A 219,837-nucleotide genomic window follows, 5' to 3' on the forward strand; every position below is an offset into this window, starting at 1 on the left:
CCTCAGAACACGACGTGCAGGGTAGCTTTTGCGCTGTGGTCCTGGAGTGTGGAGCCGATGAGGCCGGAGTATCCGAGGGCGAGGCCGACGTTGTCGCCGAGGTCGAAGTCGGCTTCGAGGCGGGCGGCCAGCGCCACGTCGTCGAGCTGGACGCCGCTCACTGCGAACGCCTGCTGCGGTGCGGCGGCGAGCGCGAGGGTTGCTTGCGGGTCGCGGTCGCCGAGCTGCGCGCGGGCGGCGAGCGTGCCGGTCAGGCGCACCCCCTTGCCCGCGGGCACGATCGCATCGAGCCCGCCGGTGAGCGAGCCGGTGCTGTAGCTCTGTGCGCGCATGTCGAGCGCGGCGGCTCCGCCGGTCTCGCGCAGCGCGTCGAGCTTGAAGCTCCCGATCGCCCCGCTCACGAACGGCCGGATCGTGCTCTTGCCCGCCGGGATCGTCCACGCGATCTCGGCGAAGGCCTGGCGCGCATCGCCCGTCGTGCGGCCCGCCAGCGTCTCGGTAAACCCGGGCAGGTCGATGTTGCGCGAGCCTTCCAGATCGACCGCGGCGAGGTAGCCGCCCACCGCCGCGCTGAACGCGCCCGTGGTGAGCGAGGCATAGGCCCCGCCGCCCGACTGGCGCACCTCGGCCGAGGAGCCGAGCCGGTCGATCGTCACGTCGCTGGTGACGTGGAACCCGAAGGCCCCGATCCGCCAGCTGCCGCTCTCGCTCGCGCGGCCATAGTCGAGCCCGGTCGCAAAGCCGCCGCGGTCGCTGTCGAACGCAGAGGCATTGCCGTCGCTGTCACCATTGCCCCAGCCGCCGAACAGCTGGCCCCATGCGCCAAGCCCGCTCGCCGCCTCGGGCGCATCGCGCCCTGCCGCCGCCACGCTCGCCGCACGGCCGAGCACCGCCTCGCGCAGCAACCGCTCCTGCTCGATCCCCACGCCCGCCGCGGTCGCATAGACCTCGCCCGAGAGCTGGTCGAAGGCACCCGGCAGCTGGGCGGCCGGCAGGATGTAGATGTTGAACAGCGGCTGCGGGTTGTAGCCCGCCGCCACCGCGCCATCGATGCGGCTCACCACCGAACGCTGGTTGGCGGTCAGCGCCGTGGTCCCGCCGACGATGTTGGCGAGGGTGTTGGGCGCGAACCGCAGGCGCACCTGCGTGCCGGTATAGACCAGTTCGGGCCGGTAGATGATCCCGAACCCGGTCAGCCCGGTGGCATTGGCGAAGGTCCCGGTCCGCCCGCCATCGGCCTGCAGCACCACGATCTCGGAGTTGAACACGTGGGCATTGGCACCGCTGAGGTTGGTGAACGCCGCCGTGCCGTTGATGCTCGCCGTGCCGGTCGCCAGGATCAGGTCCGAAGGCGCGCCTGCGGCGATCTCGTAGACCACCGTGCTGCCCGCCTGGAGCGTGACGTTGCCCGCCACCCCGAGCGTGCCCGGGCTGGTGCCCGGCGCGATCGTGGAGCCGCTCTGCGCGATCAGCCCGCCGATCACCCCGGTGCCCGACAGCCTTGCGCCGCTCTGCACCGTCACCACCGAGCGCGCGAGGCCGCCGTTGACCCGCAGCTCGCCCACCCGCACCGTGCTCGCGCCGGTGAAGCCGTTGCTGTTGCCGGTGAGGGTGAGGAGCCCTGCGCCGGTCTTCTCGAACAGGCCCGTGCCCGCCAGCGATCCGGCGAAGGTGCCGGCCGCGCCTTGCGCGAACTCGAGCGTGCCATTGGCGTTGAGCTGGATCAGACCCTGGAGCGAGGTGGTGGTGCCCACCAGGCGCCCGCGGTTGACCAGCGTGCCGCCGCTGTAGCTGTTGGCGCCGGTCAGCGTGGTCGTGCCGGTGCCGTCCTGCACCACCACGCCGGTCCCGCTGATCACGCTCGCCAGCGTATAGGCATTGCTGCGGCTCACCACCAGCGCGCCGTTGTTGACCACCGGGCCGACGATCGAACCCGTGGTCCCGTTCTCGCCCAGCTGGAGCGCGCCTTCCGCGATCGTGGTCCCGCCGGTGTAGGTGTTGGCTCCGGTCAGGGTGAAGCGGGTCGCCCCGGTCTTCACCAGGCTGCCCGCGCCGCTGATCACGCCCGCGAAGGTCGTGTTGAGCAGCGCGCTGCCCACGGTCAGCTCGCCCGTGCCCAGCGCCACGCTGCCCGCGCCGCTCAGCGCGCCGAGGCTCGTGTCGAACCCGGCCAGGTCGAGGCTGCCGGCGGCGGTCTGGCTGAAGGTGGTGATCCCGCTCGTGGTCCCGGTCAGGGTGATCGTCCCGCTGTTGGTCACGAAGCCGTTCACCGCGCCGCGCAGCTGCGCCGTGCCGCTGTTGTCGAGCCCGGTGCCGATGGTCCCGCTCGAGACCAGCGTCCCGGCATTGTTCACGCCGCCCGCGATCGTGCCGATATTGGTCGCGCTCGCGCCCGCCGCATTGGCCAGCGCGCCCGCGATGGTGCCGGCGTTGAACAGGCTCGCGCGGTTGCTCACGCCCCCGGCGATCCGCCCGCCGCTGGCCAGCTGCAGGCCGCCTTCCTCGATGAAGGTCGTGCCGGTGTAGGTGTTCACCCCGGTCAGGGTCAGCGTGCCGCCGCCGGTCTTGACCAGCCCGCCCGTGCCCTCGATCACGCCCTCGAAGCGCGTGGTCAGGTCGTTCGCGCCCACCGTGAGGGACGCCGTGCCGAGCCGGATCGTGCCCTCGCCCGCAAGGCTGCCCATCGCGGCGTTGAAGCCCGCCAGATCGAAGCTGCCGGTCGCGGTCTGGATGAACTGGCCGGCATAGACCGTCTCGCCGATGCTGGTGATGGTCCCGGTGTTGAAGGTGGTCCCCTCGATCCGCCCGGCGATCTGCGCCGTGCCATTGTTGCCGAGGTTGCGCAGCAGGCGACCGTCGACCACCAGGTTGGCGTTGTTCACCACCGAGCCGGTGAGGGTCCCGCCCGCCAGCACCAGCGTGCCGCCGTTGACCTCGGTCAGCCCGCCATAGGTCTGGGTGCCGGTCAGGATCTGGGTGCTCGCCCCGACCTTGACCACCCCGCCCCCGGCCGAGATCACCCCGCCGAAGGTGGTCGTGCCCGAGCCCGTGCCGATGGTCAGCAACCCGCCCGCACCCAGGTTCACCGAACCGGCGCCCGCAAGGCTCGCAATGCTGGTCGCAAACCCGCCGAGGTTGAAAACACCCCCCGCCGTCTGAACCACCGCACCAATCCCCGTGGTCACACCGGTCAGCTCAAGCGTCCCGCTGTTGTTCACAAACCCGTTCAGCGCCCCGCGAACCTCCGCCGATCCGCTGTTCTGCAAACCAACGCCAATCGTGCCCGTCGAGGAGAAGGCGCCGCGATTGATGACACCCCCCGCGATCGTGCCGCTGTTGGTTGCCGTGCCAGCCGCGCTGTTGAACAGCCGCCCCTCGATCGTGCCCGCATTGCGCAACGTCGCGGAATTGTCCGCTCCGCCGCTGCCGATCCGGCCACTTGCCGTCACCACCAGCGTGCCCGCATTCACCGAGGTCGACCCGCCAAAGGTGTTGCCGCCGCTCAGCGTCAGAGTGCCGGTGCCGGTCTTTTCGATGCTGCCGAACGCACCCGAGATCACGCCCGTGACGAGAATGTCACCGGCTCCGAGGAAGCCGAGCGGGCTGTTCCCGAGGGCAATGTTACCGAGAGTCAGCTGACCGGCATCGCTGCCGATCCGGCTCGCCACACTCAGGCTGATCGGGCCGAGGAAGCTGTTGTTGCCCGAAAGGTTGCGCAGCGCGCCCGCGCCGCCCACGCCGATCCAGGAGAGGTTCAGCGCCTCGTCGGAGATCGTGATCCCGCCTTGCAGCGCCAGTGTCGCGTCCACCGCGACGGTCGTGCCCCCCGCCGCGCTGCCAAGCGCGGTGTTGCTCGCCGCAATCAGCGTCCCGGCGAGCACCACGGTGCTGCCGCTGTAGGTGTTGAGCCCCGTCAGCGTCAGCGTGCCGGCCCCGGTCTTGGTGAGCGAGCCGCTGCCCGAGATCGCCGCGTTGATCGTCGCGCCGACGCCGGTCGCGGTGTCGATCCCGGTCGGGCCGGTGAGCGCGAGACCCGCAGCCGCATCGGCCCCGTTGATCACATAGCCGTCGGTGCGGAAACTGAGACCGCTGGGCGACAGCGTCTCGCCCGCCGCGATCGTTACCGTCCCCGCCGTGCCGGCGAAGACCGCGAGCGCGCCGTTGCCCGCCCACGGCCCGCTGACAGTGGCATTGGCATTGCTGAAGTTCCCGCCGCCAAGGCTCCAAGTGCCGCTGCCGCCCTCGACCGCGCCGGTCGCGGCGAGGGTCGAGCCGTTCCACCACACCATGTCGGCGATGGCGGCGGTGTTGAGCAGCAATGCGCCGCTCCCCACCGCGAGGTTGCCGAGGAACCCGCCGCCGATCGGATCGAGGATCATGTTGCCGAGTGCGCCGCTCAGCGAGCCGAAGGTGAACAGCGTGAACTGCCCCGACCCGAAGCCCGCGCCGCGCACGATCCGGATCGTGCCGCCATTGAGCGCGAGATTGCCCCCCACGGCGACAAGGTCGTTGTTCGCGCCGCCCACGACGCCCGCCTCGCCCAGTTCGAAGGTCGAGGTCGATCCGGCGTTCAGATCGAGATCGCCTGCGATGGTGAGCGTCCCCGGGCTGTTGCCCGCAGCAAGCGTGCCGCCATCACCGATGGTGACATTGCCGCCGAGCGTGCCGCTCCCGCCCAGCGTGCCCGTGCCGCTGACACTGATGTCCCCGCCGAGTGTGCCGTTCACCAGCAAGGTGCCGCCGGTGATCTCCGTGGTGCCGGTAAAGCCGTCGCTCGCCCCCGTGAGGTTGGTCGTGCCCGCCAGATGCAGCAGCGAGCCGAGACCCGAAATTGTCGAGGCCAGCTCGAAATCGGTCGAGGTGTGGTTGAACAGGATCGTGCCCGTGCCGGCGCCGAAGGTGATGGTCGGCGCTTCGAGCACGCCTGCGCCCACCGCAGGATCACCCTCTGCCGCGCCGAAGATCAGCGTACCGGTACCGGACGCGAATCGCCCGATCGTCAATGTCGGGGCGGCCGCGACCCCGCCTTCGGCCAGCGTCAGCGTGCCTTCGCCCCGGTCACCGACGGTCAGGAACCTTGTCGCTTCGAGGCGACTGCCGACGCCCCTCACCTCCACCGATCCGGATGAACCGCTGTTGGCACCAGCCGAGCCGAAGCCGGTTGCGACTACGCCGCCATCCGCGATCGTCAACTTGCCCTTGCCCGAGATGCCCACGCCGAGCCCGGACATCTCCCAGCGACTGCCCTCACCCGTGACTGTGCCGACGCTGCCGGGGCCCGATCCCGAATCGACCGAACCCTGAAGGCTGGTCGTGACCACGCCTCCGTCCGCGATCATCAACGAAGCCGAGCCAAGCCCGCCCGCAAACAGAAAATTGGAATTCCATCGGCTACCTTGGCCCGTGATCGTGACACTGCCGGTCGTGAGTGCGTCCCGGGCGATGACGGCGGTAATAGTGTTGACCCGTCCCCCAGACTCGACACGGAGCGACGTACCCTCGAGCAAACCTCCGATATCAAGGCTCTCGCCCAGATCCAGGAGCCCGGTAATCAGCACACTGCCTCCGGATACCAGGTGCGGCTCCGAGAAGGTCCGGCCCCCTCTCAACGTACCTGCTACCGTTCCGCCGCTGAGAACGATTCTTCTGGTCACACCCACGTTCACAGTCGCCCCGGCTTCAATCGTGCCGCCGGTCTGGGTGTAACCGCCGGAGACCTCGAGCGCGCTGCCGGCGCTGCCGGCGATGCTGCCGCTCGACAGGGTGACGTTCGTCGCAGTGTTGGTGAAGCCGCGCAGGTCGAGCGTGCCGCCCGCGATTTCCAGCGCCGACCGGCCGGACAGCGCGCTCGCCGATCCCAGTGCCAGCGTGCCGCCCTCGACCCGGAACGTGCCTCTGGTGGTGTTGGCACCCGTCAGCGTCAGCGTCCCGGTGCCGACCTTGGTGAGCGAAACGGACGTCTGAAAGGTGGTTTCGAAAAGCAGCGAGCCCGCGAACGTCGTCGACTGGTTGTTGCCGCCGACCTTAAGCGTGGTGTTATTGCCGGTGACAGTTCCCGTACCGGCCAGCGAGCCGATGGTTTCGTCCGAGCCGACGTTGAAGTTGCCGCCCGTCATCACCACGGCGCCGAAGTCGGAAATGGCTGCCCCTCCCAAAATGCCGAGCCCGCCGCCGTTGATGGTGGTGGTTCCGGTATAGGTGTTCACGCCCGTGAGGCCGAGCACACCGCCTTCGCCGACCGTCACCCCCCCCGATCCGGACAGGGGGCCTTCGATGAGGGTTGCCCCGCCGCCCCTCACCGTCAGCAGGTGCCCGGCGTTGTTCACGCCGCCGGTGATCTGGAGAAACGCGTCGGCCCGGATCGTTGCGGCAGAGCCCAGCGTGATGTCGCCCGAAAGGATGGTCCAGCCGCTGAGGGTCCACAGCGCGCCGCGATCGCCGACCCCGGTGCCGTTGAGCGTGATGGCGTTGCCATAGGTGACAGGCGGCGATCCGACCCCGACGTCGAACGCCAGCATCCCCCCGTCTTCGACCACGACACGGCCCGCAGACGCACCAAGCGCCGAAGCGCTCGCTACCCGCAGCGCGCCTTCCTCGATGGTCGTCCCGCCGCTGTAGGTGTTGGCCCCGGTGAGTGACAGCGTGCCCGGTCCCTTCTGGATCAGCCGTCCAGTGCCGCTGATGGCAGCGCCGACGGTGATGCCGTCCAAACGGCTGAACGCCAGCGTGCCGTTGTTGACGATGTTCCCCGCACCGAGGCTGCCGGTCGTCCCGCCGTCGCCGACCTGGAGTGTGCCCGCGCCGATCGTGGTGGCGCCGGTGTATGTGTTGTCGCCGGTCAGCGTCACCGTGCCAGCCGTCGTCTTGTCGAGCTCGACCGAACCGGCCAGCACGGCCGAAACGCTGCCCGCGCGCAGATCGAAGTCGGACTGCGACGTCAGGACGCCGGGGCCGGTGATCGACCCGCCGGTCAGCGTGACGCCGGCAACCTCGCGGTCGGACAAAAGTTGCAGCGTGCCGCCATCGACCAGCAGGCCCGCGGCGGAAGAGCCGGTGCCGCCGAGGCGCAGCGTGCCGGCGGACACCTGATAGGTGCCGGTGAATTCATGCGCCCCGTCGAGCTGGAGATCGAGGTCGGATGCCGCGAGGCGGAAGGTGCCCGCCCCCAGCAGCTTGGCGCTGCTGGTCGCCGTGAAGGATGTGCCCACACCGGCCAGCCGCAGGGTCTGGCCGTTCAGATCGAGCACCCCCGTATCGCCGCCCACCAGAGCGCCGATCGTCTCGCTATTGAGCAGCTTCACGGTGGCCCCATCAATGGCGAGGATGTTCTGGTCCCCGATCGCGAAGCCGCCTTGCAGCTGGAGCGTGCCCTGGTTGACCTCGATCCGGCGCGCGCCGGTCGTGGTATTGGCCCCCGCGAGAGTTAGCGTGGCCGCCCCCGACTTGACGAAATAGGTGCTGTTGAAGCCGCCGTTGCCCGTGAACGCGCCCGAGAAGGTGCCGTCGGCCGATTGATTGACCGTCAACGCCGTCCCGTTGCCGAAGCTGATCGTGCCGCCCCTGCCCGAAAAGGAGCCGATCGTGTCAGAGCGAACCACGTTCACCAGACCGCCATTGACCGTGAAGGCCGCGGTGTCGGAGAAATTGGAGTTGAAGCTTATCTCGGTGGTGCCGCCGTTGATCGTCGTCGTGCCGGTGACGACCCCGTAGTTGAAGAACCGGGCATTGCCGGAGCTCAGGGGGGCAAAAAACACGTTGCCGTTGATGGTCGTGGTGTTGGAGAGAACTGCGTCACGGCCTCGCACTTCGACGTCGCCGTTCAATGAGCCGTTGAGTGCAATGATAAGCTGCGCGCTGTCCAGCAGCGTGACCCGGGTCGCGGTCAATTGCGCTCTGGCAACCAGATTTGCGCGCTCCTGGATCGTGAGAAAGCTAAGGTTGGCCGAGGCGACGTTGAGTGTGACCCGGTCGGTCTGGTCGAGGGTGACAGAGCGATTGTCGATGGGAACGCCGTCCGGGCTCCAGTTGGCGGCGTCCGACCAGTTCTCGGTGTTGGCACCCCCGTCCCAGCTCTGCGCCGCCGCGGGCGCCGCCATCGCGAACAGGGCGGGCACGAGCGCGGTGGTGGCGAGCAGCTTGGCGCTGCGGGCTGCGGCGGGCTTGGTCATGGCATCTTCCCCAATCAGTCACACGGTGACCGGCCTTCCGCGACGGGAAGGCCGCTTGATGGGGCAGCTATCTATACCATCCTGACGGCAACCGTCAGGCAATCCGTCTCACATCATTTGGCATATAGTCTCACGCCAGCCGCCGCCGCGCGGGGTCAGAAACGGTAGGCGAGGCCGAACTGGAACTGCCGCGGCGGGCCGGCATTGCGCTGCACGAAGGGCACGCCCCCGCCGAACTGGATCTGGTTCGAGGTCGTCGCCGCATTGGCAAAGCCGCTTTCGTTGTTGGCGTTGAAGAGGTTGAACACATCCGCACTCGCCTCGAGCTTGCCGCCCGCGACCGGCAGGGCATAGCGCACCCCGATATCGACGCTCGCCGACCACGGCAGGCGGGCGGAATTGCGGCGCTCACCCGGGTAGCGGTCGGAATTGCCGAGGTAGTTCTCGCCGAAGCTCGCGCCGTCGCCGTTCAGATCCTGCGTGCCGAAAATCCGCGCATCGGGGACGAGGTTGACCGGCTGGCCCGACTGGAACAGGCCCGCTGCGGTCAGCGTCAGGCCGTCCACCGGATAGAGATAGCCCACCGCCGAGATCACGTGGCGGCGATCATTGGCAGACGGCCCCCACTCGCTCGCGAAGTCGTTGCTGTTGGCGGCGCGGAAGTTGATGTCGTCGGTGTCGTTCCTGAGGCGTGACAGCGTGTAGCTGAGGCGGAAGGCGTAATCGTCCTCGCCCCGCAGCTTGGTCGCTTGCAGGATCAGGGCGAGATACTCGCTCTCCCCCGCCGTTTCCGAAACGGTGATCTGCCGCGCCCCGCCCGCCACCAAGGGGATCGGCCGCGAGGCATCAGCGGCGGCCTGCGAGCGCACCAGTCCGAGGCTCTGGGCCAGCGCGAACCGCGCCGCATTGTCCGGCAGCGCGCGCAGGGCGGCGATGTTGGCGGGGGTGAGGTTCGCCAAATTGGGCGAGAACGGCGCAGGCGCGTTGAGATCGCGCAGCCGCACGAGGTTGTGCGAGCGGCTGTAGAGCGCATCGACCGACAGGGTCAGCGTGTCCGCCGCCTGATACTGGTAGCCGCCGCTCACCTGCACGCTCCACGGATTGTCATAGCCCGTGGGGCTGAGAATGCGCCCCTCGCCCAGCGTCGCGGTGCTCCGCAGCGCCTGCACCTGCGCCGGCGTCGGGCAGGCCGAGACCGTGGCACAGGGCGGCGCGACCGTGAGGTTCCCGTCGAAGGTGATGTCGCCGAGGTCCACGCCCGCAGGGATGCTCCCCCTCGCCTGCAATTGCGCGAGCTGGCTCAGGAACCCCGCCGAGGTGGTGTTGCGCTGGAGCGCGTCGGAGATCACGGCATAGCTCAGCTTGCCGGTGAAGATCCCCGCCCCGAACCGCACCGAAGACCGCGCATCGGGCTGCCAGTTGAGCGCGAAGCGCGGCGCGATGTTGTCGGTATCGCCCTTCCCCGCTCCCCGCTCGGTCAGGGTGTCGTAGTCCCAGCGCAGGCCGAGGGTGGCGGTAAGATTGGGCGAAAGCTCCCACGCATCTTCCAGATAAAGCGCGATCAGCGTCTGCGATGTGCCGAAGCTCTGCGGGCGCAATTCAACCGCGTAGTTCGCCACCGCCGGATTGAGCGCCAGCACGTCCTGCGCGGTGAGCGCGAGGCCCCGGCCTGCAAGGCTCGCCAGCTGCGCATTCGTCAGATCGACGGTGTAATTGCCGTTCGGGTTCCCCCCGCCCAGCAGCGCGAAGTCCGAGGCGATCACGTCCACGCCTGCGCTCAACCGGTGCGCGCCGATGTCGCGGCTGAGGCGGTGGGTGGTCTGCCAGGTCTCCTCCAGACTGTCGAAGACATAGCCCGGATTGCCGACTACGCCCGCGACCAGTCCCGAAGGCGCGCGCACCACCACCTGCGGCCCGGGCGCGCCGGTCGCCTCGCCATAGTCCCAGCGGAAGCGGCTGTATTGCAGCGCGCCGTCATAGCTCCAGACCGATCCGGCATAGCTCGCGCTGGCGGCGACCAGTGTCGAGAACCTGTCCTGCCGCGATGCGGCCGAGGGGAAGGTCGCATTTCCCCCGCCCAGCGCCCCGCCCGGCCGGTCGATGGTGACGCGGCCGATATTGCCGCGCAGGCTCACCGTCCAGTCGTCGGTCAGGCGATGGTCGAGCCGGAGCGAGCCGAGGTGGAAGCGGTTGTTCCCCGTCACCGTATCGACCACGCCGAGCAGCGGCGCATCGACGATCTGGGTGTTGCGATCGGCTGTGAATTCGTAGTTCGCGTAAAGGAACGTCCGGTCGCGCTTCAGCGCGCCGCCGGCGGCAAAGCCCGCCTGATAGCGTTCGAAACTCTCGCCGACGGGGTTGCCCGACAGGTCGCGGCGCGGGAAGGGGGAGGGGGAATCCAGCGGCCTGCCGGGCCTGATCAGGCTATAGACCTCGCCGGTGAAGTCGTTGCTGCCGGACGGGGTCGTATAATTAACTATACCATTGGCGGTGCGCCCGTAAGCCGCCGAGTAGGAATTCGCCAGCACCGTCACCTCGCGGGTGAAGCCCAGCGGCACGGGGAATTTGATCCCGCCCAGAAAGTTCTCGTTATTGTCGAGCCCGTCGATCAGGTAGTTCGTATCGAGGCCGTTCGAGCCGTTGATCGCAATCGAAGGCGCTTCGGGGAAGAACCCGGTCGAGGGCACCACGTTGGGCAGGCGGATCAGCGCGCCCAGCACGTCGCGGCCCTCGATCGGCAGGGCGACCAGCTGTTCGCGGCCCAGCGACGCGGAAATCTCGGCATTGCTGGTGTTGAGCCCGGTGATCGCGCGCGCAGCGGTGACGACGATGCCCGCCTCGCCCGCGGGCTGGAGCTGGAGGATCACGCTGCGGGTGAAGTTCGATCGCAGCGCGATGGCCTGCGCGGCGAGCGGCTCGAAGCCCGGCGCGGCGGGCACGGCGACGCGGTATTCGCCCGCGGTGCTCACCCCGTCGAGCCGGACGGTGCCGCGTGCGTCGGTCGTCAGCGTGCGGGACAGACCGATGGCGGCGTTCTCGACCACGACTTCGGCCCCGCTCACCGGCGCGCCTTGCGGATCGACCACGGTGATCGCGATCCCCGCCTGCTGCGCCTGCGCCGCCGGGGCGACGATCATCGAGGCAGCCGCAAGCGCGGCGCCCCCCACGCTGGAGCGAAGCAGCCCGTTCATCCGTGTGTTCCCCCTTGTTATTGCGTCTCGCGCCAGTCCGCGTGCCCGTCGGTTTTCGCTCGCGGCGGGCCTAAGGTTACAGGCGGGAAGCGCAACCGCTTTCGTGAAATCGCGGCGGGGCGCTGCGGGCCTAGTCGCCCTCGAAATCGCCCGGGGTGCCTTCGTGCGGAGCCTCGTGCGTCGCCCAGTCGGCGCCGCCCGGCGGGGGAGCGGGGGCGCCTGCGGGTCCGGCGGGCTCGCTCGGTTCGCCCTGCCGCAGCCGGTGGAGGTGGACCTTGGCGATCATGTTCGCGCTGATCGGCGCGGTCATGAACAGGAATACCGAGACCAGCAGCTCGTGCGTCGTCCATGTCCCGCGCACCAGATGGAACCACGCGATCGAGGCGACGAGGATCGCGCCCAGCCCGAGGGTCGAGGCCTTGGTCGGGCCGTGGAGCCGCTCCATCAGCGAAGGCAGGCGCACCAGCCCCCAGCTGCCGACGAGCGCGAAGCTGCCGCCGAGCACGATCAGCGCGGCGACCAGCATCTCGGCAAAGGACGTGCCGCCGCTCATTCGATGATGTCCCCGCGCAGCAGGAACTTGGCATAGGCGACCGTTCCGACGAAGCCGACCATCGCCAGCAGCAGCGCGGCCTCGAACGAGGTGCCGCTGCCGCTCTCGATCCCGGCGAGGACGATCAAGCCGATGACGTTGATCACCATCGTGTCCAATGCCAGAATGCGGTCAGCCACCCCCGGCCCCCGGAACAGGCGCCACAGGTTGAGCGCCAGCGCGAGGCCGAACGCCGCGAAGCCGAAGGCGAGCGCGCCCGCGATCATGCGAAGATCTCCTTCAGTCGCGCCTCGTAGCGCGCCTTGACCTTGGCGATCTCGGATGCGGGATCGGGGGCGTGGAGCGCGTGGACGAGGAGGTATTTCCCGCAGGCCGAGACATCGGCGGAGACCGTGCCGGGGGTGAGGCTGATGGTGCCCGCGAAGACGGTGATCGCCTCGGGGCTCGTCAGCTCGAGCGGGATGGTGAGCCATGCGGGCCTGAGGTCGCGGTTGCGGCGGAACAGGATGATCGCGGCGACCTGGAAGTTCGCCACCACGATGTCCCACAGCACCACGCCAAGATAGGCGAGCGCGGGGAGGAAGCGCAGCTTGGGCCGCCCCGGCCACCACGGCGCGGTGAAGATCGGCACGATGATGCCGACCACCAGCCCGAGGAACAGCGCGCCGAAGCTGACCTCGCCGACCATGACGATCCACATCGCCACCAGCAGAGCGGTAAGGCCGGGATGGGGGAAGAGGCGGCTCATTCAGCGCCCTCCCCCAGCACCGCGGCGGCGCTCTCGACAGGGGTGAGCACTTGCGCGGCGGCGGCGTCGGTATAGGCGCTGACCACGCCCGCCCCCGCCGACAGGGCGGCGAGCGCGGCGATGGCGAGCGCGGGGGCGATCATGTCGGCGCGCGAGGCGGGGGCAGGCGGTGTCTCGCAGCCCTCGGCGCTTTTCCAGAACACCGCGCTCCCGGTGCGGGCGAAGCCGACCACGGCGATGAAGGTCGTGCCGAGGATCACGCTCCACCCCCAGCCCCAGTCGGGCAAGCCGGCGAGCGATGCGAGGATCAGCAGCTTGCCGATGAAGCCCGAGAGCGGCGGCAGGCCGGTCGCGGCGATGGCGGCGGCCATGAACAGCAGTGCGACGATCCCGCGCCCCGCGAAGGCCGGGCCGGGGCTCGCGGTGTCGCCGAAGCTCCCCCGCCGCCGCGCCGCGACATCGGCGACAAGGAACAGCGCCGCCCCCGCGAGCGTCGAATGGACGAGGTAGTAGAGCCCCGCGCCAAGGCTTTCCGGGCTCCACCCCGCGACCGCGATCAGCAGCGTGCCGGTCGAGCCGATCACCGCCCAGGCCGCCTGCTCGCTCAGCGAACGCGCCACGAAGACCCCTGCAAAGCCGATGACGGTGCTGACCAGCGCGGCGGGCAGCAGCCACGGCGCGGGCACCCAGGCGGCCGCGCCCGCGCCCTCGCCGAAGACCTGCGGCACCACGCGGACCAGCGAATAGACGCCGACCTTGGTCATGATCGCGAACAGCGCCGCGACCGCGGGGGTGGAGACCGCATAGGTCCGCGGCAGCCACAGGTGGAGCGGCACCACCGCGGCCTTGAGCGCGAACACGCTCGTCAGCAGCAGGCCTGCGATCCGCAGCATCACCTGATCCGCCGCCGGCACCGCCGCGATCCGCAGGCCCATATCCGCCATGTTGAGCGTGCCGGTCAGCGCATAAAGCATCCCCAGCGCGATCAGGAACAGCGAGGAGCCGACGAGATTCACCACCACATACTGCACCCCCGCCTTCAGCCGCGCGGGGCCCTGCCCGTGGAGCATCAGCCCGTAGGAGGCGATCAGCAGCACCTCGAAGAACACGAAGAGGTTGAACAGGTCGCCCGTCAGGAAGGCGCCGTTCAGACCCATCAGCTGGAACTGGAACAGCGGGTGGAAATGCCAGCCCTTGCGGTCCGCGCGCGTCACCACGCCGTGCAGCAGCGCGATCAGCGCCAGCACCGAGGTCAGCACCAGCATCAGCGCGGCGAGCCGGTCGGCCACCAGCACGATCCCGATGGGCGCGGGCCAGTCACCGAGGCGGTAGGCGAGGATCGTCCCCCCGCTCACCCGCGCCATCAGCACCAGTGCGACAGCCAGCTGCGCGAGGATCGCGGCAAAGGCGATCCCCACCGCGAGCGCTCGCCGCCGCCGCATCGCGAGCAGCGCCACCGGCGCGGCGAGCGCGGGGATGGCGACGGGCAGGATCGGGAGATGGTCGGCGAGGGTCACGGCTGGCCGCTCTCCCCGTCGTCCCCGAGCCCGTCCTGCGCGTCGCACGGCACCGTGTCGCCATCGACATGGTCGCTCCCGGTCTCGAGGAAACTGCGCAGCGCGAGGATCACCACGAAGGCGGTCATGCCGAAGGTGATGACGATCGCGGTCAGCACCAGCGCCTGCGGGAGCGGGTCGGTGTATTGGCTGACCGACTTGTCCCAGATCGGCGGGCGGGCGAGCACCAGACGGCCGCTCGCGAACAGGAACAGGTTCACCGCATAGGAGATCAGCGTCAGCCCCAGCACCACCTGGAAGGTGCGCGCGCGCAGGGCGAGGAAGATCCCGCCCGCGACCAGCACGCCGATGGCCGAGGCGACGAGGAATTCGTAGCTCACCCCCTGCCCTCCCCGCCGCTGTCCCCTGCCGCACGGGCAGCGCGCTGGGCGATGTGGCTCAGCTCCTGCAACGCCAGCATCACCGCGCCCAGCACGGTGAGGAACACGCCCGCATCGAACAGCATCGCGCTTGCGAGCTCGAACTTGCCGATCAGCGGCAGCTTGAAATAGTCGAACCAGCTGGTGAGGAAGGGCGCGCCGAGCGCGATTGCGCCCAGCCCCGTCGCCATCGCCAGCAGCACGCCCCAGCCGATCAGGCGGTGCTCGCCGAAGGGCTTGCGCGCGTCGGACCAGTCGAACCCGGCGGCGAGATACTGGACGAGGAAGGCGACCGCCACCACCAGCGCGGCGATGAAGCCGCCGCCCGGCTGGTTGTGGCCGCGCAGGAACAGGTAGATCGCCACCGACAGGGCGAGCGGCAGGATGATCCGGCTCGCGGCGACCAGCATCATCGGGTGCCGCTCGGGCGAATGGGGCATATCCGCGCGCCATGCCCTGAGGCGCGCGCCCGCCGCGCCCTTCGCTGCCGTATCGAGCAGCGCATAGATGCCGAGGCCCGCGATCCCCAGCACGATGATCTCGCCCAGCGTATCATAGGCGCGGAAATCGACGAGGATGACGTTGACCACATTGGTCCCGCCCCCGCCGCTCTTGGCGTTGGCGAGGTGGAAGGCGGCGATGCTCGGCCCGGGATCGCGCGTCAGCATCGCCCATGCGATCCCGCCGACGAGCAGCCCGCCCGCCACCGCGATGGCCGCATCGCGGGCCTTGCGCGAGGGCGGGGAGAGCAGCGGCGGGCTTTTGGGCAAGAGGTTCAATGCGAGCAGCAGCAGCAGCACCGTCACCGCCTCGACCGAAATCTGCGTCAGCGCGAGATCGGGCGCGGAAAGCACCGCGAAGGCAAGGCTGACGACAAGGCCGATCACGCTGACGATGATCAGCGCGCGCAGGCGGTTGTGCGATTGCACCACCACGGCAAGCGTCGCGGCGACCAGCAGTACCCAGGCGATGATCGCGGGGAAGCTGGCGGGCAGGCCCGGGCGCGTGCCGGTGAGCGCGCCGCCGCCGGTCAGCGCGCCCTCGATCACCAGCAGGATCGTGACGCCGAAGCTCGCCAGCAGCATGGTCTGGAGCGCGGGCGTGTGGGTGGCGACGATCGCCTTGCGCACCCAGCGGTCGGCAAGGCCCATCACCAGCTCGAAGATGCGCTTGGCATCGGGCAGTGCGGCCGTCTCCCACGCGGCGAGCAGGCGCTTGTGCTGCCACAGCAACACCGCGCCGCCCGCGACGGCGAGGCTTGAGAGGATCAGCGCGAGGTTGATCCCGTGCCAGAGGGCAAGCTCGACCTCGGGCAGGGCGCTCCCAGTGACCGCGCCCGTCGCGGCACCCACCAGCGGCGCGGCGAGAATCATCGGGACGAGGCCGAGCAGCACCGCAAGCATGGTGAGGAACGCGGGCGCGGCCCACATCGCGGGCGAGGGATCATGCGCGCGGGCGAAGGGCCCGGCCTCGCGCGGCTTTCCCGCAAACAGGTGCACGGCGAGGCGCAGCGAATAGCCGACAGAGAATGTCGCCCCGATGGTCGCCAGCAGCGGCAGCAGCCACGTGACCCCGAACAGCGCGAGCCTGGGCGTCTCGTAGAGCATCGCCTCCTTCGAGATGAACCCGCCCAGAGGAGGCAGGCCCGCCATCGAAGCGGCGGCGAGCGTGGCGACCAGCGCCGTCACCGGCATCGCCTTGGCCAGCCCGCCCAGGCGGCGAATGTCGCGCGTGCCGGTCTCGTGCTCGACGATCCCCGCCGACATGAACAGCGCTGCCTTGAAGGCGGCGTGGTTCAATATGTGGAGCACGGCGGCCATCGCCGCGGCTTCGAGGCTGAAGCCCAGCAGCATCACCAGCATGCCGAGTTGCGAGATCGTCGAATAGGCGAGGATGCTCTTCAGATCGTGCCGGAACAGCGCCACAGCAGCGCCGACAATCATGGTGACGAGGCCGACCGTGGTGACGGTGACGGTATAGAGCTCCGTTCCCGCCAGCACCGGCCACAGCCGCGCCAGCAGGAACACGCCCGCCTTCACCATCGTCGCCGAGTGGAGATAGGCGCTCACCGGCGTCGGCGCGGCCATCGCGTGGGGGAGCCAGAAGTGGAACGGGAACTGCGCGGACTTGGTGAAGCAGCCGAGCAGGATCAGCGTAAGGATCGCGGGGTAGAGCGGCGAGGCCTGCACCACCGCGCCGCGGGTAAGGATCGTGGCGAGATCGAAGCTGCCCGCCACCAGCCCCAGTAGCACCAGCCCCCCGATCAGCGCGAGCCCTCCGCCCCCCGTCACCGCCAGCGCCATGCGCGCGCCCTGCCGCGCTTCGGCCTTGTGCTGCCAGAAGCCGATCAGCAGGAAGGAGGCGAGGCTCGTCAGCTCCCAGAACACCATCAGCAGCAGGACATTGCCGGCGATGACGATGCCCAGCATCGCGCCCTGGAACAGCATGAGGCTGGCGAAGAAGCGCCCGGTGTCCTCGGTCTTGTCGAGGTAAGCGTGGGCGAAGATCACCACCAGGAGACCGATGCCGAGGATCAGCAGGCCGAACATCCATCCGAGCGGATCGACCATCAGCGTGAGATCGAGGCCGAGGGTCGGCACCCATGCCCACGAAGCGCTCGGCGGGGTGCCGCTCAGCGCGGTGGCGGCGAGGCTCGCCAGCAGGGCCAGTCCCCCCGCACTCGCCGCGCCCGCGATGCCCGAATGGACGATCCGCGGCGCGCGGTAGGCGAGCGCGATGGCGAGCGCTGCGGCAAAGGGGAGCAGGGCCAGCGTCAGAAGCGTCATGGCGAGTGCCATAGGCGGCCCCGGTGGTCCTTCCTGTAAGAGCGTGGCGGCGGCGGGGGAGCGAAAGCTGCCCGCTCAAGGGCATAGACGAGGGCGCCGCGATAGCACAACCCAAAGCGGGCCTTGGCTTTCCGGTCGGGCGGCGGGGACGGGGAACGGGTGACGCTGCCAGACCGGGCCTAGTGAGCGCCAGACTAGGGTCAGACCCCCTCCAGACCCCTGTCAGACGCCTCTTGCCCAGTCCCAGACCCTGACTCGCGCGGGGGTTTCACGTGAAACATCGCTCCGCGCGGGCTGGCGGTGGGGGTGAGGGTCAGTCGCCCTCGAATTCCATCAGCGCGCTAACCGTGATGCCGGCCTGCCGCAAGCGCTTGGCCCCGCCAAGGTCCGGCAGATCGATCACGAACAGCGCATCGGTGACCTCGGCCCCCGCCTTGCGCAGCAGCTCGGCCGAGGCAAGCGCGGTGCCGCCGGTGGCGATGAGGTCGTCGACGATCACGACCTTCTCCCCCGGCGCGACTGCCTCGGGGTCCATCTCCAGCCGGTCGGTGCCGTATTCGAGCGCATAGTCGATGCCGATCGTCACGATCGGCAGCTTGCCGGGCTTGCGGACAGGGACGAAGCCGATCCCGAGTTGGACCGCGACCGCCGCGCCGAAGATGAAACCGCGCGCTTCCATACCCGCGATCTTCTGCGCGCCCGCCTGCGCGGCCAGCAGCGCGAGGTGCCCGACGCTCGCGGCGAGGCCCTGCGGGTGGCCGATCAGGGTAGTGATGTCGCGGAACTGGATGCCGGGATGCGGGAAGTCCGGCACGGTGCGCACCAGCGGCTTCAGGTCCTCGGGAGAGAGATGCGGTGCGTTCATCGCGGTAGGCCCCTTTCGGCCCCCTCAAAGCAGAGCGCCCCGCCATCCGCAAGGGATGACGGGGCGCCTTGTGCTTTGCAGCCGTGGGAGAAGCTTACTTCTTCTTCGGCTTCACGCCGGCCCAGATCTGCTTGTAGCTCAGGAAGGCCAGCGCCGTCGCGAAGAGCAGGAAGCCGATCACGAACCAGCCGGTCTGCTTGCGCTGGATCAGCGAAGGCTCGGCGGTCCAGGTCAGGAACGCGGCGACATCCTTGGCCATCGCGGCAGTGGTGTTGGCCGACCCGTCGGCGTAGGTCACCTGACCGTCGCTCAGCGGCGCGGGCATGGCGATGTTCACGTTCGGGAAGTGCTTGTTGAAGTAGAGGCCGTCGGGCGTCTCGAAGCCGACCTTGGCTGCCTTCGCCGGATCGGGCTCGCCGTAGCCGGTGAGCAGATCGTACACGTAGTTCGAACCGTCGTGACGCGCCTTGGTGATCAGCGAAAGATCCGGCGGATGGCCCTGGCCCGAGTAGTAGACCGGCGGGAAGGCGTCGGTCGGCTTGCCCGGATTGGTGGTCTGGTCGCCGGTCGCCGGGTCGATGCCCGGGATCGTCCAGCTCGCCGCTTCGGCCTGAACTTCCGCCTCGGTGTAGCCGAGCTGCTGGAGGTTGCGGAAGGCGACGTACTTCAGGCTGTGGCAGGCCGAGCAGACCTCCTTGTAGACCTGGTAGCCGCGCTGCAGCTGGGCATAGTCCCACTTGCCGAGCGGACCGTCGAACGAGAAGCCGCCCTCGGGGCCGTGGCCATGCTCGTAGAACGCGGCCGAGGGCTGCTGTTCGGGCGCCGGGTCAAAGGCGTAGGAATAGGCACCGGGCAGGAGCGACCACAGCACCAGCACCAGCGTGATGGCGAGGCCTGCGATGATGCCTCCGAGACGAATAGTCATGTCCGAACTCTTTCTCGTTATCGGTTCAGATTGCTTGGGACTGCGCCCGGCCGATCACTCGGCCGGTTGCAGCGCGCCATCGGTGGCGGTGCCGGCGTCGCCGCCATCCACCGAGCCGGTCCGCGGAGCTTCCGGGGCCGTGTCCTTGCCGAGCACCGCTTCGGTGATCGAGAAGGGCAGCGGCTTGGGCACTTCGATCTGGCTGATGATCGGCAGGATCACCAGGAAGTGCAGGAAGTAGTAGGCGGTCGCGATCTGGCTGATCACCACGTAGGGCTGCTCCGCCGGAGCGCCGCCGCAGTAGAACAGCACGGCCATCGCCGGGATCAGGCCGAACCAGAAGAACTTCCGGAACAGCGGGCGATAGTGGCCCGAACGCACCGGGCTCTTGTCCAGCCAGGGCAAGATGAACCAGATCAGGATCGAGCCGAACATCGCGATCACGCCCAGCAGCTTCGCCTGCACCAGAATGATGCCGGTGAAGGGGATGGTGAGGTCGCCGGTGAAGGCGCGCAGGATCGCGTAGAACGGCCAGAAGTACCATTCGGGAACGATGTGCGCCGGGGTCGAGAGCGGGTTCGCCTCGATGTAGTTGTCCGGGTGGCCCAGAGCGTTCGGCAGGAAGAAGATCATGGTGGTGAACAGGATCAGCACCACGCCCAGACCGAAGCCGTCCTTGGCGGTGTAGTAGGGGTGGAACGGCACGGTGTCCGATTCCTGCTTCACTTCCACGCCGGTCGGGTTCGACGAGCCGGGGATGTGCAGCGCCCAGATGTGCAGGATCACGACCCCCGCGATCACGAAGGGCAGCAGGAAGTGCAGCGAGAAGAAGCGGTTCAGCGCGGCGTTGTCGGGCGCGAAGCCGCCCAGCAGCCACACCTGCAGCGGCTCGCCGACCAGCGGGATCGCCGAGAACAGGCCGGTGATCACCTGCGCGCCCCAGTAGCTCATCTGGCCCCACGGCAGCACGTAGCCCATGAAGGCGGTCGCCATCATCAGGAGGAAGATGACCACGCCGAGCAGCCAGATCATCTCGCGCGGCGCCTTGTACGACGAGTAGAAGAACCCGCGGAAGATGTGCATGTAGATGACGATGAAGAAGAAGCTCGCCCCGTTGGCGTGGGCGTAGCGCAGCATCCAGCCGTAGTTCACGTCGCGCATGATGTGCTCGACGGTGGCGAAGGCGACGAGGCCGTTGGCCGCGTAGTGCATCGCAAGGACGACGCCGGTGACGATCTGCACCACCAGGAAGAAGCCGGCGAGCACGCCGAAGTTCCACATGTAGTTGAGGTTGCGCGGCACCGGATAGCCGGCCCCGACCGCGTTGTAGACGAGGCGCGGCAGCGGCAGCTTCTCGTCAAGCCACTTGGTGAAGGCGGATTGCGGTTCGTATTGCTTGGCCCAGGCGAAACTCATGGCGTTCTCTCGGCTTGATCGAAGGGGAAGGTCAGGCGGTTATCGTTGCGGCTCAGATACGCAAGCTTAGCCGACGCGGATGACGGCGTCGGACTTGAACTCGTAATCCGGAACGTGGAGGTTCTTGGGTGCCGGACCTTTGCGGATGCGGGCGGCGGTGTCGTAGTGCGAACCGTGGCAGGGGCAGAAGTAGCCGCCGAAATCGCCGCGGTTCTCGCCTTCGGCCGCGCCCAGCGGCACGCAGCCGAGGTGGGTGCAGACGCCCATCGTCACCAGCAGGTCTTCGTGACCTTCCTTGGTGCGCTCGGCGAGGGTCTGGGGATCGCGCAGGGTGCTGGGATCGACTTCGTTGGCCTGCTTGATCTCGTCAGGGGTCAGGCGGCGGATGAACAGCGGCTGCTTGCGGAAGCTGGCCTTGATCGCCTGACCGGCAGCAATCGCGCTGACATCGACTTCGGTCGAGCTCGCGGCAAGCACGTCGGCCGAGGGGCTCATCTGCGAGATCAGCGGGAACAGCACCGAAGCCGCACCCACGCCGGCGGTGCCGAGCGCGGCGATGTGGATCCAGTCGCGGCGGCGGACGCCGTCTTCGGCGAAGGTTTCGGTGGTAGCGGCCGTTTCAGTAGCCATTTCGTCTTACCCTGCTCGTTTTGCCGCGCCGGAAAGCCCTGCGCGGCGTGGTGTTCCAGTTAGGGGCCCGAAAACCCCTTGGCCGATCCGTCGATTGGTCCCTGCTTCCGGTCATCGCACGCCTGATGGCGAGCCCGACTTGAAACTTGGGCGGCGCAATTAACGGCAATCCTGCGAGATTCCAACCTCGTTTTCGTCAAGTCGCGTTCGGGCCCATGCAAGGCAGGGTGCCGGGGTGCCTCAGGGCAGCGCGATCATGCTGATCTGCCGACCATAATTCGCCTCGCCGCCTTGCGTGGAGCGTCTGTGCGAGTGGTAACGCGCGACATGGGAGAATGTATCCCGCGCCGTATCCGCAATTTTGCTGAGCCCCGCCGCCGCGAGCCGCGCCATGATGAAGCCGGGTAGGTCGAAGTGCCAGCGCGGCACACCCTCGCGTTCCGGCGCGGGGGCGAAGAAGCGCGCGGCATCAGCAGGGAAGCGGTCGCGGAAGGCCGGGTCGACCTCGTAGCTGGCCTGCGCGATGGTCGGCCCGAGCACTGCGGCAATATTGGCGCGGGTGGCACCCAGCGCCTCCATCGCGGCGATGGTGTTCTCGAGCACGCCGTCCACCGCCCCGCGCCATCCGGCATGGGCGGCTCCAATGACGCCCGCTGCGCGGTCGGCGAACAGGATCGGACCGCAATCGGCGGTGACAATGCCGAGCACGATGCCGGGCGTCGCGGTGACGACCGCATCGGCGACGGGGCGGCCCTCGGCGGCATCGTCCCAGGCCTCGGTCACGGTGACCACATCGGGCGAGTGCACCTGATGCGGCGCGGCGAGCCGGCCGCCCGGGCACAGCGATTGCGCCGCAGCGGCACGCAGCGCGCGTACATCCGCGCCGTCACCCGGCCCGCCGAAGCCGAACTGGTGCGCGCCTTCCTTGCTGCCGAAGAAGGCGTGCGGCACGCCCTCCAGCAGCGCTGCGGTGTCAGTCTGGAACTCCACCCGCTCAGCCTTCCAGCGAGCGGCTGACCTGCTCGAAGGTATCGCGCGAGAGATTGCCTGCCGCGAGAATCCGCTCCAGCTCCGCCTTCATCAGCGCCGCCCGGCCCGGCTCGATCCGCCGCCACCGCCCGAGCGCCGGCACGAACTTCGCTGCGGTCTGCGGGTTGATCGGATCGAGCGCCAGAATGACGTCGGCGACCATCCGGTAGCCCTCGCCATCGGCCTTGTGGAACGCCTTGGGGTTGCCCGCAAAGGCCATATGGAGCGAGCGCACGCGGTTGGGGTTTCTCAGCGTGAAATCGGGATGCTCCGCCAGCGCGCGCACCTGCGCGATCACATCGGGGTGGAGCGACAGGGCCTGAAGCGTGAACCACTTGTCGATCACCAGCGCATTGTCGCGGTAGCGCTCGTAGAAGGCGGCGAGCTTGTCCGCGCGCGCCGGGGTCTCGAGCCCGCACAGCACCATCAGCGCGCCCTGCCGGTCGGTCATGTTGTCGGCGGCGTCATACTGCGCGGCGGCAAGCTCGGCCGCCTTCGCGGGATCAGCCGCGGCGATCAGGCCCAGAGCGATGGTCTTGACCTTGCGCGCCCCGCGCCCGGCCGCATCATCGAGCGCCACGCCCGAGGCCCGCGCGTGGAGCGCCTGCAATTCGCCTGCGAGCGCCGTGCCGATGGTGGCTTTCAGCCCCTCGCGCGCGGTATGGATCGCGCCGGGATCGGCCTTGCGCTCTCCGGTTGCCATCGCCTCGAACAGGTAGGTCTCAGAGGGGAGCACCAGCAGTTCGCCGCGCATCGCATCCTCGAGCGCATTGTCGGCGAGGCTCGAGCGGAAGGCGCCGATGATCGCCGCCTCGCCAGCGGCCTGCGCCTCGGGCGAGAGGGCGCCGCTGGCGGTGCCGACGAGATGCCCGACCGCCAGCTCCTGCAAGGCTTCCGAGCGGGCGAAGGGATCATCGTCATGCGCCGCAAGGAACACGAGATCCTCGCGCGCCAGATCGCGTTCGATCACGATGGGGGCGGTGAAGCCGCGGTTGATCGAGACCACCGGATCGGGCCCGGCGAGCGGGAGAGTGAAGGTCTGCTCTTCCTCCTCCAGCACCACCAGCTGCTCGGCCCCGAGCGCGCCGCTGCGCGAATGCACGGCGATTTTCAGCGGGATCGGCATCGGCAGCTTGTCGGGCTGGCCGGGCGTGACGGGGACGGTCTGCTTGAGGGTCAGCTTGAGGGTGTCACCTTGGGTCGCCTGCGACACGGTGACGCGCGGAGTGCCCGCCTGCGAATACCAGCGGCGGAAGCGCGTGAGGTCGATCCCCGCCCCGTCCTCGATCGCCTTGACGAAATCCTCGCAGGTCGCAGCTTCCCCGTCGTGCCGGTCGAAATAGAGGTCGGTGCCCGCCCGGAACCGCGCCTCGCCCACCATCGAACGCATCATGCGGATGACTTCCGCGCCCTTGTTGTAGACGGTGGCGGTGTAGAAGTTGCTGATCTCGCGGTAGGAATCCGGGCGGATCGGATGCGCCAAGGGCCCCGCATCCTCGGGGAACTGCGCCGCGCGCAGGATGCGCACATCCTCGATCCGCTTTACGGCCTCGCCCCGCATGTCCTGCGAGAACAGCTGGTCGCGCAGCACGGTGAAGCCCTCTTTCAGCGAGAGCTGGAACCAGTCGCGGCAGGTCACGCGGTTGCCCGACCAGTTGTGGAAGTATTCGTGCGCGATCACGCCCTCGACCGCGTCGAAATCCGCATCGGTCGCGGTGTCGGGGTCGGCCAGCACATACTTGGTGTTGAAGACGTTGAGGCCCTTGTTCTCCATCGCCCCCATGTTGAAGTCGCTGACGGCGACGATGTTGTAGAGATCGAGGTCATATTCGCGGCCGAACACGTCCTCGTCCCACTTCATCGAGCGGTGCAGGCTTTCGAGCGCGTGGTCGGTGCGCGCGAGGTCTTCCGCACGCACCCAGACATTGCACTCGACCACGCGGCCCGAGCGGGTGGTGAAAGGCTTGGAATTCGCCACCAGATCGCCCGCGACCAGCGCGAAGAGGTAGGACGGCTTGGGCCAGGGATCGTGCCACTCGGCCCAGTGGGTGCCATCGGCGTTCTCGCCCGCGGCCACCCGGTTGCCGTTGCACAGCAGGATCGGGAAGGCGGCACGCTCGCCCTCCATCCTCACGGCATAGGTCGAGAGCACATCGGGCCGGTCGGGGAAGAAGGTGATGCGGCGGAAGCCTTCCGATTCGCACTGGGTGCAGAGCATGCCGTTCGAGGCGTAGAGCCCCATCAGCTGGGTGTTCGCCGAGGGGTCAATGGTGGTGACCACCTCGACCGTGTGCTTCGCGCCCGGCAGGGTGACGATCAGGTCGGGGCCGTCCATCCGCCAATCGGCGGGCGCGCCATCGACTGTCACGCTCTCAGGCGTGATGCTGTCGCCGTTGAGGCGCAGCTCGGGCGAGGCGTCGGCGGCGGGGTTGCGTTCGACCGTCAGAGTCGCGGTCACCCTGGTTGCCTCCAGCCCCAGCCGGAAATCGAGCTGCGTCGTCGGCACGGCCCACGCGAAAGGCGTGTAATCCTCGCGCCGGATCACGGGGGGCTCGTGCGGGGTGGGAGCGCCGTCGGCGATCTGGGGGTTGCCGTCGGGGGTGGTGGGGGTGGTTGCGATGTCCATGCGGCTGTCTCTACCCGTTCGTGTCGAGCGAAGTCGAGACACCTTAGACCAATGGCCTCTCGACTTCGCCCGAGGCGAACGGCAGGAAGGGGCTATGGCGAACCTCCTGATCTTCGGCCTTGGCTACACCGCCGGGCGCATTGCCGCCGCCATGCAGGCGAAGGGGTGGCAAGTCCGCGCAACGGGGAGCGCGGGCGACATCGCCTTTGCCGACCGCGAGGCAGTGTTGGCGGCGATCGGCGGGGCGAGCCACATCCTCTCCTCTGTCCCGCCCGACCGGAGCACCGGGGGCGATCCGGTGCTGGAGGCCTATGGCGAGGCGCTCTCCGGCAAGGCGCTATTCTACCTCTCCTCGACCGGGGTCTATGGCGACCGTGAGGGCGCATGGGTGGACGAGGCGACACCGACCATCGCGCAGAGCGGGGAGGGTCGCAGGAATGCGCGGGCCGAGGCCGACCTCGCCTGGCTCGGCATGGGCGCGCGGGCCTTCCGTCTGCCGGGGATCTACGGCCCGGGGCGCTCGGCGCTCGACCGGGCGCGCGAGGGCAAGGCGCGGCGGATGGACATTCCCGGGCAGGTCTTCAGCCGCGTCCATGTCGACGACATTGCAAGCGGCGTGGTCGCGGCGCTGGTGCAGGGCGCACCCGCGGGTGCCTACAACCTCGGCGACGATTGCCCGTGCAGCGGCAACGAAGTGACCGAACACGCCTGCCGTCTGCTCGGCCTGCCCCTGCCGCCGCTGGAGTCGCTGGAGGAGGCGAACCTCTCGGAGATGGCGCGCGGGTTCTACATGGAGAACCGCCGCGTCGCGAACGGCAAGGCCAAGCGCGTGCTGGGGTGGACGCCGCGCTATCCGACCTATGTCGAGGGTTTGGCTGCCCTCCTTTGATTCGTCATTGCGAGCGCAGCGAAGCAATCCATGGAATGCCCTCGCCGCAATCCGCGATGTCCGGCCTTGGATTGCCGCGTCGCCTTCGGCTCCTCGCAATGACGATGGTAGGGCCTACCTCCGCAGCGCCCCGCTCTGCTGCACCTGCACCGCCTTCACACGGCGTGCGCGCAGGGCGAGGCCCATCCCCGTCAGCGCCAGCGCCATCCCGCTCGCAGACAGCATGTCCCACCTGAACCCTTCGAACAGGGTCGAAAGCAGCATCGCCACGCACACCGTGACGATCGCATTGTAGGCCGTCCGCCCCGCCCCGATCTCGCGCACCAGGTTGTAGTGCAGCGGGAAGGTCACAACCGATCCGATGATCGCGAGATAGGCCGTCCCCGCCCAGAACTGCCATGCGGTCGGCGCCTGCGGCGCGCCTTCGGTGACCAAGGCATAGACGAAGTCGAAGGCGGTGCCATAGAGCATCGCCCAGGCGAGCAGGCTCACCATCGGCACCCCGCGTCCGGTCGGGTTGGCCTGCACCACGTTGGCGATCGAGGCCGCGAGCATACCGCAGATCGCCAGCACGATGCCGAGACCCACATCGCCCCCGAGCGGGGCCGCGTTCCATTCGTGCACCAGCAGCAGCGCGACGCCGACGATGGCGACGAGGCTCCCGCCGATGAAGCCGCCCTGCACCCGCTCGCCGATGAACACCCGCGCAAAGATCGCGTTGGGCACCATCAGCAGCGCGAACATCACCGCGACGATGCCGGACGTGATGTGCTGTTCGGAGTGGTAGACGAACAGGAAGTTGCCCGAAAACTGCGCGATCCCCACGCCCAGCGCCAGCAATTGCTCAGGCCGGTTGAGCTTCAGGCGATTGCCCATCGCCACCGCCAGCACGAACAGCGCGGGGGTCGCAAACATGAAGCGGAAGAACACGCCCCACGCGGCGGGCACATCGGCAATCTGGCCGGTGATGACGAACCAGGTCGAGCCCCAGATCGTCCCCGTCAGCATGAAGGGGATCAGCACCTTGGGGCTGAGCATCGACGGCGCGGCAGCCTCGCTCATAGCGCGGCGATGGCCCGGCCGAGTGCCTGCGCGTCCTCGGGGCGGGTGTTCCATGCGGTGACGAAGCGGGCGGAATCCGCGCCCCAGTCATAGAAGGCGAAGTCCTGCGCCCGCAGCGCCTCGCGCTCGGCAGAAGTCAGGCGCACGAAGAGCTCGTTGGCCTCGACCGGATGAAGCAGTCGGTCGGCGCAGCCCGAGGCGACTTCCTGCGCCGCGGCATTCGCGTGGGCGGCGTTGGCAAGCCAGAGATCATCCTCGAGCATCGCGAGGATCTGCGCCGCGAGATAGCGGCCCTTGCATTGCAGGTGGCCTGCGCGCTTGCGGCGGTAGCGCACCTGCATCGCGGCCTCGGGATCGAACAGCACCACGGCTTCCGCCCCCATCCCGCCGTTCTTGATGAAGCCGAAGGCGAGGCTGTCGACCGGGCCGCTCGCTGCGCGCGCCGCCTCTTCCGCTGAGCCGCCGAGGAAGGCCGCCGCATTGGCAAAGCGCGCCCCGTCCATGTGAAGGCCGAGGCGGCGCTCCTTCGCAAAGGCCCCGAGCGCGGCGAGTTCGGCCGGCGTGTAGGCGCGGCCATATTCGCTCGCCTGCGTGATCGCGATGGCGTGCGGCTGCACCTGATGCACGTCATTGCGGATCGGATCGACCAGCGCGGCGATATCGGCGGGGGTCAGCTTCGCGCCCTCGCCTTCTGCCAGCATCAGCTTGGCGCCGTGGAGGAAGAAGCCGGGCGCCCCGCCCTCGTCCACCTCGATGTGCGCCTCGCGGTGGCACACCACGCCGCCGTGGGGCGCGCACATGGTGGCGAGCGCGAGACAGTTCGCCGCCGTCCCCGTCGCCACCCACAGCGCGGCGCACTCGCGCCCGAACAGCGCGGTGAAACGGGCGTCGAGTTCGGCGGAGAGCCTGTCCCCGTCGTACGGATTGTCCGGCTGGTCGGCAGCGCGCATCGCGTCCCACAGCTTGGGGTGGACGGCAGCGGCGTTGTCGGACAGGAAGGGTTTGGCGAGCGTCATCGAACCTCGCCATTAACCGCACTTGCGGGCGTGACAAGCGGGAGGAGCCACCGATGCACGAAGAAAGCGCAAAGCCGACAATCACCCACCATGTGCAGGGCGCAGGCGGACGCTATGTCGCGGTGCTCGAAGGCGAGGTCGAGCAGGGCTATCTCGAATGGGAGCCGGGCGGCTCGCGGGAGGGCAAGGAAGTCCGCATCGCCGCGCACACCATCGTGCCCCGCGCGATCGGCGGGCGCGGCGTGGCGGGCGCGCTGGTCGAGCGGCTGATCGAGGATGCCGCGCGGCAGGGCTTCCTGATCCGCCCCGATTGTTCCTACGTGGCGAGGAAGTTTTCCGAGAACCCCGGCTGGGCCGAATTCAGGGCCTGAACCGGAGCCGCGTCGAGCCGCGAGAAATCGGTCGCGGTGATCGTCTCCAGCACCTGCGCCCGCAAGGCCCGCGCCTCGGCAATCGGCACGCCGTGCATCGCGAAGGCCCCGCCGGCAAGGCCGAGGTGCACCGTCGCATAGCCGCGCCTGCGGGCAATCGGCCCCTGCGCGATCTCGACCGAATGGAGCTTCAACCGCGTCGCCACGCCGAGCGTCGGTGACAGGAAACCGTGACTGGAATAGACCTGCGCATCGTCGATGGCATGGCGGCGGAACTCCCAGGCATAGAGGTTCGCCCCTACCGCCAGCACCGCAAGGCCGAGCGGGATCAGGAACAGGCCGAAGGGCGCGAAGATCGCGACTGGGATCGCGGCCACCACGAAGACCGCCGCATCGAGCACCGCCTTGTCGGTGCGGTGCGCTTTCGCCGCGCGGTGCCACGCGGTCGTATCGTCCGGCAGGCGGAACCCCGCCGCCCGCGCGATCGGCGTGATCTCCTCCATCTTGGCGAAGGGCGCGACGACATGGCTCTGCTCCTTGTCGTCCTGCGCCAGGCTGACGAAGCTGAGGCCGTGCCACCCGAAGCGGTAGCGCACGAGGCCGGTGCCGATCACCAGCCCCTGCACGCGGTGGACGGGCATCACCACATCGGTGCGGGTGAACAGCCCCCGCTGCCGCCGGAACCCGCGGGCTGAGCGGGTGAGCGTGAAGCCCCAGTCGCGCAGCACCGTGCGCACCACCCCCGTGACCGAGCCGATCGCCAGCAGGCCGATGATCCCCGCCACCGCGCCCAATGCCTGCGCATAGGGGCCGAGGGTGGCGACGGTGCTGCCCTGCTCCTTGAGCCAGCCGTACCAGAGCTTGACGTTCCACACGTCGACCGAGGTGACGTTGTCGACATATTGCAGCGCGCCGCCCAGCACCGCGAAGACCGCGAGGCTGAATTCGAACAGCCCGAACGTGACGAGCCGCTGCGGGGAGAGGGCGTAGAGCACCTCGGCCTCTTCCGAGGGCGCGTTTGCCGGGGCGGCGGGATCGGCGCTCGCCGCCGCTTCCTCGTCGCGCCGCTCGCGCACCAGCTGGCGCAGCGCCTCGCCCTCGGCATTGGTGAGATACTGGAGCGCGATGTCGTCCGCCCCGCCCGCGCCGGTCTCGAACTTGACCGCGACCAGACCGAACAGGCGCGGCAGAGGCTTGGCTTCGAGGCTGACGTCCTGAATGCGCTCGTAAGGCACCGAGCGCGCGGCGCGGCTGAGGATGCCGCTCTCGACCCGGATGTCGGCCTCGCCGATGGTGTAGGTGAGCCGCCGCCAGCCGATATAGCTGGTGACCGTGCCGATCAGCGCGGCGGCCGCGCCGACGGCGAGCGCGACCCACAGCCGCCCGCTGTCGCCGATGCCGGAAAAGGCGATGGCGAAGGCCGGCAGGATCGCGCTGCGCAGGCTGCCGATCGCGCCGAGGACGACGCTGAGCGGCGCGGTGTTGCGCGGCTCGCTCACATGCTCTCCCGCCGGATATGGGCGCGGATCTCCTCGCGCATCTCGCGCGCCAGCTCCTCGCCGAGGCCGGGGAGCGAGACGCTGGCATTGTGGCTGCCCGCGGTGTGCAGCGTCAGCGTGGCGATGCCGAAGAAGCGGTCGAGCGGGCCTTGGTTGACGTCGATATGCTGCACCCGGCCGAAGGGCACCACGGTGTCGGATCGGAACATCAGCCCGCGCACCACCCGCAGCCGGTCGGCGCTGATCTGGTAGCCGCGCGCGTTGTAGCGCGTCTGCGGAACACGGATGATCAGCGCGAGCGCAATCAGCAGCACCGGACCGGCGATGATGCCGGAGGGGAACAGGCCCTCGCCCTTGAACACGGTTTCCAGCACCAGCGCCCCGACAAGGAACGGGATCGACGTCAGCGTCGCCCGCACGCGCAGGGCGTGGGAATAGTTGGGGTGGAGCTTCGTCAGCTCCTCGCTGTCGTCGAGCGGGGCGGGAACGGGGGTCTGGTCCATAGTGCCTTATCTGCGCAATACAGCGCCCCCGCGCAAGCCGCTATCCGCACCCCACCTAGCGCATTTATGAGGGCGACGCGCCGCCCGCCGCCCCCTAGAACCACAGGCAAAATCCTGACGGGAGGACAATCACATGCTCACGCTCCATTCCAGCCTCGGCCCCAACCCGCGCCTCGTGCGGATGTTCATGGTCGAAAAGGGGCTCGCGGAAGGCCGCGATTTCGCGCGGGTGCATTACGACATCATCACCGGCCAGAACCGGCAGGATGCGAGCTACATGGCGCGCAATCCGCAGGGCACCACGCCGACGCTCGAGCTGGAGGACGGCACCTGCCTCACCGAAAGCTGGCCGATCTGCGAATATGTCGAGGAGCTCCACCCCGCGCCCAACCTGTTCGGCGAGAGCCCCGTGGAGCGCGCCACGGTGCGCAAGTGGGCACGGCTGTTCGATCAGGAGGTCGTCGTGCCGATGACGATGGGCTTCCGCGCGGGCGCGGGTCGTCCGATGTTCGAGCCGCGCATGAGCGTCGTCTCGACCGGCGCAGGCGCAGAGCTTTCGGCGATGGCGGACGAGAAGTGGCGGCTGTTCGACAGCTATCTGGGCGCGAGCGACCACATCGCCTTGGGCCGCTTCACCTTCGCCGACCTGCTGATCTTCGCCTTCGCCAATTTCGGCTTCACCGTGGGCTGGAAGCTGCCTGAAGGGACGGACAACCTCGCCCGCTTCGTCGCCACGCACAACCAGCGGCCGTGTGCGGCGATCTGGAAGGATAGCGAGTAATGCCCGATCTTTCGGGTAAGGTTGCCATTGTCACCGGCTGCGCGAGCGGGATCGGGGCGGCGACCGTCCGCCGCTTGCGGGCCGACGGGGCGGAAGTGCTCGGCACCGATGTGAACGCAGCCGCCGGCAAGGCCCTGTGCGACGAGACCGGCGCGGTCTTCGCCGAGCACGACGTCGCCGATATCGCGCTGTGGCCGCAGATCGTCGCGCTAGCCGTGGAGCGCTGGGGGCGGCTCGATATCCTCGTGAACAACGCGGGCACCGTCTCGGCACTCAGCATCGAGGACGTGACCGACGAGGCGTGGGACCGCATCTTCGGGATCAACGTCAAGGGCACGATGGCCGGGTGCCGCGCGGCGATTGCGGCGATGAAGGCCAATCCGGGCGGCTCGAAAGGCGCGATCGTCAACATCGCCTCGACCACCGCGATGGCCGCGCTGCCGACCGATGTCGCCTATTCGGCAAGCAAGGGCGCGGTCAGAGTGCTGACCCGCTCGGTCGCGGTGCATTGCGCGCAGAAGGGATACGACATCCGCTGCAACACGGTGATCCCGGGCGCGACCGATACCGGCATCCTCGCCCATGCCGAGGGGGTGACGCCGGGTCTGAAGGCGGCGGTGGCGAAGACATCGCCCCTCAATCGCCTCGCCGATCCGGCCGAGACTGCCGCGGCAATCGCCTTCCTCGCCAGCGACGAATGCCCCTACATGACCGGCGCGGAACTGCTGGTCGATGGCGGGATGATGGCGATCCACCCGGGGTTCTGAGGCAAACTCCGTTCGTGTCGAGCGAAGTCGAGACACATCACGGACCTGCCTCTCGACTACGCTCGAGGCGAACGGGCGGGAGGCGTTACCCCTCCCGCATCTTCGCCAGATAGCCGCTCGGCGCCATTTGGCGGGCGGTCCAGACGAAGATCGCCAGAGACGCGATCCCCGCGGCCAGGCATACGGCGAACATCGCGATGGCGAGCGCGCTGTCGCCGTAGGTCGCCGTCAGCGCATCGCTCGCCGCGCCGATCACCACGAGGCTCAGCGCCTGTCCGATGAGGTTGTTGAAGAACAGCGCGATCGCGACCGCGAAGCCGCGGTTGGCAGGCTCGACCGCGGCCTGGATGCCCGACATGATCCCGGCCTGGCTGGCGACATAGATCGCATAGGCGAGCCCGAACCAGCCGAGGAAGGCGCCGAAGCTGTCCGAGGTGAGGCTCATCGCCAGCGGGGCGACGCAGCCGAGGCTCACCACGCCGGGCAGCCACGCCCGCCAGCGCTCGTCCCTCAAGGTCAGCCAGTGGGTGACATAGCCGCCGAGGATCGGCCCCGGGATGCCGCCGAGAAAGAAGGTGAGGCCGAGATAGAGGCCGACATCGCCGGTCGAGATGCCGAACTCGCGCAGCATCACCGGCGCCATCCAGAAGGCGAGCGCGTAGCCGATCATGATCTGCACCGCCCAGCCGAGCGCCAGCCCCATGAACACGCGGTTGGTGACGAGATTGCGGATCGTCTCGCCGAGCGGGCGCTGGCCCATGTCGGTGCCGGCGGGGGCATAGCGCCCGCGCACGGGTTCACGCATGGTGAAGTAGATGATCGCGCCCAGCACCAGCCCCGGCAGTCCCATCAGCGCGAAGGCCCAGCGCCAGTCGAACATCTCGGCGAGCTGTCCGCCGATCAGCAGGCCGCCCGCCGTCCCCATACTCGCCCCGATGGTGAGGAACCCCATCGCCTTGGCGAGTTCGCTGCGGGTGAAATAATCGGCGACGAGGCTCTGGCTGGAAGGCCCCGAGCACCCCTCCCCCACGCCCACGCCCGTGCGCGCGAGGAACAGCGTCCAGAAGCCCGTCGCCATGCCGCAGGCCGCGGTCATCAGGCTCCAGAAGCTGATCGCGGCGGCGACGATGGTCCGCCTCGTCGAACGGTCGGCCAGCCGCGCGGCGGGGAAGCCCGCGAGCACGTAGATGATCGAGAACGCCGCCCCGCCCAGCAGCCCCAGCTGCGTGTCCGACAGGCTGAAGGCGGCCTTGATGTCCTGCAGCAGGATCGAGAAGACCAGCCGGTCGGCGACGCTGAACGCGCTCGTCAGCGTAAGAAGTGCGAGCACATACCAACGGTAAACGCCGGGCCGCCCGCCAGTGGCGGACGCCTCAGTGATGGGGCCTCGCCCACAGGCCGTTGTCGACCGGGATGGTCAACCCGTTGAGGAACCGCGCCTCGTCCGAGGCGAGGAACAGCACGCAGCCCGCCACGTCCTTGGGGTGGCCGAGCGCATCGGCAGGGAGCGGGCCTTCGGGAATCTCCATCGGTGTCTGCCCGCCGCGGCCCGAGATACCCATCACCATCGGCGTCTCGATCCCGCCCGGTGCGAGCGCGTTGACGCGGATGCCGTAGCCCTTGTCCTGAAAGTCGATCGCAAGGCTGCGGGTCATCCCCGCGATCCCGGCCTTGCACGCGGCATAGGCGGGGATGTTGCCATATCCCATCAGCGCCGCGGTCGAGGCCATGTTGACGATCGACGAGCCGCCGCCGCCGACCTGCTGGTGGCGGTGCTTCATCAGCGGCACGGCATATTTGCAGCCGAGGAAGGTGCCGACCACATGGATATCGAGATGCAGCCGGAAGTGGTCGAGCGTGCAATCCTCGATGCTCTCGAAGATCACGTTGCCGGCATTGTTGACGAGGATGTCGAGCCCGCCGTGGCGTTCCTCGACGGCGCGCATCACCTCGATCCATTGCTCCTCGCTGGTGACGTCGAGCGCCATCGCATCCCCGCCGATGCTATCGGCAACCTTGTGGGCAAGCTCGGCATCGCGGTCGGTGACGATCACCTTGGCGCCCTCGCGCGCCAGCACCTCGCAATCGGCCTTGCCCAGACCCATCGCCCCGCCCGTCACGAGCGCAACCTTGCCCGCTACCCGTCCCGCCATCGTGCTCTCTCCCAAAAGCGTCTTTTCTATGCGGCCAGCCTATCGGGCGGGGGCGAGGGGGCCACTGTCGAAAGCGCGAGGGCGCGGCGATCGCGCTGCCGTGTATCCTCCCGGCGGCGAGGGAGAGAGACGATGATGGATACCGCCGAGGTCGAACGCCTGAAGGCGATGATGGAGTGGGAAGGCCGCCGCACCGCGCCGCCCGAAGGGTTCCCGCGCCTGCCGGACATGCCCGCCGGACGCTATACCAGCGCGGAATATTTCGCGCTCGAACAGGAGCACATCTTCCGCAAGTCGTGGCTGTTCGCCGGGCACCTCGACGAGATTCCCGAGCCCGGCTGCTACATGCGCTGGCACAATGCCGGCGATCCGATCGTGATCGTCCACGGCATGGACGGAGTGGTGCGCGCCTTCCACAACACCTGCCGCCACCGCGGCGCGCCGGTGGTGACCGAGGACCGCGGCAAGTCCAGCCGGTTGATGTGCGGCTATCACAACTGGACCTACAAGACCGACGGGAGCCTTGTGGGCGTGCCCGAGCGGCGCGACTTCCCCAAGGATTTCGACCTCTCCTGCCGCGGGCTGCTGCCGGTGCGCTGCGAGATGTTCGGCAAGGTGATCTTCGTCAATTTCGACCTCGAGGCCATGTCGCTGCTCGACTGGCTGGGGCCGGTCGCGCGCGAGTGGGAGGAGTTCGCCTTCGACCGCATCCGGCTCGCCGCGCGCTACAGCTTCGATCTCAAGTGCAACTGGAAGGTCGCGATGGAGGCCAACATGGAGGTCTACCATGTGCCCTTCATCCACCCGAACACGGTCGCGCCGCTGGTGGACAGCACGCGCAACTACAACACCATGTATCCCAATGGCCACGCGCGGATGCTCGCCCCGCCGCCGCGCCAGACCGACCGCGAGCACGTGCGCGCGATCGACTCGCCGCCGGGATGGCAGCAGATCGAGAGCGTGGGCGAGCTGGGGCGCACCTGCACCCAGAGCTACACCCTGTTTCCCAACTGGGTCAGCCCGCTCAGCAACTACTTCGTCCCGCCGCTGGTGTTCTGGCCGACTTCGCTCAACACCACGCGGCTTGAGCTGGTGACGATGGCATTGGACTGGGGCGATGCACCCGCGCCCGACCTGTGGACCGTACCCGATGCCTCGCAACCCAACGGGCGGCAGATGAGCCCGATCATCCTCGAGGACACCCAGTTCGGCGAGGCGATCCAGCACTCGGTCGAAGGCTCGGCCTTCCGTTCGGTGCCGCTGTCCTATCAGGAGGCGCGGATCTATTCCTTCCACCAGAGCCTCGACCGGATGATCGGGCCGGACAACGTGCCCGCGCATCTGCGCGTCGAGCCGGTGATCGGGCCGGAGTGGGTGTGGCCCAACGATCCGCGCATGGCCCAGATGGAGCGCGAGGCGCGCATCCGCGAAACCACCTAATGACGCTACGGCATGGCCCTTTATCCGGGGGCTGTGGCCCATTTGTCGCAGTTTGGACGGATCACTATCGCTTTTGCTGATGGCGCGCGCGCCACCGCTCCATACACCTGCAACACATACCGAAAGGCGTGAGGAGACACGTCTGGGGGTTGGGGAAAACAGGGTGCGCGGGAGAACCGCGACCCCATGGGGAGAGAGGACCATGAACACACTTCGTGCCCGAATTGCATCCGGAGGCCTGCGCCGCGCCCTGCTGTGCGGGGCTGCGCTCGGCAGCCTTGCCGCCATGCCGACTGCCGCCTTCGCGCAGGACGCGGAAGAAGGGGCCGAGGCGGATGACGGCAACGTCATCGTCGTCCAGGCCCGCCGCCAGAACGAAACGCTCCAGGAAGTCCCCGTCACCGTCACCGCGATCGGCGGCGAGACGCTCCAGCGCTACTCGATCGACCAGGTCGCGGACTTCACCAGCCGTGTGCCGACCCTGAACGTGCAGGTCGGCGGCTCGGGTTCGGGCGGCCAGCTCAGCTTGCGCGGGGTCGGCTCGTCGAACATCTCGGCGGCGTTCGATTCGGCGGTCGCCTTCGAGTATGACGGCGTCGTCGTCTCGACCATGCGCATGGTGCAGGCCGGCTTCTTCGACGTCGAGCAGGTCGACGTGCTGCGCGGCCCGCAATCGCTGTTCTTCGGCAAGTCGGCCACCGCCGGCGTGCTCTCGCTGCGTTCGGCCAACCCCACCTCGAGCTGGGAAGTGGGCATGCGCGCCAACTACGAGTTCGAGGAGAAGGGCTACCTCCTCTCGGGCTACATCTCGGGTCCGGTCACCGACACGCTCGGCATCCGCCTTGCCGCGCAATTCAACGACATCGACGAATTCCAGCTGCTCCAGCCGGGCACCCCGGCGGTCAACCAGAAGCGCGGCCTGACCGACTTCATCGGTCGCCTGACGCTCGACTGGAACCCGTCGGACCGCTTCAAGGCCAACTTCAAGCTGCAATACACCAAGAACGAGAACGACGGCGCGATCGGCACGGCAGAGATCAACTGCGGCGCCAATGGCCGGGCGGATTCGATCTACCTGCTCCAGGGCGGGTTGCAGATCCCGGCGGGCTATGACTGCAACGTGGGCGACCAGCGCTACTTCCTGCCGGATGCAGCGCCCCAGCTCGCCCCGGGCGTGCCGGGCAATTCGCCCGCAGCGGGGCGCAACGGCGTGCCCTTCGGCAACACCGAAATCTGGTTCGGCCGCCTCCAGTTCGATCTCGACCTGAGCGACACGCTGACCCTGACCTCGGTCTCGGGCATCCTCAACATGGATGCGATCGACTTCGACTGCTATTCCTACGGCGGTCGCTTCCCCGGCCCCAACGGCACCTTCATCCCCGGCGGTGCGGGCTGTTCGGACCCGATCAACAAGCTCGAGCAGTACAGCCAGGAACTGCGCCTCGCTTCGGACTTCGACGGACCGATCAACTTCATGCTCGGCGCGTTCTACGAAGACCGCACCTTCACCTTCGACACCGCGCAGCAGGGGGTGAACATCTCCTTCGCGGGGGCCGACCCGACGCTGCCGCTGGTCGGCGGCGGCGTGGCCCGCGGCACGGGCTTCACCTATGACTGGGACAAGACCCACCTCACCAAGACCGAGGCGCTCTCGTTCTTCGGCTCGGTGCAGTTCGACATCACCGAACAGCTCGAACTGTCGGGCGGTCTGCGCTGGACCGACGAAAAGAAGGTCCAGACCATCTCGGTGCCCTATGTCCACAACCTGCTGGCCTATGTGCCGGCCGGCGGCGGGCTGTTCCGTCCGAGCCCGGCGTTCCTGCAGAGCGGCTACTTCTCGGGCCCGATCAACTTCGCCGACGACAACTTCTCGCCCGAAGTCACCCTGCGCTATCAGGCGAACGACGATCTCAACTTCTTCGCCTCGTTCAAGACGGGCTTCAAGTCGGGCGGGATCGACAACTCGGCGCTGCCCTCGAACAGCCTCAGCACCGCGGCGCGGACCGGCGACTTCAGCTCGCTGATCTTCAAGTCGGAAGAGGCGATCGGCGGCGAAATCGGGATGAAGTCGCAGTGGTCGAACCGCGACATCACCTTCAACGCGACCGCCTACCAGTACGTGTTCAAGGATCTGCAGGTGCAGAACTTCAACGCCTCGACGGTGCAGTTCATCACCAGCAACGCCGGCGAGCTGACCACCGAGGGCGTCGACATCGAGACCAGCTGGCGCACGCCGGTCGACGGGCTGCGGCTTGCCGCGAACCTGTCCTACCTCGATGCCAAGTACACCGCGCCCTTCCTCCAGCCGGGCGGTGCGGGCGGCACGGTCGACCTCAATGGTCGCCGCGGCAGCCAGGCGCCTACCTGGGCGGGCAACATCGCGGCCGACTGGACCATCCCGCTGAGCGACAGCCTCGAGCTGTTCCTGTCGGGCAACGCGGCCTACAATGATGGCTACATCACCGACGAAGCCTCGCTGAACGACTATGTCCAGCCGAGCTTCTGGCTGCTCGACGCCAACGTCTCGATCGGCCATCCGGACGGCAACTGGAAGCTGTCGCTGATCGCGCAGAACCTCACCGACGAGATCTTCACGATCACCACCGGCGGGCGTCCGTTCCTGCCGCCGGGCGGCGACGACTTCGTGATGACCCAGAACCGGGGCCGCCAGGTCTTCGCGGAAATCAGCTTCAAGTTCTGATCCGCGCAGCAACAGGGGAACACAGGGGGCGGGCCAGCGATGGCTCGCCCCCTTTTCTTTCGGCACTCACCCCGCCGCGCTCTGACAAAAGTATGCATTGCCGCGACGTCACCTTGGGCGGATGGTGGACGCGAGAGATCACGGCGTCGGGAGAGGAATGCCATGTCACGCGAAACGCTGGTCGCCATGACCCGCAATCTGGTCGCCCACGGCGCGGCCGACACGATGGAATATGCCGACGAGGTCGTGCGCATTCCGGCAAGCGCCTATACCGACGAAGCGGTCTTCGAGACCGAGAAGAAGCAGATCTTCCGCCGCCTCCCGCTGATGGTCGCGCCCTCGTGCGAGCTGCCCAACCCGGGCGACTTCAAGGCGATGGACATCTGCGGCGTGCCGCTGCTCCTCAGCCGCCAGAAGGACGGCAGCATGGGCGCCTTCCTCAACATGTGCACCCACCGCGGCAATCCTCTGGCCGCGGGCTGCGGCAATGCCAGCCGCTTCACCTGCGGCTATCACGGCTGGACCTTCAAGGCCGATGGCGACCTGATCGGCGTCGCCAGCCCGCAGGACTTCGGCAAGATCGACAAGAGCCAGCACTGCCTCACCAAGTTCCCGGTCTACGAGAACGCCGGGCTGATCTGGGTGACGCTCGACCCGCACTCCAAGCTCAGCATCGCCGATTACCTGTGCGGCTATGACGAGCTTCTGAAGGCCTTCGAATTCGAGGGCTGGACGCTGTTCTCGCAGCGCACGCTGGCGGGTCCCAACTGGAAGACGGCCTACGACGGCTATCTCGATTTCTACCACCTGCCGGTGCTGCACAAGGACACCTTCGGGGCCGATTTCTACAACCGCGCCAACTACTTCGCCTTCGGCCCGCACCAGCGCCTCTCGACCCCGTCGAAATTCGCGATCAAGGTGCAGGGGGACGACGACCAGGCGCTCGATCTGGAAGCGATGAGCGACGACCAGCTGCCGCAGGAGGTGCTGGTGCAGGGCGTGTGGACGATCTTCCCGCACATCTCGATCGCCAGCTTCTACGGCGGCGGCCAGCGCGGGGCGATGATCAGCCAGCTCTTCCCCGGCGACAAGGTCGGCGAGAGCTACACCACCCAGTTCTACGTCATGGAAAACCAGCCCGAGACCCCCGAACAGGTCCAGGCCGCGCACGACCAGTTCAACTTCCTCGAAATCGTGGTCCGCGACGAGGACTATGCCACCGGCAAGCGCCAGCAGCAGGCGCTCGCGTCAGGCCTGATGAAGGACGTGCTGTTCGGCAAGAACGAGAAGGGCGGACAGGTCTTCCACCAGTGGGTGGAGCGGCTGGTGAACGCCAGCGACGACGATCTGGTGGCGATCTTCGTAGCTGAGCAGCGGCAGGCGGCGGAGTAAGGGCGCCCGCCATACCGGCGGGTTAGCCAATATCGCTCCGCGCCTCGCGGGCCGTCTCGATTATCCGTTCCTGCAAGGCCCGGTCCTCGACAGATCGCGCCAGAACGATCGCGCCGACCATTATCATCATGTCGCGCAGGGCTGCCGATCGGGCCTCGGGCCCGGTGCCCTTGGCAACCGCGATGTCGGCAACCATCCCTTCGATGGCACCCGCGAAGCTGCGCCTCACCTCCGGACCGGCACGCTGGGCATCGAGCGATAGTCCGGCAATCGGGCAACCCGCCTCGAGATTGCCGATGTGCCCCATCGAGAGATACTCCGCCGCATAGTCGGCGAGTGCCACCTCGGCCTCGGCAGCGGTGGGCCGTGCGAACATCGGGCGCTTTTCCTCGAACATCGCCGTGATCGCTTCGGCCAGCAGCGCATCCTTCGAGGCGAAGTGCTTGTAGAAGCCGCCATGAGTCATGCCTGCCGCCTCCATGACGTCGGCGACCGAGACAGCCTGCGGCCCGTGCGCCCGGAACAGGCGTGCGGCCGTCGCCACGATGCGAGCCCGGCTCTCGGCGGCAGCTTCCTTCGATTTGCGCATCGCGTCCTTCTTTCGCAGGCGGTCTTGACGATATGGATGATGAATGTCATCCATACAAGAAGATGATGATCATCATCCAAATTGACAGGAAGGAGTTAGCCATGCCGATGCCCAAGATCCTCGTCACCGCCGCCGCAGGAAAGACCGGAAGCGCGCTTGTCGCCGAGTGCCTCCAGCGCGGCTGGCAGGTTCGCGCCGTGGTGCGGCAGGCCGATGCGCGCGCGCGGGATCTGGCGACACGGGGCGCCGACGTGATGGTTGCCGATCTTCACGATCGGGCGGCGATGCGGCACGCGGTGAGGGGCGTTGGCCGTGCCTATTGGTGCGCGCCCTTCGATCCGCGCGCGCTCGAAGCGGCGCAGATCTTTGCCGATGCCGCCGAGGACGCCGGGATCGAGGCGATCGTGGGCTTGAGCCAGTGGCTCGCGAGCCCCTTCCATCCCGCGCTCGCCACCCGCAATGCCTTTGCGACCGACCGTCTGTTCGAGAGCCTCGCTCCGCAGATCGCTTACACAGCGCTCAATCCCGGCTTCTTCGCCGACAACTACCTCCGGCTGATCGGCTTCGCTGCGCAGTTGGGTGTGCTACCCTCCCTGACCGGCGACAGCCGCAATGCTCCGCCATCCAACGAGGACATTGCCCGGGTCGCCGCCGCGGTGCTTGCCGATCCGGAACCCCATGCGGGCCGAACCTACCGCCCGACCGGCCCCGAAGTGCTCTCCACCGCCGACATGGCGGCAATCCTGACCACCATACTGCGGCGCAAGGTGCGCAAGGTCGAGCTGCCCTTTTGGCTATTCGCCAAGGCGGCCCGGATGCAGGGCGTGAGCCCGTTCGAGTTGAGCGGCTTTCGCCACTACATCGAGGATCACCGTCAGGGTGCCTTCGCGCGGGGCGCACCCAATGACGTCGTCGAGCGCCTGACGGGTCGTCCGCCGGAACGCTTCGCGACCGTCGCCGCGCGCTACGCCGCCCGCCCGGAAGCGCAGCGCAGCGCCGCCAGCGTGCTGCGGGCGTGGGCGGAGTTCATGATCACGCCGTTGATGCCGGGATATGATTTGACCCGCTTCGGCCGGATCGACGGCGCGCCGCAACCCGCCGGTTTGCGCCATGCGATGGCGGATACCGGCTGGATCGCGACCCACGGTGAAGCCGCAATACCCGCAATTGGCCGCTAAGCCGCGAAAGGAGCCTTTCGATGACCCTCACGTCCCGCGCGAAGTCCGCTTACCGCGCCCTCGAACGCTTCGCCGAGGCGCTCGAACCCGACCCGATGGAAGATCTTCGCCGCCGGGTTGCGCGGCTGGAGCAGCAGGCATTCGGCGATCAGGCCGCCCCGCTTGCTCCGACCGAGCGCGATCAGCCATCAGACCGGGACGGGTAGACCCGAGCGACCTATCCGAACGCCGGCCTGTAATTGCTCTCGCCCCATTCCTGGCGCTTGGTCCAGGCGCTCATCGGCTCGAGCTTGCCTTCCAGTTCCGGGAAGCGCTCATAGACGTGGTCCATGTCGACCGCGAAGGGCCGGGTGGGGGCGTTGTTGTTGTATTCGTAGAAGTCCTCGATCCCCTTGGCGAAGCTTTCCCGCATCTCCGCGGGCATCCCGTCGCCGGCGGCTTCGACGAGGTAGCGGCCGAACTCGGCGGGGGTGCAGGGATCGTACCGGATCTCCTTGCCCAGCGCCTCGGAGAGACACTGGGTCACCTGCTTGCCGACCAGCCGCTCGGGCCCGCCGATGTTGAGCCAGGCGCCTTCCATGTCGGGCCGCTCGAGGCTGGCGAGCATGAAGCGGGCGACATCGTCGAGGCTGATCCAGTTGGCCTCGAGCGCCGGGTTGTGGGGGTAGACGTAGCGCCCCTCGTTGACGATGAAGGGCCGCGCCCAGTTGGTCAGCAGGTTGTCCATGAACAGGACCGAGCCGAACACGGTGCCGGGCGCGCCGGAGCGCCACAGGGCGTTGATGCCGCGGGTGTTCTCGCCATAGGTGAAGGGATCGCCGGGCTTGTCCGGAATCCAGCTCGAGGTGTTCCAGACGACGCGCTTGACGTTCAGATGCGCGGCGACCTTGCCGACCTCGCCGATCAGGTAGGCGCGGTCGGCGCGGGCCTGAAGCGGGTGGGTGTAGAAGATGTAGTCGCTGCCTTCCAAAGCGCTCTCGAAGGTCGAGGTGTCGTAGAGGTCCATCGGCCGCACCTCGACCCGCTCCACGCCCTCGACCGGCGCGCCCTCGAGCGCATCGGGGCGGCGCGAGATCGCGCGGACATCATACCCCGCCGCCAGCGCCTGGCGCACCTGCGCAAGGCCCTGCCGCCCGCTCGCGCCGATCACCGTGATGAGTGCCATAGTTCCTCTCTCCCTTGTGTCTTATGCAAGCAAGACTAGGAACCGCCCCGCCCCTCCGCACCGCGCCAAAGTGATAGCCGGGGGTCTTCGGGCCCTAGCGAAAAGGCGGGGTTGCCGTAGCGGCGCGAGGGTTTGACAAGCCCCTCATGGACAACCGCTATTGGCGCATCGCGCGCCGCCCCGAGGGGACCGATTTCGCCGCCGCGCTGGAACTGGCGGAGGAGAATTTCACGCCCCTCGCCGATGGCCAAATCCGCATCCGCAACACCCTCCTGTCGATGGATGCGGGCACGCGGATGTGGCTCACCGACCGCGAGGACGGCTACCAGCCGCCGCTCCCGGTGGGCGGCCCGATGACCGGCCTCGTGCTGGGCGAGTTGGTCGAAAGCCGCGCCGAGGGGTTCGGCGAGGGCGATCTGGTCCGCGCCTTCGGGCAGTGGGCCGAGGTCAGCACGGTCGACGCGGTGATGTCGGGCGCGCTGCTGCTCGATCCCACCGTCGCCGACCGGCGCGCGTGGTTCGGCCCGCTCGGCATGAACGGGTGGACCGCCTTGTGGGGCGTCGAGCGCACCGGCGCGGCGAGGCCCGGCGAGCGGGTGCTGGTCTCGGCCGCAGCGGGCGCGACGGGGATCCTTGCGGTGCAGATCGCGAAGCTGCTCGGCTGCGAGGCGTGGGGCATCGCGGGAGGCGCGGCGAAGTGCGCCTATCTGACGGGCGAATTGGGGATCGCGGGCGCCGTCGATTACAAGGCCGGCGACGTGGGCGCGCAATTGGATGCAGCGGGCGGGTTCGACGTCTATTTCGACAATGTCGGGGGTGCGCTGCTGGATCAGGTCCTCACCCGCATGAACCACTATGGCCGCATCGCGGTGTGCGGATTGCTCGCGGACTACACCGCCGGCACCCGCACAGCGCCGCGCGAATTCGATCAGGTGCTCATGCGGCGGCTGCGGATCGAGGGCTTCTTCTCGCCCGACTTCATGCACGAGGGCCCCGCCCTCACCCGCCGCTTGCGCGAATGGACGGAAGGCGGCGAACTGGTGATGCCCTATGACGTGACCAGGGGCCTCGAGAACACGCTCGACGCCTATGCCAAGCTGTTCACCGGAGCGAACATCGGCAAGGTGATCGTGGAGCTGGAACCATGAGCGGCACGCTCGAAGACCGCGAGGCGATCCGCGACATCCTCGCCGCCTATGCCCACGCCATCGACCGGCGGCGCTGGGGGATGATGGAGCGCCTGTTCCATCCGGACGCCACCTTCCGCTTCGGCACGATCGAGGGCGACTGGCGCGGCTTCGTCGAACAGGCCCGCGCGGTGATCGACCCGTGCCTTGCGACCCAGCACCAGCTCGGCCAGACGGTGTTCGGCTTCGAGGGCGGCGACGTCTGCCACACCGAAACCTACATGACCGCGATGCACACCATCCCCCCCGGCTACCCGCTGGCGGCGGTGTTCCCGGACAAGGGGGTGATCTACTCGGCGATCGTCGCGGGGCGTTATGTCGACCGGTTCGAGAAGCGGGGCGGGGAATGGCGCCTCGCCCAGCGCACGGGCCTCTATGACTGGCGCGAGTTCCGGGTGGTGGAGGGCGTCGATCTGTCCGATACGCCCGAGGGCGCGGCGGGCTACCACGACGAGCGCGATCCTTCGACGGCGGCCATCACGGCGTGGCTGGGGTAGGATCACATCCCCACACTCGTCATGCTGAACTTGTTTCAGCATCCATCGAGCCACATGGACGGCAGGGCGAGAGGAAGGATGGACCCTGAAACAAGTTCAGGGTGACGGTGATTTGCTAGGGACGCCTGAAGGCAAACACCCCGCTCATCGTCGCCACCTGTTCCTCGCCGCGCCAGATCCCGCCCGAGGTGTAGGCCGTCCGTCCGCCCAGCCGGTCGATCCGCACGCGCGCCTCGAGCCAGTCGCCGAGCCGCGCTCCGGCGAGGTAGTTGACCGTCAGCGTCACGGTCGAAGGCGCGAGCCTCGGCCGCTCGGCGTCGTACACCGCATGCGAAAGCGCCACATCGGCGAAGGTCGAGATCACCCCGCCATGCGCCGCATCCTGGTAGTTGATGTGGTGCGGGCAGATCAGCAGGCCGACCACCCGCACCCCCTCCACCGCAGGCCCGAGATAATAGGGCCCGCCGTGATCGAGAAAGCCCGGGGTGAAGCCGGCGGGTTCGAAGCCTTGAGGTATCGCCATCCCCGCACCCTACCCCGCCCCGGCCTCCCGCGCCCGCTATGAATTGTGCCAATGACACGCGCGGCCGCGCGGGGTATCCCCTCGGGCCATGGGAGAGACAGCAACACTGGCCGCAGAGTCTTTCTGCGACATCGTCCGCGAACACGCCCGCATGCAGGGCGATGTGATCGCCTTCAGCTACGCGGGCGAGGACATCAGCTTCGCCGAGATCGACGAAGGCGCCGACCGCGTGGCCAATGGCCTTGTCGCGCTCGGGATCAAGCCGGGGGACCGCGTCGCCTTCCTCGGCAAGAACCACCCGCTCTATTTCGAGGCCTTCCTCGGCGCGAACCGCGTGGGCGCGGTGATGACGCCGGTGAACTGGCGGTTGGCCGCACCCGAAGTCGCCTATGTGCTCGACAATTCCTGTGCGCGCGTGGTGTTCGTGGGTGAGGGCTTTGCCGAGGTGCTCTCACAAATCCGTGCCAGTTGCCCGCATGTCGAACAGGTGATCGGCATCGACGCGCCGGATTTTGCCGGCACCGATTACCGCATCTGGCGCGACGGCTTCCCAGCCACGCCCCCCGCCCACCGCGTGAAGGCCGAGGACGATGCGCTCCAGCTCTACACCTCGGGCACCACCGGCAAGCCCAAGGGCGCGGTGATCACCCACGGCTCGCTGCTCTCCAGCCGTGATGCGACCGCGAGCGGCGAGGCGATGCGCAGCTGGCAGGAGCCGATCCCGGGCGATGTCACGCTGCTCGCCATGCCCTGCTTCCACATCAGCGGCACGGGCACCGGCATCGGCACGATGGTGGCGGGGACGAACTCCATCGTCCTGCCGGAGTATGATCCGACCAAGGCGCTCGACCTGATCGAGAATTTCAACATCTCGAAAATCTTCCTCGTGCCAGCCGCGCTCCAGATCCTGCTCAATCACCCGCGCGTGGCCGAGGTCGATTTCTCGCGGCTGAAATATGTCACCTATGGCGCCTCGCCGATCCCGCTCGAACTGATGCGCGAGGCGATCCGGGTGATGGGCTGCGGCTTCGTGCAGATGTACGGCATGACCGAGACCAGCGGCACCATCGTCGCGCTCGATCCCGAAGACCATGTGCCCGAAGGCTCGGTGCGGATGCGCTCGGTCGGCAAGCCGCTGGCAGGGGTCGAGATCAAGGTGATCGACGAGGCGGGCAACCCCGTCCCCGCCGGCACCGTGGGCGAGATCGCCACACGCTCGAACAAGAACATGCGCGGGTACTGGAACAACCCCGATGCCACCGCCTCGACCATCGACGCGGAAGGCTGGCTGCGCACCGGAGACGCGGGCTATCTCGACGAGGACGGCTATCTCTACATCCACGACCGGGTGAAGGACATGATCATCTCCGGCGGCGAGAACGTCTACCCCGCCGAGGTCGAGAACGCGCTCTATTCGCACCCCAAGGTCGCCGATGTCGCGGTGATCGGCGTGCCCGACCCCAAGTGGGGCGAGGCGGTGAAGGCCTGCGTCGTGGTGAAACCGGGCGAGAGCTTGAGCGAGGCGGAACTGATCGCTCACGCGAGGACGCTGATCGCGGGCTACAAGTGTCCCAAGTCGGTCGATTTCATTCCCGCCCTGCCACGCAACCCCTCGGGCAAGATCCTGCGCCGCGAACTGCGCGCGCCCTACTGGGTGGGCAAGGACCGGGCGGTGAACTGAGGTGCTGCCGGGCGCGCTGCCGGTCCGCCAGCTAGCCTACAAGGTGAACGACCTTGAGGCGGCGATAAAGCGGCATCACCGGCAGTTCGGATCGGGGCCGTTCTTCGTCGCGCGGCACATCAAGCTCGCCTCCTCGCAGCACCGCGGGGTGGAGCAGCCCTTCGACCATTCGAGCGCCTATGGCCAATGGGGCGGGGTGATGGTCGAGCTGGTGGTGCAGCACAATCCCGAACCCTCCGCGCTGCATGAGATGTTCGCATGGAATTCGGGCCGCGAGGGGCTGCATCACGCCGCGCTGTTCGTCGACGACCTGGCTGTCGCGATCGGACGGTTCACCGCCGACGGGATGCCGCTCGAACAGCTCTCGGTGACCGAGGGCGGCACGGCTTTCGCCTTCGTCGATGCGCGGCCGAGCTTCGGGCACATGTTCGAACTCTACGAGCCGACGCCGCTGCTGACGGGGTTCTACGATATGGTCGCCAAGGCCGCGCAAGGCTGGGACGGGCGCGATCTGGTGCGGGAGTTGGGTTAGCCTTTACCCCTCCCAGGGCTTGACTCGGGGCCCCGCTCTCTTCGGGCGACAAAGGAAGCTGGGCCCCGGGTCAAGCCCGGGGAGGGGAGAAAAAAATCAAACTCCCGCCAACCGAGGCAAATCCACCAGCGCAGCGCGGCACTCGGCATCGGCGAGCGCGGCGAGCACCGAGAACGCCACAAAACCCGCCTCGCCAAGATGCGCCACAACCGCCGCGGCCTCGGCATCGCTGATCGCCGTGTGCTCGAACGGCATCCGGCGGGCATAGGCGAGCACCGTGCGGGTGCCTGCGTCGAGGCCGCTCTCGTCGGGCGCGGCGCCCATGCCGTGAACTGCCGCCACCGCCTGCCGCACCAGCGCTACCAGCGCGGGGTCGAGCGCGGCTTCGGTCTTCGCGGAGAAATCGGCGTAGTGGCTGGCGAGCACCGGATCGGCGGCCAGCGCGGCGCAGACGGCGCTCATTCCGCCGCCTCCAGCACCGCAGGGGTCGGCAGCACGGTGCGGTCCATCTGTTCCGGCTCCAGCCCCATGGTGATCAGCGCCTTGGCTAGCGCGAGGAACAGCGTCACCCCGAGGCCGAGCTCGGCGATCTGCGCCGGCGTCAGGTGGCGCTGCAAGGCCGCGCGCGCATCGCCGTTCAGCAATTCGGGATCGTGGATCAGCGCGTCGGTGAACTTCAGCGCGGCCTTCTCGGCATCGGTGAGCTTTGCGCTGGTCTCGTAGCCGTCGGTGATGTCATCCACCACCTCCTCGCCGAGGCCCTGCCCCAGCGCCTTGTCGAAGCGGACGTTGCGGCAGAAGCCACACTCCGTGACGCGCGCGTTCCTCATCCGCGCGACCTCCTTGATCCGCGCCGAGAGCACATCGGAGCCCCAGAACCGGCCATAGAGCGCGAAGAAGCTCTCGGCGATGGCTGGCTGGTGGGCGAGCACCGAGCCGAAATGCGGCGGCTCTCCGGCAATCGCGGATGATACGCGGGGGATGGTCGACATGGTGCCTCTCCTTTGGCCGCGAGGATACCGCAGGGTGCCGCTACGCAACCCTCGCCATTTTCGCAGGGGCGGGCGCGCGGGCGCGCGTGGCAGATTGCGCGAAACATCGAGGGAGAGACCCATGCCCGGCCAAGCACAGCGCGTGATCGAGGACTTCTGGCGCATCCAGGACAGCGGCGACTACACCAAGCTGGTAGATCTCTTCGCTGAAGACGCCTTCCTCGAAGACCCGATCTGGGGGCAATACCGCGGGCGCGAGGCGATCATGGGCTTCATGACGACGATGGTGAAGGAGATGGGCGACCGCAAGGTCCACTTCACCGTGGACGAAATCTGCGGTGACGATCACGCTGCCTGGGCGCGCTGGACGATGCACATGGAAGGCCACGCCCCGCGCGGCGGCTGCGGCATCTACAAGGTCGAGGGCGGCAAGCTCACCTATTACCGCGATTATATGGACCCGGCGGCAGAGTAATTCCTCGTCATTGCGAGGAGCGTAGCGACGAAGTAACCCATGACCTGAGCGTGCGGCAAGCGGTCGGTCCATGGGTTGCCGCGGCCTTCGGCCTCGCAATGACGAAGGTATGCATCACATCGCTCGGTAATCCGGGTGCCCGCTCTCCCTCAGATCGAGCATCGGCAACGGAAACGCCGCGTTGGGCGAGGCGTCGGGCTGGTCGGGCATCGGCATGGTCCAGTCCATGATGTAGCGGCGGCTGGCGATACGCCACTCGTCGCCGCGCTTCTCGTAGGTGTCGAGATAGCGCCCGCCATACATGTTGCCCTTGTAGGGCTCGCTCTCGTCCTCCCGCCGGAAGCCGAGCGCGACGCCGTAGCACTCGCCCTCCGCCGTGGTCGCGCTGGTGAGCTTCACCGACAGCGGCGCGAGCATGTGCCAGCGGCGGCCCGTGGAGCGTTCCACGGCCATCACCACCGGCACGAACTCCGCCGCGGTGCCAGTGAAGAAGCCATAGTCGATCGCCGCGTCGGGCCAGTAGCACCCCGCCTGCCCCTCGTCGTCAAGCCAGTCCAATGTGCGCGAATAGCGCGCGATGAGATCATGGATCGCCTGCCGGTCGAGCAGCTCCTGCACCTTGGCTTCGAGGTTCATGCGCGCGCCCCCCACCATGCGGGGATGGAGAGCGGGAAGCGCTCCTGCGCGGTCTTCATCGCCTCGCTCGCATCCTCAGGGAGCGCCGGATCGCTCGTATGCGGCAGCCCTCCCCCCGCGCCTTCGACCGGATCGATGTATTCGAGCGTGATCCCCGCCAGCACGTCTGCGAAATCGTGGCCTTCGTGATGGTCGCTCATCTGGTGGTGGTAGAAGGCCCACTTGTCCCTGAAGCTCAGCAGGCAGTAGTACGAAAGCGGCTCCTGCCCCTTCCAGTATTCGTAGCGGATCACGCCTTCCTCTGTGCCGAAGGTGTGGTGGACCATGTCGCGCATGATCGCCTCCCACTTATCCTCCTTGCCGGGCTGGATCTTGATGTGCGCGAGCAGGCTGGCCATCAGGGTGTCTCCGTGGGTGTCAGGTTCAAGAGCAGCCGGTAGATGCCGAGCATGATTCCGCCCTGATGGCGGAAGTCGTTGCCCGGCGCGTAGGTCAGGTCGGCGAAGGCATCGCAGAGCTTCTCCCACGCGATCATCTGTTCCAATCGCGAGATATTGGAGCCGGGGCACGAGCGCGGGCCCTGGCTGAAGGCGAGGTGGCGGGTCGCGGCCTTCCGATCCAGCTTGAGGTCGAGCGGGTCCTCGAATTCGTCGGCGTCGATATTGGCGGCCGCCCACCTCAGGTGGAGCATCGAGCCGGCGGGGACCTCGACGCCCTGAAACACCTCGTCGCGCGCGCAGATGCGGGTCGAGAGCCCCTGCGTGGGGGAGCGCAGCCGCATCCCTTCCTCGATGAAGGTGCGGATCGCGCTGCGATCCCCGCGCAATGTGGCGAACATCCCCGGCCGCTCGCACAGCAATTGTGCCTGCTCCGCCAGCGCATATTGCGTCGTCTCCAGCCCGCCGATCACCATCGCGTAGACCACGCCGTTGATCTCGTCGTCGGTGAGCTTGCGGCCCAAGGCTTGATATTCGACCTGCGTGAGGAAGCTCACCATGTCGTCCTGCGGGCGGGCGCGTTTCTGCCGCGTCTGCTCCGCCACATATTCCTTCATCCCCGCCAGCAGCCGGAATTTTTCCGCAGACTGCTCAGGCGTGAGGATGTTCTTGTGGGTCGTCCCGATCACGTAGGACATGACCTGCGCATTGCCCCATTGCTCGAGGCGCGGGATGTCCTCCTGCGGGAAGCCCAGCACGCTCGCCATCACCCGCTGCGGCAGGGGCCGGGCGAAATCTGCGACGAAATCAACCGGCTCGCCCGCGCGGGCCTTCGCCAGCAGCCCTGCGACCAGGTCATCGACATGCCCCGCGATCATCCCGGCATGGCGCGTGCAGCCGGGACCGACCCACGGATCGGTCAGCTCCTTGCGATGCGCGCGCCACAGCTCGGGATCAGGGCGCAGCGAGACGATGCTCGCCACCATCGCGTCGATATCGGGGATGTGGCTCGGCATCTCGCCCGAAGCCAAGATATGCGCAACAAGCAGCGAGAGCGTGGGCGGGAAGCGGTCCCAGTCCATCACCACGCGGCGCACATCCTCGTACTTGGTGAGGACGAAGGCATCGGTGCCCGGGGTCAGCCCCTCGCCGGGAAGGCGCTGGACGGGGGCCTCCTCGTGCAGGATCGCATAGGCCGCGTACCAATGCTCCTGCGCGCCCGGAGCGAACAGGTCGACATCGGCCAAGGTGCGGGGTGCTTCCGCCTGCAAATCCGCCTCTCCCGTTGCGGGGCGCCTCGCTTAGCGAATCCGCCAATTGCTGATGCGGGGGTTGTCCCCCAGCCTCGACCCTACGGAAACGGGCGAAAATGCCAGTGCCGAAAGGGGAGAGAGACCTGTGAGCCGTATCGAGAAGCTTCCCCCTGACCAGTGGGACGCGCGCCTAGTCGCCGCGATCCAGCCGGACAATCTCACCGATCTGGAGCAGGGCCTCACCCGCTACTTCGCCCATTGTCCGGAGCAAGCACTGGGGCTGATGGGCTTCGGCGGGGCGCTGAAGCGCAATCGCTCCCTGCCCGAACGGCTGGTGGAGCTGGTGCGGCTAAGGGTTGCCTTCTTCAACCAGTGCCGCAGCTGCATGGCGATCCGCTATTCGGACGCGGTGGCGGACGGGGTGACCGAAGGGCTGGTGTGCTCATTGGAGCGCCCGCAGGAGGCAGAGAACCTCACGGCGGCGGAGAAAGCCGCGATCCGTTACGGCGAGCTGATGGCGACCGATCACCTTGCGATCAATGACGCGGTCTATGCCGACCTGCGGCAGCACTTCACCGAAGCGCAGATCGTGGAGCTCGGCATGACGGTCGCCTTCTTCGTCGGCTTCGGGCGGCTGGCGGCGACCTATCACATGGTCGAGGAACTGCCCGAGGCGTTCAAGACCGCCGAGACCATCGCCCCGTGGGGTGCCGACAAGATCGAGGTGCGCTGATGAACAGCCAGCCCCAGATCAACCTCTTCGACCCCGCGCTCCAGCAGTGCCCCTACGATGCCTACAAGACCCTGCGCGACGAGGCCCCGGTCTACAACATCCCCGGCACGCAGATCTACGTCGTCAGCCGCTATGACCATGTGCGCGAGGTGCTGATGGATCCGCAGCGTTTCCCCTCGACCGCGCTGAGCGAGCTGATGCGCGCCTCGCCCGTCGATATGGAGCGCGGGCGCAAGGTCGCCGAGCGGTTCCGCGAGAAGGGTTGGCTCCCCGCCCCCACCCTCGCCGGGCGCGACGATCCGAACCACAAACAGATGCGCGCGATGTTCAACGAGGCGTTCAAGCCTAGCCGCATCAAGGAAATCGACCCGCGCGTCAAAACCCTCGCTTATGAACTGATCGATGAATTTATCGCTGACGGTAAGTGCGACTGGGTGCGCCAGTTCTGCGTGCCCCTCCCCCTCTTCATCATCGGCGAGCAAATGGGCGCAAAGCGCGAGGACATGTGGCGGATCAAGGGCTGGACCGACGCCTTCTTCCACCGCATCTCGCTGATGCTGCCCGAGGACAAGCATCTGGAGATGGTCGACCGCGAGATCGAGGCGCAGCACTACTTCCAGCCGATCTTCGAACGCCTGCGCGAGGAGCCGGATGGCTCGCTGATCTCCGTGCTGGTCAACACCGTGATCGAAGGCTGGGGCCGTCCGCTCAATGACGAGGAGCTCCACGCCGAGATGATGGCCGACACCTTCGTCGGCGGCTCGGAAACCACCACCAACGCGCTCGCGGCGGGGATGAAGCTGCTGATCGAGAACAAGGACGTCTGGGCGAAGCTCAAGTCCGATCCCGAGCGCTACATGCGCAACTTCGTCGAGGAGGTGCTGCGGCTCGAAAGCCCGGTGCAATCGCTGATGCGCTTCACCCACAAGGATGTGGAACTGGACGGGGTGACGATCCCCGCAGGTTCGGTCGTCAATGTCCGATACGGCGCGGCGAACCGGGATGAACGCTTCTTCGAATGCCCCGAGAAGCTTGACCTCGACCGGCCCAAGGCAGGCGCACACATGGCCTTCGGCTCGGGCACGCACCATTGCTTGGGCGCACCGCTCGCCCGGCGCGAGCTGACCTGGGGCTTTCAGGCGGTGGTCGACCGGTTCGAGGACATGGACTTTGCCGAAGGCGAGAACGACTTCAGCTACCACCCGCACTTCCTGCTGCGCTCGCTGAAGCAGCTCAACATCACCTTCCAGCCGAGGAAGCGCTGATGGCGACGCTCCTCAAACCCGCCCCCCAGCGGATCGACGTCACCCCGCAGCCCATGCCCGCGCTGTCGGACCGACCGATCGATGGCAGCCGCTACTGGTCACGCGACTTCATGGACCGCGAGTGGGACGGCATCTGGACCAAGGCATGGCTGATCGGTGGCCTCGCCTCCCAAGTCGCCAAGCCGGGGGACTTCTTCACCTACGACATCGGCCGCGAGAGCATCCTCGTCACCCGCGGCGAGGATGGCGTCGTGCGCGCCTTCTACAACGTCTGCCCGCACCGCGGGAAACGCCTCGTCATGGAGGAAGAGGGTCACTCCAAGCGCCTCGCCTGTTCCTACCACGGCTGGCGCTTCACCCCGGAGGGCGAATTGAATTTCGTCCCCTGCCCCGAGGATTTCGCGGGCGGCTCGCCATGCGGGAAAGTCAGGCTTGAGGAGGTGCGGTGCGAGGTGTTCGCGGGCTTCGTCTGGGTTAATCTCGACCCGCAAGCGACGCCGCTCGCCGATCACCTCGGCCCCGTCGGCCCGCAGCTTGCGCTCTACAACATGGAGGCGATGCACCGCACCCATTGGGTCACGCTCGAGGGCGACTGGAACTGGAAGTGCGTGCAGGACAATTTCAACGAGTCCTACCACCTGCCCTTCGTCCACCCGCAGACGCGCTTCGTGATGGAGCAGAGCTACAAGGACTGCCAGTTCGACCTCTACGCCCCCCACGGCCATGCGCGGATGTTCATGCCGGGCTCGCGGCCGTCACGCTCGCTTCGGGGCCACACCGACACCGTGCTCGACATGATGCGCACCGAACTCACCTACTGGGGCCTCGACCCCGAGGACTTCCGCGATGATCCACTGCGGACCCGCGAGGCGCTCCAGCAGGCCAAGCGCGCGAAAGGCGCCGAGAAGGGCTACGACTTCAGCCACTTCCACGATGCCCAGCTGACCGACCACTTCCACTACACAATCTTCCCCAACATCAGCTTCAGCCTCAAGCCCGACGGCTGCATCTGGCTGCGCGCCGACCCGCACCCGACCGACCCCGAGCGGTGCTTCTTCGACATGTGGTACTTCACCTGGTTCCCCGAAGGGCAGGAGCGCTACTACGCCTATTCGATGGGGCAGGAGGTCGACCGCACGGTCCCGGTGCCGCACCAACGCGGGGTCGTGGGCGAGCTCTCCTGCGGCCCCGGCATCGATCAGGACGTGAGCATCTGGAGCGAGCAGCAGAAGGGCCTGCGCTCGCGCGGTTACAAGGGCGGGCATCTGGCGGGGCAGGAGGCGCGGGTGCGGTTCTTCCACGATATGATCGATCGGTGGTTGGGGATTTAGTTCTTCGTCTTGCGAGGAGCCGCAGGCGACGCGGCAATCCATGGTCCGAGGCTGGACGAAAGGACAACCGGCGTGGATGCCGCTGCGCTCGGTTCATGGATTGCTTCGCTACGCTCGCAATGACGAGCTATGCATTCGCCAAAGCCGCCGTGCGCCCCGCGATATAGCCGAAGGTCAGCGCCGGCCCCAGCGTCCCGCCCGCGCCCGCATAAATCCCGCCGGTCGGGCAGGCGATGGCATTGCCCGCGCCCAGCAAGCCCGGAATCGGTGCCCCGTCATGGCCGAGGATGCGCGCCTGTCCGTCTGTCCTCGGTCCGCCATTCGTGCCGAGCAGGCCCGAGCTGATCTCCACCGCATAGAAGGGCGCCTCGCGGATCGCTCCCAAGGTTACGGCCGCGCCTTCGCGAGAACGGTCGCCGTAGAAGTGGTCATAGGCGCTCGTCCCGCGCCCGAAATCGGGATCATGGCCTTCGTCGGCATGGGCGTTGAAGCGCGCGACCGTCTCGGTCAGCGCGGCCGGGTCGAGACCGATTGCCTCCGCCAGCCCCTCCAATGTCTCCGCCCGCATCACCCACTCCGGCATCGGCTGGCCCGGCTGGCGCGTGCCCAGCGGATAGCGCGCGGCATATTGCGCGTCGAAGATCAGCCACGCGGGGAGGTTCTCGTAATCGTAGGTGGCCGGATCGAAGCGGTGAAACACCCCGCCCAGAGCCGAGTAATTCGCCGCTTCGTTGCAGAAGCGCTTGGCGCTCCGGTTGACCATGATCGCGTGCGGCACGGTGCGCTCGATCAGGATGATCTGCGCGCGTGGCTCCCCGCTCGCCCAGGGGGCGTCGGGGGTGACGAGGGTCGGCGCCCACCATGCGCTCGTCATGTTGCCGAGCTTCGCGCCCGCCGCCATCGCCAGCTTGAGGCCGCCGCCGGTTCCCGTGGGCGGGCTGGCTGGCGCGGTGACGGGGCCGCGCAGGAAGGTCTGGCGCAGCTCGCTGTCCCACTCGAACCCGCCGGTGGTGATGATCACCCCGCGCCTTGCCGAGAGGGCGAAAGGCGCGCCGTCCTTCTCGCCCTCGATCCCGGTGATCCGCTCGCCATCCTTCACCAGCCGCCGCGTTTCCACCCCGAGCACCGGCTCGATCCCGCGCGTGAGGCAGGCCTTGAGCAATCGCGCCACCATCGCCTGTCCGAAGCCGCATTGCCGCGCGGCCATGCGCTCGCCCAGCACCTCGAGCGGCGGCAGCGCGGTCGCTCCGCCCAAGGGCGTTTCGCGCAGCATCAACGGCTTGGGCTCCTCGATCGCGTAGATCCGCGCGGCCCACTCGCCGAGGTCGCCCAAGGCAAACAGGTCATGGTCGAGCGCGCGGCTACCCTCGGGCTTCGCACCGGGACGGTCGAGGTAATAGTCGGGATAGCCCGGCAGCACCGACACGCTGAGCGCCCCCGCCCCTTCCAGAAAGGCCAGCGCCTCCGGCCCCCGGTCCACGAAGGCCTCGAGCGTCTCGTCAACCAGATCGCCGTGATCGAGACTGCGGAAATAGGCGAGCGCATCCTCGCGGCTGTCCTCCATCCCGGCCGCGCGCATCCGCGGGTTGTCGGCGACCCAGATCACCCCGCCCGAAATCGCCGAGGTGCCGCCGATGCGGTCCCAGCGCTCGACCAGCGCGACTTTCGCGCCCGCCTCGTGTGCCGCAAGCGCCGCCGCCATCCCGGCCGCGCCCGTTCCCAGAATGATGACGTCCACCTCTCCCATGCCGGCGGTTAGACGCCTTCCGGGCACGGGGCGGCAACCCGTCATTTTGGCAAGGTGCCTCGCCCTGCGGTTCCCCCTATTCGTCATTGCGAGGAGCCGCAGGCGACGCGGCAATCCATGACCCGCCCTCCGCGATTGCGCGCTTCGGTCCATGGATTGCTTCGCTACGCTCGCAACGACGAGAGAGGACGGAACACATGAAACTCGCAGGAAAAATCGCCGCGATCACCGGGGGCACGGCGGGCATGGGGCGCGGGATCGCCGAGGCGTTTCTGGCCGAGGGCGCCAGCGTCGCGCTGTTCGCGCGCAATGCCGAGAAGGGCGCGAAGGTGCTCGAGGAACTCGGGGTCGGTGATCGCGCGATCTTCGTGGCGGGCGACGTGATGGCGCAGGGCGATCTCGAAGGCTTCGTCGACCACGTGATCGCGCATTTCGGCACGCTCGACATTCTCGTGAACAATGCGGGTGGCGCGGGCGACTTGCAGCCGCTCGTCAACCTGTCCGACCACGCCTTCGACGAGGCGATGAAGTGGAACGTCTATTCGACCTTCTGGGCGACCCGCCGCGCGCTGCCGACGATGCTCGGCAAGGGCCATGGCCGGGTGATCAACATCTCCTCGATGGAGGGCAAGCACGGCAAGGCGGTGCTGACGGCCTACTCCGCCGCCAAGCACGCGGTGAACGGCATGACCAAGAGCCTCGCGCGCGAAGTCGGCGCGGCGGGCGTGACGGTCAACGCGATCTGCCCCGGCATCGTCATCACCGACATCATCAAGAACAACGGCCCCGCCACCGCGAAGGCGATGGGGATGGAGCTCGACGAGATGATCGCGATGTTCGCGGCGGATTCGGCGATCAAGCGGCCGAACACGGTCGAGGAAGTGGCCGCGGTGGCGGTGCTGCTCGCGAGCGAGGCGGGCGCGGGGATCACCGGCCAGCAAATCAGCGTGGACGGGGGCACGGCGCAGTATTGAGGCGCTCGCAGGGGGGGGTAGCGTTCCAGCACCCCGCTCGCACCCCGCCAGCGCGTGCCAGACCCCGCCCAGCGCGCGCCAGACCCCCTCCAGACCCCCTCCAGCGCGGTCTTGCGGGGGCCTCGCGCGGCTGTTTCACGTGAAACAGCCGCGTCCCGTTGGTGTCAGCCCTGCAACTTCGCCATCGCCGCTCCGACCGCCGCCGCCACATCATGGGCCTGCGGATTGCCGCGCATGATGAGGCCCCCGTTGGGCTGGATATTCGCGCCCGTCACATAGGCCTGATCGGTCGAGAGCCACAGGCAGGCATGGGCCACATCGTCAACCGTATTGAGCCTACCCATCGGATAACGCGGAAGAAATGCGTCGGTCAGGCCCGGCACCTGGAAGCTCTCGTGGGTCATCGGGCTGTCGGTGAAGGCGGGCGAGACCGTGTTGGCCTTGATCCCCAAGTGCCCGTAATCATTGGCGACGCATTCGATCAGCGCCTCGCTGCCGCGCTTGGTGCCGATATAGGCGGCGTGGTTGGTGATGATCGCCTTGGTGGTCGCCGAGGACAGGCTGATGAGCGAGCCGCCAGTCGGCTGCTGTGCACTCATAACCCTCACGAAAGCCTGAAGAAAATGATGCACACCCTTGAACTGGAGATCGACGATCTGGTCGAGCTGTTCGTCGGTGATCTCCTCGAGGCTGGCGAGCAGGCCCCAGCCGGTGGTGTTGATGGCGATATCGACCCGCCCGAAAGTCGCCGCCGCCTTGTCGGCCATCGCATTGACCTCGGGCTTCTTCGCGATGTCGCACAGCGCATATTCGCCTGCGATTTCAGCGGCTAGCGCGGCGAGCGGCCCCTCCTTGCGGCCCGCGACCATGACCCTCGCACCCTCCTTCGCGAACAGCCGGGCGATGGTCTGGCCCATGTTCCCCTCCGACGCGGCGCCCAGAATGACGGCGGTCTTGCCCTCCAATTGTCCCATGACGTGTCTCCTCTCTCGGGCATCGGAGTAACACGCGCGCGGGCCCCCTCACCCTTCCCAAAAGTGGGCATTGTCGGCGCGGTCCCTCGGGGCCGATAGCCGCTTCCAACAAGGGAGAGAGCAATGTTCACAGGACCCCTCGAGGATCGCGTGGCGATCCATGAACTCAATGGCACCTATGCCGATGGCGTGGTGCGGATCGACGCCGACACCTGGGCAAGCGTGTGGGCAGACGACGCAGACTGGGACCTGATGGGCCACCAGACCCACGGCAAGGAGGCGATCGTCGCCTTCTGGAACGGGGCCATGTCGGGGCTGGAGGCGGTGAGCTTCCACTGCGTCCCCTGCATGATCGAAGTCACCGGAAACACAGCGAAATCCCGCGTCCAGACGCAGGAAATCCTGAAGCCGAAAGACGGGAAAGCGCGCCGTGTCGGCGGGCTCTATGAAGACACCCTGGCGAAGATCGACGGGCAGTGGCGCTTTACCAGCCGCACCTTCCGCATTATCGCCGAATTCGGTGTGGAGGGCTGAAAACATGGCTAAAATCCTGATTTCCGCGCAGATCGATCTCGACCCCGCCCAGCGCGAGGAAGCCCTGCGCACCGCCCGCCCGCACATCGAAGCCGCGCTCGCCGAGGCAGGCTGCATCCACTACGACTGGAGCGCCTGTTCGATGAACCCCGCGCGGGTCAACGTGTTCGAGGAGTGGGAAAGCGAGGAGGCCCTCGCCGCGCATTTCCGCGACCCTGCCTACACGGGGATGCGCGATCACATCGGCAAGTTCGGGATCACGGGCGCGGTCAGCAAGAAGTACCGCGTCGATGCGGAAGGCCCGGTCTACAATGCCGAGGGCAACGCCACGGAAGCCTTTGACTAGGCTCCTGGGCGCCATCCTCGCCGGCGGACAGGCGCGCCGCTTCGGCAGCGACAAGGCGCAAGCGCTCTATGAAGGCGCGCGGCTGATCGACCGGGTGGCGAGCGCGCTCTCCGCCCAGTGCCAGAGCGTGGTGGTGTGCGGGCGCGAGGAGCCGGGATTCACCTGCATCCCCGATTGGCCGGAGACGGGTCTTGGCCCCCTCGGCGGCCTCGCGGCGGCATTGCGCCATGCGGGGGAGCAGGGGTTCGGCCAGGTGCTGTCGGCAGGGGTGGATGTACCTGATTTGCCTCGGGATATTGCAAGCCTGCTGGCAGGCGACGGCTCGGCCATCATCGGAAACCAGCCGGTGGTGGGACTCTGGCCGGTGGAAGCCGGGCCAGTGCTCGAGGCGTTTCTCGCCGGCGGCGGCAGGTCGCTCTACCGCTTCGCCGGCCACGTCGGCGCGCGGCGGGTGGAGCTGTCCGCCCCGCTGATGAACGTCAATTTTCCCGAGGATCTCGGCCCACCCCGCTGCGACTAGGCGGCAAAGCCGCCAAGTCTCGCTCCCCTCCCGCTTGCGGGAGGGGCTGGGGGTGGGCCCTTGCCCTTACAGCTTCAGCATCTGCTTCCCGCGGTTCTGCCCCGTGAACAGCCGCTGCAAGGTCGCAGGCGCATTCTCGAAGCCGTGCTGGATGTCCTCCTGATACTTCAGCGAGCCATCCTTGACGAAGCCCTCGAGCCGCTTGCGGATGCCGGGGAATTCGCTCGCCCAGTCGAGCACGATGAAGCCCGCCATCGTCCCGCGCCGGAAGACGAGGTTGAAGTAGTTCTCCGGCCCCGCAGGCAGCGTGCCCGTCTCGTAGCGGCTGATCCCGCCGCAGATCACCACCCGCGCGCCGGTGGCGATACAGGCGAGCATGTCGTTGAGAATCTTGCCGCCCACGTTGTCGTAGATGACGTCCACGCCGCGCGGGCAGAGTTCGCGGATCTGCTCCTTCACGCGGCCCGCCTTGTAATCGATCGCGGCGTCATAGCCCGCTTCCTTGACGAGCCAATCGCACTTGTCCTGTCCGCCCGCGATGCCGACCACGCGGCACCCGGCGATCTTCGCAAGCTGGCCGACGATGCTCCCCGTCGCGCCCGCCGCGCCGCTGACCAGCACGGTGTCGCCCGCCACAGGCTTGCCGACCTTGAACAGCCCGCAATAGGCCGTCAGCCCCGTCGTCCCCAGCACCGAGAGCACGGCGGTGGACGAAATCTCGGTCTCGACCTTGGTCAGTTCCTTGCCATCGGTGACGAGATATTCGGTCCAGCCGGTGGTGCCGAACACCAGATCGCCGACCGCGAAACGCCCGCCGTTGGAGGCGACCACCTCGGCGATCCCGCTGCCGCGCATCACGTCACCGATGTTCATGGGGGCGACGTAGTCGGCGATGTTCTCCATCCAGCCCTTCTGCGCCGGATCAAAGCCGAGATAATGCGTCTTGAGCAGAATCTCGCCGGGGCCGGGATCGGGCAGCTCGGTGGTGACGAGCTTGAAATCATTGTCGATCTCGATCCCGCGGCCGCGCGGGTGTCCGTTGAGGAGCCATTGGCGGGTGGTGGTGGGCATCGGGCAATCTCCTTGGTTTATTGCCCTATTGCGGGCGCACCGCGCGCCTCTCCACGGACAAAAGTGTCAGTCGAGCGCGCCCACCCCTGTGGTAGTCTCCCCGATACTCTGGGGAGAGACATCATGGGTGTTCAGACTCACAAGACCTTCTGCCGTTTCTGCCATGCGAACTGCGCGATGGAAGTCGATGTCGTGGACGGGAAAGTCGTCGAAGTGCGCGGCGATCCCGACGATCCGGCCTATGGCGGCTACACCTGCATGAAGGGCCGCGAACTGCCGGATTCGCACAACTCCGAGAACAGGTTGCACCACTCGCTCGTGCGCAACGAGGCGGGCGAATTCGTCTCGACCCCGATGCCCGAGGCCCTCGCCCATGTGGCATCCGAACTGCGGCGGATCATCGACCAGCATGGGCCCCATTCGGTGGCGGTGTTCATGGGATCGGGCGGCTTCCAGAACTCGGCCGCGATGGCCGCCTCGATGAGCTTTGCGCAGGCCGTCGGCAGCCGCAATTTCTACACCTCGGTGACGCTCGACCAGCCCGCGAAGGTCTTCACCACCGCGCGCTACGGCAAGTGGATGGCGGGGCCGAACACCTTCTCGGAGAGCGACGTTGCCATGTTCATCGGTAACAATCCGATCGTGTCGCACTATGCGCCGGTCGGCGGGGTGCCGCCCTTCAGCCCCTCGCGCCGCATCCGCGACAAGAAGGCCGAAGGCTTGAAGCTGATCGTCGCCGATCCGCGCGAGAGCGATGTGGCCCGGCTTGCCGATATCTACCTGCCGGTGAAGCCGGGCGAAGACCCCGCGATGCTCGCAGGAATGCTCAATGTCATCATCGCCGAGGGGCTGTACGACCGCAATTTCGTCGCCGCGCATGTCGACGGGTTCGATGAACTCGCCGAGGCAGTGAAGGCCTTCCCGCCCGAGGTCGCAGCCGCGCGCGCCGGGCTCGACAAGGACCAACTGGTCGCCGCCGCGCGGATGTTCGCCAGCGGCACCAAGGGCTGCGCGGTGACTGGCACCGGGCCCGAAATGGCCGGGAACGGGACGCTGACCGAGTATCTCGTGGTGTGCCTCAACACGATCTGCGCCCGTTTCAAGCAGGAGGGCGAGAAGGCCGCGATCCCCGGCGTGTTCAGCCCCTACCAGACCGCACGGCGCGCGCAGGTGGGGCCGCCGGTGCCGATGTTTGGCGCGGAAGGGATGCCGAAGTCACGCTTCCGCGGCCTCGGCCATCTGGGCGCGGAGATGCCCTGCAACGTGCTGGCCGACGAAATCCTCACCCCCGGTGAAGGCCAGGTGCGTGCGCTGATTTCGGTCGGAGGCAATCCAGTCGTCGGTTTCCCTGATCAGGCCAAGATGGTTCGCGCGCTCGATGATCTCGAACTGTTTGTGCAGATCGACCCCTGGATGAGCGCCAGTGCCAAACGTGCCGATGTGGTGCTCGCTCCATCGCAATGTCTGGAGCGCGAGGACATCACCAGCCTCTCCGAATGGTGGCACGAGGAACCCTATGCCCGCTACACCGAAGCGGTGGTTGAGGCGCCGGGTGACTGCATCGACGAATACGAGATGTTCTGGACGCTGGCGCACCATCTCGGCATCCAGATGAACCTCATGGGCGGCCCGCTGCCGATGGATCGCAAGCCGACCAAGCAGGAGTTCCTCGACCTTGCGGTGACCGGTTGTCTTGTGCCGCCGAGTCAGGTGCGCAAGGACTGCGCGGCCAATGGCGGGGCGGCGGTGATCTATCCCGAAAAGCACCCGGTGGTGGAGCCGGTCGACGAAAGCGAGTTCCACCGCTTCGACCTTTCCGCGGGGGCGATGCCCTCGCAGATCCTCAAATATGCCGACGCCAGCGCCGCGCGCGAGGGCTTCGATTTCCGCCTGATCTCGCGCCGCTCGAAGACGCGGTTCAACTCGATCGGCCACCCGCTCAAGAAGCTGCGGGAAAAGACCACAACCAACCCCGCCTTCATCCATCCGGACGACATTGCCGCGCTGGGACTGGAGGAAGGCGGGCTGGTCGCGATCACAAGCCCCCACGCCACGATCCACGGGGTCGTCAAGGCAAGCGACAAGGTGCGGCGCGGGATTGTGTCGATGGCGCATGCCTATGGCGATGCCGATGCCGGGAAGGACGACGTGCGGGAGCGCGGCGCCTCCACCAACCGGCTTGTGAGCGAGGTTGTCGACTACGATCCGATCACCGGACAGAGCCTACAAAGCGCCATTCCGGTTAAATTAGAGCCCGCGTAAAATTAACCATATCGGGAAAAATATATGCCCCAGAATCGCCGTTTTCTGCTACAGCGCCGCCCTCAGGGCACCCCCGTGCCTGACGATTTCGAACTGGTAACCGAGCCGACCCCCGCGCTGGAACCGGGGCAATTCCTGATCCGCAACCACTACGCCTCGCTCGATCCGGCGATGCGCGGGTGGATGGATGCCGAGGGCAATTACATGCCACCGATCCCCTTGGGCGATCCGGTTCGGGCAAGCACCATCGGCGTGGTCGAGGAAAGCCGTGCAGAAGGCTTCGCGCCGGGCCAATGGGTGATGGGTCTGAACGCGCTCGAGGACTATTCCATCGGCGTCGCCGGCGGGTTCACCCAGCCGATCGACACCTCGCTGGTGCCGAGCGTCACCAACTACCTCTCGATCTTCGGCGCGGTGGGGATGACGGCCTATTTCGGTTTCCTCGAAGTGTGCGAACCCAAGCCGGGCGAAACCGTGCTGGTAACCGGCGCGGCGGGCGCGGTGGGCAGTCTTGTCGGCCAGCTCGCCAAGATCCACGGCTGCCGCGCGGTCGGGATCGCGGGCGGCCCGGCCAAGTGCGCGCGCCTCACCGAGAAATACGGCTTCGTTGCCGCCATCGACTATCGCGGCAAGGATGAAGCCGCGCTCACCGCCGCCATCGCCGAGGCCTGCCCCGACGGGGTCGACGTGATCTTCGAGAATGTCGGCGGGATCATCCTCGATGCGGGGCTGATGAACCTCAACCTCCACTCGCGCGTCGGGCTGTGCGGCCTCATCAGCGAATACAACACCGAGCCACGCGGCATCCGCAACCTGTGGCAGCTGATCGTCAAGCGCGCGCACATCCGCGGGCTTCTTGTGGCCGACTACGTCCCCCGCTTCGCCGAGGGCGCGGCGCAGATGGGCGTGTGGGCGGCGCAAGGCAAACTCACCATCGACGAGCATATCGACGAGGGGCTCGAGCACGCCTTCGACAGCTTCATGCGGCTGTTCGCGGGGACGAACGACGGCAAGATGATCCTCAAGATCGCCTGATGCGCTCCCTGCTGGTCCTGTCCGGGGGACACCCCTACGAGGCGGGGCCCTTCGCAGAATTGCTCGCCAGCCTGGGTAACTGGGAGATAACCCACCTGATCCATCCCGAGGGCGGCGAGGCTGATGCGGCAGAGGCCATCCTCGCGGCGGACGCGCTGCTGTTCTACGACATGGCGGGCTACGCCTTCGGCGAGGGCAAGGTGACGACGCGCCCACCATCGCCCGCCTTCCGGGAGGCGGTCGCGAACCGCTTCGCCAGCGGCAGGGGCGCGGTCGCCATGCACCATGCGCTGGCCGGGTGGGCGCTTTGGCAGGAGTGGCACGACTGGCTCGGAGGGCAGTTCCGCTACCAGCCAGGGCCGCACGGGCTCGATTCCGGCTACCGCCACGACATCACTTACGAGGCACGGGTGGTCGCCGAGCATACGGTGACGCGCGGCCTGCCCGCCAGCTTCCCCGTCACCGACGAGCTCTACCTCTGCCCCGTCGACGAGACCGCCCTCACCCCGCTGATCCGCGCCGAGGGCTTCGCTTTCACACGCGACAATTTCTACTCCGCCGCCCAGGCCGTCGCGGGCGCGATGTTCAGCAATGCCGGCTGGGAGCATCCGCCGGGCAGCAACTGCGTCGCCTGGGAGAGCCGCAAGTGCCCCGCCCCGCTCGTCTATCTGCAATTCGGCGATGGTCCCGCGACCTATGCCAACCCGCACATCCGCCAGATGCTGCGACAGGCGCTCGATTACACCTCAGGAGCAACACCATGACACCCCAAGAAACCGTCGAGGCCTTCATCGGCCACTGGAACGCCTGCGATATCGACGCGCTGATGGCGCTGTGCGCGGACGACATCGTCTACCACAACATCCCGATGGAGCCCGTCCGCGGCACCACGGAAATGCGCGCGATGGTCGAAGGGTTCTTCGCCAATCTCGCAGGCTGCGAGTGGCAGACCCACGCCATCGCCGCGAACGGCAACACCGTCCTGACCGAACGCACCGACGGCTTCATCTTCAAGGACGGCCGCCGTGCCGCAATTCGCGTCATGGGCACCTTCGACATCGGCCCAGACGGGCGCATCACCGGCTGGCGCGACTATTTCGACATGCTTGAATTCCAGCGGGAATTTGCCGGCGGCTGATGCTTTGCCTGCAACCCTAACAGAAACGCGCATCGCATCCGGGGCGCGAGGGCCGCTAGGCTCCACGCAAGAATTGGGAAGGGTCTGGAGCCGCCTCACATGAACAAGCCCGAAGGCAATGTCTTTGCGCCTGAAACGCTGATCGATCCGTTCGATTACTATCGCGCCATCCACGAGGCGGGGATCGCGATCGAGCATCTGGAAGGGATGAACACCTGGGTCGTCTATTCCTACGACCTGTGCAGCGAGGCGGCGGCCAAGCCGGAAATCTTCTCGAACGATTTCACCGCCCTGATGGGCCGCGAGGCGGACGAGGACATCCAGGCGATCCTCGCCGAAGGCTGGCCCGACCTGCCCACGCTCCTGACCGCCGATCACCCGGTCCACACCCGCAACCGCAAGCTGGTGAACCTCGCCTTTTCGGCCCCGCGCGTGAACGCGATCGAGGCGGACATGCGGCAGAAGTCGATCGAGCTGATCGAGGCCTTTGCCGACCGGGGCCATTGCGAGTTCGTCGAGGAGTTCGGCGTGCCGCTGCCGGTGGCCATGATTGCCGGGCAGATCGGGCTGGAGGATGATCCCAAGCGCGTGAAGCGCTGGTCGGACGCGGCGGTCGACCGCTTCAGCCAGATGGTCGATCACGAGCGCAAGCTCGAATGCGCGCGCAGCCTTGTGGAGTTCCAGCACTACATCAAGGGCCTGATCGACGATCGCAAGGCCAATGGCGGCAATGATCTCCTGACCGATCTGGTCGAAGCGCGGGTCGAGGGCGAGACGCCGCTCGAGGATCCGGAAATCATGTCGCTGATGCAGCAGTTCATGGTCGCCGGGAACGAGACCACCACCTCGACGCTTGCAGGCGGCCTGCTCCAGCTGATCCGCAACCCCGACCAGATGGCCAAGGCCAAGGCGGCGGCGGGCGGGCGCGATCCCAAGCTGCTCGGCAACCTCGTCGAAGAGGCACTGCGCTACGAAACGCCCACCGCGGGGATGTGGCGCATCGTCAAGGCGGATACCGAGCTTGGCGGGATGCAAATTCCGAACGGCGCGGTGGTGCAGCTGCGCTATGCTGCGGCCAACCGCGACCCCAAGAAGTTCCCTGATCCCGACAAGTTCGACATCGAGCGTACCAACGCCCGGACCCACCTCAGCTTCGGCAAGGGGCCGCATATGTGCGTCGGCAACATGCTCAGCCGCAAGGAAATGCTGGTCGCCTTCGACGAGCTGCTCGAACGGCTCGATAACTTCGCAGTCGCGGACGAGAACGAAATCCGCATCCTCCCCAACATCCTGCTGCGCGGTGTCACGCACCTGCCGATCACGTTTACGCGGAAGGGCTGACATGAATTTCGACCTTTCCGAAGAACAGCAGATGTTCGTGACCTCGGTGGAGCGCTTCGCTGCGCCCATCGACGTCGAGGCGCGCCGCAGGCTGCGACTCTCGCCCACTGGCTATGACCGCGCGCGCTGGCGGCAGCTCGCCGAGATGGGCCTGATCGCGCTTGCTGCGGGCGAGGATGCGGGCGGCATGGGCGGATCAGCGGTCGATCTGGCGCTGGTGTGCGAGGCGATCGGCAAGTCGAATGCGCCCGATCCGCTGCTCGAACATGGCATCCTGCCTGCCCTGCTGCTCGAACGCGGCGGCGCGGGTGATGTGCTGGAGGGCGTGCTGTCGGGCGAGACCATCGCTACCCTCGCATGGACCGAGCGGGGCCAGCGCTACAGCCTCAAGTCCAGGGGCATGAAGGCCGACGCCGCCGGCGACGCCTTCACGCTCACGGGCGAGAAGACGATGGTCATGGGGGCATTGCTCGCCGACCTCTTCATCGTCACCGCCGAACTCGGCGGAGAAACCGCCTGCTTCCTCGTACCGAAGGATGCCCCGGGGCTGGAGGTGCGCGCTTATCGCCTCGCCGATGGCAGCATTGCGGGCGAGATCAAGCTGACCCGCACCCCCGCTTCAGCGAAGCTTTCGCTCGATCTGGCGGCGCTCGAAGCCATTGCCGCTGACGTGCGTCTTTACGCCGCGGCGGAAATGGTCGGCCTCGGCCAGCGCCTGCTCGACGACACGCTGACCTATGTGAAGGAGCGTGAGCAGTTCGGCGTCGCGATCGGTTCTTTCCAGGCTTTGCAGCACCGGCTGGTCGATTGCTATGCCAAGGAAGAGCAAGCGCGTTCAATGCTTTACCGCGCAGCATTGACCGACCGGTCTGACGCAGCAAAGTGGCAGCGCGCGGCCGCCGGGGCCAAGGCCTATATCGGCGAGAATGTCGATGCCATCGCCCGCGAGGCGGTGCAGATGCACGGCGGCATGGGGATCACCGACGAGCTCGCCATCGGCCACGCGATGAAGCGCGTGCTGCTGCTCGCCCGCCTGTTCGGCGACATCGACACCGTGCTGGCCGAGTATGCGCTCGCGGCATGACGCGGGCCTGAGGGGGACTGAACAATGGGCGAAAAGATCGACCCGAACCTGTGGAGCGACGGGGCGCAGCCGCACCTGATGGGCGGACGCCTGCCTTCGGGCCAGATCGTCTTTCCGATGCCGGTCGGCGATGCGGCCGAGGGCGTCGAGCCTTACAAGCTCTCGCGGCGGGGCAAGCTGTGGTCGTGGACCTCGCAGGGCTTCCTGCCGAAGGAGCCCTATGAAGGCCCCGGAAGCGGCCCCGGGGAAGGCCCGCCGGACTTCCAGCCCTTCCTGCTGGGCTATGTCGAACTGCCCGGCGAGGTGATCGTTGAAAGCCGCATCGTCGACGCGCGGCTCGAGGATCTGCACCTCGGCATGGAGCTCGAATTCTGCATCGTGCCGTTCAACGCGCGCTACGACACCTTCGCCTTCCGTCCCGCCGCCCAAGCTGAAAGTCAGGCCGCATGAGCGAGAACGTCTACATCATCGGCGCAGGGATCCATCCCTTTGGCCGCACCGACAGCCGCTCGGGCCGCGAACAGGGCGTCTATGCGGTGCGCGAGGCACTGAAGGATGCAGGGCTCGAATGGCCCGACATCGAATGCGCCTATGGCGGCAGCGCGGCAGCGGGCAATGCCGACATCATGGTCAACGAGCTGGGGCTGACCTCGCTCCCCTTCACCAACGTCGCCAACGGCTGCGCGACCGGCGGAAGCGCGCTCGCCGCTTCGCAGCAGGCGATTGCGAGCGGAATGTATGACCTTGCGCTGGCGGTCGGCTTCGACAAGCACCCGCGCGGCGCGTTCAACGCCAAGCCTTCGGACTATGGCCTGCCCGAATGGTACGGCCAAACCGGTATGATGCTGACCACGCAGTTCTTCGCGCTCAAGATCCAGCGCTACATGCAGCTGCACGGCATTAGCCGCACGACGCTCGGGCGGGTGGCGGAGAAGGCCTTCCGCAACGGCACGATCACGCCCCATGCCTGGCGGCGCAGCCCGGTCGATCTCGAGACGATCATGAACGCGCCGATGATCAATGACCCGCTGACCAAATACATGTTCTGCTCGCCCGCCGAGGGCGCGGTGGCGTTGATCCTCGCGTCCGAGAAGAAGATGAAGGAACTGGGCGCGGACGGGGTGAAGATCCGCGCGGTTGCGGTAAAGACCCGCCCGCCCAATTCCTTCGAGGTGTTCCAGGCCGGCATCAGCATCGAGGAGGGCGGCAAGCCCACCGTCCTCGCCTCGCAGGCGGCGTTCGAGAAGGCCGGTATTGGCCCCGAGGACATCAGCGTCGCGCAGCTTCAGGACACCGAGAGCGGCGCGGAAATCATGCACATGGCCGAAAACGGGTTCTGCAAGGACGGCGAGCAGGAGGAATGGCTCGCCAATGGCTGGACCGAGATCGGGGGCGGGAAGCTGCCCGTCAACACCGATGGCGGCTGCCTCGCCTGCGGGGAGCCGATCGGTGCCTCGGGCCTGAGGCAGGTCTACGAGAACGTCACCCAGCTGCGCGGCCGGGCGGGTGAGCGGCAGGTGCCGGGCAAGGTCCGCTTCGGCTACAGCCACGTCTACGGCGCGCCTGGCCTTTCGGGCGTCGCGATCCTGGAGCGCGAATGAGCAAGCCAGAAAACAGGGGGCGCATGCAGGGCAAGGTCGCGCTGGTTTCGGGCGGCGCGGAGGGGATCGGGGCTGCGGTTGCGCGGCTGATCGTGGCCGAGGGCGGCAGCGTGATGCTCGGCGATGTGCAGCTGGAGAAAGCGCAGGAACTCGCCGCCGAGCTGGGTGAGCGTGCGGCCGCGACCGATCTCGACGTGCGCCACCTCGCGCAGTGGGAGGCCGCCGTCGCCGCGACGCTCTCGCGCTTCGGCAAGCTCACCGTGCTGTGCAACATCGCCGGCATCTCCGAGCCCGGCAACGTCCCCGAAGGCGCGCTCGACGTGTGGGAGCGCACCATCGACATCAACCTCCACGGCCCCTTCTACGGGATGCGCGCCGCAATCCCGGCGATGGAGGCGAGCGGGGAGCCCTGCGCCATCGTCAACATCGGCTCGATGATCGCGCTGCGTCCGGCGGCCTTTGTCGCCGCCTACTCCGCCTCCAAGACGGGTCTGAGGGGCCTCACCCAATCCGTGGCACTCGACCTTGCCGAACGCGGCCTGCCGATCCGCGTCAACATGGTCCACCCCGGCGCGATCCGCACGCCGATGTACAACCGCTACAAGTTCTCCGGCGCCGATACGCCGGAGAACATCGAGACCAATTTCGCAGCCACCCACCCGATGAACCGCATCGGCGAGCCCGAGGAGGTCGCCCGCGCGGTGGTATTCCTCGCCAGCGACGAGGCGAGTTTCACCACCGGCTGCGATTTGACCGTCGACGGCGGCGGCAGCATCAGGAGCTAAGCATGGGCGCACAACCCGCCACCCGCATCGACGCGCACTTCATCGCTGCGGGCAAGTATCACGATATCGATTACCCGCGGCTCGAGATCCTCAAGCTGCTGGCCGAGCATCCGCATATCCGCACCACCGTGGCGGCGGACTATTCGGGGCTCGAGCGGCTCGACCAGTGCCGCTTCCTCATCACCTACACCTGCGACCTTATGCCGACGCCGGAGCAGGCGCAGCAGCTGAAGGCATGGCTCGACAAGGGCGGCAAGTGGATGGCGCTCCACGGCACCAACTCGATCCTCGTCTTCACCGCCGAAGGCCTGATTGATGCACCCGACGAGCGGCCCGACGTGATGGAGATGCTCGGCACGCAGTTCGTCGCCCACCCGCCGATCGGCAAGTTCCCGGTCGAGGTGGTCAACAAGGATCACGAGCTGACCCGCGGAATTGAGGATTTCGAGGTGGTGGACGAGCTCTACCTCTCCAAGACCACCGCGCCGATCGAAACCCTGATGCAGACCACCTTCGAAGGCGAGGCGACCGGCTTCACCCACAGCCAGTGGGAGAAGACCACGGTTCCTATCGTTTATACGAGGGATATCGGCGCGGGGCAGATCGTATACAATGCGCTGGGCCATTGCCGAGGGCATTATGACCTGCCCGGCATGGCCGATTTCTACCCGCACAAGGAAATGTGCGCCTGGAACTACGACGTTTACTACGACCTGCTGCGCCGCACGATTGCTTGGGCGATGCGGGACGGGGATTGAAGCTGGCAGCGACGCGGGCGCGTAACTGCCGGATCGCAAGTGGGATTGACTAGAATGGATATGGACTTCTCCCCCGAGGATCTGGCCTTTCGCGAGGAAGTGCGTGCCTTCCTCGCCGACAACCTGCCCGAGCGGCTGCGCGATGGCGCCCGCCGCACACCGGGGGTGTTCGTGGAGCCCGATATCGGGATGGAATGGCACCGCATCCTCTACAAGCAAGGCTGGGTCGCCCCGCACTGGCCCAAGGAGGACGGCGGCACCGGCTGGACGCCGACGCAGAAGTTCATCTTCGAGAAGGAATGCGCGCTCGCCGGCGCGCCCGCTCTGGCGATCCTCGGCCTGCGCCTTGTCGGTCCGGTGATCTGCGAATTCGGCACGCCCGAGCAGAAGACGCGCTTCCTGCCGCGCATCCTTTCGGGCGAGGATTACTGGTGTCAGGGCTATTCCGAACCCGGCTCCGGCTCGGACCTCGCCAGCCTCAAGACCGCGGCGCGGCTCGATGGCGACGAGTATGTCATCAACGGCTCCAAGATCTGGACCACCCACGCCCATCACGCCGACTGGATCTTCGCGCTGGTGCGCACCGATGCGAGCGTGAAGAAGCAGGCCGGGATCAGCTTCCTGCTGGTGCCGATGGACCAGCCGGGCGTCTCGGTCACCCCGATCCATTCGATGTCGGGCGATCACGAGGTCAATGCGGTGTTCTTCACCGATGCCCGCACGCCGGTTGAGAACCGCATCGGCGAGGAAGGCCAGGGCTGGAGCATCGCCAAGTTCCTGCTCGAAAACGAGCGCGGCGGATCGTGCTACGCCCCGCGTCTGCTCCAGTCGATCGACCGGCTCGAGAACCTCGCCCAGACACAGCCCTCGGGCGTGAACGGTGCGCTGGCGCATGACCCGCGTTTCCGCGACCGCCTCGCCCGCGTGCGGCTCGAGGCCGAGGCGCTGGAGGTGACCGAGCTGCGCATCCTCGCCGAGCTCGCCAAGGGCAAGGCGCCCGGGCCGCAGACCTCGCTGGTCAAGCTGCTCGGCTCGAACATCGGCCAGAAGGTCGATGTGCTGCGGCTGGAGCTGCTCGGCCCCGACGCGCTGCAACTGCCGCTCGAACGCCCGCTCTACGGCAACGAGGCGCCCGAGCCGGTCGGCAGCGAATATGCCCAGACCGCGATGGGCAAGTTCCTCAACAACCGCGCCTCGACGATCTTCGGCGGCTCGGACGAGGTGCAGAAGAACATTATTGCGAAGACCGTGCTGGGGCTTTGAGAACCCATTACTTCGTCATTGCGAGCCGCCTCAGGCGGCGCGGCAATCCATGAACTGACGTTGCGGGTGGGCGAGACGGCAGTCCATGGATTGCTTCGCTTCGCTCGCAATGACGAAACAAGAGGACGCTGAGAAATGGACGCTTCGAAACTGATGTTCCGCGATGGCCTGATGGCGGGCGAGCGCATCCTCGTCACCGGCGGGGGCACAGGCCTCGGGCGCGAGATGGCGGAGGCCTTCCTAAAGCTCGGCGCCACGGTCTACATCTGCGGCCGTCGCCAGAACAAGCTGGACGAGACGGCGGCGGAACTCACCTCCCTGCACGGCGGCAAGATCGTCGGCATGGCCTGCGACATCCGCGATGCTGATGCGATCCACACGATGGTAGATAGCATCTGGGCCGATGGCGGGGCGCTCACCGGCGTGGTCAACAACGCCGCAGGCAACTTCATCAGCCGCACCGAGGATCTTTCGGTCAACGGCTTCAACGCCATCGCCGATATCGTGATGCGCGGGACCTTCTACGTCACGCTCGACATCGGCAAGCGGCTGATCGCGGAGAAGAAGAAGGCCAGCTTCCTCTCGATCCTCACCACATGGGTGTGGTCGGGCAGCGCCTTCGTGGTGCCTTCCGCGATGAGCAAGACGGCGATCAACGCGATGACGCAGAGCCTTGCGACCGAGTGGGGCCGGTATGGCCTGAGGTTCAACGCGATCGCCCCGGGGCTCTTCCCGACCAAGGGGATGAGCGCGCGGCTCCACCCCGGCGGCGCGGGCGGCAATTCGGGCAACAGCCTCAACCCGATGGGCCGCGCGGGCGAGATGCACGAACTCGCCAACCTCGCGGTGTTCCTGATGGGGCCGGGCGCGGAATATGTGAACGGCCAGACCATCGCGATCGACGGCGCGGGCTTCCAGGCCAATGGCGGCACCTTCTACCCGATGCTGAGCGCGCTCGGGGATGCCGAGTGGGAGCAGATGCGCGCCATGATCAAGGGCACGAACGAGAAGGACAAGGCTGACAGAACCGTCGGTTAGCCCCCCGCTTGTCATTCCCGCGAAGGCGGGAATCCAGCTCACTTCGGGGCTGACGGCTAGATAGCTGAATCCCCGCCTGCGCGGGGATGACGAGGGTTTTTACGTGACCGCCGCGCGCTGGTTGAACTCTTCGCGCCGCCACTCCCCGCTCGCCAACACCTCGGCGAGGTGGCGGGCGGCGGCGGCCATATCCGCAAAACTCAGGTAGGCGGGCGCGAAGCCCAGCCGCAGCACGTCGGGCGTGCGGAAGTCGCCGATCACGCCGCGCGCAATCAGGGCCTGGCAGATCGCGTAAGCCTCGGGGTGGCGGAAGGAGAGCTGGCTCCCGCGCTCGCCGGCGCGCGGCGGGCTGACCAGCTCGATCTGCACCTCATGCGCCATCAGGCTTTCGAGGAAGAACTCCGACAGCGCCTGCGACTTGGCATAGAGCCGCGCCGCGCCGATCTCGGCGATCAAATCGACCCCGATTTCGAGCGCCGCGAGGCCGAGCACCGGCGGTGTGCCGCACTGCATCCGCTCAATCCCCGGAGCGCCGGCATAATCGTCCGAGAAGGCGAAGGGTGCGGCGTGGCCGAACCAGCCGGTCAACGGTTGCTTGAGGCTCGCCTGATGTCGCTCGGCGACGAAGGCGAAGGCGGGTGCCCCCGGACCGCCGCACAGATATTTGTAGCCGCAGCCGACTGCGAAATCCGCGCCTACCGCGTTGAGGTCGACGGGCAGCGCCCCGGTCGAATGTGACAGGTCCCACAGCACCAGCGCGCCCGCCTCATGCGCCGCGCGGGTCAGGGCGGCCATGTCGAACAGCGCTCCGGTCTTGTAGTGGACATGGGTCAGCGTGAGCAGCGCGACATCGCCATCGAGCGCCTCGGCCAGCCGCTCGCGCTCCGCCAGCCGCCGCTCGGCGAGGCCCTGCGCTTCGAGGCCTGCGATCATGTAAAGATCGGTCGGGAAGTTGCCGGGCTCGGACAGCACCACCTTGCGGCCCGGGCGCATCTGGAGTGCGGCGGCGATCAGCTTGAACAGGTTCACGCTCGTCGAATCGCAGGCGATCACCTCGTGCGGCTGTGCGCCCACCAGCGGCGCGATCTTGCCCCCGATGCGGGTCGCCATGTCGAACCAGCTTGCCGTGTTCCACGAGCGGATCAGCCCCTCGCCCCACTCCCTTTCGACCACCTCTTGCACCCGTCCAGGGGTGGCCTTGGGTAGCGCTCCGAGCGAGTTTCCGTCGAGATAGATCACCCCTTCGGGCAGGATGAACCGTTCGCGATAGCTTGCCAGCGGATCGGCGGCGTCGAAATCGGCGGCGCGGGTTTCGGGGATCATATCGCGGTCCTGACGGTAAGCAGCTCGGGGAAGAAAGCCTGTTTCAGCACCCCCTCGAGATAGGGCACCCCCGGCGTGCCCCCGGTGCCGCGCTTGAAGCCGATGATTCGCTCGACGGTCTTCAGATGCCCGAAACGCCAGCGCTGGAAGTGGTATTCGAGATCGACCAGCTTCTCGGCGAGTTCGTAGAGATCCCAGTGCGCCTGCGGGTCGCGGTAGATCGCAGCCCATGCCGCCTCGACGCTGGGGTCGGCGACGTAAGCTGCGGCAGGATCGCGCGCCAGCACGGCAGCGTCGATGGCAATGCCCCGACGCGCCAGCAGGCGGATCGCGGCATCATAGAGGCTCGCGCGGCCAGCTTCCGCCTCCAGCCGCTCCGCCCAGTCGGCATTGCTCTTGTGCAGGCGCACATGCTTCCCGTCGCGCCCGCCGAGCATGAACTCCATCATCCGGTACTGCGCCGACTGGAACCCTGACGATGCGCCCAGATGCGGGCGGATCGCCGAGTAATCGTGCGGGGTCATGGTGCTGAGCACATCCCAGCTCTGGATCAGCTGCTGCTGCGCCCGCGCGACCCGGGCGAGCATCTTGAACGCGGGCCTGAGGTCGTCCGCCTCGATGCACGCGCGCGCGGCGGTCAGTTCATGCAGGCACAGCTTGAGCCACAGCTCGCTTGCTTGGTGGACGATGATGAACAAGAGCTCGTCATGTGCATCGGACGCAGGGTGCTGCGCTTCGAGAATGCGGCCAAGATCGAGATAGCTGGCGTAGGTGACATCGGCGCTCATGGCTGACGTCCCTAGCGCGCTGCGCCGCAGGAGGAAACTAGCCCTCGATCACCCGCGTCTCGGGATGGTGCTTGTCGATGTGCTTGAGCAGGATCCTGAGGTTCTTGGAGTTCGAGCGGAACACGAGGTCCGCCGCATCGCCGATGACCGGAATCGCGCCGATCGCGGTGTCGAACAGTACATTGGCACTCATCCGCGCGAGCTTCCACTTCGGCAGGCCGAGGTTCTTCGCCTCCCAGACGATATAGGCTCCCATCGCGGTGGTCACGACATCGCCGAGCACCGGCACGAGGCCGATGATCGCGTCGAGACCGACGGGCATGTTGACGCCCGGGATGGTGAAGCTGCGTTCGAGCAGCCGCTCCAGCAGGACGATGCGGGCGCGCACCGAGGCGGGGTCGGTGCCTGCGGGGAGCGCGAAGCGGATCGGTTCGGGGCGATCGGGCATGGGCTTGTCCATGCCTCCTATGTGGTGGGCTGCGAAAGCGGGAACAAGGGGTGGAAGCCCCAGCCGTTGGGCTGGTAGTTGCGGATCGAGCCGCGCACCAGCGACCAGCGCACGGGAACGCCGAGGGGGATGTAGACCTCGCGTTCGACCAACGCCTTATGGGCTTCGGCGAGCAGCTCCTCGCGGCGGGCCATATCGCGCTCCGACAGGGTCTGGCGCACGATCGCATCGGCCTTGGGCGCGCACAGGCCCGTGGCGAGCCCGCAGTTGAACTGGTTGAGATACCAGCGCGGTGAGGTGAAGCGCGCGAGCGTGTCGCGCAGCTCGAGATCGGCCGCCTCGCCGGGGCGCGCGCGGCGGGTGGTGACGCCGATGGTGCTCCACGCCTCGGCCAGCTGGCGCAACAGGAGGTCGCTGCCCGCCCCGCGCGGAAGAGCGACGCGCACCACCGGCTCGCGCCCCGGCCCGGCCCAGGCTGCGATGCGGGCCGCCGCAACCCGCCGTCGTTCCTCGATAGACGCGCCGTTCCAGCGATCCGGACCGTAGAAAGGCGCGCTGAAGGCATAGGGCGGCACGACCCACGTGCTCTCGCGCCAGCCGGACAGGCCGAAGCTCTGGATCAGGGCCTGCCGGTCGATCGCCATCGACAGCGCCTCGCGCCGTGCCGGATCGGCGAGCACGCCGGTTTCGCGCTTCACGATAAGGCCGAGCAGGCCGATCGTCGGATCGACCTGGATCGTCCCGCGCGACAGCGGCCCGGCCTCGGCCTTAGGGAAATCGACGATGGTGCCGCCCATCACCAGATCGACGTCGCCGCGCGAGAAGGCGGCGACTGCCGCCTCGGCCGAAAGCGCCCTGACTTCGACCGGGCGAGCGACGTCCTCCCAGTCCTCGCGCGCGGGCAGGCCGCGGGATTCGGGCGGCAGCGCCGCGAGACGGGCGCTCTTGTCCTTGTCGTCACGCGACAGCGCCATCGGCCCCGCCCCGCTGCCGTTCTTGGCAAAGCCGAGTTCGGGCTGGGCGAGCACGCGCAGGAAATCGGGCATCGGCGCGGTCAGCCGGACCTCGATCACGCGCCCGGTCATCGCCCGGATATCGCGGACCTTGGCCAGATCGAGCCCGAGCGAGGTGCCTTGCGTGCGGCCGATCGCCTGGCGCAGCTGCGCGCGGACGTCCTCGGCGGAAATCTCCTCGCCGCCCGGCCACTGGCTGTCCCGCAGGCGGAAGATGTAGCTCAGCCCGTCGTCCGTCACGATCCAGCGTTCGGCGATGGCGGGGACGACCTGGCCGGCCTGATCGAGCGCGACCAGCCCTTCCTGCGTCGCGGCGCGGATGTGCTGGGCTGCGGGCGAGAGACGGATGCCCTGCTGGAACAGGCTGTCCGGCGCGCCAATGATCGCCACTTCGAGCGGCCCTCCTCCGTTCGAGGGCCCGCAGGCGGACAGCGTCAGCGCAGCAATCAGGGGCAGCCAGAATCGCATCGGCCTCTGCCTAGCAGGTTGATCGGCAGCGGTCAGCTTGCGGGACAGCACGAGGCATGCGCAGTGCCCCGAAAATGCAAGGGTCAGATCTTGCGCAGCGTGTTCGGCTGGGGCGGAGGCGGCGCGCGGTGGGCCCAGGAGGGCTTCACGATCGCCGCAGCCGGATCCTCGACGCCCTGAAGCGGACGCCGCGCCTTCTGCGAATCGATTTCCTCGTCGAAGGCGACGCCGAAGCGGTTGTCCTGCACCCAGGCCACCGTCCCGCTGACCGCACCGACGTTGCGCAGCTCGACCGTGACGCGGTGCCCGCGCTGCACGCGCAGCTGGCCCTCACCCATCATCCCGCCATCCGACAGGTTGCGCACACGCACGCGGTGCGCCTCGGCGTTCTGTTCGACGCGAATGTCAGCCAGCAGAAACAGGCTGTCGCGTGCGACACTTCGTGTCTCAACCCCCGTCATCTTCCGGATCGCCTCCTTCGTCGAACATAGCGCGCCGCAAACCGGCCGATGCAACCTATGCCTTGCCGAGCGTGCGCGCCACCGGTGGTGACGCATTCGCGGTTAACGCGAGGTAAAGTGCGCCCTCCGCAACCCCTGCTTGTTGCAGGGCGTCCCACCGCGGCACAGATCGCCGCGGGGGCGTTACCGGTCAGTCGTCGCGCGAGACCTTTTCACGGCGTTCGTGTGCTTCCTGCGCCTCGACCGTCATGGTCGCCACAGGACGCGCGATCAGGCGCCGCAGGCCGATGGGATCGCCGGTGACCTCGCAATAGCCGTATTCGCCGGAGTCGATCCGGCACAGCGCGGCGTCAATCTTTGAGACGAGTTTGCGCTGGCGGTCACGGGTGCGCAGTTCGATGCCCCAGTCGGTCTCGCTCGAAGCGCGGTCGGTGAGGTCGGCCTCGCGGATCGGCCCGTCCTGCAGCGATTGCAGCGTCTGCCCCGCCGCGGAGTGGATCGAACGCTTCCATTCGATCAGCAGCATCCGGAAATAGGCCTGCTGGCGGTCGTTCATGTATTCTTCGTCCTCGCTCGGCACGTAATCCGGCGCGAGCAGGCGCTTGGCCTTTTCGAGGACATCGATATCGTCAGACGCGGTGGTGGGCATCAAGCTCTCTCATCCCCTGTGCCGCTGGGGAGACCATCGCGTCCTGACGCCTTGAATTTTTTCATTGGCTCACTTGGTCCCAGCAAGCGGAAAGCACTGCGCCGCCTATAGGGAAGGCCCCAAATCCGCACAAGCGGCTTTGGCAAGCCAGCGGGGCAAAAGACGGAGCGTGAATCGCGTTAACCAATTTTTGACCATAATGGCCGAGCTCTCCGGTTACAGGAGGGTCGCTCGGGGGCGATCCGGTGAATACGGGGACCGGATATGACAATCATTGCAATCGGAGCGAATGTTTCACGCGAAACATCGGGCGAGGACGTGCTTGGAGCCTGGCTGGCGGAGGCTGGACGGGGTCAAGCGGGGGCCTGCTTTGACCTGGGCGTGGCTTTCTCGACGGGTAGCAACGGCGCGGACTGCGATCTGATCGAAGCCCACAAGTGGTTCAACCTCGCTGCCGCGCGCGGTCACGAGGAAGCGGCCCATTGCCGCGCCGACATCTCGGAAGAGATGACCGCCCGCGAAATCGCCGAAGCCCAGCGCCGCGCGCGCCAGTGGCTCGCCGAAGGCCGCCTGCGCGCCGCCTAGGCCTTTCTGAACGGCGTGCGGCTGCCGAGGTAAAGCTGGTCGCTCGCCACCCCGGCGCGTTCGCGTTCGAGGAAATCGGCCACCGCCGCGCGGAAGCCCGGATCGGCGATCCAGTGCGCCGACCATGTCTGCACCGGCTCGTACCCGCGGGCGAGCTTGTGCCCGCCCTGCGCGCCCGCCTCGACCCGCGCGAGGCCGCGGGCAATCGCGATGTCGATCGCCTGATAGTAGCACAGCTCGAAATGCAGGAAGCGCACCTCGCGGGTGCAGCCCCAGTAGCGCCCGTAGAGTGCCTCCTTCCCCACGAAGTTCAGCGCCCCCGCAATCGCCTCGTCCCCGTCATAGGCGAGGATCAGCACGATCCGCTCCCCCATCCGCTCGCCCAGCAGGCTGAAGGCCTCGCGCGTCAGATAGGGGCTACCCCACTTCCTTGCGCCGGTGTCCTGATAGAACACCCAGAAAGCGTCCCAGTGCTCCTCGCGGATCTCGGCGCCGGTCAGGTGGCGGATGGTGAGGCCCTGGGTGGCGGCCGCGCGCTCCTTCCGCAGGTCCTTGCGCTTCCTTGACGAGAGCGCGCCGAGGAAATCGTCGAAGGTTGCATAGCCGCGGTTGAACCAGTGGAACTGGATGTCCGAGCGCGGCAACCAGCCCGCGTCCTCGAACATCGGCAGCTGCGCGGGTTCGATGAAGGTCGCATGGGCGCTCGACAGCTTGTTCTGGAGGCACACCGCCTCGGCGCCCTTGAGCAGATGCGGCGCGAGGGCGGGGTCGGACAGCAGCAGGCGCGGCCCCGTCGCCGGGGTGAAGGGCGCGGCGATCTGGAGTTTGGGGTAGTAGCGCCCCCCTGCCCGGTGCCATGCGTCCGCCCACGAATGGTCGAACACATATTCGCCCTGCGAGTGCCCCTTGGCGTAGGATGGCAGCGCGGCGAGCAGTCCGCCGGCGGCGTCAGTGATGGCGATGGGAGCAGGTTCCCAGCCGGTCCCGCGGCCGACCGAACCCGAATCCTCCATCGCGGTCAGGAATTCGTGCGAGACGAAAGGATTGTCGTTGCCGCCGAGCGCGTTCCACGCGTCGCGGTCGAACGCGCCGACCGAGTCTGCGATGCGGACGGTCAGCTCGGGCCCGGGTGCCTCGGCGCTCACGCCAGCCCTTCCCCTTCGGCGATCAGCGCATCGGCAAGGGCGAGCCCCTTCGCGCGGGTCTCGGGCGAGCGGACGGTCCAGGTGAGCAGCACTCCGCCCCGCGCGCGCCACGCGGCGGCTTCGGGCCGGTCGAGGTCGCGCACGTCGATCGCGAGGAAATCGGGCTGCGCGGCGGCGAGCACCTCGGGCTTGCGCCATTCGCCCTCGAACCCGTTTTCATAGGAGTCGGTGCCGACCAGCCCGCGGGTAACGTCGGGCGCATTGCCCATGAACCACATCGGGACACGGGGATCGAAGCTCATAACCGCAACGTCACCCCGATAGGGCGCCAATTGCTCAGCCACGACGCGGCACGAACGCTCGACATCATAGCCGGGCAGCGACTTCACCTCGATCAGAAGCGGCACCTGTCCGCCCACCTTGTCGAGGAAGGTCGCAAGAAGCGGGGGGCGCTGATCGGTGCCCATCAGGTGAAGCGCCGCGACCGCCTCGGCGGTGTGCCGGGCGACCATGCCCTCGGCGCCCGTCAATCGCGGCAGGTCCCAGTCGTGGAACACCAGCGGCACGCCGTCTCCGGCCAGCTGGATATCGCACTCGATCCCCATGCCGCGCGCAATCGCACCCTCTGCTGCGGCGAGCGAATTCTCGGGCACCTCCGGACCATGCAGACCGCGGTGGGCAAATTCCCACTGCGTCAGCCAGTCCGGAGCGCGCCTTGCGGTCATGCCTTGAGCGCGACCACCGCGTCGACTTCCACCGCCGCGCCGCGCGGCAGGGCGGGCACGCCCACGGCGGCGCGCGCGTGCTTGCCCGCCTCGCCGAACACCTGCTCCATCAGGTCCGATGCGCCGTTGGCGACTTCGGGCTGGTCGGTGAAGTCGGCGGTGCAGTTGATGAAGGCGCCGAGCTTCACGATCCGCTCGACCTTTTCGAGCAGGCCCGCGGCTTCCAGCTGCGCGACGATCATGAGACCGCAGGCACGCGCGGCGGCCTGTCCGGCCTCGACCGAGACGTCGTCACCCAGCCGGCCCTTCACCACCTGCCCGTCCACGAAGGGCAGCTGGCCCGAGACGTGGGCGAAACCGCCATGCACCACCACCGGCACATAGCTCGCGACCGGCGCGGCGGCCTTGGGCAGGGTGATGCCGAGTTCGGCGAGTTTGGCAGCAACAGTCATGTCTCAGTTCTCCAGTCGTTCAAGCAGCCACGGCAGGGCTTCGTCCCAGCGGTCGATGCGGGCTTCGGCGTGGCCGGCCTTGTGGGCGCAATCAATGGCGTGGGCGATCATGGGTTCGCCGCACAGGTGGAGCCGGGTCACGTGCGGGGTGACCTCGGCAACGCTCGCGTGGTGTTGGGCGAGATCGTCGATGAACAGCGCCTTGGTGGGCGCATATTCCTCGATGATCGCCTTCAGCGCCGGACCCTTGGGGCCCTGGTTGGTAAACACCCGCGCGTTGATCCCGACCTTGGCGAGCTGCTCGGCGCGCGCGTCGCGGTGGTGGTCCACAAGGTTCGTCAGGATCACCACATCGGCCTTCTCGGCCAGCGTGTTGATCCCCTCGACCGCGCCGGCAATCGGCATCTGCGAATCCATCTCGTTGTCGAAGAAGAGGCGCAGCATCTTCCAGATATCGGGCGGGGCCAGCAGCTCTCCGGTCGCCTGCCAGCGCAGCGCCTCGGCGAAATTGTGGCCTTCGAGGTGGAAGCTGACGCCTTGGCTCGCCTCCAGCCAGTCCTTGAAGGGAGCGACCATGTGCAGCAGCACTTCGTCGCAATCGGAGATGATCAGGGGGCGGGTCATGCTTGGAGAGCGTCCTTGGCGGCGACCAGTTCCTCGGGCGTGACGGCAAGCGCCTCGGCCGCGCGGATCAGATCGGGTTCGTGATTGGCGAGAAATTCGAGCGCCGAGGCAAGGATCATGGGATCGCCCAGCCCGGTGCGCAGAGAATCGGGATCGAGCCCGGTCAGTTCAAGGTAGCGCGCGGCGCGATCCTCGCATTCCAGCACCCAGCCGAGCGCGGCGAGCGCGAGAACCTGCGGGTTGGCGGGCTCGGATGCGGGACGATGCGGGATTGTCCTGTCCTTCGGCAAGGGGTAATCGGGGAGCACGGGTGGCAAATCGGGGCGTTCAGTGACAAAGCGGATCATGGTTGTCGAGGACAATGACCTCAACCGGAAATTGTTCTGCGACGTGCTTCGCGCCAACGGGTTCGAGGTGGAGCCGGTGGCCGAGGGCGACAAGGTGCTCGACACGGCGCGCGCGGTGACGCCCGATCTCATCATCATGGACATCCAGCTGGGCGGCGTTTCGGGCGTCGACCTGATCGAGGCCGCCAAACGCGACAGGCGGCTGTCGGGCATTCCCGTGCTGGCGGTGACGGCCTTCGCCGCCAAGGGCGACGAGGAGCGCATCCGCGCGGCGGGGGCGGAGGGCTATCTCTCCAAGCCCGTGTCGATCGGCCCCTTCATGAACGCGGTGAACGCGCTGGTCTGATCTACGCGGGGCGGAAATTCATCCGCCATTCATCGCCGGACTGCTAGTTTTATCTAACAAAAATAGCAGATTAGGGGATGCGGGTTTGGTTGCGCGTGCTTCCGTCATGTTTGCTCTGGGTTCCGCTCTGGCGGCCCTGCCGGCGCTGGTGGCGGCGCAGGAGCGCGAGATTCCTCCGCCCTCCTCCGACATCACCGAGATCGAGGTGCTCGGCCAGCGCGAGCTTGCGCGGCAGGTGTTCAAGCAGAACCTCGAACAGCTCACCGCCCCGCTCTCGGTGACCGACACCATCCCGCGCTTTTACCAGCCGCTGTGCGTCGAGGTCGCGGGGATCGCGCCCGACCAGGCGCGCGTCGTGGCCGAGCGGATCACGCGCACTTCGCTCGAAGCCGGCCTCCCGCCGCCGCAGGAGGGATGCCGGACTAATGCGCTGGTGATCGTGGTCGATGATCCCGAGCGGATGTACGACACGCTGGTGAGCACGCGGCTCGATCTCGTCGGCATCCTGCCCTTCCGCGATGTCCACGCGCGCCGCCTGCGGGACGATGTGCGCGGCGGCAAGCCGGTGGTGTGGTGGAACGTGCTTGGCGCGGCCAACAGCCAGGGGTCGAGCTTCAACGACCTCGGCCTCGCTGTGGCACCCGATATTGCCGCAACGCGCACCACGGCTGCGCTCTACCGGCCGAAGACGCTGTCGGTGGTGATGTATGACGCCGGCCGGCTTGGCGGGGCGACGCTCGACCAGATCGCCGATCACGCCGCGCTCCACATCCTCGGCACCCCGCGCCGCCAGATCGCCTTCGATGCAGTCGACGTGCCCTCGATCCTGAGCCTGTTCGCGGATGAACCGGGCACCGCCCCGCCCGCGCTCACCGACTTCGACCGCGCCTATCTCAAGGGTCTCTACAACCTCGGTCCGGGCGCTTTCCAGTCACGCGTGCCGCGTTCGGTGGTCGCCGCCTATGCCGCGCAGTGCGAGGCGCAAGGGAGCGATTGCCGCATCCGTCTGCGCAACTGACGCGCCGGGCGCGGGGTGCTATGGCCCTGCGCAAAGCGGCGAAAGCTTGACAAGCTGCATCATCCGCCGCTTTGCAGCCGTAGCTCCGGGCGTGTGCCCGCCGACCAGACGAAAGCTTCCGCCCCATGACCCCCGCAGACGTTGACGCCTCCATCCGTACTCTCGTCGAGCCCTTCAACAAGAAGGGCATCGCCATCGAGGACGCGACCACCTTTGCCGGCGATCTCGAATTCGACAGCCTCACGGTGATGGATTTCGTCGCCGCGATCGAGGACGAGTTCGACATCATCATCAGCATGAACCAGCAGGCCGAGATCGAAAACTGGGGCCAGCTCGTCGCGGCAGTCCACAAGCTGCAGGATAGCTGATAAGGGCCTTCCCCATGACTGACACCATCGCCCCCGTTCAGCCCGTCGACCTGCTGGCGAAGTTCGACCCGATCATTCAAACCCGCGAGCAGCTGCTTGCCGCCGGGGTGGAAGACCCGTTCAACCTCGTGATGGAGAAGGTGCTCTCGCCCACCCGCGCGATCTGCAACGGGCGCGACACGATCCTGCTCGGCACCTACAACTACATGGGCATGACATTCGACCCCGACGTGATCGCGGCGGGCAAGGAAGCGATGGAAACCTTCGGCGCGGGGACCACCGGGAGCCGCGTGCTCAACGGCACCTTCCGCGACCACCGCGATGTCGAGGCGGCGCTGCGCGAGTTCTACGGGATGGACCACGCGATGGTCTTCTCGACCGGCTACCAGGCCAACCTCGGCGTGATCTCGACGCTGGCGGGCAAGGGCGACTACATCATCCTCGATATCGATAGCCACGCCTCGATCTGGGATGGCTGCAAGATGGGCGACGCCGAGGTCGTGCCGTTCAAGCACAACGACGTCGAAGCGCTCGAGAAGCGCCTCAAGCGCGTCCCCGAGGGTGCCGGCAAGCTGGTGGTGCTCGAAGGCGTCTATTCGATGATGGGCGATGTCGCTCCGCTCAAGGAAATGGTGCGCATCTCCAAGGCCCACGGCGCGATGGTGCTGGTCGACGAGGCCCATTCGATGGGCTTCATCGGCGAACACGGCCGCGGCGTCGCCGAAGAGCAGGGCGTGCTCGACGATGTCGACTTCATCATCGGCACCTTCTCCAAGAGCGTCGGCACGGTCGGCGGCTTCTGCGTCTCGAACCATCCGAAGTTCGAAGTGATGCGTCTGGTGTGCCGCCCCTATGTCTTCACCGCCGCGCTGCCGCCCGCGGTGATGGCGAGCTCGGCCACATCGATCCGCAAGCTGATGCACGGCAGCAACAAGCGCGCGCATCTGTGGGAGAACAGCCGCACGCTGCACAAGGGCCTGCGTGACCTCGGCTTCAAGCTCGGCACCGAAACCCCGCAGAGCGCGATCATCGCCGTCATCATGCCCGATCTGGAGCGCGGCGCGATGATGTGGGAGGCGCTGCTGAAGGAGGGCCTCTACGTCAACCTCGCCCGTCCCCCGGCAACGCCGGCCGGCATGACCCTGCTGCGCTGCTCGCTGTGCGCGGAGCATTCCTCCGAGCAGGTGCAGACGATCCTCGGCATGTTCGAGCGCGCGGGCAAGGCGATCGGGATTATCTGACGAAAGCGCGCAAAGGCGGTTGCCTTTCGCTTAGGCGCGGATAATTTGCCCCTGTATTTCAAGGGGTCGCACGCCATGTCATTCGTCTCTCCCGCTCGCCGGACGTTCCTTGTCGCGTCAGCTGGCGCGGTGGCTCTTGTTGTGAGCGGATGCGGCGGAGGTGGCGGAGGCGGGGGCGGCGGCTCAGTGGCCAACCGCGCGCCGCAGATCACCTCGGCCGGCACGGCCAGCATCACCGAGAACGCCACCATCGCCCTCAACCTCGCCGCCAGCGATGCTGATGGCGATGCGGTCAGCTTTGCTGTCACTGGCGGCGCTGACGCGGGCGCCTTCACCGTCAGCGGCGCCAGCCTCACCTTCCGCAACGCAGCCGATTTCGAGCGGCCTGCCGATGCCGGCCGCGACAATATCTACAACCTTACCATCGAAGCGCGCGACGGCCGCGGCGGGATATCGAGCGCCGATCTGGTGGTCACTGTCACCAACAGCAAGGAAGGGATCGCCGTCACACGCGTGGCGAGCGGGTTCTCCAACCCGGTCGGCCTCGGCCAGCTGCTCGTCATCGGTGCGCCTGCGGGCAAGATCGCCCTGGCCCAGACCACGGGCGAGATTTTCGAGGTCGACGGCACCACCGGCGCGCGCACGCTGCTGGCCGATATCTTCGCCAGCCGTCCGCGCGGGCGGGTACTGGCAATCACCTATTATTCGCGGCCGAGCAATTTCTACGGCGGATTGCATGCCGTGGTGCAGGAGGCTGACGGGCGCGTGTTCGTGCAATGCTATACCCGCTCCGCGCTGGACGAAACTGAAGTGATTCCCAGCGGATCGGCGCTGGTTTCGGCGGCGATCTTCTCCGGCCCGGTGCGCGGGTTGCCGGGCGGCGATCTGCATATGACCCTGTCGGACGAAGGCGGCACCTTCACCCAGAACCCCGCCTCGCCGCTCGGCAAGCTGATCTTCCTTCAGGAGAAAGACCCCTTCGCCGGGGCCTCTACCACGCGCGCAGGTTATAACGTGCAGGTGATCGGCACCGGCATCCGCCGCTCGGGCGGGGCAGGGGCGGTGAATGGCGAGATCCTGCTGAGCGATCAGGGCGCGTCGATCGAGCACGAGCTCACCTTCTTCCTGCCCGACGCGCGCCCGCTCGACTTCGGTTGGCCGGGGCGCGAAGGCACGCAGGGCATCGGCACCAACCCGCCTGCCGCGATCAACGGGCCCAAGATCGCCTACGGCTTCGGCACCGGCCCCGATCAGGGCACGGGGGTGATCTTCGGCGGGCTATATCGCGGGCCGATTGCCGATCTCGACAACCGCTTCGTGTTCGGCGACCGCAGCGGCGCATTCTGGTCGGTGCGGTTCAGCGATCTCACCACAAATTTCCTGCTCGGCCCGCCGCAGATGGACCGCCGGAGAGCCGATTTTGCGCCGAATGCCGGCGCGATCGAAGCCCCGGTGGCCTTCACGACTGACGATCTGGGGCGGATGTTCATTCTCGACGCCGACGGCGAGCTGTTCCGGATCGACGCCGCCTGACCCGCGCTCATTGGATGGAGATGATTCCGTCCACCGCGCGCCATTCCTGCGGGCCGATCAGGTGCTTGTGCGCCACCCGCACCGAATGCAGCACCGCATCGATTTCCCGCCGCCAGAATGACAGGAACCGGTCGAGCTCCGGGAACTGGGGCGCGACGTCGTATTGCTGCATCACGAATTGCTGCAACAGGCTGCGGTGATCGGGCATGTAATAATGGATTTCGACCGTGGACAGGCCATAGCCTGCCATCTGGGCCAGGAACGCGCGGTCCGTCATCACTCCTCCTCACACTTCCAAGAAGAAAAGCTTGGAGGAAGAATCGCACGAACAAGCCAGCCGTCAATGGCCTGGTTGTAACATTCTTGCGGATTGCGCCGCGGCGCCCGGCTGCGTCAGCCCGGCATCGTGGCTGTATCGCACACCGAAGCGGCCCGGCTGTCCTCGCCGTCGAGCAGGGTCAGCGCCGCAAAACCGCCGATCACCGCGATAATGAAAGCAGCGGTCACAAGGCCGAGATACTTGTCGATGAAGGCCTTGATCGGCGCACCGAACAGGCGGAACAGGATTCCGACGATCATGAAGCTGATCGAGCGGCTGACGAGGCTGGCGACAAGGAAAGTGCCGAGCGGCATCGCGATGAAGCCCGCGGTGATCGTCAGCAGCTTGAACGGAATCGGCGTCGCGCCCTTGGCTACGAAGATCCAGAAGCCCATCTCGCGCAGGTAGCACGCCGCCTTGGGGAAGCTCTCGGTCAGCCCGAGCAGCGCGAGCAGCTGGGTGCCGACGCTCTCATAGAGGAAGTGGCCGATCCCGTAGCCGAGCAGACCGCCTGCGACCGAGGCCAGCGTCGCGATCACGGCGAAGCGCACCGCCTTCTTCGGTTCGGCAAGGCACATCAGCCCGAGCAGCGGATGCGGCGGGACGGGGAAGAAGCTTGCCTCGATGAAGCAGAACAGCGCGAGCCATGCGGGCGCGTGGCGGTGCGCGGCCTTGGTCATCGTCCAGTTGTAGAGCAGGCGCAACCAACGCACGCAGAGATCCTCTTTGCCGCAACGAGGCGCGCCTTAGGCGACCGGGGCGGGACAGGCAAGCCAATGTCAGTTTACCATAACGGTTATTTTTATTGACAGCATAACGCTATTTGGTTATCAGAGGACATCATCCAGAAATAGCGATTCGCCACCGGGCGGCCCTCCATCGCGGAGCGCCGCTTCTTTCCGTTTGCCGAGGGAGTGGTGCTCATGGCCAATTCCGCGCCTGCCCGTCCCTCTCGCAAAGGCGCCGCCCCCGGCCGGCACTGGCGCAAGCGCTTCCTTGAGACGCTGGCGACGACATCCAACGTCAATCGTGCGGCACAGGAGGCGAATATCCCCCTCGCCCGTGCCTATAGCACCCGCCGCGAGGAGCCGGATTTTGCACGGGCATGGCAGGCCGCGATCGAGGACGGTTACCTCAATCTCGAGATGGAGGTGATCCGCCGCCTGCGCGAGGGCGACCTCACCACCGCAGGCGGCGACAAGTTCGATTTCGCCAATGCCATCCGCCTGCTCGCCAGCCAGCGCGACAGCTCGGCGCGGGGAGCCAGCCAGATCCGCGACGTAACGCCGGCTGAGGTGCGCGCCTCGATCGATCGCAAGATCGAGGACATCCGCCGCCGCATCGCGCGCGAGAAGGCCGCGGCCGAAAGGAAGGCCGAATGAGCGATCCCTACGAACGGCTGATCGCCGACGAGACTACCGACGGGGACAAGACCCGCCGCAGGCTCATCGAGGCCATGAACCGGGAGGAAAGGAACAGCTTCGCTTACGTCTGGGAGTATATGGCCCGGCCGGAGCAGCTCCCGCCGCCGGGCGACTGGCGCGTGTGGATGATCATGGCCGGACGCGGCTTCGGCAAGACTCGGGCGGGGGCCGAATGGGTGCGGATGATCGCCGACGCCAATCCCGACGCGCGCATCGCGCTGGTCTCTGCCTCGCTCGCCGAGGCACGGGCGGTGATGGTCGAGGGCGAGAGCGGATTGCTGGCGATCTGCCGCCCCGGCCACAAGCCGGTGTTCGAACCCTCGCTGCACCGCATCCGCTTCCAGAACGGCGCGCAGGCGCAGCTGTTCTCCGCCGCCGAACCCGAAGCACTGCGGGGCCCCCAACATAGCCACGCCTGCCGGGCAGGCACAGAAGGAGTTCTTCGTCAATCAGGCCCTCAGTCTGCTTGATGCGTTGAACGCGCGCGCCGTGACCGGCTCGCAAGCCGCACCGCCAACCACCGCGCCCGAGGGGGCGTGCTACCGCATCACGAGCCCCGCGACAGGCGCCTGGACCGGCCATCAGGACCAGATCGCGGTCCGGATCGGCGGGGACTGGCACTTCGTCCCGCCATCCGAAGGCCTGTTGCTGTTCGACCGGGCAGCCGGGCGCATGATGGTCTACCGGTCGCAATGGCGCCCTGCTACCGCACCGGCTCTGCCGGCCGGCGGGACGGTGATCGATACCGAGGCCCGCGCGGCGCTGACCGCGCTGGTCGATACGCTCCGCACGCTCGGGATCATCGGCACTCCGGGCACGTGACAACGCGCGAATGGCGGAATTGCGCCTCTTTCGTGGTTGAATTTTTATCCACAGGGCCCGCAGCGCGACATTCTTGCAACACCATCAGGGCATTGATGGCTTGCCTCGCGCGGGGGGAAAAGATAGAGACACCCCGTGCCTCAAGTCTAATGCAAAGGGGAAATTTGGAAATGCGCAAACTCGTCATTGGAATGGCGATGGCTTCGACCGCGCTGACCACGCCCGCCATGGCCCGCGAAGGCCAGTGGTATATCCAGGGTGATGGCGGCGTAATGCTGGTTGAAGACCAGAGTCTCGATGTCAACGGCGTGGCGGACAATGCCGTCGCCAACTACGACACGGGCTACGATTTCGGCGGGATTGTCGGCTATGACTTCGGCGCCTTCCGTCTCGAAGCCGAAGCCAGCTACCGTGCGGCCGACCTGAGCGACGTTCAGGCCGGGAACCAGGGCCTCGCCCTGAACCCCGACACGGCCTCGCCCGGCGGCTTCAACAGGTTCACCGGCACCCGCGAAGCGCTGGGTGAAGTGAACGCGCTCAGCTTCATGCTGAACGGCCTGTTCGACTTCGGCAAGGACGATGGCCTCCAGGCCTTCGCCGGCGGCGGCGTCGGTGTTGCGCGCGTCGACATGGACGGCCGCGTGAACGCCAACGGCCCGGGCGTGTGGAACGATTCGGACACCGGCTTCGCTTGGCAGCTGCTCGCGGGCGTTCGCGCTCCGATCAGCAAGTCGTGGGACGTCGGCCTGAAGTATCGCTACTTCAACGTGCCGGAAGTCAGCCTGATCGACCCGCTGGGCCGCGCGCTGGAAACCAAGCTCAGCAGCCACTCGCTGCTCGGCTCGATCACCTACAACTTCGGTGGTGAAGCGCCGCCGCCGCCGCCGCCGGCTGTGACCCCGGTCGCTCCGCCGCCGCCCCCGCCGCCTCCGCCGCCCCCGCCGCCCCCGCCGCCGCCCAAGGCGCCGTGCAACACGGGTCCGTACATCGTGTTCTTCGACTTCGATAAGTCGGACATCACTTCGGAAGCCGCCGGCATCCTCAACAGCGCCGTCACCGCCTACGCCAACTGCGGCGCGGCGAGCGTGATGCTGGCCGGTCACACCGACCGTGCGGGTAGCACCAAGTACAACGAAGGCCTCGCCACCCGCCGCAACGCGGCCGTGACGAGCTACCTGACCGGCCGTGGCATCCCCGCCGCGCGCATCACCGGTCAGGCCTTCGGCGAAACCAAGCCGCGGGTTCCGACCGCCGACGGTGTGCGCGAAGCGCAGAACCGCCGCGTGGAAGTGACCTACGGTCCGGGCTCGGGCATGTAAGCCCAGCCACCAAGGCTACAGGAAGAGGGGCCGGAGCGATCCGGCCCCTTTTTTGTTGCCCGCTGCATGCGGGGCCAGCGTAATAGCGAGGCGCGAGGCATGGTAACGCGGGCACCCCCAACTCACGCGGTGACCTCAGGCATCCCCGACCACTGCCCTCCACCCCGCAAAGATGACGACACAAAAGAGCGCGCCGCAGTGCGGGTCATCCCCGCGCTGCGGCGCGCTCTTTTTGCGTCTGGAGCCCTGAGGCGGCTAGGCTGCCGAAGCAGCCGCAGCACGCTCTGCGATGGTCGCCTCTGCCTGCGGAAGCGCGCGGTAGGCGTAGATCAACAGCGCCAGCGAGATCGGCGCAACGCCGATCAGCGACAGCACCCCAACCCTCATGCTTCCGCTGAGCTCGGAAATCTGCCCCACCATGTAGGGCCCGAGCCCCAGCCCGACCAATGTGGTCGCAAGGAAGAATGACGCCGTCGCCGTCCCGCGCATCCGCGGCAGGACAAGGTCCTGCGTCGTCGCCGCTGCCGCGCCCAGCGCCGTCGCCGCGAACATCCCGGCGAAGAAATTCATGGCGTAGAACAGCACCGGGCTCGCCGTCGTGAAGCCGATCCAGATCGGCACCACCGGCGCGAGGATGCCGAACATCACCACCAGAATCCGGCCCGAGGGATTGCGGCCGCGCAGCCAGTCGGACATGCGCCCGCCCAGAATCACCCCGAGGAAGCCCGACAGCGCCCCGCTTCCGCCCAGCACGAAGGCAAGCTCGGCCTTGGGCAGCTTGAGCACGGTCTCGGCATAAGGGGCCGACCAGAACGCCAGTGCATAGGCGCCGAGCGACACCAGCCCGTAGCCCAAGGCCGTGCAGATGAAGGCGGGCGTCCCCCAGATCAGCTTGAAGGTCGCCGGATCGTGGCGCCGCAGGGTCGCGGCCCAGGAGAAGACTGCATAGTAGCCGAAAGCGATCGCCGACCACTGAGGCACATTCCCGGTCAGCTTGATCATCACGAGCGCGAGCCCCGTCATCGCCGCCGCCATCACCAGATTGACCAGCGCCGCCATCGGCCCGCGCGCCAGCGCGTGGAGCAACGTGAAGGGTGGCATCAGCATCGACAGGTCGATGAAGAAATCGGCCAGCGGGTGCCGTGTGCCGCTCGCCCCGTCAGGTTGGCGCGCCGGCTCGCGCAGCGACGCGACCCACAGAGCCAGCAGCACGCCGGGCACGCCCACGGCCATGAAGGCCGCCTGCCACCCCACCAGCCCGCCGATCCCGCCGCCCGGATAGGCCGCGTCCCAGACCTGCGAGATCTTCGCTCCGATCAGCAGCGACACGCCGCCCCCGAGATAGAGCCCGGACGAATAGATCGCGAGCGCGGTCGCGCGCTGGCGCGAGGGGAAATAGTCCGAGATCAGCGAATAGGCGGTCGGGCTCGCCGTCGCCTCGCCCACACCCACGCCCATGCGCGCGAGCGACAGCGAGAGATAGTTGCGCGCAAGGCCCGAAAGCGCCGTCATCGTCGACCACAGCAGGAGGCCGATCGTGAGCAGCCGCACCCGGTGCCAGCGGTCCGCAAGGCGGCCCAGCGGCACCCCGAACAGCGCATAGAACACCGCAAAGGCCGCGCCCCCCAGAAAGCCCAGCTGGCCATCGGTCAGCGAAAGGTCCCGCTTGATATCGACCGCGAGGATCGAGAGGATCTGCCGGTCGATGAAGTTGAGGATGTAGACCACAACCAGCACGCCCAGCACATACCAGCTGTAGGCCGACGCCGGCTTCTCACCCGCCGCGTCTTGCGCGGTACTATCCTCTTTCAATGTCGATCCCCTCAGATCCCGGCTGTTGTCGATCAACCCTTGTGCCGATCACGCCTTGTATGGGGTGCTATCGGTAATCCCCGCCTCGGCAAAACCCTTTTTCCGCAAACGGCACGAATCGCACAGCCCGCAGGCGAGCCCCTCGGGCGTCGGGTCGTAGCAGGACCAGCTCCACGCCGGATCGAGCCCCAGCCGCGCGCATTCGCGGGCGATGTCGGCCTTGGTCATGTGCTGGAGCGGAGCGTGGATGGTGAAGGGCGCACCCTCCACCCCGGCCTTGGTGCCGAGCCGCGCGGTCTCGGCGAAGCTGGCGATGAATTCGGGGCGGCAATCGGGATATCCTGAATAGTCGAGCGCATTCACCCCGATGAACACATCACGCGCGCCCGCTGCTTCAGCGCAGGCGGTTGTGAGCGCGAGAAACACCAGATTGCGCGCGGGCACATAGGTCACCGGGATATCGTCGCCCACCCCGCCCTTGGGCACTTCGATCGCATCGGTCAGGGCCGAGCCGCCGAAGGCGCGCAGGTCGAGCGCGATCTGGGTGTGCCGCACCAGCACCAGCCGCTCGGCAATCCGCGCCGCCGATTGCAGCTCGAGTTTGTGGCGCTGGCCGTAATCGACCGTCAGCGCATGGACCGCAAACCCCGCTTCCTGCGCGAGCGCGGCGGTGACCATCGAATCGAGCCCGCCGGAAAGCAGCACCACCGCGAGCGGCTTGGAATCTTGGGTATCGGTCATGCCGCGGCCCTATCACGGGCACGCGCAAACGCAATCAGCAGGGGCCCGTCCGGCGCCCTTCGGCGGTCAACTGGAACGGCATGCCGCCCTGGATGCCCTGGCTTTCGATCTGCACCAGCGCCGGGGTCTCGCGGCGGATGCTGGTGCGGCCATAGCCGTTGCCCGGACAGGTGTACTGCACCGTCACGCGCGCCGCGCCATCCTCCACCACGAACTGGCTGCACCCGCTCTCGCGGTGGACGAGCTGGATCAGTTCCGTTCCCGATTTCACGCAGATCTTGCGATCGGGCGCGCCGCCGCGCTGCTTGATGGTCCACTGCCCCTTCGAGAGCGTGCCCAGCATGGCCAGCCCATTGCCTTGCGCCAGCACCGGCACGGCCGCGAGGCCGAGCACCGCGGTGACTGCCGCAATTCCCCCGAGCGCGCGCCGGCGCATTGAGCTGTCGGTCCGAAAGGTCATGCCTGTCCTCTTGCCAGCTTTAAGCAGCCGCGCCTTGCAGAAATGCGTCGCATCGGCAGCAAAGTCGCGGAATTTTCGTTGAAGCGTCAAATGGCGAGCGCGAAGCTCTTGGAACAGAACGCGCAGTCGACGGCGATGATCCCGTCGGGGCCGCGCATCTCTTCCTGTTCTTCGGCGGGGAAGCGGGCGATGATCGTCTCGTAATGCGCCGCGGTGCAGCGGCACCCGCGCGAGAGCGATGCGCCCGGCTGGACGCGCACTTCCTCTTCCTCGTGGAACAGCCGCCACGCGATCGCTTCGAGCGAGAGCGCGGGGTCGAGCAGCTCGTCATGGCTGATCGTCCCGCCGAGCACCGCGACATGCTCCCAGTCGGGATGGTCGAGCCGGACGTGGAGCCGCTCGCGCCCTTCCTCGCCATCGGGCAGGTGCTGCACCAGCAGCCCGGCGGCCGAGCGCCCGCCCGCGCCCGCACGGCTGGCGACGCGGATCAGCGTCGGGATCTGTTCCGACTGGCTGAAATAGCTCTCGCACGCCTCGGCGAGGCTGTCCCCCTCGAGCGGGACGATCCCCTGATAGCGCTGGCGGCCCTCGGTCTCGAAGGTGATCGCGAGATAGCCATCGCCGAACAGCGCCGCGAGGCCCGGGTTCGCGCCCAGCTTTGCCAGCCGCTCGGCATCGAAATCGGCATAGCCGCGCACCGCGCCCGCGCGATAGTCGCACACCAGCAGGCTGACGATGCCGCCCTGGGTCTGCGCCTGGAGGGTCATCTGCGCGTGCTCGCCCTTGAGCAGCCCGCCCATCAGCGCGCCCAGCACCAGTGCCTCGCTCAGCAGATGCGTGATCGGGGCGGGATAATTGTGCGCCGAGAGCACTTCCTCGAGCACGCCTTCAAGCCGCACGATGCGCCCGCGCGCATTGCGGCCGGGCAGGGTGAAGCCCAGCAGGGTGTCGGAAAAGGTCTCGGCGGTGGCGGTCGTTTCGGTCATGCGCCGCCATATGGGGATGCATGCACCGCTGCGAAAGCCCCCGTCAGTTGCCGAGCATCCCGAAGGCCCACAGCAGCACCGATTTCTGCGCGTGGATGCGGTTCTCCGCCTCGTCGAACACCACGGATTGCGGGCCTTCGAACACGTCTTCGCTGACTTCCTCGCCGACGTGGGCGGGGAGGCAGTGGAGGAAGACGGCATCGGGCTTCGCCAGCGCCATCAGATCGGCATTGACCTGATAGGGCGCCATCGCGGCGAGCTTCGCCTCGGCGTGAGCCTGCCCCATCGAAATCCAGGTGTCGGTGACGATCACGTCGGCCCCGCGCGCGGCCGCTGCCGCGTCCTGCGTCAGCGTGACCTGCGCCCCGCCTGCCCGCGCCAGTTCGACGAAAGCCGGATCGGGCTCGTAGCCCTCAGGCACCGCGACCCGCACGTTGAACTTCATCAGCCCGGCCGCCTCGAGGATCGAGTGCAGGACGTTGTTGCCATCCCCGAACCACGCTACTTCCAGCCCCGGAAGCGCCTTGCCATGCTCGATCACCGTCAGCAGATCGGCGACGATCTGGCAGGGGTGCGACATGTCGGTGAGGCCGTTGATCACCGGCACCGAGGCGTGGGCCGCCATTTCCTCGATCTTGGCATGATCGTCGGTGCGCAGCATGATGCCGTCGACCATCCGGCTCAGCACCCGCGCGGTATCGGCGATGGTCTCCCCCCGCCCCAGCTGGCTAGAAGCCGAATCGAGCAGCAGCACCGTGCCGCCGAGCTGGCGCATCGCGATGTCGAAGCTGACGCGGGTGCGGGTCGAGTTCTTCTCGAACACCAGCGCCAGTACGCGGCCCGCCAGCGGCGCGTCGGCATCGGGCGCGCCCTTGGGCAGGCCGACGCGCGCCGCCTTGCGGTCGATCGCGTCGTTGATCATCGCCGCGATCGCATCGCCCCCGGCATCGCCGAGGTTCAGGAAGTGGCGAAACGCCCCCGTGCCGCCACTCATGCCGCCTCAGGCACCTTGAAGCTCGCCGCGCCCGCCGACAGCTTGTCGAAGAACTCGTCGATCTCCGCGTCGCCGATCACCAGCGGCGGGATGATGCGGATGGTGTTGTCGCCCGCCGCCACGGTCAGCAGCTGGTGGTTATCGCGCAGGTGCACGTAGAACGGGCGGCTCTCCATCTTCATCTTGATGCCGAGCATCAGGCCCTTGCCGCGGACGAGTTCGAACAGCTCGGGATAGTTACCGATGAACTGTTCGAGCCGTGCGCGCAGACGCTCGCCCTTCTCGGCGACCGAGGCGAGGAATTCGTCATTCGCCACGGCTTCCATCACCGCCGTCCCCGCCGCCATGGCGAGCGGATTGCCGCCATAGGTCGAACCATGCGTGCCGAAGGTCATGCCGCGCGCGGCCTTCTCGGTCGCGATGCAGGCGCCGAGGGGGAAGCCGCCGCCGATGCCCTTTGCGGTGGCGAGGATGTCGGGCTCGATCCCGTAATGCTCGTAGGCATAGAGCTTGCCCGTGCGCGCCACGCCGCACTGCACTTCGTCGAGCACCAGCATCAGGTCATGCTCGTCGGCGAGCTTGCGCAGGCCCTGCATGAATTCGACCGACGCCGGACGGATGCCGCCCTCGCCCTGGATCGGCTCGACGAGGAAGCCCGCCGTGTTCGGGCCGATCAGCGCCTTGGCCGCTTCCAGATCGTCGAAGGGCGCATACTTGAACCCGGCGAGCAGCGGCGAGAAGCCGTGGTGCATCTTTTCCTGGTTCGACGCCGAGATGGTCGCCATCGTGCGGCCGTGGAAGGCGTTGTGGAAGGTGATCAGCTCGAAGCGGTTCTTGTCGCCCCCTTCCCCGTTCTGGTGATAGGCGCGCGCGGTCTTGATCGCCGCCTCGACCGCCTCGGCGCCCGAATTGGTGAAGAACACCGTGTCGCCGAAGGTCTTGTCGACCAGCCACTGGGCGAGCTTCTCGCCCTGCGGGCTGCCATAGAGGTTCGACACGTGCATCAGCGTCGCCGCCTGATGCTGGATCGCGCCGATCAGCCCTTCATGCGAATGGCCGAGCAGGTTGACCGCAATGCCGCTGGCGAAATCGAGGTAGCGGGTGCCGTCCTCGCCGATCAGATGGCAGTGCTCGCCGCGCACCGGCCGGACACCGCAACGCGGATAGACGGGCATGAGCGGGGTGATGGACATAAGCAGCTTCCTGAATTTGAGAATCGTGGGGGTCTGAAACGCAAATGGCGGCCCTGAACCAGAGCCGCCATCTGCATTCCGTTTAATCTTCCGCTTCCCCTTGGTCAAACCGCGGGGAGCGGTCCGGGCCGGGTCAGCCTTCGATCGGTGCCAGATTGACGGCGGAGTACTTTCCGCGTCGATCGACTTCGAGATCGAACTCGTAGCGCTCGCCCTCGTTGATGCCGCTGAGGCCCGAACGCTCGACCGCGCTGATGTGCACGAAGGCGTCCGGCTGACCATCGTCACGCACGAGGAAGCCGAAGCCCTTCATCGCGTTGAAGAACTTGACCGTGCCCTTGGCGCGCTCACCGGTGAGCTCGCGCTGCGGCGCGGCGGGCTTGGCCGCCACGGCGATCACGTCACCCACGACCTGGAGATCCTGCGCCGACACCTTGCCGCCGCGATCCACGAGGTTGTACTGGAGCTCCTGGCCCTCGGCGAGGCCTTCGAGGCCCGCACGCTCGACCGCGCTGATGTGGACGAAGACGTCTTCCCCGCCCCCTTCCTGCTGGATGAAGCCGAAACCCTTCTGGCTGTTGAAGAACTTCACGGTGCCCTTGCCGGTGCCGACAATCTGGGCGGGCATGCGGCTGAAACCGCCGCCACCGCCACCGCCGCCCGGGCCACCGGGGCCACGCGGGCCACCACCGCCGCCGCGCGGGCCGCCGAAGCCGCCACCACCGCCGCCGCCGTAGCGATCGCCGCCGCCGCCGCCACCGAAGCGGTCACCACCGCCTCCGAAGCGGTCGCCGCCGCGGTCTCCGTAGTCGCGCGGGGGCGGAAAGCCGTCCATCCCGCCGCCAAACGGATCAAAACCATCTTCGCCGAAACCGTCGCGCTTGTCGCGGCCGCGCCGGCGTCCCCTATCGTAACCCATAGATCAGTACGTACCTTGCCTCACTGCCCGTCCTCCAGGGTGCCGATGTCGTGGACAGTGAGCCGCACCGGACACAGACGCGCCGATCTTGTGGTCCGGAGCGCACGTGCGTGAGGTATAACCCACAAAAGCCTGCTTTGCGAATGATTTTACCGTTTGGCCAAGGGGCCTGCCGGAAGGCGCGCGCGAATGCTTGTGCGCTGCGCCCGCTTTGGGCATGACGGCGGCACCCCAGGCCCGATACGAGCAGGACGTGACATGAGCGATTTCCGCCGCCTCAACGAAAATGTGCTGGTGAGCCCGCAGCTTGCGCTCGAGGATATCGCCGCCGCCGCTGCGCTGGGCGTCACCACCATCGTCAACAACCGCCCCGACGGAGAGGAACCCTCCGCGCCGCAGGGGGACGATATCGAGGCGGCCGCCGCCGCAGCGGGCCTCAACTATGTCGCCATTCCGGTCGGCCATTCGGGCTTCAGCGAGCCGCAGGTCGACGCGATGATCGCCGCGCTGGAACAGGCCGAGGGGCCGATTCTCGCCTATTGCCGCTCGGGCACGCGCTCGACCCTGCTGTGGGCGCTGGCGAGCGCGAAGCAGGGCGCGGACCCCGACACCATCGCTCGCACGGCGGCGCAGGCGGGCTATGACGTCAGCCCGATTCGCAGCCTGATCGACATGCTCGCGGCGCGCTAAGGCGCTCCCGTCCGTGGCCCTTCTGACCCAGACCGCCGGTTCGCTGGTCGCGATCCTCGCGCTGGCCGGATTGGCGTGGTGGCTGAAGCTCGGCGGGTCGCCGCGGCTCGACAGTGCCGAGGCGGTCGCGCGCGCGGCGGGCGAGGTGGAGGACGGGTTCGCGCCGGTTGCCACGTCCTACGATGCCGAGGGGGCCAGTGCGCTCGCCCGCGACGGGGCTGGGCGCATCATGGTGATCAAGCGCCACGGCAACCGTTTCGCCGGACGGGTGCTCGGCCCGCGCGCACGGGCGGAACGAGAAGGCGCAAGCATCGTGATCGACGCTGGCGAGCCACGCTTCGGCAAGGTGTTCCTCACCCTCCCCGAGCCCGAGGCTTGGGCCGACGCGATCAATCGGGTAAGCGGGGCGCAGGATGCCTGACTTCAACCCCACCCAATATGCCGTCCCGCTGTTTGTGGTGGCGGTGCTCGCCGAAATGATCTGGGCGAAGCTGCGCGCTCCGCAAGCCTACGAGCCCAAGGACACGCTGGTCAGCCTCGCCTTCGGCCTAGGATCGACCGTGGCGGGCGCGCTGCTCGGCGGCTTTGCCCTGACGGTGTTCATCAAGACCTACGAATACCGCATCTTCGACTTCGGCCCCGAGTGGTGGGCCGTGTGGTGGGCATGGCCCGTGTGCTTCGTGCTCGACGATCTCAAGTATTACTGGGTCCACCGCGCCGGGCACCGCATCCGCTGGATGTGGGCGAGCCACGTCAACCACCACTCCTCGCAGCACTACAACCTCTCCACCGCCTTGCGGCAGACGTGGACGGGGATGTTCACCTTCGGCTTCCTCTTCGCGGTGCCGCTGGTACTGCTGGGCTTCCACCCGGCAATGATAGCGATCTGCGGCGGGTTCAACCTCATCTACCAGTTCTGGATCCACACCGAGGCGATCAAGCGGATGCCCCGCTGGTTCGAGGCGGTGATGAACACGCCCTCGCACCACCGCGTCCACCACGCAACCAACCCGCGCTATCTCGATACGAACTATGCGGGCGTCTTCATCGTCTGGGACAAGATGTTCGGCACCTTCACGGCCGAGGTCGATGACGAGAAAATCCGCTACGGGATCGTCAAGCAGCTCGGCAGCTTCAACCTGCTCTGGGCGGTGTTCCACGAATGGATCGGAATGCTGACCGACATCGCCCGCGCGCCGTGGAAGCACAAGCTCTCCTACCTCCTGCGCGAGCCTGGCTGGAGCCATGACGGCAGCCGCGAGACCTCGGACATGATCCGCGCGAAGTGGCAGGCGCGCACCGGCGCGGGTGTTGCGCCGCAAGCAACTTCAGTGGCGGATCGAAACCGGATTGCGCAGCCCAACGAAGCTTTCTAGTCTCCCCCGCCAAAGGGAGAGATCATGGAAAGTTTCGACTACATCGTCATCGGCGGTGGCAGCGCGGGCAGCGCTGTGGCCGGGCGCCTAGCAGTGGACGGCACGCGCCGGGTGTGCCTGCTGGAAGCGGGCGGGCGCAACGACAACGTCTTCATCAAGACGCCGGGTTTCATGCCCTTCATCCCCGAAAAGTCGAACTACAAATACGAGACCGTGCCGCAGAAGGGCCTCAATGGCCGCACCGGATACCAGCCCCGCGGGCGCGGGCTCGGCGGGTCCTCCGCGATCAACGCGATGGTCTATATCCGCGGCAACCGCTGGGATTACGACAACTGGGCAGCCGAGGGCGCGACCGGCTGGGCCTATGACGACGTCCTGCCCTACTTCAAGCGCGCCGAGGCGAACGAGCGCGGGGGCGACGACTTCCACGGTCACGGCGGCCCGCTGTTCGTCGAGGACCAGAAGCACGCCAATCCGGCGAGCCACGCCTTCGTCGAGGCCGCCGCCGCGCTCCAGCTGCGCACCAACCGTGATTTCAACGGCGAGCGACAGGACGGCTTCGGCCTCTACCAGGTGACCCAGCACAAGGGCGAGCGTTGGTCGGCGGCGCGCGCCTATGTCGAGCCGATCCGCGAGAGCGGGAACTTCGCCGTGCGCACCGACACGCTGGTCGAGAAGCTGGTGATCGAGGGCGGGCGGGTGACCGGCGTCCAGATCAGGCGCGGCGGCAAGCGTGAGACGCTGCTCGCCCGGCGCGGCGTGGTGCTGAGCGCGGGCGCGTTCAACAGCCCGCAGATCCTGATGCTCTCCGGCATCGGCCCGGCCGCGCATCTGAAGGAGCACGGGATCGACGTGGTGCTCGACCGGCCTGCGGTGGGCGGCAATCTCCAGGACCATATCGACTATGTCTCCGGCTGGGAGACCGAGAGCGACGTGCCGATCGGCGGGACGCTCAAGGGCACGCTGCGCATGGCGGCGGCGATCGTCGAGCACCGCCGCAAGCGCACCGGGGTGATGACCACCTGCTACGCCGAGGCGGGCGGGTTCTGGACCGTGATGCCCGATAGCCCCGCCCCCGATGTGCAGTGGCACTTCGTCCCCGCGGTGCTCGAGGATCACGGGCGCGAGAAGGTGAAGGCGCACGGCTTCTCGCTCCACGCTTGCGTGCTGCGGCCCGAGAGCCGCGGGACGGTGCGGCTGGGGAGCGGGGATGCAGCGGCCGCGCCGGTGATCGACCCCAACTTCCTCGATGACGAGCGCGATATGGCGGTGATGCGCGCGGGCGTGCGCCTGTCGCACCGCATCGCCGAGGCGCCGCCGATGCAGGCCTTTGGGCCGAAGGATCGCCACCCGGTCGATCTGCATGACGACGCCGCGCTCGACGCGCTGATCCGCGCGCGGGCCGACACGGTCTATCACCCCGTCGGCACCTGCCGCATGGGGAGCGATGCAGACGCGGTGGTCGATCCGACGCTGCGCCTGAACGGGCTTGAGGGCCTGTGGGTCGCCGATGCGAGCGTGATGCCCAAGATCGTCAGCGGCAATACCAACGCGCCGAGCATCATGATCGGCGAGCGGTGTGCGGACTTCGTGATGGCGGGGGAGCGCGCGTAGTTTGTTGCGCCCTCAAGCGCCGGGCGCGGGCCGTCCGGCCCGCTTGGCTTTCGCGCCATAAGGCGCGGCGGCCATTCGGCCTTGCGGTCGCTGCGCGCCCGAACCAGCACTCGCCCTCACAAACTGCGCTGATTTCGGCCCGCCAACGGACGTGCCGCGAGCGCACGCGCGCGAGCCGCAGGTGCTCCGTAGCGAAGCGAAGGAAAGAGCACCGAGGACGCTCGCCCGGAGGGGCGAGCGAAACACAAAAAAGGGCCGGAGAGCTTTCGCTACTCCGGCCTTTATCGGTTTGTTCGTTCGCAGGAGGAACGTGGTGAGGCGGGGGGAGGGGAGAGGGAGAGAGAGGCCTCCCCCCGCCAAGCTTGGTGGGTGCGCGCTTAGTTGTAGGCGCGCTCCCCGTGTTCGGAGATGTCGAGGCCGTTGGTTTCGGCTTCGGCGTCGGGGCGCAGCCCGATGGTGTACTTGAGAGCGAGGAACAGGATCGCCGAGACGACGCCGGTCCAGGCCACAGTCACGCCGACCGCGTAGATCTGGGTCAGCACCTGACCGGCGAGGTCGAATTCGCCCGCCTTGGCCACCGGAGCGGTGTAGTCGATCCAGCCCTGGCCACCCAGCGCCGGGTCGGCGACGATGCCGGTCCCGATCGCGCCGATGATCCCGCCGACAGCGTGGATGCCGAAGACATCGAGGCTGTCGTCGTAGTTGAGCTTGTTCTTCACCGTGGTGACGAAGAAGTAGCAGATGATCGAGGCGACGGCGCCGAGGATGATCGCGGTGCCGGGGTGGGCAAAGCCCGCCGCCGGGGTGATCGCCACGAGACCGGCCACCACACCCGAGACACCGCCGAGGAGCGAGGGCTTCTTGTGAGTGATCTGCTCGATGATCGCCCAGGCCGCGCCCGCTGCCGCCGTGGCGACGAAGGTGTTGACGAAGGCGAGGGCCGCGAAGGCGTTGGATTCGAGCGCCGAGCCGGCGTTGAACCCGAACCAGCCGATCCACAGCAGCGAGGCACCGATCATGGTCATGACCAGGCTGTGCGGGGGCATGGGCTCCTTCTTGTAGCCGATGCGCGGGCCGATCACGAGGCAGCCGACGAGACCGGCGATGCCCGCATTGATGTGCACCACGGTGCCGCCGGCGAAGTCCAGCGCGCCCCAGCCCCACAGCAGACCGGAGTCGGTCGGAGCGGACGGAAGGAAGTCCGGACCGGCCCAGTACCACACCATGTGCGCGATCGGGAAATAGGCGAGCGTCATCCACGCGACCACGAAGATGATCAGCGGGGTGAACTTCACGCGCTCGGCAAAGGCGCCGACGATCAGCGCCGGCGTGATGCAGGCGAAGGTCATCTGGAACATGACGAAGACCAGCTCGGGCAGGTAGACACCGTTCGAGAAGGTCGCCGCGAGCGATGCGGGGGTCACGCCGGCAAGGAAGGCCTTGTCGAGCCCGCCGATGAAGCGCGGGTCCGCGAGGCTGTTGGTCGAGGTGAAGGCCAGCGAGTAGCCCCAGCCGAACCATACCAGCGCCGCAACGCAGACGATGGTGAGCACCTGCATCAGCACGGAGAGCATGTTCTTGGCGCGCACGAGGCCGCCGTAGAACAGCGCGAGAGCCGGAACGCTCATCATCAGAACGAGCGCGGTCGAGACCATCATCCAGGCGGCATCGCCCTTGTTGACCATTTCGGGGGTGGGAACGAACGGCGCAGGCGCCGCCGCGGGCGCAGCGAAGGCCGGCGCGGCGAGCAGCGCCGCCCCGGTCGCCACAACCGCAAGATTGGAGAGAATGCGCTTCATCGATTGGGTCCCCTTACAGCGCGGTTTCGCCGGACTCGCCGGTGCGGATGCGGGTGGCGGAGGCGAGATCCAGAACGAAGATCTTGCCGTCGCCGATCGCGCCCGTGTTGGCGGTCTGCTGGATGGTTTCGACCACCTGCGCGGCGATATCGTCGCTGGCGGCGATCTCGAGCTTCACCTTGGGAAGCATGTTGGTCGAGTATTCGGCGCCGCGGTAGATTTCGGTCTGACCCTTCTGGCGACCGAAGCCCTTGACTTCGGTCACGGTCATCCCGGCGATGCCGATGCCGCTCAAGGCCTCGCGCACGGTGTCGAGCTTGAACGGTTTGATGATGGCGATGATGAACTTCATCTGTGGCCCCTATTGCACCGGATTTCTTCCGGCCGACGGAGTCACAGCAACAAGCGTGCCATATTTGTGTAACGCGGCTGACGCAGCGGAATCAGGCGGATTCTTCGCGCCTGCGGGATAATACCTGCCTAATTTACGGGCACGTGATTAACGATTGGGCAATTTTTGCGGCAGGTCGTGCCTCATTCGCCCGCGATGTAGCGATCCGTGGCGCGCGTCGGCAAGCCGTCGATGCTGCGGGTGCGCTTTGCCATCTTGGCTTCCCACTGGTCGGGGTCGGACTGGCGATGGGCTTTCTTGAGCGTCTCGCGCTCGCCTTCCAGCGTCATGAAGGGCACGCCCCAGCCGCAGGAGGACTGCACGCTCTCGACCGCGATGTCGAAGATCTGCCGGGTGCCGGGCATCAGGGTGAATTGCGCCGCGAGCGCGTCCCACTCCGGGTCCTGCGGTAGCACCGGCCGCCCGCGTCCGTAGAGACGCAGAATCAGGGCGGGCTGCTGGAAGTTGCAGAACATCACCGTGATCCGGCCATCTGCGGCAAGATGCGCGTGGGTCTCGTTGCCCGATCCGCCGAGATCGAGATAGGCGACCCTTGTTGGCGAAAGCACGCGGAAGGCGTCATAACCCTTGGGGCTGAGGTTGATCCGCCCCTCGGCTGCCGCCGTCGCCACGAAGAACACCGGCTGGGCGGCGATCATGGCGATATGCTTTTCCGTGAGCGCCTCGGTGAAATCGGCCATCGGACGCTCCTTTCAAGCGTTCAGAGAAAATCCCGCAAGGTTGTGATGAAGCGGTCGAACTGGTCGTGGTGGAGCCAGTGGCCCGCCTTCTCGAACTCGATCACGCTCGCGGTCTTGAAGTGGGCGATGCGCCCGTCCTTCTCCGGGTTCGAGGCCCAGCTATCCGCCCCGTAGAGCAGCAGCGTCGGACACCGGATCGCGCCCCACAGCTGTTCGATGAACTCGTCGCCGATGTCCTCCACCGGCCAGACGTTGAGGTGCGGGTCGAACTTCCAGCTATAGGTGCCGTCCTCGTTGCGGTTGACCCCGTGGACGGTGAGGTGGCGCGCCTGTTCCTCGGTGAGGTAGGCGTTCTCCTCGATCATGCGGGCGAAGGCGGCCTCGATGCTCTCGTATTTGCGCGGCGTTCGTCCCGCCGCCTTGCGCTTTTTCTCGATCCATTCGGCGAGGCGTTCGGGATAGGGCTGGCTGCGCTGCTTGGCGCGCCACTCCGGCGAGGGGCCGAGGCCTTCGATCGCTACCAGCTTGGTCACCATGTCGGGGAAAGCGCCCGCATAGCGCAGCGCGACGTTTCCGCCCATTGAATGCGCCACCATCCTGACCGGGCCGACGCCCAATTGGTGGATCAGCTGGGCAAGGTCATAGACCATGTCTCCCGCCGAATAGACCCCGTCCGAGACCCAGTCGCTATCGCCATGCCCGCGGTGGTCCATGGCGATGACGTGGTAATCTTCGCGCAGCGCCTCGGCGGTCCAGTCCCACGAGCGCGCATGGTCGCGCCCCCCGTGGACCAGCACCAGCGGCGGCTTCCCCCGGCCACCCCAGTCGAGGTAGTTCAGCCGGAGGCGCTGCGAGATGAAGGTCTGCGAGGTCGGGACGGTATCGAGCATGGGTCCTGCCATGCCGCGAAGCTCGACCGCCTGCAAGACTAGCGTTCCTTGGTCGCCGAGAAGGTCAGCTGCGGGTTCTTCTCGACCTGGTAGGAGACGTCCCACGGGCTCTTGGCCATGAACACGAGGTCGCCGTCGCGGTCCTTGGCGAGGTTGGCGCGGTTGAAGCTTGCGAATTCGTCGAGCGCCTTGTCGTCCCCCTTGATCCAGCGCGCGGTGGCGAAGGGCGAGGGTTCGAGCACGGCTTCGACCTTGTATTCGGCCTCGAGCCGGCTGATCAGCACCTCAAGTTGGAGCTGGCCGACCACGCCGACGATGTGCTGCGAGCCGATCTCGGGGTGGAAGACCTGGATCACGCCCTCTTCGCTGAGGTCGTCGAGCGCCTTCCGGAGCTGCTTGGTCTTGGTCGGATCGCGAAGCTGCACCCGGCGCAGGATTTCGGGCGCGAAGTTGGGAAGGCCCGTGAAGCGCACCTGATTGCGCTCGGACAGGGTGTCGCCCACGCGCAGGGTGCCGTGGTTGGGGATGCCGATGATGTCGCCCGCCTCGGCGGTGTCGGCCAGCTCGCGGTCCTGCGCGAAGAACAGGATCGGTGAGTGGACGGCGATGGGCTTGCCGAGGCCACTGGGGGTCAGCTTCATGCCCCTTTTGAAGGTGCCCGAGACCTGCCGCATGAAGGCGATGCGGTCGCGGTGGTTGGGGTCCATGTTGGCCTGCACCTTGAAGATGAAGCCGGTCACCTCGTCGCGGTCCGGGCTGATCTGCTCCTCGCCCGCGGGCTGGGGCCGCGGCGGCGGAGCGTAGCGGGCGATGGCGTCGATCAGCTCGGTGACGCCGAAGTTCTTCAGTGCCGATCCGAAATAGACCGGGGTGAGGTCGCCATGGCGATAGGCTTCGAGGTCGAATTCGGGATAGCCGCCGCGCGCCAGCTCGATCTCGTCGGCGAAGCGCTCGGGGATCGCCGCGGTGTCGCGGGTGCCGAGGAACTCGCGGCTCGGGCCTTCGGGGCGGCTGACGGTTTCGGTGGCGAAGTCGAGCAAGCCCTCGAACTCGCCGCCCATGCCGATGGGCCACATCTGGGGCGAGACGTCGAGCGCCAGCATGTCGGCGACCTCGTCGAGCGTCTCGAAGGGATCGCGGCCCTCGCGGTCGACCTTGTTGACGAAGGTGATGATGGGGACGGAGCGCAGGCGGCAGACCTCGAACAGCTTGCGGGTCTGCGGCTCTATGCCCTTGGCCGCGTCGATCACCATCACCGCCGAATCCACCGCTGTCAGGGTGCGGTAGGTGTCCTCCGAAAAGTCCTCGTGGCCCGGGGTGTCGAGCAGGTTGAAGGTGATGCCGTCCTTCTCGAAGGTCATCACCGATGATGTGACCGAGATCCCGCGCTGCTGCTCGATCTTCATCCAGTCCGAGCGCGCGCGCCGCGCCGCCCCGCGCGCCTTGACCTCGCCCGCAAGGTGGATCGCGCCGCCTTGCAGCAGCAGCTTTTCGGTGAGCGTGGTCTTGCCCGCGTCAGGGTGCGAGATGATCGCGAAGGTGCGGCGATTGGAGGTCATGTCATTCTTCCGGATGGTCTTGGTCGCGGCGGCTGGCGATCATCGCCCAGCGGATGCCGCCGGCAATGGCCGTGGCGAGGGCGAGCAGGGCGGTGAAGGCACCAAGAAAGAAGACGCCGATACAGCCATCGCTCGTGCAGGAATTTGCGAAGGCTACGGTCCACAGAATGCTGAGCAGGACCAGCCCGACCCCAATCGCGACGAGCGGCTTCAGCCATGACTGTGGCACGAGTAGCATTGCCAGCGCCGGAACGAGCCCGGCGGCAAGGAAAAGCACTTCCATCCCGCCTGCCGCCTCAGCCTTCGCGCGCGACGCGGAAGCCGGCGAAGTCCTGGTTGACCGGCATCAGCTCGAGCCGGTTGATGTTGAGGTGCGGCGGCAGGTGCGCGATCCAGTGGATCGTATCGGCGATGTCCTCGGCGGTCATCGGGTTGACGCCGCGATAGAGATCGTCCGAGGCCTGCTGGCTGCCGGTGCGCACGAGGGTGAATTCGGTCTCGACCATCCCCGGCTCTATGCTGGTGACGCGCACGCCGGTGCCGTGGAGGTCGGCGCGCAGGGCGAGCGTGAAGTGGTTCACGAAGGCCTTGGAGCCCGCATAGACGTTGCCGCCCGGATAGATGTAATTCCCCGCGACCGAACCGATGGCGATAATCGCGCCCTTGCGCTCGATCAGCTTGGGCAGCAGCTTGCGGGTCATCACCACCATCGCGGTGACGTTGGTGTCGATCATCGTGTGCCAATCGTCGAGATTGGCGTTCTGGGCCGTCGACAGGCCTTGTGCGAGACCGGCGTTGTTCACCAGCAGGTCGATCTCGCGGAAGCCCTCGGGCAGGTTCGCCAGCGCGGCATCGAGCGCATCGGTGTCGCGCACGTCGAAGCAGGCGGTGTGGACATTCTCCGCGCCCAGCTCCGCGACCAGCGCATCGAGGCGCTCCTGCCGCCGCCCGGTGGCGACGCAGCGCCAGCCGTCGGCGACGAGGCGGCGCACAGTGGCGAGACCGATCCCGGCGGTGGCGCCGGTGACGAAAGCGGTCTTGCTCATCCGCGCAGCTCCCCGCCAAGCTTGGCAGCGGCGGCGACGACCTTCTCGGCGATCGCCTTGAGGTCGGCGTCCTTGAAGCTCGCCTCGCCCGGCTGGAGCGTGACTTCGACCGCGATCGACTTGTGGCCCTCGGGCACGCCCTGTCCGGCGAAGACGTCGAACACGCGGACGGCGGTGATGCTCGCCTTGTCTGCACCCTGCACCGCGCGCACCAGATCGCCCGCCGCCAGCGTCGCGGGGACAAGGAAGGCGAAGTCGCGGGTCACGGCTTGCAAGCTTGGCGGGGTGAAGCCCGGACGGGCAAAAGCCGCACCCTTCTTGGCCGGGATCGCGTCGAGGAACAGCTCCACGGCGGCAATCGGCCCGTCGGCATCGAAGGCCTTGAGCGTCGCCGGGTGCACCATCCCGAAGCGCGCCAGCACCACCTTGGGGCCGAGCCGCAGGGTCGCCGACTGGCCGGGGTGGAACTGCGCACCCGCCTCACCCATCACCATCAGGTTCGCAACCGGAGCCCCTGCCGCTTCGAGCAGCTGGAGCGCCAGCGCCTTGGCGTCGTAGGCGTCGAAGCTCTTGGCCTTGCCGCTCTGCCAGCCCTTGGGGGTCTTCTCGCCCGCAAGCACAATGCCGAGCGTCGGCTTCTCGTCGCTGAGGCCGTTCGCGCCCCGGAAGTAGCGCCGCCCGATCTCGAACAGGCGTGACGACGCCGCGCCGCGATCGGCGTTGCGCTTGGCGGCCATCAAGAGGCCGGGCAGCAGCGAGGGGCGCATCGCCTTCATGTCCTCGCTGATCGGATTGGCGAGCACCCAGAGGGGCTGGTCCGAGCCGAAGTGCTCGGCGGCCCAGGTGGGGAGGAAGCTCCACGTCACAGCCTCGTTGAGACCGCTCGCGGCGGCGGCACGGCGCAGACCGCGCTCCAGCTTCTGCTGCGGCGTGGCGGTGGGGCGGGCAACGCCTTCCACGCGGGGCAGCGCGACGCTCGCGACCTTGTCGAGGCCGTGGATGCGGACGACTTCCTCGACGAGGTCCGCCGGGCCTTCGATGTCATGGCGGCGCAGCGGGCAAGTGACCTGCCAACCGGCGCCGACCGCGAAACCGAGGCTTTCGAGGATGCGCTTCTGCTCGGCCTCGGCCACGTCCACCCCGCCGAGACGGAGCGTCTGGCCGGGGTCGAAGGCGACAACCTTCGCCTCGCTCGGCGGCGAACCGGCGCGCACCACCTCGCTAGGCTGGCCGCCTGCGAGTTCGACGATCAGCCCGGTGAGCAGATCGAGGCCCTGATCCAGAAACTCGGGATCGACCCCGCGCTCGAACCGCGTGCGGGCGTCGCTCGACAGCCCCAGCTTGCGCCCGGTAGCGCCGATGCGGGCGGGATCGAAATAGGCGATCTCGAGCAGCACGTCGGTGGTCGCCTCGCTGACGCCCGAATGCTCCCCGCCCATGATGCCCGCGATGTCGTGGACGCCGTTGTCGTCGGCGATCACCATCATCTCGGTATCGAGCGTGTAGGTCTTCTCGTTGAGCGCCAGCACTTCCTCGCCGTCCTTGGCGCGGCGGGCCACCACCGCGCCCGAAAGCTTGGCGAGGTCATAGGCGTGCGCCGGACGCCCGAAGCCGAGCATCAGGTAGTTGGTGAGGTCCACCAGCAGCGAGATCGGGCGCTGCCCTGCGCTCTTGAGCCGCGCCTGCAACCACTCGGGCGAGGGGCCGTTCTTTACGCCCTTCACCACGCGTCCATAGAAGGCGGGGCAGCCCTCGGGGTCGTCAGTGCGGATTTCGACCGGGCAGGCGCCGCTCGCGGTGAAGGCGGGCATGGTGATCGGCTTCAGCGTCCCCAGCCCCTTCGCCGCCAGATCGCGGGCGATGCCGTAGACGCCCATGCAATCGGGGCGGTTGGGGGTCACGGCGACCTCGATCACCGGGTCGCTGCCGTGGTAATCGGCAAAGGCGGTGCCGACCGGCGCGTCGTCGGGCAGTTCGATGATCCCGTCGTGATCGTCGCCCAGCTCCAGCTCGCGGGTCGAGCACATCATGCCGTTGCTCTCGACACCGCGGATCGCGCTCTTGCGCAGCACCATGCCGTTGGCGGGCACGGTCGCGCCGGGCAGGCCCAGCACGCCCTTCATCCCCGCGCGCGCATTGGGCGCGCCGCAGACGACTTGCAAGGGTGCGCCGTCTCCGGTGTCGACGGTGAGCACCTGAAGCTTGTCGGCATCGGGGTGGCGCGCGGCGGTGAGCACGTGGGCGATGCGGAAGCCCGCAAGCTTCTCGGCGGGGTCTTCCACGCCTTCGACTTCGAGCCCGATGGCATTGAGCGCGTCGCAAATTTCCGGAACGGTGGCGGTGGTCTCGAGGTAGTCCTTGAGCCAGGTCAGCGAGAACTTCATGCGCGTGCTCCCACACCGGCGGAGAGGGTCGGCTGGTCAAAGGGCGAGAAGCCGTAATGCGCCAGCCAGCGCGGATCGCCGTCGAAGAAGGCGCGCAGATCGTTCATCCCGTATTTGAGCATCGCGATCCGGTCGATCCCGAGGCCGAAGGCGAAGCCCTGCCATTCCATCGGATCAAGCCCCGCGAACTCCAGCACGCGGGCGTTGACCATCCCGCTACCGCCCAATTCCATCCACGCGTGCCCCGGCGCATCGCCGTGCCCGCCGACCACGCGGCGGCCGCCTTCGGTGGAGTAGCCGACATCGACCTCGACGCTCGGCTCGGTGAAGGGGAAGTAGCTCGGGCGCAGCCTGAGGGTGATGTCCTCGCGCTCGAAGAAGGCCTTGAAGAAGGTCTCCAGCGTCCACTTGAGGTGGCCCAAGTGGATGTCGCGGTCGATCACCAGTCCTTCGACCTGATGGAACATCGGCGTGTGCGTCGCATCGCTGTCCGAGCGGTAGACCCGGCCCGGCGCGATAATGCGGATCGGCGCGCCCTGATCGAGCATCGCGCGGATCTGCACCGGCGAGGTGTGAGTGCGAAGGAGGATCTCGCGGCCCTCGGCGGTCTTGTCCGGGAAGTAGAACGTATCATGCATCGCCCGCGCGGGGTGCGTCTCGTCCATGTTGAGCGCGGTGAAGTTGTGCCAGTCGTCCTCGATCTCGGGGCCGGTGGCGACCGCAAAGCCGAGGTCGGCGAAGATCTCGGCGAGCTCGTCCATCACCTGCGAGACGGGGTGCACCGAACCCTTGGGAGCGGCGAAGGCGGGGAGCGTCAAATCGACCGTCTCGCGCGCCAGCTGTTCTTCGAGCGCCGCGGCTTCGAGCGCGGCCTTCTTGGCATCGAGCGCATCTGCAATGCTAGCGCGGGCCGACTGGATCGCGGGGGCGGCCGCGGTCCGCTCCTCGGGGCTCATGCCGCCCAGGGTCTTGAGGGCAAGGCTCACCCAGCCCTTCTTGCCGAGCGTTTCGAGCCGCTCGGCCTCGAGCGCATCGAGGCTCGTCGCCGCGGCGATCGCGGCCAGCGCGGCCTCGGTCTGGGAAGTGATGTCGGTCATGGATTTCGGGTGCTCTGCCAGCGGAGTTTTCGCCGCCGCCCGCTAGCGGCAAATCGCGCGGATTGCAAAGCGGCTGTCGTCTGTCAGGCGGCGGAGACGGGCGCGGCCTCGCAGACCGGGCGGTGCAATCCCTGCATCGCCTGCCCCACCGCTTTCATCCGCGCCTGCGCGGCAGCCGCCAGCAGCGGCTTGTCGACCTTGGCATAGGCGCTCGGGCTCATCCCCATGAACCGCTTGAAGTCGCGCACGAAGTGCGACTGGTCGTGATACCGCATGTCGAGCGTGCCGAGCCATTTGAGCGAGGGATCGAGCATGTATTGCGCCAGGCTGCGCAGAAACCGCTGGCGGCGAATCAGCAGCTTGGGCGGAAAGCCGAAAGCCGCGCGGGTGAGGCGTTCCAGCGAACGCACCGTCATCCCCATCCGCTCGGCCAGCAGCGACACGGTCGCCATGTCAGGATCGACCAGCGCCGCGGTCAGCTGGGTGATGGCGGGATCGGGCACGGCGCCTTCGAGCAGCCGCTCGATATGGCGCACGATCACCGCCAGCTCGGCCTCGAAACCGCCCTGCGTGGCGGCCAGCTCCTCGGCGAGGGGGCGCAGCACGGCAAAGGCCGGGTCGGCCGAGGCATCGACGAAGCGGTCGGCATAGTCCCCCGCCTGCGCCCGGAACATCGCCGCCCAGCCCGCCGGCAACAGCCCCACGCCCCACGCCCGCCCCTCGCGCAGGCGGAAGCGGGTGGCGCGGCTGGTTGGCCCGGCGAGCATGACCGGGGTGCAATCCACCAGCTCCCCGGCGCCGATCACCTGCTGTGCAGGCGCCCGGCAGAGGAAGCGCAGATTGGCCCATTCGGGGTGGAGGTAATCCTCCAGCCATCCCCCGCGCGGCGCACGGTGGAGGAGCGTGCAGTAGAAGGTCGTCACGAAGGGCGCGAGCGCGGGCGAGGGCAATGCGAAACGCACCTCGACCGCTGTGTCAGCGCCTGCCAGCATGGCTTCCCCTGCCCCCTTGTTCCCGGGTCGCCTTCTTACAAGCTCGCCCGGGGCGCGTCGCTTATCTTGCGGTGGGTCGGGATTGACAAGGGGGACGACACCATGAACCGGATTATCTTGCGGGCGATGCCGCTCGCCGCCGCCGCGCTGGCCGCGACACCTGCTGCCGCCGAAAAGGCCGAGCCGCCCGAGCTGGTGCGCTGCGACGCGCCGATCGCCACGGTCGCGCTGGTCGAGGGCGATCAGGCGGGCTGGAACGACTGGGGGCTCGGCTCCCCCCGCTCGCTGATCGCCGCACTGGCGCAGGAATCGGGCTGCTTCGCGGTCGACAACCCGGCCGACGCCACGCCCGCGCAATATCTCGTGACGCTGATCGCGGGCAGCCAGGAAGAGGTCGACAAGGGCATGGAGCTCGCCAAGGGCGCGGCGACCGAGGCGCTGGTGCGCAGCGGCGCGGCCAGCTCGCTGCTGCGCGGCGTGCCAGGCGCGGGCGCGGTGCTGGGGATGTTCGGCGGGCTCGGCGGCAAGAAGAAGACCGTCGCGGCGGGCCTGCGCGTGGTCAGCCCGGCGAACGGCCTCACGGTCGCTGCCGGGCAGGGCGTGGTCAAGAAAGGGAGCATCAGCTTCGGGCAGGCCGCGGCCGGCTGGGCGAGCACCGCGGCGGGCGCTGCGGGCTATCAGGGCAGCAAGGACGGCCAGATGCTGACCGAGGCCTTCGTGATCGCCTTCAACCAGCTCGTGGCGCAGCGCGACCTGATGACCGGCGCGGCCGAACCCGCGGCCGCCGCGCCTGCGGCAGGAGCCGTGGTCGCGGTCGATACCGTGATGCGCGCCGCCGCGACTGCCGAGGCCGGGGTCGTCCGCAACCTGCGCGCGGGCACCACGCTCACCGCCACCGGCCAGCGCGACGGCCTGTTCGTCGAGATGAAGGACAGCTTCGGCACCACCGGCTGGGTCTCGGTCGAAGACCTCAAATAGTCAGGGGCGAGCGGGGGGCGCGGGCGGATCGAGCGTCTGCGCCGCGCTCCCCCATGCCTTGGCCCGGGCCTCCATGAAGGAGGTCAGGATCGGGTGATCGAGCGCGGCATACTCGCTCGGGTTCATCATCATGAAGTCGCGGAACTCGCGGGTGAACTGCGCCTGGTCGTGATAATGCGCGTCCATCGCCTCGGTCCAGCGCAGGTCGCGCTGGAGCATGAAGGTCGCAAGGCTGCGCATGAAGCGCTGGCGGCGCATCAAGAGCTTGGGCGAGAAGCCGAAATAGCGGGTGCAGATGCGCTCCAGCGTGCGGATGCTGACCGCGCAGGCTTCGGCCAGATCGTGCACCGAGGCGTGTTCCCCGCTGACGAGGGCGGCGTGGACGCGGGCGATGCGCGGCTCGTCGCGGTTGGGGCGCATCGTCGCCGCCAGTCCCGCGACGAGCGCGTCATACTGTTCCGCGATCGTCGCGCCGGGATCGCACAGCGCTTCGGTGAGGCCCGCGAAATGCGTGAAGGCCGGATGCGCGGCGCCATCGCAGATGATGTTGGTGACCGCGCTCGCATCCTCGGCGAAGAACCGCGCCCAGCCGAGCGGCAGGAACCCCACGCCCCACATCCGGCAGGTGCCGAGCGTGAAGCGGCACGCCTGCGAGCTGGGGCCGGTGGCGACGAAGGGCGCGCCGCTCACCTGTGTCCCCGCGATATGCGCGTCGGGCGTGGTGCCGCAGAAGAAGCGGATGTTGCCCCATTCGGGCTGGAGGTGATCGGTGACCGGCGGCGCGTCTGCGGGCAGCTCCAGCGTCAGGTGGTAGAGGCTGGTGAAGCACCCGGCGAATTCGGGCGGAGGCTCGCGGAACTCGGCCGCGAGGCGCGGGGCTGCACGCGTCCCCGGGCGGCGCGATGGCCGCAGATGTTCATCGTCCCCCATGCCCCGCAGATAGCCACGCACAGCAAGATTCTACAAGCGCAATGGCGCAATTCTACAACGCCCGGTGCGCGGGCAGCAAAAAGGGCAGGCCCCTTGCGGAGACCTGCCCTGAATGCTGTGCCGGCCGGAGCCTGCGAGGCTTATGCCGGCAGAGCGGCCTTCGCCTGCTGGATCACGGCCTTGAAGGCGCCGCCTTCGTTCATGGCGAGATCGGCCATCGCCTTGCGGTCGAGCTCGATGCCGGCGAGCTTGATGCCGTGCATGAACTGCGAATAGGTCAGGCCTTCCATGCGGACGGCAGCGTTGATGCGCTGGATCCAGAGAGCACGGAAAGTCCGCTTCTTCACCTTGCGGTCGCGGTAGGCGTACTGCCCGGCCTTCTCGACCGCCTGACGGGCGATGCGGATGGTGTTCTTGCGGCGACCGCGATAGCCCTTGGCCTGGTCCAGAATCCGCTTGTGCTTGGCGCGGGTGGTAACACCCCGTTTGACGCGTGCCATATCAGTATATCCTTTTCTTCATTCAGGGTGCCAAGCCTGCCCTCGCCCCCGCCCTTCCGCCCTTGATGCTACTTCCGTAAGGCCGGAAGGGCGGGCGCGATGGCAGGCGAGGTGGCCTCAGCCCCTCAGATCAATCCAGCCCGTAGGGCGCCCACTTCTTGATCGTCGGCGTATCATTGGCCGACAGGACCGAGGTGCCGCGGTTGGTGCGGATATACTTGGCGTTGTGGCTGATCAGGCGGTGACGCTTGCCAGCGACGCCGTGCTTGACCTTGCCGGTGGCGGTGATCTTGAAGCGCTTCTTCACACCGCTCTTGGTCTTCAGCTTGGGCATTTTCATCTCCTGGTAGAGACACGTCGGAACCGGCCATGGCAGCCCTTGTCGCCAGGCTGGCTGATTGATTCGTGTCAGTGAAGTGCGCGCGCTTAGCAATTTGCCGCCGCTTTGCAAGCAAATCGCGCCTTTGCGGCGTCAGAGGCGGGTGTGCTCGGTCACCGTGAACACCACCGGCAGCGCTCCGGATTGCAGCGCGACGGCAAGCTGGCTGGCTTCTTCCGACGTGAAACCGCCCGAAATCTGCGCCTGCCCACCGGTGATCGGCTCGTAGATCACCGGCGCCGAGAGCACCTTGCCATCGAGCACGATCGCCAGCGGCTTGCCCACGTTCGCCCCGCTCAGCTGTGCGAACTTGCTTGCGCCCGCCGCGTCGAAGGTCACCATCACCATCGGCTGGCCGATCGACTGGTCAGTCCCGGCCTCCGCCTTCACGACGCGCTTGCCCGAAACGCCGCCGACCTTCCTCACCGCCACCGCCATGCTGCCGTCGGCCATCGGCAGGATCTCGCTGCCCGGCGGTGCGATCCCCTGGCGGGTGTTTTCGGGAAGCGCATCGATATCGACCAGCCGGATCGCCAGATCGCCCTTGATTCCGATCGCCCCCGCGACGGCCTTTTCGGCATCCTTGCCGGACACCTCGATGGTGATGCGCCCGCCCGCGCCGGGTTCGAACTTGTGGACGACAAGGCCGATGCCCTCGAGCCGCTTGCGAATGATCGCGGCGGCTTCCTGCACATCCTCCGGTGGCGGCGCTTCCGCATCGCCCGGCGCAGGCGCGATCACGAAGCGGTCACTCGGCTCGCCGGACGCGGCAAACCCGTCACACGCTGCAAGCGCACCGGCGAAGAGAGCGAGCAAGGCCAGCAGCAGGCCGCGGCCGAGGGGACGTTTCATGGTCATGGCGCGAATTGATGCGCCCAACTCTCAAGCAAGGCAAGCGGCTGACAGGGCCGGAAAAAACGACGGCTAACCGCGCGACCTCACGCCGCCAGCGCCGCGCTCCTGCCCGCATCCGTCCGCCACGCCCCGGGCACCCGTGCCCCTTCGATCAGAGCGCGGTTCGCGATCAGCGCCACCATCGCGAGCGCGGGAAGCGGCATCAGGTTGATCTCCAGCGGCAGCGCCACCGCGCGGGTTGCCAGCGGGGAGAGATAGAGCGCGGTCACCAGCACCTTCTCGTAAGGCCGCCACCCGCGCGCGCGGCCGTCCATGATCAGCCAGAACACCGGCACCACCAGAAACGGCAGATCGTAGGAGAAGAGGTAGGGCGAGGCGACCGCGGTCGCCGCAAGCATCAGCGCGCCGCTCGCCTGACCGTCGCGGATGCGGCGGGCGAAGATCATCGTCACGGCCAGCAGCGCCAGCGTGATCGCGCCCTGCACCGCCATCGCCGCCTCGGGCGTCGCGTAGTAGCGCAGCGCCGCATAGGGCGTGGTCATGCGCAGCCAGAACTCGCCCGGCCCCTGCGCCATCAGCACGCGGCTGACCTCGAACACCTGCGGATAGGCGAGCCAGCTGGCCGGGCCATAAAGCGCGAGGCTGAGGAGGATCATGCCCCCCGCCCCGATCACGCCGCCCGCGATCGCCTTCCGCTCCCCGCGCGCGAGCAGCCAGAAGGGGGCGAGCAGCGCGAGGTGCGGCTTGATCACCAGCATTCCGAGCAGAATGCCGCACAGCCACGGTGAACGCCGCAGCGCCAGCACCGCGCCAGCCAGCAGCGCGCCGGTCAGAAAGCCGTTCTGGGCGTGGGCCGCAGCGAGATAGGAGGCGGGAAAGGCAAGCAGCGGCAGGGTCAGATCGCCGCGATAGACGCGGTGCATCGCCCCGAACCAGACCGCGAAGGTCGAGACCGTCCAGGCAATCCACGCCGCGCCGAAGGGCAGCACGCCGAGCCAGAAGATGAAGATCAGGAACGGCGGCGGGTTCACATAGGCGATCATCTCGGCAAAGCCCGCCTGCGCCTGCACCTGCCGTTGCAGATCGAGATCGAAGGCGGCGACAGGGCCGTGATCGGCGAGGATGTGCGCGGCGCTCCAGAAGGCCTGGAAGCCCGATCCGGTCGAAGGGATCTTGAGGAAATTGGCGACCAGCATCGCGAGGAACGCGAGCACCATCATCCCCGCATAGGCGCGCACCCGCGCGGCGGTGAGCCAGTGTGCCTCGCGCAGGAAGGCGTGCATCGCGTGTCGGTCCCCAATGGTTGCATCGACAGGCTTAGCCGCGGGGGCTTTAAGGAATGGCTAACCGTAATTCGCCGCGCGCGCCGGACACGAAAAAGGGGCGGCTCCGGCTGTCCGGAACCGCCCCGCTTTTCGCATCGGCCGGGCTTAGAAGCGCGCGCCCACCGCGAAGCCGAAGTGGCGACGCTGGGTGTTGATGTCGAACACCTTGCCGAGGTCGGCATAGCCGCCTTCGACGCGGCCGTAGAAGGTCTTGCCGAAGCTATGCTCGTAACCGAGCGCGAAGGCGAAGCCCTTGCCGCTGTCGGTCACGTCGAGGCCCTGGCCTTCGAAGGTGTAGCTCTGATCGGCATAGCCGACCTTGCCGAACAGCTGGCCGGCTTCGTTGAGGGCGTAGCCCACGTGCAGACCGGCCTCGAAATAGCCTTCCGCGCTGAGGCAGAAGCCGGCTTCGCAGCTCTCGACGGTAGAGAATTCGTACTGGGCATAGGGGCCGACCACGACCGCATCGCTGACTGCGATGTCGAAGCCCGCCTCGCCACCGAAGGCGACCGCGCTGCCGATCTTGAAGACGTCGTTGTTCTGCTCGATCGAGCTGACGGTCGGGGTTTCGTAGGTGGCGCGGGCTTCGATGCGGAAGCCGTCACGCGCGATGGTGTCAGCCGCTTCGTCCTGCGCGAAAGCCGGGGTTGCCGAAACCGCGACGAGCGCGGCGGCACAAATCATCTTGTTCATGGAAACCTTTTGATTGCGATCCTGTCCGGAAGTGGACGGCGCGGGTGATAGCCAAAAGGCGTGATGTGACAACGTGTCGAACGCCTAGAGCGCTGAATATTCGAACCTATGTTGCCAACATGCCACGGGATGTCAGGGCCCAGCGTAAGGCGAGCGGCCGGTTTCGGCGAGCCAGCGGGCGAAATCGCCATGCGCGACAGGCTCGGCCTGCGGCGGGAGCGGGGCGGCCCAAAGATAGGCTTCGGCCATGATTGTCTCGCCCCCGCAGCGGACCGGGATGGGTCGACGGGTGTAGTCCGCCCCCTCGAAGGCATCGACCGCGGCGAGGTCGACCCCGGCGCAGGCATGGACCGCCCCCGTCACTGTCCCTTCGCCCGGCACCAGCGCGGGATACCCGCCATGAGGATCGGGGATGGCGAAGAGAGCGCCCGTCGCGGTGGCCGCTCGTCCCGGCCCGATCCCGGCGAGAAAGGGCCAGTCCCCCAGCCCCTCGCGCAGCACGCCGTAGACGAACAGCAGCACGGGTGCGTTCCTAGCCCATCGCCTCGAGCACATCCTCGAGTCGCGCCGGATCGCCCAGCGCGATCACCGTGCCGTCGCTCCCTGCGTCGAGCGGGTTGCCCTGCCAGTCGGCCATCATCCCGCCCGCGCCCTCCACCACCGGCACCAGCGCGGCGTAGTCATAGAGCTTGAGCCCCGCCTCGATCACCACGTCGATATGCCCGCTCGCGCACAGGCCGTAATTGTAGCAGTCCCCGCCGAACACGATCTTCTTCTCGGCCACCTGCTTGGCGACCGACATGAAGGCGTCGGCCTCCTCGTTGGTGAAGAGGTGCGGGCTGGTGGTGGCGAGCACCGCGTCGGACAGCTCCTTCAGCGGCTTGGTCTGCGCGGGGCTACCGTTGAACAGCGTCGGCTGGCCGATGCGGCCCACCCAGCGCTCGCCGCTCACCGGCTGGTCGATGATGCCGAGCACCGGCCAGCCATCCTGCAGCAGCGCGATCAGCGTGCCGAAGATCGGGCGACCGGCGATGAAGCTGGTGGTGCCGTCGATCGGATCGAGCACCCATTGCCGCCCGGCGCCCTCGTTGCGGGTGCCGTACTCCTCGCCGATGATCCCGTCGGCGGGGAATTCCGCCTCGATCAGGGCGCGCATCGCGGCCTCGGCAGCGCGGTCGGCCTCGGTGACGAAGCTGCGGTCGGCCTTCCTCTCCTGGCTCCACTGGCCTCGGAAAAGCGGGCGGATCGCGGCGCCCGCCGCATCGGCAAGGCGCAGAGCAAGGGCGAGGTCTTTATCGGTCATGGGAAGCTTTCCAGATAGCGCGGCGGGATCGCGGTGTCGGTTGCCATAACGCCCGTGAACCCTGCGGCAAGAGCGACGCCCAGCGCGCCGACGGCGAGCGGCACCGCCCTGCCCCGCACCCGCCACGCCAGCGCGCAGGCCGCATGGACGAACAGCGCCGTGACCCCGAGGAAGTAATAGGGCACAAAGAACCCCGCATAGCCTGCGTGCATCCCGGCGGCCGCGAAGTGGTAGTTGGTATCGAGCCCGAGCAGCAGCCGCCCGCCCCACACCGCGCCGACGTGGTTGAGGACGAACAGCGCCAGCACTACCCCCGAGATCGCCTGCCAGCGCGCCAGCCCCTGCCGCCGCTCGCCCCGGGTGCGCCAGATCATCGCGAGGCCGGTCGAAAGCTGGAAGGCCAGCGCCAGCATCAGCAGCGTCTCGGCGAGAGGGTTGCGGTAGACGGGGCGCAGCGCCTCCATCACCGCGATATGCGCCGCCTGCCCGGCGAACATCGCGAGGTGGTTGCCGATGTGCAGCACCACGAACAGCGCGATCAGCAGTCCGCTCGCCAGATGGAGCCCGCGCAGGCTCCGGTTGCGGTCGTCAGGCGGGGTCATGCGCCGACCAATAATCGAAGGCTTCGGACTGTCGAGCCCCGGTGTAGCGGCGCGCTTCGGTGCCCTCCCATTCCAGCGGGAGATCGGGATAGATGCCCGTCCGGCTGACGAACCAGCCCTGCCCCGGCAACCCGTCCGACTGGCGCACCACCAGCACCGCCAGCCCCGGCTCGCCCGCCGCACGCCCGTCCTCGTCGATCCGGTCGAGCACCTTGCACAGCTGCCGCATCAGCGGTCGGGTGAAGGTGTGGCCGAGGATGCCGAGCAGCGTGCCATAGGTGAAGGTCTGCCGCTGGCGGGCGGCCGCGATGAGGAGACCGCGGACTTCGACGGGGTCGAAGATCACAACCCGTTCGCCTCGAGCGTAGTCGAGAGGCCGGGGCAAGGTGTCTCGACTACGCTCGACACGGACGGCTTTGTGTCAATCAAACAGGCTCGACACCGAGCTTTCGTCCGCAATCCGGCGGATCGCCTCGCCAACAAGCGGCGCGATGGGGAGAACGCGGATGCGGTCGGACTGTTCGGTCGCTTCCGTAGGCCGGATCGAATCGGTGATCACCAGCTCCTTCAGCGCCGAGCCGTTGATCCGCGCCACCGCGCCGCCCGAGAGCACGCCGTGGGTGATATAGGCCGCGACCGACTTCGCGCCGTTCTCCAGCAGCGCCTCGGCCGCGTTGCACAGCGTGCCGCCCGAATCGACGATGTCGTCGATCAGGATGCAGTGCCGGCCCGAAACGTCGCCGATGATGTTCATCACCTCGCTCTCGCCGGGGCGGTCACGACGCTTGTCGACGATCGCCAGCGGGGCATTGTCGAGGCGCTTCGCCAGCGCCCGCGCGCGCACCACGCCGCCGACGTCGGGCGAGACCACCATCAGCTGCTGGTCGCCATACCGCGCCTGGATGTCCGCCGCCATCACGGGGGCGGCGTAGAGGTTGTCGGTCGGGATATCGAAGAAGCCCTGGATCTGCCCGGCGTGGAGGTCCACCGCCAGCATCCGGTCGGCGCCCGCCTCGGTGATCAGGTTCGCCACCAGCTTCGCCGAGATCGGCGTGCGCGGGCCGGGCTTGCGGTCCTGCCGGGCATAGCCGAAATAGGGCACCACCGCGGTGATCCGCTTGGCCGACGCGCGGCGCAGCGCATCGATGCAGATCAGCAGCTCCATCAGGTTGTCGTTCGCCGGGAAGTTGGTCGGCTGGACGACGAACACGTCCTCCCCGCGCACGTTCTCGTGAATCTCGACGAAGACCTCCTCGTCCGAGAAGCGCCGCACGCTGGCGTCGGTCAGCGGGATTTCGAGATAGGCCGCAATGGCCCGGGCGAGCGGCAGGTTCGAATTGCCGGACATGATCTTCATGGAGCGCGATTCCCCCGAGACAGGCGTGATGGGGCGTGCCCTAGCGATGCGTCATGGAATTGCAACGCGCGGAAGGGCGATTGTCGTCAGGCAAGGAGCCGCAGAGCGAATGGCGACGCGCGGGGCTGGAGGTGGGTGGATTGCAGATGTTGTGCAATCGGCACAGACGAAGCATAGATCGGTGATGGCGATCTACCAGAAATCTGCCCGGTTCATGCTTTGCTTGCTCCTGCTATTCGTCACGTTCCCGGTGTGGATCGGCTTCCTAGGATCGACTTTTGGAGAGGCTGCCGTGTTCGCCGGGCAAGCCGTTTTGTTCGGGTTCGGACTTGTGGCCCTCTCTGTGTTGAGGTGCCCCAACTGCAGGCGCTCCCTCTTCATGGGTAAACATTGGGTCAGAGCGTGGCCAACAAAGACCTGCAGCAGATGCGGTCACGATCTAACGAACGCCAACTATCAACCCTGATGGGTCCGCTTCGGGGTCGGTTGCAAAAGGTCCGTCTTTGGCCGAAGCGAGGCTGGAGCCGCCATCCCCTCAATCGTCATCCCAGCGAAAGCTGGGACCCAGAGCGTCTTGGCGCGGTGCTTGCCGCCCTAGGCCCCAGCTTTCGCTGGGGTGACGAAGATGGCTGCCAAGGGGTCGCTTCGTGAATGACGGCTTTCGGCGACGAGATAGCTTACGCTGCCTTACCCTATTATCGTCTCCCCGGACTTGATCCGGGGCCCCGCTGCCTTCTCTCTGCTCGCGAGCAAGACAAGCGGGGTCCCGGGTCAAGCCCGGGAAGGCGGGATATTCGCCCCGTTTTCCTACACCCTTGCCAGCCGCTATGATGCGCCCGGCTCTTTTCCATCGTTCTGCCCGGCCCGCGAGGCCGTTTGCCATCCGGGGCGCGTTTCGCCGCCGCTCCCCCGTGTCCGTCCGCATCGCCGAAAATGGAATAGTGCGTTGTTTTAACAAGATAAATCACGCGGGCCGAAAGCGGACACGGTGTCCGCTTTGTCCGCCTAGGCCTCCAGTTCGACGTCCCAATACAGCCAGTCGCGCCAGGTTTCGTGGAGGTAGTTCGGCGGAAACAGCTTGCCGGCCTGTTGCAGCTGCCAGCTGGTCGGGCGGATCGGGGGCTGGTGAAGGCCCATCCCGGCCTGCCTAGGCGTGCGCCCGCCCTTCTTCATGTTGCACGGCGCGCAGGCGGTGATGATGTTCTCCCACGTCGTCCGGCCCCCGTGGCGGCGCGGGGTGACGTGATCGAAGGTCAGGTGATCGTGGCTGCCGCAATACTGGCACTGGAAGCGGTCGCGCAGGAACACGTTGAAGCGGGTGAAGGCGGGAAACTCGCTCTGCTTCACATATTGCCGCAGCGCAATGACGCTCGGGATCTTCATGTCGAAGCTGGGCGAGTGGACCTCGCGGTCGTAGCTGGCGACGATGTCCACGCGGTCGAGGAACACCGCCTTGATCGCGGTCTGCCACGGCCAAAGGCTGAGCGGGTAGTAGGACAGCGGGGTATAATCGGCGTTGAGGACCAGCGCCGGGCAGGCCGAGAGGTTGCGCGTCGGATCCTCGTCGATCCCGCGGAACTTGGCCACTTTCTCGATCAGTTCGGCATTGAACACGGCGCGCGTTCCTCCCTGATTGACCTGCATCCTGACCTGACAGGGCAAAGAGTCAAACCCGTGACAGGGCGCATATCCACAGGGACAGCCTGTGGAGAGGCTGTGGATAGCGAAACGATTGTGCGTGTGGCATGGCGCGCGCGATGGACCGAGCCGCCCCTCCCGTGACCCGTTTCGCGCCGAGCCCTAACGGGCGGCTGCATCTGGGCCATGCGCTCTCGGCGATCGTGGCGCATGATCTGGCGCGGCCAAGCGGCGGGCGGTTTCTGCTCAGGATCGAGGATATCGACGGGCCGCGCTCCCGCCCCGAACTCGCCGGGGAATTCCGCCGGGATCTGGAGTGGCTGGGGCTGGAATGGGAGGAGGTGCCCGCGCAGTCCACCCGCCTCGCCAGCTATGCCGCCGCGGCGGAGAGGCTGAAGGCCAAGGGGTTGCTCTACCCCTGCACCTGCACCCGCTCCGAGATCGAGGCGGCAGGGGCGCTGCCGGGGGCTGAGGGCCTGATCTACCCCGGCACCTGCAAGCACCGCCCGCCCGATCCGGCCCGCCCGGCGGCGTGGCGGCTTGATGCAGAGAAGGCGCTGGTGGAAACCGGCCCACTGGAGTGGGAGGATGCGCTCGCCGGGCCACAGGCGGTCGATCTTGCGGGCCTCGGCGATGTGGTGCTGGTGAGGAAGGACCTGCCGGCGAGCTACCACCTCGCCGTCACGCTCGACGATGCGGCCGACGGTGTGACGCTGGTGACGCGCGGGGCCGATCTGTTCGCGGCGAGCCATGTGCACCGCACGCTGCAGGCCCTGCTCGGCCTGCCCATGCCGCGCTGGCACCACCATCCGCTGTTGCTGGGCGAAGACGGCGAGAAACTCGCCAAGCGCCGCGGCTCCCCCGCGCTGGCCGAGCGGCGCGAAGGGGGCGAGGACGGACGGATGCTCGCCGAACAACTGAGGATGCAACTTTTGTCACTTGGAACCTGACGCCCAAGCGTCCATTTAGGAACCCATGGCCTATATCCTCATCCCCGCGCTGCTGATCCTCATGGGTCTGGTCGCCTATTCGCTGATCAAGGGCATCATCGCCTTCCTCAAGACGACCAAGATCGATCTCGAGACCGGCGAGGGCACCACCGCGACCGACATGCAGCTCGCCCAGAACAAGGCGATGTTCGCGCGCATCAAGTACCAGGCGCTCGCGATCGTGGTGGTGGCGATCCTGCTGGCGGTATCGCGCTAAGCCCGCCAACCGATGGTCAAGCTCAACCGGATCTACACCCGCACCGGGGATGACGGGACGACGGGCCTCGTCGATGGCTCGCGCTGTCCGAAGCATTCCGCGCGGATCGCCGCGATGGGTCTGGTCGACGAGGCGAACAGTGCCATCGGCCTTGCGATCTGCGCGCTCGAGGGCGAGGGGGAGAAGGCGCTGCTGACCCGCGTGCAGAACGACCTGTTCGACCTCGGCGCCGATCTCGCCACGCCCTCGGTCGATGGCGATTTCACCCCATCCGAGATGGTGCTGCGCATCGTCCCGAGCCAGCCCTTGTGGATCGAGGCGCAGATCGATGCGCTCAACGAACGGCTCGAACCGCTCACCAGCTTCGTGCTCCCGGGCGGGAGCGAGGCGGCGGCGCGCGTCCATGTCGCCCGCGCCACCACCCGTGCTGCCGAACGCGCGATGGTCGCGCTCGCTGCCGAGGACGCGGTGAACCCCGCTGCGCTCGCCTATATCAACCGCCTGTCCGACCTGCTGTTCGTCCTCGCCCGCGTGGCGAACGAGGACGGGCGCGCGGACGTGAAGTGGGTCCCCGGGCAGAACCGCTAGCGCGCTAATCGCTGGTCAGGCTCCGCGTTCCCCGCTAGGGCGGCGTCTTTGCTGCACTTGCGAAGGAGCTTGCCCCCCATGACCCAGTCAATGCGCAACATCGCCGTCATCGGCGCCGGTCAGATGGGAACCGGCATCGCCCAGACCATCGCCGCCCACGGCATGAACGTGATGCTGACCGACGTTGACCTGCCCCGCGCCGAAGCGGGCAAGGTGGGAATCGAAAAGGCGCTCGCCAAGCTCATGGGCCGCGGCAAGATCGAGGCGGCGGAAGCCGAAAGCCTGCTCGCCCGCATCACCCCCGTCGCCGATTACGCCCCCTTCGCCGAGGCCGACCTCATCATCGAGGCCGCGACCGAGCGCGAGGAGATCAAGAACGCGATCTTCGAGAAGGCCGGCAAGGTGCTGAACTCGGCGGCGATCATGGCGTCGAACACCTCGTCGATCCCGATCACCCGCATGGCCAACCATTCGCCCGATCCGGCGCGCTTCATCGGGCTGCACTTCTTCAATCCCGTCCCCGTGATGGGCCTGATCGAGGTGATCCCGGGCCTTGCCACCGCGCATGACACCACCGACCGCATCACCGCCTTCGCGCGCGGGCTGGGCAAGGAAGTGGTGCTCAGCCAGGACGAGCCCGGCTTCGTGGTCAACCGCATCCTGCTGCCGATGATCAACGAGGCGGTGTTCGTGCTCGGCCAGTCGACCGCGGGGATCGAGGATATCGACAAGGGCTGCCGCCTCGGCCTCAACCACCCGATGGGGCCGCTGCAGCTGGCGGACTTCGTCGGGCTCGACACCTGCCTCGACATCATCAACGTGCTCTACACCACCACCCGCGACAGCAAGTATCGCGCCGCGCCGCTGCTGGTGAAATATGTCGAGGCCGGCTGGCTGGGCCGCAAGACGGGCCGGGGCTTCTACGACTATTCGGGCGAGGTCCCCGTCCCCACGCGATGATCCGGCGCAAACCCCGCGCGTTCCGGCGCGCGGGAGCGGGGCGGCGGCAACAATCGCGGGCCGGGCGGGGTTTCGCTGGGGGAAGGAGAGCTCCCATGTCCAACCCCGACACCCCGCAGCGCGACATTCCCCTCCCCGGCCACCCCGCAGGCCTGCCGCCCGAGGCGCATAACGACGATCAGGACGAGCACGGCGAGCAGGCGCAGGATGTCGCCGAAGACGCCCGCCGCGCGGACAGCGCTACCACCAGCCCGCTCGAGAGCACCAAGCCCGACAGCGACGATTACGATCCCGCCCCCGACAGCAAGGGCGATCTGATCGACGAGATGCGCCGCATGGAAGGCGAAGGCCGGATCGACATGTCCGCCTTTGCGGGCGAGCCCAATCACGACGACGAGCCCGGCACCTATGGCGGCGAGACCACCGACGACGATGACGCCGACTGGCTCAGCGCCGATGGCGAATTGCTGGTCGAAGCCGAAGACGAGGACGACGACATCGAGGACCGCGAGCGGCTGCTGCTCGATACCGAAGGCGAGGAGGAAGAATAGACCCTCCCCCTAGCGGTCCTACAACCCGTCGCCCGAGTTGTTGACGATCACCTTGGTGGTGCGCGGCGCGGTCGAGACGGGCTTGCCGGTGGCAGGATCGAGCGGCGTGGCGGTCTCGGCTTCCGAGGGGGGCACGGGAGCGCTGCCCGGCTGGGCGTTGTAATCGCCGAATACCGAAGCCGGCTTGGCGGGTGCGGTGGTGGTGACGGTCTCGACCTCCACCGTGTCACGGTTCTGGCTCTTGCTGGCATTGACCAGCCCGACCACGCGCGTCAGCAGCCCGCTGTCCTCGGACGAGCCGACCATCGACACAGCGCTGAAGATCGTCATCGCGGCGAAGATCAGGGCGATCTTGCTGTTCTGGAAAACGGCCTTGTACATGGCCCCCGCCCTAGCAGAGGGCGGTTAAGTCTTGGTTGCCTCTAGCGCGAAGCCTTGGGCAGGCCGCGCTTCCATTCGTAGAGCAGATCGAGCGCCTCGCGCGGGGTCAGCGCGTCGAGATCGGCGGCGCGCAGGGCCTCGGCAAGTTGCTGTTCGGGCGTGACCTGCGCGGGCTCGGCGGGCTTGAGGTTCGCGAAGAGCGGCAGATCGCCCAGCCCCGCCGCGATTCCCCCGGTCGCCTCGCGGGTGGCTTCCAGCTTTTCGAGCACCGCCTTGGCGCGCGAGACGACATTGGCCGGGACCCCCGCAAGGCGCGCCACTGCGAGGCCGTAGGAACGGTCGGCCGGGCCATCTGCGAGTTCGTGGAGCAGCACCAGATCGCCCTGCCACTCGCGCGCGCGGACATGGTGGAGGCTCAGCGCCTCGCAGGTCTCCGCGAGGCGGGCGAGTTCGTGATAGTGGGTCGCAAAGAGGCAACGGCAGGCGATCTGCGAATGCACCGCCTCGGCCACCGCCCAGGCGAGCGCGAGGCCGTCATAGGTCGAGGTGCCGCGCCCGACCTCGTCGAGGATCACGAAGCTGCGGTTGGTCGCCTGCGCGAGGATCGCGGCGGTCTCGACCATCTCGACCATGAAGGTTGAACGCCCCCGCGCGAGGTTGTCGGCAGCGCCGACGCGGCTGAACAGGCGGTCGACCAGCCCGACGCGCGCGGCGCTCGCGGGCACGAAGCATCCGGCCTGCGCGAGCAGCACGATCAGCGCGTTCTGGCGCAGGAAGGTCGATTTGCCGCCCATGTTGGGGCCGCCGATCAGCCACAACCGGTTGGTCTCGGCGAGGTTGCAATCATTGGCCACGAAGCGCTCGCCGGTCTTGGCAAGCGCGGCTTCGACCACCGGATGGCGGCCCGCGGTGATGGCGAGGCCCGCGTCCTCGGCGATTTCCGGGCGGCACCAGTCGCCCTCGGCCGCGCGCTCGGCATTGCCTGCGCCGACATCCAATCGGGCGAGCGCGGCGGCGGTGGCGGCGATGGGCTCGCGGGCGGCGACGACTTCGGCGACCAGCGCCTCGAAGTGAGCTTCCTCGCAGGCCAGCGCATGGCCTCCGGCCTCGGCAATGCGGGCGGCTTCCTCGTGCAGTTTCAGCGAGTTGAACCGCACCGCGCCCGCCATCGTCTGGCGGTGGGTGAAGCCGCTCTCGGGCGCCATCAGCGGGTCTGCGTGGCGCGCGGGCACCTCGATGAAATAGCCCAGCACGCCGTTGTGGCGGATCTTGAGCGAGGCGATGCCGGTCTCCTCGCGGTAGCGCGCCTCCATCGCGGCAATCGCGCGGCGCGCGTCGCCGGATGTGGCGCGCAGCTCGTCGAGCCCCGCGTCATAGCCATCGGCGATGAACCCGCCCGAGGCGCGCTCGGTCGGCGGCGAAGGCACCAGCGCGCGCGACAGGTGATCGGTGAGCGCGCCGTGGCCGGTCAGCCGCGCGGTCACTTCGGCAAGCAACGCAGGCGCATCGGGCGCGCCCGCGAGCCAATGGTGGAGCCGCGCCGCCTCGGTGAGGCCGTCGCGCAGCTGGCCGAGATCGCGGGGCGAACCCCTCCCCGCCACCACCCGGCCCAGCGCCCGCCCGAGATCGGGGATCGCGCGCAGAGCTTCGCGCAGTTGCGCGCGTTCGATGGGCCGGTCGCGCCAGAACTGCACCAGCGCGAGGCGTGCTTCGATGGCGGCGCTATCCAGCAGAGGGGCGGACAGATCCTCCGCCAGCAACCGCGAGCCCGCCCCCGTAACGCAGCGGTCGACTGCGCCAATCAGGCTGCCCGCACGGCCGCCTTGCGCGGATTCGAGGATTTCGAGACTTCCCCGCGTCGCCGCGTCCATCGCCATCGTGCTGGCGGTCTCGCGCACAACGGGGGGCAGCAGCAGCGGCAGGCTCCCGCGTCCGACATGGTCGAGATAGGCGACGAGGCCACCGGCAGCCGCCAGCATCGCGCGGGTGAAGGCGCCAAAGGCATCGAGCGTCGCCACGCCGTGAACGGCCTTGAGCCGCTCCGCCCCGCTATCGCTGGCGAAAGTGGTGCGCGGGCGGAAGATCGCCTCCTCGGGGCCGTGCGGCCAGTCCTCCGGCACCACCACCTCGCTCGGCGAGAGCCGCGCCAGCGCCGCGCCCAATTGTTCGGCGGCGCATTCCTCCAGCACCATCGCGCCGGTCGAAACGTCGATGGCGGCAATCCCGATGGTTCCGCGCAGCTCGGCCAGAGCGGCGAGCACATTGGCGCGCCGGGGCTCGAGCAGCGCCTCCTCGGTCAGCGTGCCTGCCGTCACCAGCCGGACGATGCTGCGCCCCACCAGCACCTTGGACGAGGGCGTGCCTTCGCGCTTGGCGCGGGCCTTGGCTTCCTCGGGCGTCTCGACCTGCTCGGCAATCGCCACACGGCAGCCCGCCTTGATCAGCCGCGCGAGGTAGCTTTCCGCCGAATGCACCGGCACCCCGCACATCGGGATCGGCGCGCCGCCATGCTCGCCCCGCGTCGTCAGCGCGATGTCGAGGATCGCCGCCGCGGTCTTCGCGTCCTCGAAGAACAGCTCGAAGAAATCGCCCATCCTGTAGAACAGCAGCGCATCCCCGGCCTCCTCCCGAAGGCGCAGATATTGCGCCATCATCGGGGTGGGCTTCCCCGTCGGGAGAGGATCGTCGAGCGCGGCCATCGCCCCCGCCTACCCCCAAGCGCCCCGATTCGGGAATGTCGGCAGTTGCAGCTTTCCCCCGACCTGGTGCGATAAACGGCCTATCGCATCGCGCAGGGCAACGCTAAGCGGAGCGCGGATTTCCGTTACGACGCACACACTTTAGGACGCACAAGGGATCAGCCACCATGGCCGAAGAAAACAAGGGCGGTTTCACTGCGCGCGAGGCGCTGTTCTACCACGAGACCATCCGCCCGGGTAAGCTCGAGATCGTCGCCACCAAGCCGATGACCTCGCAGCGCGACCTGTCGCTGGCCTATTCGCCGGGCGTGGCCGTGCCGGTGGAAGCCATCGCCGCCGATCCCGCTCTGGCCGCGCGCTACACCGCCAAGGCGAACCTTGTCGCCGTGATCTCCAATGGTACCGCTATCCTCGGCCTCGGCAATCTGGGCGCGCTCGCCTCCAAGCCGGTGATGGAAGGCAAGGCGGTGCTGTTCAAGCGCTTCGCCGACGTCGATTCGATCGACATCGAACTCGCCACCGAAGACCCCGAGGCCTTCATCAACGCCGTCGCGTTGATGGAGCCGACCTTCGGCGGCATCAACCTCGAGGACATCAAGGCCCCCGAATGCTTCATCATCGAAGCCGCCCTGCGCGAGCGGATGAAGATTCCGGTGATGCACGATGACCAGCACGGCACCGCGATCATCGCCGCGGCGGGCCTCATCAACGCCTGCCACCTCACCGGCCGCTCGCTCAAGGACGTGCGCATGGTCGTGAACGGCGCGGGCGCATCGGCGCTTGCCTGCACCGCGCTGATCAAGGCGATGGGCGTGCCCCACGAGAACGTGATCGTGTGCGACCGCACCGGCCCGATCTATCCGGGCCGCGCGGATGTCGACCAGTGGAAGAGCGCCCATGCGGTAGCGACCTCGGCACGCAGCCTTGAGGAAGCGCTGGTAGGCGCGGACATCTTCCTCGGCCTGTCGGCCGCGGGCGCGCTGAAGCCCGAATGGGTCCGCAAGATGGCCGACAAGCCGATCATCTTCGCGATGGCCAACCCCACGCCTGAAATCATGCCCGACGAGGCCAAGGCCGTGCGCCCCGATGCGATCATCGCCACGGGCCGCAGCGACTTCCCCAACCAGGTCAACAACGTCCTCGGCTTCCCCTTCATCTTCCGCGGCGCGCTCGATGTGCAGGCGACCACGATCAACGAAGAGATGAAGATCGCCGCCGCGCAGGCCATCGCCGAGCTGGCGCGCCGTCAGGTGCCCGAGGAAGTCGCGCTCGCCTATGGCAAGAACCACAAGTTCGGCACCGATTACATCATCCCCGCCCCCTTCGACCCGCGCCTGATCGAGGTCGTGTCCTCGGCCGTCGCCAAGGCGGCGATGGATTCGGGCGTCGCGCGGGCCCGGATCGAGGATTTCGAAGCCTACCGCGTCGCGCTCCGCAGCCGCCTCAACCCCACCACCTCGGTGCTGTCGGGCGTCTATGAAGTCGCCAAGGCGAACCCGAAGCGGATGGTGTTTGCCGAAGCGGAAGAGGAAGTGGTGCTGCGCGCCGCGATCCAGTTCCGCGATTTCGGCTATGGCACGCCGATCCTCGTCGGCCGCACCAAGGCGGTGCTCGACAAGCTGCACCAGCTTTCGGTCGGCGATCCGGGCAGCTTCGAGATCCAGAACTCGGCCGACAGCGAGCACGTGCCCGCGATGGTCGACTACCTCTACAAGCGGCTCCAGCGGCGCGGCTTTACCGAGCGTGACGTACGGCGCATGGTCAACCAGGATCGCAACGTCTTCGCCTCGCTGCTGGTGGCATTGGGCCACGGCGACGGGATGATCACCGGCATGACCCGCACTTTCGCGCAGACCGTGCGCGAGGTGAACCTGGTGCTCGATCCCAAGGCAGGCTCGATTCCCTTCGGCATCCACATGATGATCGGCAAGAACCACACGACCTTCCTGGCCGACACCACCATCAACGAGCGCCCCGATGCCGAGGCGCTGGCCCACATCGCCAAGGAGACCGCGGCGGTCGCGCGGCGCATGGGGCATGAGCCGCGGGTCGCGTTCCTCTCCTATTCGACCTTCGGCAATCCTTCGGGCCAGTGGCTCGATTCGATCCGTGCGGCGGTGGCGATCCTCGACAAGGAGGATCCGGGCTTCGAATACGAGGGCGAAATGGCCCCCGATGCGGCATTGAACCCCAAGGTGATGGCGCTCTATCCCTTCAGCCGCCTCTCGGGTCCGGCCAACGTGCTGGTGATGCCGGGGCTGCAATCGGCGAACCTTTCGGCCAAGCTGCTGCGCGAACTGGGCAGCAACGCCACGATTGGCCCGATGATGATCGGCATGGAGAAGCCGGTGCAGATCGTGCCCATGACGGCGAGCGCGCCCGACGTGCTGACGCTGGCCGTGCTGGCGGGTGCGGGGGTCGTAGGCTGAGGCGATGATCGCCTGCCAGCGCGACCGCTTCGCCATTCCGGCCGGGGTGCATTACCTCAACTGCGCCTACATGGCGCCGCTGTCGCATGATGTGATCGCGGCGATGGAAGAAGGCGCGCGGGCCAAGGCGAGCCCGTGGCGCTACCGCCCGGCGGACTTCTTCACCGTCGCCGAACACTTCCGCACCCGCGCCGCGCGGCTGGCGGGGGTGCCGGAGGATTGCATCGCGATCGTCCCATCGGCGAGCTACGGCCTCGCGGTCGCCGCCGCCAACGTGCCGCTGGCGTGCGGGCAGGAGGTGGTGACGCTCGCCGGGCAGTTCCCCTCCAATGTCTATGTCTGGCAGGCGCTGGCAGGGCGCGTCGGCGCGAGGCTGCGTACGGTCGAGCGGCCTTCGCAAAGCTGCTGGAGCGAGGCGGTGCTGGACGCCATCGGGCCGGACACGGGGATCGTCGCCGTGCCGCATTGCCACTGGGCGGACGGGCGCGTGGTCGATCTCGAAGCGGTCGGGGCAAAGGCGCGCAGCGTGGGCGCGGCGCTGGTGCTCGACCTCACACAGTCGCTGGGGGCGATGCCGGTCGATCTTGCCGCTGTCGATCCCGATTTCGCGGTCGCGGCGTGCTACAAGTGGCTGATGGGGCCATACGGAACGGGCATGCTCTACGTCGCGCCGCGCCACCATCAGGGCACACCGATCGAGCACAACTGGATCAATCGCGGCGGCTCGGAGGATTTCGCGCGGCTGGTGGAGTATCGCGAGGATTTCCAGCCCGGCGCGCGGCGCTTCGACATGGGCGAGAAGTCCAATCCCCCGCTGCTGATGGGCGCAAGCGCAGGGCTCGATTTCCTGCTGGCGTTCGGGGTCGATGCCATCGCGCAGAGCCTTGCCGCGCAGACCGAAGCCATTGCCGCTCGCGCTGCGGCGCTGGGGCTGGAGGCCGCCCCCGTCGGCACGCGCGCGCCGCATTTCCTGTCGCTCGGCTTTGCGGGCGGCGTGCCGGACGGGCTGACCGAGCGGCTCGCTGCGGGCGGGGTGCACGTCTCGCTGCGCGGACTATCGCTGCGTGTTACTCCGCATCTCTACAACGACGCAGCCGACGCCGACGCGCTGATCGCGGCGCTGAGGTAGGCCCATGAGCGGAGCGGGCCGGGTGCTGCGGGTGGCGGTCCTTTACTGGGCCGTCGTCTTCGCACTGGGCTTTGTGCTCGGCACGTTCCGGGTGCTGTGGATCGCACCCGCACTGGGCCTCCTCCCCGCCACCGCACTGGAACTGCCGGTCATGCTGGCGGCAAGCTGGATCGCGAGCGGCTGGCTGCTGCGCCACTTCGGCCTTCGCACCGGAGGCGAGGCTCTGGCGGCCGGCCTGCTCGCCTTCGTGCTGCTTATGGCGGCTGAGTGCGCGCTCGCCGCAGTGCTGGCGAGCCAGAGCCCGGCACAGTGGCTGGCAGGCCTCGCCGCGCCCCACGCGGCACTCGGGCTGGCGGGGCAGGTGGTGTTCGCGCTGCTGCCGTGGTGGCGGGTGCGCGCAGGGCCGGCTCAGGGCGACCCAGACTAGCACCAGACCCCTGCCAGACCCCCTCCAGGCTGCGGCTGACCCGGTCTTGCCTAGGCTTGGCGAGGCCTTTGCCGGGGTGTTTCACGTGAAACACGCCGACCCCGGAGGCTAGCATGCACCCGGCAATCAGAAGCGGCGCTGCACCCAGCCATCCTCGATCTGCTCGCGCCGGTCGCTGCGGATCGCGAAGAAGCCCGCGCCGATGAACAGCGAGGAAAAGAGCATCCACAGCACGGCCCCGAAACGGCCCATGACAGTATCGGCGACCGACCGCTCGGGGTTGGCCGGGTCGTAGATCACCGGGATCGGCCCGCCGATGTCGGTCTCGGCCTCGATGCGGCTCTGGCGCAACGGCCCGCGTCGGATCGAGAAGGGCGTCTCACGGCCGATGAAGGTCTGCCCCTTGCGGTCTTCGAAGGTATAGGTGAGCACAACCCGGTTGCCGCTGCCCTCGTAACCCGCGATCTGTCCGGTGGTTCGTACGCCCCGCGTGGCGATCAGATTGGCGTCGACCAGCCAGTAGGTGCCGATCCCGAAGAATACGAGGCCGCCCAGCAGAAGGCCCGAACCGACCAAACCTTTCAGCCCCATCGCCCCCTGCCCCCGCGCCTATTTCCGCCGGAAGCGGAAGTACCACACCTCGTGGCCATAGACCGTACGCGCCTTGTGTTCGTAGCGCGTTTCGGGCCAGCCGGAGGGGCGGACCTGCCAGTTCTCGGGCTTTTCGACCACCCACTCGAACAGGTCCTTGTGGCGCTGCATCACCATCAGGGCATAGCGCAGATAGACCGCGTGGTCGGTGCCGAAGCGAAACTCGCCGCCGGGTTTCAGCTTGCTCGCGATCAGCTTGACCGGGCCGTCGTTCATCATCCGCCGCTTGGCGTGGCGGGCCTTGGGCCAGGGATCGGGGTGGAGCAGGTAGAGCATCGTCAGCGCGCCATCGGGGATGCGCTGGAGCACCTCGAGCGCATCGCCATGATGCAGGCGGATATTGGCCAGACACTGGTCGGCGATGTGGGTGAGCGCCTGCGCGACACCGTTGACGAAGGGCTCGGCCCCGATGAAGCCGTGATCGGGCAGCAGATCGGCGCGATAGGCGAGATGCTCGCCGCCACCGAAGCCGATCTCGAAATGCAGCGGGCGGTCATCGCCAAACAACACCGCGCTCGTCACCGGACCCTCGGCAGGCACGGAAATCTGCGGCAGGAGGTTGTCGACCAACCCCTGCTGTCCCTTGCGCAGCTTCTTGCCGACCGAGCGGCCGTAAAGCCGCGTGATGGTGGTCGGATCGCCTTCCTTGAATGCCGTCATGGGCGCGGGGCTTGGCAGGAGGCCCGCGGCAAATCAAGCGCTCCGGAAAAGCGGGGGCCTTCCCAAGAAAATCGGGCTGGACGCTGGCGGGCGGCCATGATGTTCTCGCCGGCATGACTGCCCCCACCGTCCCCGACACCGCGCTCGAGGCGCTCAACGACAACGAGCTCGAGATTCTGCGCCTGCTCGCCAGCGGTCACACCGCCAAGTCGATCGCAGTGAGCCTCGGCCGGTCGGAGACCGCGATCAACGAGCGGCTGCGCGAGGCGCGACGCAAGACCGGCGTGGGCAGCAGCCGGGAGCTGGCGCGGCTGCTCGATGCCCAGAAAATCTGGGACAGGAAAATCGATCTTCCGCAAGGCGCGCCTTCGCCCGAGGTTCCGTCCGTGCCCCGCAAGAAGGGGTTCGAATGGACGAAAGGACGAATTGCCATGGCTATCCTGCTCCCCGCCGCCGCCCTCGGGCTGGCCCTTGCCGCCGGCACCGCCACCATCCCCGAGACGGCGGAGACCGCCCAGGCCGCCGAGGCCGCATCACCGCTTGCGGGCAAGTGGTCGCTCGATGTCGCGCGGCTGCCCGAGAACGAGCGCCCGGAGTCGGTGACCATCACCTTCACCCCGCAAGCAGACGGGCGGATCCACACGCTGGTGTGGATCGCCAACCGTGACGGGGGAACGATCAAGGCCGAATCGACCGCCGCCACGGACGGCGTCGCCGTGCCGGTAGGCGGCAACTTCGCCGAGATCGATTCGGTCGCCCTGCGCCAGCCCGCGCCCGACACGCTGGTCATGACGCTGGCGAAGGGCGGCGAGCGGTTCTCGACCCGGGTCTACACGGTGGCGAAGGACGGGCGAAGCATGACCGAAACGATCGTATGGGCGAATGGCGAAATGCCCGAGCCCAAGGCGCTGGTGTTCAGGCGGGTGGGATAAGGCGGTTAAAGCAGCAGGTGAGTCACGCACACGGCAAGAAAAAGGCCCGCCGAGGTTGGCGGGCCGATGGTATTCACATTTTGAATGCCGACTCCAAGGCCAGCGGCTCACACAAACCCGTTAGGCGACGTCGATATCGATCACCTGCTTCGTACGATTGAGGCCGCCGAGCTTCGTCCAGATTTGCTTACGGTTCTTCGCGGCCCCCTGCGAAATGCTCAGAGCCTTTGCGGCACGGTTATAACCCGCGCCGTCGTCGAACAGACGGTACAGGATTTCGACTCCACGCGGCGTCAGGTTCATTCCATTCTTGTTGCGCGGGTCTTGGCCGTCAGCGAATGTGGGCACTTTGAAAACGGTCGCGGGTGCGCTCTGACCGCTCAGCTTGCAGATCGCGGCGTCGATAGCGGTGTCAATGCGGGCCTTCAAATCCGCGCGGAGAATTTCAAGTTGGGACGTGGTGGTATCAGACATTGATTGACTCCTTGTCTTGTAAGAGCCGCTTAATCTGCTCAGCAACCGCCTTGCGCAGTCGCTAATCTGTTTCAGCAGCGCACCCCACCGGGGGTACGTTTGATACGTGTATTAGATATACCCCCGCGTCAAGAGGCTCGAGCAAACACGTCGAGCGCCCCAAAACGCAAAACGGCCCACCCCTGATAGGGACGGGCCGCAAGCGCTGAATGACGATAGCCTGAATGGATTACGCCGCTTCGACCTCGGTTTCCGAATCGCGGAGCACGTAGCCGCGGCCCCAGACGGTCTCGATGTAGTTCTCGCCGCCGCACGCGAGGCTCAGCTTCTTGCGCAGCTTGCAGATGAACACGTCGATGATCTTGAGTTCGGGCTCGTCCATGCCGCCGTAGAGGTGGTTGAGGAACATTTCCTTGGTGAGCGTCGTGCCCTTGCGCAGCGAGAGCAGCTCCAGCATCGCATATTCCTTGCCGGTGAGGTGCACGCGGGCACCATCGACTTCGACCGTCTTGGCGTCGAGGTTCACCGCGAGCTTGCCGGTGCGGATGACCGACTGCGAGTGGCCCTTCGAACGGCGCACCACGGCATAGATGCGGGCGACCAGTTCTTCGCGGTGGAACGGCTTGGTGACGTAATCGTCGGCGCCGAAGCCGAAGGAGCGGATCTTCGAATCCATCTCGGAAATGCCCGAAAGGATCAGCACCGGGGTCTGCACCTTGGCGACGCGCAGCTTCTTGAGCACGTCGTAGCCATGCATGTCGGGCAGGTTCAGGTCGAGCAGGATGATGTCGTAATCATACAGCTTGCCGAGGTCCAAACCCTCTTCGCCGAGGTCGGTCGAATAGACGTTGAAGCCTTCGGTGGTGAGCATCAGCTCGATCGCCTTGGCGGTGGTCGGTTCGTCTTCGATGAGCAGAACGCGCATTTCTGTACCCCTGTCTTACCCCTGGTAACCCCCGCTTAGGAGAGGTTGCCGCCTGTTAACCACGCCACTTCTCACCAAAAAAGGTTAATAAGAAGTTTAGGTCGTTAACTTTTTGAGGTGAGTCTTTCGAGTCACACCTCGGGGCTACGGAAAGATACGGTGCGATAAAGGTTTACGGGCCGTCCTTCACATCCGGCAAAATGCTAGGATGCGCTGGCGAGCTTCTTGGCGCGGCGGCGTTCGGCGCTGGAGCCGAGGCCGATCGCCTCGCGGTATTTGGCGACCGTGCGCCGTGCAAGGTCGAAGCCCTCCTTCTGGAGCATTTCAGCAAGCTGCTGGTCCGACAGGATATTCTTGGCCGTCTCGGCATCGATCAGCGCCTTGATCCGCGCCTTGATCGCCGCAGAGGAGGCGCCTTCGCCATCAGCCGACGCCACGCCGCTGGTAAAGAAGTACTTGAGCTCGAAGGTCCCCCGTTCGCACCACAGGTACTTGTTGCTGGTGACGCGGGAGACCGTGCTCTCGTGCATCCCGATCTGCTCGGCCACTTCGCGCAAGGTCAGCGGGCGCAGTTCTGAAACGCCGCGGCGGAAGAAGCCGTCCTGCTGCTTAACGATTTCGGCGGCGGTCTTGAGGATCGTCTTCTGGCGCTGGTCCAGCGCGCGAATCAGCCAGTGCGCATCCGCCAGCTTCTCCTTGAGCCAGCCCTGCGATTCCTTGTTGGTCGCGCCGCGGTTGAGTTCGAGATAATAGCCGCGGTTGACGATCAGGCGCGGCAGGGTCTCCTCGTTGATCGCGAGGTCCCAGCCGCCGGCCGCATTGGAAGTGAGCAGGATGTCGGGCACCACTGTGCCGGTCTCCGCGGGCGCGAAGGCGAGGCCGGGGCGCGGATTGTAGCCGCGCAGCTCGCGCAGCATGTCGGCGAAATCTTCGTCATCCACCCGGCACAGGCGCTTCAGCCGCTCGATCTCGCCGCGCGCGACGAGGTCGAGATTGCTTATGAGCGCGGCCATGCAGGGGTCGTAACGATCGGCCTCGCGCGCCTGGATGGCGATGCATTCGGCAAGGCTGCGCGCGCCGACGCCCGAAGGATCGAGCGACTGCACCAGCGCCAGCCCCGCCTCGGCCTCGAACAGCTCCACCCCGAGATCGTCAGCCACATCCTCGAGCGGCTGGGCGAGATAGCCCGCCTCGTCGAGCAGGCCGATAATGTGGCGCGCGATAAAGGCGGTGCGCGGATCATCGGTCAGCGCGCCGATCTGGCCTTCGAGGTGCTCGGCCAGGGTGACTTCGGCCGCGCGCAGCTGCTCCCAGTCGGGCATCTCGTCGAAATCGCCGCCGCCAGAGCCGGCCGCCGCGCCCCATTCGGCATCGCGCAGGCTGCGCGCCTCGCCATCGCCCGTGTCCCAATCGCGGTCCACCGAGGCGAGGTCGAGCGGGGCGTCGCCCTCCCCTCCGCCTGCGAGCATCAGCTGGTCAGCGGTCGCGTCCTCGCCCGCAGGCGCGGCGAGTTCGATCCGCTCGGGCTCGGAAGGCTCTGCCGGGCCGCCCGTGTCGAGCAGCGGATTGGCCTCCAGCGCTTCGGCGATGAAGGTCTCGATTTCGAGATTGGAGGCCGCCAGCAGCTTGATCGCCTGCTGCAATTGCGGCGTCATCACCAGCGATTGCGACTGCCGTAAGTCGAGGCGGGGGCCGAGCGCCATCGCAGAAGCTAGAGCGTGAAGCTCTCGCCGAGATAAAGCCGCCGCACGTTCTCGTCCGCGACCAGTTCCTGCGGGGACCCTGCGAACAGCACCTGACCGCCATAGATGATGCAGGCGCGGTCGACGATGTCGAGCGTCTCGCGCACGTTGTGGTCGGTGATCAGCACCCCGATGCCGCGCTGCTTCAGGTCCTTCACCAGATCGCGGATGTCGCTGATCGAGAGCGGGTCGATGCCGGCGAAGGGCTCGTCGAGCAGCATGATCGAGGGCTTGGCCGCCAGCGCGCGGGCGATCTCGCAGCGGCGGCGTTCCCCGCCCGACAACGCCATCGCCGGGCTTTCGCGCAGGCGGGTGAGGCCGAATTCGTCGAGCAGCCGCTCCAGCTCGGAGGCGCGGGTGGCCTTGTCGGGCTCGACCAGTTCGAGCACACAGGCGATGTTTTGCTCCACCGTCATGCCGCGGAAGATGCTGGTTTCCTGCGGGAGGTAGCCGAGGCCGAGGATCGCGCGGCGATACATCGGCAGCTTGGTCACATCCTCGCCGTCCATCAGGATGCGGCCCGAATCCGGCTTCACCAGCCCCATGATCGAATAGAAGCAGGTCGTCTTGCCCGCGCCGTTGGGCCCGAGCAGGCCAAGCACCTCGCCCTTGGCGACGCTCAGCGAAATATCGGTGAGCACCGCGCGCTTGTCGTAGCTCTTGGCGATCGAGATCACCTCGAGCCCCCTGCCGAGCGGCTGGATGCTGGCGGCGCCGGTCGCCTGGTCGGGAAGCGTGGTCGTGCTCATGGCTGGATCGGTCTTTAGCATCATGCGAGCCGCAGAAAAGTGGCGACGCGCGTTTGGCAGGATTTTTGCTTACCGGTGCGCTCTTCGTGCAGCGGGTGGGCAAAGCGCAGGCGATTAGAACGGGTTGCAAGGCGGCCGTTGCGGTTCGCGCAACAATCTGGCGTCCGCGCGCGGCTTATTGCAACTGTGCTACAGCTTTGCGATACTGTCTGCATCATGAACGGCCAGCGGGGAGCGGCGCGAATGGTGAAATCAGACAAAAGGGCCGCGGCACTTCCGGTTGCCCGCACGCGCGACTGGCGCAAGGCGATGAGCGACCATGTGGCCTATGGCCTGCTGGTCTATACCGCGCTGCAGATTTTCGTGACCGTGAAGGCGCTGTCCGAAGGTTCCTCGACCGCGCTGCCCTATCTGGCACTGGTCGTGCTGGTCGCAGGGATCATCCCGGTGTGCCGCTGGTTCGAGAAACGCTGGGCCGACCTCAGCGATGCCGAGGCGAGCGATCCCGCCTTCGCCGCCCCCTTCCGCCGCGACGTGCTGACCCTGTGGTCGCTCGCGATCGGCCTGCCCTTCGGGCTGACGCTGATCTTCAAGATGCTGTTGGAAGTGTTTTGAGGATTTGAGTTGCGCAGCCGCCTCCGCGGCTGCGTCCTCGGCGCTGTTCCTCCGCTACGCTCCGGGCGCCTGCGGGCGGCCGTTCGGCCTTGCGGTCGCTAGCGCGACCGATCCCAGCCCGTCACGTAGATGTTCACACTGGTTCGGCCCGCAGGGCCGCGAGCGCACGCGCGCGAGCCGCAGGCGCCCCGTGGCGTGAGCCACGGGAACAGCGCCGAGGACAAACCCGCGGAGGCGGGTTTGCAATCAGGAAGCCTGATACCGCTCGATTGCCTCGATGGTGATCTGCCGCGCTTCGGCAGCGTTGCCCCACTTGCCGACGCGCACCCACTTTTCGGCCTCGAGATCCTTGTAGTGGGTGAAGAAGTGCTCGATCTGCTGGAAGATGATGCTCGGCAGGTCGCTGGTCTCGATCACGTCGGCATAATAGGGGAACGTCTCGTTCACCGGCACGCAGATCAGCTTCTCGTCGCCGCCCTGCTCGTCCTCGAGGTTCAGCACGCCGATCGGGCGGGCGCGCACCACGCAGCCCGGGATGAAGGGCGAACGCGAGATCACCAGCGCATCGAGCGGGTCGCCATCGGGCGAAAGCGTGTGCGGCACGAAGCCGTAGTTCGCCGGATAGCGCATCGGCGTGTGCAGGATGCGGTCCACGAACAGCGCGCCGCTTTCCTTGTCGAATTCGTACTTCACCGGCTCGCCGCCGGTCGGCACTTCGATGATCACGTTGAGATCGTCGGGCGGGTTCACGCCGGTGGGAATCTTGTCGATGCGCATGGATTTTCTCTTCTGATTGAAGCCGCGCGTGTTCGCATGCGGCGGAGAGGTTCGGATAGCGACGCGCTCCCTTAATCACTGCCGCAGGATTGCGAAAGGGGCTGTGTGGGCCTAATCCGCGCGCCCATGAGCAAGAAGACCCCGCGCCAAACACCTCAGGCCATCCGCGGCACCCAGGACATCTTCGGCGCCGATGCCGAGGCCTTCGCCTTCGTGGTCGAGACCTTCGAGCGCGTGCGCCGCCTGTACCGCTTCCGCCGGGTGGAAATGCCGGTGTTCGAGAAGACCGAGGTCTTCGCCCGCTCGCTGGGCGAGACGACCGATGTGGTGTCCAAGGAGATGTATTCCTTCGAAGACCGTGGGCAGGAGAGCCTGACCCTGCGCCCCGAATTCACCGCCGGGATTGCCCGCGCCTTCCTCACCAATGGCTGGCAGCAATATGCGCCGCTCAAGGTCGCGACCCACGGCCCGCTGTTCCGCTACGAGCGCCCACAGAAGGGCCGCTACCGCCAGTTCCACCAGATCGACGCCGAGGTGATCGGCGCGGGCGAGCCGCAGGCCGATGTCGAGCTGCTGGCGATGGCGGACCAGCTTTTGCGCGAGCTGGGGATCAATGATGTGACGCTGCACCTCAACACGCTTGGCGACGGCGCGAGCCGCGAGGCGTGGCGGGCGGCTTTGGTGGAATACTTCCGGGCGGTGAAGGGTGAGTTGTCCGAGGAATCGCAGGAGCGGCTTGAGAAGAACCCGCTGCGCATCCTCGATTCGAAGGACCCGAGGGACAAGCCGTTCCTCGCCGATGCGCCCAAGATCGACGCGTTCCTGTCGGAGGAGGCGAGCGCCTTCTTCGCGGCAGTGACGTCGGGCCTCGATGCGGCAGGCGTGAAGTGGACGCGCGCGGAGAGCCTCGTGCGCGGGCTCGACTACTACCGTCACACGGCCTTCGAATTCATCCCCGACGAAGGCAGCGCCTCGGCCGCCGCGCTGGGTTCGCAGAGCACGGTGCTCGGCGGCGGGCGCTATGACGGGCTGATGGAATCGCTGGGGGGTGCGCCCACCCCTGCCGTCGGCTGGGCCGCGGGGATCGAGCGGCTGGCGATGCTGGTGGGGGCGCGGGAGGAAGCGCCTGCGGACCTCATCATTGTGGTCGAAGACGATGCGCGGGTCGCCGAGGCGATCGGGCTGATCGGCGATGTTCGCAAGCGTGGCTTCACCGCCGAGCTGATCGCCTCCGGATCGCCGCGCAAACGTTACGACAAGGCGGTCAAGCGCGGGGCCGAGGTCATCCTGTCGCTGCGACCGGAGATGGGCCGCGGCATCACCACCGAAAACCCGGATGCGGGCGTTCTTGGCGCTCTCAAGGCCTACTCTTAGCCCCCCTCGTCACCCTGGACTTGTTTCAGGGTCCATCGTGCCGCCTCAACTGCGGCCCGAAGCTGCGAAATGGATGCTGAAACAAGTTCAGCATGACGAGTAAGAGAGCCTGAAAATGCAAATCCCCCCCGAACGCCTTGACCAGATCGCGCACCGCTTTGCGGAGCTGGAAGCGCGCATGGCGTCCGGCACGCTCGAGGGCGAGGCCTTCGTGCGCGCCTCGCGCGATTATGCGGAACTCGAACCGGTGGCGAAGATCGCCGCCGAGGTGAAGGCCGCGCGCGAGGAGATGGCGGGGCTCACCGAAATGCTCGCCGATCCCGAGATGAAAGCCATGGCCGAGGACGAGCTGGCCCAGATCAAGGCGACCCTCCCCGATCTCGAACGCCGTCTCGCGATCGCGCTGCTGCCGCGCGACTCGGCCGACGCCAAGCCTGCCATGCTCGAAATCCGCGCGGGGACGGGGGGCGACGAGGCTGCGCTGTTCGCCGCCGACCTCTACCGCATGTACGAACGCTACGCCGCCGAACAGGGCTGGAAGGTCGAGCCGGTCAGCGTCAACGCCAGCGACATCGGCGGCTACAAGGAAGTGATCGCAAACGTTACCGGCACCGGCGTCTTCGCCAAGCTCAAGTTCGAGAGCGGCGTCCACCGCGTCCAGCGCGTGCCCGTGACCGAGAGCGGCGGGCGCATCCACACCTCGGCGGCGACCGTGGCGGTGCTGGCGGAGCCCGACGAGGTCGACGTGCAGATCGAGGACAAGGACCTCAAGATCGACGTCTACCGGGCCTCGGGCGCAGGCGGCCAGCACGTCAACACCACCGATTCGGCGGTGCGCATCACCCACCTGCCGACCGGCACGGTGGTCACATGCCAGGACGGGCGCAGCCAGCACAAGAACCGCGAGAAGGCGATGCAGGTGCTGCGCACGCGGCTCTACGACGCCCAGCGCGAGGCCACCCAGGGTGCCGAAGCCGAGGCGCGCAAGGCGATGGTCGGCAGCGGTGACCGCTCCGAGCGCATCCGCACCTACAACTTCCCCCAGGGCCGCGTCACCGATCACCGCATCGGCCTCACCCTGCACAAGCTCGAGGAAGTGCTCGCCGGGCCGGGCCTTGCCGAGCTGGTCGACGCCCTGATCGCCGAGGACGAGGGCAAGCGGCTGGCGGCGCTGGCGGAGTGATCGCCCCCTTCACCTCCGTTCGCCTCGAGCGAAGTCGAGAGGCCATGGCGCAAGAGTGTCTCGACTGCGCTCGACACGAACGGAATTCGGGATGACCGTCGGTGAAGCCATCCGCGCCGCGGTCGAGGCGCTCGTCCCCGTCAGCGACACCGCGCGGCTCGATGCCGAATTGCTGATGGCGCACCTCTTCGGCGTCACGCGTTCGGAGCTGCTGCTGCGCCATATGCGCGATCCCGAACCGCCGGGTTTCGCCGCGCTGGTCGAGCGCCGCGCCGCGCACGAACCCGTCGCCTACATCACCGGGCGGCAGCACTTCTATGGCCTCCCCTTGATCGTCACCCCCGCCACCCTGATCCCGCGCGGCGACAGCGAGACGCTGGTCGAAGCGGCGCTCGCGCTGAGGCCCGAGGCGAAGCGTGTGCTCGATCTCGGGACGGGCTCGGGTGCGCTGCTGCTGGCGGTGCTGGCCCATCTGCGCGAGGCGCAGGGCATCGGGATCGACCGCTCGCTCGAGGCCGTGGCCGTCGCGGCGCGCAATGCCGAACAGCTCGGCCTTCGCCCGCAGGCGCATTTCCGCGAAGGCGACTGGCACGCGGCGGGCTGGGCCGACGATCTGGGCACCTTCGACCTCGTCCTCTGCAACCCGCCCTATGTCGAGGAAGGCGCCGCGCTCGACCGCCAGGTGGCCGGTTTCGAGCCCGCCACGGCGCTGTTCGCCGGACCCGAGGGGCTCGACGATTACCGCATCCTCATCCCGCAGCTGCGCAAGCTGATGAACCCGCAGGCGGCCGCGATTCTCGAAATCGGGGCGAATCAGGCCGCGGCGGTGTCAGCGCTCGCGGCGGCTTCGGGTTTCTCCGTAGAATTGCGCCGCGACCTCGCCGGGCGCGACCGTGCGCTCGTGTTGACGTAAAGAGAAAAGCACCGGGAAGGCTTGGCAAACCGATTTCGCATCGCTACGTCAGGCATTGGACAGACGGATTGCGAAGGGCGCAAACCGCTGGGCCAAGCTCCTGAACTCAGCTGATACCGCCGTGAGGGCACGCCCCCGGCAGCACGCAGCGCGGAGCACGCGGCACGCTTTGGCATGGCCCAAAGGCAGGGTCAGACGTGACGCTAGGGCAAGGGGTCTGTTGACCGCGCGAACAATGCTATCTCTCGCGCAGGTCGCTGATAAGGAACACTTTCCTTGAATAACAACCGTAACAACCGGCGTCGCGGTCGCGGCAACCGCAATCAGGGCGGCAACGGCGCCCAGCTGAACCGCATCGACAGCCGGGCGCGCGGCAATGCCCCGCAGATGCTCGACAAGTACAAGAAGCTCGCGCAGGACGCCCAGCACAACGGCGACCGCGTGCAGATGGAGTACTACCTCCAGTTCGCCGACCACTATTTCCGCGTGATCGCCGACAACAAGGCTCGTCAGGACGAGCAGCGCGGCGGCGGTGGCAACAACGGCCGCCGTCAGGACGAGCGCGAAAGCCCCGAGGACTTCGAGGACGATTTCGACTTCGGCCGCCGCAGCGACACGGCGCCGCGCTCGGTCTACGAACAGCCTGACAATGTCGGCAACACCGACATTCCCGAAGGCGAGCCGGGTCAGGAGGGCGAAAGCTTCCTCGGCAACGAGCGTGACGGGGACCGTCAGGATGATCGCAGCGAAGGGCGCGGCGAGAACCGCGGCGAAGGCCGCGATCGCGGCCAGCGTCGCCAGCCTCGGAAGGAGCGTGACGGCAACCGCGGCGAGCGTCAGGAGCGCGGCGAGCGCAGCGAAAAGCGCGCCGGCAAGCCCGCCGACCGCAGCGAACGCGGCGACAAGCCCGCGCGTGGCCGCAAGCCGCGCAAGAGCGCCGACGACAGCGCAGGCGGCATCGACAGCTCGATCCTCCCGCCGGCGATCCGCAGCGACGACACGGGCGGCGATAGCGGCACCCTCGAAACCGTCGAGTAAGCGCCATGCTCGAGCGGCTGGCGGCTGTCCCCGCGCTGGCGCAGCGCCGTCCGGCGCTGGCGGCTATCGCGCTCGGGCTGGTCGGGGCTTGCGCCTACCCGCCGCTCCACCTCTGGCCGCTCGGCCTTGCCGCACTGGCGGGGTTCGTGTGGCTGATCCATTCGGCGACAAGCTGGAAGAGCGCCGCCTGGCGCGGCTGGCTGTTCGGCTGGGCGCATCTGACGCTCGCCAATAACTGGATCGCGACCGCCTTCACCCATCAGGCGAAGATGCCCGAGTTTCTCGGGTGGCTCGCCGTGCCGCTGCTGGGCATCTACCTCGCGGTTTACCCCGCGCTGGCGGCGGCGGCGGCGCATGGGCTGGCGAAGAAGCGCCCGCTGCATAGCTTCGGGCTGGTGCTGGCGGGGACGTGGATCGTTACCGAATGGCTGAGGAGCTGGGTGTTCACCGGCTACCCCTGGCCGCCGCTCGGGCTGATGCTGCTGGGCGGATGGGACACGCCGGGCATCGCAATATTGCTGCCTTGGACGGGCACCTATGCGCTTTCGGGCATCACCATGCTGGTGGCCGTCAGTTTTCTGATCGATTGGCGCAAATGGCGGTTGGCAGGATTGGCAGCAAGCGCAGTCGTGCTGACCACGCTCATGCTGTTCCCGATTGCGAGCACGCCCGACAGCAAGCTGCGCTATACCCTTGTCCAGCCCCTGATCCCGCAGTCCGAGATCAACGATCCCTCCAAGTTCGAGGAGCAGTTCTCCCGCCTCAACCGCCTCACCGCGCCGGGCCGCGGCCAGTCGCGGATCGTGCTGTGGCCCGAGAGCGCGGTGCCCGACTTCCTCGAGGACGGCTATCCCGAGGCCTATTACTACGAGACGACTGCGGGCGGCGATCCCAAGCTTGCCCGCCGCCGCATCGGGGCGGTGATCGGGCCGCAATCGACGCTGCTCGCCGGCGTGGTCAACCTCAACTTCAAGCCGCGCAAAGGCGGCGGCACCCCGCAGCTGGTGAGCGCGCGCAATTCGGTGATGGTGCTGGACGGGACGGGCAAGATCCTCGCCGGCTACGACAAGGCGCATCTGGTGCCCTATGGCGAATACCTGCCGCTGCGCCCGCTGCTTGAACCGCTCGGCATTTCGCGGCTGGTGGCGGGGAGCATCGAGTATGTCCCCGGCCCCGGCCCGCGCACGATCGACCTCGGTGAGCACGGCAAGGCGGGGGTGATGATCTGCTACGAGATCGTCTTCTCCGGCCACGTCGCCGACAGGGCGAATCGCCCCGACTACATCTTCAACCCCTCGAACGACGGCTGGTTCGGGCTCTGGGGCCCGCCGCAGCATCTGGCGCAGGCGCGGATGCGGGCGATCGAGGAAGGGCTGCCGGTGCTCCGCTCGACCACCACCGGGATCAGCGCGGTGATCGACGCGAACGGCGTGGTGGAAGCCAGCATCGCCAGCGGCAAGGCGGACAAGCTCGAAGGCTTCGTCCCCGCCGCGAAGGGCCCCACGCTGTTCGGCCGGTGGGGCCATGCGCTGACGCTGGCATGGGCGGCGCTTTTCATCGCGCTCGGGCTGGCCCTGCCGAGAGTGCTTGCGCTCGTCCGCGCGCGCGGCTAGGGCGGAAAGCAACAACGCGGGACATAAAGGTTTCCTTATATCTCTATAAGGTCAACTTGAGCCCGCGCCGCACAGCCCATTCCAGTCCCCGGGGGATTTCATGCGCACCAACTACCTGTTCACCTCCGAAAGCGTCTCGGAAGGCCATCCCGACAAGGTTGCCGACCAGATTTCCGACGCCATCGTCGATCTGTTCCTCTCGAAGGACCCCGAAGCGCGCATCGCCTGCGAAACCCTCACCACCACCCAGCTGGTCGTGCTGGCGGGCGAAATCCGCTGCAAGGGCGTGTTCGAGAACGGCGAATGGGCCCCCGGCGCGCAGGAAGAGATCGAGAAGACCGTGCGCGCCACGGTGAAGCGCATCGGTTACGAACAGGACGGCTTCCACTGGGAGAAGTTCGAATTCATCAACCGCCTGCACGGCCAGTCGGCGCACATCGCGCAAGGCGTGGACGCGGGCGAGAACAAGGATGAAGGCGCGGGCGATCAGGGCATCATGTTCGGTTACGCCACCGACGAGACCCCGGGCCTCATGCCCGCGACGCTCTACTACAGCCACAAGATTCTCGAGCGCATGGCCGCCGACCGCCACTCGGGCGCGGCCCCCTTCCTCGAGCCCGATGCCAAGAGCCAGGTGACCCTGCGCTACGAAGGCTCGCTGCCGGTCGCCGCGACCGCGATCGTCGTCTCGACCCAGCACAAGGCGGGCTATGACGAGAACGATCCGGCCAAGCAGGCGGAGCTCGAAGCCTATGTGAAAGGCGTGATCGCCGACGTGATCCCGCCGGTGCTGCTGCGCGAGACCGAATACTTCATCAACCCGACCGGCAGCTTCGAAATCGGCGGCCCCGATGGCGACGCCGGCCTCACCGGTCGCAAGATCATCGTCGACACCTATGGTGGCGCGGCCCCGCATGGCGGCGGCGCGTTCTCGGGCAAGGACCCGACCAAGGTCGACCGCTCGGCGGCCTATATCACCCGCTACCTCGCCAAGAACGTGGTCGCCGCAGGGCTGGCGACGCGCTGCACCATCCAGATCGCCTATGCGATCGGCGTGTCGAAGCCGCTCAGCCTCTATGTCGACACCCACGGCACCGGCACGGTGGGCGACGACGCGATCGAGCAGGCCATTCTGGGCATCGCCAAGCTCGGCGGCCTGACCCCGCGTTCGATCCGCACGCATCTCGGCCTCAACAAGCCGATCTACCAGCCGACCGCCGCCTACGGCCACTTCGGCCGCACCGCAGATGGCGACTTCTTCCCGTGGGAGCGCCTCGACCTGGTCGACGACCTGAAGACCGCGCTGGCCTGATCGTCACGGACAGGGTGCTGTCGGTGACGGCACCCTTCCGCTGCTAGCCGTCTTCCCCGTGGATCGGCGAGGGACGGTCGAAAGCGAGTTCCGCGTCGGAGAAGACGAAGGGACTGCGCACCCCCGCCATTCCGCCCAGCTCGACCCTGAGCCCGCGCGCGACCACCTGCGGATCGGCGAAGACCTCGTCCAGCCGGTTGATCGGCCCGGCCGGGACGCCCGCCTTGTGGCACGCATCGAGCAGCCCCTGCTTGGTCCAGCCGAGTGTCGCCGCGGCGATCTCGGCATCGAGCGCTGCGGCGTTGGCGGTGCGACCGCCATTGGCGGCGAAGCGCGGGTCCTCGGCGAGGTGGCCGAGGCCAAGCACCGCCATCAGCTTGTGGAACAGCCCGTCATTGGCCGGCGCAAGGATCACGTGGCCGTCGCTCACCGCGAAGACGCCATAGGGCGCGACCTGCGCATGGGCATTGCCCATCCGCGGCGGGTTGTGGCCGGTGGTGAAGTAGTAGCTTGCCTGATTGGCCAGCAGCCCGATCGAGCAATCGAGCAGCGCCATGTCGACCTGCTGCCCCTTGCCCGTCCGCGCCCGCATCAGCAGGGCCGCCTGCACGCCGTTGGCGGCCCAGACGCCGGTCGCCAGATCGCTGATCGAGATGCCCATCTTGACCGGATGGCCCTGCGGCTCGCCGGTCAGCGACATCAGCCCGCTCATCCCCTGAGCGACGAAGTCGTACCCCGCCTCGTGCGCGCGCGGCCCGGTCTGGCCGAAGCCGGTGATCGAGCAATAGACCAGCCCCGGATTGGCGGCCGACAGACTGGCGTAGTCGAGCCCGAATTTGGCCAGCGCGCCGGTCTTGAAGTTCTCGATCACCACGTCGGCCCCGGCGCACAGGGCCTTCACCCGCGCGAGATCGTCCGCATCAGAGAAGTCGGCGATGATCGAGCGCTTGCCGCGGTTGCAGGCGTGATAATAGGCGGCCTCGCGGTGGACCGTGCCCTTGGCGTCGGTGCGCTCGACCCAGGGCGGGCCCCACAGGCGGGTGCCGTCGCCTTCCGGGCTTTCGACCTTGATCACATCCGCGCCGAGATCGGCGAGGATCTGCCCGCAGAACGGCCCCGCCAGCACGCGCGCCAGCTCGACCACCTTGAGGCCCGCGAGCGGCGCATTCGGGTTGCGGGGCTGATCCAGCCACATCGCCTATTCTCCCAGCCGCGCCTTGAGGAAAGCGACCGAATCGGCCAGCACCGGCCCCTTGCCGCGGAACGGCACCGAAAGCGCCATCACGATCTCCTCGTGATCGAGCGGGCCGTAGTTCCTGACCTCCACCGGTGCGCCCAGTCCGCGCAGCTTCGCGCCGAGGTTGTTGGCGTTCTTCGGGCGCACGGTCTCGTCGCCGTCGGACGTGACGAGCAGCGCCGGCGGCGCATCGGCGCGGGCGTAGGTGATCGGCTGCGTCTCTTCGGGGCGCGGCCATTGCGAGAAGGCGGCGATCGCGCGCTCCGAGGTGAAGGGATGGAAATCATAGGGGCCGGACAGGCCCACCACCGCCTTGACGTTCGCCGGATCGGCCCCCGCGGCAACGAGCCGCTTTGAGTCCAGCGCCAGCATCACCGCCTGATAGGCGCCCGCCGAATGGCCCATGAAGGCGATCCGCGTGCCATCGCCACCATGTGCCGCGACATTATCCTGCACCCAGCGCACCGCCTCGGCCCCGTCGTCGAGGAAGGCGGGGAAGCGGATATCGGGCACCTTGCGATAGTCCGGGATCACCACGAGGAAGCCTTCGCGCGCCAGCGCCCGGCCGGCGAAGGCATAGGAGGTGCGGTCGCCCTTCGCCCAGCCGCCGCCATACCAGAAGATTACCACCGGCAGCTTGCCGGCCGCGCCGGCTTCGGGCTTCCAGATGTCGAGGCTCTGGCCGTGACTGCCGTAAGGCACGGCCTCGGCCACGAGCTGCGCGCCGTCCGTACCGCCGCGTGCGCGGTCATACCAGGACAGGAGCCGCGGAGGCGATGTGAAGGCGAGAGTGCCGCCGATGGCAGCGACCAGCGCGAGGCCGCCGAGCGCGAGCTTCTTCTTCATCACGCGACGTAATGCGCGGTGGTGGTCGCGGCGATGTCCTCCGCCGTGACGCCGGGCGCGGTCTCGATCAGGCGGAAGGGCTCGCCCTTCGCGGAGCGCTGGAACACCGCGAGGTTGGTGATGATCATGTCGACCACCCCCGCCCCGGTCAGCGGCAGGGTGCATGCGGGGATGAACTTCGGCGTCCCGTCCTTGGCGGTGTGGTCCATGACCACGATGATCTTCTTGACCCCGGCGACGAGGTCCATCGCCCCGCCCATGCCCTTGATCATCTTGCCGGGGATCATCCAGTTGGCGATGTCGCCATTCTGGCTCACCTCCATCGCCCCCAGCACGGTCAGGTCGATATGCCCGCCGCGGATCATCGCGAAGCTGGTCGCCGAATCGAAATAGGCCGAGTGCGGCAGCTCGGAGATGGTCTGCTTGCCGGCATTGATAAGGTCGGGATCGACCTCGTCGTCATAGGGAAAGGGCCCGATGCCGAGCATCCCGTTCTCGCTCTGGAGCGTCACCAGCATGCCTTCGGGGATGTGGTTCGCCACCAGCGTCGGGATGCCGATGCCGAGGTTGACGTAATAGCCGTCCTTCAGCTCGCGCGCGGCGCGGGCGGCCATCTGGTCGCGGGTCCAGCCCGCGGGAAGCGTGGTTGTGGCATTCATCAGTTGGGCTTCCCGTGATCCTGTATCGTGCTGAGCGGGGTGGTGTTCATGTCGCGTTCGGCATCGAGGCCGTCCCAGATGCGGGCCAGCGCGGCCTCTTCGGTCATGCCGTAGCACTGGGCATAGGCGCGCGCGGCGTGGCGGACGGTGTCGACCATCAGCATCCCGAACAGCTCGGGCTGCTGGAGCAGGCCCGGGTCGATGATGCAGGTGGCGGGCCCGCCGTTCTGCACCCACAGGCGCGCGACCTCGACCGAGCGGTCGAGAAAGTCGTAGCCCTCGACATGGATCTGGCGCTGGGCCAGCGGGATTTTGTCGCTCATGTCGTGGGCGCGTCCCTACTTGCCGAGCAGCGGTTCGATCAGGAACCAGCCGTCGCCGATGATCGGCTCGATCCCAGCCCCGGCTTCGGGGTTCTTCAGATACTTGAAGCGGGAATCGAAATCGGGCCGCTCGTCGCCCGCGATGGCGATGACGCAGGTGATCGCGGCGAGGCTGGCGCGGCGCTGGTCCTTGGTGTCGGTCTCGTCGCGGCGGAGCGAGATGATGTCCTGCCCGCGCGGATCGAGGCCGGACTGTTCGAGCGCGGTGCGCAGCGCGCCGGACTGGGTGGTGAACAGGTCGGAGAGCCACGCGATCTCCACCCCCGCCTCGCGCAGCACGGCAAGGCCGAGCGCCAGATTGGCCTGCTTGGGCGGGCTCGCGGGAATGGCGAAGGTGCCGCCCGCGGGATCGAGATCGATGATCGCGACCGGCTGCTCGCCCGCGGCGCAGCGGCGGCGCTTGCCGTCGAGCGCGACGGGATCGCTGAGGATCGCCGAGGGCAGCTCCGCCCCGCCCGCAGCCTGGCGCGCGGCGGCCTGCGTGTAGCGCACGAAGCGGGCGAAGCTTGCCTGCTCGGGGGCCAGCGGCCGGGCAGGATCGGGATAGGCTGCCGCAGGCGGCAGCGGCGCGGCGGTGGCGACAGGCGCGGGGCCCGGTTTCGGGCTCGGCGCGGTAACCGGCGGCGGCGGAGGCGCGGTCACGACCGTCGGGGCCGGGGTCGGTGCAGGAGCCGGCGCGGGTGCGGGCGCAGGCGACGGAGGGGGCGTGATGTTCACGATTACCGTGCGTGTCTGCGGCGTCGGCTCAGGCGCAGGCGTAGCGATCGGTACCGGCGCCGGTGCCGGTGCCGGTGCTGGTGCTGGTGCTGGTGCTGGTGCGGGTTCGGAGCCATCCCCATCCACTACGCGCGATCCGAATACCGCCGATCCCGCCAGCGCCGGAATCGCGGCCGCCACGCAGCCCGAAAGCGAAGGTCCCGCCAGCAGCAGCAGCGGCAATGTGGCCAGTCTCTTGTCCATCACGCGGTCTCCCTCTCCCGCACGGTCCGGAATTCGATCTTCTTGTCGTAGGGCGCGCCGAGCACGATGCGGTTCACGAACACGCCTGCCAGATGGATCTGGTCGGGATCGAGGCTGCCTGCGGGCACCACCTCCTCGACCTCTGCGACGCAGATCTTGCCGCAGGTCGCCGCCGGCAGGTTGAAGTTGCGCGCGGTCTTGCGGAACACGAGGTTGCCGGTGGTGTCCGCCTTCCACGCCTTCACGATGGCGAGGTCGGCGAAGATCCCCTGCTCGAGGATATAGGTCTGCATCACCCCGTCACGGTCGGGGAAGTCCTTGTGCTCCTTGCCCTTGGCGACTTCGGTGCCGACGCCGGTGCGGGTGTAGAAGCCGGGGATCCCCGCGCCCCCTGCCCGCATCCGCTCGGCGAGCGTGCCCTGGGGACAGAACTCGACCTCGAGTTCGCCCGCGAGATACTGCCGCTCGAACTCCTTGTTCTCGCCGACATAGGAGCTGATCATCTTTTTCACCTGCCGGGTGCGCAGCAGCTTGCCGATGCCCTCGTTGTCGATCCCGGCATTGTTGCTGGCGAAGGTGAGGTTCTTCACGCCCGAATCGCGGATCGCATCGAGCAGCCTTTCGGGCAGGCCGCACAGGCCGAAGCCGCCGGCCGCGATCAGCATGTCGTCGCGCAGCACACCGGCGAGCGCGCTGGCGGCGTCGGGGTAAAGCTTGGTCATTGCAGGATCCTGCCTCTTGTCATTGTCGCGCGAGAGCAACCCCTCTCCTCGGGATCGAAGCGATGATTAGAGCGTTCGGGGGGCGCTGTCACGCCCGCGCGACGGACAGAGTCGAATCAACTTTCATGTTGCGACGCAAAACCGTCACAAAGGCGAAATTTGCCCAAACTTTGAGCGTCTGCCTCCAAAATGGGCAGAAATATGCAAGTTTGCGCACAATTCTGCACCATATCGGGGATTAATTGCATTCTTTGCAAGTTAATATGCGGCTTTCGCACTTGCACAATCCGGCCCAATCCGCCATTTGGGAGGTGCCTTTCAGGCATCCTCTCCCAAACTTTTCAAGCCCGGCTCTCGTAGCCGGGCTTTTTTCTTGCCCGGTAGCGCTATCGCGTTCCGGCCTCGCCGCGGCCCGTCGCCGATTGCATTCATCTGCCCCCGTTCCTAGCTTTGCGGCCACACCGCTTGAACAGGAACGCCCATGGCAGACGCCGAAACCGCCACACCGACACGCACCGTCAGGCTCCAGGTCGCGCCTGCGCGCCAGGAAGAATCGGGCGCCGGGATCGCCCGCATGCCGCGCTCGGCCTTCCAGAAGCTCGGCATCACCGAGGGCGACGTGGTCGAAATCCGCGGCAAGCGCACCACCGCCGCCATCGCCATGGCCGCCTACCCCGAGGATGACGCGCTCGACGTGGTCCGCCTCGACGGTCTCCAGCGCGCCAATGCGCAAGGGGGGTCGGGCGAGCATGTCGAGATCGCGCGCGGCGAATCGCGCCCGGCCACCCGCGTGGTCTTCGCCCCCGCGCAGCGCGAAATGCGCCTGCAGGGGCCGACCCAGGCGCTGAAGCGCAACTTCTTCCGCCGCCCGCTGGTGGCAGGCGACCTCGTTGCGACCACCGGCCAGCAGCCGGTGCAGAACATGCCCGCCGACGTGCGCCAGCTCCTGCGAGCGCCGGCCTATGCCCTCACCCAGATCCGCCTCACCGTCGCCTCGACCAGCCCCAAGGGCCTCGTCCATATCGACGAGAACACCGAGGTCGAGCTGCGCGCCGAGTTCGAGGACCCGCGCGATGGCCGCGCCGTGGTCAACTATGACGATGTCGGCGGCATGGAAGAGACCATCCGTGCCCTGCGCGAAATGGTCGAGCTGCCGCTGCGCTACCCCGAACTGTTCATCCGCCTCGGGGTCGAGCCGCCCAAAGGCGTGCTGCTCCACGGCCCGCCGGGCACCGGCAAGACCCGCCTCGCACAGGCGGTGGCGAACGAATCGGACGCCGAATTCTTCATCATCAACGGGCCCGAGATCATGGGCTCGGGCTACGGCGAATCGGAAAAGCGCCTGCGCGAGGTGTTCGAGGAGGCGACCCGCGCCGCGCCCGCGATCATCTTCATCGACGAGATCGATTCGATCGCTCCCAAGCGCACCCAGGTGCCGGGCGAGGCGGAAAAGCGCCTCGTCGCCCAGCTGCTCACCCTGATGGACGGGCTGGAAAAGCGCGCCAACCTCGTCGTGATCGCCGCCACCAACCGGCCCGACGCGATCGACGAGGCGCTGCGCCGACCCGGCCGCTTCGACCGCGAGATCGTGATCGGCGTGCCCGACCAGCGCGGGCGGCGCGAGATTCTCGGCATCCACACCCGCGGCATGCCGATGGGCGAGGGCCTCGACCTCGATGAACTCGCGCGCGTCACCCACGGCTTCGTCGGCGCGGACATCGCCGCACTCGCCCGCGAGGCCGCGATCGAGGCCGTGCGCCGGATCATGCCGCGCCTCGACCTCGACGAACGCACCATCCCGCAGGACGTGCTCGACGACCTCTATGTCTGCCGCGACGATTTCCTCGCCGCCCTGAAGCGCGTCCAGCCCTCGGCGATGCGCGAGGTGATGGTACAGGTGCCCAATGTCGCATGGGACGACATCGGCGGCGCGGGCGAGGCGATCGACCGGCTGAAGGAGGGGATCGAGCTGCCGCTCAAGAACCCCGATGCGTTCCGCCGCCTCGGCATCCGTCCGGCCAAGGGCTTCCTGCTCTATGGCCCGCCGGGGACGGGCAAGACCCTGCTCGCCAAGGCCGTCGCCAAGGAGGCCGAGGCGAACTTCATCTCGATGAAGTCCTCGGACCTCCTGTCCAAGTGGTATGGCGAGAGCGAGCAGCAGATCGCGCGCCTCTTCGCCCGCGCCCGCGCGGTCGCGCCCTGCGTCGTCTTCATCGACGAGATCGATTCGCTGGTGCCCGCGCGCGGCTCGGGTCAGGGCGAGCCGCAGGTCACGGGCCGGGTGGTCAACACCATCCTCGCCGAGATGGACGGGCTCGAGGAGCTGCAATCGGTCGTCGTGATCGGCGCCACCAACCGGCCGACGCTGGTCGACCCCGCGCTGCTGCGCCCGGGCCGCTTCGACGAGCTGGTGTACGTCGGCACCCCCGACAGGGCTGGCCGCGAGCACATCCTCGGCATCCACACCGCCAAGATGCCGCTCGGCGATGACGTCGATCTGGCGAAACTGGCCGCCGAGACCGAGCGCTTCACCGGCGCCGACCTCGAAGACCTCGTGCGCCGCGCCGGCCTTGCCGCGCTGCGCCGCGTGGGCGGGAAAGTCAGCGCGGTCGAGGGCCGAGATTTCGACGCCGCGCTCAAGGATTCGCGCGCGACCGTGACGGTCGAGATGGAGGACGAATACCTCAAGATGCGCGGCGAGCTGAAAAAGCGCGCGGCGGCGGTGCAGCCGATCGGGTTCTTCTCGCCCGAGATGCTGAAGCCCACGCGCGAGAAGAAGCACGATTGATGCGGGCGAAGCGCGGGCGGTTTCCTACACGGCAAGAGCCGCATAGGTTGCGACCGCCCGCTCTTTCGCATCGTTGAACCCCTAAGTCAGAAAAACGGCGCTATGCAGCCGGATGGTCGCGGTCTGCGAGCGTTTCCGCTGGCGCGCCCGTGTCCGTCCGCTTGGCGGATTTCGCCAAATAATTCTTATATTCAGCGGGATAGTGGGGCAGAGCAAAGCGGACACGGTGTCCGCTTTGTCCGCCTAATGCGCCGCATCCCAGCTGAGACCAGTGCCGATTTCGACCCCGAGCGGCACTGTCAGCTCCACCGATGGCAAGGCCGCCTCGGCCATCACCTGCCGGATGATCGGCGTCGCAGCCTCGACTCGATGCTCTGGCAGTTCGAACACCAGTTCGTCGTGCACCTGCAATAGCATGCGCACATCGGAGAGGCCCGCCTCGGCCAGCGCCGGGAGCATCCGCGCCATTGCGCGCTTGATGATGTCGGCGCTGGTGCCCTGGATCGGCGCGTTGATCGCCGCGCGCTCGCTGCCCTGCCGCTCGGCCTGGTTCTTGGAATTGATCCGCGGGAACCACGTCTTGCGGCCGAAAAGCGTCTCGGAATAGCCCTTGGCCCGCACCGTCTCGAGCGTTTCGTGGATATAGCGCTGGATGCCGGGGAAGCGCTGGAAATAGGTGTCGATCATCGCCTGGGCTTCCTCGGGCGGCACTTCGAGCCGCGCGGCGAGGCCCCAGCGGCTGATGCCGTAGAGGATCGCAAAGTTGATCGTCTTGGCGCGGCCGCGGGTGTCGCGGGTGACCTCGCCGAACATCTCCTGGGCGGTGCGGGCGTGGATGTCCTCGCCCGCGGCGAAGGCCTCCTTGAGGCTCGGCACATCGGCCATGTGTGCCGCAAGCCGCAGTTCGATCTGCGAATAGTCGGCGGCAAGCAGGACATTGCCGTCCTCGGGCACGAAAGCCTCGCGGATCTGGCGGCCGATCGCGGTGCGGATCGGAATGTTCTGGAGGTTCGGATCGGTCGAGGAGAGCCGCCCGGTCTGCGCGCCGACGAGGCTATAGCTGGTGTGGACGCGGCCCGTATCGGGGTTGATCGCGGCCTGCAGCGCATCGGTGTAGGTCGACTTCAATTTGGCCAGCTGCCGCCATTCCAGCACCAGCCGCGCAATCGGCGCGCCTTCCGCAGCGAGCTTTTCGAGCACCGAAACGTCGGTCGAATATTGCCCGGTCTTGCCCTTCTTGCCGCCCTTGTAGCCGAGCTTGTCGAACAGGATTTCGCCCAGCTGCTTGGGGCTGCCGACGGTGAATTCCTGCCCGGCGACGGCGTGGATCTCGCCTTCCAAGCGTCCGATCTCGACCGAGAATTCCTCCGATAGCTTCGCCAGCCGCGCCCGGTCGACCTTGATGCCCTCGCGCTCCATGCCGGCGACGACAGGGATCAGCGGGCGGTCGACCCGCTCGTAGATGCGTGCCCCGCCCTCGACCGTCAGGCGCGGCTTGAGGTGCGCGTGGAGCCGCCAGGTGATGTCGGCATCCTCGGCGGCATAGGCGGTCGCGCGGTCGAGCGGAACTTCGGCAAAGCTGATCGCCTTCTTGCCGGTGCCGCACAGGTCCTTGAACGGGATCGGCGTGTGGCCGAGATGGCGCTGCGAGAGTTCGTCCATCCCGTGGCCGCCCCCCATCCCGTCCTCGCCGCGCCCCGCGTCGAGATCGAAGCTGATGACCATCGTATCGTCGATCGGCGCGACCATGATCCCCTGACGGGCGAGCACGTTGAGGTCGTACTTGCCGTTCTGGAAGATCTTGAGGACCGCATCGTCCTCCAGCAGCGGCTTAAGCGCGGCGATGGCGTCGGCGAGCGGCACTTGTTCTGGCTTCTGCGCGAACATGTCCGTCCCGCCGTGGCCGAGCGGAATGTAGCAGGCATCGTTCGGGCCAAGCGCGAGGCTCACCCCGACGAGATCGGCGCGGATCGCATCGAGCGACGTGGTCTCGGTATCCACCGCAACGGCCTGCGCGGCGCGGGCGCGGGCGACCCAGGCTTCGAGCCTCTCGAGCGTCTGCACGGTCTCGTAGGCGGTGTGATCGACCGCCGGGAACTCGGGGATCGGCTGGCGGTTGCCCTCGCCCCCGGCAGGCGCGGCGGCGCTGGCGGTGGTGGGCTTGGCCGGGTTGAGATCGGTCGGGCGTGACGGGCTGCCGTGGCCTGCATCGAGCCGCCGCAGCAGCGAGGTGAAGCCGTGGGTCTGGAGGAAAACGGCCAGCGGCTCGGGCGGCACGGGGCCGAGCTTCATCTCCTCGAGCGGCTGTGGCAGGTCGCAATCGTCCTTGAGCGTGACCAGCACCTTGGAGAGTTCCGCATCGCCTCGCCCCTCGATCAGCCGGTCGCGCAGCTTGGAGGGCTTCATCCCCTCCGCCGCATCGAGCGCCGCGGTGAGCGAGCCGTGCTCGGCGATCAGCTTGCTCGCGGTCTTGGGCCCGATGCCGTAGATGCCCGGCACGTTGTCGACCGCATCGCCCATCAGCGCCAGCACGTCGCCGACCAGCTCGGGGCCAACGCCGAACTTCTCCTCGACCTCCTCCAGCCAGATGCGCTGGTTCTTCATGGTGTCGAGCATGTCGATCCGGGCCCCGTCCACTTCCGAGATCAGCTGCATCAGGTCCTTGTCGGAAGAGACGATGGTGACGTCCCATCCCCGCCGCTGGGCTTCGAGCGCGTAGGAGGCGATGAGGTCGTCCGCCTCCAGCCCCTCGACCTCGATGCACGGCAGGCTGAAGGCGCGGGTGGCGTCGCGGATCAGGGGGAACTGCGGCTTGAGGTCCTCGGGCGGCTCGGGGCGGTTGGCCTTGTAGTGCTCGTAAATTTCATTGCGGAAGCTGACGCCGCTGGCGTCGAGAATCACCGCAAGGTGCGTGGGGCCGTCAGCCGCGTCGAGATCGCTCGCCAGCTTCCACAGCATCGTGGTGTAGCCATAGACCGCGCCCACCGGCGTCCCCTCGGGGTTCGTCAGCGGGGGCAGGCGGTGATAGGCCCGGAAGATGTAGGACGATCCGTCGACGAGATAGAGATGCTGCTTATCGGCCATGCCGCCTGCTAGCAGGCGCGGCGGCGCGGGGACAGGGTTTTGGCGCAGGGGAACTTGCGGTGAAACGTTCGCCAATTGTGGCGAAATTGGGGCAGAACTGCGGCGGCGTGCCTTATTCCGCTTGTCTCTCCCCGCAGCGCAACTTAGCTTGGGGCTTGAACCGGACGAGAGAGAACCCGGTCGGCGCGTCCCATCCGGGCCGCGTGACAACCGCAGGATAAAGGAATTCCACGATGCGCAAGATCATCCTCGCCGCCGCCATCGCCACCTCGGCGCTGGGCCTCGCCGCTTGCAGCCAGAAGACCGAGAACGAGACCGGTGAAGCCGTCGACGCGATGGCCGCCGACGCCGAAGCCAACGCCGACAGCGCGGGCGACGCGATCGAGAACGCTGCCGACAAGACCGCCGACGGCGTCGAAGCTGCCGCCGACAAGGCTGCCGACACCGCCGAGAAGACTGCCGACGACATCGGCGATGCGGCTGAGAAGGTCGCCAACGACGCCGAAAACGCGGCCGAGTAAGCCGATGGGCACGCCCCCGCTTTCACCGGCGGGGGGTGGCAAAGCAAAAGGGCGGTGCCTTGCGGCGCCGCCCTTTTTGTATGGCCGGTTGGCCGAGCGCCTATCCGCCGGTGGCGTAGGGTGCGCTCGCCCAGTTGCGGGTGGGGTTGGCCTGCGCCTTGGCGGCAAAGCCGTCGTAGAGCGCACGGGCGATGGCGGCGATCCGCTCCTCGCGCGCCTGCTTGGTGCCCTGCCCGGTGACATAGATCGCCACCGCGATCACGCGCCCGTCAGGACATTCGATCAGGCCGATATCGCTCGAGGTGTTGCTGAGCGAGCCGGTCTTGTGGCTCACCCGCGCTTCGAGCGGGATGTGCGCCGGGATGCGGCGCTTGCCGGTGACGGTGCGGCTCATCGAGCCGAGCAGCACCTGGCGGCTCGAATCCGAGAGATATTCGCCGCGGTAGATGCCAGCGAGCAGCCGCGCCATCGTGCGCGGGGTCGCCGCGTCGCGCGTGTCGATGTAGCTCGCCGGATTGTACTCGCCATCATCGCGCACCAGCGTGGCGATGTCGCGGTTGATCGAGAAATTGGTGATCCCCTGGCGGCGGATCCAGTCGTTCACCACCGCCGGGCCGCCCACGGCTGCGAGCAGCGCATCGGTCGCGGGGTTGGAGGAGCGTGTGATCATCAGCTCGATCAGGTCGATCGCGGGGAGATACTGCCCCGGGCGCACCGGCGCCTTGGCCGAGGAGAACTTGGCCGAGGCCACCGGCAGCATCAGCGGAAATTCGCTGGTGAGCGAGTATTTCCCCTTCTCCACCATCTCGAGAAAAGTCGCGGCGATCGCCACCTTGCTGGTCGAGGCCATCGGGAAGAGCTGGTCGCCCAGCACCATCACCTCTTCGCCCGTCGCCAGATCAACCGCCGCCACGCCGATGCGGCCCAGCGAGGGATCGGCGAGCTGCGCGATGCGCTGTTCGAAGGTCGAGGCATAGACCGCGTCGAAGCTCTGCGGCTGACGGGCCTGCGTGCCAAAGGTGCTGTCGAAGGTAGCTTCGAGATCGTCCTGTGCCGCAGCCGGGGCGGCCAGCGCCGCGAAGGAGGCGGCAAAGCCGAGAAGGGCGGCGAGGAAGCGGGGGCGTGCCATGCGCTAAGGCTACTCCGACAGGGTTTAGCGGGACTTAACGGTAATCTTAGCCACGCTCGATTCGTCGCGGCAAGCGCTCTTTCGGTCGCGTGCGGTAAACGGTGCGCGGCGAACGACAGGGGCGCGGGCGCAGGCGCTCGCCGGAGGCTTTGCACCGGGCCAAGTCCTTGCTCGACCGGGATTGCAGTTTCGTCGATTCCCGTCTTGCCCCGTAGCCGGTGGGCTTGACTGCCAGCCTGCGCGCGGCACTCTGACGGTCAAGCATTGATCCAAGGGGACTATCGTAATGACCGACACCGCCACCCGCCGCGCCGCGCGCGCCGGCCTTGCCGCCCTGCTGCTCTCCGCCTCGGGCGTCGCTTTTGCGCAAGCCGTTCCGATCGTGAAGCCGGGCGCCCCCGGGCAGGCCTCCAAGACGCTCTCGGCCGACGAGGCGACCAAGCTGGCGCAAGCGAGCTACACCCCCTCCGATGTTGCCTTCATGCAGCACATGATCGTCCACCACCAGCAGGCGGTCGACATGGCGAAGCTGGTCAAGGACCGCACCAACACCCCCGAGCTGCTCACCATCGCCGGCCGCATCGAATCCTCGCAGGCCGACGAGATCGCCTTCATGCAGACCTGGCTGAAGGAGCGCGGTGAGCCGGTGGAAGACCCGGCGATGAAGGGCCACGGCGAACACCTTCACCACATGATGAAGGGCATGGCCTCGCCGGAAGACATGAAGGCGCTTGCCGCTGCCAAGGGCGCCGATTTCGACCGCCAGTTCCTGACCCTGATGATCGCCCACCACGATGGCGCGGTCGACATGGTCGAAAAGCTGTTCGACGAGGACGGCACCGCCGCCGATCCCGTGCTGTTCCAGTTCGTCAGTGACGTCGAGAGCGAGCAGAAGACCGAGATCGGCCGGATGGACAAGGTGCTCGCCGGTCTCTCGGCCGATCCGCGCTCGGGCCTTGCCGCAGGCTTCGAGAACGCGGGCGAGGCGATCCTGGGCCTGACCAAGATCGCGACCCTCAAGAAACCCGCCGGCTTCTTCAACCCAGACAACCCGGCCGAGCTGCGCCTGCCCAAGCCGAAGAAGAAGGGCAAGGAGGCGGAGAAGGAGGCGACCGCGGCCGCAGCCGATGCCGTCGCAACCGAAATGGCCGCCGCCGCCACTGAAGCCGCACCCGCTGCCGGCGCAGCCCCGGCCCCCGCCGTCGGCGCCGCCCCTGCCGCCGGCACCGCCGTTGCCGCCGCCACGCCCCCGCGCGAGGAGGAAGACCTCACCGATCTCGCCGAGCGCGGCCCGCTGCTCGATTTCGCCAACACCGACATGGCCTTCTTCGGCGATGTCATGGTCGCGGGCTCCTATCACGGGTTCAACATCTACAAGCTGGGCGCGGACGGCATCCCGACCCTCAAGAGCTCGGTCGTCTGCCCCGGCGGGCAGGGCGACGTCTCGGTGGTCGGCAACATCCTCGTGATGAGCGTCGAGCAGACCCGCGGCCGGCTCGACTGCGGGCTCGAGGGCGCGCCGGGCAAGGTCAATCCCGAGCGCTTCCGCGGCCTGCGCATCTTCGACATCTCAGACCTTGCCGCCCCGCGTCAGGTCGGCGCGGTGCAGACCTGCCGGGGGAGCCACACCCACTCGATCGTCAGCGCCGACGACACGCGCCTGATCGTCTATAACTCGGGCACCGCAGGCATCCGTGACGGCGAGGAGCTGGCCGGCTGCGTCGGCAGCACCCCGGGCGACAGCCGCACCGCGCTGTTCTCGATCGACGTGATCGAGATCCCGCTGGCCGATCCCTCCAAGGCGCGCATCGTCAAGAGCCCGCGCGTCTTCGCCGACGAGAAGACCGGCGAGATCGCAGGCCTGTGGAAGGGCGGCGATCACGGCGACGGCACCCAGAACACCTCGCGCACCGACCAGTGCCACGACATCACCGTCTTCCCCGCACTGAAGCTCGCGGCGGGTGCCTGCTCGGGCAACGGCATCATCTTCGACATCGCCGATCCGCTGAACCCCAAGCGCCTCGACGTCGTCACCGACACCGGCTTTGCCTACTGGCACTCGGCGACCTTCAACAATGACGGCACCAAGGTGATCTTCACCGACGAATGGGGCGGCGGCGGTCGTCCGCGCTGCAAGGCGAGCGATCCCAAGACCTGGGGCGCCAACGCGATCTACGACATCAAGGACGGCAAGCTCGTCTTCCGCGCGCACTACAAGATGCCCGCCCCGCAGACCGACAAGGAGAACTGCGTCGCGCACAACGGCTCGATCATCCCGGTCCCGGGCCGCGATCTGTTCGCGCAGGCGTGGTATCAGGGCGGCCTTTCGGTGATGGACTTCACCGACAGCGCCAACCCCAAGGAAATCGCGTACTTCGACCGCGGCCCGATCGACGCCAAGCAGATGGTGCTGGGCGGCTACTGGTCGGTCTACTGGTACAAGGGCCACATCTACGGCACCGAGATCACCCGCGGGATCGACGTGTTCTCGCTGCTGCCGAGCAAGTTCCTGACCAAGGCCGAGATCGCCGCCGCAAACGCCGCGAAGTATGAGGACGACCGCTTCAACCCCCAGACCCAGACCCGCGTGACGTGGGATGCGGCGGTGGTGAAGGCGGCCGAGGCGAGCCGCAAGCTGAAGTAGCGACATCCGGTGCCGCCGTCGCGGGTGTCCCTGCGGCGGCGGACGTGCTAGGTTCCCGCCATCATGACGGGGGGCGCCTAGTGATCGACATTGTTGCTTTCGCACTGGCTGCCGCAGCCGAGCCTGCTCCGGCTCCACGCCCCGCCTTCACGATGCCGCCCGTCGCGGTCGAACCCGAGGGGCCGATCGAGGCGGTGGTGCTCCACCCCCTGTTCCGCGAGCCCTTCGTGTGCGGCGAGCATGTCGCTGGGGAGGAATCCATCGCGGGCGATGCGCTGGGAACCGATTGCCAGATCATCGGCGAGACGCAGGGGCACGATCGCGGCTTCGGCAGGCTCTACCGGGGTGACGGCAGCCGCAATGAGGACTGGTATTCCTGGGGTGCCGCAGTGCTCGCCCCCGTGGACGGCGAAGTCGTCGGCCTGCTGCCTAACCCGAACGTCAACGTGCCCGGCACGCGCGGCAAGCCGCCTGCCGGACTGCTCCAGATCCGCAGGGCGGACGGCGTGGTCATCATGATGGCCCACCTCACGGACTTCACTGTGGCGCTGGGCGACACGGTGACAGCGGGCCAGGTGATTGCGCGGGTCGGCAACAACGGCCCCTCCTATGCCCCCCACGTCCATGTCGGCGCATCGCGCGGGGCGACACCGCTCCAGATCCGCTGGGACCAGAAAGCGATGGGCGCGCTGGCGGGGGATTAGCCGCGCTCGCCCGATTGTCTGCGCCCCGCCTTCGGATAGAGTGCAAGCATGGGGCCGCGCTGGAATCTCGCAATTTTTTGCGTCTTCATGGCGCTCGCTTTCCTGAGCCTGATCCTCGAGCGCACGACGCTGGGCGATTCCCTGCCGTTTCCGATCTATGTGGTGGTCGCCGTGTGCGGCGGGATTTCCGGATACCTCGCCGCGGCCGAGGCCATCGCGGCCCAGAAGATTGACCAGGGCTATCGCGCCATTGCCAGCTTTGCGGGCCTGATCATACTCGGCATAATGGGCGCGGTGATGCTGTCGCACTCGCTGACGATACGCGCGGCCTTCATCGGCGTGTCGAGCGAGCCGCAGATGGTGGAGCTGCCGGTCGAGAAGCGCGATCGTGGTCGCCGGTCGCGCAGTTGGGGGAGCCCCTTCTCGCTCAAGGTTCGGGTGCCGGACGGCGGCCGCTTAGTCAGCGTGGATGTGGACGAGGCACTCTACGACAAGGTCGGCGTAAAGCCCGAGCCGGAGAAACATTGCCTCGTCCTGCCGGTCGAAACCGGTCGCTGGGGCTTGCGGCGGGTGTGGGTGCCCAACGAATTCGACACGCCGGTGGGTCTCGCCGATTACCGCCTGTGCGGTCGCTCCGCGCGTTTCTGAGCACCTCGCGCGGCAGCTAGGCGCGGGCGTGGACCCACGCCGATCTGGCACTTCCCTCCAATGCGGCGAAGATCGCGGTCACGATCCGCGCGCGCTGCAAGGTATCATGCTCCTGCGATCCCCAGGAGACCTGCACCAGCAGCGGAAGGCCTGCGCGGCGGCCATGCGCAAGAGTGCCCGCGGGCAGCGCCATGAGGAAGGTCATGGCGCTGCCCGCAAGCAAGGCGCGGCGCGACAGGGGGAGATCGCCCGCCATCCCGGTCAGCCCTTCGGCGCCAGCGCGGCCTTGAGCTGGTCGAGCGTCAGCGCCCGCCCGGCCATGCCCCAGCCGCCATCGGGCACCTCGTTGATGTGCACCCAGGTGAACTGGCGCACGGCGGGGATGCCCTCGGCCTCGACACAGGCATCGGTCACCTTGGCGACCATCTGCGACTTCTGCTCGGGGGTGAGCGATCCGGCGGGGACGGAGATCTGGACGAGCGGCATGGCATTTCACCTTTCACTTGCAGCCACGAATCTATGGCGATCACCATAGTATGACGATTGCCATAGATCGGTCAAGCCGGAGATGCTAAGGCAGCGCCATGCCGCGCACCTCCGACGCCCGCTCCAAGGCCATTGCCACCGCCGAACAGCTGTTCCGCACCCAAGGCTATGCCGCCACCGGCCTTGCCCAGATCATCGCCGAAAGCGGCGCGCCCAAGGGCTCGTTCTATTTCCACTTCCCCGGCGGGAAGGACGAGCTCGCGGCTGAAGCGATCACCGCCTTTGCCGCACGCGGGCTGGCGGCAATCCGGGGGATTGCGCAGGCGACGCCGGACGATGCTTCGGGCTTCGTGACGCGGCTGTGCGCCGCTTTCGCCACCGAGATGCGGGAATCGGGCTACGCGCTCGGCTGCGTGTTCCAGAACATCGCGATCGAACGCGCGCCGGGCGATCCAGCGATCACGCCGCTGTTGCAGGAGGGCTTTGCCAGCTGGATCGGCGCCATCGCCGGGCATTTCGCAGCCTGCGGAGTCGCCCGCCCTGACGAGGCCGCACTTGCGCTGGTCACCGCGCTGGAAGGCGCGCGCACGCTCGCACGGGTGCAGGCGAGCGAGGCGCCATTCGATGCCGTCGCGGCGCTGTTCCAGCCGCGACTGGCGGCGCGGGCCTAGCCCTCGGCAGCTTCCTTGCTCTTGAGGAAGGGGCGCAGCGGGAAGGTCCACTGCTCCCAGATCGACAGGCGCTTGCGGTCGTCCTGCCCGACGATGGCGCTCTCGCCGTCCTTGTAGGTGCCGAACACGCGGTCCCAGAAGATCACACTGTTGCCGTAGTTGCAGCGCGTGTCCTCGTAGCTCGTCGCGGTGTGATGAAGCGAGTGGTTGCGGATCGTCGTGAAGAAGAACCCGTACCAGATCGGCGGATTGGCGCTGACATTGGCGTGGGCATAGATCGCGATCGCACCGCCGACGGTGAAGCTGGCGAACAGGGCGTTCAAGTCGATGTCGAGCAGCGCGATGATGCCGATGCTGATCAGGAACAGCTCGATCGGGTTACCGATATAGCCCTTCATCGCATTGAGCTGGGTGATGTGGTGATGCGGCGCATGGGTCAGCCACAGCGGCGTCCAGTTGTGCATCGCGCGGTGCATCCAGTACTGGCCGAGCTCGAACAGAAACAGCGCGAACATCGCCTGCACCAGGAAGGGCAGCTCAGGCAGCCACGGGGTGCCGATGCCCCACGTCTGCTTGAGCTCGCCGAGCGGGCCGTTGATCAGCGTGTCCGAGAGCCAGCCGATCACGAAGAAGAAGAACGCGAAGTAGAAGATGTCGGTGGCGAACTCGCGCCAGTTCATGCGCCAGCCTTCATGCCGCTCGAACACGAATTCGAGGAGCTGGACGAAGACCACCGTCCCCACCCCCACTGCCGGCAGCGCCCACGCGGATTCCACCACCGACTGCGGGGCGAAGCCCCAGAAGGCGAGGATCGCTGCCAGTGTGGCAGGCGGCAGCAGGTTGACGAGCGACTGTTTCACCGGATGTTCCCCCATTCGGATCAGGCCGCATCTCTAGAGCGCGGCCGACAAGCGCGAGAATACGCCATTTTCCGCAGAGGGTCGAGTTGGCCAAGCGTCCAATTGAATAGACAGCAATTTTCGACAACCGCGAATGACAATAATCAGATATGGAGTGCGGCGAACCTCAAATCGGGAGCTGGCATATGGAATTGCGGCCTATCGCTTGCGCTTTCGCACTGCTCATAGGTGGCCTTGCACCCCTCCAGCCGCTGGAAGCGCAGGCCGGGAAACCCGTCGACGCTGCGGCTGCGGGCGAAATGACCCTGGCCGACCGCGTGGTCGTTGCCGCGCAGATCAACCATGTTGTGAAGCGCTACTTCGCGCATTGGGAGGGCCTGCCGCCGGACTACGACTGGGATACGCGGTTTGCCGATTACGTGGCCGAAGCCCTCGCCGCACCCGATCGCCGCAGCTTCAGCATCGCCACGATGCGGCTGATCGCCAGCCTCAACAATGGCCACAGTGCCTTCTACGACGAAGTGCTCGACGACGAGCCCTTCCTGCCATTCATCGCACGGCCCATCGGCGGCAAGTGGACCATTATCGCCAGCTGGATTGACGAGGTTTCGCCCGGCGACGTCATCGCAACGGTCGACGGGGTTGCGATGGACAGCTGGGTCGAGCCGCTTCGCGCCATCGTCGGCCAATCCGACAGGCGTGCGCAGGACCGGCTCTTGCTGCAACAAGGCCGCGCGCTGGTGCCGCAGCGGGTCCGGCTCGGGCTCGCGTCGGGCAAGAGCGTCGATATCGACCGGGCCGCCCCCCGGGGCGAGCGGCGCCCGGCGCGCAAGCCCTTCGAGGTCGAGACCACCGTCCGCGACAATGGCGTGGTCGTGATCCGCATCCCCAGCTTCGACGACCCCAAGTTCGAAGCCGCAGCCATCGCGGCGGTCAAGGCCCATGCGGGCGCGCCGCTCATCCTGTTCGACGTGCGCGGTAACGGCGGAGGCACCACACCGGAAGCGTTGCTGCGAACAATCATGGATCGCGCCTATGCCGGCACCATCGTCCACACGCCGATGACCATCGCCGAGGACGATGCCCACGCCTCGTTCGACACCGCAGCCCCGCCGCGCCTCTTCGTCCTTTATGGCCCGGAACGCACTCAGCCCGCCGCCGACCCCGTCACCGGGCCGATGGCGGTGCTGATGGACGGCGGCTGCGGCTCGGCCTGCGAGGATTTCGTGATCCGATTCCAGTCGGGCAAGCGCGGACCGCTGCTGGGCGAGGCGACAGGTGGATCGACCGGCCAGCCCTACTTCGTCAAATGGCCAAAATGGAAGATGTCCTTCCGCATCTCGACCAAGCGCGAATTTTTCCCCGATGGCCGCCCCTTCGAGGGTGTGGGCGTTTCGCCCGACATCGCGGTGCCGCAGCTGATCGCCGACCTGACCGCGAACGGCGATCCCCAGCTTGACCGGGCGTTGGCGGCACTCAAGCCCAAGTCAGCCGGCAAGCGATGGCCAATCCCGATAGTCCCAGCCAAGGCGAGCCCGCGATGATCGAAGCGCCCGAAACCCCGCACACCCACCACCACGGCCACGGGCATGGCGGTGGCTCCGGCCGCTGGTTCGACATCGCGATGGCGGTCGCGGTTCTCTTGGTGTCCGCGGGATCGCTCTATGTCGCGCTTCACACCGGGCACACGATGGAAGCTCTGGTCCGCGAGAACGAGCGGCTGGTGCGCGCGCAATCGACGCCGGTGCTGCAATATGACCACGGCAACATCAGCGACGCAGGCGAACCGCAGCTCGAATTCACTGTGACCAATGTCGGCACGGGACCGGCGCGGATCGTCTGGTTCCGGATTTCGCATGAGGGCAAGAGCTTCTCCAGCGTCGGCTCGTGGGCGCGGTCCACCGGCAAGGGATCGATCACTTTCACGTCGAGCTCGATCAACCGGATCGTGCTGGCCCCCAACGACAAGCGGAGAATGGTCTCCTGGGCGCGGCCTGCCGATGCCCCGGGGCTCGCCCGCTGGAAGACGATCGACCGCGAGCGTTTCAATGCGACGGTCGAGGCCTGCTATTGCTCGGTGTTCGACCAGTGCTGGCAATCGAGCCTCGAGGCGGACATTCCCCGCGAGGTGAATAGCTGCGCAGCGCCGGATGGCGAGGCGCGGACCGAGCCGCTCGATTCCTGACGCGCCTTATGCCCGCGCGGCGACTTCGGCGGCGTCGAAGTAATGGATGCGAAGCTCGCGCAGCAGCCCGTCCTCGAAGGTGCCTGCCTCGCAGATCGTCTGGGTGAAGGGCGCCGAGCCGTCCTTGGGGTGCATGGTAAGACGGATCACCATCACCGCATGGGTCTCGCCCCCCGTGCAGTCGAGGATTTGAAGATCGGCGTTCGCCCAGGTGCCGTACATCGCGGCAGCGCAGCGCTGGAGCGCGTCCCTGCCCCGCCACTCGCCCGCGAAAGGCAGCGAGTTCGCCTCGTAGAGCACGAAATCGGGGTGGATCAGCGCCTCGACCGCGTCCCAGTCACGGGTGCCGGCGGTGGCGTAGACCTTCGCCAGAAGTTCGCGCGGCGTGCTCACTCTTCGATGGTGCCGATCAGGTCGCCCACCTTGTAGACCGCGCCTTCCTCGCCGGTGGGGCGGATGATGCCGCTAGCCTGCGCCTCGATCTCTGTGGTGCTCTTGTCGGTTTCGACGGTGTAGATGATGTCGCCCTTCTCCACGCGCTCGCCATCGCCGAACATCCATTCGACGAGGGTCATTTCGACAGCGCTCATGCCGAGCTTGGGGATGCGGATTTCGGATGCCATTTAGAGCTTGTCCATACTTGCTTTGATCTGTTCGATGATCTGGCCCTTGTTCGGGATCCACGCCTGTTCGAGGTGGCTGGCGAAGGGCACGGCCGAGAACGTCCCGCCGACGCGGCGGACGGGGCCTTTCAGCACGTCCCAGCACTTTTCCTGAATGTTCGCGGCGATCTCCGCACCGGTGCCGAAGGGGCGGACGGCTTCGTGGAGCGTCAGCGCGCGGCCGGTCTTGCGGACCGATGCGAGCACGGTCGCCTCGTCATAGGGGGCGATGGTTCTGAGGTCGACGACCTCGACCGAGATGCCTTCCTTGGCCAGATCATCGGCCACCGCCAGCGCGTCGAGCACGGTGCGGCCATAGGTGATGATCGAGATGTCGGTGCCCTCGCGCGCAATCGCCGCCTTGCCCAGCGGGACGCGGTAGCCCGGGCCCGGGTCCTCGGCCTTGAGGCCGTAGCACAGGATGTTCTCGATGAAGATCACCGGGTCATTGGCGTCGATGCTCGCCCGCATCAGCCCGCGCGCATCGGCGGGGTTCGACGGGGTGACCACATGGATGCCCGCTACGTGCGCAAACCACGCTTCGAGCATATCCGAGTGCTGCCCGCCAAAGCCGACGCCGACCCCGGTGGTGGTGCGGATCACCATCGGACAGGGGGTCTGCCCGCCGCTCATGAAGCGCAGCTTGGCCGCATGGTTGACGATCTGGTCCATGCACACGCCGACGAAGTTCATCAGCATGATCTCGGCAATCGGGCGCTGGCCGGCGAGCGCCGCGCCGACGGCGGCGCCGATAATCGCTGTTTCGCTGATGGGCGTGGCGCGGATGCGGTGTTCGCCATACTTCTCGGTCAGGCCCGAGGTGACCTTGAACACCCCGCCGCCCTGCTTGGCGGACACATCCTCGCCGAGGCAGAACACGCCCGGATCTTCGGCCATCGCCTCGTCGATTGCGAGGTTCAGCGCCTGGGTCATGGTGATCTGGGCCATCAGGCGGTCTCCTCCAGCACGTCCTTGTAGATTTCGTCGGTATCCGGCAGCGGCGCGGCGAGCGCGTGTTCGACCGCCGCGTTGATCTGCGCGTCGATGTCGGCGACGATGGCGTCGAGCTCCTCTTCGGTGAACTGGTGCTCGAGCATCACCTTGCGCAGCTTGGGCAGCGGGTCCTCGGCCTTCATCTCGGCGATGTGTTCGGGCGGCATGTAGCTGAAGTCCGCGCCGAAGAAGTGGCCCATCATGCGGTAGCACATCGCCTCGACCAGCGTCGGCCCTTCGCCGCGGCGGGCACGGTCGACCGCTTCCTTCACCGCGGGGTAGATCTGGTGGACGTCATTGCCGTCAACCGTCACGCCCTTCATGCCATAGCCCGCCGCGCGGCTCGCGATATTGGGGCTGTCGGTGTGGTCGGCATAGGCGGTGTGCTCGCCATAGCGGTTGTTCTGGCACAGGAAGATCACCGGCAGCTTGTAGAGCTGGGCCATGTTCATCGCTTCGTGGAAGCCGCCGATATTGGCCGCGCCATCCCCGAAGCTCACCAGCGTCACCCGCCCGTCGCCATTGTTCTGGCTCGCCATGGCGAGGCCGTTGGCGATTGGCAGGCCCGATCCGACCACGCCGGTCGTCACCATGATCCCCGTCTCGGGATCGGTGATGTGCATGGTGCCGCCCTTGCCCTTGCAGGTGCCGGTGGCCTTGCCGAGGCATTCGCCCCACCACTTCTCCATCGGGATGCCCTTGGCGGTCTGCTCGCCCTGCCCGCGATAGGTGCAGACGACGTAGTCCTCCTTCTCGAGCGCCGCCATCGCCGCCGCCGAGACCAGCTCCTGCCCGCGCACGCAGTAATACATCACCGCGACCTTGCCGCCCATCAGCAGCTCGCGGAACTTCTCGTCGGTGCGGTTCACCTTCATCGTGCGGGTGTAGATGTCGAGCAGCTTGTCGCGGTCGATCTGGGACATGATGTCAGCCTTTTTGAAGAGGTGAGACTTAGAACTGGACGCGCTGGGTGAAGCCGCCGTCGACCACGATGTTCGCGCCGGTCATGTAGGGCACCGCCGGGCTCGCCACGAAGACGATCGCCTTGGCGACCTCGACCGGCTCGCCGAAGCGGCCGGTGGGCATCTTGGCGAGGGTGGCGTCGAAGAGCGGCTTCATGTGCTCCTCGATGATCTCCCAGTTGCCGCCCTTGTAGTAGATCGCGCCGGGGCTGACGGTGTTCACGCGGATGCCCTTGGCGGCATAGGCCTGCGAAAGCTGCGAGGCATAGGTGATCAGCGCGGCCTTGATCGCGTTGAAGGGATTGGGGGCGATGAAGGTCTCGAGCGCGGCGGTCGAGGACAGCATCACGATCGAGCCGGTGCCCGAGGCTTCGAGGTAGGGCGTCAACGTCTCGACCGCGAAGGCCGCGCCCTTCAGGTCCATGTCGAGGCACGCCTGCCAGTCCCCCGCCCCGCCGGTGCCCGAGGCGCTGGCGGTGTGAACGAAGATGTCGCACCCGCCGAGTTCCGCCACGGCCTTCTCGAGCCACGCCTGATAGGCCTCGGTCCCGCTCGCCATGTCGAACACCTCGGCGAAGACCTTGCCTGGCCCGGCGGCGTCGATCTCGGCGACGGCGGCGGCGATCTTGTCTTCCTTGCGGCTGAAGAAGGCAACGTCAGCGCCCTCGGCGGCGAACAGCTTCAGGGATTGCAACCCGAGGCCATGCGCCCCGCCGTTCATGATGACCTTCTTGCCCTTCAATCCCAGATCCATAGCGCCTCTCCCCGGCTTTCGGTTGTGGGCTGAGGGGATAGCGGAGTGGGGGGGCGGGGCGTATCGTCAATTTTGGGGGGTTTGAGGGGCAAAGCATCGCCCCCCAATGAAGCAGCAGCGTTGCGATGGAAACCGATGGAGAATGCATGATGGCCACAGAGGTCAATAGAGATTTTATCATGCTGTCTTTTGCGGCGACTGAATGTCGTAGAGCACTCGATAATCTTGCAGAGGTTGAGGCCCTTGCGGCAGTGCGGATCGTTAGGGAGCAAGGCGGCGAGGTGCGAGAGAACCTTCGCGCCTTTGATCGAATTCGTTTGGGGTTACAAATGGCGGCAAATGTCTCCCGCATATTCTGGCCCCCGCGAAACGGTGAGCGCGGCGCCCATTTGAGAGAGATTACGGGCCTCGATGAAGGCCACGGGCTCAGCGATCGAAGGCTCAGAAATCACATAGAGCATATCGACGAAAGACTGGACGCTTGGACGGAGACGTCACCTAGGCCTTTTTTGACGATAGAACTCGTGGTTCATTCTGATATGCCGCCGCCGGGCGATAGGCGTGACGAAGTCAAAGAGATGACGGCGATTGTCTACGACGCCGACGACCAAACTGTACATCTCTTCGGCGATGTCTTCTCGCTGGCTGAATTGCGCACCTACCTTGAGGATGCTGGCGAAAAGATAAGCGAAGGAATTTCCAAGGTCGTGGCAACTTGGGGATGATTTCGGTCGCCCCGCGACCGCAAGCGCGAAGGCGCGACCGCAGGTGCCCGGAACGAAGCGTAGCGAAGTGGAGGAATAGCACCGGAGGACGCTCGCACGGAGGTGCGAGCGAAACCGCAAAGACTCCATTTCCGGCCTTCAGCCGGAAATGGTGCTGCTGGGGAGGATTGAACTCCCGACCTCACCCTTACCAAGGGTGCGCTCTACCACTGAGCTACAGCAGCGCCGGAAACAGGCGCGCCCTATTGTCGCGCGTCCTCGCAATGTCAAGCGGGGGTTGATGGGGGCATCACATATCTGCAATGCGTTTCGCATGAGTGAAGACCCTCGCAAGAATATGTCTTCGGCCAAGGCAAGGGAGGAGCGTCTCGCGGCCAAGCTGCGCGAGAACCTGCGGCGGCGGAAGGCACAGGCCCGGGCGGTGGCCGGTGCGGAGAGCGATTCGGATCGTCCGCAGCCCCTTTCCAATTCCGCCGACGAGGGCTAACGCCCGCCGCTCTCGCTGGTTGCTCACCGATCCCACCGGAACCCCGGAGACAAAATGCCCAAGCTCATCCTCGTCCGCCACGGCCAGAGCCAGTGGAACCTCGAAAACCGCTTCACCGGCTGGTGGGATGTCGACCTGACCGAGAAGGGTGTTGCCGAAGCCTCCGCTGCGGGCGCGCTGCTGAAGGACAAGGGCGTGCTGCCGACCTATGCCTTCACCTCGCTCCAGACCCGCGCGATCAAGACGCTGCATCTGGCGCTGGAGGCCGCGGGGCGGTTGTGGATCCCCGAGACCAAGGACTGGCGCCTGAACGAGCGGCACTATGGCGGGCTCACCGGGCTCGACAAGGCCGAGACCGCGGCGAAGCATGGTGACGAGCAGGTCAAGATCTGGCGCCGCAGCTTCGACATTCCACCGCCCGTGCTGGAAGCAGGCAGCGCGTTCGATCTCGCCAGCGACCCGCGCTATGCCGGCATCGCGATCCCCGATACCGAAAGCCTCAAGCTCACGATCGAGCGCGTGCTGCCCTATTGGGAAAGCGCGATCCTGCCCGTGCTGGCGAGCGGCGAGACGGTCATCATCGCCGCCCACGGCAATTCCCTGCGCGCGCTGGTCAAGCACCTCTCGGGCATTTCGGACGCGGACATCACCGATCTCGAAATTCCCACCGGCCAGCCGATCATCTATGACTTCGACGGCAGTGCCCCTGTGGGCGAGCGCTATTATCTGAAGGACGCGTGATGGAAGCCATCGGGGGGAAGGTCGCGATCGTAATGGGGAGCCAGTCCGACTGGCCGACCATGAAATGCGCCGCCGAGGTGCTGGACGAGCTGGAAGTGCCCTACGAGGCGCGCATCACCTCGGCCCACCGCACTCCTGACAGAATGGTGGCTTTCGCCAAGGGCGCCGAGGGCGAGGGGTTCTCGGTCATCATAGCCGGCGCAGGGGGTGCGGCGCATCTGCCCGGCATGATCGCCAGCATGACGCACCTGCCGGTGCTGGGGGTGCCGGTGCAGTCGAAGGCCCTCTCGGGCATGGATAGCCTGCTCTCGATCGTGCAGATGCCGGGCGGCATTCCCGTCGGCACGCTGGCGATCGGCGAGGCGGGGGCGAAGAACGCGGGGCTGCTGGCGGCCGCGATCCTGGCACTTGGCGACGAGGCGCTGTCGGAGCGTTTGCAGGACTGGCGCGCGGCCAAGACCGCCGATGTCGCCGAGGTGCCGGAAAATTGAATCATCAAATCCGTTCGGGCTGAGCTTGTCGAAGCCCTGCACTTTTCTTTATGCCCGCCGCCGAAGACGAAGGACAGCCCTTCGACAGGCTCAGGGCGAACGGGGTAAGTAGTTTGGCGCTGGCAACTGGCTCCACCATCGGCATTCTGGGCGGCGGGCAGCTGGGCCGGATGATGGCCGTCGCCGCCTTGCAGCTGGGCTACAAGGTGGTCGGCTACGCGCCCGAAGGCGACAATGTCGCGGCCGATGCCTGCTCGGATTTCATCACCGCCGATTGGGACGATGCCGAAGCGCTCGCGCGCTTCGCAGCGCTGTGCGACGTGGTCACGTGGGAGTTCGAGAACGTCCCCGTCGCCACGGTCCGCAGCCTGCCTGCCGCGCTGCTCGCCTGTCCGGTCGAGGCGCTCGAGGTGGCGCAGGACCGGCTGCGCGAGAAGGCCTTCGCGGCAGAGCTGGGCGGCGCGCCTGCGCCCTATGCGAAAGTCGAAAGCGCCGAAGATCTGGCCGCGGCCTTCGCCAGCGTCGGCATCCCCGGCATCCTCAAGACCGCGCGCGACGGCTATGACGGCAAGGGCCAGTGGCGCGTGCGCTCCACGATCGAGGCGGGCGCGCTCTCCTATCCGGGCGTCACCTGCATCTACGAAGGCTTCGTGACCTACGAGACCGAGTTCTCGGTGATCCTCGTGCGCGGCAAGGACGGGCAGGTGAAGTTCTGGGATTCGACTGCCAACATCCACGATGGCGGGATGCTGGCGCTTTCGGTGCTGCCTGCGGGCGCACTGGTCGAGGCGCAGGTTCCCGCCGCCCGCGAGCTCGCCCGCAAGGTGGCCGATGCGCTCGGCTATGTGGGCGTGCTGACGCTCGAATTCTTCGCCACCCGCGCCTATGGAGACAAGGGGGGCCCGGTGTTCAACGAGATGGCCCCGCGCGTCCACAACTCGGGCCACTGGACGATCGAGGGCGCGGCCACCAGCCAGTTCGAGAATCACATCCGCGCGATCTGTGGGCTGCCGCTCGGGGGCACCAAGACGCGGTTCGAGGCGATCGAGATGCGCAACATCGTCGGCGAGGATGCCCTCACCGCCCACGCGATCCTCGCCGAGCCGGGCGAGCCGCACCTCCACCTCTACGGCAAGCGCGAGGTGCGCGAGGGGCGCAAGATGGGCCACGTCACCCGCGTGGGGCACGCGGTAAAATGACCCCCGAGATCATGCTGATCTACGCCCGCGCCGCCAATGGCGCGATCGGCAAGGACGGCGACCTGCCGTGGCGGCTGCCGGCCGACCTCAAGCATTTCAAGGCGCTGACGCTCAGCAAACCGATGATCATGGGCCGCAAGACCTTCGAGAGCCTGCCGGGCCTGCTCCCCGGGCGGCGTCACATCGTCCTCACCCGCGATGCCGGATGGCGCGCCGAGGGGGCCGAGATCGCCGCAACGCTCGACGACGCGCTGGCCCTCGCGGGGGCCGGGCCCATCGCCATCATCGGCGGCGCGGCGGTGTTCGAGGCCTTCCTCCCGCGCGCCGACAGGGTCGAACTCACCCAGATCCACGCCGATTACGACGGCGACACCTTCATGCCCCTGCTCGGCCCCGAATGGCAGGAAACCGCACGCGAGGATCATGCAGCGGACGGAGCCTATCCCGCCTTCTCGTTCATCACCTATCGGAAGGGCGCGGCATGATCCGCAAGATCGGCATCGCCTTCGCCGTGCTGCTGGTGCTCGGCGCGGTGGGCTTCTTCGGCTTCGCCCCCGGCATGGCCGAGCGCAGCATGAACAAAATCGACGGCGAGCCCCTGCCCGCGATCAGCGCCGAGGCGCGCGCGCTCCACGCCACGCTCACCATCGTCGATCTCCATTCGGACACGCTGATGTGGCAGCGCAGCATGCTCGACCGCGCCGACCGTGGCCACATGGACCTGCCGCGCCTTCAGGACGGCCATGTCGCGCTGCAGGTGTTCTCAAGCGTCACCAAGACCCCGAAGAACCAGAACTACGACCGCAACAGCGCGGATGGCGACAACATCACGCCGCTGGTGATCGGGCAGCTCCAGCCGATGAAGACGTGGTTCTCGCTGCTCGAACGCGCGAAGTATCACGGCCGCAAGCTCGACGAGGCGGTGGAAGGATCGGGCGGCGATCTGCGCAAGGTCACCGATTCCGCCTCGCTCGACGCGCTGCTCGCCATGCGGGGCGACAAGACCAAGTGGTCCGCGCACCCCGAATCGGCCGCCACCCGCGTGCCCTCGCCCCCGGTCGGCGCGATCTTCAGCGCCGAGGGGCTCCACAGCCTCGAAGGCAATCTCGCCAATCTCGATGTGCTCTACGGCGCGGGGATGCGGATGGCGGGGCTGACGCATTTCTTCGACAACCAGCTCGCCGGATCGATGCATGGCGAGAGCAAGGGCGGGCTCACCCCCTTCGGCCGCGATGTCGTGCGGCGGATGGAGGCGCTCGGCATGGTGGTCGACATCGCCCATTGCAGCCATGCTTGCGTGAAGGACATCCTCGCGATGGCGCGCCGTCCGGTGGTCTCGAGCCACGGCGGCGTGCAGGCGACCTGCAAGGTCAACCGCAACCTCACCGACGAGGAGATCCGCGGCGTCGCGGCAACCGGAGGCGTTATCGGCATCGGCTACTGGGACGCGGCGATCTGCTCGACTGACCCGCGCGCCGCCGCCCGCGCGATGAAGCACGTGCGCGATCTCGTCGGCATCCAGCATGTCGCGCTGGGGAGCGACTATGACGGGGCGACGACGGTGCGCTTCGACACCGCCAACCTCGTCCACGTCACGCAGGCGCTGATGGACGAGGGCTTCACGCCTGAGGAAATCCGCGCGGTGATGGGCGGCAACGCCCTGCGGGTGCTGCGCGCGGGCCTCGCCCCGCAGGCCAAGCCGAAGGACCCTGCCTGATGCGCTGGCTCGATCACCGCGACCCCATGCCGGATTCGCTGCGCGGTGCGATCATCGCGCTCGGCAATTTCGACGGGTTCCACCGCGGGCATCAGGCCGTGGCGGGCGAGGCGATCGCCTGGGCCCACGCCGAGGGCCGCCCCTCGATCATCGCGACCTTCGATCCGCACCCGGTGCGCTTCTTCCGCCCCGATGTGCCGCCCTTCCGGCTGACGACGCTCGAGCAGCGGCAGGAGCTCTATCTGGCAGCGGGCGCGACCGCGATGCTGGTGTTCCACTTCGACGCCGAGCTCGCGGGGACGAGCGCGGAGGACTTCATCGCCAGGATCCTCGTCGAACGCTTCGGCGCGCATGGCGTGGTGACAGGCGGCGACTTCACCTTCGGCAAGGGCGCGAAAGGCAATGTCGATCTGCTGCGTGACTTCGGCGGCGATCTCGGGCTGCAATCGCGGGTCGTGACCGCCGTCAGCGAGGGGGACGAGGTCGTCTCCTCCAGCCGCATCCGCCAGGCCCTGCGCGACGGCGACCCGCAGCTCGCGGCGAGGCTGCTCACCCGGCCCTTCGCGATCCGCGGGATTGTCGAGCACGGCGACAAGCGCGGGCGCACCATCGGCTATCCCACCGCCAACCTCGGGGTCGAGAACTACCTGCGCCCCAAATACGGCATCTACGCCGTCACGGGCCGCATCCTTGCCACCGGCGAGGTGCTCAAAGGCGCCGCCAACATCGGCATCCGCCCCCAGTTCGAGCCGCCCAAGGAGCTGCTCGAGCCCTATTTCTTCGATTTCTCCGGCGACCTCTACGGGCAGGAGATCGAGATCGCCTTCCACCACTACCTGCGCGGCGAGGCGAAGTTCGATTCCCTCGACGCGCTGATCGAACAGATGGACAAGGACTGCGCCGAAGCGCGGCGGTTGCTCGGGTAGAAGAAGAAAAGGGTTTCACGCAGAGGCGCGGAGAAGAAGGGAGGCGCAGAGGTGTTGCCCTCTGCCGAAGGCACTCCCATCCCGTCGACGTTGCCACCGGCCGCAACGTTGGAAATCGGATGCGGCTTCGCCGCGGGCACAAACTCTCTGCGCCTCTGCTTCCTCTGCGACTCTGCGTGAAACCCTTTCCAACTCCTCCCAAGACAAATTGCGCAAAGCCCGCCCGCCCGCTAAGGCCCCGCGCACCATGAGCGACGATACCGCAGCGCGAGATTACCGGGACACCGTCTTCCTGCCGAAGACCGATTTCCCCATGAAGGCCGGCCTCCCCCAGAAGGAGCCGGGCATTGCCGCGCGCTGGCAGGAGATCGGGCTCTATGACGCGCTGCGCACCGCGCGCCGGGGGCGCGAGAAGTTCATCTTCCACGATGGCCCGCCCTACGCCAATGGCGACATGCATATCGGCCATGCGCTGAACCACATCCTCAAGGACATGGTCTGCCGCACCCAGAACCTGCTGGGCCGCGATGCGCCTTACGTGCCGGGCTGGGACTGCCACGGCCTCCCCATCGAATGGAAGGTCGAGGAGCAGTACCGCAAGGAGAAGAAGGACAAGCCCGTCCTCTCGGGCGCGGGGCGTGACGAGGCGGCGGTCAAGGCCTTCCGCGACGAATGCCGCGCCTATGCGCAGCACTGGGTCGACGTGCAGCGATCGCAGCTGAAGCGCCTCGGCATCATGGCCGATTGGGACCACCCCTACCTCACCATGCAGAAGGAGAGCGAGGCGGTGATCGTCGCCGAGCTGCTCAAGCTGGCCGAGGCGGGGAACCTCTATCGCGGCTCGAAGCCGGTGATGTGGTCGCCGGTCGAACAGACCGCGCTGGCCGAGGCGGAGGTCGAATACGAGGACATCACCTCGACCCAGATCGACGTGGCGTTCGAGATTATCGAGAGCCCGAACGCCCCTGAACTGGTTGGCGCCCACGCGGTGATCTGGACGACGACGCCGTGGACGATCCCGGTGAACCAGGCTTTGGCATATGGGCCGGAGGTTGAGTATGTGCTCGTTGAACTGCTGCCATTTGGCGGCGCGTTCGACGATACGAAAATTACACAGGAGCAGGCTGACGCGTGGTCCATCGAGCGCGAGAGGCTTCCCTCTCGAGTGTTGTTGGCGAAGTCCCTTCTTGAGGATGCTGAGAAGCGTCTGATGTATTGGATGGTTCGATTGTCGGAGCCGGTTTGGGCCGGCAAAGGCAAAGACCTCGCCGGCACCCTCGCCCGCCACCCGATGCACGCATTGGGCGGGTTCTACGCGGCCCCGCGCCCGCTGCTCCCCGGCGACTTCGTCACCACCGATAGCGGCACCGGCCTCGTCCACATGGCGCCCGATCACGGCGAGGACGACTTTGACCTTTGCAAAGCGAACGGCATCAACCCCGTCTTCGCGGTGATGAACGACGGGCGCTACCGCGACGACTGGGGCTGGCTCGGCGCTGCCGACGAGCGGCGCATGAGCGTCATCAACCCCAAGTTCAACGCCCCCGACGGCCCGATCTGTTCCGACCTGCGCGAAGCGGGCGCGCTGCTCGCCGCGAGTGCCGACTACGCGCATTCCTACCCCCACTCGTGGCGCTCCAAGGCCAAGGTGATTTTTCGGTGTACCCCGCAGTGGTTCGTGCCGATGGACAAGCCGCTGGCCGATGGCGCGACCCTGCGCGACACCGCCCTCGCCGAAATCGCGCGGGTAGAATTCATCCCCGAAAAGGGCCGCAATCGCATCGGCGCGATGGTCGAGGGGCGGCCCGACTGGGTGCTCTCCCGCCAGCGCGCCTGGGGCGTGCCGATCACGCTGTTCGTGCGGGCCGATGGCTCCTATCTGCAAGACCCCGCCGTCAACGCCCGCATCGTCGCCGCCGTGAACGCGGAAGGCATGGACGCGTGGAACAGCGCCAACAAGGCCGCCTTCCTCGGCCCCGATTACGACCCCGCTGAATTCGAGATGGTCACCGACATTCTCGACGTGTGGTTCGATAGCGGCTGCACCCACGCCTTCGTTCTGGAATCGGGGCGCTGGCCTGACCTGCAATGGCCCGCCAACCTCTACCTCGAAGGATCGGACCAGCACCGCGGCTGGTTCCAGTCCTCGCTGCTGCAATCCTGCGCCACCCGCGGCCGCGCGCCCTATGACCAGATCCTCACCCACGGCTTCACAATGGATGCCAAGGGCAAGAAGATGTCGAAGAGCCTCGGCAACACGGTCGATCCGCTCAAGGTGATGGAAACCTACGGCGCGGACATCATCCGGCTGTGGGCACTGTCGGTCGACTTCACCGAGGATCACCGCATCGGCGACGAGATCCTCAAGGGCGTCGGCGACCAGTACCGCAAGCTGCGCAACACCTTCCGCTACCTGCTCGGCGCGCTCGACGGGTTCGTGGGCGACATGAGCGATGCGGGCGAGCTGCCCGAGCTCGAGGTCTATATCCTCGCGCTGCTGAAGGAGCTGGACGGCAAGTTGAAGGCTGCGGCCGAGGCCTACGACTTCAACACCTACACCCGTCTGCTGGTGGACTTCTGCAACGAGGACCTCAGCGCCTTCTTCTTCGATATCCGCAAGGACAGTCTCTACTGCGACGGGCCGGACTCGGACACGCGCAACGCCTATCGCACCGTGCTCGACCTGCTGTTCCACGCGCTGGTGCGCTATGCCGCACCGGTGCTGGTGTTCACCGCGGAGGAAGTGTGGCTCAGCCGCTATCCCGAGGATGGCGAGGCGGACGAGAGTGGGCAGCGCGGGAGCGTCCACCTGCTCGAATGGCCGAGCGTGCCGGGCGTGGTGGTCGAGACCGCCAAGTGGGAACAGCTGCGCAGCTTGCGCGATGCGGTCAACGAGGCGATCGAGCCGCTGCGGCGCGACAAGACCATCCGCTCCAGCCTCGAAGCCGAAGTCACCGTGCCCGCCGCGATGGTGCCCGAGGGTGTCACGGACGAACAGCTCGCCGAGCTGTTCATCACCGCGACAGTCACCCGCGGGCAGGGCGAGGGCGTGACCGTCTCCAAGAGCCACCACCACAAGTGCGGCCGCTGCTGGCGCCTCCTGCCCGACGTGGCGGAAGAAGGCGCGCTGTGCGGGCGCTGCGATGACGTGGTGAGCCAGATGGACGCGCCGGAGAGCTTGGGGGCATGAGCGAGCTGTTCACCCGCAACCGCCTGATCGGCCTCGCGCTGGCGGCGCTGGTGGCGCTGATCGACCAGGCGGTGAAGTGGTACGTCATCGGACCGCTCCAGCTGCGGCAGGTGCTCAAGATCGACCTGCTGCCGTTCTTCGACCTCACCTACACCGAGAACCGCGGCGTCTCGCTCGGCATGTTCGAGGCGAGCAGCATGGAAACCCGCTGGGCGCTGGTGGCTGTCACCGCGGGGATCGCGCTGATGGTGCTGTTGTGGATGATGCGTGAGAAGAAGCTCGCCGACATCGCTGGGCTCGCGCTGATCCTCGGCGGGGCGCTGGGCAACATCCGCGACCGCTATGATCTGGGCTATGTGATCGACTTCGCCGACTTCCACATCGGCACCTTCCGCCCGTTCCTGATCTTCAACGTAGCCGACGCCGCGATCACCATCGGCGTCGTCATTATCCTTGCCCGCAGCCTGCTGGTGCGCGACAAGGACACCACATCAACCGGGGAGACACCCCGTGGAGAGGCCCAAGATGCGTAAGACTGCCCCCCTGATCCTGCTGGCCGGCGCTTCGGCGATGCTTGCTGCCTGTGGCAGCGATGGCGGGGTGTTCGACCGCGCCCGTCCGGACGAGTTCGCCGTGCAGCGTCAGGCGCCGCTGGTGGTGCCGCCCGATTTCACCCTGACCCCGCCCGCCCCCGGCGCCCCGCGCCCGGCGGAAGGCACCGCTTCGGAGCAGGCGCTCGACGCCCTGTTCGGCGGCCCCGCCCCGCGCAGCCGCGTGGAAGCGAGCGTGCTCGACCGCGCCGGCAAGGCCGAGCCGAGCATCCGCAGCCAAGTCGGCGACACCGGCACCAACACCGTCGCCAAGGGCCGCGTGACCCGTGACATCGTCGCCGCGCCCGAAGGTGACGGCCAGTCGGCCTCGACGGTAATCCCTTCTTGATGTGCCGCACGCCTCCGGCGTGCGAAATCCTCGCTTACGCGGCCTGAAGGCCGCATCCCTGCGGGCGGCCGTTCGGCCTTGCGGCCGCTACGCTGCCGATGCTCTTGCTCTGGCAAAGAGGACAGGAACAGGTTTCCCCTATTCCCCCTCGCGCTCCCGGCTCACCAGCAGCTTGTCGATCCGGCGGCCGTCCATGTCGACCACCTCGAAGCGCCAGCCCTGGTCGTGGAAGTGCTCGCCTTCGTGGGGGAGCTTCTTGAGCACCGACAGGGCATAGCCCGCCGCGGTGCCGAATTCGCGGTCCTCGCCATATTCGAGGCCCAGCCGGTCAGCCAAGGCGTCGGCTGACAGCGAGCCCGAGACCAGCAGCGAGCCGTCCTCGCGCTCGACAACGCTCGGCAGGTCGCCATCATCCGAATCGCTCGCGAAGTTGCCGACGATCGCGGTGAGCAGGTCGACCGGCGTGACGATGCCCTCGAAGTGGCCGTATTCGTCGTGCACCACCGCCATCGCCACCTCGGCCTGCTGGAGCACCCGCAGCGCATCCATCGCGTCGAGCTGGTCGGGCACCACCTCGACCTTGCGCATCATCTCGCGCAAGGGTGCGGGGCGGCCGGCGACCAGCGCGGCGAGCACGTCGCGCACCTTGACCACGCCGAGGATCGTGTCGGGCGAGCCTTCCGCGACGGGGAGCAGCGAGTGGGTGCTCTCCTCGATCGTCTGGCGGATTTCCTCCGCGTCGGCATCGGCCTCGATCCAGTCGATCTCCATGCGCGGGGTCATCATCTCGCGCACCGGGCGCTCGGCCAGACGGACGACGCCGGTGAGGAGCTGGCGCTGTTCGTCCTCGATCACGCCGGAGCGGGTCGCCTCGGCAAAGATCATCTGCAACTCTTCGGCGGTGACCGAATCCGTGTTGCCGCCGGTCAGCCCGAACAGGCGGATCACCGCGGCCGAGCTGGTATCGAGCAGCCACACCAGCGGCGCGGCGGCTTTTGCCATGAAGGCCATCGGGCGCGCCATCACCAGCGACACCGGCACCGCGGCGCGCAGGGCAAGCTGCTTGGGCACAAGCTCGCCGACGATCAGGGAGAGATAGGTGGTGAAGGCGATCACCAGCGCAAAGCCGATTTCGGGGGCATATTCCGCCGGCACGCCGACGGCCTCAAGGCGCTCGCCCACCGGCCCGCCGAGGCTTGCGCCCGAATAGGCGCCGGCGATGATGCCGATGAGGGTGATGCCGATCTGCACGGTCGAGAGGAACTTGCCCGGATCGGCGGCGAGCTGGATCGCCAGCCGTGCGCTGGTCGACCCGGCCTCAGCCTTGGCCTCGAGCGCGCTGCTCTTGGCCGAGACGATGGCAAGCTCGGACATGGCGAAAACGCCGTTGATCACGACGAGCACCACGATGATCGCGAGGTCGGTCCAGGGAAAAGGTGTCACGCCCGCCGCGCTAGCACAATCCGGCCAAGTTGCCAGCCACGCAGCGCAAGCCCGGCATTACGGATCGCCGACGATACTGAACGATTGTCAGCTTCCTTGTTCAACATGGGTCAAGGATGCGCAGCCCAATTGCGCCTAGTCCCACCGGAACGACGTCTTGCCGCCATAGGGGCGGCATGGCATCGTCACCGAGACGAGAAAAGGGAGGCAAAGAACATGAAGATTTCGCGGATTCTCAAGACCGGCACTGCAGCCATCGCCCTACTGGCGACCACCACGGCCTGCGTCACCGATCCCAACACCGGCGAGAAGAAGATTTCGCGCACCGCCATCGGCGTGGGCCTCGGCGGCACGCTCGGCTATCTGCTGGGCGGCGCGATCGGCGGCAACACCGGGCGCATCATCGGCGCGGGCATCGGCGGTTCGGCCGGCGCGGTGATCGGCAAGCAGTATGACGACCAGATCAAGGAACTGAAGGAACAGACCGCCGGCAGCGGCGTCGATGTCGAGGAAGTGGGCGATCAGGACGCGATCCTCGTCCGTCTGCCCGACGGCGTGACCTTCGCGACCGGCTCGGCGGCGATCAACCCCGGCTTCCTCGACACGCTCAACAGCGTCGCCGAGAGCCTGATCAAGTACCCGAACAGCCTGATCGACGTTTACGGCTTCACCGACACCACGGGTTCGCCCGCCACCAACCAGGCGCTGTCCGAGCGGCGCGCACAGGCGGTCGCCGACTACCTCGCCGCACGCGGCGTGGCCCGCGCGCGCATGGCGACCAAGGGCTATGGCGAGCAGTACGACTACCTGCGCGTGAAGACCGGCGACAACGTCAACGAACCGCTCAACCGCCGGGTCGAGATCAAGATCATCCCGGTCAGCCAGCAGGACGTGCAGGCGGCCCGTTCGGGTAACTGATCATCAGGTAAAGACACTGGACGGGCTGCCTTCGCGGGCGGCCCGTCTTGCATTTCAGCGCAGCGCCTTCGCCCGTTCCGCCAGCCGCTCGACCGCGGCGGCGTGGATTGCCGGGGAGCATACCAGCACGCCGAAGTCCCGCGGGTCGTGCTTGTTGTAGGCGAGCGGGTGGCCGAAGGCATCGGTGACCTCAGCCCCCGCCTCGCGCGCGATCAGGGTTGCCGCGGCGATGTCCCATTCGAAGCCCCAGCGCAAAGTCGCCACCAGATCGGCTTCGTCCGCGGCGACCATCGCGATCCGCAAGGCGATCGAGTTGGGCTGCTCGACCATCACGAGGTCGGTGTCTTCCTTGGGCAGGCCGACGGTCGGCACCCGCGCGCCGGCGAACTCGGTGCGGGTGCTCGCCCGGAGGGTCTCGCCATTGCGCGTCGCGCCCTGCCCCGCGACCGCGATCCACTCCTCGCCGCGCGCAGGGGCAGAGAGCATCCCGATCAGCGGCCGGCCCGAGCTCACCAGCGCCACCGACACCGCCCAGCCCGGCCGCCCGCGCACGAAATCGCGGGTGCCGTCGATCGGATCGACCAGCCAGATCAGCCCGCTCTGCGTGCGCGCCTTGTCGTCGGCGGTTTCCTCCGAAAGCCACGCGGCGGACGGCAGCAAGCGGCCCAGCTCGCGCTTCAGAAAACGGTCGACCTCGAGATCGGCCTCGCTCACCGGATTGCCCGGGGTCTTGTCCCAGCTGTGCAGGTCATGCCCCGCCCCCGGCCAGCGCGAATGGGCGATCCTGCCCGCCTCGCGGACAATGGCCTGAAGATGGTCCCTGTCAATCATGAGAGGCGCCCGTGTTGGCGCTGCACAGGGCACTTTTCAAGAGGGACGATCCGTGCTTAGGCCCCGCGTGGACGAACCTCTCCCCCAGGAACTTATCGAAGGGATCGATACGCAATGAACGTTCACGAATATCAGGCCAAGGAACTGCTCGCCAAGCACGGGATCGCGGTCCCCGCAGGCCATGCCGCGCTCAGCGTCGAAGAAGCGGTGGAAGCCGCCAAGAAGCTGCCCGGGCCGCTCTATGTCGTGAAGGCGCAGATCCACGCGGGCGGCCGCGGCAAGGGCAAGTTCAAGGAACTCCCCGCCGACGCCAAGGGCGGCGTGCGCCTCGCCAAGAGCCTCGATGAAGTGCGCGCCCACGCCGAGGAAATGCTCGGCAACACGCTGGTCACCGTGCAGACGGGCGAAGCGGGCAAGCAGGTGAACCGCCTCTACATCACCGACGGCGTCGACATCGCCAAGGAATACTACCTCTCGCTGCTGGTCGACCGCGCGAGCGGCCGCGTTGCCTTCGTCGTCTCAACCGAAGGCGGCATGGACATCGAGACCGTGGCGCATGACACGCCGCACCTCATCACCACCTTCAGCGTCGATCCGGCGCAGGGCTTCCAGCCGCACCACGGCCGCGCCGTGGCCTTCGCGCTGAAGCTTCAGGGCGATCTCAACAAGCAGGCGCAGAAGCTCGCCAAGCAGCTCTACGACGCCTTCCTCGCCACCGATTGCGAGATGCTCGAAATCAACCCGCTGGTCGAAAGCGAAGACGGCAAGCTGCTGGTGCTCGACGCCAAGATGAGCTTCGACGGCAACGCCCTCTACCGCCACCCCGACATCGAAGCCCTGCGCGACGAGACCGAGGATGACCCGGCCGAAGTCGAAGCGAGCGAATACGACCTCGCCTACATCAAGCTCGACGGCAACATCGGCTGCATGGTGAACGGCGCAGGCCTCGCGATGGCGACGATGGACATCATCAAGCTCAATGGCGCCTTCCCTGCCAACTTCCTCGACGTGGGCGGCGGCGCCACCACCGAGAAGGTCACCGCGGCCTTCAAGATCATCCTCAAGGACCCGGCGGTCGAGGGCATCCTCGTCAACATCTTCGGCGGGATCATGAAGTGCGACGTGATCGCCAACGGGATCGTGCAGGCCGCGAAGGACGTGAACCTCCAGGTTCCGCTGGTCGTGCGCCTCGAAGGCACCAACGTGGCCGAAGGCAAGGCGATCCTCGCCAACTCGGGCCTCGCGATCGTCCCCGCCGACAACCTCGGCGATGCGGCGAAGAAGATCGTCGCGGAAGTGAAGAAGGCCGCCTGAGACGGCGTGAATACATCCCGGGCGGGGCTGGTCTCGTATCACCCTCGCCCGGCCAAAACTGCGGCTCGCCTCGCTTGACGTTTACGTAAACGCAAGCTAGGCGGGCGGCCAAAGGCGCTGTCAGGCGTCACGTGATTCTTTGAGAGGAAGGACAAGCCATGAAGATCCTCGTCCCCGTCAAGCGGGTGATCGATTACAACGTCAAGCCGCGGGTCAAGGCCGACGGCACCGGCGTCGACCTCGCCAACGTCAAGATGAGCATGAACCCGTTCGACGAGATCGCGGTCGAGGAAGCCATCCGCCTCAAGGAAAAGGGCGCAGGCACCGAGATCGTGGCTGTCTCCATCGGCCCGGCCAAGGCGCAGGAAACCCTGCGCACCGCGCTCGCCATGGGTGCCGACCGCGCGATCCTCGTCGAGACCGAAGAGGAAGTCGAGCCGCTGGCAGTCGCCAAGATTTTGAAGGCTATCGCTGACGAAGAGCAGCCCGGCCTCGTGATCTTGGGCAAGCAGTCGATCAGCGACGACAGCAACCAGACCGGCCAGATGCTCGCCGCTCTCATGGGCCGTCCGCAGGGCACCTTCGCCAACACCGTCGAAGTCGACGGCGACAGCGTGGTCGTGAAGCGCGAAGTCGATGGCGGTCTCCAGACCGTGAAGCTCGCCCTCCCCGCGATCGTCACCACCGACCTTCGCCTCAACGAGCCGCGCTATGCGTCGCTGCCGAACATCATGAAGGCCAAGCAGAAGCCGCTCGCGACCAAGACCGCGGCCGATTACGGCGTCGACCTGACCCCGCGTCTCAAGACGCTCAAGGTCACCGAGCCCGCCGTGCGCCAGGCCGGCGTCAAAGTCGCCGACGTCGCCGAGCTGGTCGAGAAGATCAAGGCGCTCGGCATCGCCTGAGCCCGCCACGGTATTTGAGAGGTTATTCCCATGAAGACTCTGGTTCTCGTCGAACATGACAACACCAAGGTGCAGGATGCCACGCTGGCCGTGGTGACCGCCGCATCGAAGCTGGGCGAAGTGCACCTGCTGGTCGCCGGCCACAATTGCGGTGCGGTTGCCGAGGCTGCCGCTAGAATCGCGGGCGTGGGCAAGGTCCACGTCGCGGATGACGCCGCCTATGCCAATGGCCTGGCCGAAAACGTCGCCCCGCTCGCCGCCGCGCTGATGGCCGATCACGACGCCTTCCTCGCGCCGGCCACCACGCAGGGCAAGAACGTCGCCCCGCGCGTCGCTGCGCACCTCGACGTGATGCAGATCAGCGAGATCCTGTCGGTCGAAGGCCCCAAGACCTTCACCCGCCCGATCTACGCCGGCAACGCCATCGCTACCGTCGAATCGACCGATGCCAAGCTGGTCATCACCGTGCGCGGCACCGCCTTCGAAAAGGCGGCGACCGAGGGTGGTTCGGGCACTATCGAGGCCGTCAGCGGCCCGGGTGACGCCGGCACCTCGAGCTTCGTCAGCTCGGAAATCGCCAAGAGCGAGCGTCCGGAACTGACCAGCGCCAAGGTGATCGTCTCGGGCGGCCGCGCGCTCAAGGACGCGGAAACCTTCGAGGCGACAATCACGCCGCTCGCCGACAAGCTCGGCGCCGCCATCGGCGCGAGCCGCGCTGCGGTCGATGCGGGCTATGTCCCCAACGACTACCAGGTCGGCCAGACCGGCAAGATCGTCGCGCCGGAAGTCTACTTCGCCATCGGCATCTCGGGCGCGATCCAGCACCTTGCCGGGATGAAGGACTCCAAGGTCATCATCGCCATCAACAAGGACGAGGACGCCCCGATCTTCCAGGTCGCCGACGTGGGCCTCGTGACCGACCTGTTCACCGCGGTGCCGGAGCTGACTGCCGCACTTTAAGCGGTTCATCGCAAAGGTCTTTATCTTGAAAAGAACCTCCGGCAGTCTGGCATGACTGTCGGAGGTTTTTTCATGCGTCGCACCCTTATTGCCCTGTTTGCCACCCTCGCCGCCACCCCTGCCCTCGCCGCGCCGGAGACCGTCGCCATGCCCGCAGGGCCGTGGGAAGCCTCCTTCGAAGGGGGCATCTGCCGGATGCAACGCGCCTTCGAGGCGGGCGGCCAGCCGCATCTCCTGATCCTCGAACAGAACGCCCCGGGCCGCGCGGTCGGGATTGCGCTGGCGGGCCCCTCGCTCGCCGGCCTCGACGAGGGCGCGCCGCTGCGCGTCACCCTCGCCGCGAGCGATGACGGGTTCGACAAGCAGGCGCGGATCGAGCCTAACAACCGGTTCGGCCACGTCGCCGTGCTCAACGGGGTGTGGCTGGCCGACGGGGTCGATGCCGAGGGTAGCAATCGCAGCCGCATCGATACCGGCGCGGCGCAGTTCGTGGAGCGGATCGCGGTCTCGCAGGGCGGGAGGAGCGTCGCCTTCGCCACCGGATCGCTGACCGATGCCGCCGAGGCGCTCAACGGATGCACCGCGCAGATCCTGCGCAGCTGGGGCCTCGATCCCGCGCAGCAATATGGCTTGCAGCAAGCCGCGCAGCCTGCCGAGCCCGCGAAGCTCACCAAGGAAATGCGGGAAGCCTACCCGCGCGGTGCAGCACGCGGGCTTCGCAGCGGCCCGCTCGAAGTGGTGGCGCTGGTCGACGAGAAGGGGACCGCGACCGCGTGCAAGGTCGTTGCCGTTTCGCCCTGGTCCGATCTCGACGCGGCGACCTGCGAAGCGCTTACCAAGGCGCGATACACCCCCGCGCGCGATGCCGAGGGCCGCGCAGTCGCCTCGTTCTGGACGACGCGGGTGAACTTCTTCGCCACCGAATACGAGAAAGAAACACGGCGGCCCTAGGCGGGCCCGTCGCAGCGCGGGAGCGTAAAAGGCTTTATTCTCGGGCGAATATCCGTCACGCTGGCGCGACGGAGACCTGCCCATGCCGACAATCCTGCCACGCCCTGCCGCCTGCGCCCATGCCCTCGCGGCTGTCGCGCTGATTGGGGCGGGGCTCCCGCTCCATGCCGAGGAGCAGGCCCCGCCCGAGCCGGTGCGCATCGTTCCGGCCGGGAAGTGGAACATCGACTATGGCGTGTCCGACTGCCTGATGCAGCGCGCCTTCGAGGCCGACGGCAAGCGCTACCTCGTCAGCATCTCGCAGAGCGCGCCGGGGCGGACCTTCGGCCTCAAGCTCGCCGGCCCCGAGATCAGCCGCACCCTGGGCGCGAAGGAGCTGTCGCTGGCGCTTTCGGACAGCGGGCCGGCGGTGGTCGAGGGTTCGGTCATGTCGGCCAAGATGCCCGAGTATGGCGCCGCGCTGATCTTCACCGGAGTATCACTCGAGCCTCGCCCGCCCGCGGACGCGCCGCCGGTGCCGCGCAGCGCCGGGATCGATCCGGCCACCGCCGCCACGGCCAACCGCATCGCGCTCGATCTGGGCAAGGGCAAGCCGGGGATCCGCTTCGAGACCGGCGCGCTCAAATCGGTGTTCGCCGCGCTCAACACCTGCACCGATGATCTGCTGACCCAGTGGGGGCTCGATCCCGCGCAGCACCGCGCCTATGTGGAGCCGGTGTTCCGCAACGCGATGGAACTCGCGATCCATCTGCAGAAGAACTACCCCCGCGATGCGGCGGTGAACCGCGAGAGCGGAGTCTTCAGCTTCCGCCTGATCATCGAGGCCGACGGGACGATCTCGGACTGCCAGATCGAGGCGCTGACCAAGGTCAACGATCTCGATCCGCGCTGCCGCGAGGTGATCCGCATCGCGAAGTTCGATCCGGCGCGCGATGCGGCGGGCCAGCCGATGCGCTCGTTCTATGCCACAACGGTGACCTACACCACGCCCTGAGGCGCGCGCTAGAGCACCGTCGTGATGAAGTGCAGCGTCATGCCCACGAGCCCGCCCACCAGCGTGCCGTTGATGCGGATGAACTGGAGGTCGCGGCCCACCGCACCCTCGACCCGGTCGGTGATGGTGCGCGCGTCCCAGCGCTTGACCGTCTCGGACACCAGCCGGACGATCTGGTCGCCGTAGCGGGTGGCAACGCCCACCATCGTTCGGCGGGCGAAGCGGTTGATCTGGTGCTGCAGGCGCTCGTCCGCCTGAAGCGCCTGGCCGAGTTCGGCGAGCATGTTGCGCATTTCCTCGCCCATCCCGCTCTCGGGATCGCGCGCGCGGCGGATCAGCGACTGGCGGATGCGTTCCCACACCCCCGTCCACCACACCGCGACGGCGGGATTGGCGATCAGGTCGCGCTTCATCTCCTCGACCTTGGCGCGGGTGTCGGGATCGTGCTGCAGGTCCTGCCCGAGCTTGGCCAGCCCCTCCTCGATCTTGCCGCGCAAGGGGTGGTCGGGGTTCACCAGCACCTCGGCGAGCAGCTTGTAGAGCCCGTCGAGCACGCTGGAGGAGATGGTCCTGTCGATCCCCGCCCAGCGCAGCACGCCCGCGACGCGCTGGTGGATGATCTCGCGCAGGGTATCCTCGTTGTCCTCGATGGTGAGGCCCGCCCAGCGCACGAAGCCGTCGATCAGCGGCTGGTGGCGCTTGTCGGCCATCGTGGTCTCGATCATCCGGCCGGCGAGCGGGGCGATGTCGAGCTTGGCGAGCTGGCCGGCAAGGCCGCTGCGCACCTGATTGCCGAGCCGGTCGGGATCGAGGCTTTCGAGCACCTCGGCGAGCATCTCGGCCGCACCCGAGGTGATGCGCGAGCGATCGTCCACGCCTCCGCGCTCCGGAGAGGCGGCGAGAAACTCGCCCGCCGCCTTGGCGATGTTCATCCCCGCCATGCGCCGCGCGACGACCGCGGGGGTGAGGAAGTTCTCGCGCAGGAAGGCCGCCATCGTATCGGCGATGCGGTCCTTGTTCTCGGGGATGATCGCGGTGTGCGGGATCGGCAGGCCGAGGGGGTGGCGGAACAGCGCGGTCACCGCGAACCAGTCGGCAAGGCCGCCCACCATCGCCGCTTCGGCGAAGGCGTGGATGTAGCCCCAGGCGGGATGACCGGTGGTGGCAAGACCGTGGGTGGCGATGAACAGCACCGCCATCGCGGCCAGCATCCCGGTCGCCGTCCAGCGCATCCGCTTGGCACGGTCCACGGTCAGCGGCTGGCCGCCGAAGGTGAGAGGCCTCAGAGAACGCGTCGCCATGTCAGAACCCTAGACCGCTTCCGGCCCGTCCGTCACCCCGTTTCGGGCCGGGCGGACGGTCACTCGGCCGGTTCGTGTCCTGCGGGCGGCAGCTTGGCGAGGCCCGGGAAGGGCAGATCGGGCTCGTTCGCACCGCTGACCGGGCGCTTGTCGTCGCCCGGCTTGTAGGTCAGCAGACGGCTGCGCATCCACGGCCCGACGCGCTTCTCGACCCCGTCGGCGAGGCTGAAGCCCGCCGGCACGATCAGCAGCGTCAGCAGGGTCGAGAGCACCAGCCCGCCCATCACCACGATGCCCATCGGCTGGCGCCACGCCCCGTCGCCCGAAAGCGACAGCGCCACCGGCACCATCCCCGCGCTCATCGCGACGGTGGTCATCACGATCGGCTGCGCGCGCTTGTGGCCCGCATCCATGATCGCATCGAGCTTGCCCACGCCCTTGTTCATCTCCTCGATCGCGAAGTCGATCAGCAGGATCGAGTTCTTCGAGACGATGCCGAGCAGCAGCAGCACGCCGATATAGACCGGCATGGATTGCGGCGCGCCGATCAGCCAGATCAGCAGAATGCCCCCGAGCGGCGCGAGCGCGAGCGAGGTCATGTTGACCAGCGGGCTCATCAAGCGCTTGTAGAGCAGCACCAGCACCGCAAACACCAGCAGCACGCCGGCGATGATCGCGATGATCAGGTTCTGGATCAGTTCGGCCTGCCACTGCTCCTCGCCCACCACGTCGCGGATCACGCCGACGGGGAGGTTCTTGAGCACCGGCAGGGCATCGATCTGCGCCTGCGCCTCGCCCTTGAGCACGCCTGCGGCAAGGTCCGCGCCAACCAGCACGCGGCGGTTCTGGTTGTAGCGCTGGATCGCGGTCGGGCCGGAGCCGAAGGTGATGTCGGCAACCCGGCTCAGGGGAACCGTGCCCCCGCCCGTCAGCTGCACCGGCAGGTTCTCGATGGTGCGGAAATCGGTGCGCGATTCCTGCGACAGGCGCACCACGATCGGGATCTGGCGGTCCGAGAGCGAGAAGCGCGCGGCGTTCTGTTCGATCTCGCCCAGCGTGGCGATGCGGATCGTCTGCGACAGGGCGGCGGTGGTCACGCCCAGTTCGGCGGCGATCTTGCTGCGCGGGGTAATGATGATCTCGGGCCGGTTGAGGTCGGCGCTGATGCGCGGGGCGACGAGGGTCTTGAGGCCCTTCATCTCCTCGACCAGCTCGGCCGCGGTCTTCTCCAGCAGCACCGGATCGCTGCCCGCGAGCATCACGGTCATGTCGCGGCCCGAACCGAAGCCGCCGGACTGCGACTTGAAGCGCACGCGGGCATCGGGGAAGGCGGCAAGCACGGGGGCGAGCTCGCGCTCGAACTCGACCGAGGTGCGCGCGCGGTCATCCTTGAGCTTGACGAAGATCGACGAGGCATCGCCCAGCCGGATGCGTTCGAGCATCCGCTCGACCTCGGGCTCCTGCCGCAGCCGGTCGGCGACGCTGTTCACGACACGCTTGGTGTCCGCCAGCGTGGTGCCGGGAACGAGCTCGATCGCGACTTCGCTGTTCTCGTCGTCGATGGTCGGCTGGAACTGGCCGGGCACCTGCCCGAACAGCACGATCGTGATCAGCAGCGAGAACCAGCCGATCGCGACCATCCACACGCGGTGGTCGTAGAAGCGCGCGGTCATCCAGCGCACCCCGCGGGCAAAGCCGCTGTCGCCCGAGGCAGGTGCCTCGATCGCCTTGAACAGAAGGAAGGCCGACATGAAGGAAGCGATCGAGATGAACAGCACCAGCGCCACTTCGAACACCTTGGCGACGAGCATGTGCAGCGTGGTGTTGCTGTCGGCCGAAACCGCGGTGGCGATGGCCTTGTGCACCTCGAGCCCGAGCAGGCCCTTCCACGCGCCGCCGCTGAAAGCGCCATTGGCGAGCGCGAACATGCTCACCAGCGAGATCGCCAGCAGCAGGATGATGGTCAGCAGCAGGCCGAGCACATAGATCGCGCGGTTGCGCGGGCTGGTGATCCCGGCGCGGCGCGCGGCCATGCGGCCGGTGTCGAGCGTCCAGGCGAGGACGTTCATGTAACGGTCGAGCATCGGGCCGCCGCCGTGCTCGGCATGGCCCTTCGCCTTGAGGAAATAGGCCGCCATCAGCGGCGTGATCATGCGCGCGACGGCGAGCGACATCAGCACCGCGACCACCACGGTAATCCCGAAGTTCTTGAAGAACTGGCCCGCGATGCCCGGCATCAGGCCCACGGGGAGGAACACCGCGACGATGCAGAAGCTGGTCGCCACCACCGGCAGGCCGATCTCGTCCGCGGCGTCGATCGAGGCCTGATAGGCGGTCTTGCCCATGCGCATGTGGCGCACGATGTTCTCGATCTCCACGATCGCATCATCGACCAGCACGCCCGCCACCAGTGCGAGGGCGAGCAGCGAGAGGAAGTTCAGGTTGAACCCGAGCAGGTCCATGAACCAGAAGGTCGGGATCGCCGAGAGCGGGATCGCCACCGCGGAAATCGCGGTCGCGCGCCAGTCGCGCAGGAAGATGAACACCACGACCACCGCGAGCACCGCGCCTTCGACCAGCGCCCACATCGAGGACTTGTACTGGCTGCGGGTGTAGGTGGTGTTGGTGGAGAGCTTGATGAACTTGATGCCGGGGTTCTCGGCCTCGATCTTGTCCATCTCCTCGAGCGCCGCGTCATAGACCGTGAGGTCCGAAGCCCCCCGCGCGCGGCTCATGGCGAAGTTGACGACTTCCTTGCCGCCCACTTCGCTGATCGAGGTGCGCTCGGAATAGCCGTCCTTGACCGTGGCGATGTCGGCCAGGCGCACGGTGCGCCCGCCGCCGAGCTGGATCTGGGTCTGCGAGAGCTGGAAGGCGGTGTCGGAGTTGCCGAGCACGCGCAGCGACTGGCGCGTCCCGCCGATTTCGGCAAGACCGCCCGCGGCGTTGAGGTTGCTCTGGCGCAGGACCGCGTTGATCTGCGAGGCGGTCACCCCGAAGGACTGCATCCGCGCCGGATCGAGGATCACCTCGATCTGCCGGTCGACCCCGCCGAAGCGGCTGACCTCGGCCATGCCGGGCACCTTCAGAAGCCGCTTGGCGACCGTGTCGTCGATGAACCAGCTGAGCTGTTCGACGGTCATGTCGTCGGCCTCGACCGCGACGTAGCCGATCGGCTCGCCCACCACGTTGACCTTGCGCACCTGCGGCTCGAGGATGCCGTCGGGCAGGCTCCCGCGCACGCCGTCGATCGCGGTCTCGACCTCGTTCACCGCCTCGATGATGTTGGTGCCGATCTCGAACTCGACGAAGGTCTGCGAATTGCCCTCGCGCGCGGTCGACTGGAGCGACTCCACTCCGCTGATCGAACGCAGCGCGCTTTCGACGCGCTGGGTGATCTGGTTCTCGATCTCGGTCGGCGAGGCACCGGGCTGGGCGATGTTGACGATCACCGCCGGGAATTCGACATCCGGGTTGTTCGTCACGTCCATGCGCATGAACGAGACGATCCCGGCGACCAGCAGGCCGGTGAAGAACACCAGCGGGATCACCGGGTTGCGGATCGACCAGGCCGAGATGTCGCGAAGTGCCATGATTGTCCTGCCTGTTGTGCGCCGGTCGCGGCGTCTCCCCTGCCAGCTACGCCGCGCGGCGCGGCAGGGATGAACGCCTTACTTCTTCAAGGGTTGCGGGTTGACGGTCTCGCCCGGGTTGAGGAACCCGCCGGCGCGCAGCACCACCTTCTCCGTGCCATTGAGGCCTTCGGTGATGGCGATGCCCTGCTCGGTCACCGCGCCGGTCTTCACCGCGCGGCGGGTGGCTTTCTTGTCCGGGCCCACGACATAGACGAAGCTGCCCTTGGCATCGGCCAGCACCGCGCTTTCGGGGAGCACGGTGGCGCTGAAACTGCCGCTGTTGATCCGCGCCGTGGCAAAGCCGCCGGGACGCAGGCCGGGCGCGAAGCTGAGCGCGATGCGCGCCGTGCCCTGCCGCGTGGTCTGGTCGATCACCGGAGCGATCTGCCACACCTGTCCCTGGAAGCTCTGCTCCGAACCGGTCGGCACGATGGTCGCCACGGTGCCGACCGAAAGCTTGGCGAGCTGTTCTTCCGAAAGCCGCGCCAGCATTTCCATCTCGCCGCCGCTGGCGATGGTGAACAGCGCCGGGCTGCCCGCGCCGACCGTCTGCCCGGGCTCGACCGCGCGGGTCAGCACGTAGCCGGTGGCGGGCGCGATGATGTTGAGCCGCTGGTTGCGCGCGCGCTGTTCGCCGAGCTGCGCCTGCGCCACCTTGACGCGGGCGACGGCGGCGTCGCGGGTCGCGGTCAGGCGGTCGACATCGGCCTTCGACACGAAGCCGCGCGCCACCAGTTGCAGCGCACGGTCGAGGTTCGCCTGGGCGAGGTTGGCATCGGCCTTGGCAACCTGGATCTGCGCGGCCTGCGCCTCGGCCTGCTGGACCTGCACCGAACGGTCGATCACCGCCAGCACCTGACCCTGCTGCACCCAGTCGCCCGCATCCACGGTGACGCGCAGCACCTGCCCGCCTTCACCGACCACGCCGACCGGCATGGGGCGGCGCGCGGCGATCGTGCCGGGGGCCTCGATCACGCCGGAGACCATCGTCTTGCCCGGGGAAACCACGGTGACCGAGGGGGCCTGCGAATTGTCGTCGGTGACCGCGACGGGCTCCTTGCCCGCCAGCGCGAACCACGCGGCGATGGCGAGCAGGATCACGAACAGCCCGCCGCCGCCGATCAGCAGCCAGCGCGGGATCGCCGGCGCGGCCAGCCCGCGGGCGCCGGTCAGTTCGGTGCCGACGCCGTCGGCAGCTTCGGCTCTGATCGTGGTTTCGTAATTCATCGCCATTCCCTCGCACGGACCGGCGGCGCGCAGCGCGCTCGTCGACCCGAGAGTGTATTATTCGTATAAGTCACCAAGTGCAACGCCTGATAGATTGTCGGGCATTTTCCCGCAATCCGTGCATCGACCGGTGACTTCCCGCCTAGACGAAAGGCGGCGAAGGAAATGGCGGGCGGGCCCTCAGCGCACCCGGCCGCGCTGGGCCAGATTGACGATGCCGAGCAGGATCACCGCGCCGAGCAGCCCGCCGAGCAGGCCCGAAAAGTCCGGCGGCCAGGCGCCGATGCTGCCCCCGCCGAACACGAAGGCGAGCAAGCCGTTGCCGATGAACGAGCCGAGGATGCCGACGATGATGTTGGCGATCGTCCCCATCGAGGCGTCGCGCCGCATCATCACGCTCGCGAGCCAGCCGATCGCGCCGCCCATGATGATGAACCAGATGAATCCCAGCATCCCCCGATCACTCCTGCCTTGCGGCACGCCGATGCGGCGCGCCTTCGCCGGCACGGTGGCGCGAATCGGCGACGGCCCGCAACGCCTTGCGGGCGGAGCGGGCCGTCAGCGCGATGAACCGAGCGGAAAGCTCAGTACTTCAGCTGGCGCTCGTAAAGATCGCGGTAGTGCTGGATCTTGGTGACCTGCAGGCCGTGCATCCCCGACCGGTCGACCGCACGCTGCCACGAGGCGAACTCCTCGAGCGTGAGGCCATAGCGGGCCAGCGCCTCGTCGAGCGTCAGCAGACCGCCGTTGACGGCAGCCACGACCTCGGCCTTGCGCCGCACCACCCAGCGCTTCGTGTCGGGAGAAGGCAGGTCGGCAAGGGTCAGCGGCTCGCCGAGCGGGCCGATTACCTGTGCGGGGCGGATGTCCTGGTTCTCAATCATTTCGTGTCTCTCGCAACGCCGCGGGGTGCGTCGGATCGGGTTCCTTGCGCAACGTCAGGGCGGTTTGCATCACTGTTGGCAACCTTGGCACCCTGACCTTTAGATTGCCCTAAAGCATCAGGGTTAATTTCAGGTTCGCCATCATCGAGAAGAGCGAAGTAACTTGCCGCGGCATCGCCGAAGCTCGCCGCGACCGCTTCGATCGGGGCCTGCGATTCGGTGCGCAGCAGCAGCCGGAAATCCCGCGCGGCGTTGAGCCGGGCGGTCAGTTCGCTCCATTCCATCGCCCGCAGCGCCTCACCGGCGCGGCGCGCGGGACGGGGCGCGAATCGCTCCGCGCCGCCATCGGTCGCAAAACCGCGGGAAGAAGCGTCGGAACGCAGGGGGAAAGGCTTCGCTTTCTCGAACATCATTCCCCCTGATACCGGGAGTGCGTCAAAATCCGGTAAAGCCGCAATTTACCCACGCTTAGGAATAGTCCGGTCGTGGCGGGCAAGGCGGGAGGCGCGCGGCCCCCACTGGCGAGGCAGGCAAAGCATCGCTATATGCGCGCACGCTCCATGACCGCCCCCGCTCTCCTCGACACCGGCCTGATGGCCCCGGAAGATGCCGCCGCGCTGTTCGATCTGCCGCGTGCGGCCTCGGCGTGCCGCATCGTCGTGGCCATGAGCGGCGGGGTCGATTCCTCGGTGGTTGCCGCCCTCGCCCATGCCAGTGGGGCCGAGGTGATCGGCATCACGCTCCAGCTTTACGATTACGGCGCGGCGACCGGGCGCAAGGGCGCGTGCTGCGCGGGCGACGACATCCGCGACGCGCGCGCCGTGGCCGACCGGCTGGGCATAGCGCATTATGTCTTCGACCATGAAAGCGCCTTCCGCGAAGAGGTGGTCGAACAGTTCGCCGACGAGTATCTCGCCGGGCGCACCCCCGTCCCCTGCATCCGCTGCAATATGGGGCCCAAGTTCACCGACCTGTTCCGCATGGCGCGCGAGCTGGGTGCGGATTGCCTTGCGACGGGGCATTATGTCCGCCGGGTCATGGGCGAGGCCGGGGTCGAGCTCCACCGCGCCTTCGATGCGGCGCGCGACCAGTCCTACTTCCTTTATGGCACCACCGAGGCGCAGCTCGAATATCTGCGCTTTCCGCTGGGCGGGATGCCCAAGCCGCAGGTGCGCGCCCTCGCCGAGGCGGCGGGCTTGCGGAACGCGGCCAAGCCCGATTCGCAGGACATCTGCTTCGTGCCCGATGGCAATTACGCCAAGATCGTTACCAAGGTGCGGCCCGAGGGCGCGGCGCCGGGCAACATCGTTCACGCCGCGACCGGCGCGGTGCTGGGCGCCCACAAGGGCATCGTCCATTTTACCGTCGGACAGAGGAAGGGCCTCGAAATCGGCGGCCAGCCGGAGCCGCTCTATGTGATAGGCCTCGATGCGCCCTCGAAGGAGGTGCGGGTCGGTCCGAAGCGGATGCTGGCGGTCAGCGCCGCGCGGGTGACCGAGACCAACCGCATCGGCCCGCTGCCGGACGAACCCCTGACCGCGAAGGTCCGGAGCCTGGCGCGGCCCGTGCCGGTGGTGCTGGAAGGCGCTCTGGGCGACGGCGCGGCGGTGACGATCCGCTTCGCCGATCCCGAATTCGGCGTCGCCCCCGGGCAGGCGGCGGTGATCTATGCCGGGGACCGCGTGGTCGGCGGCGGATGGATCGATTCGACCGAGAAGGTCAGCGCCTAGTCCGCGTTGCGGCCACTTCAACGGCGCTCGCAGGCCGTCAGACCCCTGTCAGCGCGGTCCAGACCCCCGTCAGCCCCCCACTCGCCGGCGCTTGCCAGCGCTGTTTCACGTGAAACATCGCCGTCGGGGCGTGGTCACCCCTCCCACGGCTCCAGCACGCAGCCATAGCCCTCGCGGTATGTCGCAGTGGCGCTGGCGACCAGCGGGAAGCGGGCGGTGACGCTCCTGGTCTCGTCATCATCGACCAGCGTCACCAGCTCCATTCCGGCGAGCTTGTCCTTGGCACAATCCTCGAGGCTGCGGCCCGCGACATAGCGGCACGAGCAGCCCACGCGCGCCGAATAGGCCGAGGCGATGCTGCCGTAGCCGTTGATTTCGCTGCGGAAAGCCAGCGCCGTTCCCCCCACCGCCAGCGCGATGATCGCCAGCGCCCACAGCCCCCAGCGCTTGCGCGGTCCGGTGCGTGCAGGTGCGGGTGAATTCGCCATTGCCAAGCCTTCGTGCTTCGGGGAATGAGGGCGCGATGACCCTCGATGCCGCCGTCCTTAACCGCGCGATTTGCCTCGCGCCAGTCCTGCTGCTGCTCGCAAGCTGCGACGGTGCGCCTGTAGGCGATCCCCCGCTGACCGAGGCGGCCAAGGCCGCCGTGACCAACAACGCCGGCGCGCCGAAGGACCAGCTCGCCCGCCAGATCGACGATCTTTTCACCAAGCCCGGCCTCGGCGAAACCCGCGCTGTGGTGGTGATGGCAAACGGCAAGATCGCCGCCGAGCGCTATGGCCCGGGCTACACCAAGGACACCCGCTTCATCAGCTGGTCGATGGCCAAGACCGTGACCGGCGTGCTGATCGGGATGCTGGTCTCGGACGGCCTCCTCGCGCTCGATGCCCCCGCCCCCGTCCCCCAGTGGCAGCGCCCCGGCGACCCGCGCGGCGAGATCACGCTCCGCCACCTGCTCCAGATGCGAAGCGGCCTCAGGCACACCGAGGCGGGCGATCCGCCCTATGAATCGAGCGAAGTCAGGATGTTGTTCCTCGACGGGCGCGACAACATGGCCAAGTGGGCCGAGGAGCAGCCGCTCGAGGCCGAGCCCGGCAAGCTGTGGGAATACTCCTCCAACACCAGCGTCATCCTCGCCGATATCGCCGCCCGCGCTCTGACCACCAGCGACAAGCCCGAGGCGCGGCGCAAGGCGGTGGCGGACTATCTCCACCAGCGCCTGTTCGCCCCGCTCGGCATGACCAGCATGGTGCCCGAATTCGACGCCTCGGGCACGCTCATCGGCGGGAGCCTGATGCATGCCACCGCGCGCGACTGGGCGAAGTTCGGCGAATTCCTGCGCCGCAAGGGTGCGGCTCCCGGGGGCGAGCAGCTCGTGCCCCAGCGCTGGGTCGAGGCGATGGTGACGCCCTCCCCCGTCAGCCCCCAATACGGCTTCCAGATCTGGCTCAACCGCCCGGTAGGCAAGGACGCCGAGAGCCCGCTCTTCCCCGACCGCGCGCCGCATTCGATGTTCAGCCTGATCGGGCACATGGGCCAATATGTGATGGTCTCGCCCAGTCAGCGGGTGACGCTGGTGCGCCTCGGCCACTCCGACGCGCCGGAGCGCAAGGCGATGCTCCAGCAGGCGGCGGATGTGCTGGAGCTTTATCCGGTAAGGTAGAACGTCCCTTCCACCACCGTCACGCAGGGCCCGCCGAGCCATGCGCGGTCTCCCTCGAGCCGCAGCGCCAGATCGCCGCCGCGCTGGCTTGCCTGGTGGGCGCGCAGATTGTTGCGGCCCAGCCGCTCGACCCAGAACGGGGTCAGCAGCGAGTGAGCCGAGCCGGTGACCGAGTCCTCGTCGACCCCGCCGCCCGGCACGAACACCCGGCTGACGCAGTCATAGCCCGAGCCCGGACCGCCCGGGGCGGTGGCGATGAACTGGTCGTTGCCGAGCGCGCCCAGGGCCCGGATCTGCGGATCGAGCGCGCGCACCTCGGCCTCGGTCGCGTAGAGGAAGATATGGTAGCGGATCTCCGCTCCCTGCGGGCGGTAGATCGCGATCGGATTGCCGCCCATCAGCGGCGCGGCGACATCGCTCGATCCGGGCGCGGTCCGCAGTGCAGGGAGGCCAACCTCATAGCCCGCCCCGTCGCGCCGCACCTCGAGAATGCCCGCCTTGCGCGTGCGGAACGTCACCCGCTCGCCCCCGTCGCGCTGGAGCAGAATATGCCCGCTCGCCAGCGTCGCGTGGCCGCACAGCGCGATTTCATAGGTGGGGGTGCACCAGCGCAGCTCCCAATCCGCCTCGCCTGTGGCATCGCGCACCACGAAGGCGGTTTCGGCGAAGTTGTTCTCGCCCCCGATCTTCACCAGCACATCATCGGGGAGCCATTCGTCGAGCACCATCACTGCCGCCTGGTTCCCGCCGAAGGGGCGCGCGGCGAAGGCGTCGACGTGCCAGTAGGGGATCGTCTGCATGATGGGCCTCAGGGATAAAGGAGCGTGTCGGACCACGGGCCATCCGCGCTTTCGCGGAGGAACTCGCGGCGGTCGTGCAGGCGATTGTCGCGGTCGATCCAGAACTCGATCCGGCGCGGCGAGAGCGTGAAGCCGGTCCAGTGCGGCGGCCGCGGCACCTTCCCCTCGGCCTCGTGCGCGGCCCAGATTTCCTGCACGCGGGTCAGGTAGGTCTGCCGCTCGGGCAGGGGGCGCGACTGGTCGCTGGCCGCGCTGCCGACCTGGCTCTTGTAGGGGCGCGAGTGGAAATAGGCGTCGGCGCGCTCGGGGCTGACCTCGGTCAGCGGGCCCTCGATGCGGATCTGGCGGCGCAGGCTCTTCCAGTGGAACAGCAGCGCGGCCTGCATGTTGGCGCGGATCTGCCCGCCTTTCCGGCTCTCGGCATTGGTGAAGAAGGTGAACCCGCCGCCGGCGATCTCCCCTTTGCCGTGGCCCTTCAGCAGCACCATCCGCACCGAGGGCGCGCCCTCCGGCGTCGCGGTGGCGAGCGCCATCGCGTTGGGATCGTTCTGCTCGCCCACCTGCGCGGCGGCGAACCACTCCTCGAACAGCACGAAGGGATCGGCCCCGGCGGGCAGAACGCTGTCGGCCAGCTGGGCATCGTCGAGGGGAACGGGATCGGACATCGGGAGAATCCTTGGATGATCAGGGCTTGGCTCATAGATACGCGCGCCGCGCCGCGAAAGGCGCAAGTGGTTAACTTTGGATATATGGCCCGCAAGGTCGGCGCTTGCGCAAGGCGACTGTCTCACCTAGCTAACTCACCATGCGCGATCTCTACGCCACTCTCGGGATACCCCGCACGGCCTCCGAGGCCGACATCAAGAGCGCCTATCGCAAGCTCGCCAAGGAGCTGCACCCCGATCGCAACAAGGACAAGCCCAACGCCGCGGAGAAATTCTCCGAGGTGACGCGCGCCTATGATCTGCTGTCGGACAAGTCCAAGCGCGCGCAGTATGACCGGGGCGAGATCGACGCGGACGGCAATCCCACCAACCCCTTCGGCGGCATGGGCGGGCGTCCGGGCGGCTTCGGGCGCGGCGGCACCTATGGTGCAGGCCCGGGCGGCGCGCCGGGCGCGGATTTTGGCGGTTTCGGCGCGGACGAGGTCGATCTCGGCGATCTGTTCGAGGGCCTGTTCGGCGGCCGCAAGAACGGCCCGCAGCCCCGCCGCGGCTTCGGTCGCCAGCCCCCGCCGCCCCCGCCCAAGCGCGGCGCGGACATCCAGTACCGGCTCGCGGTCCCCTTCGTCGAGGCCGCCGCGGGGCGCGACCAGCGCATTACCCTGGCTGACGGCAAGGCGATCAACCTCAAGCTCCCCCCGGGGGTCGAGGACGGGACGATGATGCGCCTCAAGGAAAAGGGCCACCCCGGCACCGGCGGCCCGGGCGACGGGATCGTGATGGTCGAAGTCGGCGGCCACCCCTTCTTCCGGCGCGAGGGCGACAATATCCGCATGGACCTGCCGGTCACCCTCGACGAGGCGGTGCGCGGCGCCAAGGTGAAGTGCCCCACGGTCGATGGCGCGGTGATGCTGACCGTGAAGCCCGGCACCTCCGGCGGCACCGTCATGCGGCTTGCCGGCAAGGGCTGGACCAAGAAGAACGGCAAGACGGTGGACGGCAAGGTCGAGCGCGGCGACCAGCTGGTGACGATCGAGATCCAGCTGCCCGCCGACCTCGCCAAGCTTGAAGAGCGGCTCGAAGGCTGGATCGACCCGGCCCGCCCGCGGGAGAAGTTCGGTCTCTGATGCCGGACGCCGGCCGGAGGGCTGACCGATGAATGCCAGCGATCCAGCGATCCCCGCTCCGGCCGAGCCCCAGACCCCCCTTGCCGCCCGCGATGCGCACGCCTGGGCGGTGATCCGCCGCGTCGCGGTGAGCACCTTCAACGACGGCTTCATCCACGCCGGCAACCTCGCCTACCTCGCGATGGTGGCGATCTTCCCCTTCTTCATCCTCGGCGCGGCGCTGTTCGACATCATCGGCGGGCGCGACAATGCGCAGGAGATGATCTTCGCCGTTTCCCGCGCCATGCCGAGTTCGGTCTCCAAGGTGATCGTGCCGGTGGCCGAGACGGTCATCACATCGCGGCAGGGCTGGCTGCTGTGGGCGGGCGGGCTCGTCGCACTGTGGACCGTGTCGAGCCTGATCGAGACGATCCGCGACATCCTGCGCCGCGCCTATGGCACCAAGAGCCAGAGCGCGTTCTGGAAAACCCGGCTGGTCTCGGCGGGGCTGATCCTCGCGGCGGTGGTGACGCTGATGCTGTCGCTGTTCGCGCAGGTGCTGATCGGCGGCGCGCAGGAGGTGATCCTCGCCGCGGTGCCGCAGCTGGGCGAATGGGTCGGCACCCTCAGTCTCTCGCGGATCGTGCCAGGGCTGGGCCTGGCGCTGTCGCTGTGGGTGCTGTTCCTCACCCTCACCCCGGTCAGTTTCCGCGGCAAGCGCTACCCCAAATGGCCCGGCGCGGTGTTCACCGCCGGCTGGTGGCTGGTGGTCTCCGCGGCGCTCCCGGTGGTGCTGCGCAACGCCTTCTCGTATGACGTCACCTATGGCAGCCTTGCGGGAAGCATCGTGACGTTGCTGTTTTTCTGGCTCGTCGGCCTCGGCCTCGTTATTGGCGCGCAACTCAATGCGGCCTTGGCGCTGGAATCGATGCGGCAGGCGGAGCAATCCAAGGAGTAGCCGGTTATGAACGGTTTGATGGCAGGAAAGCGCGGCCTGATCATGGGGCTCGCCAATGACAAGTCGCTCGCCTGGGGCATCGCCAAGAAGCTCGCCGAGCAGGGGGCCGAGCTCGCCTTCTCCTATCAGGGCGAGGCGCTGGCCAAGCGCGTGATCCCGCTCGCCGCCGAACTGGGCAGCGATTTCACCTTCGAATGCGACGTGGCGAAGATGGAATCGCTCGATGCCGCCTTCGCGACCCTCAAGGAGCGCTGGGACAGCCTCGACTTCGTGGTCCACGCGATCGGCTATTCCGACAAGAACGAGCTGCGCGGCCACTATGTCGACACCACGCTCGAGAACTTCCTCAACACCATGAACATCTCGGCCTATTCGCTGGTCGCGATCAGCCAGCGCGCGGCGGCGATGATGCCCGAAAGCGGCGGCGCGATACTGACGCTGAGCTATTACGGCGCCGAGAAGGTCGTGCCGCATTACAACGTCATGGGGGTCGCCAAGGCGGCGCTGGAAACCAGCGTGAAGTATCTCGCCAACGACCTCGGCCCGCGCGGCATCCGCGTCAACGCGATCAGCGCCGGGCCGATCAAGACGCTCGCGGCGAGCGGGATTGGCGACTTCCGCTACATCCTCAAGTGGAACGAATACAACTCGCCCCTGCGCCGCAACGTCACGATCGAGGATGTCGGCGGGGCGGGCCTCTACCTGCTCAGCGACCTGTCCTCGGGCGTCACCGGCGAGACGCACCATGTCGACGCGGGCTATCACGTTGTCGGCATGAAGCAGGAAGACGCGCCCGACATCGCGCTGACCTGACCGCGAGGCCCCATGCGCACCGTTCTCGTCACCGGCACGGCCGGCTTCATCGGTTTCCACCTCTCGCAGCTGTTGCTGGAGGAGGGCTTCCGCGTCGTCGGCTATGACGGGATGACCGATTATTACGACGTGCGCATCAAGCAGCGGCGGCACCAGATGCTGCTCCAGCACCCGCATTTTTCCTGTACCGAGGGTATGCTCGAGGACTTCGAAACTCTTCATGCGCTCGCGCTGGCGGAAAAACCCGATGTGATCGTCCACCTCGCCGCGCAGGCGGGGGTGCGTTACTCGCTGGAGAACCCGCGCGCCTATATCGACGCGAACGTCACCGGCACCTTCAATGTCATGGAATGCGCGCGCGAGCTGGGCGTCCAGCACCTGCTGATGGCATCGACCTCGTCGGTCTACGGGGCCGAGACCGCGATGCCGTTCCACGAAGGGATGAAGGTCGACACGCCGCTCACCCTCTACGCCGCCACAAAGAAGGCGAACGAGGCGATGGCGCATTCCTACGCCCACCTCTGGAACCTGCCGGTGACGATGTTCCGCTTCTTCACGGTCTACGGGCCGTGGGGCCGGCCGGACATGGCGCTGTTCAAGTTCACCCGCGGGATCCTCGAAGGCACTCCGATCGACATCTACAACGATGGCGAGATGTACCGCGATTTCACTTACGTCACCGATCTGGTGCGCGGCATCCGCCTGCTGATCGATGCCGTGCCGGTGCGGCCCGAGGCGCCCGAGGACATTCCCGCAGGCGACAGCCTCTCGCCCGCCGCGCCGTTCCGGGTGGTCAATATCGGCAATGGCGACAAGGTGCGGCTGATGGATTTCATCACCGCGATCGAGGAGGAATGCGGGCGCGCGGCGGTGAAGAACTTCATGCCGATGCAGATGGGCGACGTGCCAGCGACCTGGGCCGATGCCTCACTGCTCAAGACGCTGACCGGCTACGCCCCGCAAACCCCCTTCCGCGAGGGCGTCGCGCGCTTCGTCGCGTGGTATCGGGACTACTACCGGGTGTAAGGAGTGGGCCTCAGCCCGGCTGCTTGTCGCTCGGCGGCGGAGGCGGCGGGGTTTCGCCCGGAACATCGCCATCGCGTTCGCGCTCGAGCCGCTGCATGTATTCGCGCTCGATCATCTCGACGCGCTCCTGCTCGGCGGCGGCTTCGGCGTCGATGGTGGAGAGGCGCTCCTGACGCGCCTTCTCGATCAGCTGGCCGAAGCGCACGGCATCGGCTTCCGACTTGTCCTTGTAGGCCGCCTCGATGAACTTCTGGTTGCAGCCGGTGAACCCGCCCGCGCCCGCCGGCGAGCAGCTCATCGCGCCAAAATCACCGACATACTTGATCTCGTCGACCTGCAACGCGCGCGACTTGTTGGCGGGGTTGTCGCTGTAACGCAGGTTGGTGGGAATGCGGTAGCGATCGGCCTCGACCAGAATTTCGCACACCACCAGCTCGCCCGGCTTGGCGACGGGGCATTCGGAGGCGTCGTAGGCGATGACCATGTTGATCTTCTCGCTGGCGCTCTGCGCGGCGGCGGGGCTCGCGGCGGCCATGACGGCGGCGAGAGTGGCGGCGGGAGCGAGCAAGAGCTTCATGGCGCGGGTGATCCTCTGTCGGTGCGCTTGTGGCGTCCCGACAGCAATGCCCCCGAGCCGCCCCGCTTGTCTAGTGGCGGAGGGCTGAACCGTGGGTGAAGGCGGGGCAAGCGGCCACGGCGCGGTGATTTCGGGAAAGCGCGGGTTTCGGGCGGCGGGGCCCACAGACCCGGGAAGCGCTGGTTCGGACGCGGAGCGTCCGCGAGCGCACGGCGCGAGCCGCAGGTGCTCGATCCCGCAGGGATCGAAACAGCACCGAGGACGACCCCGCGGAGGCGGGGTCGCCAATCAAAGGCGCTCGCTCACCTTGATCGCGATCTTGCACCCCAGCCGGATCGCACCCGCCAGCAGCGGATAGGCAGGTGCGCGTTCGGCGCCGTTGGCGAAGGCGGCGTCGCGGTGTTCGCGCTCTTCCTCGCGGAATTCCTCGATCATCGCGGCGAGTTCGGGGTCGGCGCCGGTTTCGAGCAGCTTGTCGAGCTGTTCGCTGTAATGCTTGTCGATCTCGGTCTCGACCGCGGCGGTGCAGGCCATCGCCGCTTCCGGCCCGAGCAGCGCGGTGCCTGCACCGAGCGCATAGCCCGCCGCCGACCAGAACGGATGGAGCGCGGTCGGCCGCACCCCGCGCTTCGCCAGCAGGGCATCGAACTTCTTGCGATGCTCGGCCTCCTGCGCGGCCATGTGGCGGATCTCGGCCGAATGCGGCCCGCGGTCACCCATCACGGCGAGCTGGCCTTCATAGATGCGGGTCGCGCCGAATTCCCCGGCCTGGTCGACGCGGATCATGCGGTGGAGGTCTTTGCGGTCCATCATCGGCTCCTTTGCGTATCCCCTACTTCCGATACGCGGCGAGCGCCACAATGGCCGCACCCGAGACGGTCGAAATCAGGAAATTGAAGCCCGCGAGGCTGATGCCCCACAGCGTCCACGGCGCGACATCGCAGCGGATCAGCGGCGCGGCGTTGAAATCGAGGATATCGACCCCCGCGCCCGGCTTGGAACAGGCGGTGATCCCCTCCCACCAGCCGTATTCGACGCCCGCGTGGAAGCCCCCGATCAGCCCCGAAGTGAGCACTGCAAGGCCCGCCAGCGCCACCCAGACCCGTGCGGGCTTGGCGACGAAGGACACCAGCGCCAGCGCCAACGCGGCGAAGTGGGGGTAGCGCTGCCACCAGCACATCTCGCAGGGGAACAGGCCGTACACATATTGCGACACATAGGCCCCGCCCAGCAGCGCGGCCGGCACCAGCACGGCGAGCGCGCGGGCCTTAACCGGATTGTCCATCGTGGCCCCTTACGGCTTGGCGGTGCGCTGCGTTCCGGGGCGGAGCGCCACGGTGCTCTTGGTGGTGCGGCGCAGGGTTTCCATCGCGTAGTTCAGCTGGAAGTCCTTGATGCCGGCCTTCTCGAGCTGCGCCGAGGTCAGCTGGAAGCGCGGATCGGCGACCTTGTCGGTCTCCATCTCCTCGTCCTTGATGCCGAGCTCGTTGATGAGATGGCCGCGCAGGTCGCTCTCGCGGGTCTGGTACTTCTGGCGCAGCAGGAAGTCCGGATCGGAGATCTGCGGCACGGCGATGTCGGGCTTGATCCCGCCCTCCTGCACCGAGCGGCCCGAGGGGGTGTAGTAGCGCGCGGTGGTGAGCTTGAGCGCCGCATCCTTGCCGAGCGGCAGCAGCGACTGGACCGAGCCCTTGCCGAAGCTCCTCTCGCCCATGATCAGCGCGCGGCGGTGATCCTGAAGCGCGCCCGCGACGATTTCCGAGGCCGAGGCCGAGCCCGCATTGATCAGCACGATCATCGGCACGCCTTCGGCCATGTCGCCGCGATAGACGGTCTCGGCGTCGTAGAGCATCGTCTCGCCCCGCGCGCGGCCGCGCTGGCTGACGATGCGGCCATCGGTGAGGAACAGGTCGGACAGCGCGACCGATTCGTCGAGGCTGCCGCCCGGGTTGTTGCGCAGGTCGAGCACCAGACCGGCGATCTTGCCGCCCGGGGCCTTCTTCTTCATCTCCTGCCATTCGGCGAAGACATCCGCGCCGACATTGGCGCTGAATTCGTTGACCGTGATGACCGCGATATTACCCGAAGCGAGTTCGGAGGTGACCGGCTCGAGTTCGATCACCCCGCGGGTGACATCGACTTCGAGCGGCTCGTCACGGCCCTGGCGGTAAATCGTCAGCCGGATCGAGGTGCCCTTGGGCCCGCGCATCTGCGCCACGGCGTCATCGAGCTTGGTGTCGACGATCAGCTTGCCGTTGAGGTGCGTGATGAAATCGCCCGCCTTGATCCCCGCCTGCTCGGCCGGGCTGCCGCGGAACGGGGAGACGACCTTGATCGCGCCGTCCTCCATCACCACCGACAGGCCGAGGCCCGAATACTGCCCGTCGATCATCGTCTCCAGCCGCTGGAGATCGCCCCCGTCGAGATAGGCGGAGTGGGGATCGAGGCTCGCGAGCATCCCGTCGATCGCGCCGCGGATCAGCTTGTCGTCATCGACCGGCTCGACATAGCTCGCCTTGACCCGCTGGAAGACCGCGAAGAGCTTGGCGAACTCGGGGGCCGCGCGGCCATCGACCTGCGCCATGGTGGCGGTGGTGGCGGGGATCAGCGCGACGGTGGTGACGAGGGCTGCGCTGCGCAGGAGAGCGGCGATTTTCATACGGGGGCAAGGCTCCTTCTCGCGCGAATGTATAGGCTTGCCGAGCTTAACGCCAGATAGACACGCGCACGGGGGCAAGGTTGCACCAGCGGGGGACAGGCGGGGACGCGATTCTGACCGATGCGCCGCGATTATCGTAGATATTGCAAGAGGTTGACCGGCTGGCCATCGCGCCGCAGTTCGATCGTCACCGGGGTCGCCCCGCCGCTGGCGCGGCCCACGGGGGAGCCGCCGATGACATTGTCGCCCACCGCGACATCGACCCGTTCGAGCCCGGTGACGAGGCTCGTCCATCCGCCCGGATGCTCGATGATGACGATTCGCCCGAAGCCGCGATAGGCCCCGGCAAAGGCCACCCGCCCGCGTCCTGGGGCGACGACCTGCGCCTGCTTGGCGGGCGCGAGGGTGAGGCCGGTCGAGGCGAGGCCACTCTCCCGCTTCGCCCCGAAGCCCAGCAGGGTGCGGCCCTGCACGGGGAGCTGGAGATCGGACGGCGGCGGCGCGCTCGGCGGGGCGGTTGGGGCAGCATCGGGCACGGCGGGGAGGATGACGCCGAGATCGTCGGGGCGCAGCACCGGGCCGGGGAGCGCAGCCAGTTCGCGCCGCAGCGCCGCGACCTCGCCCAGTTTGTCGACCAGCCCGTCCAGATCGCGCGCCTCCTCGGCCAGCGCCAGCGCCCGCTCGGCCTCGCGCAGCGCAGCGCCCTTGGCATTGCGCGAGGCGATGCGCTGCTGCTGTTCGAGCGCGGCGAGCTGCGCGCGGCGCTGGCGCAGATCGGCCTCGCCCCCGCGCAGCTGCTCGACCGCGCGCGCCGCCTGCGCCTCGAGCGCACGGCCGCGGTCGAGATCGGCGCGCAGGGCGGCGGTGCGCTGGCGGATCTGCGGCACGGCGCTCGCCATGACGGCGCGGACGTGGACGACATCCTCGAGCGAGCCGGGTTGCAATGCCGACAGCGCCAGCGGGCGGCGCGCGGCGGTCTGGAGCGCGGCGGCGAGGCGCGCGGTCGGCTCCTGCTTGGCGGCAAGGCGGGCAGTGAGTTTGGCGCGCTGGTCGCGGGCGATGGTGAGGCGGGCGCGGGCGGCCTCGATCTCGGCCTCGGCCTGCTGGATGCGCGCGGCGAGCGCGGCGGCCTCGCTCGCGGTCTTCTGCGCGGCTTCGGTCGCGGCCTCGGCTTCGGCGGTGAGGCGCGCGGCGCGGCCCTCGGCAAGCTTGCTCTCGCGGGTGGCGCGGGCGAGCGCGGCCTGCGCCTCGTCGGCCTCGACCAGCGGGGTGACCTGCGCCGCCTCGGGCGCGCGCGGCAGGGCCAGCGCCAGCGCTGCCGCGACGCCGCACACGGCGGTGATGGTCAGGATCGAACGCCCCTGCATGGTGACGTCATGCCCGATGATAGGGATGGCCTGCAAGGATCGTGGTGGCGCGGTAGAGCTGCTCCATCAGCATGGCGCGGGCCATCATGTGCGGCCAGGTGGCGGGCCCGAAGGCGAGCAACAGGTCGGCCGAGGCGCGCTCGGCATCCGAATGGCCATCCGCCGCGCCGAGCATGAAGCGCGTCTCGCGCACGCCATCATCGCGCCACTTGCCGAGCAGGGCGGCGAAGGCTTCCGACGTCATGGCCTTCCCGCGTTCGTCGAGCAGCACAGTGCGGCAGGGGGTGAGCGGATCGGCGGCTTTCCCTGCGCCGGTATCGGGCCATTCGGTGAGCTTCACCGGCCAGGTCAGGCGCCTGGCATAGCGCTCCACCAGCTCGCCCTCAGGCGACCGGCCGATTTTCCCGCGCGCGATGATGTGGAGGAGGATGGCTCAGACCCCGATGAAACGGACTGGAAACGGGCCGCAGGCCCGCAAGGCCGACCGGCCGCCCGCAGCGACGCGCCCGGAGGGCGTGTGAGCGAGGATTTCGCAGCCCGGATGGGCTGCGGAACACAAAGACTCACCGAGGACGGGGGCGCGGAGGCGCCCCCGCAACAAATACTAATTCCTACCCAGCATCGAGGTTTCGCTGCCTTCGAAGCTCCACATCCGCTCGAGGTTGTAGAAGCTGCGCACTTCGGGGCGGAACAGGTGGACCACCACGTCGCCCGCGTCGATCAGCACCCAGTCGGCGGCCGGCAGGCCTTCGACCCGCGCGTGGCCGAAGCCCGCGTGCTTGATCTTCTCGGCGAGCTTCTGCGCCATCGAGGCCACCTGACGGGTCGAACGCCCGCTCGCGATCACCATGTGATCGGCGATCGAGCTCTTCCCCTCGAGCGGGATCGAGACGACTTCCTGCGCCTGGTCATCGTCAAGCTGCGACAGCACCAGCTGGTGCAGGGCATCGGCGCCCATGTCAGCGCGCACCAGCGAGGGCGCGGCAGTGGCGGCGGCTTGCACCGCGCCAAGCGGCAGGGAAGCGGCGAGGGCTTCGGTCATCGGCAATCACGTATCTCCAGAGTTCGGGGCGATGAAGGCAGGCATCACGCGCAGGGCCAGCCGGGGCAGCCGAAACGCAGGATCTGCGCTTCATGCGTCCTCCTCTGGGCGGACTGTGCGGAATGTCAGCCGATCGCGCAGCGGCACATCACGATCCGGCCCGAGCAAAGCCTCGGCCCACCCGGCATGGGCACGGCGAATGGCCGTGGCCGAGCGGTAGTCCGGATCGAAACGCAGTAACACCAGTGCCGGTGCGCTCCATTGCCCCCGTTTCCGAATGCTGGCGGCGGGCACGATATAGCGCCGGAGCCAGGCCATGGCGGGGCTCGCCATAGCCTCTCCATCATAGCCGGGGCGGGCGATCACCGCAATCGGCATTGTCCGCGCGATCCGCCGCCAGTCCTTCCAGCGGTGCAACTGGGCGAGATTGTCGCTCCCCATCAGCCAGACGAATCGCCGCTTGGGATAGCGCCGGACGAGCTTTTCGAGGGTATCGACTGTGTAGCGGGTGCCGAGACGCTGCTCGATCGCGGTGGGCACGATCCGCGCGCGGCGGGCCTGCTTGCGGGCCGACAGGAGCCGCGCCTTGAGCGGTGCCATTCCCGCCTTGGCTTTAAGCGGATTGCCGGGGGAGACCAGCCACCAGGTCTCGTCGAGGCCCAGCGCCCCGGCGGCGAAGAGCGTGATGCGCCGGTGCCCGCCATGCGCGGGGTTGAAGCTGCCGCCGAGGAGGCCGGTGAGGACGGGATTGCTCAAGCCGGCGTCAGGGGCGGGTCTGCCCCTGCCCTCGCACCTGCCACTTGTAGGTCGTCAGCCCCTCGAGCGCGACGGGCCCGCGCGCGTGGAGCCGCCCGGTGGCGATCCCGATCTCCGCGCCGAGACCGAACTCGCCCCCGTCGGCAAATTGCGAGGAGGCGTTGTGCATCACGATGGCGCTGTCGACTTCATTGAGGAAGCGTTCGGCAGCGGCCTCGTCAGCAGTGACGATCGCGTCGGTATGGGCGGAGGAATGGCGCGCGATATGCGCCATCGCCGCATCGAGCCCGTCCACCACCGCGACCGAGAGGATCGCGTCGAGATATTCGGTGTCCCAGTCGTTGGCGCTCGCCGGGATCACCCGCGGGTCGAAGGCCTGCGCGCGCGCATCGCCGCGCACCTCGCACCCGGCATCGATCAGCGCCGCGACCAGCGGCGCGGGCTCGGGATAGGCCGAATCGATCAGCAGCGTCTCCATCGACCCGCAGATGCCCGTCCGGCGCAGCTTGGCATTCAATGCGATGGCCTGCGCCATCGCCGGATCGGCAGCGGCGTGGATGTAGGTGTGGTTGATCCCGTCAAGATGGGCGAGCACCGGCACCCGCGCATCGTTCTGCACCCGCTCGACCAGGCTCTTGCCCCCGCGCGGCACGATCATGTCGATCAGCCCGCTCGCGGTCAGCATCGCGCCGACGCAAGCGCGGTCCTGCGAGGGGATGAGCGTCACGGCTTCGGCCGGAACCCCGCCCGCCACCAGCCCCTCGACGAGGGCAGCGTGGATCGCGCGATTGGAATGCACCGCCTCGCTCCCCCCGCGCAGCAGCGCCGCATTGCCCGCCCGCACGCACAGCGCGGCGGCATCTGCGGTCACGTTGGGGCGACTTTCGTAGATGATCCCGATGGTGCCGATGGGCACGCGAATGCGGCTCAGTTTCAAGCCGTTGGGCCGCTCGGACGCGTCGATCACCTGCCCCACCGGATCGGGCAGAGCGGCGACGGCCGCGACCGCATCGGCGATCCCGGCGAGGCGCGCTTCATCGAGCGCCAGCCGGTCGAGCATCGCGCCCGAAAGCCCGCGCGCCCGGCCCGCCGCAAGGTCTTCGGCATTCGCCGCGAGCACCGCCGGGGTCGCCGCCCGCAGCGCATCGGCCGCAAGGCGCAGCGCGGCGGCGCGGGCCTCGCTCGGCATCGCGGCAAGCTGGCGCTGGGCCAGCCGCGCGGCCTTGGCGAGCGCGGTCACCAGCGCTTTCGCGTCGGCGGCGGCGGTATCGGAAGCGGGGGCAGTCATGTGATTCATCGCCGGCCTTCTAGCACCCCGGGCAGGGCCTGTCAGGCCATGCGAATCGGTGTGCCAAGGGGCGATTCGCGATATCCCTAACGAAGGTTAACCTTTTCCCGTGCAATCGAGGATCAACTCGCCGCGAATCCCCGTCGATTCACCTGTGAGCGCGACTTAGGATTCGACCATAGGTAAGCGCGCTGATAGCGGCCCGTCGGGGCTTAATAAAACAATCTTCGGGGCCGCAATTTTGTCACTCAAGCAATCCGCACAAGCGTGGGGCGACCGTCTGCGACAGTGGTTCCCCGACCGCGAGTTCTTCATGCGCGCCGATGGTCAGGTGCGTTTCATCAAGATTTCGGGCAAGCTCCAGATGCGCGTCGCCGGCGGCGTCGTGGCGATGGCGGTCCTGTGGCTGCTCGCGCTCGCCGTGATGGCCTGGGGCCAGTACCGCGCCGAGGCCAACCTTGCCGCCTTCGCCGAGGAAAAGGCCCGCGTCGCCACCACCGACGAACGGCTCAAGGCCTATGGCAATGACTTGGACAAGGTGGTCGACGATCTCAAGGCGCGGCAGGATTTCCTCGACGAGATGGCCCGCATGCTGCCCGAGGACATGGTCAAGGAAGGCGCCGCGAGCGGCACCGTGACCGATTCCTCGGCGACCGCGAGCGAGACGGTGAAGAAGGTCAGCGCGCTGATGCCGCAGGCCCGCGGCCTTGCCGAGATGGAAGCCCGCCAGCTCGCTTTCGTGGAACGCCTCACCCGCTTCGCCGATGCCCGCGCCCGCCGCGCCGAGGCCGCGATGCGCAAGCTCAACCTCGATCCGCAGATGATGGCGCGCGAGGCGCAGGAAGCGATGGGCGGCCCGTTCGAGGCGCTGTCCGCCGCCGATCTCGACCCGCGCTTCGAGCGTCTCGGCCTCAGCCTCGCCCGCATGGCGGTGTTCGAGCGTGCCCTCGACGGTATCCCGCAGGTCGTGCCCGCCAGCATCCAGGCGATCACCTCGGGCTTCGGCTACCGCCGTGACCCCTTCAACGGCCATGCCGCGATGCATGCCGGGATCGACTTCAAGGGCCCGATCGGCTCGCCGGTCTATGCCGCTGCCGATGGCCGCGTGACCTTCACCGGGCAGAAGTCGGGCTATGGCAATGCGATCGAGATCACCCACGGTAACGGGATGTTGACCCGTTACGCCCACCTGTCGCGGATCGACGTGAAGGTCGGCCAGCCGGTCGCCGCGGGCACCACCATCGGCGGGCTCGGCAACACCGGCCGCTCGACGGGTCCGCACCTGCACTTCGAAGTCCGCATCAATGATCGCGCGGTCAATCCGCGCCCGTTTCTGGAGGCTGCCCCCAATGTTCTCAAGGAAGTCCGCCGAACCGGATCTGACCAGCCCGCCGCCCGCGCGGCCCGCTAACAGGAGCAGTTTCATGGCCTCCGGCTCGACCTTCTCGGTGCTTGGTTCCGACGTCACCATCAAGGGCAACATCAGCGCCTCGGCCGATCTGCATATCGACGGGACGGTCGATGGCGACATCACCTGCGCTTCGCTGGTGCAGGGCGAGAAGAGCAGCATCAGCGGCGCCGTAGTCGCGGAAAGCGCGCGGCTGGCGGGCAAAGTGACCGGCTCGATCACCGCGCGCGAGCTGGTGATCCTCAAGACCGCCCGGATCGAAGGCGATGTGCATTATGATGCGCTGACCATCGAACAGGGCGCGGAAGTGGACGGGCGTTTCGCTCCCAATGCGCGGACTGCCGTGAAGGCCGTGCCGAGCGCCGCCGCGCCGCAGGTCGAAGCGGCGGAGTAAGCGCGCTGCGCCCTCTCGCTTGAGGGGGCGGGCCTCGACTGCGTCCAGCCTGGTCTCAGACCCGGCTCGCGCGGGTCCAGACCCCCTCCAGGGTCGGACTAGCCCCGCCTTGCCCCCCGCTCGCGCCGCGTTTTCCGGCAGGATTTGCCGGGCGGCGGCAATGTTTCACGTGAAACATTCGGCGAACGGCCGGACGGTCAGAGCACCTCGGCGCGCAGCGTCTTGCGGTCGAGCTTGCCGATCATCGTCTTGGGCAGGCTCTCGCGCACCACCACCTGATCGACCCGCTCGTGCTTGCCGATGCGGGCATTGAGCCAGCTCGCCAGCTCCTCGCCCGTCGCCGCCACACCTTCGTTGAGGGTGACATAGGCGCGCGGCACCTCGCCGCGATATTCTTCCGGAACGCCGATCACCAGCGCCTCCTTCACCGCGGGGTGTTCGAGGATCACGTCCTCGACCACGCTCGGGAAGACCTTGAAGCCTCCCACGGCGATCATGTCCTTGATGCGGTCGACGATCTCGAGGAAGCCCTCGTCGTCGATCCGCGCGACATCGCCGGTGCGCAGGTAGCGCTTGCCGCCGAGCTCGACGAAGGTATCGGCATCGGTCTCGGGCCGGTTCCAGTAGCCGCGCATCACCTGCGGCCCATGCACCGCAAGCTCGCCCGGCTCACCCTCGGGCGCGAGTTTCGAGGGGTCCTCCTTGTCGAGCAGCACCACCTCGGTCCCCGGCACAAGCTGGCCGATGGTGCCGCGCTTGCGAAACCCGTCATAGGGATTGGCCGAAACCACACCCGAGCTTTCGGTGAGGCCATAGCCCTCGCACACGCGCACGCCGGTGGTCGCCTCGAACCGCTCGTGCACCGGCCCGGGCATGGGCGCGCCGCCCGAAATGCAGACCTTGAGGCTGCGAAGGTCGGTCTTGGCGAGATCGGGATGGTCGAGCATCGCCTGGAACATCGTCGGCACGCCCGGAAATCCGGTGCAGCGATACTGCTGGATCGTTGCGAGCACCTGCTTCGTCTCGAACCGCGGCACCATCGCGATCGATGCACCCGTCACCATCGCGTGATTGAGCAGCGCGGTGTTGGCGAAGACGTGGAAGAACGGCAGCGCGCCCATGAAGCACTCACCCGTCGGGTTGCCGAAGGGGTTCAGCGCCGCGACCTGCTGGGCATTCACCGACAGCTGATCATGCCCCAGCATCGCCCCCTTGGGCCGCCCGGTGGTGCCGCCGGTGTATTGCAGCAGGGCAAGATCGGCGGGGGTGACTTCGACCGGTGCGAGCTTACCGACGGGAGTCATCTCGGTCCAGCCCTTCACCGTCGGGCCGTAAGCCACATCGGCGATCTGCTTGCGCTTCAGGAGCTGGAGCGCGAGGCCCTTGTACCACGGCAGCTGGTCGGCAAGGCTGCCCACCACCAGCGTCTCCAGCGCCGAGGCGTCGAGCACCTTCTTCGCGGTCTTGTAGAGTTCCGGCACATCGACCGTCACCAGAACCCTGGTGCCGCTGTCTCCCACCTGCCAGCTCAGCTCCTCGACCGAATAGAGCGGCGAGAAGTTCACCACCACCGCGCCCGCCATCATCGCCCCGTAGTAAGCGGCGGCGTAGATCGGGACATTGGGGAGGAACAGGCCGACGCGGTCGCCCTTGCCAATGCCGATCGCCTGAAGCCCTACGGCGAAGGCTTGCGCCTGCTTGTGGATCTGACCGTAGCTGTAGGTGCGCCCGAGGAAGTGCAGGAACGGCGCCTGCGGGTTCATCGCCACCGTGCGTTCGAGCAGCGCGGGCAGGCTCGCGGGCTCGAAGGTGGTGTCGAGCGGGACAGGGTGGTGATAGGCGGACTTGGCGGGGGCGATACTGACAGTCATGTCAGTAATTCTGGCGCACAATGGCTTGGGGCACAAGCGAAAGTGGGGTGCCGTTTGTCGGAATCTCCCCGCCCCGGGCCACATCCGGGACGCGTCTCAGAGGTGCGCAAGGGGAGAGCGACTTCGGCCCGCCGAAGGACGGGCCGCGAGTGCACGCGCGCGAGCCGCAGGCGCTCAAGCCCGGAGGGCTTGAAACAGCGCCGAGGACGGGGCGCGGAGGCGCCCCCGCAATCAGAACATCAAATAAACCCGCTCTCCGGGTCGATCTTCTCTTCGGCCGCTTCGGCTTCGCGCTTGCGGGCGAGCCAGGCTTCGGCCTCGGCCTCCTGCGCGGCCTGGGCGGCAGCCTTGGTCTGGGCTTCGCGTTCGGCGCGCAGTTCCTCGATCAGCTTCTCGCGATCGTTGCGCTCGGCCTTCACGGGAGCATCCGCATCCTCGGTGATGCCGGCGCGCTTGGCGGCCTTGGCCACCATCGCGTCAAGCTCGCGCTGCGAGCACAGGCCGAGGGTCACGGGGTCCTTCGGCGTGATGTTCGAGATGTTCCAGTGCGTGCGGTCACGCAGCGCGCCGATGGTGTTGCGGGTGGTGCCGATCAGCTTCGAAATCTGCGCGTCCGACACCTCGGGGTGGTTGCGCAGGATCCAGGCGATGCCGTCGGGCTTGTCCTGACGCTTCGACACGGGGGTGTAGCGCGGGCCCTTGGTGCGGGTCACCTCGACCGGGGCCTTGTGCATCTTGAGCACATAGGAGGGGTCGGCCTGACCCTTCTCGATCTCGGCCTGGGTCAGCTCGCCCGAGTGGACGGGATCGCGCCCGGTGTACTTGCTGCCCGCAAGATCATCGGCCATCGCCTGCACTTCGAGGATGTGGAGGCCGCAGAACTCGGCAATCTGCTCGAACGACAGCGCGGTGTTGTCCACCAGCCAGGTCGCGGTGGCATGCGGCATCAGCGGCTTGGGCTGATCCTTGGTCGCCATGGGGAATCTCCGTTAAAAATAGAAGGGCCGCCCCTTTCGGAGCGGCCGCCTTGGGGGCGCAGATAAGCGAATTGCCGCGAAACGGCAAGAAATGGATTCAGAAAGCCGCGAGGGTTTGCAAGGACACCGCCTCGTCCTCCTCCAGCGCCACCAGCCCGGCGAGGAACTGCCGGGTGGCGGCCTCCCAGCTGAAGCGCGCGGCATAGGCGGCGCAAGCTCCGCGGTCGCAATAGCGGGCGGCGTCGATGGCGCGTGTGAGGTCTTCGGACAGCGCGCCGACCGCGTCGGTGACGATGTCGAGCGGGCCGGCCACGGGATAGGCCGCGACCGGCGTGCCGCAGGCGAGCGCCTCGATCATCACCAGCCCGAAGGTGTCGGTGCGCGAGGGGAAGACGAAGACGTCCGCCCCGGCATAGCATCCGGCCAGTTCGACTCCGGTCTTCTTGCCGAGGAACAGCGCCTGCGGGAACTTCGCCTCCAGCCCAGCCCGCGCCGGACCGTCGCCCACCACCACCTTGGTGCCGGGATAGGGGCAGGCGAGGAAAGCCTCGATGTTCTTCTCGACCGCGACCCGCCCGACATAGAGCAGGATCGGCCCCTCAAGCCCGGCATATTCGGGCGGCGGCGGCGCGTCGGGGGAAAAGCAGGCGAGATCGACGCCCCGGCTCCAGTGCGTGAGGCGGGTGAGGCCCTGTTCGCGCAGCTGGGCGCGGATTGTCTCAGTGGCGACCATGATCCGCTGCGCCGGGCGGTGGAACCAGCGGATGAAGGGCCAGAAGGCGCTCGCGGGGAGGCCGGTGCGGCGCGCGAGGTAATCGGGGAACTGGGTGTGATAGGCGGTGGTGAAAGGCACCTTGCGCCTCAGGCAATGGCGCCGCGCCGCAAGGCCGAGCGGGCCCTCGGTGGCGATATGCACCGCATCGGGCGCGATCGCCGCCAGCCGCCGCCCGACCGCGCCGGGAGCGGTCAGCGCAAGGCGGATCTCGGGATAGGTCGGCGCGGGGATCGAGGGATAGCCCTCGGGGCTGATCACCGCGACCTGGTGCCCCCACCCGCGCAGCATATCGCAGGTGGTCGAAAGCGTGCGGACCACGCCGTTGGTCTGCGGGTGCCATGCGTCGGTGACGATGGCGATGGATGCCGGCGCAGGCGGGGCAGAGACAAGCTCCGCGCCGTCGAGGGGGAAAGACGTCAACCGGTTCACGCCGCCTCGCGCGCCGTATCGACGGGTTCGGCCGCAGCCTCTTCGGCCAGCCGCCGCTTCATCTCCTCGGGCCAGTGGAGAATCTCCATCCGGCCGTCGTGATGCTCGACCAGCGCGTTGCAGCCTTCGACCCAGTCGCCATCGTTCCAGTATTCGATCGCGCGGCCATTGTGTTCGAACTGGCGGAATTCGGCGGTGTGGATGTGCCCGCAGACCACGCCGTCCACGCCGCGCTCGCCGGCGGCGCGGGCCACGACTTCCTCGTACTTGCCGATGAACTCGACGGCGTTCTTGACCTTGTGCTTGGCCGCCTTGCTGAGCGACCAGTAGGGCAGGCCCATTGCCCGCCGCACCGCATTCACCGCGAGGTTCAGCCGCATCATCAGGTGGTAGGCATGGTCACCCACGAAGGCGAGCCAGCGGTGCGAGAGCATGACGGCATCGAATTCGTCGCCGTGGAGCACCATCAGGCGGCGGCCGTCTGCGGTGTCATGGAAGGCCGCGCGGCGGATCGCGAT

The 219,837-nt window shown here is 67.4% G+C and carries 219 protein-coding genes and 1 tRNA gene (1 of these 220 only partly in view); 97 read left to right on the forward strand and 123 right to left on the reverse strand.

The genetic code is table 11. From position 1 onward, the window contains the following. Window positions 1–2: 2 nt before the first annotated feature. The 14 genes from BZF57_RS09560 to pepN all read right to left on the reverse strand — a co-directional run bounded on the left by BZF57_RS09560 (window position 3) and on the right by pepN (window position 24,873). Entirely contained in the window at window positions 3–8,168 is an 8,166-nt protein-coding gene (locus tag BZF57_RS09560) for an autotransporter-associated beta strand repeat-containing protein (RefSeq protein WP_086737173.1), read from the reverse strand. Window positions 8,169–8,323: 155 nt separating this feature from the next. Beyond that, window positions 8,324–11,359: a TonB-dependent receptor gene (locus BZF57_RS09565; RefSeq protein WP_086737175.1), complete on the reverse strand. Its 3,036-nt coding sequence runs from the start codon at window positions 11,357–11,359 to the stop codon at window positions 8,324–8,326. A 130-nt stretch (window positions 11,360–11,489) separates the two neighbouring features. Then, a complete protein-coding gene (locus BZF57_RS09570) occupies window positions 11,490–11,912 on the reverse strand; it encodes a Na+/H+ antiporter subunit G (protein WP_086737177.1) in 423 nt (140 codons plus the stop codon). Continuing rightward, the gene (locus BZF57_RS09575; RefSeq protein WP_086737179.1) at window positions 11,909–12,178 is read right to left on the reverse strand and encodes a K+/H+ antiporter subunit F; all 270 of its coding nucleotides are present in this window, start codon (window positions 12,176–12,178) and stop codon (window positions 11,909–11,911) included. Before BZF57_RS09575 ends, BZF57_RS09570 begins: the two co-directional genes overlap by 4 nt. Next, window positions 12,175–12,660 carry a Na+/H+ antiporter subunit E gene (locus BZF57_RS09580; protein WP_086737181.1) on the reverse strand — a complete coding sequence of 162 codons (486 nt, stop codon included), beginning with the start codon at window positions 12,658–12,660 and terminating at the stop codon, window positions 12,175–12,177. Before BZF57_RS09580 ends, BZF57_RS09575 begins: the two co-directional genes overlap by 4 nt. Next, window positions 12,657–14,177 carry a monovalent cation/H+ antiporter subunit D gene (locus BZF57_RS09585; RefSeq protein WP_086737183.1) on the reverse strand — a complete coding sequence of 507 codons (1,521 nt, stop codon included), beginning with the start codon at window positions 14,175–14,177 and terminating at the stop codon, window positions 12,657–12,659. The genes BZF57_RS09580 and BZF57_RS09585 overlap by 4 nt, the downstream gene beginning before the upstream one ends. After that, entirely contained in the window at window positions 14,174–14,557 is a 384-nt protein-coding gene (locus BZF57_RS09590) for a Na+/H+ antiporter subunit C (RefSeq protein ID WP_086737185.1), read from the reverse strand. Before BZF57_RS09590 ends, BZF57_RS09585 begins: the two co-directional genes overlap by 4 nt. Continuing rightward, entirely contained in the window at window positions 14,554–17,394 is a 2,841-nt protein-coding gene (locus BZF57_RS09595) for a monovalent cation/H+ antiporter subunit A (protein ID WP_086737187.1), read from the reverse strand. Before BZF57_RS09595 ends, BZF57_RS09590 begins: the two co-directional genes overlap by 4 nt. Window positions 17,395–17,695: 301 nt before the next feature. After that, complete coding sequence (locus tag BZF57_RS09600) at window positions 17,696–18,247, reverse strand: adenine phosphoribosyltransferase (protein WP_086737189.1); 552 nt, start codon at window positions 18,245–18,247, stop codon at window positions 17,696–17,698. A gap of 94 nt (window positions 18,248–18,341) precedes the next feature. Continuing rightward, the gene (locus BZF57_RS09605) at window positions 18,342–19,172 is read right to left on the reverse strand and encodes a cytochrome c1 (RefSeq protein ID WP_086737191.1); all 831 of its coding nucleotides are present in this window, start codon (window positions 19,170–19,172) and stop codon (window positions 18,342–18,344) included. Between the two features lie 54 nt (window positions 19,173–19,226). Next, window positions 19,227–20,588, reverse strand: a complete 1,362-nt coding sequence (locus BZF57_RS09610) for a cytochrome b (RefSeq protein WP_086737193.1) — start codon at window positions 20,586–20,588, stop codon at window positions 19,227–19,229. Between the two features lie 66 nt (window positions 20,589–20,654). Next, window positions 20,655–21,218 (reverse strand): ubiquinol-cytochrome c reductase iron-sulfur subunit, encoded by a 564-nt coding sequence (gene petA / locus BZF57_RS09615; protein ID WP_086737195.1) that lies wholly within the window; start codon window positions 21,216–21,218, stop codon window positions 20,655–20,657. 240 nt (window positions 21,219–21,458) lie between these two features. Continuing rightward, a complete protein-coding gene (pgeF, locus tag BZF57_RS09620) occupies window positions 21,459–22,208 on the reverse strand; it encodes a peptidoglycan editing factor PgeF (protein ID WP_240505933.1) in 750 nt (249 codons plus the stop codon). A gap of 4 nt (window positions 22,209–22,212) precedes the next feature. Then, window positions 22,213–24,873 carry an aminopeptidase N gene (pepN, locus tag BZF57_RS09625; RefSeq protein WP_086737197.1) on the reverse strand — a complete coding sequence of 887 codons (2,661 nt, stop codon included), beginning with the start codon at window positions 24,871–24,873 and terminating at the stop codon, window positions 22,213–22,215. Between the two features lie 94 nt (window positions 24,874–24,967). On the opposite strand from pepN, the gene BZF57_RS09630 reads away from it, so the two are divergent. Further along, window positions 24,968–25,762 carry a Rossmann-fold NAD(P)-binding domain-containing protein gene (locus BZF57_RS09630; RefSeq protein ID WP_086737200.1) on the forward strand — a complete coding sequence of 265 codons (795 nt, stop codon included), beginning with the start codon at window positions 24,968–24,970 and terminating at the stop codon, window positions 25,760–25,762. 114 nt (window positions 25,763–25,876) lie between these two features. Here the strand turns inward: BZF57_RS09630 and BZF57_RS09635 are convergent, their stop codons facing one another. After that, window positions 25,877–26,824 carry a DMT family transporter gene (locus BZF57_RS09635; RefSeq protein ID WP_169712951.1) on the reverse strand — a complete coding sequence of 316 codons (948 nt, stop codon included), beginning with the start codon at window positions 26,822–26,824 and terminating at the stop codon, window positions 25,877–25,879. Continuing rightward, complete coding sequence (locus tag BZF57_RS09640) at window positions 26,821–27,840, reverse strand: threonine aldolase family protein (protein WP_086737202.1); 1,020 nt, start codon at window positions 27,838–27,840, stop codon at window positions 26,821–26,823. The genes BZF57_RS09635 and BZF57_RS09640 overlap by 4 nt, the downstream gene beginning before the upstream one ends. A gap of 53 nt (window positions 27,841–27,893) precedes the next feature. Here BZF57_RS09640 and BZF57_RS09645 point away from each other — a divergent pair, with 53 nt between their 5' ends. After that, the gene (locus BZF57_RS09645) at window positions 27,894–28,211 is read left to right on the forward strand and encodes a GNAT family N-acetyltransferase (RefSeq protein ID WP_086737204.1); all 318 of its coding nucleotides are present in this window, start codon (window positions 27,894–27,896) and stop codon (window positions 28,209–28,211) included. Here the strand turns inward: BZF57_RS09645 and BZF57_RS09650 are convergent. Continuing rightward, window positions 28,157–29,710, reverse strand: coding sequence for a PH domain-containing protein (locus BZF57_RS09650; RefSeq protein WP_086737206.1), 1,554 nt, complete (start codon window positions 29,708–29,710; stop codon window positions 28,157–28,159). The genes BZF57_RS09645 and BZF57_RS09650 overlap by 55 nt on opposite strands. Then, complete coding sequence (locus tag BZF57_RS09655) at window positions 29,707–30,213, reverse strand: PH domain-containing protein (RefSeq protein WP_086737208.1); 507 nt, start codon at window positions 30,211–30,213, stop codon at window positions 29,707–29,709. The genes BZF57_RS09650 and BZF57_RS09655 overlap by 4 nt, the downstream gene beginning before the upstream one ends. A gap of 133 nt (window positions 30,214–30,346) precedes the next feature. On the opposite strand from BZF57_RS09655, the gene BZF57_RS09660 reads away from it, so the two are divergent. Both BZF57_RS09660 and BZF57_RS09665 read left to right on the forward strand, forming a co-directional pair. Beyond that, on the forward strand, window positions 30,347–30,994 hold the full coding sequence (locus BZF57_RS09660; protein ID WP_086737210.1) for a glutathione S-transferase family protein: 648 nt from the start codon (window positions 30,347–30,349) through the stop codon (window positions 30,992–30,994). Beyond that, entirely contained in the window at window positions 30,994–31,761 is a 768-nt protein-coding gene (locus BZF57_RS09665; protein WP_086737212.1) for an SDR family NAD(P)-dependent oxidoreductase, read from the forward strand. Before BZF57_RS09660 ends, BZF57_RS09665 begins: the two co-directional genes overlap by 1 nt. Window positions 31,762–31,846: 85 nt before the next feature. Here the strand turns inward: BZF57_RS09665 and BZF57_RS09670 are convergent, their stop codons facing one another. Next, on the reverse strand, window positions 31,847–33,091 hold the full coding sequence (locus BZF57_RS09670) for a spinster family MFS transporter (protein WP_162290980.1): 1,245 nt from the start codon (window positions 33,089–33,091) through the stop codon (window positions 31,847–31,849). A 43-nt stretch (window positions 33,092–33,134) separates the two neighbouring features. Continuing rightward, a complete protein-coding gene (locus BZF57_RS09675; RefSeq protein ID WP_086737216.1) occupies window positions 33,135–33,914 on the reverse strand; it encodes an SDR family NAD(P)-dependent oxidoreductase in 780 nt (259 codons plus the stop codon). A 132-nt stretch (window positions 33,915–34,046) separates the two neighbouring features. Here BZF57_RS09675 and BZF57_RS09680 point away from each other — a divergent pair, with 132 nt between their 5' ends. From BZF57_RS09680 to BZF57_RS09690, 3 genes are all read left to right on the forward strand, one after another. Further along, on the forward strand, window positions 34,047–35,354 hold the full coding sequence (locus BZF57_RS09680; protein ID WP_240505934.1) for an aromatic ring-hydroxylating oxygenase subunit alpha: 1,308 nt from the start codon (window positions 34,047–34,049) through the stop codon (window positions 35,352–35,354). Between the two features lie 202 nt (window positions 35,355–35,556). Continuing rightward, window positions 35,557–38,055, forward strand: a complete 2,499-nt coding sequence (locus BZF57_RS09685) for a TonB-dependent receptor (RefSeq protein WP_162290981.1) — start codon at window positions 35,557–35,559, stop codon at window positions 38,053–38,055. 162 nt (window positions 38,056–38,217) lie between these two features. Then, on the forward strand, window positions 38,218–39,447 hold the full coding sequence (locus BZF57_RS09690) for an aromatic ring-hydroxylating oxygenase subunit alpha (protein ID WP_162290982.1): 1,230 nt from the start codon (window positions 38,218–38,220) through the stop codon (window positions 39,445–39,447). 22 nt (window positions 39,448–39,469) lie between these two features. On the opposite strand, the gene BZF57_RS09695 is transcribed toward BZF57_RS09690, so the two are convergent. Then, on the reverse strand, window positions 39,470–40,036 hold the full coding sequence (locus BZF57_RS09695) for a TetR/AcrR family transcriptional regulator (RefSeq protein WP_162290983.1): 567 nt from the start codon (window positions 40,034–40,036) through the stop codon (window positions 39,470–39,472). Between the two features lie 101 nt (window positions 40,037–40,137). On the opposite strand from BZF57_RS09695, the gene BZF57_RS09700 reads away from it, so the two are divergent. Both BZF57_RS09700 and BZF57_RS09705 read left to right on the forward strand, forming a co-directional pair. Further along, the gene (locus BZF57_RS09700; RefSeq protein ID WP_162290984.1) at window positions 40,138–41,214 is read left to right on the forward strand and encodes an NmrA family NAD(P)-binding protein; all 1,077 of its coding nucleotides are present in this window, start codon (window positions 40,138–40,140) and stop codon (window positions 41,212–41,214) included. 20 nt (window positions 41,215–41,234) lie between these two features. Continuing rightward, window positions 41,235–41,420, forward strand: a complete 186-nt coding sequence (locus BZF57_RS09705; protein ID WP_086737229.1) for a hypothetical protein — start codon at window positions 41,235–41,237, stop codon at window positions 41,418–41,420. 11 nt (window positions 41,421–41,431) lie between these two features. Here BZF57_RS09705 and BZF57_RS09710 read toward each other — a convergent pair whose 3' ends face one another. After that, complete coding sequence (locus BZF57_RS09710; protein ID WP_086737231.1) at window positions 41,432–42,379, reverse strand: SDR family oxidoreductase; 948 nt, start codon at window positions 42,377–42,379, stop codon at window positions 41,432–41,434. Between the two features lie 146 nt (window positions 42,380–42,525). Here BZF57_RS09710 and BZF57_RS09715 point away from each other — a divergent pair, with 146 nt between their 5' ends. Next, complete coding sequence (locus BZF57_RS09715; RefSeq protein WP_086737234.1) at window positions 42,526–43,527, forward strand: NADP-dependent oxidoreductase; 1,002 nt, start codon at window positions 42,526–42,528, stop codon at window positions 43,525–43,527. Continuing rightward, window positions 43,524–44,063, forward strand: coding sequence for a nuclear transport factor 2 family protein (locus BZF57_RS09720; protein ID WP_086737236.1), 540 nt, complete (start codon window positions 43,524–43,526; stop codon window positions 44,061–44,063). Before BZF57_RS09715 ends, BZF57_RS09720 begins: the two co-directional genes overlap by 4 nt. Window positions 44,064–44,178: 115 nt before the next feature. Here the strand turns inward: BZF57_RS09720 and BZF57_RS09725 are convergent, their stop codons facing one another. Then, window positions 44,179–44,586 carry a PaaI family thioesterase gene (locus tag BZF57_RS09725; protein ID WP_086737238.1) on the reverse strand — a complete coding sequence of 136 codons (408 nt, stop codon included), beginning with the start codon at window positions 44,584–44,586 and terminating at the stop codon, window positions 44,179–44,181. 88 nt (window positions 44,587–44,674) lie between these two features. Here BZF57_RS09725 and BZF57_RS09730 point away from each other — a divergent pair, with 88 nt between their 5' ends. Beyond that, window positions 44,675–46,267 (forward strand): fatty acid--CoA ligase, encoded by a 1,593-nt coding sequence (locus BZF57_RS09730; RefSeq protein WP_086737240.1) that lies wholly within the window; start codon window positions 44,675–44,677, stop codon window positions 46,265–46,267. A 1-nt stretch (window position 46,268) separates the two neighbouring features. Next, window positions 46,269–46,799 carry a VOC family protein gene (locus tag BZF57_RS09735; protein WP_240505935.1) on the forward strand — a complete coding sequence of 177 codons (531 nt, stop codon included), beginning with the start codon at window positions 46,269–46,271 and terminating at the stop codon, window positions 46,797–46,799. 96 nt (window positions 46,800–46,895) lie between these two features. On the opposite strand, the gene BZF57_RS09740 is transcribed toward BZF57_RS09735, so the two are convergent. Beyond that, the gene (locus BZF57_RS09740; protein WP_086737244.1) at window positions 46,896–47,261 is read right to left on the reverse strand and encodes a hypothetical protein; all 366 of its coding nucleotides are present in this window, start codon (window positions 47,259–47,261) and stop codon (window positions 46,896–46,898) included. Continuing rightward, window positions 47,258–47,791, reverse strand: coding sequence for a carboxymuconolactone decarboxylase family protein (locus BZF57_RS09745; protein WP_162290985.1), 534 nt, complete (start codon window positions 47,789–47,791; stop codon window positions 47,258–47,260). Before BZF57_RS09745 ends, BZF57_RS09740 begins: the two co-directional genes overlap by 4 nt. Window positions 47,792–47,912: 121 nt before the next feature. Between BZF57_RS09745 and BZF57_RS21235 the strand changes: the two genes are divergently transcribed. After that, window positions 47,913–48,266 (forward strand): nuclear transport factor 2 family protein, encoded by a 354-nt coding sequence (locus BZF57_RS21235; protein ID WP_162290986.1) that lies wholly within the window; start codon window positions 47,913–47,915, stop codon window positions 48,264–48,266. A 114-nt stretch (window positions 48,267–48,380) separates the two neighbouring features. Here the strand turns inward: BZF57_RS21235 and BZF57_RS09755 are convergent, their stop codons facing one another. From BZF57_RS09755 to BZF57_RS09765, 3 genes are read right to left on the reverse strand one after another with little or no spacing between them, the layout of a single operon-like run. Beyond that, window positions 48,381–48,902 carry a nuclear transport factor 2 family protein gene (locus tag BZF57_RS09755; RefSeq protein ID WP_162290987.1) on the reverse strand — a complete coding sequence of 174 codons (522 nt, stop codon included), beginning with the start codon at window positions 48,900–48,902 and terminating at the stop codon, window positions 48,381–48,383. Beyond that, window positions 48,899–49,300: a putative quinol monooxygenase gene (locus BZF57_RS09760; RefSeq protein ID WP_086737252.1), complete on the reverse strand. Its 402-nt coding sequence runs from the start codon at window positions 49,298–49,300 to the stop codon at window positions 48,899–48,901. Before BZF57_RS09760 ends, BZF57_RS09755 begins: the two co-directional genes overlap by 4 nt. Further along, window positions 49,300–50,586: a cytochrome P450 gene (locus tag BZF57_RS09765; RefSeq protein WP_240505936.1), complete on the reverse strand. Its 1,287-nt coding sequence runs from the start codon at window positions 50,584–50,586 to the stop codon at window positions 49,300–49,302. The genes BZF57_RS09760 and BZF57_RS09765 overlap by 1 nt, the downstream gene beginning before the upstream one ends. Window positions 50,587–50,737: 151 nt before the next feature. Here BZF57_RS09765 and BZF57_RS09770 point away from each other — a divergent pair, with 151 nt between their 5' ends. From BZF57_RS09770 to BZF57_RS09780, 3 genes are read left to right on the forward strand one after another with little or no spacing between them, the layout of a single operon-like run. Next, on the forward strand, window positions 50,738–51,325 hold the full coding sequence (locus BZF57_RS09770) for a carboxymuconolactone decarboxylase family protein (protein WP_086737257.1): 588 nt from the start codon (window positions 50,738–50,740) through the stop codon (window positions 51,323–51,325). Further along, the gene (locus BZF57_RS09775) at window positions 51,325–52,590 is read left to right on the forward strand and encodes a cytochrome P450 (RefSeq protein WP_086737260.1); all 1,266 of its coding nucleotides are present in this window, start codon (window positions 51,325–51,327) and stop codon (window positions 52,588–52,590) included. Before BZF57_RS09770 ends, BZF57_RS09775 begins: the two co-directional genes overlap by 1 nt. Beyond that, window positions 52,590–53,921 (forward strand): aromatic ring-hydroxylating oxygenase subunit alpha, encoded by a 1,332-nt coding sequence (locus tag BZF57_RS09780; protein ID WP_086737262.1) that lies wholly within the window; start codon window positions 52,590–52,592, stop codon window positions 53,919–53,921. Before BZF57_RS09775 ends, BZF57_RS09780 begins: the two co-directional genes overlap by 1 nt. A gap of 127 nt (window positions 53,922–54,048) precedes the next feature. On the opposite strand, the gene BZF57_RS09785 is transcribed toward BZF57_RS09780, so the two are convergent. After that, window positions 54,049–55,668 (reverse strand): FAD-dependent oxidoreductase, encoded by a 1,620-nt coding sequence (locus BZF57_RS09785; protein WP_206073237.1) that lies wholly within the window; start codon window positions 55,666–55,668, stop codon window positions 54,049–54,051. Between the two features lie 197 nt (window positions 55,669–55,865). On the opposite strand from BZF57_RS09785, the gene BZF57_RS09790 reads away from it, so the two are divergent. Beyond that, window positions 55,866–56,642, forward strand: a complete 777-nt coding sequence (locus BZF57_RS09790) for an SDR family NAD(P)-dependent oxidoreductase (RefSeq protein ID WP_086737268.1) — start codon at window positions 55,866–55,868, stop codon at window positions 56,640–56,642. Window positions 56,643–56,806: 164 nt separating this feature from the next. Here the strand turns inward: BZF57_RS09790 and BZF57_RS09795 are convergent, their stop codons facing one another. Continuing rightward, window positions 56,807–57,616: an SDR family NAD(P)-dependent oxidoreductase gene (locus tag BZF57_RS09795; protein ID WP_169712952.1), complete on the reverse strand. Its 810-nt coding sequence runs from the start codon at window positions 57,614–57,616 to the stop codon at window positions 56,807–56,809. Window positions 57,617–57,739: 123 nt separating this feature from the next. Between BZF57_RS09795 and BZF57_RS09800 the strand changes: the two genes are divergently transcribed. Genes BZF57_RS09800 through mobA form a run of 3 tightly spaced genes read left to right on the forward strand, consistent with a single transcriptional unit; the run spans window position 57,740 to window position 59,016 of the window. Then, a complete protein-coding gene (locus BZF57_RS09800) occupies window positions 57,740–58,150 on the forward strand; it encodes a nuclear transport factor 2 family protein (RefSeq protein ID WP_086737273.1) in 411 nt (136 codons plus the stop codon). Between the two features lie 4 nt (window positions 58,151–58,154). Further along, window positions 58,155–58,496, forward strand: coding sequence for a putative quinol monooxygenase (locus BZF57_RS09805; protein WP_086737275.1), 342 nt, complete (start codon window positions 58,155–58,157; stop codon window positions 58,494–58,496). Next, entirely contained in the window at window positions 58,489–59,016 is a 528-nt protein-coding gene (mobA, locus tag BZF57_RS09810) for a molybdenum cofactor guanylyltransferase (protein WP_086737277.1), read from the forward strand. Before BZF57_RS09805 ends, mobA begins: the two co-directional genes overlap by 8 nt. A gap of 66 nt (window positions 59,017–59,082) precedes the next feature. Here mobA and BZF57_RS09815 read toward each other — a convergent pair whose 3' ends face one another. Further along, window positions 59,083–60,087: an NADP-dependent oxidoreductase gene (locus BZF57_RS09815; protein WP_086737279.1), complete on the reverse strand. Its 1,005-nt coding sequence runs from the start codon at window positions 60,085–60,087 to the stop codon at window positions 59,083–59,085. 123 nt (window positions 60,088–60,210) lie between these two features. On the opposite strand from BZF57_RS09815, the gene BZF57_RS09820 reads away from it, so the two are divergent. The 12 genes from BZF57_RS09820 (at window position 60,211) to BZF57_RS09875 (ending at window position 72,392) form a co-directional block, all read left to right on the forward strand. Beyond that, a complete protein-coding gene (locus BZF57_RS09820) occupies window positions 60,211–62,349 on the forward strand; it encodes a molybdopterin-containing oxidoreductase family protein (protein WP_086737281.1) in 2,139 nt (712 codons plus the stop codon). Between the two features lie 24 nt (window positions 62,350–62,373). Continuing rightward, window positions 62,374–63,384, forward strand: a complete 1,011-nt coding sequence (locus BZF57_RS09825) for an NADP-dependent oxidoreductase (protein WP_086737283.1) — start codon at window positions 62,374–62,376, stop codon at window positions 63,382–63,384. Next, entirely contained in the window at window positions 63,384–64,148 is a 765-nt protein-coding gene (locus BZF57_RS09830) for a ThuA domain-containing protein (RefSeq protein WP_086737285.1), read from the forward strand. The genes BZF57_RS09825 and BZF57_RS09830 overlap by 1 nt, the downstream gene beginning before the upstream one ends. After that, window positions 64,145–64,522: a limonene-1,2-epoxide hydrolase family protein gene (locus BZF57_RS09835; RefSeq protein WP_086737287.1), complete on the forward strand. Its 378-nt coding sequence runs from the start codon at window positions 64,145–64,147 to the stop codon at window positions 64,520–64,522. Before BZF57_RS09830 ends, BZF57_RS09835 begins: the two co-directional genes overlap by 4 nt. Before the next feature lie 99 nt (window positions 64,523–64,621). Continuing rightward, window positions 64,622–65,863 (forward strand): cytochrome P450, encoded by a 1,242-nt coding sequence (locus tag BZF57_RS09840; RefSeq protein ID WP_086737289.1) that lies wholly within the window; start codon window positions 64,622–64,624, stop codon window positions 65,861–65,863. 1 nt (window position 65,864) lies between these two features. After that, window positions 65,865–66,947, forward strand: coding sequence for an acyl-CoA dehydrogenase family protein (locus BZF57_RS09845; RefSeq protein ID WP_086737291.1), 1,083 nt, complete (start codon window positions 65,865–65,867; stop codon window positions 66,945–66,947). Window positions 66,948–66,971: 24 nt separating this feature from the next. Continuing rightward, window positions 66,972–67,397, forward strand: coding sequence for a Zn-ribbon domain-containing OB-fold protein (locus tag BZF57_RS09850; protein WP_086737294.1), 426 nt, complete (start codon window positions 66,972–66,974; stop codon window positions 67,395–67,397). Then, window positions 67,394–68,548, forward strand: a complete 1,155-nt coding sequence (locus BZF57_RS09855) for a thiolase family protein (protein WP_086737296.1) — start codon at window positions 67,394–67,396, stop codon at window positions 68,546–68,548. Before BZF57_RS09850 ends, BZF57_RS09855 begins: the two co-directional genes overlap by 4 nt. Then, complete coding sequence (locus BZF57_RS09860) at window positions 68,545–69,333, forward strand: SDR family NAD(P)-dependent oxidoreductase (protein ID WP_169712954.1); 789 nt, start codon at window positions 68,545–68,547, stop codon at window positions 69,331–69,333. Before BZF57_RS09855 ends, BZF57_RS09860 begins: the two co-directional genes overlap by 4 nt. A gap of 2 nt (window positions 69,334–69,335) precedes the next feature. Continuing rightward, complete coding sequence (locus tag BZF57_RS09865; protein WP_086737300.1) at window positions 69,336–70,091, forward strand: ThuA domain-containing protein; 756 nt, start codon at window positions 69,336–69,338, stop codon at window positions 70,089–70,091. 54 nt (window positions 70,092–70,145) lie between these two features. Continuing rightward, window positions 70,146–71,354: an acyl-CoA dehydrogenase family protein gene (locus BZF57_RS09870; protein WP_086737302.1), complete on the forward strand. Its 1,209-nt coding sequence runs from the start codon at window positions 70,146–70,148 to the stop codon at window positions 71,352–71,354. 135 nt (window positions 71,355–71,489) lie between these two features. Next, complete coding sequence (locus BZF57_RS09875) at window positions 71,490–72,392, forward strand: SDR family oxidoreductase (protein ID WP_086737304.1); 903 nt, start codon at window positions 71,490–71,492, stop codon at window positions 72,390–72,392. A 99-nt stretch (window positions 72,393–72,491) separates the two neighbouring features. Here the strand turns inward: BZF57_RS09875 and kynU are convergent, their stop codons facing one another. The 6 genes from kynU to dksA form a co-directional block, all read right to left on the reverse strand. Then, on the reverse strand, window positions 72,492–73,715 hold the full coding sequence (kynU, locus tag BZF57_RS09880; protein WP_086737306.1) for a kynureninase: 1,224 nt from the start codon (window positions 73,713–73,715) through the stop codon (window positions 72,492–72,494). Further along, window positions 73,712–74,503 carry a tryptophan 2,3-dioxygenase gene (locus BZF57_RS09885; RefSeq protein WP_086737308.1) on the reverse strand — a complete coding sequence of 264 codons (792 nt, stop codon included), beginning with the start codon at window positions 74,501–74,503 and terminating at the stop codon, window positions 73,712–73,714. Before BZF57_RS09885 ends, kynU begins: the two co-directional genes overlap by 4 nt. 37 nt (window positions 74,504–74,540) lie before the next feature. Further along, window positions 74,541–74,963, reverse strand: a complete 423-nt coding sequence (locus tag BZF57_RS09890) for a DUF4112 domain-containing protein (RefSeq protein ID WP_086737310.1) — start codon at window positions 74,961–74,963, stop codon at window positions 74,541–74,543. Between the two features lie 5 nt (window positions 74,964–74,968). Beyond that, window positions 74,969–76,432: an ABC transporter substrate-binding protein gene (locus BZF57_RS09895; protein WP_086737312.1), complete on the reverse strand. Its 1,464-nt coding sequence runs from the start codon at window positions 76,430–76,432 to the stop codon at window positions 74,969–74,971. 83 nt (window positions 76,433–76,515) lie between these two features. Further along, a complete protein-coding gene (locus BZF57_RS09900) occupies window positions 76,516–76,893 on the reverse strand; it encodes a PilZ domain-containing protein (RefSeq protein ID WP_086737314.1) in 378 nt (125 codons plus the stop codon). Window positions 76,894–77,083: 190 nt separating this feature from the next. Continuing rightward, window positions 77,084–77,542 carry an RNA polymerase-binding protein DksA gene (gene dksA / locus BZF57_RS09905; RefSeq protein ID WP_086737316.1) on the reverse strand — a complete coding sequence of 153 codons (459 nt, stop codon included), beginning with the start codon at window positions 77,540–77,542 and terminating at the stop codon, window positions 77,084–77,086. Between the two features lie 264 nt (window positions 77,543–77,806). On the opposite strand from dksA, the gene BZF57_RS09910 reads away from it, so the two are divergent. Further along, the gene (locus BZF57_RS09910) at window positions 77,807–78,127 is read left to right on the forward strand and encodes an SEL1-like repeat protein (RefSeq protein ID WP_086737318.1); all 321 of its coding nucleotides are present in this window, start codon (window positions 77,807–77,809) and stop codon (window positions 78,125–78,127) included. Here BZF57_RS09910 and BZF57_RS09915 read toward each other — a convergent pair. Genes BZF57_RS09915 through BZF57_RS09935 form a run of 5 tightly spaced genes read right to left on the reverse strand, consistent with a single transcriptional unit; the run spans window position 78,124 to window position 81,420 of the window. Then, window positions 78,124–79,272, reverse strand: coding sequence for a GNAT family N-acetyltransferase (locus BZF57_RS09915; RefSeq protein ID WP_420810189.1), 1,149 nt, complete (start codon window positions 79,270–79,272; stop codon window positions 78,124–78,126). The two genes, BZF57_RS09910 and BZF57_RS09915, sit on opposite strands and share 4 nt — an antisense overlap. After that, window positions 79,269–79,997, reverse strand: coding sequence for a glycerophosphodiester phosphodiesterase family protein (locus tag BZF57_RS09920; RefSeq protein WP_086737320.1), 729 nt, complete (start codon window positions 79,995–79,997; stop codon window positions 79,269–79,271). Before BZF57_RS09920 ends, BZF57_RS09915 begins: the two co-directional genes overlap by 4 nt. Next, window positions 79,994–80,449, reverse strand: coding sequence for a RidA family protein (locus BZF57_RS09925; protein ID WP_086737322.1), 456 nt, complete (start codon window positions 80,447–80,449; stop codon window positions 79,994–79,996). Before BZF57_RS09925 ends, BZF57_RS09920 begins: the two co-directional genes overlap by 4 nt. Window positions 80,450–80,452: 3 nt before the next feature. Then, window positions 80,453–81,073, reverse strand: a complete 621-nt coding sequence (locus BZF57_RS09930) for an HAD family hydrolase (RefSeq protein ID WP_086737324.1) — start codon at window positions 81,071–81,073, stop codon at window positions 80,453–80,455. Continuing rightward, window positions 81,070–81,420 carry a DUF3572 domain-containing protein gene (locus BZF57_RS09935; RefSeq protein ID WP_240505937.1) on the reverse strand — a complete coding sequence of 117 codons (351 nt, stop codon included), beginning with the start codon at window positions 81,418–81,420 and terminating at the stop codon, window positions 81,070–81,072. Before BZF57_RS09935 ends, BZF57_RS09930 begins: the two co-directional genes overlap by 4 nt. Here BZF57_RS09935 and BZF57_RS09940 point away from each other — a divergent pair. The 5 genes from BZF57_RS09940 to BZF57_RS09960 all read left to right on the forward strand — a co-directional run bounded on the left by BZF57_RS09940 (window position 81,404) and on the right by BZF57_RS09960 (window position 85,926). Then, the gene (locus tag BZF57_RS09940; protein WP_086737326.1) at window positions 81,404–81,766 is read left to right on the forward strand and encodes a response regulator; all 363 of its coding nucleotides are present in this window, start codon (window positions 81,404–81,406) and stop codon (window positions 81,764–81,766) included. The two genes, BZF57_RS09935 and BZF57_RS09940, sit on opposite strands and share 17 nt — an antisense overlap. Window positions 81,767–81,872: 106 nt before the next feature. Then, on the forward strand, window positions 81,873–82,784 hold the full coding sequence (locus tag BZF57_RS09945; protein WP_086737328.1) for a hypothetical protein: 912 nt from the start codon (window positions 81,873–81,875) through the stop codon (window positions 82,782–82,784). Window positions 82,785–82,909: 125 nt separating this feature from the next. Further along, entirely contained in the window at window positions 82,910–83,152 is a 243-nt protein-coding gene (locus BZF57_RS09950; protein WP_086737329.1) for an acyl carrier protein, read from the forward strand. 14 nt (window positions 83,153–83,166) lie between these two features. Further along, entirely contained in the window at window positions 83,167–84,393 is a 1,227-nt protein-coding gene (spt, locus tag BZF57_RS09955; RefSeq protein ID WP_086737331.1) for a serine palmitoyltransferase, read from the forward strand. Window positions 84,394–84,579: 186 nt separating this feature from the next. Beyond that, a complete protein-coding gene (locus BZF57_RS09960; RefSeq protein ID WP_086737333.1) occupies window positions 84,580–85,926 on the forward strand; it encodes a cadherin repeat domain-containing protein in 1,347 nt (448 codons plus the stop codon). A 7-nt stretch (window positions 85,927–85,933) separates the two neighbouring features. Here the strand turns inward: BZF57_RS09960 and BZF57_RS09965 are convergent, their stop codons facing one another. Next, window positions 85,934–86,203: an usg protein gene (locus tag BZF57_RS09965; protein ID WP_086737335.1), complete on the reverse strand. Its 270-nt coding sequence runs from the start codon at window positions 86,201–86,203 to the stop codon at window positions 85,934–85,936. Window positions 86,204–86,319: 116 nt separating this feature from the next. After that, the gene (locus BZF57_RS09970) at window positions 86,320–86,925 is read right to left on the reverse strand and encodes a YqaA family protein (RefSeq protein ID WP_086738012.1); all 606 of its coding nucleotides are present in this window, start codon (window positions 86,923–86,925) and stop codon (window positions 86,320–86,322) included. Between the two features lie 243 nt (window positions 86,926–87,168). Between BZF57_RS09970 and BZF57_RS09975 the strand changes: the two genes are divergently transcribed. The 4 genes from BZF57_RS09975 to BZF57_RS09990 all read left to right on the forward strand — a co-directional run bounded on the left by BZF57_RS09975 (window position 87,169) and on the right by BZF57_RS09990 (window position 89,810). Beyond that, window positions 87,169–87,627 (forward strand): hypothetical protein, encoded by a 459-nt coding sequence (locus tag BZF57_RS09975; protein WP_086737337.1) that lies wholly within the window; start codon window positions 87,169–87,171, stop codon window positions 87,625–87,627. After that, window positions 87,624–88,139 carry a terminase large subunit domain-containing protein gene (locus tag BZF57_RS09980; protein WP_162290988.1) on the forward strand — a complete coding sequence of 172 codons (516 nt, stop codon included), beginning with the start codon at window positions 87,624–87,626 and terminating at the stop codon, window positions 88,137–88,139. Before BZF57_RS09975 ends, BZF57_RS09980 begins: the two co-directional genes overlap by 4 nt. Window positions 88,140–88,158: 19 nt before the next feature. Then, window positions 88,159–88,491, forward strand: coding sequence for a DUF2793 domain-containing protein (locus BZF57_RS09985; RefSeq protein WP_240505938.1), 333 nt, complete (start codon window positions 88,159–88,161; stop codon window positions 88,489–88,491). Window positions 88,492–88,661: 170 nt separating this feature from the next. Next, complete coding sequence (locus BZF57_RS09990; RefSeq protein ID WP_086737341.1) at window positions 88,662–89,810, forward strand: OmpA family protein; 1,149 nt, start codon at window positions 88,662–88,664, stop codon at window positions 89,808–89,810. Window positions 89,811–90,065: 255 nt separating this feature from the next. Here BZF57_RS09990 and BZF57_RS09995 read toward each other — a convergent pair whose 3' ends face one another. The 7 genes from BZF57_RS09995 to BZF57_RS21725 form a co-directional block, all read right to left on the reverse strand. Continuing rightward, window positions 90,066–91,622: a spinster family MFS transporter gene (locus BZF57_RS09995; protein ID WP_086737343.1), complete on the reverse strand. Its 1,557-nt coding sequence runs from the start codon at window positions 91,620–91,622 to the stop codon at window positions 90,066–90,068. Window positions 91,623–91,670: 48 nt separating this feature from the next. Continuing rightward, window positions 91,671–92,363, reverse strand: coding sequence for a 7-cyano-7-deazaguanine synthase QueC (queC, locus tag BZF57_RS10000; protein ID WP_086737345.1), 693 nt, complete (start codon window positions 92,361–92,363; stop codon window positions 91,671–91,673). Between the two features lie 34 nt (window positions 92,364–92,397). Further along, complete coding sequence (locus BZF57_RS10005; protein WP_240505939.1) at window positions 92,398–92,823, reverse strand: DUF3617 domain-containing protein; 426 nt, start codon at window positions 92,821–92,823, stop codon at window positions 92,398–92,400. An 86-nt stretch (window positions 92,824–92,909) separates the two neighbouring features. Continuing rightward, window positions 92,910–93,809, reverse strand: a complete 900-nt coding sequence (gene hslO / locus BZF57_RS10010) for an Hsp33 family molecular chaperone HslO (RefSeq protein ID WP_086737347.1) — start codon at window positions 93,807–93,809, stop codon at window positions 92,910–92,912. A 43-nt stretch (window positions 93,810–93,852) separates the two neighbouring features. After that, window positions 93,853–94,803 (reverse strand): ornithine carbamoyltransferase, encoded by a 951-nt coding sequence (gene argF, locus BZF57_RS10015; protein WP_086737349.1) that lies wholly within the window; start codon window positions 94,801–94,803, stop codon window positions 93,853–93,855. Further along, on the reverse strand, window positions 94,800–95,996 hold the full coding sequence (locus BZF57_RS10020; protein ID WP_086737351.1) for an aspartate aminotransferase family protein: 1,197 nt from the start codon (window positions 95,994–95,996) through the stop codon (window positions 94,800–94,802). Before BZF57_RS10020 ends, argF begins: the two co-directional genes overlap by 4 nt. 133 nt (window positions 95,997–96,129) lie before the next feature. Further along, on the reverse strand, window positions 96,130–96,915 hold the full coding sequence (locus BZF57_RS21725) for a cold-shock protein (RefSeq protein WP_086737353.1): 786 nt from the start codon (window positions 96,913–96,915) through the stop codon (window positions 96,130–96,132). Window positions 96,916–97,173: 258 nt separating this feature from the next. Here BZF57_RS21725 and BZF57_RS10030 point away from each other — a divergent pair, with 258 nt between their 5' ends. From BZF57_RS10030 to BZF57_RS10045, 4 genes are read left to right on the forward strand one after another with little or no spacing between them, the layout of a single operon-like run. Then, window positions 97,174–97,605, forward strand: coding sequence for a protein tyrosine phosphatase family protein (locus BZF57_RS10030; protein WP_086737354.1), 432 nt, complete (start codon window positions 97,174–97,176; stop codon window positions 97,603–97,605). Between the two features lie 13 nt (window positions 97,606–97,618). After that, entirely contained in the window at window positions 97,619–98,026 is a 408-nt protein-coding gene (locus BZF57_RS10035) for a hypothetical protein (protein ID WP_240505940.1), read from the forward strand. Next, window positions 98,019–98,981, forward strand: coding sequence for a sterol desaturase family protein (locus BZF57_RS10040; RefSeq protein WP_086737356.1), 963 nt, complete (start codon window positions 98,019–98,021; stop codon window positions 98,979–98,981). The genes BZF57_RS10035 and BZF57_RS10040 overlap by 8 nt, the downstream gene beginning before the upstream one ends. 24 nt (window positions 98,982–99,005) lie before the next feature. Further along, window positions 99,006–100,595 (forward strand): GMC family oxidoreductase, encoded by a 1,590-nt coding sequence (locus BZF57_RS10045; RefSeq protein WP_086737358.1) that lies wholly within the window; start codon window positions 99,006–99,008, stop codon window positions 100,593–100,595. 377 nt (window positions 100,596–100,972) lie between these two features. Here the strand turns inward: BZF57_RS10045 and BZF57_RS10050 are convergent, their stop codons facing one another. From BZF57_RS10050 to BZF57_RS10095, 10 genes are all read right to left on the reverse strand, one after another. After that, the gene (locus BZF57_RS10050) at window positions 100,973–102,394 is read right to left on the reverse strand and encodes an ammonium transporter (RefSeq protein ID WP_086737360.1); all 1,422 of its coding nucleotides are present in this window, start codon (window positions 102,392–102,394) and stop codon (window positions 100,973–100,975) included. 13 nt (window positions 102,395–102,407) lie between these two features. Continuing rightward, the gene (locus BZF57_RS10055) at window positions 102,408–102,746 is read right to left on the reverse strand and encodes a P-II family nitrogen regulator (RefSeq protein WP_067404302.1); all 339 of its coding nucleotides are present in this window, start codon (window positions 102,744–102,746) and stop codon (window positions 102,408–102,410) included. Window positions 102,747–102,928: 182 nt separating this feature from the next. Continuing rightward, window positions 102,929–103,486: a pyridoxamine 5'-phosphate oxidase family protein gene (locus tag BZF57_RS10060; protein WP_086737362.1), complete on the reverse strand. Its 558-nt coding sequence runs from the start codon at window positions 103,484–103,486 to the stop codon at window positions 102,929–102,931. A gap of 20 nt (window positions 103,487–103,506) precedes the next feature. Beyond that, window positions 103,507–104,376, reverse strand: coding sequence for an alpha/beta fold hydrolase (locus BZF57_RS10065; protein WP_086738018.1), 870 nt, complete (start codon window positions 104,374–104,376; stop codon window positions 103,507–103,509). 38 nt (window positions 104,377–104,414) lie between these two features. Continuing rightward, entirely contained in the window at window positions 104,415–105,935 is a 1,521-nt protein-coding gene (locus BZF57_RS10070) for a peptide chain release factor 3 (protein WP_086737364.1), read from the reverse strand. A gap of 1 nt (window position 105,936) precedes the next feature. Further along, window positions 105,937–106,218, reverse strand: a complete 282-nt coding sequence (locus tag BZF57_RS10075) for a hypothetical protein (protein ID WP_086737366.1) — start codon at window positions 106,216–106,218, stop codon at window positions 105,937–105,939. Window positions 106,219–106,231: 13 nt separating this feature from the next. Continuing rightward, window positions 106,232–106,981 (reverse strand): SDR family NAD(P)-dependent oxidoreductase, encoded by a 750-nt coding sequence (locus tag BZF57_RS10080; protein WP_086737368.1) that lies wholly within the window; start codon window positions 106,979–106,981, stop codon window positions 106,232–106,234. Next, window positions 106,978–109,365: a phenylalanine--tRNA ligase subunit beta gene (pheT, locus tag BZF57_RS10085; protein WP_086737370.1), complete on the reverse strand. Its 2,388-nt coding sequence runs from the start codon at window positions 109,363–109,365 to the stop codon at window positions 106,978–106,980. The genes BZF57_RS10080 and pheT overlap by 4 nt, the downstream gene beginning before the upstream one ends. Then, window positions 109,362–110,462 (reverse strand): phenylalanine--tRNA ligase subunit alpha, encoded by a 1,101-nt coding sequence (pheS, locus tag BZF57_RS10090; protein WP_086737372.1) that lies wholly within the window; start codon window positions 110,460–110,462, stop codon window positions 109,362–109,364. Before pheS ends, pheT begins: the two co-directional genes overlap by 4 nt. An 83-nt stretch (window positions 110,463–110,545) precedes the next feature. Then, complete coding sequence (locus BZF57_RS10095; protein WP_169712955.1) at window positions 110,546–111,454, reverse strand: helix-turn-helix domain-containing protein; 909 nt, start codon at window positions 111,452–111,454, stop codon at window positions 110,546–110,548. Between the two features lie 102 nt (window positions 111,455–111,556). Here BZF57_RS10095 and BZF57_RS10100 point away from each other — a divergent pair, with 102 nt between their 5' ends. Then, window positions 111,557–112,432 (forward strand): SH3 domain-containing protein, encoded by an 876-nt coding sequence (locus BZF57_RS10100; protein WP_086737374.1) that lies wholly within the window; start codon window positions 111,557–111,559, stop codon window positions 112,430–112,432. On the opposite strand, the gene BZF57_RS10105 is transcribed toward BZF57_RS10100, so the two are convergent. The 12 genes from BZF57_RS10105 to BZF57_RS10165 form a co-directional block, all read right to left on the reverse strand. Next, window positions 112,433–113,362 carry a helix-turn-helix domain-containing protein gene (locus tag BZF57_RS10105; protein ID WP_086737376.1) on the reverse strand — a complete coding sequence of 310 codons (930 nt, stop codon included), beginning with the start codon at window positions 113,360–113,362 and terminating at the stop codon, window positions 112,433–112,435. Window positions 113,363–113,502: 140 nt separating this feature from the next. Next, window positions 113,503–113,862 carry a 50S ribosomal protein L20 gene (gene rplT, locus BZF57_RS10110; protein WP_086737378.1) on the reverse strand — a complete coding sequence of 120 codons (360 nt, stop codon included), beginning with the start codon at window positions 113,860–113,862 and terminating at the stop codon, window positions 113,503–113,505. A 130-nt stretch (window positions 113,863–113,992) separates the two neighbouring features. Continuing rightward, a complete protein-coding gene (gene rpmI, locus BZF57_RS10115) occupies window positions 113,993–114,196 on the reverse strand; it encodes a 50S ribosomal protein L35 (protein ID WP_026092007.1) in 204 nt (67 codons plus the stop codon). Window positions 114,197–114,334: 138 nt separating this feature from the next. Beyond that, a complete protein-coding gene (locus BZF57_RS10120; protein WP_143738453.1) occupies window positions 114,335–115,093 on the reverse strand; it encodes a preprotein translocase subunit SecD in 759 nt (252 codons plus the stop codon). An 86-nt stretch (window positions 115,094–115,179) separates the two neighbouring features. Further along, window positions 115,180–116,379 carry a glycosyltransferase family 87 protein gene (locus tag BZF57_RS10125; protein WP_086737382.1) on the reverse strand — a complete coding sequence of 400 codons (1,200 nt, stop codon included), beginning with the start codon at window positions 116,377–116,379 and terminating at the stop codon, window positions 115,180–115,182. Window positions 116,380–116,526: 147 nt separating this feature from the next. Next, complete coding sequence (locus BZF57_RS10130) at window positions 116,527–117,114, reverse strand: outer membrane beta-barrel protein (protein ID WP_086737384.1); 588 nt, start codon at window positions 117,112–117,114, stop codon at window positions 116,527–116,529. Window positions 117,115–117,246: 132 nt separating this feature from the next. Then, window positions 117,247–117,636: a gamma-glutamylcyclotransferase family protein gene (locus BZF57_RS10135; RefSeq protein ID WP_162290990.1), complete on the reverse strand. Its 390-nt coding sequence runs from the start codon at window positions 117,634–117,636 to the stop codon at window positions 117,247–117,249. A gap of 10 nt (window positions 117,637–117,646) precedes the next feature. Next, window positions 117,647–118,417 carry a histidinol-phosphatase gene (gene hisN, locus BZF57_RS10140; protein ID WP_086737388.1) on the reverse strand — a complete coding sequence of 257 codons (771 nt, stop codon included), beginning with the start codon at window positions 118,415–118,417 and terminating at the stop codon, window positions 117,647–117,649. Next, on the reverse strand, window positions 118,414–119,019 hold the full coding sequence (locus BZF57_RS10145; RefSeq protein ID WP_086737390.1) for a succinate dehydrogenase/fumarate reductase transmembrane subunit: 606 nt from the start codon (window positions 119,017–119,019) through the stop codon (window positions 118,414–118,416). The genes hisN and BZF57_RS10145 overlap by 4 nt, the downstream gene beginning before the upstream one ends. Further along, window positions 119,006–119,365 (reverse strand): ribose-phosphate pyrophosphokinase, encoded by a 360-nt coding sequence (locus BZF57_RS10150; RefSeq protein WP_338029908.1) that lies wholly within the window; start codon window positions 119,363–119,365, stop codon window positions 119,006–119,008. Before BZF57_RS10150 ends, BZF57_RS10145 begins: the two co-directional genes overlap by 14 nt. Window positions 119,366–119,440: 75 nt before the next feature. Continuing rightward, window positions 119,441–120,376 carry a ribose-phosphate pyrophosphokinase gene (locus tag BZF57_RS10155; protein ID WP_086737394.1) on the reverse strand — a complete coding sequence of 312 codons (936 nt, stop codon included), beginning with the start codon at window positions 120,374–120,376 and terminating at the stop codon, window positions 119,441–119,443. A 1,005-nt stretch (window positions 120,377–121,381) separates the two neighbouring features. After that, complete coding sequence (locus BZF57_RS10165; RefSeq protein ID WP_086738022.1) at window positions 121,382–121,990, reverse strand: HNH endonuclease; 609 nt, start codon at window positions 121,988–121,990, stop codon at window positions 121,382–121,384. 143 nt (window positions 121,991–122,133) lie between these two features. On the opposite strand from BZF57_RS10165, the gene gluQRS reads away from it, so the two are divergent. From gluQRS to BZF57_RS21525, 5 genes are all read left to right on the forward strand, one after another. Next, window positions 122,134–122,964 carry a tRNA glutamyl-Q(34) synthetase GluQRS gene (gene gluQRS / locus BZF57_RS10170; protein WP_086738024.1) on the forward strand — a complete coding sequence of 277 codons (831 nt, stop codon included), beginning with the start codon at window positions 122,134–122,136 and terminating at the stop codon, window positions 122,962–122,964. A 25-nt stretch (window positions 122,965–122,989) separates the two neighbouring features. Continuing rightward, entirely contained in the window at window positions 122,990–123,220 is a 231-nt protein-coding gene (locus BZF57_RS10175; protein WP_086737398.1) for an HIG1 domain-containing protein, read from the forward strand. A gap of 12 nt (window positions 123,221–123,232) precedes the next feature. Next, a complete protein-coding gene (locus tag BZF57_RS10180) occupies window positions 123,233–123,808 on the forward strand; it encodes a cob(I)yrinic acid a,c-diamide adenosyltransferase (protein ID WP_086737400.1) in 576 nt (191 codons plus the stop codon). A gap of 90 nt (window positions 123,809–123,898) precedes the next feature. After that, window positions 123,899–124,768: a 3-hydroxyacyl-CoA dehydrogenase NAD-binding domain-containing protein gene (locus BZF57_RS10185; RefSeq protein WP_086737402.1), complete on the forward strand. Its 870-nt coding sequence runs from the start codon at window positions 123,899–123,901 to the stop codon at window positions 124,766–124,768. Window positions 124,769–124,863: 95 nt separating this feature from the next. Next, window positions 124,864–125,319 (forward strand): hypothetical protein, encoded by a 456-nt coding sequence (locus BZF57_RS21525; protein ID WP_206073238.1) that lies wholly within the window; start codon window positions 124,864–124,866, stop codon window positions 125,317–125,319. Window positions 125,320–125,337: 18 nt separating this feature from the next. On the opposite strand, the gene BZF57_RS10195 is transcribed toward BZF57_RS21525, so the two are convergent. Next, the gene (locus tag BZF57_RS10195; protein ID WP_086737404.1) at window positions 125,338–125,700 is read right to left on the reverse strand and encodes a hypothetical protein; all 363 of its coding nucleotides are present in this window, start codon (window positions 125,698–125,700) and stop codon (window positions 125,338–125,340) included. 41 nt (window positions 125,701–125,741) lie between these two features. Beyond that, window positions 125,742–128,399 carry a DNA mismatch repair protein MutS gene (gene mutS / locus BZF57_RS10200; RefSeq protein WP_240505941.1) on the reverse strand — a complete coding sequence of 886 codons (2,658 nt, stop codon included), beginning with the start codon at window positions 128,397–128,399 and terminating at the stop codon, window positions 125,742–125,744. Between the two features lie 167 nt (window positions 128,400–128,566). Here mutS and BZF57_RS10205 point away from each other — a divergent pair, with 167 nt between their 5' ends. Genes BZF57_RS10205 through BZF57_RS10215 form a run of 3 tightly spaced genes read left to right on the forward strand, consistent with a single transcriptional unit; the run spans window position 128,567 to window position 132,384 of the window. After that, a complete protein-coding gene (locus BZF57_RS10205; protein WP_086737406.1) occupies window positions 128,567–130,828 on the forward strand; it encodes an NADP-dependent malic enzyme in 2,262 nt (753 codons plus the stop codon). A 4-nt stretch (window positions 130,829–130,832) separates the two neighbouring features. Next, complete coding sequence (locus tag BZF57_RS10210; protein WP_086737408.1) at window positions 130,833–131,957, forward strand: aminotransferase class V-fold PLP-dependent enzyme; 1,125 nt, start codon at window positions 130,833–130,835, stop codon at window positions 131,955–131,957. A gap of 4 nt (window positions 131,958–131,961) precedes the next feature. Beyond that, a complete protein-coding gene (locus BZF57_RS10215; protein ID WP_086737410.1) occupies window positions 131,962–132,384 on the forward strand; it encodes a hypothetical protein in 423 nt (140 codons plus the stop codon). A gap of 126 nt (window positions 132,385–132,510) precedes the next feature. Here BZF57_RS10215 and BZF57_RS10220 read toward each other — a convergent pair whose 3' ends face one another. Together BZF57_RS10220 and trmB are read right to left on the reverse strand one after the other, a co-directional pair. After that, complete coding sequence (locus BZF57_RS10220; protein ID WP_086737412.1) at window positions 132,511–132,975, reverse strand: DUF3592 domain-containing protein; 465 nt, start codon at window positions 132,973–132,975, stop codon at window positions 132,511–132,513. 18 nt (window positions 132,976–132,993) lie between these two features. Continuing rightward, complete coding sequence (gene trmB / locus BZF57_RS10225) at window positions 132,994–133,695, reverse strand: tRNA (guanine(46)-N(7))-methyltransferase TrmB (RefSeq protein WP_086737414.1); 702 nt, start codon at window positions 133,693–133,695, stop codon at window positions 132,994–132,996. A 113-nt stretch (window positions 133,696–133,808) separates the two neighbouring features. Here trmB and BZF57_RS10230 point away from each other — a divergent pair, with 113 nt between their 5' ends. Further along, the gene (locus BZF57_RS10230) at window positions 133,809–134,627 is read left to right on the forward strand and encodes a helix-turn-helix domain-containing protein (RefSeq protein WP_086737417.1); all 819 of its coding nucleotides are present in this window, start codon (window positions 133,809–133,811) and stop codon (window positions 134,625–134,627) included. 120 nt (window positions 134,628–134,747) lie between these two features. On the opposite strand, the gene BZF57_RS10235 is transcribed toward BZF57_RS10230, so the two are convergent. The 4 genes from BZF57_RS10235 to lptB form a co-directional block, all read right to left on the reverse strand. Next, window positions 134,748–135,101, reverse strand: a complete 354-nt coding sequence (locus tag BZF57_RS10235) for a hypothetical protein (protein ID WP_086737419.1) — start codon at window positions 135,099–135,101, stop codon at window positions 134,748–134,750. Between the two features lie 229 nt (window positions 135,102–135,330). Continuing rightward, window positions 135,331–136,026: a response regulator transcription factor CtrA gene (ctrA, locus tag BZF57_RS10240; RefSeq protein WP_086737421.1), complete on the reverse strand. Its 696-nt coding sequence runs from the start codon at window positions 136,024–136,026 to the stop codon at window positions 135,331–135,333. 203 nt (window positions 136,027–136,229) lie between these two features. Then, the gene (gene rpoN / locus BZF57_RS10245) at window positions 136,230–137,729 is read right to left on the reverse strand and encodes an RNA polymerase factor sigma-54 (RefSeq protein WP_086737424.1); all 1,500 of its coding nucleotides are present in this window, start codon (window positions 137,727–137,729) and stop codon (window positions 136,230–136,232) included. Between the two features lie 8 nt (window positions 137,730–137,737). Next, window positions 137,738–138,517, reverse strand: a complete 780-nt coding sequence (gene lptB / locus BZF57_RS10250; RefSeq protein WP_086737427.1) for an LPS export ABC transporter ATP-binding protein — start codon at window positions 138,515–138,517, stop codon at window positions 137,738–137,740. 309 nt (window positions 138,518–138,826) lie between these two features. Between lptB and BZF57_RS10255 the strand changes: the two genes are divergently transcribed. Beyond that, window positions 138,827–139,132 carry a hypothetical protein gene (locus tag BZF57_RS10255; RefSeq protein WP_240505942.1) on the forward strand — a complete coding sequence of 102 codons (306 nt, stop codon included), beginning with the start codon at window positions 138,827–138,829 and terminating at the stop codon, window positions 139,130–139,132. A gap of 246 nt (window positions 139,133–139,378) precedes the next feature. On the opposite strand, the gene ppa is transcribed toward BZF57_RS10255, so the two are convergent. After that, on the reverse strand, window positions 139,379–139,909 hold the full coding sequence (gene ppa, locus BZF57_RS10260; RefSeq protein WP_086737431.1) for an inorganic diphosphatase: 531 nt from the start codon (window positions 139,907–139,909) through the stop codon (window positions 139,379–139,381). A 126-nt stretch (window positions 139,910–140,035) separates the two neighbouring features. On the opposite strand from ppa, the gene hisS reads away from it, so the two are divergent. From hisS to metK, 6 genes are all read left to right on the forward strand, one after another. Then, on the forward strand, window positions 140,036–141,283 hold the full coding sequence (hisS, locus tag BZF57_RS10265; RefSeq protein ID WP_086737433.1) for a histidine--tRNA ligase: 1,248 nt from the start codon (window positions 140,036–140,038) through the stop codon (window positions 141,281–141,283). Between the two features lie 115 nt (window positions 141,284–141,398). Further along, entirely contained in the window at window positions 141,399–142,466 is a 1,068-nt protein-coding gene (prfA, locus tag BZF57_RS10270; RefSeq protein WP_086737436.1) for a peptide chain release factor 1, read from the forward strand. A 91-nt stretch (window positions 142,467–142,557) separates the two neighbouring features. Further along, complete coding sequence (gene prmC / locus BZF57_RS10275) at window positions 142,558–143,379, forward strand: peptide chain release factor N(5)-glutamine methyltransferase (RefSeq protein WP_086737438.1); 822 nt, start codon at window positions 142,558–142,560, stop codon at window positions 143,377–143,379. Between the two features lie 276 nt (window positions 143,380–143,655). Continuing rightward, complete coding sequence (locus BZF57_RS10280) at window positions 143,656–144,417, forward strand: DUF4167 domain-containing protein (RefSeq protein ID WP_086737440.1); 762 nt, start codon at window positions 143,656–143,658, stop codon at window positions 144,415–144,417. Window positions 144,418–144,422: 5 nt separating this feature from the next. Then, window positions 144,423–146,030 carry an apolipoprotein N-acyltransferase gene (gene lnt / locus BZF57_RS10285; protein WP_086737442.1) on the forward strand — a complete coding sequence of 536 codons (1,608 nt, stop codon included), beginning with the start codon at window positions 144,423–144,425 and terminating at the stop codon, window positions 146,028–146,030. A 100-nt stretch (window positions 146,031–146,130) separates the two neighbouring features. After that, window positions 146,131–147,342, forward strand: coding sequence for a methionine adenosyltransferase (gene metK, locus BZF57_RS10290; RefSeq protein WP_086737444.1), 1,212 nt, complete (start codon window positions 146,131–146,133; stop codon window positions 147,340–147,342). Between the two features lie 43 nt (window positions 147,343–147,385). Here metK and BZF57_RS10295 read toward each other — a convergent pair whose 3' ends face one another. Genes BZF57_RS10295 through BZF57_RS10320 form a run of 6 tightly spaced genes read right to left on the reverse strand, consistent with a single transcriptional unit; the run spans window position 147,386 to window position 152,149 of the window. Then, window positions 147,386–148,537 (reverse strand): CaiB/BaiF CoA transferase family protein, encoded by a 1,152-nt coding sequence (locus BZF57_RS10295; RefSeq protein ID WP_086737446.1) that lies wholly within the window; start codon window positions 148,535–148,537, stop codon window positions 147,386–147,388. 3 nt (window positions 148,538–148,540) lie between these two features. Beyond that, window positions 148,541–149,425, reverse strand: coding sequence for an alpha/beta hydrolase (locus BZF57_RS10300; RefSeq protein WP_086737448.1), 885 nt, complete (start codon window positions 149,423–149,425; stop codon window positions 148,541–148,543). Then, on the reverse strand, window positions 149,425–150,084 hold the full coding sequence (locus BZF57_RS10305; protein ID WP_086737450.1) for a CoA transferase subunit B: 660 nt from the start codon (window positions 150,082–150,084) through the stop codon (window positions 149,425–149,427). The genes BZF57_RS10300 and BZF57_RS10305 overlap by 1 nt, the downstream gene beginning before the upstream one ends. Next, the gene (locus BZF57_RS10310; RefSeq protein ID WP_086737452.1) at window positions 150,084–150,407 is read right to left on the reverse strand and encodes a DUF5076 domain-containing protein; all 324 of its coding nucleotides are present in this window, start codon (window positions 150,405–150,407) and stop codon (window positions 150,084–150,086) included. The genes BZF57_RS10305 and BZF57_RS10310 overlap by 1 nt, the downstream gene beginning before the upstream one ends. Before the next feature lie 15 nt (window positions 150,408–150,422). After that, window positions 150,423–151,427 (reverse strand): type 1 periplasmic-binding domain-containing protein, encoded by a 1,005-nt coding sequence (locus tag BZF57_RS21530; RefSeq protein ID WP_206073239.1) that lies wholly within the window; start codon window positions 151,425–151,427, stop codon window positions 150,423–150,425. Continuing rightward, on the reverse strand, window positions 151,427–152,149 hold the full coding sequence (locus tag BZF57_RS10320) for a CoA transferase subunit A (RefSeq protein ID WP_086737454.1): 723 nt from the start codon (window positions 152,147–152,149) through the stop codon (window positions 151,427–151,429). Before BZF57_RS10320 ends, BZF57_RS21530 begins: the two co-directional genes overlap by 1 nt. 481 nt (window positions 152,150–152,630) lie before the next feature. On the opposite strand from BZF57_RS10320, the gene BZF57_RS10325 reads away from it, so the two are divergent. After that, the gene (locus BZF57_RS10325; protein WP_086737456.1) at window positions 152,631–154,937 is read left to right on the forward strand and encodes a CDC48 family AAA ATPase; all 2,307 of its coding nucleotides are present in this window, start codon (window positions 152,631–152,633) and stop codon (window positions 154,935–154,937) included. 243 nt (window positions 154,938–155,180) lie between these two features. Here the strand turns inward: BZF57_RS10325 and polA are convergent, their stop codons facing one another. Then, the gene (gene polA, locus BZF57_RS10330; RefSeq protein ID WP_086737460.1) at window positions 155,181–158,021 is read right to left on the reverse strand and encodes a DNA polymerase I; all 2,841 of its coding nucleotides are present in this window, start codon (window positions 158,019–158,021) and stop codon (window positions 155,181–155,183) included. Window positions 158,022–158,254: 233 nt separating this feature from the next. Here polA and BZF57_RS10335 point away from each other — a divergent pair, with 233 nt between their 5' ends. Continuing rightward, window positions 158,255–158,542: a lipoprotein gene (locus tag BZF57_RS10335; RefSeq protein ID WP_086737462.1), complete on the forward strand. Its 288-nt coding sequence runs from the start codon at window positions 158,255–158,257 to the stop codon at window positions 158,540–158,542. Between the two features lie 100 nt (window positions 158,543–158,642). Here BZF57_RS10335 and BZF57_RS10340 read toward each other — a convergent pair whose 3' ends face one another. Beyond that, a complete protein-coding gene (locus BZF57_RS10340) occupies window positions 158,643–159,671 on the reverse strand; it encodes a serine hydrolase (RefSeq protein ID WP_086737464.1) in 1,029 nt (342 codons plus the stop codon). Between the two features lie 286 nt (window positions 159,672–159,957). On the opposite strand from BZF57_RS10340, the gene BZF57_RS10345 reads away from it, so the two are divergent. The 3 genes from BZF57_RS10345 (at window position 159,958) to BZF57_RS10355 (ending at window position 163,667) form a co-directional block, all read left to right on the forward strand. Further along, window positions 159,958–162,315: a DUF305 domain-containing protein gene (locus BZF57_RS10345; protein WP_086737466.1), complete on the forward strand. Its 2,358-nt coding sequence runs from the start codon at window positions 159,958–159,960 to the stop codon at window positions 162,313–162,315. A gap of 80 nt (window positions 162,316–162,395) precedes the next feature. Then, window positions 162,396–163,019: a M23 family metallopeptidase gene (locus BZF57_RS10350; protein WP_086737468.1), complete on the forward strand. Its 624-nt coding sequence runs from the start codon at window positions 162,396–162,398 to the stop codon at window positions 163,017–163,019. Between the two features lie 87 nt (window positions 163,020–163,106). Continuing rightward, window positions 163,107–163,667, forward strand: a complete 561-nt coding sequence (locus BZF57_RS10355; RefSeq protein WP_143738455.1) for a hypothetical protein — start codon at window positions 163,107–163,109, stop codon at window positions 163,665–163,667. Between the two features lie 16 nt (window positions 163,668–163,683). On the opposite strand, the gene BZF57_RS10360 is transcribed toward BZF57_RS10355, so the two are convergent. Continuing rightward, entirely contained in the window at window positions 163,684–163,923 is a 240-nt protein-coding gene (locus BZF57_RS10360; RefSeq protein ID WP_086737472.1) for a hypothetical protein, read from the reverse strand. 5 nt (window positions 163,924–163,928) lie between these two features. Beyond that, on the reverse strand, window positions 163,929–164,153 hold the full coding sequence (locus tag BZF57_RS10365) for a tautomerase family protein (RefSeq protein WP_086737474.1): 225 nt from the start codon (window positions 164,151–164,153) through the stop codon (window positions 163,929–163,931). Between the two features lie 98 nt (window positions 164,154–164,251). On the opposite strand from BZF57_RS10365, the gene BZF57_RS10370 reads away from it, so the two are divergent. Next, complete coding sequence (locus tag BZF57_RS10370) at window positions 164,252–164,824, forward strand: TetR/AcrR family transcriptional regulator (RefSeq protein ID WP_169712956.1); 573 nt, start codon at window positions 164,252–164,254, stop codon at window positions 164,822–164,824. Here BZF57_RS10370 and BZF57_RS10375 read toward each other — a convergent pair. After that, complete coding sequence (locus BZF57_RS10375; protein ID WP_086738028.1) at window positions 164,821–165,684, reverse strand: sterol desaturase family protein; 864 nt, start codon at window positions 165,682–165,684, stop codon at window positions 164,821–164,823. The two genes, BZF57_RS10370 and BZF57_RS10375, sit on opposite strands and share 4 nt — an antisense overlap. 185 nt (window positions 165,685–165,869) lie before the next feature. On the opposite strand from BZF57_RS10375, the gene BZF57_RS10380 reads away from it, so the two are divergent. Next, a complete protein-coding gene (locus BZF57_RS10380; RefSeq protein ID WP_206073240.1) occupies window positions 165,870–167,228 on the forward strand; it encodes a S41 family peptidase in 1,359 nt (452 codons plus the stop codon). Next, on the forward strand, window positions 167,225–167,869 hold the full coding sequence (locus BZF57_RS10385; RefSeq protein WP_143738457.1) for a hypothetical protein: 645 nt from the start codon (window positions 167,225–167,227) through the stop codon (window positions 167,867–167,869). The genes BZF57_RS10380 and BZF57_RS10385 overlap by 4 nt, the downstream gene beginning before the upstream one ends. 6 nt (window positions 167,870–167,875) lie before the next feature. Here the strand turns inward: BZF57_RS10385 and BZF57_RS10390 are convergent, their stop codons facing one another. Genes BZF57_RS10390 through BZF57_RS10410 form a run of 5 tightly spaced genes read right to left on the reverse strand, consistent with a single transcriptional unit; the run spans window position 167,876 to window position 171,240 of the window. Next, on the reverse strand, window positions 167,876–168,262 hold the full coding sequence (locus BZF57_RS10390) for a nuclear transport factor 2 family protein (RefSeq protein ID WP_086737478.1): 387 nt from the start codon (window positions 168,260–168,262) through the stop codon (window positions 167,876–167,878). After that, the gene (locus BZF57_RS10395) at window positions 168,259–168,492 is read right to left on the reverse strand and encodes a biotin/lipoyl-containing protein (RefSeq protein ID WP_066532098.1); all 234 of its coding nucleotides are present in this window, start codon (window positions 168,490–168,492) and stop codon (window positions 168,259–168,261) included. The genes BZF57_RS10390 and BZF57_RS10395 overlap by 4 nt, the downstream gene beginning before the upstream one ends. Beyond that, entirely contained in the window at window positions 168,493–169,479 is a 987-nt protein-coding gene (locus BZF57_RS10400) for an alpha-ketoacid dehydrogenase subunit beta (protein WP_086737480.1), read from the reverse strand. Then, a complete protein-coding gene (locus BZF57_RS10405; RefSeq protein ID WP_086737482.1) occupies window positions 169,479–170,447 on the reverse strand; it encodes a thiamine pyrophosphate-dependent dehydrogenase E1 component subunit alpha in 969 nt (322 codons plus the stop codon). The genes BZF57_RS10400 and BZF57_RS10405 overlap by 1 nt, the downstream gene beginning before the upstream one ends. A 28-nt stretch (window positions 170,448–170,475) precedes the next feature. After that, window positions 170,476–171,240 (reverse strand): SDR family NAD(P)-dependent oxidoreductase, encoded by a 765-nt coding sequence (locus tag BZF57_RS10410; RefSeq protein WP_086737484.1) that lies wholly within the window; start codon window positions 171,238–171,240, stop codon window positions 170,476–170,478. A 146-nt stretch (window positions 171,241–171,386) separates the two neighbouring features. Here BZF57_RS10410 and BZF57_RS10415 point away from each other — a divergent pair, with 146 nt between their 5' ends. After that, the gene (locus BZF57_RS10415; RefSeq protein WP_143738459.1) at window positions 171,387–171,965 is read left to right on the forward strand and encodes a hypothetical protein; all 579 of its coding nucleotides are present in this window, start codon (window positions 171,387–171,389) and stop codon (window positions 171,963–171,965) included. A gap of 149 nt (window positions 171,966–172,114) precedes the next feature. Here the strand turns inward: BZF57_RS10415 and BZF57_RS10420 are convergent. Then, window positions 172,115–172,189: transfer RNA gene (locus tag BZF57_RS10420), tRNA-Thr, on the reverse strand. Window positions 172,190–172,278: 89 nt separating this feature from the next. Here BZF57_RS10420 and BZF57_RS21440 point away from each other — a divergent pair. The 10 genes from BZF57_RS21440 (at window position 172,279) to BZF57_RS10470 (ending at window position 181,655) form a co-directional block, all read left to right on the forward strand. Next, window positions 172,279–172,452 (forward strand): hypothetical protein, encoded by a 174-nt coding sequence (locus BZF57_RS21440; protein ID WP_169712957.1) that lies wholly within the window; start codon window positions 172,279–172,281, stop codon window positions 172,450–172,452. A 54-nt stretch (window positions 172,453–172,506) separates the two neighbouring features. Beyond that, entirely contained in the window at window positions 172,507–173,193 is a 687-nt protein-coding gene (gpmA, locus tag BZF57_RS10430; RefSeq protein WP_086737490.1) for a 2,3-diphosphoglycerate-dependent phosphoglycerate mutase, read from the forward strand. Beyond that, window positions 173,193–173,684, forward strand: a complete 492-nt coding sequence (purE, locus tag BZF57_RS10435; protein WP_086737492.1) for a 5-(carboxyamino)imidazole ribonucleotide mutase — start codon at window positions 173,193–173,195, stop codon at window positions 173,682–173,684. Before gpmA ends, purE begins: the two co-directional genes overlap by 1 nt. Before the next feature lie 50 nt (window positions 173,685–173,734). After that, on the forward strand, window positions 173,735–174,883 hold the full coding sequence (locus BZF57_RS10440) for a 5-(carboxyamino)imidazole ribonucleotide synthase (protein WP_086737494.1): 1,149 nt from the start codon (window positions 173,735–173,737) through the stop codon (window positions 174,881–174,883). After that, entirely contained in the window at window positions 174,880–175,368 is a 489-nt protein-coding gene (locus tag BZF57_RS10445; protein WP_086737496.1) for a dihydrofolate reductase, read from the forward strand. Before BZF57_RS10440 ends, BZF57_RS10445 begins: the two co-directional genes overlap by 4 nt. Further along, window positions 175,365–176,600: a dipeptidase gene (locus BZF57_RS10450; RefSeq protein WP_086737499.1), complete on the forward strand. Its 1,236-nt coding sequence runs from the start codon at window positions 175,365–175,367 to the stop codon at window positions 176,598–176,600. The genes BZF57_RS10445 and BZF57_RS10450 overlap by 4 nt, the downstream gene beginning before the upstream one ends. Then, window positions 176,600–177,526: a bifunctional riboflavin kinase/FAD synthetase gene (locus BZF57_RS10455; RefSeq protein ID WP_086737502.1), complete on the forward strand. Its 927-nt coding sequence runs from the start codon at window positions 176,600–176,602 to the stop codon at window positions 177,524–177,526. The genes BZF57_RS10450 and BZF57_RS10455 overlap by 1 nt, the downstream gene beginning before the upstream one ends. Window positions 177,527–177,773: 247 nt before the next feature. Then, a complete protein-coding gene (gene ileS / locus BZF57_RS10460) occupies window positions 177,774–180,716 on the forward strand; it encodes an isoleucine--tRNA ligase (protein WP_086737504.1) in 2,943 nt (980 codons plus the stop codon). Beyond that, on the forward strand, window positions 180,713–181,249 hold the full coding sequence (gene lspA, locus BZF57_RS10465) for a signal peptidase II (RefSeq protein ID WP_086737506.1): 537 nt from the start codon (window positions 180,713–180,715) through the stop codon (window positions 181,247–181,249). The genes ileS and lspA overlap by 4 nt, the downstream gene beginning before the upstream one ends. Continuing rightward, window positions 181,242–181,655, forward strand: a complete 414-nt coding sequence (locus BZF57_RS10470; protein WP_086737508.1) for a DUF3035 domain-containing protein — start codon at window positions 181,242–181,244, stop codon at window positions 181,653–181,655. The genes lspA and BZF57_RS10470 overlap by 8 nt, the downstream gene beginning before the upstream one ends. Before the next feature lie 138 nt (window positions 181,656–181,793). Here the strand turns inward: BZF57_RS10470 and BZF57_RS10475 are convergent, their stop codons facing one another. After that, a complete protein-coding gene (locus tag BZF57_RS10475) occupies window positions 181,794–183,098 on the reverse strand; it encodes a hemolysin family protein (protein ID WP_086737510.1) in 1,305 nt (434 codons plus the stop codon). A gap of 216 nt (window positions 183,099–183,314) precedes the next feature. Here BZF57_RS10475 and BZF57_RS10480 point away from each other — a divergent pair, with 216 nt between their 5' ends. Then, window positions 183,315–184,016 carry a YiaD family glycine zipper/OmpA-like lipoprotein gene (locus tag BZF57_RS10480; RefSeq protein WP_086737512.1) on the forward strand — a complete coding sequence of 234 codons (702 nt, stop codon included), beginning with the start codon at window positions 183,315–183,317 and terminating at the stop codon, window positions 184,014–184,016. A 54-nt stretch (window positions 184,017–184,070) separates the two neighbouring features. Here the strand turns inward: BZF57_RS10480 and BZF57_RS10485 are convergent, their stop codons facing one another. Then, entirely contained in the window at window positions 184,071–184,847 is a 777-nt protein-coding gene (locus tag BZF57_RS10485; RefSeq protein ID WP_086737514.1) for a 3'(2'),5'-bisphosphate nucleotidase CysQ, read from the reverse strand. 114 nt (window positions 184,848–184,961) lie between these two features. Here BZF57_RS10485 and sucC point away from each other — a divergent pair, with 114 nt between their 5' ends. The 5 genes from sucC (at window position 184,962) to BZF57_RS10510 (ending at window position 189,971) form a co-directional block, all read left to right on the forward strand. Further along, window positions 184,962–186,161 carry an ADP-forming succinate--CoA ligase subunit beta gene (sucC, locus tag BZF57_RS10490; protein ID WP_086737516.1) on the forward strand — a complete coding sequence of 400 codons (1,200 nt, stop codon included), beginning with the start codon at window positions 184,962–184,964 and terminating at the stop codon, window positions 186,159–186,161. A gap of 158 nt (window positions 186,162–186,319) precedes the next feature. Further along, window positions 186,320–187,066, forward strand: coding sequence for an electron transfer flavoprotein subunit beta/FixA family protein (locus BZF57_RS10495; RefSeq protein WP_086737518.1), 747 nt, complete (start codon window positions 186,320–186,322; stop codon window positions 187,064–187,066). Between the two features lie 30 nt (window positions 187,067–187,096). After that, window positions 187,097–188,026, forward strand: a complete 930-nt coding sequence (locus BZF57_RS10500) for an electron transfer flavoprotein subunit alpha/FixB family protein (protein ID WP_086737520.1) — start codon at window positions 187,097–187,099, stop codon at window positions 188,024–188,026. A 72-nt stretch (window positions 188,027–188,098) separates the two neighbouring features. Beyond that, a complete protein-coding gene (locus tag BZF57_RS10505) occupies window positions 188,099–188,977 on the forward strand; it encodes an energy transducer TonB (protein ID WP_162290991.1) in 879 nt (292 codons plus the stop codon). Between the two features lie 82 nt (window positions 188,978–189,059). Continuing rightward, window positions 189,060–189,971 (forward strand): energy transducer TonB, encoded by a 912-nt coding sequence (locus tag BZF57_RS10510; protein ID WP_086737524.1) that lies wholly within the window; start codon window positions 189,060–189,062, stop codon window positions 189,969–189,971. An 8-nt stretch (window positions 189,972–189,979) separates the two neighbouring features. Here BZF57_RS10510 and BZF57_RS10515 read toward each other — a convergent pair whose 3' ends face one another. The 6 genes from BZF57_RS10515 to BZF57_RS10540 form a co-directional block, all read right to left on the reverse strand. Then, on the reverse strand, window positions 189,980–191,272 hold the full coding sequence (locus BZF57_RS10515) for a DUF445 domain-containing protein (RefSeq protein WP_086737526.1): 1,293 nt from the start codon (window positions 191,270–191,272) through the stop codon (window positions 189,980–189,982). A 59-nt stretch (window positions 191,273–191,331) separates the two neighbouring features. Continuing rightward, window positions 191,332–194,865, reverse strand: a complete 3,534-nt coding sequence (locus tag BZF57_RS10520) for an efflux RND transporter permease subunit (RefSeq protein WP_086737528.1) — start codon at window positions 194,863–194,865, stop codon at window positions 191,332–191,334. A 78-nt stretch (window positions 194,866–194,943) separates the two neighbouring features. Then, entirely contained in the window at window positions 194,944–196,134 is a 1,191-nt protein-coding gene (locus BZF57_RS10525; protein ID WP_169712958.1) for an efflux RND transporter periplasmic adaptor subunit, read from the reverse strand. A 180-nt stretch (window positions 196,135–196,314) separates the two neighbouring features. Beyond that, window positions 196,315–196,587, reverse strand: coding sequence for a GlsB/YeaQ/YmgE family stress response membrane protein (locus BZF57_RS10530; RefSeq protein ID WP_169712959.1), 273 nt, complete (start codon window positions 196,585–196,587; stop codon window positions 196,315–196,317). Between the two features lie 131 nt (window positions 196,588–196,718). Continuing rightward, window positions 196,719–197,018 carry a CtrA inhibitor SciP gene (gene sciP / locus BZF57_RS10535; protein WP_086737532.1) on the reverse strand — a complete coding sequence of 100 codons (300 nt, stop codon included), beginning with the start codon at window positions 197,016–197,018 and terminating at the stop codon, window positions 196,719–196,721. Further along, window positions 197,015–197,431 (reverse strand): hypothetical protein, encoded by a 417-nt coding sequence (locus BZF57_RS10540; protein WP_086737534.1) that lies wholly within the window; start codon window positions 197,429–197,431, stop codon window positions 197,015–197,017. Before BZF57_RS10540 ends, sciP begins: the two co-directional genes overlap by 4 nt. Before the next feature lie 147 nt (window positions 197,432–197,578). On the opposite strand from BZF57_RS10540, the gene mnmA reads away from it, so the two are divergent. Next, window positions 197,579–198,748 carry a tRNA 2-thiouridine(34) synthase MnmA gene (mnmA, locus tag BZF57_RS10545; RefSeq protein ID WP_086737536.1) on the forward strand — a complete coding sequence of 390 codons (1,170 nt, stop codon included), beginning with the start codon at window positions 197,579–197,581 and terminating at the stop codon, window positions 198,746–198,748. A 134-nt stretch (window positions 198,749–198,882) separates the two neighbouring features. Here mnmA and BZF57_RS10550 read toward each other — a convergent pair whose 3' ends face one another. Beyond that, window positions 198,883–199,236, reverse strand: a complete 354-nt coding sequence (locus BZF57_RS10550) for a hypothetical protein (RefSeq protein ID WP_086737538.1) — start codon at window positions 199,234–199,236, stop codon at window positions 198,883–198,885. A 35-nt stretch (window positions 199,237–199,271) separates the two neighbouring features. On the opposite strand from BZF57_RS10550, the gene BZF57_RS10555 reads away from it, so the two are divergent. Continuing rightward, window positions 199,272–200,411, forward strand: a complete 1,140-nt coding sequence (locus tag BZF57_RS10555) for a serine hydrolase domain-containing protein (protein WP_086737540.1) — start codon at window positions 199,272–199,274, stop codon at window positions 200,409–200,411. Here BZF57_RS10555 and BZF57_RS10560 read toward each other — a convergent pair. After that, window positions 200,396–201,211, reverse strand: a complete 816-nt coding sequence (locus BZF57_RS10560; protein WP_169712960.1) for a PhzF family phenazine biosynthesis protein — start codon at window positions 201,209–201,211, stop codon at window positions 200,396–200,398. The genes BZF57_RS10555 and BZF57_RS10560 overlap by 16 nt on opposite strands. Before the next feature lie 8 nt (window positions 201,212–201,219). Then, window positions 201,220–201,876: a pyridoxamine 5'-phosphate oxidase gene (gene pdxH, locus BZF57_RS10565; protein ID WP_086737543.1), complete on the reverse strand. Its 657-nt coding sequence runs from the start codon at window positions 201,874–201,876 to the stop codon at window positions 201,220–201,222. A 140-nt stretch (window positions 201,877–202,016) separates the two neighbouring features. On the opposite strand from pdxH, the gene BZF57_RS10570 reads away from it, so the two are divergent. From BZF57_RS10570 to BZF57_RS10585, 4 genes are read left to right on the forward strand one after another with little or no spacing between them, the layout of a single operon-like run. Then, the gene (locus BZF57_RS10570; protein WP_086737545.1) at window positions 202,017–203,000 is read left to right on the forward strand and encodes a DnaJ C-terminal domain-containing protein; all 984 of its coding nucleotides are present in this window, start codon (window positions 202,017–202,019) and stop codon (window positions 202,998–203,000) included. Between the two features lie 28 nt (window positions 203,001–203,028). After that, the gene (locus BZF57_RS10575) at window positions 203,029–203,937 is read left to right on the forward strand and encodes a YihY/virulence factor BrkB family protein (protein ID WP_086737547.1); all 909 of its coding nucleotides are present in this window, start codon (window positions 203,029–203,031) and stop codon (window positions 203,935–203,937) included. Between the two features lie 6 nt (window positions 203,938–203,943). Further along, a complete protein-coding gene (gene fabI, locus BZF57_RS10580; protein WP_086737549.1) occupies window positions 203,944–204,750 on the forward strand; it encodes an enoyl-ACP reductase FabI in 807 nt (268 codons plus the stop codon). Between the two features lie 12 nt (window positions 204,751–204,762). Next, a complete protein-coding gene (locus BZF57_RS10585; protein WP_086737551.1) occupies window positions 204,763–205,776 on the forward strand; it encodes an NAD-dependent epimerase/dehydratase family protein in 1,014 nt (337 codons plus the stop codon). 10 nt (window positions 205,777–205,786) lie between these two features. Here the strand turns inward: BZF57_RS10585 and BZF57_RS10590 are convergent, their stop codons facing one another. From BZF57_RS10590 to BZF57_RS10630, 9 genes are all read right to left on the reverse strand, one after another. Continuing rightward, entirely contained in the window at window positions 205,787–206,353 is a 567-nt protein-coding gene (locus BZF57_RS10590) for a hypothetical protein (RefSeq protein WP_086737553.1), read from the reverse strand. A 288-nt stretch (window positions 206,354–206,641) separates the two neighbouring features. Further along, window positions 206,642–207,163, reverse strand: coding sequence for a demethoxyubiquinone hydroxylase family protein (locus BZF57_RS10595; RefSeq protein ID WP_086737556.1), 522 nt, complete (start codon window positions 207,161–207,163; stop codon window positions 206,642–206,644). A 22-nt stretch (window positions 207,164–207,185) separates the two neighbouring features. Beyond that, complete coding sequence (locus BZF57_RS10600) at window positions 207,186–207,638, reverse strand: disulfide bond formation protein B (protein ID WP_086737558.1); 453 nt, start codon at window positions 207,636–207,638, stop codon at window positions 207,186–207,188. A gap of 9 nt (window positions 207,639–207,647) precedes the next feature. After that, the gene (locus tag BZF57_RS10605) at window positions 207,648–209,012 is read right to left on the reverse strand and encodes a S41 family peptidase (protein ID WP_086737560.1); all 1,365 of its coding nucleotides are present in this window, start codon (window positions 209,010–209,012) and stop codon (window positions 207,648–207,650) included. 131 nt (window positions 209,013–209,143) lie between these two features. Next, window positions 209,144–210,415, reverse strand: coding sequence for a murein hydrolase activator EnvC family protein (locus tag BZF57_RS10610; RefSeq protein WP_240505943.1), 1,272 nt, complete (start codon window positions 210,413–210,415; stop codon window positions 209,144–209,146). Continuing rightward, a complete protein-coding gene (locus BZF57_RS10615) occupies window positions 210,387–210,809 on the reverse strand; it encodes a 23S rRNA (pseudouridine(1915)-N(3))-methyltransferase RlmH (protein WP_086737564.1) in 423 nt (140 codons plus the stop codon). Before BZF57_RS10615 ends, BZF57_RS10610 begins: the two co-directional genes overlap by 29 nt. Before the next feature lie 174 nt (window positions 210,810–210,983). Next, window positions 210,984–211,337: a ribosome silencing factor gene (gene rsfS, locus BZF57_RS10620; protein ID WP_086738036.1), complete on the reverse strand. Its 354-nt coding sequence runs from the start codon at window positions 211,335–211,337 to the stop codon at window positions 210,984–210,986. 174 nt (window positions 211,338–211,511) lie between these two features. Next, a complete protein-coding gene (locus BZF57_RS10625) occupies window positions 211,512–212,177 on the reverse strand; it encodes a nicotinate-nucleotide adenylyltransferase (protein WP_086737566.1) in 666 nt (221 codons plus the stop codon). 7 nt (window positions 212,178–212,184) lie between these two features. After that, a complete protein-coding gene (locus tag BZF57_RS10630) occupies window positions 212,185–213,474 on the reverse strand; it encodes a glutamate-5-semialdehyde dehydrogenase (protein ID WP_086737568.1) in 1,290 nt (429 codons plus the stop codon). A 304-nt stretch (window positions 213,475–213,778) separates the two neighbouring features. Here BZF57_RS10630 and BZF57_RS10635 point away from each other — a divergent pair, with 304 nt between their 5' ends. Both BZF57_RS10635 and BZF57_RS10640 read left to right on the forward strand, forming a co-directional pair. Beyond that, window positions 213,779–214,876, forward strand: coding sequence for a peptidoglycan DD-metalloendopeptidase family protein (locus BZF57_RS10635; RefSeq protein ID WP_086738038.1), 1,098 nt, complete (start codon window positions 213,779–213,781; stop codon window positions 214,874–214,876). A gap of 13 nt (window positions 214,877–214,889) precedes the next feature. Next, window positions 214,890–215,267: a bactofilin family protein gene (locus BZF57_RS10640; RefSeq protein ID WP_086737571.1), complete on the forward strand. Its 378-nt coding sequence runs from the start codon at window positions 214,890–214,892 to the stop codon at window positions 215,265–215,267. A gap of 197 nt (window positions 215,268–215,464) precedes the next feature. Here the strand turns inward: BZF57_RS10640 and BZF57_RS10645 are convergent, their stop codons facing one another. The 4 genes from BZF57_RS10645 to BZF57_RS10660 form a co-directional block, all read right to left on the reverse strand. Then, window positions 215,465–217,138, reverse strand: a complete 1,674-nt coding sequence (locus BZF57_RS10645; protein ID WP_086737573.1) for an AMP-binding protein — start codon at window positions 217,136–217,138, stop codon at window positions 215,465–215,467. Between the two features lie 239 nt (window positions 217,139–217,377). Then, complete coding sequence (locus BZF57_RS10650; RefSeq protein ID WP_086737575.1) at window positions 217,378–218,115, reverse strand: DUF1013 domain-containing protein; 738 nt, start codon at window positions 218,113–218,115, stop codon at window positions 217,378–217,380. Between the two features lie 97 nt (window positions 218,116–218,212). Beyond that, the gene (locus BZF57_RS10655; protein WP_206073241.1) at window positions 218,213–219,310 is read right to left on the reverse strand and encodes a glycosyltransferase family 4 protein; all 1,098 of its coding nucleotides are present in this window, start codon (window positions 219,308–219,310) and stop codon (window positions 218,213–218,215) included. Window positions 219,311–219,315: 5 nt separating this feature from the next. Continuing rightward, a protein-coding gene (locus tag BZF57_RS10660; RefSeq protein WP_086737578.1) for a UDP-2,3-diacylglucosamine diphosphatase crosses the window boundary here: on the reverse strand, window positions 219,316–219,837 show its 3' portion. Its footprint extends 381 nt past the window's final position; the window shows 522 of its 903 coding nt (coding positions 382–903); its start codon lies off the right edge, out of view; the stop codon is at window positions 219,316–219,318.

Source organism: Erythrobacter colymbi (assembly GCF_002155685.1).
Taxonomy (GTDB): Bacteria; Pseudomonadota; Alphaproteobacteria; order Sphingomonadales; family Sphingomonadaceae; genus Erythrobacter; species Erythrobacter colymbi.

Excerpts from the sequence above, each read along its gene's own strand:
- BZF57_RS09560 (WP_086737173.1), bottom strand. The coding sequence starts at position 8,168 with ATGACCAAGCCCGCCGCAGCCCGCAGCGCCAAGCTGCTCGCCACCACC.
- BZF57_RS09565 (WP_086737175.1), bottom strand. The coding sequence starts at position 11,359 with ATGAACGGGCTGCTTCGCTCCAGCGTGGGGGGCGCCGCGCTTGCGGCT.
- BZF57_RS09570 (WP_086737177.1), bottom strand. The coding sequence starts at position 11,912 with ATGAGCGGCGGCACGTCCTTTGCCGAGATGCTGGTCGCCGCGCTGATC.
- BZF57_RS09575 (WP_086737179.1), bottom strand. The coding sequence starts at position 12,178 with ATGATCGCGGGCGCGCTCGCCTTCGGCTTCGCGGCGTTCGGCCTCGCG.
- BZF57_RS09580 (WP_086737181.1), bottom strand. The coding sequence starts at position 12,660 with ATGAGCCGCCTCTTCCCCCATCCCGGCCTTACCGCTCTGCTGGTGGCG.
- BZF57_RS09595 (WP_086737187.1), bottom strand. The coding sequence starts at position 17,394 with ATGGCACTCGCCATGACGCTTCTGACGCTGGCCCTGCTCCCCTTTGCC.
- BZF57_RS09600 (WP_086737189.1), bottom strand. The coding sequence starts at position 18,247 with ATGAACGCACCGCATCTCTCTCCCGAGGACCTGAAGCCGCTGGTGCGC.
- BZF57_RS09605 (WP_086737191.1), bottom strand. The coding sequence starts at position 19,172 with ATGACTATTCGTCTCGGAGGCATCATCGCAGGCCTCGCCATCACGCTG.
- BZF57_RS09610 (WP_086737193.1), bottom strand. The coding sequence starts at position 20,588 with ATGAGTTTCGCCTGGGCCAAGCAATACGAACCGCAATCCGCCTTCACC.
- petA (WP_086737195.1), bottom strand. The coding sequence starts at position 21,218 with ATGGCTACTGAAACGGCCGCTACCACCGAAACCTTCGCCGAAGACGGC.
- pepN (WP_086737197.1), bottom strand. The coding sequence starts at position 24,873 with ATGGACATCGCAACCACCCCCACCACCCCCGACGGCAACCCCCAGATC.
- BZF57_RS09630 (WP_086737200.1), top strand. The coding sequence starts at position 24,968 with ATGGCGAACCTCCTGATCTTCGGCCTTGGCTACACCGCCGGGCGCATT.
- BZF57_RS09635 (WP_169712951.1), bottom strand. The coding sequence starts at position 26,824 with ATGAGCGAGGCTGCCGCGCCGTCGATGCTCAGCCCCAAGGTGCTGATC.
- BZF57_RS09640 (WP_086737202.1), bottom strand. The coding sequence starts at position 27,840 with ATGACGCTCGCCAAACCCTTCCTGTCCGACAACGCCGCTGCCGTCCAC.
- BZF57_RS09645 (WP_086737204.1), top strand. The coding sequence starts at position 27,894 with ATGCACGAAGAAAGCGCAAAGCCGACAATCACCCACCATGTGCAGGGC.
- BZF57_RS09655 (WP_086737208.1), bottom strand. The coding sequence starts at position 30,213 with ATGGACCAGACCCCCGTTCCCGCCCCGCTCGACGACAGCGAGGAGCTG.
- BZF57_RS09660 (WP_086737210.1), top strand. The coding sequence starts at position 30,347 with ATGCTCACGCTCCATTCCAGCCTCGGCCCCAACCCGCGCCTCGTGCGG.
- BZF57_RS09665 (WP_086737212.1), top strand. The coding sequence starts at position 30,994 with ATGCCCGATCTTTCGGGTAAGGTTGCCATTGTCACCGGCTGCGCGAGC.
- BZF57_RS09675 (WP_086737216.1), bottom strand. The coding sequence starts at position 33,914 with ATGGCGGGACGGGTAGCGGGCAAGGTTGCGCTCGTGACGGGCGGGGCG.
- BZF57_RS09680 (WP_240505934.1), top strand. The coding sequence starts at position 34,047 with ATGATGGATACCGCCGAGGTCGAACGCCTGAAGGCGATGATGGAGTGG.
- BZF57_RS09685 (WP_162290981.1), top strand. The coding sequence starts at position 35,557 with ATGAACACACTTCGTGCCCGAATTGCATCCGGAGGCCTGCGCCGCGCC.
- BZF57_RS09690 (WP_162290982.1), top strand. The coding sequence starts at position 38,218 with ATGTCACGCGAAACGCTGGTCGCCATGACCCGCAATCTGGTCGCCCAC.
- BZF57_RS09695 (WP_162290983.1), bottom strand. The coding sequence starts at position 40,036 with ATGCGCAAATCGAAGGAAGCTGCCGCCGAGAGCCGGGCTCGCATCGTG.
- BZF57_RS09700 (WP_162290984.1), top strand. The coding sequence starts at position 40,138 with ATGCCGATGCCCAAGATCCTCGTCACCGCCGCCGCAGGAAAGACCGGA.
- BZF57_RS09705 (WP_086737229.1), top strand. The coding sequence starts at position 41,235 with ATGACCCTCACGTCCCGCGCGAAGTCCGCTTACCGCGCCCTCGAACGC.
- BZF57_RS09710 (WP_086737231.1), bottom strand. The coding sequence starts at position 42,379 with ATGGCACTCATCACGGTGATCGGCGCGAGCGGGCGGCAGGGCCTTGCG.
- BZF57_RS09715 (WP_086737234.1), top strand. The coding sequence starts at position 42,526 with ATGGACAACCGCTATTGGCGCATCGCGCGCCGCCCCGAGGGGACCGAT.
- BZF57_RS09720 (WP_086737236.1), top strand. The coding sequence starts at position 43,524 with ATGAGCGGCACGCTCGAAGACCGCGAGGCGATCCGCGACATCCTCGCC.
- BZF57_RS09725 (WP_086737238.1), bottom strand. The coding sequence starts at position 44,586 with ATGGCGATACCTCAAGGCTTCGAACCCGCCGGCTTCACCCCGGGCTTT.
- BZF57_RS09730 (WP_086737240.1), top strand. The coding sequence starts at position 44,675 with ATGGGAGAGACAGCAACACTGGCCGCAGAGTCTTTCTGCGACATCGTC.
- BZF57_RS09740 (WP_086737244.1), bottom strand. The coding sequence starts at position 47,261 with ATGAGCGCCGTCTGCGCCGCGCTGGCCGCCGATCCGGTGCTCGCCAGC.
- BZF57_RS09745 (WP_162290985.1), bottom strand. The coding sequence starts at position 47,791 with ATGTCGACCATCCCCCGCGTATCATCCGCGATTGCCGGAGAGCCGCCG.
- BZF57_RS21235 (WP_162290986.1), top strand. The coding sequence starts at position 47,913 with ATGCCCGGCCAAGCACAGCGCGTGATCGAGGACTTCTGGCGCATCCAG.
- BZF57_RS09755 (WP_162290987.1), bottom strand. The coding sequence starts at position 48,902 with ATGAACCTCGAAGCCAAGGTGCAGGAGCTGCTCGACCGGCAGGCGATC.
- BZF57_RS09760 (WP_086737252.1), bottom strand. The coding sequence starts at position 49,300 with ATGGCCAGCCTGCTCGCGCACATCAAGATCCAGCCCGGCAAGGAGGAT.
- BZF57_RS09775 (WP_086737260.1), top strand. The coding sequence starts at position 51,325 with ATGAACAGCCAGCCCCAGATCAACCTCTTCGACCCCGCGCTCCAGCAG.
- BZF57_RS09780 (WP_086737262.1), top strand. The coding sequence starts at position 52,590 with ATGGCGACGCTCCTCAAACCCGCCCCCCAGCGGATCGACGTCACCCCG.
- BZF57_RS09785 (WP_206073237.1), bottom strand. The coding sequence starts at position 55,668 with ATGGGAGAGGTGGACGTCATCATTCTGGGAACGGGCGCGGCCGGGATG.
- BZF57_RS09790 (WP_086737268.1), top strand. The coding sequence starts at position 55,866 with ATGAAACTCGCAGGAAAAATCGCCGCGATCACCGGGGGCACGGCGGGC.
- BZF57_RS09795 (WP_169712952.1), bottom strand. The coding sequence starts at position 57,616 with ATGGGACAATTGGAGGGCAAGACCGCCGTCATTCTGGGCGCCGCGTCG.
- BZF57_RS09800 (WP_086737273.1), top strand. The coding sequence starts at position 57,740 with ATGTTCACAGGACCCCTCGAGGATCGCGTGGCGATCCATGAACTCAAT.
- BZF57_RS09805 (WP_086737275.1), top strand. The coding sequence starts at position 58,155 with ATGGCTAAAATCCTGATTTCCGCGCAGATCGATCTCGACCCCGCCCAG.
- BZF57_RS09815 (WP_086737279.1), bottom strand. The coding sequence starts at position 60,087 with ATGCCCACCACCACCCGCCAATGGCTCCTCAACGGACACCCGCGCGGC.
- BZF57_RS09820 (WP_086737281.1), top strand. The coding sequence starts at position 60,211 with ATGGGTGTTCAGACTCACAAGACCTTCTGCCGTTTCTGCCATGCGAAC.
- BZF57_RS09825 (WP_086737283.1), top strand. The coding sequence starts at position 62,374 with ATGCCCCAGAATCGCCGTTTTCTGCTACAGCGCCGCCCTCAGGGCACC.
- BZF57_RS09830 (WP_086737285.1), top strand. The coding sequence starts at position 63,384 with ATGCGCTCCCTGCTGGTCCTGTCCGGGGGACACCCCTACGAGGCGGGG.
- BZF57_RS09835 (WP_086737287.1), top strand. The coding sequence starts at position 64,145 with ATGACACCCCAAGAAACCGTCGAGGCCTTCATCGGCCACTGGAACGCC.
- BZF57_RS09840 (WP_086737289.1), top strand. The coding sequence starts at position 64,622 with ATGAACAAGCCCGAAGGCAATGTCTTTGCGCCTGAAACGCTGATCGAT.
- BZF57_RS09845 (WP_086737291.1), top strand. The coding sequence starts at position 65,865 with ATGAATTTCGACCTTTCCGAAGAACAGCAGATGTTCGTGACCTCGGTG.
- BZF57_RS09850 (WP_086737294.1), top strand. The coding sequence starts at position 66,972 with ATGGGCGAAAAGATCGACCCGAACCTGTGGAGCGACGGGGCGCAGCCG.
- BZF57_RS09855 (WP_086737296.1), top strand. The coding sequence starts at position 67,394 with ATGAGCGAGAACGTCTACATCATCGGCGCAGGGATCCATCCCTTTGGC.
- BZF57_RS09860 (WP_169712954.1), top strand. The coding sequence starts at position 68,545 with ATGAGCAAGCCAGAAAACAGGGGGCGCATGCAGGGCAAGGTCGCGCTG.
- BZF57_RS09865 (WP_086737300.1), top strand. The coding sequence starts at position 69,336 with ATGGGCGCACAACCCGCCACCCGCATCGACGCGCACTTCATCGCTGCG.
- BZF57_RS09870 (WP_086737302.1), top strand. The coding sequence starts at position 70,146 with ATGGATATGGACTTCTCCCCCGAGGATCTGGCCTTTCGCGAGGAAGTG.
- BZF57_RS09875 (WP_086737304.1), top strand. The coding sequence starts at position 71,490 with ATGGACGCTTCGAAACTGATGTTCCGCGATGGCCTGATGGCGGGCGAG.
- kynU (WP_086737306.1), bottom strand. The coding sequence starts at position 73,715 with ATGATCCCCGAAACCCGCGCCGCCGATTTCGACGCCGCCGATCCGCTG.
- BZF57_RS09885 (WP_086737308.1), bottom strand. The coding sequence starts at position 74,503 with ATGAGCGCCGATGTCACCTACGCCAGCTATCTCGATCTTGGCCGCATT.
- BZF57_RS09890 (WP_086737310.1), bottom strand. The coding sequence starts at position 74,963 with ATGGACAAGCCCATGCCCGATCGCCCCGAACCGATCCGCTTCGCGCTC.
- BZF57_RS09895 (WP_086737312.1), bottom strand. The coding sequence starts at position 76,432 with ATGCGATTCTGGCTGCCCCTGATTGCTGCGCTGACGCTGTCCGCCTGC.
- BZF57_RS09900 (WP_086737314.1), bottom strand. The coding sequence starts at position 76,893 with ATGACGGGGGTTGAGACACGAAGTGTCGCACGCGACAGCCTGTTTCTG.
- dksA (WP_086737316.1), bottom strand. The coding sequence starts at position 77,542 with ATGCCCACCACCGCGTCTGACGATATCGATGTCCTCGAAAAGGCCAAG.
- BZF57_RS09910 (WP_086737318.1), top strand. The coding sequence starts at position 77,807 with ATGACAATCATTGCAATCGGAGCGAATGTTTCACGCGAAACATCGGGC.
- BZF57_RS09920 (WP_086737320.1), bottom strand. The coding sequence starts at position 79,997 with ATGACCGCAAGGCGCGCTCCGGACTGGCTGACGCAGTGGGAATTTGCC.
- BZF57_RS09925 (WP_086737322.1), bottom strand. The coding sequence starts at position 80,449 with ATGACTGTTGCTGCCAAACTCGCCGAACTCGGCATCACCCTGCCCAAG.
- BZF57_RS09930 (WP_086737324.1), bottom strand. The coding sequence starts at position 81,073 with ATGACCCGCCCCCTGATCATCTCCGATTGCGACGAAGTGCTGCTGCAC.
- BZF57_RS09935 (WP_240505937.1), bottom strand. The coding sequence starts at position 81,420 with ATGATCCGCTTTGTCACTGAACGCCCCGATTTGCCACCCGTGCTCCCC.
- BZF57_RS09945 (WP_086737328.1), top strand. The coding sequence starts at position 81,873 with ATGTTTGCTCTGGGTTCCGCTCTGGCGGCCCTGCCGGCGCTGGTGGCG.
- BZF57_RS09950 (WP_086737329.1), top strand. The coding sequence starts at position 82,910 with ATGACCCCCGCAGACGTTGACGCCTCCATCCGTACTCTCGTCGAGCCC.
- spt (WP_086737331.1), top strand. The coding sequence starts at position 83,167 with ATGACTGACACCATCGCCCCCGTTCAGCCCGTCGACCTGCTGGCGAAG.
- BZF57_RS09965 (WP_086737335.1), bottom strand. The coding sequence starts at position 86,203 with ATGACGGACCGCGCGTTCCTGGCCCAGATGGCAGGCTATGGCCTGTCC.
- BZF57_RS09970 (WP_086738012.1), bottom strand. The coding sequence starts at position 86,925 with ATGACCAAGGCCGCGCACCGCCACGCGCCCGCATGGCTCGCGCTGTTC.
- BZF57_RS09975 (WP_086737337.1), top strand. The coding sequence starts at position 87,169 with ATGGCCAATTCCGCGCCTGCCCGTCCCTCTCGCAAAGGCGCCGCCCCC.
- BZF57_RS09980 (WP_162290988.1), top strand. The coding sequence starts at position 87,624 with ATGAGCGATCCCTACGAACGGCTGATCGCCGACGAGACTACCGACGGG.
- BZF57_RS09990 (WP_086737341.1), top strand. The coding sequence starts at position 88,662 with ATGCGCAAACTCGTCATTGGAATGGCGATGGCTTCGACCGCGCTGACC.
- queC (WP_086737345.1), bottom strand. The coding sequence starts at position 92,363 with ATGACCGATACCCAAGATTCCAAGCCGCTCGCGGTGGTGCTGCTTTCC.
- BZF57_RS10005 (WP_240505939.1), bottom strand. The coding sequence starts at position 92,823 with ATGACCTTTCGGACCGACAGCTCAATGCGCCGGCGCGCGCTCGGGGGA.
- hslO (WP_086737347.1), bottom strand. The coding sequence starts at position 93,809 with ATGACCGAAACGACCGCCACCGCCGAGACCTTTTCCGACACCCTGCTG.
- argF (WP_086737349.1), bottom strand. The coding sequence starts at position 94,803 with ATGAGTGGCGGCACGGGGGCGTTTCGCCACTTCCTGAACCTCGGCGAT.
- BZF57_RS10020 (WP_086737351.1), bottom strand. The coding sequence starts at position 95,996 with ATGTCCATCACCCCGCTCATGCCCGTCTATCCGCGTTGCGGTGTCCGG.
- BZF57_RS21725 (WP_086737353.1), bottom strand. The coding sequence starts at position 96,915 with ATGGGTTACGATAGGGGACGCCGGCGCGGCCGCGACAAGCGCGACGGT.
- BZF57_RS10030 (WP_086737354.1), top strand. The coding sequence starts at position 97,174 with ATGAGCGATTTCCGCCGCCTCAACGAAAATGTGCTGGTGAGCCCGCAG.
- BZF57_RS10040 (WP_086737356.1), top strand. The coding sequence starts at position 98,019 with ATGCCTGACTTCAACCCCACCCAATATGCCGTCCCGCTGTTTGTGGTG.
- BZF57_RS10045 (WP_086737358.1), top strand. The coding sequence starts at position 99,006 with ATGGAAAGTTTCGACTACATCGTCATCGGCGGTGGCAGCGCGGGCAGC.
- BZF57_RS10050 (WP_086737360.1), bottom strand. The coding sequence starts at position 102,394 with ATGAAGCGCATTCTCTCCAATCTTGCGGTTGTGGCGACCGGGGCGGCG.
- BZF57_RS10055 (WP_067404302.1), bottom strand. The coding sequence starts at position 102,746 with ATGAAGTTCATCATCGCCATCATCAAACCGTTCAAGCTCGACACCGTG.
- BZF57_RS10060 (WP_086737362.1), bottom strand. The coding sequence starts at position 103,486 with ATGGCCGATTTCACCGAGGCGCTCACGGAAAAGCATATCGCCATGATC.
- BZF57_RS10065 (WP_086738018.1), bottom strand. The coding sequence starts at position 104,376 with ATGCTCGATACCGTCCCGACCTCGCAGACCTTCATCTCGCAGCGCCTC.
- BZF57_RS10070 (WP_086737364.1), bottom strand. The coding sequence starts at position 105,935 with ATGACCTCCAATCGCCGCACCTTCGCGATCATCTCGCACCCTGACGCG.
- BZF57_RS10075 (WP_086737366.1), bottom strand. The coding sequence starts at position 106,218 with ATGGAAGTGCTTTTCCTTGCCGCCGGGCTCGTTCCGGCGCTGGCAATG.
- BZF57_RS10080 (WP_086737368.1), bottom strand. The coding sequence starts at position 106,981 with ATGAGCAAGACCGCTTTCGTCACCGGCGCCACCGCCGGGATCGGTCTC.
- pheT (WP_086737370.1), bottom strand. The coding sequence starts at position 109,365 with ATGAAGTTCTCGCTGACCTGGCTCAAGGACTACCTCGAGACCACCGCC.
- pheS (WP_086737372.1), bottom strand. The coding sequence starts at position 110,462 with ATGACCGACATCACTTCCCAGACCGAGGCCGCGCTGGCCGCGATCGCC.
- BZF57_RS10095 (WP_169712955.1), bottom strand. The coding sequence starts at position 111,454 with ATGCTGGCAGGCGCTGACACAGCGGTCGAGGTGCGTTTCGCATTGCCC.
- BZF57_RS10100 (WP_086737374.1), top strand. The coding sequence starts at position 111,557 with ATGAACCGGATTATCTTGCGGGCGATGCCGCTCGCCGCCGCCGCGCTG.
- BZF57_RS10105 (WP_086737376.1), bottom strand. The coding sequence starts at position 113,362 with ATGGGGGACGATGAACATCTGCGGCCATCGCGCCGCCCGGGGACGCGT.
- rplT (WP_086737378.1), bottom strand. The coding sequence starts at position 113,862 with ATGGCACGCGTCAAACGGGGTGTTACCACCCGCGCCAAGCACAAGCGG.
- rpmI (WP_026092007.1), bottom strand. The coding sequence starts at position 114,196 with ATGCCCAAGCTGAAGACCAAGAGCGGTGTGAAGAAGCGCTTCAAGATC.
- BZF57_RS10120 (WP_143738453.1), bottom strand. The coding sequence starts at position 115,093 with ATGAAACGTCCCCTCGGCCGCGGCCTGCTGCTGGCCTTGCTCGCTCTC.
- BZF57_RS10125 (WP_086737382.1), bottom strand. The coding sequence starts at position 116,379 with ATGCACGCCTTCCTGCGCGAGGCACACTGGCTCACCGCCGCGCGGGTG.
- BZF57_RS10130 (WP_086737384.1), bottom strand. The coding sequence starts at position 117,114 with ATGAACAAGATGATTTGTGCCGCCGCGCTCGTCGCGGTTTCGGCAACC.
- hisN (WP_086737388.1), bottom strand. The coding sequence starts at position 118,417 with ATGACCGATAAAGACCTCGCCCTTGCTCTGCGCCTTGCCGATGCGGCG.
- BZF57_RS10145 (WP_086737390.1), bottom strand. The coding sequence starts at position 119,019 with ATGACCCCGCCTGACGACCGCAACCGGAGCCTGCGCGGGCTCCATCTG.
- BZF57_RS10155 (WP_086737394.1), bottom strand. The coding sequence starts at position 120,376 with ATGAAGATCATGTCCGGCAATTCGAACCTGCCGCTCGCCCGGGCCATT.
- gluQRS (WP_086738024.1), top strand. The coding sequence starts at position 122,134 with ATGGACCGAGCCGCCCCTCCCGTGACCCGTTTCGCGCCGAGCCCTAAC.
- BZF57_RS10175 (WP_086737398.1), top strand. The coding sequence starts at position 122,990 with ATGGCCTATATCCTCATCCCCGCGCTGCTGATCCTCATGGGTCTGGTC.
- BZF57_RS10180 (WP_086737400.1), top strand. The coding sequence starts at position 123,233 with ATGGTCAAGCTCAACCGGATCTACACCCGCACCGGGGATGACGGGACG.
- BZF57_RS10185 (WP_086737402.1), top strand. The coding sequence starts at position 123,899 with ATGCGCAACATCGCCGTCATCGGCGCCGGTCAGATGGGAACCGGCATC.
- BZF57_RS21525 (WP_206073238.1), top strand. The coding sequence starts at position 124,864 with ATGTCCAACCCCGACACCCCGCAGCGCGACATTCCCCTCCCCGGCCAC.
- BZF57_RS10195 (WP_086737404.1), bottom strand. The coding sequence starts at position 125,700 with ATGTACAAGGCCGTTTTCCAGAACAGCAAGATCGCCCTGATCTTCGCC.
- mutS (WP_240505941.1), bottom strand. The coding sequence starts at position 128,399 with ATGGCCGCGCTCGACGATCCTCTCCCGACGGGGAAGCCCACCCCGATG.
- BZF57_RS10205 (WP_086737406.1), top strand. The coding sequence starts at position 128,567 with ATGGCCGAAGAAAACAAGGGCGGTTTCACTGCGCGCGAGGCGCTGTTC.
- BZF57_RS10210 (WP_086737408.1), top strand. The coding sequence starts at position 130,833 with ATGATCGCCTGCCAGCGCGACCGCTTCGCCATTCCGGCCGGGGTGCAT.
- BZF57_RS10215 (WP_086737410.1), top strand. The coding sequence starts at position 131,962 with ATGAGCGGAGCGGGCCGGGTGCTGCGGGTGGCGGTCCTTTACTGGGCC.
- BZF57_RS10220 (WP_086737412.1), bottom strand. The coding sequence starts at position 132,975 with ATGGGGCTGAAAGGTTTGGTCGGTTCGGGCCTTCTGCTGGGCGGCCTC.
- trmB (WP_086737414.1), bottom strand. The coding sequence starts at position 133,695 with ATGACGGCATTCAAGGAAGGCGATCCGACCACCATCACGCGGCTTTAC.
- BZF57_RS10230 (WP_086737417.1), top strand. The coding sequence starts at position 133,809 with ATGACTGCCCCCACCGTCCCCGACACCGCGCTCGAGGCGCTCAACGAC.
- BZF57_RS10235 (WP_086737419.1), bottom strand. The coding sequence starts at position 135,101 with ATGTCTGATACCACCACGTCCCAACTTGAAATTCTCCGCGCGGATTTG.
- ctrA (WP_086737421.1), bottom strand. The coding sequence starts at position 136,026 with ATGCGCGTTCTGCTCATCGAAGACGAACCGACCACCGCCAAGGCGATC.
- rpoN (WP_086737424.1), bottom strand. The coding sequence starts at position 137,729 with ATGGCGCTCGGCCCCCGCCTCGACTTACGGCAGTCGCAATCGCTGGTG.
- lptB (WP_086737427.1), bottom strand. The coding sequence starts at position 138,517 with ATGAGCACGACCACGCTTCCCGACCAGGCGACCGGCGCCGCCAGCATC.
- BZF57_RS10255 (WP_240505942.1), top strand. The coding sequence starts at position 138,827 with ATGAGCGACCATGTGGCCTATGGCCTGCTGGTCTATACCGCGCTGCAG.
- ppa (WP_086737431.1), bottom strand. The coding sequence starts at position 139,909 with ATGCGCATCGACAAGATTCCCACCGGCGTGAACCCGCCCGACGATCTC.
- hisS (WP_086737433.1), top strand. The coding sequence starts at position 140,036 with ATGAGCAAGAAGACCCCGCGCCAAACACCTCAGGCCATCCGCGGCACC.
- prfA (WP_086737436.1), top strand. The coding sequence starts at position 141,399 with ATGCAAATCCCCCCCGAACGCCTTGACCAGATCGCGCACCGCTTTGCG.
- prmC (WP_086737438.1), top strand. The coding sequence starts at position 142,558 with ATGACCGTCGGTGAAGCCATCCGCGCCGCGGTCGAGGCGCTCGTCCCC.
- lnt (WP_086737442.1), top strand. The coding sequence starts at position 144,423 with ATGCTCGAGCGGCTGGCGGCTGTCCCCGCGCTGGCGCAGCGCCGTCCG.
- metK (WP_086737444.1), top strand. The coding sequence starts at position 146,131 with ATGCGCACCAACTACCTGTTCACCTCCGAAAGCGTCTCGGAAGGCCAT.
- BZF57_RS10295 (WP_086737446.1), bottom strand. The coding sequence starts at position 148,537 with ATGTGGCTGGATCAGCCCCGCAACCCGAATGCGCCGCTCGCGGGCCTC.
- BZF57_RS10300 (WP_086737448.1), bottom strand. The coding sequence starts at position 149,425 with ATGAAGAAGAAGCTCGCGCTCGGCGGCCTCGCGCTGGTCGCTGCCATC.
- BZF57_RS10305 (WP_086737450.1), bottom strand. The coding sequence starts at position 150,084 with ATGAATGCCACAACCACGCTTCCCGCGGGCTGGACCCGCGACCAGATG.
- BZF57_RS10310 (WP_086737452.1), bottom strand. The coding sequence starts at position 150,407 with ATGAGCGACAAAATCCCGCTGGCCCAGCGCCAGATCCATGTCGAGGGC.
- BZF57_RS21530 (WP_206073239.1), bottom strand. The coding sequence starts at position 151,427 with ATGGACAAGAGACTGGCCACATTGCCGCTGCTGCTGCTGGCGGGACCT.
- BZF57_RS10320 (WP_086737454.1), bottom strand. The coding sequence starts at position 152,149 with ATGACCAAGCTTTACCCCGACGCCGCCAGCGCGCTCGCCGGTGTGCTG.
- BZF57_RS10325 (WP_086737456.1), top strand. The coding sequence starts at position 152,631 with ATGGCAGACGCCGAAACCGCCACACCGACACGCACCGTCAGGCTCCAG.
- polA (WP_086737460.1), bottom strand. The coding sequence starts at position 158,021 with ATGGCCGATAAGCAGCATCTCTATCTCGTCGACGGATCGTCCTACATC.
- BZF57_RS10335 (WP_086737462.1), top strand. The coding sequence starts at position 158,255 with ATGCGCAAGATCATCCTCGCCGCCGCCATCGCCACCTCGGCGCTGGGC.
- BZF57_RS10340 (WP_086737464.1), bottom strand. The coding sequence starts at position 159,671 with ATGGCACGCCCCCGCTTCCTCGCCGCCCTTCTCGGCTTTGCCGCCTCC.
- BZF57_RS10345 (WP_086737466.1), top strand. The coding sequence starts at position 159,958 with ATGACCGACACCGCCACCCGCCGCGCCGCGCGCGCCGGCCTTGCCGCC.
- BZF57_RS10355 (WP_143738455.1), top strand. The coding sequence starts at position 163,107 with ATGGCGCTCGCTTTCCTGAGCCTGATCCTCGAGCGCACGACGCTGGGC.
- BZF57_RS10360 (WP_086737472.1), bottom strand. The coding sequence starts at position 163,923 with ATGGCGGGCGATCTCCCCCTGTCGCGCCGCGCCTTGCTTGCGGGCAGC.
- BZF57_RS10365 (WP_086737474.1), bottom strand. The coding sequence starts at position 164,153 with ATGCCGCTCGTCCAGATCTCCGTCCCCGCCGGATCGCTCACCCCCGAG.
- BZF57_RS10370 (WP_169712956.1), top strand. The coding sequence starts at position 164,252 with ATGCCGCGCACCTCCGACGCCCGCTCCAAGGCCATTGCCACCGCCGAA.
- BZF57_RS10380 (WP_206073240.1), top strand. The coding sequence starts at position 165,870 with ATGGAATTGCGGCCTATCGCTTGCGCTTTCGCACTGCTCATAGGTGGC.
- BZF57_RS10385 (WP_143738457.1), top strand. The coding sequence starts at position 167,225 with ATGATCGAAGCGCCCGAAACCCCGCACACCCACCACCACGGCCACGGG.
- BZF57_RS10395 (WP_066532098.1), bottom strand. The coding sequence starts at position 168,492 with ATGGCATCCGAAATCCGCATCCCCAAGCTCGGCATGAGCGCTGTCGAA.
- BZF57_RS10400 (WP_086737480.1), bottom strand. The coding sequence starts at position 169,479 with ATGGCCCAGATCACCATGACCCAGGCGCTGAACCTCGCAATCGACGAG.
- BZF57_RS10405 (WP_086737482.1), bottom strand. The coding sequence starts at position 170,447 with ATGTCCCAGATCGACCGCGACAAGCTGCTCGACATCTACACCCGCACG.
- BZF57_RS10410 (WP_086737484.1), bottom strand. The coding sequence starts at position 171,240 with ATGGATCTGGGATTGAAGGGCAAGAAGGTCATCATGAACGGCGGGGCG.
- BZF57_RS10415 (WP_143738459.1), top strand. The coding sequence starts at position 171,387 with ATGATGGCCACAGAGGTCAATAGAGATTTTATCATGCTGTCTTTTGCG.
- BZF57_RS21440 (WP_169712957.1), top strand. The coding sequence starts at position 172,279 with ATGAGTGAAGACCCTCGCAAGAATATGTCTTCGGCCAAGGCAAGGGAG.
- gpmA (WP_086737490.1), top strand. The coding sequence starts at position 172,507 with ATGCCCAAGCTCATCCTCGTCCGCCACGGCCAGAGCCAGTGGAACCTC.
- purE (WP_086737492.1), top strand. The coding sequence starts at position 173,193 with ATGGAAGCCATCGGGGGGAAGGTCGCGATCGTAATGGGGAGCCAGTCC.
- BZF57_RS10440 (WP_086737494.1), top strand. The coding sequence starts at position 173,735 with ATGCCCGCCGCCGAAGACGAAGGACAGCCCTTCGACAGGCTCAGGGCG.
- BZF57_RS10445 (WP_086737496.1), top strand. The coding sequence starts at position 174,880 with ATGACCCCCGAGATCATGCTGATCTACGCCCGCGCCGCCAATGGCGCG.
- BZF57_RS10450 (WP_086737499.1), top strand. The coding sequence starts at position 175,365 with ATGATCCGCAAGATCGGCATCGCCTTCGCCGTGCTGCTGGTGCTCGGC.
- BZF57_RS10455 (WP_086737502.1), top strand. The coding sequence starts at position 176,600 with ATGCGCTGGCTCGATCACCGCGACCCCATGCCGGATTCGCTGCGCGGT.
- ileS (WP_086737504.1), top strand. The coding sequence starts at position 177,774 with ATGAGCGACGATACCGCAGCGCGAGATTACCGGGACACCGTCTTCCTG.
- lspA (WP_086737506.1), top strand. The coding sequence starts at position 180,713 with ATGAGCGAGCTGTTCACCCGCAACCGCCTGATCGGCCTCGCGCTGGCG.
- BZF57_RS10470 (WP_086737508.1), top strand. The coding sequence starts at position 181,242 with ATGCGTAAGACTGCCCCCCTGATCCTGCTGGCCGGCGCTTCGGCGATG.
- BZF57_RS10480 (WP_086737512.1), top strand. The coding sequence starts at position 183,315 with ATGAAGATTTCGCGGATTCTCAAGACCGGCACTGCAGCCATCGCCCTA.
- BZF57_RS10485 (WP_086737514.1), bottom strand. The coding sequence starts at position 184,847 with ATGATTGACAGGGACCATCTTCAGGCCATTGTCCGCGAGGCGGGCAGG.
- sucC (WP_086737516.1), top strand. The coding sequence starts at position 184,962 with ATGAACGTTCACGAATATCAGGCCAAGGAACTGCTCGCCAAGCACGGG.
- BZF57_RS10495 (WP_086737518.1), top strand. The coding sequence starts at position 186,320 with ATGAAGATCCTCGTCCCCGTCAAGCGGGTGATCGATTACAACGTCAAG.
- BZF57_RS10500 (WP_086737520.1), top strand. The coding sequence starts at position 187,097 with ATGAAGACTCTGGTTCTCGTCGAACATGACAACACCAAGGTGCAGGAT.
- BZF57_RS10505 (WP_162290991.1), top strand. The coding sequence starts at position 188,099 with ATGCGTCGCACCCTTATTGCCCTGTTTGCCACCCTCGCCGCCACCCCT.
- BZF57_RS10510 (WP_086737524.1), top strand. The coding sequence starts at position 189,060 with ATGCCGACAATCCTGCCACGCCCTGCCGCCTGCGCCCATGCCCTCGCG.
- BZF57_RS10515 (WP_086737526.1), bottom strand. The coding sequence starts at position 191,272 with ATGGCGACGCGTTCTCTGAGGCCTCTCACCTTCGGCGGCCAGCCGCTG.
- BZF57_RS10520 (WP_086737528.1), bottom strand. The coding sequence starts at position 194,865 with ATGGCACTTCGCGACATCTCGGCCTGGTCGATCCGCAACCCGGTGATC.
- BZF57_RS10525 (WP_169712958.1), bottom strand. The coding sequence starts at position 196,134 with ATGAATTACGAAACCACGATCAGAGCCGAAGCTGCCGACGGCGTCGGC.
- BZF57_RS10530 (WP_169712959.1), bottom strand. The coding sequence starts at position 196,587 with ATGCTGGGATTCATCTGGTTCATCATCATGGGCGGCGCGATCGGCTGG.
- sciP (WP_086737532.1), bottom strand. The coding sequence starts at position 197,018 with ATGATTGAGAACCAGGACATCCGCCCCGCACAGGTAATCGGCCCGCTC.
- BZF57_RS10540 (WP_086737534.1), bottom strand. The coding sequence starts at position 197,431 with ATGATGTTCGAGAAAGCGAAGCCTTTCCCCCTGCGTTCCGACGCTTCT.
- mnmA (WP_086737536.1), top strand. The coding sequence starts at position 197,579 with ATGACCGCCCCCGCTCTCCTCGACACCGGCCTGATGGCCCCGGAAGAT.
- BZF57_RS10550 (WP_086737538.1), bottom strand. The coding sequence starts at position 199,236 with ATGGCGAATTCACCCGCACCTGCACGCACCGGACCGCGCAAGCGCTGG.
- BZF57_RS10555 (WP_086737540.1), top strand. The coding sequence starts at position 199,272 with ATGACCCTCGATGCCGCCGTCCTTAACCGCGCGATTTGCCTCGCGCCA.
- BZF57_RS10560 (WP_169712960.1), bottom strand. The coding sequence starts at position 201,211 with ATGCAGACGATCCCCTACTGGCACGTCGACGCCTTCGCCGCGCGCCCC.
- pdxH (WP_086737543.1), bottom strand. The coding sequence starts at position 201,876 with ATGTCCGATCCCGTTCCCCTCGACGATGCCCAGCTGGCCGACAGCGTT.
- BZF57_RS10570 (WP_086737545.1), top strand. The coding sequence starts at position 202,017 with ATGCGCGATCTCTACGCCACTCTCGGGATACCCCGCACGGCCTCCGAG.
- BZF57_RS10575 (WP_086737547.1), top strand. The coding sequence starts at position 203,029 with ATGAATGCCAGCGATCCAGCGATCCCCGCTCCGGCCGAGCCCCAGACC.
- fabI (WP_086737549.1), top strand. The coding sequence starts at position 203,944 with ATGAACGGTTTGATGGCAGGAAAGCGCGGCCTGATCATGGGGCTCGCC.
- BZF57_RS10585 (WP_086737551.1), top strand. The coding sequence starts at position 204,763 with ATGCGCACCGTTCTCGTCACCGGCACGGCCGGCTTCATCGGTTTCCAC.
- BZF57_RS10590 (WP_086737553.1), bottom strand. The coding sequence starts at position 206,353 with ATGAAGCTCTTGCTCGCTCCCGCCGCCACTCTCGCCGCCGTCATGGCC.
- BZF57_RS10595 (WP_086737556.1), bottom strand. The coding sequence starts at position 207,163 with ATGGACCGCAAAGACCTCCACCGCATGATCCGCGTCGACCAGGCCGGG.
- BZF57_RS10600 (WP_086737558.1), bottom strand. The coding sequence starts at position 207,638 with ATGGACAATCCGGTTAAGGCCCGCGCGCTCGCCGTGCTGGTGCCGGCC.
- BZF57_RS10605 (WP_086737560.1), bottom strand. The coding sequence starts at position 209,012 with ATGAAAATCGCCGCTCTCCTGCGCAGCGCAGCCCTCGTCACCACCGTC.
- rsfS (WP_086738036.1), bottom strand. The coding sequence starts at position 211,337 with ATGGGCGCCGATGCCCTGCACCAGCTGGTGCTGTCGCAGCTTGACGAT.
- BZF57_RS10630 (WP_086737568.1), bottom strand. The coding sequence starts at position 213,474 with ATGAATCACATGACTGCCCCCGCTTCCGATACCGCCGCCGCCGACGCG.
- BZF57_RS10635 (WP_086738038.1), top strand. The coding sequence starts at position 213,779 with ATGCGCGCCGATGGTCAGGTGCGTTTCATCAAGATTTCGGGCAAGCTC.
- BZF57_RS10640 (WP_086737571.1), top strand. The coding sequence starts at position 214,890 with ATGGCCTCCGGCTCGACCTTCTCGGTGCTTGGTTCCGACGTCACCATC.
- BZF57_RS10645 (WP_086737573.1), bottom strand. The coding sequence starts at position 217,138 with ATGACTGTCAGTATCGCCCCCGCCAAGTCCGCCTATCACCACCCTGTC.
- BZF57_RS10650 (WP_086737575.1), bottom strand. The coding sequence starts at position 218,115 with ATGGCGACCAAGGATCAGCCCAAGCCGCTGATGCCGCATGCCACCGCG.